The organism is Qipengyuania gaetbuli, from assembly GCF_009827315.1.
Taxonomy (GTDB): Bacteria; Pseudomonadota; Alphaproteobacteria; order Sphingomonadales; family Sphingomonadaceae; genus Qipengyuania; species Qipengyuania gaetbuli.
This window is the reverse complement of record NZ_WTYF01000004.1, coordinates 110639-336402: the sequence shown is the minus strand read 5'-3', so window position 1 is coordinate 336402 and position 225764 is coordinate 110639. Positions and strand designations below refer to the sequence as shown.

Here is a 225764-nt window from a genome sequence, read left to right as displayed (position 1 = left end):
AAGCGCTCGATCTGAAGAGCAAGTCGGGCGTCCACCGCCTGATCTCCGCGCTCGAGGAACGCGGCTTCATCCGCCGTTTGCCGAACCGTGCTAGGGCGCTCGAAGTGATCAAGCTTCCGGAAGATGCAGTCACTGCACCCGCCGCTGCGAAGGTATCGGTCGCTGCTGCGAACGACGCGGTAGTGTCCGCGCACAAGGCAGCACCGGTCGCGCCCGATCCGGCGAACGACGTCCTCCAGATCCCGCTTCACGGCCGTATTGCCGCAGGTGCTCCGATCGAAGCCATCGAAGGCCAGTCGAGCATGCCGGTACCCGCCGCCCTCCTCGGCCCGGGCGATCATTATGCGCTCGAAGTGTCGGGTGACTCGATGATCGAGGCCGGTATCTTCGACGGGGACTTCGCCCTGGTCCGCCGCACGGAAACGGCACGCGACGGTGAAATCGTCGTCGCTCTCGTCGATAACGAGGAAGCGACGCTCAAGTACCTGCGGCGCGAAGGCGCAATGGTCCGGCTCGATCCGGCAAACGGCGCTTACGAACCTCAGGTCTACGAAGCCAACCGCGTGCAGGTTCAGGGAAAACTCGCAGGACTGCTGCGTCGTTACCACTGACAAGTAAGGTTCAGGGCAATCAGGGCGCCGGCGAAAGCTGGCGCCCTTCTTGTTTGGGGCTCTCGATCCCTGAACGCTGCCATCCATGGCTTCCCTGGCCATCAGCCACGCCGGCTACGCGCTTATCGTCGAGGTAGATCGTCGTACCGCCATTCTCGCTCAGGTAGCGACCGTCGAGCTTGAGCCATCGGGGCCGGCAGCTGCGGGGTAACCACCGTTCTGCGATCACGATATCGCTCAGCTCGCATGCTGCGGCCAGTTGGCGCTCATCGATGCGCTGTCGGTTGAGCGCCACCAGCAGGGCCCACTCACGCTCCCCACGGGCGACGACAAGGCTGCAGAAATCAGCGCTACACTTCGCGTCCGGGTAGATTTGCAAGGGAACTGGAGGGTTATCGCTGCCGGACAGCTCGATCAGGTTGGTTTGGGAATAGGATAGCGGCGAGCCGCGCAGCACGTGAAGTTGCCCGCTTCCGTCCACGACGCCGAAATCCGCGCCATCGCGGGTCACGAGGATGTCGGCTGTAGGCGTTGCCGCTAGCGCAAACGCGCCCACGGCGGCCGGCAACAGACCCCACAGCCGCACCCTTCCCCGCCACAGCGCACCGCCGACGAAGAGTGCAATCGTCCCCATTCCCATCTGCGGAACCAGCTTCACCGCTCCGGGCTGGGCAGAGGTGAAATGGGCGATCCACAACAAGAGATCGAGCGACTTGCCCGCCAGCCACCATACCGGACCGCCCAGTCCCGCCAGATCGAGAAGCAGCGCCAGGGCAATGAGCGGCATCGACAGGAAAGTGACCAGCGGGATGCCGACGACATTCGCAAAGGCACCGGAGAGCCCTGCCCGGTGAAAATGGAACAGCACGATGGGCGTAAGGGCTATTTCGATGACGACACCGGTGATGAACAGCATTGCCACCCGGCGTACGTATTTCGCCGCAAGCGCTTCTTCCCTCGGGCGGAGAAACTGCTGCACGGGCCCGGAGTTGTGCAGGGCAATGATCGCAAGCACCGCAGCAAAGCTCATCTGGAAGCTCGGGCCGATTACCGCTTCGGGCCAGAACAGCAGGACGCAGAAAGCCGCAACCGCGACCATTCGCATCGACAGGGGCTCCCTCCCCAGTGCCAGTGCCCCGAGAACCAGCACTGCGCCGATACAACTCCTGACCGTGGGCACTTCGGCTCCCGTAAGCAGCGTATAGGCTATGCCTGCCCCCGCCCCGACCGTGGCGGCGCACAGCGGCAAGCGCACACGCAAGGCGAGCCATGGCCACAAGGCGAGTAGCTTCAGCGCAAGGAAATAGGCCGCTGCAATCACGGCGCTCACATGCAGCCCGCTAATGGACAGGAGGTGTGTCAGACCCGCATCGCGCATCGCTTCCTCGTCGGACAGGGGGATTCCGCCCCTGTCACCGCTGGCGAAGGCCGCTGCGATGGAACCTGCCGAACCGTCAACGCGGCTGCGGACATGCGCCGACAAACGCCTTTGCGCACTGGCAAGAGATCCTCCCTCATTACTCGGGGCCTCCGCTAGGACCTCGATGTCTCCAGCCAGCGAACCGGTCGCAGCGTAACCCCTGAACCACGCTGCCCGGGCGAAGTCATAGGCGCCGGGCAGGATGGGTGGTGATGGCGGCATCAGGCGAGCGCCGAGCCGTATCCTCGCACCTTCTTTCAGCGCGTTATCATCCGACATGGCGGGCACTTTGATCCGGACCTTGATAGCGCGGCCGGTGCCCTGTTCCCTTGTGGCGATTACCAGCCTCACCCGGTCCTCTGCCGGCTGCTCCTCACGCTCGAGGATCGTTCCGTCCAGCTTGGCAAAGACAGGTGCTGCAATCGGCTCGGTGCCGACCACTTCCGACCGGGCCCAGATAACACTTATTCCCAGGGTGAATGCGACGGAGACGGCAACAAGAGCGGTAGAAACTGCCGGACGGCCGGTCATTCTCAGGCAGGCCCATCCCAACCCTGCCAAAGCGCCGGCAAAGCCAAGGGTGACCAGTCAGGACGACATCGCGGGAAGTGCGAACCACCCGCCAATTCCGCTGGCAAATGCCACCGTTAGCCAAGGCATCTGGTCCTGTTTGGGACTGGCCAGAAACCGCTCCACCTCGTCGGCCGTTCTGGACAAGAGAGAGCGTATGCGCCAAGGGCGCTGCACTGCAACATCGGCGCCACCCCCGGGTTCGCCGAACGGCACCAAAGGCGTCCCCTGCATCGCCATGCAAGTGTTTGAAAGGAAAGAAGAGCTAATGGCAAGCGAAACCGAAACGACCGCCAGCACCCAGCAGGTGGTGACCCGTTTCGCCCCCTCGCCCACCGGCTTTCTTCATATCGGCGGCGCCCGTACCGCGCTTTTCAACTGGCTCTACGCACGTCACCACGGCGGCAAGGTTCTGCTCCGTATCGAAGACACCGATCGCAAGCGCAGCACGCAGGAAGCCATCGACAAGATCCTCGAAGGGCTCGACTGGCTCGGTCTCGACTTCGACGAGCCGCCGCTGTTCCAGTCCGACCGCGCGACGCGACATGCGGAAGTCGCCATGCAGCTTCTCGAAGCGGGCCACGCCTACAAGTGTTACGCCACGCCCGAAGAACTGGAAGAGATGCGCGCCCAGCAGCGCGCTAACAAGCAGCCCATGCGTTACGACCGTCGCTGGCGCGACCGCGACGCCTCCGAAGCACCCGCGGGCGCACCCTTCGTGATCCGTCTCAAGGTCCCCACCGAGGGCGAGACCACGATCCACGACGCCGTGCAGGGCAAGGTCACGGTCCAGAACGCCGAGATCGATGACTACATCCTGCTGCGCGCAGACGGCACTCCGACCTATATGCTGGCGGTCGTCGTCGACGATCACGACATGGGCGTGACGCATATCATCCGCGGCGATGACCACCTGAACAACGCGTTCCGCCAGCTGCCGATCATCCGCGCGATGAACGCCATCGAAGGCGGCTGGCCGGATCCCGTCTACGCGCACGTACCGCTGATCCACGGCTCGGACGGGGCGAAAATGTCCAAGCGCCACGGTGCCATCGGCGTCGAGGCCTATCGCGACGAGGAAGGCGTCCTGCCGGAAGCGCTGTTCAACTACCTGCTGCGCCTTGGCTGGGGCCACGGCGACCGCGAGGAGATCACCCGCGACGAGGCTGTCGAGCTGTTCGATCTTGATGGCGTCGGCAAGAGCGCATCCCGCTTCGACATCAAGAAACTGCTCAATCTCAATGCGCATTACATCCGCGAAGCCGATGATGCGCGGCTGGCGGCGCTGGTCGCCGAGGCCATAGGAAATAAGGCTGATGTCGCCCTGCTGACACAGGCAATGCCGGTCCTGAAACCGCGTGCGAAGACCACGCATGAACTCGCTGAAGGTGCAGCGTTTCTCTTCGCCAAGAGGCCGCTTGAAATGACCGAAAAGGCCGCTGCCCTGCTCGACGATGAATCGCGCGAGAGGCTTGGCGGCCTTACGGAGCGTCTAAAGGCGGAAAATAACTGGACAATCGAGGCTCTCGAAGCCACTACGAAATCGTATGCCGAGGAGCTCGAACTGGGTCTTGGCAAGCTCGCGCAGCCCATGCGTGCGGCACTGACGGGGACAACCACGTCACCCGGAATTTTCGATGTTCTGGTCCTGTTGGGCAAGGAGGAGTCTCTCGCGCGGATCGACGCGCAGGCCTCCCCGGCAGGTCCCAGGTAAAAGACTGACTGAGGAGACACGCGTGGCCGACAAACAGGCAACACTCGATTTGGGCGGACAGAGCCAGACCTTCCCCGTGCTTGAGGGAAGCGTCGGGCCGGACGTCATCGACATCCGCAAGCTTTACGGAACGACCGGCAAGTTCACTTACGATCCGGGTTACAAGTCGACGGCCAGCTGCGAAAGCGCCCTCACCTATATCGACGGCGAGGAAGGCGTTCTCCTTCACCGTGGCTATCCGATCGGCCAGCTGGCCGAGCATTCCAGCTTCATGGAAGTGGCCTACCTGCTCCTGAACGGCGAACTGCCGAACCAGGAAGAACTCGCCGACTTCGACTACACGATCACGCGCCACACCATGGTCCATGACCAGTTGCGTCAATTCTACCAGGGTTTCCGCCGCGATGCGCACCCCATGGCGATCATGTGCGGCGTCGTCGGTGCCCTGTCGGCTTTCTATCACGACAGCACCGACATTTCCGATCCCGAGCACCGCAAGATCAGCTCGCACCGCCTGATCGCAAAGATGCCGACCATCGCGGCGATGGCGTACAAGTACTCGATCGGCCAGCCCTTCCTGCAGCCGAAGAACTCGCTGAGCTACACCGGCAACTTCCTGCGCATGACCTTCGGTGTTCCGGCCGAAGAATACGAGATCCATCCGGCCGTCGAACGCGCCATGGACCGGATCTTCATCCTGCACGCCGACCACGAACAGAACGCCTCGACCTCGACCGTGCGCCTTGCCGGTTCGTCGGGTGCCAATCCGTTCGCCTGCATCGCGGCCGGTATCGCCTGTCTCTGGGGCCCTGCACATGGCGGCGCCAATGAAGCCGCACTCAACATGCTGCAGGAAATCGGCACGCCCGATCGCATCAAGCACTATATCGAGCGTGCGAAGGACAAGAACGATCCGTTCCGCCTGATGGGCTTCGGGCACCGCGTCTACAAGAACTACGACCCGCGCGCGACGGTCATGCAGAAGACCGTGCGTGAGGTGTTCGAGGCGCTCAACGTCAAGGACCCGGTTTTCGAGACTGCCCTCCAGCTGGAAGAAATCGCTCTCAATGACGATTACTTCCGCGAGAAGAAGCTCTTCCCCAACGTAGACTTCTACTCGGGCATCATCCTCTCTGCGATCGGCTTCCCGACCACCATGTTCACCGCACTCTTTGCGCTTGCCCGCACCGTGGGTTGGGTGGCGCAGTGGAACGAGATGATCTCCGATCCCGGCCAGGTCATCGGCCGCCCGCGCCAGCTCTACACCGGGCCGACGGAGCGCGACTACATCCCGATGGACAAGCGCTGAGCGCTACCATCGCGAAATACGATCAGGGGCGCTTCGGCGCCCCTTTTCATTTCACTTGAAGTCGGGGCCGTCCGCCGGGCGGCCTTCGCGCGGCGCATTGCGCATCTCTTCCGCAGCCGGAACGGAGAGCGTGAATCGCGCACCCAGACCCGGCGCACTCTCCACGGTGAGATCGCCGTCCATTGCCCGTGCAATCCTCCGCGAAATATAGAGGCCGAGCCCGGAACCGCCATCACCGCTGCGCCCGAGCCGCTCGAACTTCTCGAAAATGCGGACCTGCTGGTCCTCGTCGAGCCCATGCCCCTGGTCGGCCACGGTAATCATCGCGCGCGATCCGATACGATCCAGCCTGATCCAGACCTGGCTGTCCTCCGGAGAATAACGGATGGCATTGCCGACGAGGTTGAGCATGATCTGCAGGACCCTGCGAAACTCCGCGATCGCCAGCTGGCTCTCACCCTCGGCCGGCGGAACGAGTGTAATTCCACGTTCCCGCGCCCTGACACCGAGGATGCCGCATGCTCGCCGCGCGACATCGGCGAGCTCGATCCTGTCGGGTTCGGTGACGAAATCCTCCGACTCCACGATCTCGAGGTCAGACAAATCGTCTACCAGAGCGAGAAGATGCTGCCCGGCGCTGGCAATGTCGGCGGCGTACTGGCTGTATTCGTCCGCAATCGGCCCGGCGAGCTTGGTACGGATCGTCTCTGCATTGGCGATAATGCGATTGATCGGCTGGCGCAGGACCGGCGTAAGATCGCGGCCGAGCGATGGCGTGTCGGGCGCCGCTTCGGCAGGGAGGTCCGCCAGCGGCGTTTCCGCACTCAGGTGGAGCACGAACCCTGCGCTTCCGGGCGTCGGCTGGCCGAGCGGCTCCAGGTGTGCCGTCCACAACCGCTTGGATCCCGGCACGCGGCAATGCGCACCGTCAAGCAGACGCCAGTGCATCGGCTGTTCGTGCGAACTGCCCTCGATTTCAACCAGGTCCGTCCAGGGCTTGCCGATCGCACCGGCAACCTTGGCCTGCAAACCTGCGAGATCGGGTGCCTCTGTTTCGAGGGAAAGCAGGCGTTGGGCCGGATCGAGACGTGCGGTGCATTCCGCCAAATGCCGGTTGATCTCGACCTTGCGGCGATCGGAATCGATGGAATTTTCAGGAGGTAGCGGCTCGGTTTGCCAACTCTCGACGATAATTTCGCAGCCGTCCTTGCCTCCGCCGACCGGGCGGATTTCCACCCAAGCCGTAATGTGGGACTCCTCGTCGACCGCTTCGAACTGGCGGGCAAGGCGAAGGCCAAAGCTGCGCGCTTTCCCGACCAGCATCAGCAGTTCGGGTATGGCGAGCGTGGTCCCCTTCCCGCCGCCGCAAGCCTTCTGCAGCGCATAGAGTGGACCATCGGCCTCGATAAGCCGGTCCTCGGCGTCCGTGCGCCCTTGAGCGATATGCTTGGTCGAGACGGTCATGCGCCGATCTCCGCTTGCACATCGGCGAGCATTCGGCGCGCTTCTGCTTCGCTGACAAGGTCGAGATCGGCAATCGGTGCCGCCTGTGGATGCAGCTTCAACAGCACCTCGTCGACCTTGCTCGCCGGCAGGCCCGCTGCCCGAAGGCCTAGGGCGAGCCTCGGAACCTGGCGGTAATTGCTCGAAAGAATTGCCTCTGCCCTCGTTTGACCCGACCGGGCGGCAAGCGCTGTGAAGAACAGTCCGGCCCCTGCCCGGTCAGGCGTTAGCGCGTCGAGCGCCTGGCCACCGATGCTGGCGATTAGACGGGCGAACAGGGCCAGGCGACTGGCGCTTTCATCGAAATTCGAGCGCATCTTTCCTTCGGCGCGGGTCAGAGCGTCAGAAACGCGCTCGCCGTTATAGGTCCGCCATGACACGAGTACCTCGTGAAACAGGTCACCTGGCAATTCTGCGAGCGGGAGTTCCATACGCCTCTGCGCCTGCGCAAAACGCGCCTGCGCAGCAAGTGCGGACATGGCCGTGCTCGCCACCGAGGGATCGTGGTGTGCAATGAAGTCCTGGAGAACTGGCGAGAGTACCGGGTCCAGCCCACCCTTGGCTTCGAGACGTTCCGTCAACTGCCATTCGACCGCCAACGAATGACAATGGGTCAAGATCGCTCCGCACTGCTGGAAATGCGCGGCAAGTGCTTCGCCGTGACGCTCCGCGAATGCCTCGCGGCCCGCCTGACCGGTCGCCTCCGCCTGCACGCGCAGGACCTGCCAAGCGAGGTCGTTAAACATTCCGCGGAGGCGCGCGACGATCTCGTCGCTGAACAGCGAATGGTCCGGCGACGACAGGAGATGGCCCAGTATCGGCTCGATGCGGTCGAGCGCCTGCTGCCCGCTCGCAAGAGCAGCGCGCAATTCCGCCTGCGTGCCAGAATTCTTTCCGGGCCTGTCCTGCGCCATTGTCATACTCCCGCGCGTAGCAGCCGTGTGGTTAATTCGAAGTTAGGGCTGGCGAAAGGGAGCAAGAAAGCGGGAAATAAGGACCAGCAAGGCAATGAACGCGCCAACCTCTGCCGATACCCCGAAGAATGCAGCCGCACACAGGATAGTACTGAGCAGGATCCGATCCGCGTAGGTCCGCCGCCAATCCTCGTTCCCGTGCCATTCGCCAAGTCGTAGCAACCCGACAAGCATAGCGGGCACGAACAGGCGCACCCAATCCGATTCTTGCGAGGATGCGGCGTACATCAGATAAATCACAAGAGGATCAGATAGATGCTGCAGTAACTTAACAAACGATCCGCGTTTCGCGCCAGTATCGCCCTTGCTCGCGATGCGCTCGATTACGAGGCCCACCCTCGCGAAGAAAGCCGCAACGGCAAGAAACCCGAAACCCAGGGCCGGCATTTCAAGCCATCCCGCAATTCCTGCGGAGGCCGCAAACACGCCGGACACTATAGCCGGAGCAGCCTCGCTTTTCCGCCCGACGATGTCGCGAGCAAGGCGCGTTCCCGCTCTCTCTGCAACGGCGATACCCGGAGCGTTGAACGGTATCTTCTCCCGCTGAGCCTCGATCCACCGTGTTTCGCGGGCCTTAAGCTCTTCGGGCGTGGCGTCGATCGTCCAGTCCCCGTCGTCGAGCAGCCGCCGTTCCGCAGGGACGAGCTGCGTGCCGGTTTGCAGGGCCAGTCGCATGAGCGAGGAAGGCACGTCGATATCAGGCGGCAGCTCGGTCAGCCGCTCGACCAGATTACCGCGTGTGAGAACTACGCCGGTCCAGGCAAACTCCGGATCGATCCGTTCAAAGCCGAGCGGCACCGCCACATCAGCCGGAAATGCGACCACCGCGGGCTTTGCCAGCAAGCGCTCTACTGCTGCGGGCTCTGGCAGGACGCCCGATGCGATGACGAGCAATTCGTCATTCGCAGTCACCAGTCCTGAAAGCTTGGCAGGCTCGCGCACGGCAATGAAGCGCGCGCCTGCCTTTTCGGCCCGGTGCTGCAATTCGATGACCTCGCGCCCGATGCCGTCGGCGAGGCAGGCGACCGCTTCGCAACCCAGTGACAATGCCAGGTCCAGCTGCCTTTCGATCACTCGCGCACCTGCAAATGGCAGGAAGGCCGGCCTCGTTCTCCCAGGAGCGGGATCCCGATCGAGTATGGACAGCAGGGCAATACGCACGGGGGCAGACAACTCCGAAAAGCCAGGCACGCCACCTTAGGCAGCATGGTGCCCGCTGCAAAGGAGCAGCTTCGGCTCCGGTCCCCTATTCCCCGAATTCTTGGGAGAACGTCTCGATATCGCGCACCACGGTGGGCTCGCCCGGAGCGGCCTGCAGCGCGTTTTCGGCCAGTTCGATCAGTTCGCCGGAGTTGAAGCTGGCGGCCAGGCCACGGAGGCGCTCGGCTGCCTGGTACCAGTTTGCATCACAGCGCGCTCTCTTGAGGAGGTCAAGCCGCTGTTCGAGACTGTCCTTGAACGCCGCGCGCAACTCCGCCGCGAGCTGGGGATCCTCGCCCGCTGCGCTCGCTAAGGCACTGTCGAAACTGGCAGAATGATAGGCCATGGCTCGGCTTAATAGCGGCCCGAGGGTTAAATAGGCTTTAAGGATGGCCCAAACGTGGTAGCTTCCCCGCATGAGGAAGCGATCGCACATCACCGTCGTCGAAGGCGAAACCGAAAACGTCCAGCACGCAGAGCCCGAAACGCTCGAATTGCAGGACGAAGTGGTCGAATTCGAGGAATGGGAAGAGGCCGAACCCGTAGCGATGTCTCGCCGGGGCTGGATCGTGCCGACCATCGCGGGTCTCGCCACAACGGCTTGGACGGCTTTCTTCGGTTACGCCAACCGCGCGGAAATCCTTGCCGGCGGCACAATCCAGCAGTGGAGCGGCTGGACTTCCGCCTGGGCGGTCCCGGTCCTCCTGATCGTTTCGCTATGGATCCTGTCGCGCCGCTACTCGACTGTGGAGGCGCGCAGGTTCGGTGAGGTCTCTCGCTCGCTGGCAGAAGAATCTGCCCGTCTCGAGGCGAGACTCGCTGTCGTGAACCGCGAACTCAGCCTTGCTCGCGAATTCCTCGGCAGCCAGTCGCGCGAACTCGAATTCCTCAGCCGCTCGGCGAGCGAGCGTCTGTCCGAGCATGCGGACAAGCTGCAGGGCCTCGTTCTCGATAACGGGCACCAGGTCGAACAGATCGCCACCGTCAGCGCCACCGCGCTCGAGAACATGACGCGCCTGCGCGACAATCTGCCCGTCATCGCCAATTCCGCGAAAGACGTCTCCAACCAGATCGGCGGCGCTGGTCGCAGCGCGCAGGAACAGCTCGACAAGCTGGTTTCCGGCTTCGAGCGGCTCAACGAATTCGGCGCTGCGAGCGAACGCCAGGTGAAATCGCTCCAGACCCGCGTCGACGAGGCTCTCGAAGCCTTTACCGCCCAGGCGTCTGACCTCGAACGCATCGGGGAGGAACGCTTCGCAGCCCTGCGCGAAACCAGCGAGCAAGCACGCGCAGAACTCGACGTGCGCGAAATCGAGGCGCTGGCTGCAATCCGTGCCCGCTCGGAGGCCCTCCGCAGCGAACTTGCAGAGGCACAGCAAACGGCCAGTGCCGAAGAAGAGCTCGCTCTCGCCGCGATGCGCGACCGGTTCACAGGGCTGCGTGTCGAAGCTGCCCAGCTTGCGGGCTCAATCCGCAAGGGTGAGGAGCACGCTCTCGAGGCCTGGACCGGACAGGTTGAAGGCCTCAGGAAACGCCTCACCGATGCGATCTCGGAAATCGAGCGCATGGATGCGGCCGTCATCCAGGCCGCAACAGAACGCGTTCAGGTCCTCTACGAGCGGGCCGAGACCATCAATGCCAAGATCGACGCGCATGGCACTTCGCTCGACAATGCCACCAGCGAACGTCTTGCTGCGCTAAGCGGTGCACAGGATGACATTGCGCGCGATCTCGAATTGAAGCTGGCGGCAATCGACGAAGCCGTCGAAGCGCGTCGCGCAGCCCAACGTTCGCAGCTCGAAAGGCTGACCGAAGAAAGCGAGGCGCTGGCCGAGAAGGTCGCAGCGCTCGGCTCTACCTTCGACATCGTGCGCGAGCAGGGTCGCGAGGCCGGCGAGGATCTCGACCAGGCCGTGACAAAGCTTGCAGACAAGCTGACCGGCAGCCGTGAGGCGCTGGACGGAACCGATACTGCGGTTGCCCGCCTGACCGACGCCAGCGTCCGCCTGCTCGAACTGATCCAGGCCAGCGCGCGCCACAGCCGCGAAGACCTGCCCGTGGCGATGAAGGCGTCCGAAGACCGGCTCGAACATATCGAGCAGCGCACTGCAGACATCCGCTCGCTGCTCGATCAGGCCCGCGCTTCCGGGGACCAGCTCACGCAAGGCATGGAAGAGATCGAACGACGGACGCGGGAAGCCATCGAAAGCTTCGAGAACTTCCAGTCGGGCTTCGGCGAAACTGCCGCAGCGCAAGTCGACAGTGTCGAACGCCTGCGTGCCGGCATCGCGGCATTGCGGGACGAAAGCGCGCAGCTCGCCGAGCGCGTGCAGAGCGAACTCAGCGCATCGATCACCGAACTCGAAGACAGGGCCCGCACTGCTCTCGAAGCCGTAGAAACCGAAGATGCCGAGCGGATTGCCCGCCTGGCCAGGTCCGTCGGCGAACGCAGCAGCGAAGCAATCGACAAGGCGCTGGCGGAGCATACGGCCGATGCGCTCGCCCGTCTCGACGAGGCCCGCCAACGCTCCACCGAAGCGGCGCGTTCATCCGCCAAGGAACTGCGGGACCAACTCGCGCGCCTCAACGAGCTTACCGTCAATCTCGAGGCACGCATCGCTCATGCGCGGGACAAGATCACCGACAGCGTGGACGGCGATTTCGCCCGCCGTGTGGCTCTCATTACCGAAAGCCTGAACTCCAATTCCATCGATATCGCCAAGGCTCTTTCGACCGATGTGACCGACACCGCCTGGGCCAGCTACCTGCGCGGCGATCGCGGCATCTTCACGCGCCGCGCGGTCAAGCTGATCGACAATGGCCAAGCCCGCGAGATTGCCGAGCTCTACGACGAGGATACAGATTTCCGCGAACACGTGAACCGGTACATCCACGACTTCGAGGCGATGCTCAGGAACCTGCTGTCCACCCGCGACGGCAATGCGCTGAGCGTCACCCTGCTGTCGAGCGACATGGGCAAGCTCTACGTGGTGATGGCCCAGGCATTGGAGCGCCTGCGCCAGTAGGTTCTACTGGACGGTCGGACCCCAGAAGATCAGGTCTTCTGCCTCGATCCAGCCATAGGCGTAGTTCACGACGTAAAGCGTGGTCAGCAGAGCCGACAGGATCGTTGCGCGCATGGCGATCCGTCCGGGACGGAAATTGACCGGGGCGCTTTCCGCCTGACCGGGTATCGTCTCCGCACCGGTTTCGTCGGCGGTGCGAACCCCGAAGGGAAGCAGGACGAAGGCGCTTACCACCCAGAACAGGACATAGATCGCGACGATCGAAGTCCACTGCATCGGCAATTCCATTGTCGTCACTCACCCACTTCCGGAAGGAGCACGCGCACCTGCGGCCGCTTGCCGGACCAGCGCTGCGCCGCGCGCCGTGCGGCAAGGCGCGCAGCCTCGTGCACAGCCTCGCGGTCTGAACGTTCCCTTCCCTTCAGCTTGGCAAGGGCACTGCGCACGTCTTCCTTCGCTTCGTCAACGAAATCGCCGTAATCCTCGTCCAGCGGAAGCCCGACGCTGTCGATCTGGACCGACAGGTTGCGGTCCAGCGCCACGATCATCACGCCTTCGTGCATGATGCGCCGGCGCATGACCATCGCTTCGCCATCTGCAGGTGCGATGATGTCGCCATCGAGCACAAGCCGACCCGACCTGACCTGCGCAATCACGCCGGGCGCACCAGGTGCCAGGCGCACAATGTCGCCGTTCTGCTGGAAGACAGCTGCAGGTATACCGTTTGCACGCCCAAGCCTTGCCTGTTCCTGCATGTGCCGCATCTCGCCGTGAACGGGCACCAGCACTTCGGGTCGAAGCCAACCGTAGAGCGCCTCGAGCTCGGGGCGCCCCGGATGGCCGGACACGTGAATCATGCTCTGGCGGTCCGTGACCATCGTCACGCCCTTCAAGGCAAGCCGGTTCTGCACAGCGCCGATGGACAGCTCATTGCCCGGGATCTGGCGGCTGGAGAACAGCACCACGTCGCCGGACACAAGCTGAAGAGGGTGATTGTCTTCGGAAATCCGGGACAGTGCCGCCCGCGGCTCGCCCTGCCCACCCGTTGCGAGGATCAGCAGTTCTCCACGCGGCAAGCTCATTGCAGCGTCGAAATCGACGGGCTCAGGGAAATCGGCGAGATAACCGTTTTCCTGTGCCACCTCGATAATCCGGTCGAGCGAGCGGCCTGCGACGCATAGCTGGCGTCCGGTTTCGCGAGCCACCTCGCCTAGCGTCTGGAGACGGGCCACGTTGCTGGCAAAGGTCGTCACCAGCACTCGCTTACCGGGGTGACGTTGAACCTCTTCGAGAAGGCCCTTGTAGACCGCTCCTTCCGAACCGCTCGGCGCGGGATTGAAGACGTTGGTGCTGTCGCAGACGAGCGCCAATATGCCCTCGTCGCCCATCTGGGTCAGTTCTTCGTCCGTAGCAGGCTCGCCAATGATGGGATCCTCGTCGAGCTTCCAGTCGCCGGTATGGAAAATACGGCCATGCGGGGTATCGATCAGCAGGGCATTGCCTTCCGCGATCGAGTGCGCGAGCGGGATATAGGTCACCTCGAACGGGCCGACCTCGAAGCTGCCGTGATCGTCGGGAATGGTGTGGAGCTCCACCTCGCCCAGCACGCCCGCCTCTTCCAGCTTCCGACGGACCAGTTCCATCGTGAATGGCGTCGCATAGATGGGCACACCGAGGTCGGCCGCGAAATACGGGACCGCGCCGATATGGTCTTCATGCGCATGGGTCAGCACGATGGCTTCGAGCTGGTCGACGCGTTCCTCGATGAAATCGAGGTCCGCAAATACCAGGTCGACACCGGGATACTCGGCTCCCGAGAACGTCATACCCAGATCGACCATCAACCAGCGGCCCTGGCAGCCGTACAGGTTGACGTTCATGCCAATTTCGCCCGACCCGCCAAGGGCCAGGAACAGCAGTTCGTCTTCGGGGGTGAAATCTTTCTTCAAGCGGAAGCCCTTTCGGCCAGGATGGCCAGACCGGTCAGTGTAAGATCGCTGTCGACAGCGTCGAACAGGTCGGTAATTTCGTCGAACAGGAGCGCGAGACCGCCGGTGGCGACAACTTTTGCCGGGCGGCCAATTTCGCCCTTCATCCGGGACACCAGACCTTCGATCAGCGCCACGTAACCCCAGAATACGCCGATCAGCATCTGGTCTTCCGTGTTGCGACCGATGACGCTGTCATTGTCCGGCTTGCGGATGGCGATACGCGGGAGTTTGGCCGTATTGCCGACCAGCGCATCGAGCGACAGGTTGATGCCAGGCGCGATGATCCCGCCCTTGTAGGCGCCGGTGAAATCGACCGCGTCGATCGTGGTCGCAGTCCCGAAATCGATGACGATCAGATCGCCATCGTATTTCTCGTGTGCCGCAATCGTGTTCAAGGCACGGTCCGCCCCCAGACTGCGCGGCTCGTCGACGTCGATCGTGATGCCCCACTGCGCCTCGTCCTGACCCGCGATCAGAGGTTCGATACCGAAGTATTTCTGTGACAGGACCGTGAGGTTGTGGATCGAACGCGGGACAACCGAGCCGATAATGATGCGCGTGATATCCTCGCGCTTGTAGCCTTCGAGCTCGAGCAGGCGCAGGAGCCACACGGCATATTCATCGCCAGTACGCCGCGGATCGGTCGCGATGCGCCAGCGCGCCTTGATCGCGCGGCCGTCAAACAGGGCGAACACCACATTGGTATTTCCGACATCGGCTGCCAGCAGCATGGTCTAGCCCTCCTCTCTTGCGAGCATTACGTCACCGGCATGAATGGTGCGAATTCGCCCTTCGGGCAAGCGCAGCATCAACGCACCGTCTTCGGTCAATCCCGCGAAAGCTCCTTCGATCACCTCCTCGCCTGGAGGATGGACCCGAAGCGGCGTCCCGACCGGATGGGCCGCTGCAATCCAGCGGCGCGTGAGCGGCTCAAGACCGAAGGTGCGCCAGCGGTCGAGTTCGACAGCGAACTGGTTAGCGAGAGCGCGCGCGAAGTGATCCCGATCGGGAGCAGGCGCGACCATCGAGATCGATGTTGTCCGGCGATCGGGCAAGTCGGGCGCAGCGGCCAGATTAACCCCCACTCCGACAACCACCGCATCACCCTCACGTTCGAGCAGAATGCCTGCCAGCTTGGCCCCGCCCAGCATCAGGTCGTTCGGCCATTTCAGCGAAAGGTCGGCAGGGTTCGGCACGAATGGCAGGACGGCCTCGTAGACCGCCAGCGCGACGCCAAGTGCCAGGCTTGCCGCAGGAGGATCCTGGGCAAGGCAGCGAACCACGGTCGAGCCCATGAAATTGCCGCTGCCGTCAAACCAGCTTCGACCCTGCCTGCCACGCCCGGCCGTTTGCCGGTCGGCCACTAACCAGTGCCCCTCCGCCACGCGATCGCCGTCGCAAAGACGCGAAATTAGATCGGCATTGGTAGAGCCGGTTTCGGCCAGAACTTCGATCAAGCGAACTGGAACAGTGCCTGTGCTGCTGCGGCAGCGATGTCACCAAGCCAGGGCGTCAGGAAATAACCCAGCGGCGAAATCACCAGAACGCTGAGGCCCAGCACCACCCAGTGGGACAGCGGAGCCTTGGCGGGAGCAGCACCCTTCGGTTCATCGAAGAACATCACCTTGATGAACTTGATATAATAGAAGGCACCGATCACGCTGGCCGCGATACCAATTGCAGCGAGCTGGATCATGTCGGCCTGCACCGCAGCCTGGAAGACCACGAACTTGCCCCAGAAGCCGAACAGCGGCGGAATACCCGCAAGGCTGAACATCAGTGCCAGCAGGCACCATGCGAGCGCCGGGCTGGTGGTCGAAAGACCGGAGATATCGTCAAAGGTCGACAGGGCATTGCCTTGCTCGTCGCGCAGCATAAGCAGCGCGACGAAGCTGCCGATCGTCATGAAGACGTAGATGGCGAGGTACACCATGACGCCCGCCACACCTTCCGGCGTCGCTGCGGCAAGGCCGATCAGGATGAAGCCGACGTTGTTGATCGACGAATAGGCAAGCAACCGCTTCAGGTTCTGCTGCCCGATGGCACCAAGTGCGCCGACCACGATCGACGCCAGTGCCGCGAAAATGACGATCTGCTGCCACGCCGCAACCTCGCCGCCGAACGGCATGATCGCCATGCGCACGAGCATCGATACGGCAGCAACCTTCGGGGCGCTTGCGAAGAAGGCGGTGACCGGAGTCGGAGCGCCTTCGTAAACGTCGGGCGTCCACATGTGGAACGGGACAGCGGCGATCTTGAAGGCGAAACCGGCAAGCACGAACACCACGCCGAACAGCGCGCCGGTCGAGAAATTGCCATCGAATGCGATGCGGATCGCTTCGTAACCCGTCGCTCCGGTAAATCCGTAGACGAGGCTGATGCCGTAGAGGATGATGCCCGAGGCAAGTCCGCCGAGGATGAAATATTTGAGGCCCGCTTCGCTCGAACGGTCGTCGCGGCGCGCAAAGCTCGCGAGCACGTAGGACGAAAGGCTCGACATCTCGAGGCCGACGTAGAGCGTCAGCAGGTCCGTCGCCGACACCATCATGCTCATGCCGACCGCGTTGAACAGCAGCAGGACCGGGTACTCGCCCCGGTAATCGCCGCGTTCGCCGAAGTAATGCGGAGCGACGATCAGGCACGCGATTGTGGCGGTGAAGATCAGCACCTTGGCGAAGAGCGAGAAAGCATCGACGCGGAACAGGCCATCGAAGGCCATCGCACCCACGCCGCCGTCGAACAGCGATACGGAGAATACCAGCGCGCCGACCAGAGCCGCCACGGCCGCGATCGTGATGCCCCGGGCAGCGGCGCGGCTGGTCCACGCAGTGATCAAGAGCAGGATGAGGCCGGCAACGGAAAGGCCGATTTCGGCGCCGGTGAGATAGAGGGAAGTAGCGTAGGACATCAGTGCTCTCCCTCGGATCCGTGCTCGACGGCAATGAAGTTCGCGTTATGCTCCTTCGGAGTGCCAACTTTCAGTGCGCTGTCATATTGCGGAGTGACACTGGCGAGCCGCGCCTCGAGGGCTGCGATGTCCTGGCGCATAGGGGCAAGGAAGCTTTCCGGGTAGACACCCATCCACAGCACGGCTGCAGCGATCGGAGCAAGCATGGCCCATTCGCGTGTATTGAGGTCGGGCATGCGGGCAGCGTCGGCATTGACTTGTTCGCCGAATGCCACGCGGCGGTAGAGATAAAGCATGTAGGCAGCGCCCAGGATGATACCGGTGGTGCAGACCAGCGTCACGAAGGTCGAGACCTTGTAGATGCCAGCAAGCGCAAGGAACTCGCCGACGAAGTTGCTGGTGCCCGGCAGGCCGATGGAGGCCATGGTGAACAGGAGGAAGAAGAGCGCATACTTCGGCATGTTGATCGACAGGCCGCCGTACCGCGCGATTTCCCGGGTGTGCAGGCGGTCGTAGATCACGCCGACGCACAGGAACAACGCGCCTGAAACCAGACCGTGGCCGAGCATGACCATCATGGCGCCTTCGATACCCTGCACGTTGAAGGCGAACAGGCCGACTGTCACGATCGCCATGTGGGCAACCGACGAATAGGCGATGAGCTTCTTCATGTCGGACTGCACCAGCGCGACGAGCGAGGTGTAAATCACTGCGACCATGGAAAGGGCGAAGACCAGCCAGGCCAGATCCGCGCTCGCGTCGGGGAACATGGGCAGGCTGAAGCGGATGAAGCCGTAACCGCCAAGCTTCAGCAGGACGCCGGCAAGAATCACCGAACCTGCGGTTGGTGCCTGAACGTGCGCGTCGGGTAGCCAGGTATGCACGGGCCACATCGGCATCTTCACGGCGAAGCTGGCGAAGAATGCCAGCCACAGCCAGAACTGCGCTCCGACCGGGAAGTCGTACTGCATTAGCGTCGGGATGTCGGTCGTCCCGGCCTCGTTCACCATCCAGAACATGGCGATCAGCATCAGGACCGAGCCAAGCAGCGTATAGAGGAAGAACTTATACGAGGCGTAGATGCGGTTATCGCCGCCCCAGACGCCGATGATCAGGTACATCGGAATGAGGCCGGCTTCGAAGAAGATGTAGAACAGGAACAGGTCCTGCGCGGCGAAGACGCCGATCATCAGCACTTCCATCAGCAAGAAGGCTGCCATGTATTCGCCGACGCGCTTTGTGATGGAATCCCAGCTGGCGAGGATACAGATCGGCATCAGGAACACGCTGAGCATGATCAGCATCAGGGCAATGCCGTCGATGCCGAGCGCATAGCTGAACACTGCGAACAGCTCTGCGCGTTCGGTGAACTGCCACTGCGCCCCGCCGATATCGTAATTGATCCAGAGCAGGATGCCGAGCGCGAGGTTGAACAGCGTCGCGAACAGCGCGACCATCCGGGCGCTGCCGGCATTCAGGAACAGGCAGGCGATCGCACCGACCAGCGGCACGGCGAGCATGAGCGAGAGGATGGGGAACTCCATCAGAACAGCACCCAGGTGACGGCGGCGACAAGCCCGAGGAGCATCACCAGCGCGTAGCTATAGAGATATCCGGTCTGGAACTTCTTCGCTCCGACAGCGCCCTTCTCGACTACCCAGGCCACGCCATTGGGGCCGAAGCGGTCGATCGTGCCGATGTCGCCGAGTTTCCAGAACTGGCGGCCCAGCCAGAAGGCGGGGACGACGAAGAGGTAGTGGTAGAGCTCGTCGAAATACCACTTGTTGTAGAGGAACCGGTAGATCGGGCCGAGCTGCTCGGCCGCCTTACCCGGGATCGAAGTGTCCTTGATGTAGGCGAACCATGCTACTGTCAGGCCGATCAGCATAACGATCAGCGCTGCGTACTTCACCGCGTAAGGCACGGCGTGCATCGCGTGGATGAGGGCTTCGTTGTAGAAGATCGAACCGCCCCAGAATTCCGCGCTGTCGAGGAAAGCAGGCGCAAACACCTGGCCGGCCGCAATCGCACCGATCGACAGGATGCCGAGCGGCACCAGCATGGTCAGCGGGCTTTCATGCGGGTGATAGCCACCAGTGGTGTCTTCTCCCGCCTGTTCCGGCGTCTTGTGGACGGTGTGCTGGATATGCTCGCTCTCGATCCAGCGCGGGTTGCCCCAGAAGGTGAGGAACATCAGGCGCCAGCTGTAGAAGCTGGTAAGCAGCGCGGCGAACACACCCATCCAGAACGCGAAGTTACCGAGTTCGGTGCCGCGCGCGAATGCGACCTCGATGATCGCGTCCTTCGACCAGAAGCCGGCGAAACCGACGCCAAGGTGGTAGATGCCGAGGCCGGTAATGGCCAGCGTGCCCATCATCATCGCCCAGAAGGTAAGCGGGATGTGCTTACGCAGGCCGCCGTAATAGCGCATGTCCTGTTCGTGGTGCATCGCGTGGATGACCGAACCTGCACCGAGGAACAGCAGTGCCTTGAAGAAGGCGTGCGTGAACAGGTGGAACATGGCCGCGCCATAGGCACCGACGCCGGCAGCAAAGAACATGTAGCCCAGCTGCGAACAGGTCGAATAGGCGATCACGCGCTTGATGTCCCACTGCGTGGTGCCGACGGTAGCAGCGAAAATACAGGTGGCAGCGCCGACGAAGGTGACCATGGCAAGCGCGATGGGCGCAGTCTCGAACATGGGCGAGAGGCGGCAGACCATGAACACGCCCGCAGTCACCATGGTCGCGGCATGGATTAGCGCCGACACCGGGGTCGGGCCTTCCATCGCGTCCGGAAGCCAGGTGTGCAGGCCGAGCTGCGCCGACTTGCCCATCGCGCCGATGAACAGGAGAATGCACAGCACGTCCATCGTGTGAACGCGCATGCCGAGGAAGCCGATGGTCGCCCCGCTCATGCCGGGAGCAGCTTCGAGAATTTCAGGGATCGAGACTGTGCCGAACACCCAGAAAGTGCCGAAGATGCCGAGCATGAAGCCAAGGTCGCCGACGCGGTTGACCACGAAGGCCTTGATCGCCGCGGCATTTGCGCTGGGCTTCTTGAACCAGAAGCCGATCAGCAGGTAGCTGGCGAGGCCCACCCCTTCCCAACCGAAGAACATCTGGACGAGGTTGTCGGCGGTCACCAGCATCAGCATGGCGAAGGTGAAAAGCGACAGGTAGGCGAAGAACCGCGGCTGGTCCGGGTCTTCCTCCATATAGCCCCAGCTATAGAGGTGGACGAGCGCGGAGACGGTCGTGATGACCACCAGCATGACTGCAGTCAGCGTATCGACCCGCAGCGCCCAGTCGAAGCTGAGCGCGCCGGACTGGACCCAGGTCAGTACCGGGACCACGGTGGCCTCGGCGTTGCCGGTCCAGAAGCTTATGAAGATCGGCCAGCTCAGCAGGCAGGAAATGAACAGGCCGCCGGTCGTGACGCTCTTGGCGAAAACGCTCGGTGCGCTCTTGTTGACCAGGCCCGCGACGATCGAGGCGAGCAGCGGCAGGAAGACGATGGCGAGAATGGAGGTCTGCACTGGTGCTTATCCCTTCATCCGGTTCGCATCGTCGACCGCAATGGTGCCGCGTGCACGGAAGTAGATCATGAGAATGGCGAGGCCGATGGCCGCTTCGGCAGCGGCAACGGTCAGGACGAACATCGCGAAGACCTGCCCGACCAGATCGCCGAGGAAAGCGCTGAAGGCGACGAGGTTGATGTTCACCGCCAGGAGGATGAGCTCGATCGCCATCAGGATGACGATAATGTTCTTCCGGTTGAGGAAGATGCCCAGCACGCCCAGCACGAACAGGATCGCGCTGACGATGACATAGTGTTCGATGGCGATCACAGTTCGATCCCCTTGCCCACTTCGGGTTGTTTCATGATTGTCGCTTCGTCGGGACGGCGACGGACCTGCTTGCCGATATCCTGCTGACCGCGCTTCGACTTGGACGGGCGGTGCGTCAGCACGATTGCGCCGATCATGGCGACCAGCAGCACGATGCCTGCCACCTCGAACAGGAAGATATAGCGCGTATAGAGCAGCGCCCCGATGGCCGCAGTGTTGCTTTCTGCCATCGCCGGTGCATCTGCAGCAGCAGGCATGCCAAGCTCGATTGCACCGACATTGTAAGCACCGATGCCGAGCACGAGTTCTGCGAGCAGCACCAGCGCCACCACGATGCCGAGCGGGAAGTTCTTGATGAACCCTGCGCGCATCGCCGCGACGTCGATGTCGAGCATCATGACGACGAACAAGAACAGCACGGCGACTGCACCGACGTAGACGATGACCAGCAGCATCGCGATGAATTCCGCACCGACGAGAACCATCAGGCCGGCGGCATTGAAGAATGCCAGGATGAGCCACAGGACCGAATGCACCGGATTGCGCGCCGTGATGACCATCACGGCGGAAGCAATCACGATGATCGCGAACATGTAAAAGGCGAAAGTCTGGATCATGATGCCCCGGATTCGGTTGCGGCGCGGTTAGCGATAGGGTGCGTCGGCTTCAAGGTTCGCGGCGATTGCCCGCTCCCACTTGTCACCATTGGCGAGCAGCTTGGCCTTGTCATAGAGCAGCTCCTCGCGGGTTTCGGTTGCGTATTCGAAGTTCGGACCTTCGACGATCGCATCGACCGGGCAGGCTTCCTGGCAGAAGCCGCAGTAGATGCACTTCGTCATGTCGATGTCGTAGCGCGTCGTGCGGCGGCTGCCGTCTTCGCGCGGTTCGGCCTCGATCGTGATGGCCTGTGCCGGGCAGACCGCCTCGCACAGCTTGCAGGCGATGCAGCGCTCTTCCCCGTTGGGATAACGACGCAGGGCATGCTCGCCGCGGAAACGAGGGCTCAGCGGGTTCTTCTCGAACGGGTAGTTGATCGTCACCTTCGGCTTGAAGAAGTACTTCAGCGTGAGGGCGTGCGCCTTCACGAACTCCCACAGGGTGAACGACTTGATGAGGTGGGCGACGCTCATGCGGCGGCTCCGAAGTGGCCGGTTGCCATAAGGTAACCGGAGATTACGACGACGAACAGCAGGCTGATCGGCAGGAAGACCTTCCAGCCCAGGCGCATCAGCTGGTCGTAGCGGTAGCGCGGCACGGTCGCCATGACCCAGCTGAACATGAAGAAGAAGAAGAACGCCTTCAGCAGCAGCCAGACGATGCCCGGGACAGCGTAAAGCGGCTCCCAGTCGACCGGCGGCAGCCAACCGCCCCAGAACAGCAGCGCGTTGAGCATGCACATGAGCAGGATGTTGGCATATTCGCCGAGCCAGAAGAGCGCGAAGCTCATCGAGCTGTATTCGGTCTGGTATCCGGCCACCAGCTCGCTCTCCGCCTCGGTGAGGTCGAAGGGAACGCGCTGCGTTTCGGCAAGGCTCGAGATGAAGAACAGCACCCACATCGGGAAGAGCAGCGGATGCACGACATAGGCGTTGATGACGCCGAGGCCGAAGCCTTCCTGCGCACGCACGATGTCGTTGAGATTGAACGTGCCAGCGAACAGCACGACACAGACCAGGATGAAGCCGATCGAGACTTCATAGCTGATCATCTGAGCCGAAGCGCGCATGGCCGAGAAGAACGGGTACTTCGAGTTCGAAGCCCAGCCCGCCATGATGATGCCGTAGACCGACAGAGAACTGATCGCGAGGATGTAGAGCAGGCCGACATTGATATCCGCCAGCACGGCTTCCGCGCTGAACGGGATCACCGCCCAGGCCGCCAGGGCCACGGTGAACGTGACGATGGGGGCAAGGATGAAGATCCCCTTGTTCGCAGCGCTCGGAATAACGGTTTCCTGCAGGAAGACCTTCAGGCCATCCGCAAAGCTCTGCAGCAGGCCGAAGGGGCCGACGACGTTAGGGCCGCGGCGAAGGTTGATCGCCGCCCAGACCTTGCGGTCGACGTAAATGATCATCGCGACGGCCAGCATCAGCGGCAATGCGATGAGCAGGATACCGGCAAGGGTGGCAACGCCCCATGCCCATTCGTAGCTCATGCCGAGGGATTGGAAGAATTCGGTCATTCCGCTGCCTCCGCCAGTTCGCCGCCGTGGAGCAGTTCTGCCGAACAGCGCCGCATGACCTCGCTGGCGCGGGCGATCGGGTTGGTGAGATAGAAGTCCTTGATCGGGTACGCCGACAGGACGCCTTCGGCCTTTGCCTTGGCATCGGCCTTTGGCAGTGCGCCGTAATCTGCGAGGCCTTCTTCACCCAGCGCCGGAACAGCGGCAATCATGGCCGACTGGAGCTGGTCGAAGCTGTCGAAACAGACGTCGACCTTCAGGGCATCGGCCAGAGCGCGAAGGATCGTCCAGTCCTCGCGCGCGTCGCCGGGGGCGAAGACGGCCTTTTCGGCAAACTGCACGCGGCCTTCGGTGTTGACGTAGGTCCCGTCCTTCTCGGCATAGCTGGCACCGGGCAGGATGATGTCCGCAGCATGCGCACCGCGATCGCCGTGATGGCCGATATAGACCTTGAGGCTGTCGGCGAAGGGTTCGAAATCCATCTCGTCCGCGCCGAGCGCGAGCAGCACCTTGGGCGCCGCCTTGGCAAGATCGGTCATGCCGCCCTTCTGCGCGAAACCGAGCATCAGGCCGCCCATGCGGGCTGCGCTGAAGTGCAGCACGTTGAAGGCCGCACCCCATTCGCTTGCCAGCGCCAGAGCCTTGCCATGCGCACCCTTGAGAGCCGCGCCGCCGACAATAACCGCGGGACGTTCTGCCTTGGTGAAGACGTCCGACACTTCCTTGGGCAGGCTGTTCAGCACGCCGAGGTCATTGCCGAGGAATTCGGCCGGATAGGTGGTTTCCCAGTGCGGACCGACCACGAAGACCTTGGCGCCGCGCTTCACCGCCTTGCGGATACGCACGTTGACGAGCGGCGCTTCCCAGCGAATGTGGCTGCCGACGATCAGGACGGCATCGGCATTCTCGATACCTGCGAAGGTCGAGTTGAAGTTGACGGCCGCGAGGCTGGAAACGTCGTAGTCCATGCCGGTCTGGCGGCCTTCGACCAGCGAGGAACCGCAGGCCTTGAGCAGCGACTTGGCCGCGAACATCGTTTCGCAATCGACCATGTCGCCTGCAACCGCGGCGATACTCGAGGTATCGGACTTGAGCTGCTTGGCGATTGCCTTGAAGGCCTCGTCCCAGCTTGCTGGCTGGAGCTTGCCGCGCTTGCGCATGAAGACCTTGTCGAGGCGGCGCTTGCCGAGGCCGTCGACCTGGTAGCGCGCCTTGTCGGAAATCCACTCCTCGTTGACGTCGTCATTGATGCGCGGAAGCGCGCGCATGACTTCGCGGCCGCGGCTGTCGAGGCGGATATTGGCGCCGACAGCATCCGACACGTCGATGCTCAGCGTCTTCTTCAACTCCCACGGACGGGCTTCGAAGGCATAGGGACGCGAGGTGAGCGCGCCGACCGGGCAAAGGTCGATCACGTTGGCCGACAGCTCGTGCTCGGCTGCCTGCTCGAGATAGGTCGTGATCTGCATGTCCTCGCCGCGATACAGCGCGCCGATTTCGTCCACGCCGGCGATCTCTTCCGAGAAGCGCACGCAGCGGGTGCAATGGATGCAGCGGGTCATGACCGTCTTGATCAGCGGGCCCATGTACTTCTCGGTCACGGCGCGCTTGTTCTCGTGATAGCGCGAGCCGCCGCGGCCATAGGCCACCGACTGGTCCTGCAGGTCGCATTCGCCGCCCTGGTCGCAGATCGGGCAATCAAGCGGGTGGTTGATGAGCAGGAATTCCATCACGCCTTCGCGCGCGGTCTTCACCATCGGCGTGTCGGTGCGGATTTCCTGGCCTTCGGTCGCGGGGAGCGCGCAGCTGGCCTGCGGCTTGGGCGGTCCGGGCTTCACTTCGACCAGGCACATGCGGCAGTTGCCGGCAATCGAGAGCCGCTCGTGATAGCAGAAACGCGGGATTTCCTTACCCGCAAGTTCGCAGGCCTGGAGGACGGTCGCGCCGTCCGGAACCTCGATTTCCTGTCCGTCTACGATAACCTTGGGCATTATTCGGCTGCCTCGGCAAACTTGGCGTTGTGTTCGTTGATCCGGCGCTCGAGCTCGGGGCGGAAGTGGCGGATGAGGCCCTGGATCGGCCATGCGGCCGCGTCACCCAGGGCGCAGATGGTGTGACCTTCGACCTGCTTCGTAACCTGCTGAAGCATATCGATCTCCTCGATCGCCGCATCGCCGGTGCGCAGGCGCTCCATCATGCGCCACATCCAGCCCGTGCCTTCGCGGCAGGGGGTGCACTGGCCGCAGCTCTCGTGCTTGTAGAAATAGCTGAGGCGGCTGATCGCGCGGACGATATCGGTCGACTTGTCCATCACGATAACGCCGGCAGTGCCGAGGCCGGAACCGAGGTCACGCAGGCCGTCGAAATCCATCGGCGCATCCCAGATCTGCTCGGCCGGGACCAGCGGAACCGAAGAACCGCCGGGGATCACGGCGAGGAGGTTGTCTTTGCCACCGATAATGCCGCCGCAGTGCTTTTCGATCAGCTCGCTAAACGGGATCGAGAGCGCTTCCTCGACCACGCAGGGCTTGTTCACATGGCCGCTGATCTGGAAGAGCTTGGTGCCCTTGTTGTTCTCGCGGCCGAAGCTTGCGAACCAATTTGCGCCGCGGCGCAGGATGGTCGGGACGACGGCGATGGATTCCACGTTGTTGACCGTAGTCGGGCACCCGTAGAGGCCAGCGCCGGCCGGGAACGGCGGCTTGAGGCGCGGCTGGCCCTTCTTGCCTTCGAGGCTCTCGATCATCGCGGTTTCTTCGCCGCAGATGTAGGCGCCCGCGCCGCGGTGCAGGAACACGTCGAAGTCATAGCCCGACTTCGATGCGTTCTTGCCGATCAGTCCGGCATCATAGGCCTCGTCGATCGCGGCCTGAAGCGTCTCCGCCTCGCGGATATATTCGCCGCGGATGTAGATATAGGCCGCCCTCGCCCGCATGGCGTAACCGGCGACCAGCGCACCTTCGATCAGCTTGTGCGGATCGTGGCGGATGATCTCGCGGTCCTTGCACGAACCGGGTTCGGATTCGTCGGCATTGATGACGAGGAAGCTCGGACGACCGTCCTTGCTTTCCTTCGGCATGAACGACCACTTGAGGCCGGTCGGGAATCCTGCACCACCGCGGCCGCGCAGACCCGAGGCCTTGATTTCCTCGATGATATTCTCGTGGCCGCGACCGATCAGCGACTTGGTATCATCCCAGTCGCCGCGCTGCTGCGCCGCCTTCAGGCCCCAATCCTGGAAGCCGTAGAGGTTGGTAAAGATGCGGTCCTTGTCGGCAAGCATCAGGCGAACCCTCCGAATACGAAGATTGCAGCGGCGATAAGGATCGCCGCGAGGACCATCGTCTTGACGATGCCCTTGAAGACTTTCCACGCGACCACGATCAGGACCAGCGCGACGAGGATGTAGACGAGATTGCTATCCATCGGATTGCCCCCCGTCCTTGCCCTTGTTCAGGAACACCAGTCCTAGCACGAAGAATGCAGCGCCGATGCCCATGAATGCAGGGCCGAGCGTCAACGCAAAAGAGACACTCAGGCTGACGCCCATGGCCATAAAAGCCATTCCCAAACCACGGTAATTGGTCGTCTTTTCCATCACCAATCACCCCGGTAGTCGTGGTTTTGAGAGACCATGTCGTTCAACGTGCTGAGCGCGCCGGCCGGTTCCGACGTGTGGCGACCAGGCTCCTGCGTGCCGGTCTTGGGCTGTTCACCCTTGGCCAGCGCATCGAGCACGGCGTCGAGGCGTTCGGGCGTGAGATCCTCGTAATTGTCGTCGTTGATCTGGACCATCGGCGCGGTGGCGCAATTGCCCATGCATTCGACTTCGGTGAGGGTCCACAGACCGTCTTCCGACACCTCGCCCTTCTTCATGCCGCGCTTCTTGCAGGCCTCGAACAGGCCGTCCGAGCCGCGCAGCATGCACGGCGTCGTGCCGCAGACCTGTACGTGGTACCTGCCGACCGGCTTCAGATTGTACATAAAGTAGAAGGTTGCGACCTCGAGCACGCGGATGACCGGCATGTCGAGATAGTCGGCGACATATTCGATCACCGGCAGCGGCAGCCAGCCCTGCGTGTTCGTCTCTTCACCGACCTGGCGCTGGGCTAGGTCGAGCAGCGGCATCACTGCAGAGCGCTGGCGCCCTTCGGGATAGCGCGCAATAGCGCGGTCCGCCTTCTCGCGGTAGGCTTCGGTAAATTCGAAGCCGCCCCAACGCTCGCGCAGCTCGGGGGTGTCGGGTGAGGGGGTACGGTCAGCCATTAGCGGTCACACTCCCCGAACACGACATCGATGGCGCCGAGGATGGCGGTGGCATCGGGCAGCATGTGGCCTTTGCTCATGAAATCCATTGCTTGCAGGTGGCTGAAGGCCGTTGGGCGTATCTTGCAGCGGTACGGCTTGTTGGAGCCGTCGCTGACGAGGTAGACGCCGAATTCGCCCTTGGGGCTTTCGGTGGCGACATAGACTTCGCCCGCGGGGACGTGGAAGCCTTCGGTATAGAGCTTGAAGTGGTGGATCAGCGCTTCCATCGACTGCTTCATCTCGGCGCGCTTGGGCGGCGAAACCTTGCGGTCGCTGCTGGCGATCGGGCCGGTCGGCATCTGCGCAAGGCACTGCTTGATGATCTTCGCGCTCTCGTAGACTTCCTTCACGCGCACGACAAAGCGGTCGTAGCAGTCCGAATTGGTGCCCACGGGAATGTCGAATTCCATCCGGTCGTAAACGTCGTAGGGCTGCGACTTGCGAAGGTCCCACGGAATGCCGGCGGCACGGATCATCGGGCCGGAGAAGCCCCAGGCCAGCGCGTCTTCCTTGCTCACCACGGCGATATCGACGTTGCGCTGCTTGAAGATGCGGTTGTCGAGCACGAGGCTCATCGCATCGCCGAACAGTTCGGGCAGGCGCGTGTCGAGCCACTCGCCGATATCGACCAACAGCTTTTCCGGCACGTCCTGGTGGACGCCGCCCGGACGCAGGTAAGCGTGGTGCATGCGCGCACCGCTCATCCGCTCGAAGAAGTTCATGCAGTCTTCGCGCAGTTCGAACACCCACAGGTTCGGCGTCATCGCGCCGACGTCCATGACGTGCGCGCCGATGTTGAGCATGTGGTTGCAGATGCGGGTCAGTTCGGCGAACAGCACGCGGATATACTGTGCACGCTCCGGCACCTCGACGTTGAGCAGCTTCTCGATCGCGAGGACGTAGCTGTATTCCTGCGCCAGCGGCGAGCAGTAGTCGAGGCGGTCGAAATACGGCAGCGCCTGCAGGTACGTCTTGTGCTCGATCAGCTTTTCGGTGCCGCGGTGCAGCAGGCCCACGTGCGGGTCGATCCGCTCGATGATCTCGCCATCGAGTTCCATGACCATGCGCAGCACGCCGTGAGCCGCAGGGTGCTGGGGCCCGAAATTGATCGTGTAATTGGTGATGACCTCGTCGCCGGTGGTCGGCGATTCCTCGATCTGGAAGGCACTGCTCATGCGCAAATCCACTTTCCGGAATAGGTAGCCGACTTTCCGTCCGCCCCTGTCACGCTTACGTTTGCCGGGCGCGAGGCTGCATCGCCGGCCGCAGGAGCGACCTGCACCGTTACACCTTCACCCGTGAATGTCGTTCCTGCCCGTATAGCCGACAGGCCGCCGGGAGGAGCATCGAGAACCGTCAGGCCGCCACCGACGCGAATAACCGCCTTGCCCGGCAGGGCGCGATCGTTCGACCCGCTGGCGATGATCATCTCGCGATTGCCTTCCATGAAGGTGCAACCGCCGTCGCGCTGACCAAGATCGACCCCGCCAATGTCGCGCAGTTGCTGCAGCGCGGTCACGTCGGCACCAGCAGGCGGGACAGCCTGCGCGGTGTTGGGCATTTCTGCCGCGGCCTGCGGGTTGTCGCGCGCAGCAGTGCTGTCGCTGCCGATCCGGCTGGCGAAGTCTTCCGCGCTTTCCTCACTCGACTGCTGGCCCGAGCAGGCAGCAACCAGAAGCACAGCGGCAGTAAGGACGATGCGCTTCATCACTCGGCGTCCTTCTTCTTAGCGGCGGGCTTGCGCTTGGCAGGCGCCTTCTGCTTGGCAGGTGCTGCCTTCTTGGCCGAAGCCTTCTTCTTCGGTTCGGTCGCCTTGGCGGTGCCGGACGCCTTGCCGGCACGCTTTGCGCGGGCGGGACGGTCCTCGGTCGGCTTGGGGGACGGAGCATCCTTGCCGCCGTCTTCCTCGGCCGGGGAACCGGCGCTTACCTTGTCGGCAGCCTTCGCATCGGTTTTTGCGCCTGCGCCGGTCTGCTTGGGGCTTTCCGTCGTTTTCGGCTCGCTGACCGGAGGCGTGGCAGCCTTTTCATCGCCAGGCAGCACGTAATCCGCGCCTTCCCACGGGCTCATGAAATCGAACTGGCGCAGGTCCTGGGCGAGCTTGACCGGCTCATACACGACGCGCTTCTCGTCTTCGGAGTAACGCAGTTCCACATAACCGGTAAGCGGGAAATCCTTGCGGAAAGGATGCCCTTCGAAACCATAGTCGGTCAGGATGCGGCGCAGGTCGGTGTTGCCGTCGAACAGCACGCCGAACATGTCGAATACTTCGCGCTCGAGCCAGCCGGCGTTGGGCCAGACGGTCGTAACGGTCGGGACCGGCGCATCTTCGGAGGCGCAGCACTTGACCATGATGCGGCTGTTGCGGGTCACCGACAGCAACATGTAAACCACCTCGAACCGCTCTGCGCGGTCGGGATAGTCCACCCCGGCGATTTCCATCAGCTGCTGGTATTCATGCTCGTCGCGAAGCGTGCGGAGCACGCGCTCGACGCTGTCACGGCGCACGTGGAACAGCAGTTCGCCGTGCTCCTCGTGTGCTTCCACGAGGGCATCGCCGATCGCTGCCGAAATCTCTTCCTTGAGCCCGTCGATCTGCGTGAAGCGGGGCGCGGAATGAAGCGTAGCCATGTCTTCGCCCTTACCTCTGGATCGTCCCGACGCGGCGGATCTTCCGCTGCAGCTGCATCACGCCATAAAGCAGTGCCTCTGCAGTGGGCGGACAGCCGGGGACATAGATGTCGACCGGAACGATCCGATCGCAGCCGCGCACGACGCTGTAGCTGTAATGGTAGTAGCCGCCGCCGTTGGCGCAGCTACCCATCGAGATGACGTACTTGGGTTCCGACATCTGGTCGTAGACCTTGCGCAGCGCCGGAGCCATCTTGTTGCACAGCGTGCCGGCGACGATCATCACGTCGCTCTGGCGCGGGGAAGCGCGCGGCGCAACGCCGAACCGCTCCATGTCGTAGCGCGGCATGTTCACGTGGATCATTTCCACAGCGCAGCACGCAAGGCCGAAAGTCATCCACCACAGCGAACCGGTGCGGGCCCACTGGAACAGGTCTTCGGTCGAGGTGACAAGGAAACCCTTGTCGTTCACCTCGGTCTGGAGAGCGTTGAAATAATCCTGGTCGGGCTGGCGGATGTCGCCGGGCTGTGCCGTCGGCTGGACAAGCGCGTCGCGCCCGAGCGGGCTGGAGGTCATCTGCTGGCTCATATCAGTCCCAATCCAGTGCGCCGACTTTCCACGCGTAGGCGAAGCCGACGATCAGTTCGACGAGGAAGACCATCATGGTAATCCAACTCGGCCAGCCGGTTTCGCCAAGGCTTACCGCCCAGGGGAAGAGGAACGCGGCTTCGAGGTCGAAGATCAGGAACAGGATCGCGACCAGATAAAAGCGCACGTCGAACTGGCTGCGCGGATCTTCGAATGCGGGGAAACCGCACTCGTACTCGCTGAGCTTCTCGGCATTGGGCGCATGCGCACCCGTCAGCCGTGCCACACCCATCGGCAGGAACACGAAGGCTGCCGAGAGCACGACGGCAATAAAGAGGAAGATCAGGATGGGGAGATATTGTTCGAGGTCGACCACGGATGAATCCCAGGGCTTAACGCGTTGCGTGCGCCTCTAGGCCCCTAGCCGTGACGGTGCAAGGGCGCGAATCGTGCAATTCGCGCATCCCTTCCCCAGCCTATTTCATCATCTTGTCGATCGCCTTGCGCGTCGCGTCGCCATAGGGCGGCTTGAAACCGGCCAGCTTGGCAACGTCGATCTTGGGCTGTGTGTAGACGCTGCGCGCGTGGCTGAATTCGCGGAAGCCCTCGATACCGTGGTAGCTGCCCATGCCCGACGGCCCTACGCCGCCGAACGGCAGGTCTTCCATCGAAACGTGGAAAATCACGTCGTTGACCGTCACGCCGCCGCTGATCGTCTTGGTGAGAACCTTGGACTGTTCCCCAGAATCCTGGCCGAAGTAATACAGGCCGAGCGGGCGATCATGCTCGTTAACATAATCGATCGCCTCGTCGATGTGCTTGTAGGTCTTCACCGGCAGGACGGGACCGAAAATCTCTTCCTGCATCGCTTTCATGTCCTCGGACACGTTCTTGAGGATCGTGAGTGGCATCTTGCGACTGTTGGTGTTCGAAAAATCCTCGTTGCCGGGATTGACCTCGATCACCTCGGCGCCCTTCTCACGCGCATCGGCGACGAGCCCCCGGAGGCGGTCGAAATGCCGGTCGGTGACCACGCTGGCGTAATCGTCATTGTCGAGCAGGGTCGGATACATGTTGGCGGTGCCCTGCCAGACCCCGTGAATCGCCTCGTCCTGCTTGCTTTCGGGGACATAGAGATAATCAGGCGCCAGGCAGATCTGGCCCGCGTTCATCATCTTGCCCATGGCAATACGCTCGCCCGCTTTTGCGAAGTCCGCGCTCTCGCCCATGAACACCGGGCTCTTGCCGCCCAGCTCGAGCGTGACGGGCACGAGGTTCTTCGACGCGGCTTCCATGACCTTGCGGCCAGTGGCAGTCGAACCGGTGAACACGAGGTGGTCGAACGGCAGGTCGGAGAACGCCCCGGCCACTTCGGGACCGCCGGTGAACACGGCGCATTCATCCTCGGCGAAATATTTCTCGACCAGTTCCTTCATCAGGTCGCTGGTCTTTTCGGTGAACTCGCTCGGCTTGATCATCGCACGATTGCCGGCAGCAAAGACCTGCATCAACGGGCCGAAGGTCAGGTTGACGGGGAAGTTCCAAGGGCTGAGGATGCCAATTACGCCCTTCGGTTCGTAGCGCACTTCCGCCTTCGCACCGAGCAAGCCGAGCGGGAACTGGACGTGGCGCTTGTCGGCCTTGGCCCAGCCGTCCATCCGCTTGAGGCAGTACTTGCCGAAATTGATGGTCCCGACGATGTCGGTCATCATCGACTGCATCGGCGAACGGTTGCCGAAGTCGGCGCTCATCGCCTTGCACAGCTCGTCGGCATGATCTTTCAGCAGCTTGTTGGCGCGTTCGATCCGGTCCTTGCGCAGCGCCATCGGCTCTGGCCGCATCTGGTGATGGGCGGCACGCTGCTTGCGCAGGACTTCTTCCATTCGCACCAGCCGTTCGTCCGCCATCGTATTCTCCCTTGGTCTGTGTTGCGCCGCAGCGACGCCTTGCCTATCTCTGCGGCACGATATTCCAGAACCAGAGGACCAGCACAAGCATGACCCAGTTCAGCGCAAACGATCCCGTCGTCATTCTTTCCTATGCCCGCACCCCGATGGGCGGGATGCAGGGAGCCCTCGCGGACGTTTCCGCTACCGACCTGGGCGCCACGGCCGTCAAGGCGGCTGTCGAACGTTCGGGCGTTTCGCCCGAGGCCTTCGACCGCACCTACATGGGCTGCGTCCTTCCCGCGGGCCTCGGCCAGGCCCCCGCCCGCCAGGCGACGATCAAGGCCGGCCTGCCCAAGTCGGTGCAGGCAACGACCGTCAACAAGGTCTGCGGCAGCGGCATGCAGACGGTCATCATGGGTGCAGAAGCGCTTGCCAGCGGCACGGTCGACTATGTCGTCGCGGGCGGGATGGAGAGCATGACCAATGCCCCGTACCTCCTAAAGAAGCACCGCTCGGGCGCCCGCATCGGCCACGACACGGCCTATGACCACATGTTCCTCGACGGGCTGGAAGACGCCTACGAGGAAGGCCGCGCCATGGGCACTTTCGCGCAGGACACGGCGAACCAGTACCAGCTGACGCGCGAAGAGATGGATGCCTATTCCATCGAATCGCTGCGCCGCGCCAATGCCGCCATCGAGAGCGGTGCATTTGCCGACGAAGTCGTCCCCGTGACCGTCGCGACCCGCGCCGGTGAAGTCACCGTCGAGCATGACGAACAACCCGGCAAGGGCAAACCCGACAAGATCCCGCAGCTTCGCCCGGCCTTCGCGAAGGACGGGACGATCACGGCCGCCACCTCGTCGTCGATTTCCGACGGTGCGGCAGCGGTCGTACTCACGCGCGAAAGCGTGGCGAGCGCGAATGGCCAGCAGCCTGTCGCGAAGATCGTCGCCATGGCCGCCCATGCGCAGGAGCCTTCGGAATTCACCGTCGCTCCGGTCGGCGCGATCACCAAGGTGCTCGACAAGGCCGGCTGGTCAGCCGACGACGTCGATCTGTGGGAAGTGAACGAGGCCTTCGCCTGCGTCGCCATGTTTGCCATGCGCGACATCGGCATCCCGCACGAGAAGATTAACGTCAACGGCGGCGGTACGGCTCTGGGCCACCCCATCGGCGCCAGCGGCACGCGCATCATCGTCACGCTGCTCAACGCGCTCAAGAAGCAGGGCAAGAAGCGCGGCGTCGCATCGCTATGCATCGGCGGCGGTGAAGCCACTGCTGTCGCAGTCGAACTGCTCTGACCCCATGAAGGGTGGTGATTTGCCGGGACGGCGGCTTGCGGCCGCCACTTTCGCAATCGCCACCCTCGCCCTTGCTGCTTGCGACCCGGTTGGCGGGAACGAAGCTTCGGAGCCCGAGGCTCCCGATCCGGCCAGCATAGCCGGCAGCTATGAAGCGACGCTCGAAGACGGCCGCACCATCATTCATACGCTCGGCGAAGACGGCACCTATCGCGATGTCGATGGCGAAGGAAATCCGGTCGAGATAGGAACCTGGCGTCTGGCCGAAGGGGAAATCTGCTACGATCCCGAAGGTAGCGATCCGGAAACCTGCTTTGCTGGCGGGCCTTCCGGAAAGGTCAGGCGCGTGGAGCGTCCAGGCTCGGAAGCGGCCCAGTAACGCTCAGGGTTCTCCTGCGCCCCACAAGCGCTGCTGCGGGACGTAACCGCGGCGATTGTCCACGGCGAATTCGCACCAGTTGTCGTCGCAATCCCCCAGCGTTCCAACCACGCCGGGCTCGATCCGCCATTTGACCGTCGATGATCGGTCGGGCTTCGCGTAAATCGCGCTTTCGCCCTCTCCCACGACGATCGCCCCGCGTTCGTCGGTCAGCAGGCGGGCAACCACCCAACCCTGCGTACCATCGGGATCCTCGATCAGACGCCACCCTTCCATCACGCGGATGACCTTCACGGGCAGTCCCTTGCGGCGATAGACCCAGTCGATCTTGTAATCCTCGCTCGGCCCGACGCGCATGTTCAGTTCCTTGGCCCGGATGCTCGCCCAGTAAGGGACTTCGCGATCCTGTGCGGACGCGGGGGAAGAAACCAACAGTACGGCAACGAGCAAGGCGGAAAGGCGTGCGATCATGGCCGCATGTCTACTTTGCGGCCCAACCTGCTTCAAGCACCGCTTGACCGTTTCCCGCACCAAAGCGTAGCGGTGCCGGAACATGACCGATCACGATCACGCATCCGACCGCCCCCAGAAGCGCCTCGACCGCAAACCGCGGGTGACTGTCACCCGCCATCTGGCCGCAGCCGTCGAGACGCGCATGAGCGACCTGTTCGAGGCAAACCTCAACCTCACCGACGAACCGATGAGCCGTGACGCCATTGTGGCGGCCATGCAGGACTGCGACGTGCTCGTTCCCACCGTGACCGACCGGATCGATGCTTCGGTGATCGAGGCAGCAGGCCCTGACCTGCGGCTCATCGCCAATTTCGGTGCCGGGACCGAGCATCTCGACCTGAAAGCGGCGGCTGCCCGCAAGATCATCGTCACCAATACGCCGGGCGTCTTCACCGACGATACGGCAGACCTGACCATGGCAGGTATCATCGGTGTGCCGCGCCGCGTGCGCGAAGGTGTGGAACTCATCCGCAGCGGCAAATGGACCGGCTGGGCGCCTACCGCGATGCTCGGGCGCAAGCTGGGCGGAAAATACCTCGGCATCCTCGGCATGGGCCGTATCGGCCAGGCAGTCGCGCACCGCGCCCGCGCCTTCGGACTAGAAATCCTCTATCACAACCGCAAGCGCCTGCCCGAAGCGGTCGAGCGGATGTTCGGCGCGACCTGGGTGGAAAGCATCGACGAGCTCGTTGCACAGGCCGACATCCTCACCCTTCACTGTCCGGCAACGCCCGAAACCCGCGGCATCATCGACGCGCGCAGGATCGGCCTGATGAAAGAAGGGGCGAGCCTCATCAACACGGCCCGCGGCGACCTGGTCGATTACGAAGCCTTGATCGCGGCGCTCGAAGCGGGACACCTCGCCGGCGCAGGCCTAGATGTCTATCCGGATGAACCTAACGTCGATCCACGGCTCATTCGCCATCCCAACGTCATGACACTGCCGCACATCGGCAGCGCGACCCGCGAAGGCCGCGAAGATTCGGGTATGAAGGTAATCGCCAACATCCGAATGTGGGCGGACGGGCACCGTCCCCCGGACCAGGTTCTCACCGGTCTTCGATAAACGACCGATTACAGCGCATTGCATTGCTGCGGCGGGCTTGTAATGCTCGCCCCATGGATGAATTCGCCGCCAAGATCGAAGCGTTGGAGCACTTGTGGATGCGCAGCTGGGTGCAGCGCGACCGCAACCAGATGAAGGCCTTGGCCGGGCGCGACTTCATATTCCTGCTCGGTTCGAAGAGCCCTGCGATCCTCGACCGCGCCAGTTGGCTGGAAGCTGCGACCACGCGCTTTCGCTGCACCGGCTATCGCTTCGACGACGTCTATGTTCGCCGTCACGGTCCGATAGCGGTTTTTGCCGCGCGCATGACGATGGATGCGACGATGGGCGATCACGAATGGTCGGGCGAAACCTGGCTCACGGACGTGTGGCGCATCTCCAAGGTGCGCCGCAAATGGCGCATCCTGGAACGCACGATCTCGCGTCCGGACACCGACAAGGCGATGCCGGACGCGATCAGATCGATGCAGCTCTGGCGCTAGGCCGGCTCAGTCGCCGGTCAGGATACGCTCGACTAGTTCCTTCACCGTCGGCGTGAAATTGTTCGAATAGAACGGGTCCTGCTTGAAGCGGTATGCAGCGTGGCCTGCAAAGGCAAGGTTCTCGTCCGGATCGCCGCCATGGGCGATGTCTTGCAGCGTCTTCTGGATGCAGAAGCTGCGCGGGTCGGCAAGACGACCGGTCGTGTGGTCGTCGTGATCTTTCCAGCTCGAGAACTGGCAATGCGAGAGGCAGCCCATGCAGCCCTGCTGGTCAGCCCTGATCTGCTCGGCGCTCTGAGGTGTTACGAAGACGACCGTATTGTCGGGCGTCTTCAGCGCCTCGGTGAAGCCTTCGTGCATCCAGGCCTGCGCCTTGCGCTGGTCGCCCGGGTGCACGAAGAAGTACTTGGCCTTGCCGTGGTCGGCCAAGGGAACGGTGCCTTCTTCCTCGTCGCGCTTGAAGATCGGGATCTGGCGCTCCGAGCGATGCATCAGGTCGTAGAGGAACGGCGTCTTTACCGCGGAAGAGTAGAAGCCGGTCGGGCTGAACTTGTGCAGCAGCACGTCGCCCGGTTCGACCGTGCGGAGCATGTCCTTCCAGACCTGCGGGATCGGGCTTTCGTGCGTCAGCAACGGACGCGTGCCGAACTGGAAGGCGATCTTGCCGAGTTCAGGATTTTCGATCCAGTCGTTCCATTCGCGCAGGAACCAGACGCCGCCCGCCATGACGATAGCGGTATCTTCCGATACGCCTTCCGCACGCATGGTTTCGCGCAGCGCCTTGACGCGCGGATAGGGATCTTCCGGCTTGGTCGGGTCTTCCGCGTTCGAGAGTCCGTTGTGACCGCCTGCCAACCAGGGATCTTCATAGACCACCGCGGCCATCAGTTCGGGTACCTTGGAGTAGCTGCGCTTCCAAAGAGCGCGAAACGCACGAGCCGAGCTGACAATGGGGAGGTAGTGAACGTTGAAGCGGGCCGCGATCTCGGCCAGCTTGTAGGGCATACCTGCGCCGCAGGTGACTCCGGTGATCAGGCCCTGGCAATTCTCCAGCACACCTTCGAGGACCTGCTGAGCGCCGCCCATCTCCCACAGGACATTGATGTTGATCGCACCCTTGCCGCCCGAGATTTCATGGGCGCGCCGGACCTGTTCGGTGGCGCCGTCGATCCCGTAGCGCACGAGCTGTTCGAAACGCTCCTTGCGGGTGGCCTGCGGATAGACCTGCGGAATGGGATTCCCATCCTCGTCATAACTGTCGGCATTCACGGCGCTGACCGTGCCGATACCCCCTGCAGCAGCCCATGCCCCGGAACTGGCGTGGTTGGTCGCGGAAACGCCCTTGCCGCCTTCGACCAGCGGCCAGACTTCGCGTCCACCATAAAGAATGGGGCTCAAACCCTTGAAACTCATGTAATCCTCTCTCTACGCCAAAGCGTACTCTAACCGTCTAGTCCCCGTTGACGTCGTCCACTCTACAGGGTTTGATTTCGCTCGGCTCCGGCCTGTTAGCCGCTGCCTTGAACTGTGCATAGTACCCCGACAGCTCGGGGGCATCCTTGAAAGCCACAAGTTCGTATCCGACGCGGCGGAATTCGCACGACAGCAGCAGTGGGTCGATCCCGTGCTGGTCGGTCGGGCGATCGACATCGACCACGATGACCTGCCCGCCTTTGCGAAGCGCGGGCCACATGTTCCACAGGAATTCGTAGGGCTGCTGGATCTCGTGGTACATGTGGACCATGAAGATCCGGTCGAAGCTGTCTGCAGGCAGCTTGGGATCGGCCGGTTCGCCCAGCCTGATCGAGACATTGTCGAGCCGCTGGCGCTCGACGCGCCGGGCCAGCAACTGCAGGGCCTCGGGATCGATGTCCTGAGCCAGAACGCGACCGCCGTCGCCGACCCGCGGCGCCAGTCGCACGGTGTAATACCCGCTCCCAGCGCCGATATCCGCCACGGTCATGCCAGCTTCGAGTTCGGCGAGGTCCATGACCTTCTGCGCTTCGCCGCGGCTGTCGCGCGCGTCCTCGGTGGAAAACTGGTAGGAGATAACTTCCGATACAGGGCGGTCGGGTGCCGGGAAAACGGTACCTTCCCCGCTCCCGCCCCCAAGCGCATCGCATCCTGCAAGCGCGGCAAGACAGGGGACAAGGGCGAGGCCCAGCCTCACTCGGTGTCCTCCACCTCGAGCGTCTCGCCGGTCACGCGCTGGGCAAGCGCGGCCGAAATGAACGGATCGAGAGCGCCGTCGAGAACGTCGTCTGGCGTCGGAGAGGTAACGCCGGTACGCAGGTCCTTGACCATCTGGTAGGGCTGCAGGACGTAGCTGCGGATCTGGTGCCCCCAGCCGATCTCGCTCTTTTCCTGGTATTCACCCGAAGCGGCAGCCTCACGCTCGGCCATTTCGCGTTCGAACAGGCGGGCCTTCAGCATGTTCATGGCCGTGGCCTTGTTCTTGTGCTGGCTGCGATCGTTCTGGCTCGCCACCACGATGCCGGTCGGCTGGTGGGTAATACGGACGGCGGAATCGGTCGTGTTGACGTGCTGGCCGCCCGCACCCGATGCGCGGTAGGTATCGATCTTGAGGTCGGCCGGGTTGATCTCGATATCGATGTCGTCGTCGATCACCGGGTAGACCCAGACAGAACTGAAGCTGGTGTGGCGCCGGGCAGAGCTGTCGTATGGACTGATCCGGACGAGACGGTGCACGCCGCTTTCGGTCTTGGCGTAGCCATAGGCATTTTCGCCCTTGAGCAGCAGTGTGGCAGACTTGATGCCTGCCTGGTCGCCTGACTGGTACTCGACAGTCTCGACCTTGAAACCGCGACGTTCGGCCCAACGGGCGTACATGCGGAAGAGCATTTCCGCCCAGTCCTGGCTTTCGGTGCCGCCGGCCCCTGCATGGATTTCGACATAGGTGTCGTTGCCGTCGGCTTCGCCAGAAAGCAGCGCCTGCACCTTGTCGCGGTCTGCACGGTCGGCGAGCATTGCCAGGGTTTCGAGGCCTTCGCGGGTGACTTCGTCGTCGCCCTCCGCTTCGCCCATTTCGACGAACTCGATGGCGTCTGCCATCTCGCTTTCGATCTCGCGCACCGTATTGATCGCGGTCTCGAGGCGCTTCTGCTCCTGTGTGATCGCCTGCGCCTGCTTGGGGTCGTCCCAAAGCTTGGGGTCCTGCACGCGTGCGTCCAGCTCGTCGAGCCGGCGCAACGCACGGTCCCAGTCGAGCGACTGGCGGACCAGCGCCAGAGCGGCTTCGATACGGTCGATTTGGGCCTGCCCTTCGGCACGCATGGTCACAATTCCTTGTTGTCTCTTGACCGGTCCACCTAACGAGCGGGCCGGGATTGTAAAGTTGCAGCGGCGCAGAAGCGGGGCTCGCTAGTAGATGCCCTCGTTTTCCTCGACGAAGTCGCCGGGCCCTTCCTCGCGCACGGTCGAGGTCTGGCTGGTATTAGCGCGGACGCCTTCGCGGGCCCGGCGGATCAACTCGAGGATCTCGGCGCGCTGGGCGGCCAATTCGTCGGACCTCGTCGAACGCGGCGGTTCGGTGTCTGGCTTGAAGGCTTCCCAAATGACGGCCGCAGTCGGCTCGTTGGAGGGTGTTCCTTCGAACACGCGTTTGCCGGTGCGGCGGTCGATCTTGACCATGCGGATGCCGGGAGGCGCGATGAAATCCTGTGCGGTCCAGCGCTCTTTGGTCTCCTGGACGAAACGCTGCATGATCGGCGCAGCGGTATTGCCGCCCTGCACCCACCCACCAAGATTGCGGGGCTGGTCGAAACCGACATACATCCCCGCCACGATGTCGGGCGTGCCGCCGACGAACCATGCATTGGTGGGGCCGTTGGTCGTTCCGGTCTTGCCAAACATCGGCAGCTCGAGACTGCGCAGGCGCACCGCCGTACCACGCGTCACGACGCCCTGAAGCATATGCACCATCTGGAAGGCCGTGCGCGGGTCGAGCACCTGTTTGCCCGAAGGTTCGAAACGCGGCATGGGCTGGCCGTCCCATTCATCCATGTTGCAGCCCGTGCATTCGCGCTTGTCGGAGCGGTAGATGACCTTGCCGCGACGATCCTGGACGAAATCGATGACCGTCCCGGGATTCATCCGGCCCCAGTTGGCTAGCGCCGCATAGGCGTTGACCATGTTGACGACCGTGGTGTCGCCCGCGCCCAGCGCGAAGGAATAGTATGGTTCGTAATCGCCGATACCGAGCCGCTTAATCGTCTGCACGACATTCTGCATGCCCGTGTCGTCAGCGATGTGGACCGTCATGAGGTTGCGGCTCTGTTCCAGGCCCCAGCGAAGCGTGTGTTCGCCGCCGCCGCCACCGCCGAAGTTGCGGAAGCATTTTTCGCCCAGGTTTGCGCCTTGCCAGACGCAGAAGGTCTGGTCGGGCACCATGGTCGCCGGAGTCATGCCATTGTCCAGCGCCGCCGCGTAAACGAACGGCTTGATGGTCGAGCCCGGCTGGCGCAGCGCCTGCGTCGCACGGTTGAAGCTACCCAGACGGCTGTCGAAACCGCCCTGCATCGCGAGGATGCGGCCGGTTTGCGGGTCTTCCGCAAGGAACGCGCCCGACACCTCGGGGATGGCCCGCAGGCGGTAGCCGGAGCCCGAGGGCTCGGCCGCCACTACATCGCCGACACGCAACGTGCTCGGCGCGTCGGCGAGGGGATAATCCTTGCCATCGGTCAGACCGAGCTTGGGCGAACCGCCGCCTTCCGTAACCACGCCGATCCGCCAGTTGCGGTAATTGGTGGACAGGTTGGACGAGGCGAGCTGCCCGTGAAGGTCGCCATTGTCGGGATTGAGCGTCGCAACCGGACCTGTATAGCCGCGGTTGCCATGATAGCTCAGCAGCTGGGCACGCAGCGCATCGCGCGCAGCGTCCTGCAACTCGACGTCGAGCGAGGTGCGAACCCACAGGCCGCCGGCATAGACGCTGTTGCCGCCGTCTTCCGCCGTCTCGCCGAACTGGTCGATCAACTGGCGCCGCACTTCTTCCAGGAAGTAGCCTGCATCAGCAGAGCGTTCGCTGCGCTGCTGGACGAGGCCGAGCGGCTGCGCCTTGGCCTGTGCGGCTTCGGCGGCAGACACGAAATCGTTCGCGACCATCTGGTCGAGCACGAAATTGCGGCGGGCGACCGCCATGTCGCGGAATCGCTCGCGGCCATAACGTTCGGGCGCCTTGGGCAGGATTGCAAGGAAGGCAGTCTCGTGCAGTTCGAGCTGGTCCACATCCTTGTCGAAATAGGCGCGCGCTGCGGCCTGCACGCCGAAGCTGCGGCGACCGAGCGGGATTTCGTTCAGATAGAGCTCGAGGATTTCCTGCTTGGTCAGCACCTGTTCGATGCGCTGGGCGAGGATCATTTCCTTCAGCTTGCGGGTGACCGAGTATTCGTCCCCGAGCAGCAGGTTCTTGGCGACCTGCTGGGTGATGGTCGAACCACCCACCGCACGCTCGCCCGAACCGTATTTAGTGGCGTAGTCGAACACCGCGTTAAGGGTGCCGGTGAAGTCGACGCCGCTATGGCTGAAGAACGTTTTGTCCTCGGCCGACAGGAACGCCTCGATCATCTGCTGAGGGAAGTCGATATACTGCAATTGCACCCGTCGTTCGCGGGCGTAGGAATGGACGATCTCCCCGTCGACGCCGCGAACGACTGTCGGCAGAGGCGTTTCGTAGTCGAGCAGGCTTTCCGCATCGGGCAAGTTGCGCGCCAGCGAAGCCCATAGGAGGACCAGCAGCATGACCGCGATACCGATGAGATAGGTCAGGACGCGCAGGCGCTGGTTGTGATGCCAGTTCTCGCGCATCCAGTCTGCAAAGCGCACCGGATCGCCGGTCAGGCGACCGCGGGCGTACTCGAGGAAAGTCTTGTCGAACATAGTCTAGCGGGGCCTTTAGCACGCGATTTCCGGCGCGCGCCACAACAACTAGCCGGATGGCCTCAGCTTTCCTCCCGGCGGGCGAAATAGAGTGCGATCGCGCGGCTCATGACCTGCGCGAAACGTTGCCGGCCCTCGGGCGAAGCAAGACGGCGCGCATCTTCCTCGTTCGTGATGTAGCCGCTTTCGAACAGGACGGACGGTATGTCCGGCGCCCGCAGGACTTTGAGGTCAGCAGCGTGACGAGGTTGCGGGTGGAAAGTGATCACACCCTCGCCGGCCCGCTGGATGAGGCGCGCAAACTCGTCGGACTGCGCCTGCGTCCGGCGCTGCGACAGCTCCACAAGGATGTCGCTGACCGTGTCGCTGGTCACGCCCAGATCGACACCGTTAAGGCGGTCGGACGCGTTCTCCCGGGCGGCGAACCGCGCAGCTGCAGCGCTCGATGCGCGGTCGGACAGGGTGTAGATACTGGCGCCTTCCACCTCGCCAGCATCGCCCGCGCTGTCGGCATGGATGGAAAGGAACAGGTCGGCGCCGAGGCGACGGGCCATTTCGAAGCGTTCCGAATGCAGCAGGTAGCGATCGTCGTCCCGCGTCAGGGCGACCCGGGCGATCTTGCGCGATTCGATCTCGTCGCGCAGCGCGCGCGCCAGGCCGAGCACCAGCGTCTTCTCCCGGTATCCCGACGCGGACGCGCCCGGATCGAAGCCGCCGTGCCCAGGGTCGATGACGATGAGCGGCAGCGAATCGGCTCCCCGCACCTGCGGCAATTCGGCACGGACTGTCTGCTGCGGCAGACTGGCGCGCAGCACGATACCGGGCTCCGGTCCCGCGAGGCCCGACTGCCATGCAAGCCCGATCGCCCCGGCCAAAGAAGCAAGGGTCAGCAGCATCGGCGCGAGTATCTGCATGAGCGGAGACATGGGACCAAAAGCTTAAGGCTTCGCGGACCTTATGCGCAATATGGTTGCCGTTCGAAACCCACGGTGCTAGCGCCGAAACGAACGGTCCGATGCCTCCGTTCGGCGCGATTGATACGCGACGAAGAGGGTCGCCGGGCTCGTTTTCACCTCATCACACCGGTGAGGCCCCAATTTTGTACAGGTTGATGCAGAGCAAGCACTCACCCCTTTTCGCTTCCAGCACGCTGTTGAACGGCATGGCTATGGCGATTTCGGGCCCGGCAGCGCGCACCATGCACCGTGCAGCATCTGCAGACACGAATCACCGGCTTGGCGATCGCAGCGCCTCGATCCGGTCGTCGAATGCCTTCGGCCCGACAACGGGTCGTGGTTCCTACACACAATCGCGCGGCAGGAAGGACGGGTACACCCCGCCCCGCTGCGCATGGAGAATAATCAATGGCAACGCGCATGCTAATCGACGCGCGCCACCAGGAAGAAACCCGGGTGGCGGTCCTCAAGGGAAACCGGATTGAGGAATTCGATTTCGAATCTGCCGACAAGAAGCAGATCAAGGGTAATATCTATCTCGCAAAGGTAACCAGGGTCGAACCGTCGCTGCAGGCGGCCTTCGTCGACTTTGGCGGAAACCGTCACGGTTTCCTCGCCTTCAGCGAAATCCACCCTGACTATTACCAGATCCCCAAGGAAGACCGCGCCGCCCTGCTCGCTGCAGAGGCCGAGGCTGCGGAAGAAGAGCAGCGCCTGCGCGCCGAAGAGGAAGAGCGCGGCGAACTGCCCGGCGAGGAATACGACGCCGACGAGGAAAGCGCCGAAGCACTGGCCGAAGACCTCGCGGAAGACGGCCTCGAGGAAGTGGACACCTCGGATAAGGACGACGTGGCCACCATCGAGGAAGGCCATCTCGACGGCGACGAGGACGACGACGACGATGCGGACGGCGATGACGACGCCGAGGCGGAAGACCGTTCGAAGGATCGCGGTCGCCGCGGTCGCGGACGCCGCCAGGGCAAGGGCCGCAGCCGCGCCAAGGAAGTCGACGAAGCCCGCGCCAAGCGCATGGCCCTGCGTCGCAAGTACAAGATTCAGGACGTCATCCAGCGCCGCCAGGTCCTGCTCGTCCAGGTCGTGAAGGAAGAGCGTGGCAACAAGGGTGCCGCACTTACCACCTATCTCAGCCTCGCCGGCCGCTACACGGTCCTCATGCCGAACAGCAGCCACGGCGGCGGCATCTCGCGCAAGATCAATTCCGCGAGCGACCGCAAGCGCCTGAAGCAGATCGTCGGTGATCTCAGCCTACCCAAGACCATGGGTCTGATCGTGCGCACTGCCGGCCTTTCGCGCACCAAGACCGAGATCAAGCGCGACTTCGATTACCTTGCCCGCCTGTGGGACGAAATCCGCGAGAATACTCTCGCATCGGCCGCGCCGGCGCTGATCCATTCGGACAGCGACCTCATTAAGCGCGCCATCCGCGACATCTACAACAAGGAAATCGAGGAAGTCGTCGTCGAAGGCGAGGAAGGCTACAAGTCGGCCAAGGCCTTCATGAAGATGCTCATGCCCAGCCACGCACGCCGGGTGAAGCAGTATGTCGACCCCGTGCCGCTGTTCCAGCGCTATGGCGCGGAAGACCAGCTCAAGGCGATGTACGATCCGGTGGTGCAGCTCAAATCGGGCGGTTACCTGGTGATCAACCCGACCGAAGCGCTCGTCTCGATCGACATCAACTCGGGTCGTTCCACCAAGGAACACAATATCGAGCAGACGGCGCTGTCGACCAACCTCGAAGCGGCCAAGGAAATCGCCCGCCAGCTGCGCCTGCGCGACATGGCCGGCCTGGTGGTGATCGACTTCATCGACCAGGAACACCACTCGAATACCCGCAAGGTCGAGCGCGCGATGAAGGATGCGCTCAAGAGCGATCGCGCGCGCATCCAGGTGGGCCGGATCTCCAGCTTCGGCCTCATGGAAATGAGCCGCCAGCGCCTTCGCACCGGCGTGCTCGAGGCGACCACCCGCGAATGCCCGCATTGTGACGGTACCGGCCTTGTCCGTACCGCGAGCTCGGCGGGCCTCTCGGCCCTCCGCCTGATCGAGGAAGAAGCCGCCAAGGGTAAGGGAACGAAGATCCGTCTCGCTGCCAGCACCGAAGCAGCGGTCTACCTCCTCAACGAGAAGCGCAACGACCTCATCGAAATCGAACAGCGCTACGGCGTGACGGTCGAAGTCGTGCCCGAAGGCGAGGACGAAGGCGCCAAGATGAGCGTGTCGAGCCACGGCCCCAAGCCGAAGGACGCGCCGCGCTTCGACACCATCGTCGATGACGATGACGAGGACGAAGATATCGTCGACGAGACCGACGAAGACGAAGAAACCGAAGAAAACGAGGACGACGACCGTCCGCGCAAGAAGCGCCGCCGCCGCCGCGGTGGTCGCGGTCGCAACAAGAACCGCGACCGTGACGAGGATGCCGAAGACGAAGGATCCGAGGACGCCGACGAAGAAGGCGACAAGCCCGAAGCCGGCGAGGAAGACGTCGAGGACAAGCCGCGCAAGCGTCGTCGTCGCGGCGGTCGCCGCCGTGGTGGTCGCGGGCGTGGCGGCAAGTCGGACGAGGTGACCTCCGAAGACGCTGCCAATCTGGAAGAGGTGTCCGAACAGGTCGTTGACGACATGGCAGTCGTCGCGGGTCCGGAAGACACCCCTCAGACCGCCGAAGAGGCAGCCGAGGAAAAGCCCAAGAAGAAGCGCGCGCCGCGCCGCAAGAAGGCTGCCGAAGCCGAAGCTCCCGAACAGGCGCAAGCGCCTGCAGAGGAAAAGCCCGCGGAAGAAAAGCCGAAGCGCTCGCGCAAGAAGAAGGCCGACGTAGAAGCTGAACCGGCTGCCGAAAATGCAGCGGAAGCAGAGGAAAAGCCGAAGCCCAAGCGCACGCGCCGCAAGGCTGCCGACGCGGAGCCTGCAGTTAGCTCGGAAGAACCTGCCGAGAAGCCCAAGCGCACGCGCAAGAAGAAGGCAGAAGAAACCGTCGAGGATCAGCCCAAGGAGAAGAAGGCTTCAAAGTCCGCCTCCAAGGCTTCGGCCGAAGCCGGTGACGACAGCGATGGCGACGCCGATGGCAAGCCGAAGCGCGGCTGGTGGCAGAGAACCTTCGGCGAATAACCGCTTAACGACCGCCCGCCCTGCCAGTGCAGCGCGGGCGGTTTGCTTTCAGACTCCGGCGCGCCGCGCGACGCCCCATTCCATCCAGCCCATGATGCGCGGAGCCTTGGGTAGGTAGTCCTGCCCCATCGGGGCAACATCGAACCCGGCGGCTCTCAGGCTGGAGCCGATCGGGCGCGTCAGGTGGCAGCCGCCTGCCAGCGGCTTCCATACGGGCTCTACGCGTTCCTGCCACCGGGCAACGCCGGGGTCGGGGGCACGTCCATGCTCGAGGAACAGCAGCTTGCCGCGTGGTTTGAGGATGCGCCGCAACTCGCCCAGAACCTTGGCCGGGTCCTCCACCGAACACAGGGTAAAGGTCACCACGGCCGTATCGAACGAACCGTCGGCAAACGGGATATCCTCTCCCACGCCCTGGCGGATGTCGTGCTCCCAGCCCTTCTCCCGCGCTCTCTGGCGGGCGGCATCGAGCAATGTCTCGTTCGGGTCGATCCCGCTGAAGGATGTTACCCTTTCGCTATCGTATAGCGACTGGTTCAGCCCACCGCCGCACCCGAGTTCGAAGACCTTGCCTTCGGCCAGCGGCACGATTTCGCGCCGGCGCCTCTCGATGGGTTTCTGCCCGCAAGCGAGCGTGATCATCCGCGGCATTATGTGCCGGTCGTAGAAACTTCGCACTCCCATGCGTTTCTCCACCTGCGGGGAAGCGCACTATGCCCGAATTTTCGAAAGTGGGAACCGGTTTCGGTATCAGCCCGGTTTGCGGGCGAGATAGCCCCTGATGTCGGCAAGGTCCTGCGGCTTGTCGACATCGACCGCTGCCAGCCCGTTTTCCGCCCTTACCAAGCGCGCTTCGACACCCAGTCGGCGCCCCAGAGTCTCGATGCCCTGCGCAAGGGTCAGCCTGCCAAGCGCATAGGACATCAGCGATGCAAGCCCGAGCCGCCTTACGATCCGCCAGGGGCGCTTCCTGTCAGCCTCGACCGCTTTCCAGCTTTCGATTGCTGCGCGCGATCGGGGGGTCGCAAGATAGAAGAGGTTGCACCCTGACCAGGCTCCGTCGGCGAAGTTGAGATAGGTCCGCCGCGTGCCGGGCATGTGCGCCTCGATATCGGCTCGATGCGCCAGCATGACGCCGACATCGGCGTCGGCAGGCGTGTCCGACACCAGTTGCGTGATCCAACCACCTTCGAGCAGTGCATGGTCTGCCGTAGTGACGACAAGCGGCGTCCCCAATTCCTCGAAAGCGATGGCAGCACTCTCGCTCGGCCCCTGTCCGGTAGGCAAAACCTCCGCGCCAAGTTCCTTCGCGAGCTTCATTACTTCGGGATGGTCGCAGGAAACGCCGATGCGTGCCGCCCCGGAACCCTTCAGGCTGGAAACGACCCGCTCCAGCAGGCTCCGCCCTTCTATTTCGATCAGCGCCTTGTGCGCGGCGCCCTCGGCGCCTGCCAGCGGGTCGCCCCCCGGCCTCGTGCCGGCAAGAACCAGAGCCGAGAAGGTCACGCGGCTGCCGCCTTCCGGCGAAGCTGGCGCAGAATCATCCAGACCGTGACGCTCATCGCGAAGTAGAACACGCTCATCGCGAGTGCGACCGCCCAGCCCACGCCGACCGGGCCGAAGGACACGAAGCCGAGGATGGCAATCACCAGGACCGCGATGGCTAGCAGCCTGACGCGCAGTGCGTGTCCGGCATAGCCCGTCGAATATAGCGTAGGCTCATAGGATACGCTGGCCAGTTCGAAGGCCGCGCCCACCGCCAGCGGAACGAGTACCACTGCGCCGCGTGCGTAGTCATCGCCCCCGATCAGGACGAGCAGCGGCTCGCCCAGGAACAGGGCTGCCAGGAGGACAACCACGCCTGCCAGCGCGGCAATACGGGTCACCCGGCGAACCAGCGTTTCGAACCGGTGCGCCTCGTCGGCCATCTGCGCGATGGCGAATTCAGGCAGGACGGCCCGCGCGATCAGGACAGCGAACTGCTTCACGCCCTGCGCCAACTGGTCAGCAAGGCGATAAAGGCCGGCAGCACTGGTCCCGAGGAACAGGCCGACCGCCAGCAGCGGCCCCTGCCTGACCGCAGCGTCGAGCGAGGTCGCCAGATAGGTCACACCGAAGAAGCCGCGCACGCCCTCGTTCTCGGCAAACATCGCCTGCCAGTGCCCGAAGTGCTTGCGGTGGAAAGCTTCCGGCGCGAGGCGCGAGGCGGCAATCCAGTAACAGGCGGCCGAAAGCAGGTCGAAGAATGCCCAGGCGAAGAGGAACTTGCCGACGCTGGCCCCCGACCACAGGATGATCCCGCTGGCGATGAGCCGGCCCGTCGGGATGATCGCTTCGATATACATGCCCACATCGAACCGGCCCAGGACGCGCACGATACCGCTTGGCGTGGTCAGCCGCGACCACATCAGGGCGCAGGCGAACAGGAACCCCATGGTCGTGAATTCGGGATTCAGTTCGAGAATTTCCGCAAAACCGAAGTACAGCAGGGCGGCAATCATGCAGCCCGTGACCGCGCCAAGGATATCGGCCGAAGTGCAAAACCAGATCAGGCGACCGAAGCGCGGCTGGTCGTTCTCGAGCACGGGCTGCGCACCGAAGCGGACCAGCGTCTGCCAGGTCTGGAAACCGGCCACCGCCACCAGCGCCTGCGCGGTTCCGAAGATGAGGGAAAAGTGCCCGAAGTCCTTTAGGCCCAGCGAACGGGCGAGGATCGCGAGGTAGAAAAAGCTGCAAACGGCCCCGAAGCCCTTGCCTCCGAGGATCCATGCCAGGTTGCGCAGAATGTTGGACAACCCGTCACGACGCTGCGCGGGTTCTTGGGGCGGCTGCATGGCGCGGACCTTTGGACGAATTGTGCCTCTGGCGCAATTGCAGCATTTGCCGGACGCCCATCGGCGCACTATGGGCGCGCCATGCGGGCGCTGTTCCTCTTCAACCACGATGCCGGTCACCAGGTCGCTCACCTCGCGGGAATTGCCGCCGCCATGGCCCGGTTGCACCGCGACATCGAGACGGTGGTCGCGTTTGCGACTCCGGCCATTCGCGCAAGGCTTGAAGAACTTGTCGACGAGACCGATGCAGCGCTGATCCGCTGGGAAGAGCTCAGCCTGTCGCCAATGCAGGCGATAGTGACACGTCCGCTCGACAAGTTGCTTCCCGCAAGCCGCCTGTTGCGGCTACGTGCCCATGTCGACCTGTTTGCCAGCGCCGACATGATCATCTCGACCGAGCGCACCTGCCTGCGCCTGCGCAAGCATATCGCAGCAGACCGCATGCCCCTGTTTGCCAAGGTGCCGCATGGAGCAGGCGATCGCAGCGTCGCCTATCACCCGGACTACACGCTGTTCGATCGCAGTTTCGTGGCGGGGCCGAAGGTAGTGGACCAACTCGTCGCTCACGGCGTGGACCGTGAAAAGCTGGTAGTGGTCGGCTATCCCAAGTTCGAGGGCATCGATCTGAACGCGAAGCCGGAATTCTTCGGCAATGGCCGGCCGACCTTCGTCTACAATCCTCATTTCGACCCGAACCTGTCAAGCTGGTACGACCACGGCCCCGACTTGCTGCGGTGGTTCGCCAGCGAGGAAGGTCAAGCCTTCAACCTCGTGTTCGCGCCGCACGTCATGCTCTTCAAGAAGGAGCTGCACGTCTCGCCCGAATATAAGATCGCCCGCAAACGGCCGGAAGTCCCCGCCGAGGCGCTGGCGGCTGCCAACATCATCGTCGATCTCGACAGCCCGCGCCTTTTCGACATGAGCTACACGCTGGGGGCGGACGCCTATATCGGCGACGTGTCGAGCCAGATCTACGAATTCCTCGCTCGCCCACGCCCCGCCTTCTTCATCGATGCAAGGCGCGAGAAGATTGCCGCGGACGACGAATGGCACCTGTTCTGGGAAGCAGGCCCTGTCGTCCAGTCCGCGTCCGAACTTGCGGCGATACTGCCGGATTTCGCGTCCATCGGCGAACGCTTCACGCAGCGCCAGAAGGAGATTTTCTCCTACACGATCGACCTGGGGGACCGGCCCGCCAGTGAACGGGCGGCAGACGCTATTTCGCAGGCTATCCGACAGAAAGCGGGTCAATAACCCGCCAGCCCCGCACCTCGGCGCGAGCAGTTTCCCGTTTCGAGGTCGTCACGAAGACCGGCTCGTCCGCCCAGTCGAGCAGCGGCGCATCTGCGAAACTGTCGCTAACGAAACGCACCGTGGCATGCTCTCGGTCGATTCCCTGATCGGCAAACCAAGCCAGCACGCGCGCTTTCTTGGTTTCACCGTAGCAATTGCCACCGGGGATATCGGAACCATCCCATTCCGTGGCGATAAGGTGCGCAAAGCCCAGCCTTTCGGCAAAACCCGAAGCGTAGAAACCGAAAGCAGCGGTGGCGATCATCAGACGGGCATCTGCCTTGCGATCTTCTTCCAGCAGGCGGAGCGTGTGGGGCATGAGCCCGGGATTCTCGATCCGCGCCTGTGCATATCGATCCCCTAGCGACGACAGGGTTTCGCGCGCGGGACTTCCCGTCATCAACTTCATTCCGAAACGCTTCAGCGCAGTGCGGGAATAGAGGCCGGCCCGGTAGCCGATCATGGCGAGCACCCAGACAGGCATCAACGCCAGGCGCCACGGGGCCAACCTCCTCGCTCCGAATGCGAGAAAAGGAGTAAATGTCGGCTGCCTGGTAAGGGTCCGGTCGAGGTCGTAGATCGCTATGCGCACGTTGCCGCGCTGCCACGCCAAAGGAAGCGGTGCAAGCATCTCGCTCAAGGGCCCATCCAGCCCTTGCACCATGCGCCCGAAACGCTAGATGGGTTGCGTAAAGCAACAGGATCGCTTCGCAATGGCTACTTTCACCCTCCCGAAGAACTCAAAGATCAATGGCAAGGGCCGTGCCCACAAGGCCGACGGCGCGGGCCGGGTGAAGAAGTTCAAGATCTACCGCTACGATCCCGACAGCGGGGAAAACCCGCGCTACGACACGTTCGAGATCGATCTCGACGATTGCGGCCCGATGGTTCTCGACGCGCTGTTCAAGATCAAGAACGAGATCGACCCGACGCTGACCTTCCGCCGGTCCTGCCGCGAAGGCATCTGCGGTTCCTGCTCGATGAATTTGAACGGCAAGAATGGCCTCGCCTGCACCACCGCGATCGACGATCTCAAGGGCGAAATCCGGATCACCCCCCTGCCCCACATGGAAGTGGTCAAGGATTTGGTGCCCGATTTCACGCACTTCTACGCGCAATATGCCTCGATCCGCCCCTGGCTCCAGACGGTCAGCCCGACGCCCAGCGGCAAGGAGCGCCTCCAGTCGCCCGAACAGCGCGAAAAGCTGGACGGCCTTTACGAGTGCATCCTGTGCGCCTGCTGTTCGACCTCGTGCCCGAGCTATTGGTGGAACAGCGACAAGTTCCTCGGTCCCGCAATCCTGCTCCAGGCCTATCGCTGGTTGGCCGACAGCCGCGACGAGATGACGGGCGAACGCCTCGACCAGCTCGAAGACCCATTCCGCCTGTATCGCTGCCACACCATCATGAACTGCGCGAACGTCTGCCCCAAGGGCCTGAGCCCGGCGAAGGCGATCGCCGAAACCAAGAAGATGATGGCAGAGCGCGCCATTTAAGGTGGCGCTTCCCGATTCCGTTTTCGAGCATGGCCCCGACCCGGAAAATCCGGGCTGGCGGCACTGGAACCTGAAAGACGACACGCTGTTCAACGGCGCCGTGATGGGCAAGCTCATCACTCGCGTCGACGACGATGGCCGTGCGCGTCTCCGGATGTTCCCTGAACGCCGGCATGAGAATTTGCAGGGCATCGTCCACGGTGCCGTGACGCTGTCGCTCATCGACATATCGTTGTTCACAACCATGCACACGATCGGCAGCGGCAATGCAGGGCCCTCGGTTACGCTGGAGCTTTCGACCCAGTTCGTGGGCGCCGGCGATCCGACCCGCCCGCTCGATGCCGTGTGCGAAATCGTGCGGGAAACCGGCAGCCTCGTGTTCGTGCGCGGGACCGTAGTGCAAGAAGACCACGTCGTCTGCGCCTTCTCCGGCATCGTGAAGAAGATACACGCCCGCCCTAAACCGCAATGACCGGCATGCTGGCCCGCTACGAGCGGCTGGTGGCCGCGGGCGAATTGCAGGCTGATCCCGACCAGCGCCGCGCGGCACAACGCCTCGACCGCCTGCAGAAGGACCTTGAGGCGGAGAATCCAGGCGGTCTCTTGTCGCGGCTGTTCCAGGCCAAGAAGGCCCGGCCGCAGGGCGTCTACATGTGGGGCGGCGTAGGTCGCGGGAAGTCCATGCTCATGGACCTTTTCGTGGAGACGCTCGGCATCGAACAGAAGCGCCGGGTCCATTTTCACGAATTCATGCTGGAAGTGGACCAGCTCATCCGTGAAGAGCGCCGCAAGGAAAGCGGCAATCCGATCGGCCCGGTCGCAAAGCGGATCGCAGAACAGGTGCGCTGCCTTGCCTTCGACGAGATGGTCGTCACGAACACCGCCGATGCGGCGATCATGGCACGCCTGTTCACCGCGCTTATCTGCGACGAGAACGTAACCATCGTCACGACAAGCAATCGCCCGCCTGCGGACCTCTACAAGGATGGCCTGAACCGGTCGCTGTTCCTGCCTTTCATCGACCTTGTCGAAGCGGAACTGGACGTACTGCCCCTGAACGGGCCGACCGATTACCGCCTTGATCGCCTCGGCGACCTCGAGACCTGGCACACACCGCTGGGCGAGGAAGCGACCGCGCAAGTTCGCGAGGCCTTCTTCCGTCTGACCGACTACGCGCCCGAAGATGCGGCCCATGTGCCCAGCGGCGAACTGCAGCTTTCAGGGGGCCGCACGCTCCATGTACCCAAGAGCTTCAAGGGTGTGGCAGTATTCAGCTTCAAGCGCCTCTGTGCAGAAAACCGCGGCGCGGCAGACTACCTCGCCATCGCGCACGCCTATCACACGGTGATCGTGGTCGGCATCCCGCGCCTTTCGCCCGAGAACCGCAACGAGGCGATCCGGTTTACCAAGCTCATCGACGCGCTCTACGAAAACAGCGTGAAGCTCTTCGCGACGGCCGCAGCGGAGCCGGAAGACCTTTACGTCAGCGGTGACGGGGCGTTCGAATTCGAACGGACGGTCAGCCGCCTGAAGGAAATGCAGAGCAGCGATTACATGGCCCGCGGCCACGGGCTCGAAGCCTGAAATCTGCCCGCTAGGCGCTTGCGCCGAGTTTCGCGAGCGACCTTTCCAGCATCAGCAATTGCCACAGGGTGCGGCCATGGTCCGCCCGCCCGCCAATATGTTCATCGGCGAGGCGCGAGAGGGCCTTGCGCGAAAACCATCCGCTGTCGACCAGCAGGCTACTGTTCGAAACCCGCCGCGCCTCATCGGCAAGCGCACCTTTGAACCACTGGGACAGCGGAGTCACGAAACCCTGCTTCGGGCGATAGAGGATGTCGTCGGGCAGGTACCGTTCCATCGTGTGCTTCATGAGCCACTTGCCGGTGGTGCCGCGAATGCGCTCGCGATCGGGCAGGCGGGCGGCAAATTCTACCAGGCGGTGATCCAGCAGGGGTTCACGCGCCTCCAGCGCGACGGCCATGCTGGTCCGGTCGGTCTTGGTCAGGATATCGCCCGGCAGCCAGAACTTCAGATCGGCATATTGCGCCCTGTCCAGCCCGCTTCGGGCCGGCGCCGCACGCATCACGGCCTCGAATGGTTGCTCGGCGCGGTAGTCTCCTCGCAGGGTCAGGAGCGTATCGCCGTACAGGACTTCGCGCTGTTCGGGCGCGAGGATGGACAAGGCCCTGGCGTATCCCGCTTCACCGCTTTGCGAGAGCGCAAGCAGGGTGGTTTTCGCCCGCAGCGGGCGCGGGGCCCAGTCTGCCTTGGGCCACAGGCGCCCCAGCGTCCCGAACACCGGTCCGCGCAGGGCAGAAGGCATGACGGAGCGCGCCTGTTCCTCGCGCATCTGGAACATCTGGCGGCGATAGCCAGCCAGCGCCTCGTCCGCGCCGTCGCCAGACAGGGCCACGGTCACGTGTTCCCGAGCCAGTTCGCATACGCGCAGGGTCGGCAGAGCGCTCGCATCGGCGAAGGGCTCGTCGAAGATCGCGGCGATCCGGTCGATCTCGCCGAACTGGTCGGCTGAAACGATGCGCTCTTGATGATCGGTGTCAAAAAGCTTTGCGACCGCGCGCGCATAGGAGGTTTCGTCGACGCTCTCCTCGTCGAAGCCGATCGAACAGCTGGTCACGGGTCGGTTGCTCGCCTCGCTCATCAGCGCAACGACCGAAGAGCTGTCGACCCCGCCGGACAGGAAGGCGCCCAGCGGTACGTCTGCAACCATCCGGCTGGTCACACCTTCGCGCATCAGGTGCAACAGCTGCGCGGAATGGTCCGCGGCGCTGCCCCGCTCCCGATGTTCGAAGCTGATGTCCCACCACTGGCGCGGCGGCGAAACCGGCCTGCCGTGTTCCAGCAGCATGAAGTGACCTGCCGGGAGCTTCGACACGTTCTTCAGGACGGCCCGGTGATCGGGGACGTAGCCCCAGGTCATGTAGTCTTCGATCGCCAGCGGATCGATTTCCCGCCGCATCATCGGATGGGCCAGCAGTCCCTTCAGTTCGCTCGCAAACGCCAGTGCGCCGCCGGGCAGATGGGCCAGGTAGAGCGGCTTTACGCCGAGCCGGTCGCGTGCAAGGAACAGTTGCTTTTTCTGCAGGTCGTACAGTGCGAAGGCGAACATGCCGTCGAGCCGCGACAGGCAATCGGGACCCCATTTCTGCCATGCAGCCAAGATGGTTTCCGTGTCGCCATCGGTGCGGAACTGCGCCCCGCCTTGCTCCAGTTCGCGTCGCAGGGCGCGGTAATTGTAGATCTCGCCGTTGAAGACGATCATCGCCCGCCCGTCGGCAGAAGCCATGGGCTGCGGCGAACCGGCAAGGTCGATGATCGAGAGCCGCCGGTGCCCGAGCCCGACGCCGGGCGCAGTCCAGACCCCCGATCCGTCCGGCCCGCGGTGGGCCAGCGCGTCGGTCATCGCCTCGACCCGCTTGGGATCGACCGGCTTGATCGTCTCGTAATGGAAAAGCCCCGCAATCCCGCACATGGCGGTGTCCCCTAGACCGGTCGAACCGCTGCCGCAAAAGCTCCTGCGACGAGGAGACTTGCAGCAAGGACCGGCAACGGCCGCGCGGGCCGATCGAAGCGCGTCAGCGCAGGCAGGCCGGCGACCTGCGACGCGGTAAAGCCTGCATCCTCGGGATCACGCTCGAACCAGCGCCATGCGATGCCAAGCACCAGCGCGATGACGAAACCGAAGAAGAACCAGCCATAGACGATATGGTCGAAGCTGCCGGCCGCTTCAGCCCCGACATATTGCGCGATGAAAATCGTTGCCCATGCACGGATGCCGTTCGCCACGATCGGCACGACAAGGCAGGCGGCAAGGAACCAGAACCGGCGTTTCCAGCTGGTGAAGCAGGTATGCGCGACCATGACGCCCAGCGCCATCATGGCGATCAGGAATTTCACGCCCGAACACGCTTCGGCCACGATGAAGAGGCCGGCCGGGGTCTCGATATAGATACCGTCGGACAGGGTTTCGATACCGCTCAGCTTGGTCAGCCACGTCGCAAGATAGGCGGTAATCGTCTGCAATTGCGGAATGATCTCGTCGCCGAAAGGCACCAGCGCAAACGCGTAGAGGAGCGGAAAGGCGAGGATCAGCCCGGCTCTCGGCCCGATGATGGCCAGCGTGGCACCCTGGAACGCGGCGATCACTCCCGCCTGGGCGAAGAGGTTGATGTCGAGCCAGCGACCGCCGAGCCACAGGCCCAGCCCTGCCATCATCCAGACAAGTCCGAGCCACCATCCGGCAGGTCGCACCTGCGCCAGATCGTCGCGCTTCAGCCAAGCGAGCCAGCCGATGATCGGGATGATCAGCAGGATGTGGCTGTAAGTGTCGATGTTCCACCACTGGTGCGCCATGCGCTGCCAGTCGCCGAAGGTGAGGCCGAATAGCGCGATCCAGAGCACAGCGAGCCTGTGGGCAGCCGTCTTCCAGCCATCGCTCGCGGTGCGGGCTTTCGCGTGGGTCATGGCGCTATCAGGCTGCATGGCTTGAAGCCGCCTTTGTCGCAACGATCCGGGCAAGTTCAGAATACACTGCTTCCCAACTCATCTTCTCGCGCACGAATTCACGGGCAGAAGTGCCGATAGCATCGCCGTGCGAGCGCTCGGCAAGGAGCCAGCGCATGCGTTCGGTCATCGCCCCCTGCTCGGCCTGTTCGATCAGGAGATGCTCGCCATCACGTCCATCGATGCCGGTGGCTGCTTCACGCGTCAGCATGACGGGGCGAGCCATCGCCATGGCTTCGAGCACCTTGTTCTGCACTCCTCGAGCGATGGTCATCGGTGCAAGCACGCAGTCGGCCGCGGCAAGAAAAGGCCGCACATCGGGCACCTCGCCCCAGATGCGTACTCCCGGCTGCCCTAGGTGGCGTTTCAGGTGGTCCGTGGGGGAGCGTCCCACAACATGGAACTCAGCTGTCGGAAAATGCTCGCGGATGGCCGGCATGAACGCATCGATGACCCAGAGCGCAGCACGCTCGTTGGGCTCGTAATCCATCTGTCCCGTGAAGACGAAATGCGGACCGGGCGCCATGGCGATTTCCTCGTGCGGAATCACCGCAGCGGGGTCGAAAAAGGCCGTATCGACGCCATTGCCGAGCACGCGAATGTCCTGGCCCTCTTGCTCCTCCAGCCGGTGGCGGAACAAGTCAGCCTCGTTCTCGCTGATCAGCATGGTCACATCGGCACGCGATGCGATACCGGCTTCGACCTCGCGCAACAGGCGCCCCTCGCGCCGGTTGATCCAGACGCGCGAGCCACTTTGCGCATAGGCTTCGAACTTGGCGGAATCGACATCGCACAAGTCGACAATGACGCGGCCTGTGAAGCTGTCGGGCACATATTGCGCCATATGGCCGGAAAAGACGAAGATGGTGTCGATGGGCCGCGCTGAGAGGGTTTCCTCCACCCACCGCTTCAGGCCCGCATCGTCGAATGCTGCGAGGCTGACCGGGCGCCGCGACAGTACGGCCTGGACCCCTGCCAACGCCAGCGGCTTGCTGCGCGAGGGAGAGTGCCAGGACGAGGCAATCTCCGCCATCGCACCGGTCTGCGCACGGTCCTCCGAATTCTCGGTGAAGGTGCCGACATGGACCGGTCCGAGCCGCGCGAGGCCTTTGAGCAGATGGTGTGAGCGGATCTTGTCACCGCGATTGGGCGGGAACGGGATGCGATGCGCAAGGAAAAGGGTTTCGCCCATCGTCTCAGCCTAGCCCGCGCGCGATCCACGGACCGATGGCATTCGCCAGCGGAAGCGGCAGCTTTTTCCAGAGTTCGATCTTGGCCGAGTGGCCATCGTCAGTCGGATCGATATTGCGCGCTGCGGCGCAAGGGGCTGTCCAGGTGCGGTAAACCAGGGGCTCCGGTTCGAATCCCCAGTTCTTCTTGAAATGGTATGGACCGCTTCCGGTCTTCGAGCGACCGAAGTCGAACTTTGTCATGCCCTTGCGCCGCGCATGACACATCAGTTCGTAATACATGCGCTCGTTCGCGCGAAGGCCGCGTGCCTCGAGGCCACCGCCTCCCCAGAACGGCATCACGGCTCCGTCATGATAGAACGAGAGCACGCTGGAAACCGGCTTGCCGTGATGGTGGACGGTCAGAATGTCGGAATCTTCACCGAATGCGTCCAGCATCGCAGAAAAGAGGGACTTCGGGAAAACCGGAGTGCCGAGGTTGCGCACGCTCTCCGAGAAACAGGCAAAGTGGTGGGCCAGATCTTCAGGCCCTCGCCCGACGGTCACTGCAAGATCGTTGGCGAGGCCTTTGCGGACTTCGGCACGGGCCTTGCGCGGGATCGCGAGCAATTGTGCCTCGTCGTCACTGGCAAGATCGCTTGCGAAATTGGCGTGCCTGTCCTCGATTATGGCCCATTCCGAAGCAGCGATTGGCCCACGCAATTCAACCGTGGACGCCCCCCGGCGCACGGTCAGTTCCTCGGCGGCGCGGCACAAGGCGGCTACCTGTCCCTCGTCCTTAGAGAGAATTCCGCCGCCGACAGAAAAGCCGCTGGAGACCAGCGCCCGTCCGAACAGAGGTGAGTGGATATCAGTGAGCGGCAGCCAGCCCTGCACTACGCCGCCCTGCTCGCTCACCAGACCGAGCGCTTGCTGGCCGGTCCCGCGCTCCACGGCCTTGAGCCAGGCCGGGCGGTGGAAAATGGAACCGCGCTGGTCAGCAACGAATTCCTCTATCCGCGTCGCCTCGACAGCGTCGGAAAGGTCGGCCAGCCGGACCGTGCGCGTCATGGCGAGCGGCGCATTCACGCCGCCCAGTCCAGTGCGCGGGCCTTCTCCCGCTCGGCAAGCTCGTCCATGCGGCCCCAGGCGAATTCACCAAGCAGGTCGGTGAGCTTGCCGGCCATGCGCGACAGGTTGGTGTAGTGCCGCAACCGCGATCTCAGGGGCGCATGGGCAACACGCGGCTGGTCCGGATCGACTTCCCACGGGTGGAAATAGAAGATGGCCGGTCGCCCCTCTTCATGGTTCACCTGCCGGATCGCCCAGCGGCTGAAGCCATAGGGCAGGACGCGGAAGAACCCGCCCCCGCCTGCCGCCAATCGCCGGTTGGCGAACAGGGCGGTTGTGACCGGGATTTCGACCAGATCGCTGCCCGGCACAGGATTGAAGGCGAAGCGGGGTGCCTCACGCCAGCCGTAGTGATCGTGAACCACCGGCGCGACGCTGGAGGAATAGGCGTAGCCGTGTTCCGCCAGCACCTCGTGCGCCCAGCTATTGCGGGCATCGATCGAAAAGCTCGGAGCGCGGTAACCGGTGATCGCGCACCCGCCTGTGTCTTCGAGAATCGCACAGGCCTTGGCCAGATCGGCTGCGAATTCCTCTCGTGTGAAAGTGAATACGCGGGTGTGGTCATAGCCGTGGCTGGCCAGTTCGTGGCCGCGCTCGACGATGGCGCGCATAGCCGCCGGACTGCGCTCCGCCACCCAGCCAAGCGTGAAGAAGGTCGCCTTGACCCCGGCTTCGTCGAACAGGTCGAGAATGCGCGCGACATTGTCGCCGACGCGCAGCTGGAGCGAATCCCAGTCCTCGCGCTTCAGCGTGTTCTCGAACGCGCCGACCTGGAACCAGTCCTCCACATCGACCGAGAGGCCGTTGATTATCCTGCTGTCTGTCATCCGGCCCGCCCCCAAGCGCGTCAGGCCGCTTCGCGGGTTCCGGCCGACTCGAAATAGTCGATCATCATCGAAAGGACGTGGCGCAGCGAGCGTTCCTGTTCATCGAGGCGCGCCTCGATCGAAGCAAGCCGCTTGTCGAGGTCGGCCGGCGCCTCGTTGCCCTCTCCACGCGATCCGGCGAGCTTTTCGATTTCCCGACGCAGTGCAGCCATGTGCTTGTCGCGCTGGGCAAAGGCGCCTTCGATCGCTTCGATCTGGACGTCGAGCAGGCCCTTCTGCCGGGCTTCGACATCGGCAGCGCTGGGAGCCGGTGCCGCCTGGGTCCGCGCCTGCGCAATGGCATCGCTCGCCGGGAGGTTGCGGTCAGGCCTGACCCGCGGCGCTTCGGCAGCGGTCTCGGCGGCGGCATCGCCCGTCATTTCCTCGATCACGGCATCGAGCATATCGATCTCGAGCACCGATTGTTCTTCCAGAGCGCCCATCAGCAGCAGGCGGTTCATCACCTGGTTGACCTTGCGCGGAATGCCGCCCGTTGCCTTGTGAAGGCGCGGCCAGATCGCGGACGCGAACTCGGGATTGCCCGTCCATCCGACGTGTTCGAGCCGGTGTGCCACGTAAGGCTCCATTTCGCCCGGCTGCATCGGTTCGAGGTGGTGGGCTGCGATGACGCGCTGGCGCAGCTGCTCCAGTTCGTCCGACTGTGCCAGCAGGTGCTTGAATTCGGGCTGGCCGAGCAGCAGCGTCTGAAGCAGCGGGTGCGAACCGAGCTGGAAGTTCGACAGCATGCGCAGTTCTTCCAGCGCGCCGATCGAGAGGTTCTGCGCCTCGTCAACGATCAGCAGGACGCGGCGGCCCTGGCGTGCTTCCTCGTGCAGGAACAACTCTATTGCCGCGAGAGCGCTTGCCTTGTCCCCGCCCTCGACATCGAGACCGAAGCTGCGGGCAGCAACGTGGATCATCTCCTCGCCGTCGAGTGCGCTGGTGACGACTTCACCCACGGTCATGCGGCGATCGTCCAGCCTTTGCTTGAGATGCGCGACCAGCGTTGATTTACCCGCCCCGACCTCGCCGGTAATGACGACGAAACCCTCGCCCTGGTTCAGGCCATAACCGAGATAGCTCAGCGCCTTCTTGTGCGTGATGCTTTCGAAATAGAATGCCGGGTCCGGCGTCAGCTGGAAGGGGCGCTCGGAAAAGCCGTAGAATTCCTCGTACATGTAACGTCCCTTATCAGAAATCGTAGCGCAGGCCGAGCAGTGCGCTTGCCGCGCGCAGGTCCGCGTCGCTGACCTCGGTATCAACAGCATAGACCGAAAGTGCGGCGCGTGCCGACAGGTTCTGCCAGATGCTCTGGTAATAGGAGGCGGCGCTACCGTAAGCGAAAGTATCGCCGATCTCGCCGATGCCGCTGTCGAACCAGTTGGCAAAGGTGTTCACGCTGAAATTGCCACGCCATGCCGGCCCGCTGACGCCGGCGGTCACATAATAGCTTTCATCGACGATATCGTTGGCCACCTCGAGTATGGTGCCCGGGGCAGCGATGAACTTGCGGTTGTCGTAGCCTGCGGCGAACCCTGCGGTCATACGGCCGACTTCGCGCGTATAGCTGGCGGTCACGCCGCGGCCGCGGAAGACCGAGGAGCGGACCGAGCCGAGCAGGCCGGACAAGCAATTGGTGCCCAGCGTCGGGCTGGTGCAGCCGGTGATGTCGCCGCTGATCGGATCGCGGATCACCTCGAAATCGGTGGGCAGCGCGGCCAGGGCATTGTTCAGCCTGCCGCCAAAGCCCTGGATCGAATCGTAGACCGCGATGCCGAAGTTCGAGCGGCTGGACGGCTGCCAGGTAAAGCTGCCGTAATAGGTGTCGCTGTCGTAGCGGCGTCCGAAGGTTGCCTGCAGCTGCGTGCGGCTGCTCGGGCGCCAGATGACCCCCACGTCCCAGATCAGGCCTTCCGCCTCGTATGCGATCTGGCGCGGGCTGTTGCCGTCGACAAGGTAACGCCCGTTGGGACCGACGATAGGATTGCCGTCCGTATCGCGCAGGGCGTCACGGGAGGAGACTTCGACATCCTCCACACCGGCACCGGCGACGATAGCAAGCGTCGGCGTGACCGGAACAGTCACGTCGCCGCGCACGTAGGCATCGCGCACCCGCTGGTCGAGCGTGTCGATATCTTCCTGGTAGAAGCCCGCACCGACGCCCACTCCGACAGGGAAAGGCATATCGGGCGAAGTCGCTGCGCGGACCATGGCGGAATGTGCGACGCTCTCGTCGAACAGCTCCACGGCGTCACCGCCAAGCGTGACGAAATCGGGGCCTTCCACCCGCGTATAGCCGATGCGGTAATTCGCATCGATCTTTACGTCGTCGACGCGGGTCGAAAGCGTCGGGCCGGCATAGGCGGAATAGGTCTTCGTGACGGTATCGTCGTCACCGATAACCGGCACGAGCAGCGATCCGCCTGAACCATCCGTTCGTGTGCGGCTCGCCAGCGCGCCCGCCTCGATCTGCAAGGTACGCGGAACGATGGCCGTGTAGCCGCGCACGATGCCGGTCAGCGTGTCAGTGTCGCGCGCGTTCCCGTCCCAGGCGAAATTGCGTTCGTAGCGCAGGGCGATGGCAGCGCCGCTGTTGCGGCCGCGGATCTGTGCGTCCACCCCGGCGGCGACCTGCGTATAGGTCACGGTCTCGTCCACCGGATCGAACTGCCAGGTCACGATCTGAGAGACTTCGATGTACGGGTCGATGCGCGTGCGATCCCCTTCGCGGGACGACTCGCGCTCGTCTCCCCGGCGGTCCTGCGCGGCCACGGGGCCGGCGACGGCCAGCGCGCCTAGCGCGATCGCTGTCAGGATGCCCCGCATTGTGGGCCTACTCCCCGTAGCCGTAATAGCTGCCGAACTTGCGACCGCTGGGGCTGAAGGTCGCATCGTTGAGCAGCAGGCGGATATCGGGACAGGCCGACAGCAGGTCGATCGCGTCTTCCAGAGCCACCTGTCCGGTGCGGTCCGCGCGTGCGACCAGCAGCGCCTGGCCGACATGCTTGGCAAGCTCGCTCGCGGGCGTCGCCGCCAGTGCGGGCGGACTGTCGAATACGATCATGCGGTTCGGTGCGCCGCGGGTCAGGCGATTGAGCACTTCCCACGTCCGTTCGCTGGCGAGGTATTCGCTGTCGCGGCCTGTCCTTGCGCCGGCACCCAGCACCCACAGGCCGGGAACATCGGTGCCGAGGACATAATCCTCCACGTGAGCGGACGGATCGGCGAGGACGTCCATGAAGCCGGTCTCGCTCGACAGGCCGAGCTTCGACAGGATCGACGGCTTGCCGAAATCGGCGTCGATCAGCAGCACTTCCCCGTCGCGTTCAGACGCCATCGCCAGCGCGAGGTTCAAGGCGCAGAAGGTCTTGCCCTCGTTCGGGTGCGGCGAGCAGACGAGGACGCGGCGCGAGGCCGCCGTGCCTTCCGCCTTGGCGGTCGCCAGAACCTGCCGTTTGACGATGCGGAATTCTTCCAGCAGGCGCGACGCGCCGCCATCGGGATCGATCAGCCCCTGTTCGCGCAGCAACTCGCGCACGATTTCGTGCTTCGTCCCGGTGAATTCGACTGCGGCGGTTTCCGCGCGGCGCGGGGCCGGCTGGGACGCCGGTGCAGCAACGGGCTCTTCGGCAGGCTCCACCACGCGCGCGGCAGGCGGATCGGCCAGGGCAGGCTTTTCCTCGAAGTTGCGCTTGGTAGCGAATTTCTTCGCCTTGTCGCTGTCGAGCATGACCGGAACCGCAGCCGGAGCCAGCTTGTCGAGGCCGAAGGCGCCGCTAGCGCGTTCGAGCAGCGAAGCGCGTTCGGCCGGAGGCGTGTCGTCCTTCGCCTTGTCGGCGGGCGTGATCTTGGTGGGCTTGTTCACGCTCATCTCCTCAAGCCACCGATCCGACCTGGACGATCTCGACCACGAGCAGCAGCAAGCAGATTCCTGCCAGCGCGCCAGATCCGGCGAGGAACTGCTTGAGGCGCAGCTTTTCGTGCAGCGTGGCCTCCACGGTCATCGAGCGCGAAACGGTGCCGATGACGGGCAATTCGAGCGCCTTTTCCAGCCGTTCCGCCGTGGTGAAGCTGGACCGCAGCAATCCGAGCAGGAAAGCCACTCCCGCTCCTACGACTAGGCCCGACAGCAGCACGCCGACCAGCAGCAGCGGACGGTTCGGAGCAGCGGGCTTCTGAGGCAGAATCGGCGGATCGATCACGTCGAACTGGAACGAGCTGCGGTTGGTCTCGTAGTCGCCGCGCACCCGCATGCGTTCACGGCTCTGCAGGAGCTCGTCGTATTTTTCCTTCTGGACTTCGTAGTCACGGCTGATCCGGCTTGCCTCGGCAGCAACGGCCGGTTCGTCCGCCTGCGTGGCAATCAGCGCCGAAATATCCGACTGCAGCGCCACCTTACGCGCCTGAAGCGCTTGGACGTTGGCCTGCCGCTCCGCCCGGATCGAAACCAGCGAGCTGTAGGCGGGATTGGGCGAACCGCCGGAACCGGCAGGCTCGCGTTCCGCCTGCGAGCGCAGCGCCTCGACCTGGCGCATCTGCGCCTGCACGTCGGGGTGGCTGTTGGTGAGACCGCGCGCACGCATGCCGGAAAGCTGGGCTTCGGCCTGCATCAGCGCGCCACGTGCGCCGCCCTCTCCCGGCATCACGATGGTCCGCGGAGTACCGGCGATCTGGCCGTTGATGGCCGCGAGCGCGCTTTGCGCAGCGGCGATGTCGGCGTCGACATTGCGCATCTCGCTCCGCATGGTCTGGAGCCGCATGGCGCTTGCACCCGCACCGGCCACGGCCTCGGGGTTTGCGGCCTCGAAGGCGAGGCGGCGCTGTTCGATCGCCTCGAGCTCTTTCTTGCGCTCTTCCAGCTGCTGTTCGAGGAAAATCATGGTCTGCGCCACGTCGCCGCGATTGTCGGCAATGTTCTGTTCGCGGAACAGGTCGATCATCTGCTGGACGACTTCCTGCGCGAGCTTCGCGTTTTCCGCATCGGACAGGCTGCCCTTGCCGATGGTCGCGGTGATTTCGAACAGATTGTCCTGCTGCAGGCTGACCCGGATGTTGTCCGACAAATCCTCGACCGCGTTCTGCATCTCGAGGTCGGTCTGCACCTTGTCGCCCAGCTGGGTCGAACGGATGATCTTTTCCAGATTCGTCGCGCTGGTCAGCGTCTGGCGAACGCGGGTGATGGCCTGTTCGCCGTCGCCCGCAATCTTGAGCTCGTCACCCAGCACATCGTCCAGTTCGACGAAGATGCGCGCCCGGCTTTCGTAACTGTTGGGGATCATAGCGACCGCCAACCAGCCCAGAAGGCACACGCCCCAGGCCACCGCCAGCGCGATCCACCGGCGGTTCCAGACCGTGTGCAGCGCGCTGCGAAACTGGTCGATGATGTCCTGCATGCCCCCTTGCCCGGCCCTAGAAGGCGCTTTCCGGGATGATGATCACATCGCCCGGCTGCAAGAGCACGTTGGCATCGCTGTCGCCGCGGCGAAGCAGGTCGGTCAGGCGCAGCGCATACTCTTTCTGCGAGCCCGACTGCTTGTCGAACCGGATGAGCTTGGCGCGGTTACCGGCGGCAAATTCGCTGAGGCCGCCGACCGAAATCATCGCGTCGAGCACGGTCATGTTCGCGCGGTAAGGCAGCGACGCAGGCTTTTCCGTGGCGCCGACTATGCGGATCTGCTGGCTGAAGGTGCCCGCGAATTCGTTCACGATGACCGAAACCAGCGGTTCCTCGATATACTGGCTGAGCTGCTGGGCGATGTCCTTTTCCAGCATCGACGGCGTCTTGCCGACTGCCGGAAGGTCCTTGACCAGCGGGATGGTGATGCGCCCGTCGGGACGGACCTGGATCTTTTCCGCACCCAGTTCCGGATTGCGCCACACGTGGATGGTCAGCTCGTCGAGCGGGCCGATCACATATTCCTCGCCCGGCTGTTCCTGCAGGGCAACGAAGGTCGCGGGCGGAAGCTCGTCGGCGCCTGTCGTGGCACAGCCGCCCAGTGCCAGGCTCGCGCAAGCAAGAGCTGCGATGGCGGCAGATCGGATCGAACGCATTCGGTATTTCCCTGTTATCGAGCGCGGCTGCCGATGGGCGGTCCCGCGCAGTCATCCCAATTTCACACAGGTCATTGCCCGAAAAAGGTGAACATACTGTTAGCCATGGAGCCGCGAAGCAGCGGAATCGCTGGGATTTACCACGAAATTCGCAACTGTCTCAAATCAGGACTTCGGCAGCCGGTCCCTGGGCGAGAAATGCTGCCGGAGAGGCGCTGGCACCATAGGCTCCGGCACAGAAAACAGCGACCAGGTCACCAACCTCGGCGCGCGGCAGGTGCGCCTTGTCGGCAAGACGGTCCAGCGGGGTGCAAAGGCAGCCCACGACATTGGCGATTTCTTCGGGTTCGGCCCCGAAACGCGAGGCGATGGCTACCGGATAGTTCCGGCGCACGACCGTCCCGAAATTGCCCGATGCGGCCAGCTGGTGGTGAAGCCCGCCATCGGTCACGAGATAGACCTCGCCATGGCTTTCCTTACGATCGAGGATCCGTGTCAGGTAGACACCTGCCTCTCCCACGAGATAGCGGCCCAATTCGACAAAGAGTTCAGCCTCGGCAAGGGTTTCAGGCAGCGTTTCCAGACGCTTGGACAGTTTTTCTCCCACCTTCTCGATATCGAGCGGCGTGTCTCCGCTGAAATAGGGGACACCGAAACCGCCGCCCATGTTTAGTTTCGGCAAGGTCACGCCCGCCTCCACCGCAATCCTGTGGGCGAGGTCGAGGATATTGCCCTGCGTTTCGGCAACCGCGTCGGCGTCGAGCGCCTGGCTGCCCGTGAAGATATGCAGACCGCGCCATTCGCAACCGGCAGCGATGATCTCGCGCGCAAGCGCCGGCACGCGTTCCGCATCCACGCCGAACGGCTTGGCCCCGCCGCCCATCTTCATGCCGGAGCCCTTGAGTTCGAAATCCGGGTTTACCCTTATGGCAAGCCGGGGCGTTTTTCCGAGGCGCTCGGCAATCGCCAGCGCCCTTCTCGCCTCGTTATCGCTTTCAAGGTTGAGCGTGACACCCGCCGAAATGGCAGCCTCGAGTTCCGTGTCGCGTTTGCCGGGTCCGGCAAAGCTGATGCGCGCTCCGTCCACCCCGATCGCCTGCAACATGGCGAGTTCGCCGCCAGAGGCAATATCCAGCCCGTCGACAAGCTCCGAAATGAATTGAAGAAGCGGAGAAAAGCTGTTGGCTTTTATGGCATAATTGACGTGAACCCGGTCAGGCAAAGCCCCGCGTAGCATCGCCAACCGAGCTGCGATGAGGTCCTTTGAATAAACGAACAGTGGGCTCGCCCCCGCCGCCTCGACGAGGTCGGAGGCCTTGCGCCCTGTAATAGCGAGTTCGCCATCGATGGCTTCGAAGCCTTCCGGAATGGGGCCAAGCGGCTTCATGCGCCGATCTCCTGCTCGAGCCTTGTGCGGTCGATCTTGCCGTTCGGGTTGAGCGGCATGGTTTCGCGCCAATGATAGACATGCGGCTGCATGAAGTTGGGCAGTTCACGCGCTAGCGCACGCTTCAACTCCGCTTCCATGTCACCGGATGCATCAGGCGCAGCCCGAACCACCAGGTGGATCGCATGGCCGAGCTGGGCGTCGGGCACCCCGATCGCAACCACTTCGGCGACCAGCCCCGAAGCCAGCGCCGCGCTTTCGACCTCTTGCGGGCTGATCCGGTTGCCCGCGCTCTTGATCATGGCGTCACGGCGACCGACGAAATGGAGCAACCCCTCCGCATCGCGCCTAACGCGGTCGCCCGACCAGACGGCCGTGCCGCCATAGGTCGACGCATCCGGCGCAGGTCGGAACCGTTCGGCAGTGCGTTCCGCATCCTGCCAGTACCCCTGCGCGACGAGCGGGCCGCAATGCACCAGCTCGCCCTCTTCCTCCGGGTCGGCCACAGAGCCCTCATCGTCGATGACGAGGATCTCGGCAAAGGGGATCGCCTTGCCCATCGAGGTCGGATGAAGGTCGACAAGGTCCGGGTCGAGATAGGTCGAGCGGAATGCCTCGGTCAGTCCGTACATCGGGAACAGTCGCGCTTCGGGGAACAGGGCCCGCAGGTCGCGTACCAGTTCGACCGTGAGGGCACCCCCGCTGTTGGTCAGGCGGCGCATGGACGCCAGTGCCTCGGCAGGCCACTCCATCTCGGTCAGCTGGACCCAGAGCGGAGGGACGGCTGCCAGCGTAGTGACGCCGTGCCGGGCGCAGGCCTTCGCGACGTCACGCGGGAAGAGGTAGTCGAGCGGGACGACGCACCCGCCGGCGTACCAGGTCGAAAGCAGCTGGTTCTGCCCGTAGTCGAAACTGAGCGGCAGGACTGCAAGCGTGACGTCATCGCTGCTCATGCCCAGGTAATCGACCACCGAGACGGCACCCAGCCAGAGGTTCGCATGGCTGAGCATGACGCCCTTCGGCTTGCCCGTCGAACCGCTGGTATAGAGGATTGCCGCCAGCGCATCTGGATCGCTGTCCGACGGTCCCAGGCAGCCGGCGGCAGCTTCGGCGCTTGCGAAGACTTCGGCTTCGTCCACCGCTCGGCATCCTTGGGGAAGATCGCCGTCCTCCAGCGTCTGGAGCCGCGCCTTGGTGCCCATGAGGAGGCACGAACCGCTATCGGCCAGGATATGCGCCACCTGCGCGTGCTTCAGCAGCGGGTTTATCGGCACGTGGACAAGCCCCGCCCGAGCGGCGGCCAGCGGCAGTAGGCAGGTCAGTTCCCCTTTCGCAGCCCAGCTTGCAACGCGCGAACCCGCTTCGCACTGACCGGCCAGCCACCCGGCCAACAACGACACTCGCTCGCGCAAATCGGCAAAACTCAACACGCGGTCCTTGAGCACCAGCGCGCGCGCCTGTGCATCGCCGCGTTCCGCCAGTTGATCGAGCGGATAGGGCGTGGGATCAGGCGTGGAAGGTCCGGGCAAGGGATTACCGGTGGTCATTACGGTCAGCTATCACGACACGGCCAGCAAACTGCAAGGGGTTCGGCACGATCGCTCCGGGCCTTTCGACGGTCATGAGTGGTTCGAACTGCTCGAACAGCATGGCTGGCAGCCTGTGATCGCACTTGCCGAGGACGCCCTCGCCCTGCCCCTGACGCGTGGGCCGAAAGGGCTGGAGAGCCTGACGAACTGGTTTTCCTTCACGTGGGCTCCGGTCGGTGAAGCGGGAGAGGAAGCGACCGGCCTGCTTCGCGCGCTGGCCGCGGACCTCAAAGGCAGGACCGCCCGCGTGGACATGAGCCCCCTGGCGGGCGAGGCCCAATGGCTTGACCTGCTGGAGGAGGCATTTCGCACTTCAGGTTGGCTGGTCTTCCGCGAGAAGTGCGACGACAACCACATCTTGCTGGTGAATGGCCGAAGCTTTGACCAGTACTGGACGTCTCGCCCGGGCGAGATGCGGTCCACAGTCCTGCGAAAGTCGAAAAAGGTCCGAACTGAAATTTCATCGAGATTTGATGCTGTTGAATGGGAAACTTACCAGTCAGTCTACGAAAGGAGTTGGAAACCTACCGAACAACGCGCGGACCTGCTCGAAGCCTTCGCGCGCAGCGAAAGCGAAAAGGGGCACTATCGCCTCGGCATCGCCTATGTCGATGACGAACCGGTGGCGGCGCAGTTCTGGACCGTCGAGCGCGGCGCGGCTTACATCCACAAGCTGGCGCATCTCAAAGAGGCGGAGAACCTCTCGGCCGGGACGGTGCTGACCGCCGCGATGTTCGAGCGCGCCATCGACACGGACGGTGCCACATTAGTCGATTTCGGAACCGGCTCCGACCCTTACAAGCGCGACTGGATGGAGGAGTGCCGGCCGCGTTATCGCCTCACCTGCCTCGACCCGCGGCAAGTCGCGGCATGGCCTGCCATAGCCAAGCGCCTCTTCGGCCGCCTTGCACGCGGTTGACCACGCGGCTAAGGCGGCACCCGCTTTCAGCAGGGACACCGTAAAACGCATGGCAGAAACCGCCACCGCCGAACCGACCGGACCGAGCCGCAGCGCGATCGATGCGACGCTGCGCGCGATCCTGAGTGATGTCCTCGCGCTCGATGCTGAGCGGGTAGAGAGTTTCGACGGCGACACGGGCCTGTTCGGACACCTGCCGGAACTCGATTCCATGGCCGTGGCAACGCTGCTGACCGAAATGGAAGACCGCCTCCACATCATCATCGAAGACGACGATGTCGACGGCGAGATGCTCGAAACCTACGGCGGCCTCCTCGCTTTCGCCGAAGCGAAAACCATCGAAGGCTGAGCGCCCGCCCGATGTACGAAACCTGGCCCGCCCCGCTGCCCGAAGGTGGGACCAGCGAGGAAATGGCCCTGGTCTTCAAGGCTCAGAGCGGCAATCGCCTGCTCGTGCTGCCTCCCCTTTTCGAAGAAGCCAACAGGCTGCGCCGGCAATTGCGCGAGGTCATGCGCCTCCTGTCGCTGCGCGGTATCGCCAGCGTCCTGCCTGACCTGCCGGGCTGTAATGAAAGCCTTGCGCCACTGGGCAAGCAGACCCTCGCGGGGTGGCGGACGGCTGCAGAAGCAGCAGCGGGGCATTTCGGAGCAACCCATGTGCTGGCGGTGCGAACGTGCGCGGCGATCGCTCCGACGGAACTTCAAGGATGGCTCTACGCTCCGCAGGCGCCGGCAAGGGCCCTGACCTCGCTGGCCCGCGCGCAGAGCCTGTCCGAAGCGGAGACAGGCGTCGGGCGGCAGCCAGCAGAAGTCATCGCAGACGCACGCGAGCATGGCGGTATCGTCGCCGGCTGGAGCATGTCGGGCGAAATGGTCCGCGAGCTTGAACAAGGCACCGGAGTGCAAACCGGCGATCTAGTGGTCGTGGATCACGAGGAAATCGGCGGTTCACCACTGTGGCTGAGGGCCGAAATCGGCGAGGACGCGGATCAGGCGCAAGCCTTGGCCGACTTGCTCGCGCAGGAGCTCGCCCGGTGAAGCGGCTTCATCTTGCCTTCCACTGCAACGGACTGAACCTCGCCGGTACGCTGGACAATGCGCCGGGCACGACGGGGCTGCTGATCGTAACGGGCGGACAGGAGCCGCGCGCGGGGGCGTTCGGCTGGCAGGCCCGACTGGCGTCGGAGATCGCTGCGGCCGGTTTCCCGGTCTTTCGCTTCGACCGACGGGGGATCGGCGACAGCGACGGCGAGGATCGCGGGTTCGACAAATCGCGCGCCGACATCGCGGCAGCCCTGCGCTCATTCCGCGCGCTTGTGCCGCAGATGACCCGCGTGGTCGGCTTCGGCAATTGCGACGGCGCTTCTGCCCTCATGCTGACCGAGGGTCTCGGCTTCGATGCACTGGTCCTGAGCAACCCCTGGGCGATCGACGAAGAGGACGGCCCGCTGCCCTCGCCTGCACGGACCCGGGCGCGTTATCGCGCGAAACTCGCCGACCCCGGCGCGATCTGGCGCCTGCTCACCGGCAAGACCGATCTCGGAAAGATCAAGGCAGGCCTGAAGCAAGCGGCGAAGGGCGAGAGCGGGCCTTCGAGGCTGGCGCAGGAGTTGCAAGAGGCTCTCGGGCAGTTCGATGGCCCGGTGCGTTTCCTGCTGGCCCAGAATGACCGCACCGCACAGGCCTTTGCGGACAACTGGCCGAGTGACGAGCGCATCCGGCAGTGTCCGGGCGCCGGACATGCCTATGCCGAACTCGACGCACGCGCTTGGCTGCGAAGTCAGTTGCTGGAGGCCTTGCGCGCCTAGCGGGTGAAGAGGCTGGTCAGCTCGACGTGGGTAGACCAGCGAAACTGGCCCACGGGCCGCAGCTTCTCCAGCCTGAAGCCTGCCTCCACCAACGCCTTCGCATCGCGCGCCCAACTCGACGGATTGCAGCTGACATAGGCGACGCGGCTTACTTCGCTTGCCGCGATCTGTGCCACCTGCTCGCGCGCGCCGGCACGCGGCGGATCCAGCAAGATGGATGAAAAGCGCGAGATTTCGGCCGCCTGCAACGGATTGCGGAAGAGGTCGCGGTGCATCGCATGGACGGGTATGCCGCGCGCATTAGCCGCCGTCTTGCAGGCCAGATGTGCATCGCGTGCCGCCTCCACCGCCAGAACCTTGGCCGGACCTGCGAGCGCAAAGGCAAAGGTGCCCAGACCAGCGAACAGGTCGGCCATGGTCGCACTCTCCGCCAGCCATTCCTTCGCGTCGGCAAGCAGGACCGCCTCGCCATCGCGCGTCGGCTGGAGGAAAGCGCCGTGGGGCAAGGGAACCGCCACGCCGGCCAGCGTAATCGTCGCAGGCTCCGGCTCCCAGACGGTCTCGGCACCGTAACCCTGGTCGAGCGACAGGCGCGCAAGCCTATGGTCGCGCGCGAAATCGAGCATCACCTCGGTCGCGGCAAGGCCTTCGGTCTCGATGCCAGTGATGGCACAATCCACGCCCTGGTCCGCCAGCGTCAGGGAAATGTCCACTGGCCCGCGCCCCGCGTGGGCGGCGACCAGCTTGCGCAGCGGCGCAACCAGCGCAAACAGCGGCGGGTCGAGGATCAGGCATTCCTGCATGTCGACGATGCGGTTGCTGCGTCCCTCGCGAAACCCGATCGCGGCACCCTTGGCAGTGCGCAGGGCGTGAAGGGTCGCGCGGCGACGGGTCGCGGGCGGAGACAGGTGCGTGGGCAAGACTTCTGCGGCTGCGACCTCCTGCCCCTCGGCGGCATTCACAACCCTTTCGGTCACGAACTGGCGCAGCGCCTCTTCGTCGGCGTGTTGCAACTGGCAGCCACCGCACGTGCCGAAATGACGGCACGGAGGAGCGACATGGTGCGGCCCTGCTTCGATGGTTCCGTCGGGCAGGATGACGTCACCGGTGACGGCGCCCGCAAAATGCCTGCCGGACGCGGTGACGCCATCGCCCTTGGCGGCAATGCGCAGGATGGTTTCGGGTGCAGTCAAAGGAAGTTCTCCAGGGCGCGGTTGACCGAACTGGCCAGCTCTCCGGCCGTGAATGCCGCACCGGACAGGCGCGCAGCCTCGTGGTGCAGCCAGACCGCCTCCTCGCAGGCGCGCACCGGTTCGCCATGCCCTGCAAGGCGGGCGGCGATGATGCCTGCAAGGACGTCACCCGACCCTGCGACCGAGAGCCAACTGGACCCCGCGTCGAAGAATACCGCACTGCCCTCGCCCACGCAGATCGTGTCGGGGCCCTTGGCAAGGATGGTCATGCCGGTGACGTCGTGCAGTTTTCTCGCCCGGTCCAGCTTGTTGTCCGCCTCGACGTCGAAGCTTTTGCAGAGTGCCGCCAGTTCGCCTTCGTGCGGCGTCACGACGATGCGCGAAGTGTCGACGCCTTCGATGACGTCATGGTCAAGCAGGTGCAATGCGTCGGCATCGACCACGCAGGGCTTTCCGCTTTCGAGCGCTGCGCACAGCCTGCCGCGCGCCTCATCGCTGCGGCCGAGGCCCGGCCCGACCAGAACCGAGGAAATCCGTTCGTCCGAGAGGTTCTCGGAAAGATCGGCCTGTTCGATCACCAGTTCCGCAGGCGCATCGGGATGCGAATGGTCGCTCATGAGCTTCACGTAACCTGCCCCGGCGCGCATCGCCGCCTCGCAGGAAAGCAGCGGCGCCCCCGGCATATCGCCCGCAACGACCGCCACCAGTCCGCGGCGGTATTTGTGGCTGTCTTTCGGAGGCGCCGAGAGCCGGGGGCGCGCCGACAAGCGCGCAACTCGCCCCGCGTGAGGCAGGTTGAGCGGGACCAGCCGCTTGCTACCCATCGCTGCCATCACCGGCATCAGGAAATGCGCCTGCTTCCAAGCGCCAAGGGCCAGTGTGAGGTCGTAGTCAGGAAGCGGCCCCAAGGCTTTGCCCGTGTCGCTTTCGACGCCACTTGGAACGTCTATAGCTATTTTAAAACAATCACTTGAGGCTAGTTCTTCAAGTAATCCGGCAAATTTGCCCTCAACCCGTCGGGCAAGGCCGTAGCCGAACAGGCAGTCGACGACGACCGCGCCCTCTGGGGAACCGTCGCTGGCGACCTCGCCGCGGAATTCCGAGCGCGCTTTTCGCGCGGTGTCGGTTGCGGGTTCGAGCGGCGCGATGACCGAAACCGCGTAACCGCGTCGGCGCAGGCTTTCCGCAATGACGTATCCGTCGCCGCCATTGTTGCCCGGGCCGCACAATACGCAGGCACCGCGTCCTGCCGCGACGCGGTGGACGTAATGCGCCGCTCCCTCGCCCGCCCTGAGCATCAGTTCCCATTCGCTGGTCCCGGCGTCCATTGCAGCACGCTCTGCGGCGCGCATCTGCTCGACCGTGAGGACGGGATCAGTCACCGGCCACCGGCATATCGAAGCGGTAGCGGTCGTTGCCGATAGAGACGATGACCTTGTCACCATCGACCGTTTCGATCGAACTGTCGGCGCCATCGCGCGCGAGCAGGCCGCTATTGGTCTCGCCATATTCGAACACGCGGAAGCCGCCGTCGGGATGCTGGATTACCCGCGCTAGGGATTCCGCATCTGCAGACGGAAGAAGCGAGCACACCGGCGCGAACGTTTCAGCCCCATCGAGCGCGCATTCGACCGGTTCGCCGCCCTGATCGGCCACCTGCGGGGACGCCTCAGGCTCTCCGGAGCAGGCGCTCGCCAGCAGGAGCGGGGTCAGGCAAAGCAATCGGTGCATCGGGGCGCGCTGCCACTTCGGCGGCGCTCATGCAAGCGGCTTGCCCTCAGTCCTTCCTGATCTGGGAGACGTCGCGGATCGCCCCGCGCGCTGCCGAGGTGGTCATCGCCGCATAGGCTTCGAGCGCGGGCGACACCCGCCGGTCGCGCGGCTTCGCAGGCTTCCAGCCCTTTGCGCCCTGCGCCGCGCGGCGCTCGGCGAGCGTTTCATCTGATACGGCAAGGTTGATGGTGCGGTTGGGAATCGAGATCTCGATCAGGTCCCCGTCCTCCACCAGTCCGATCTCGCCGCGTTCTGCGGCTTCGGGAGAGACATGGCCGATCGACAGGCCTGAAGTGCCGCCCGAAAACCGCCCGTCGGTCAGCAGGGCGCAGGCTGCGCCAAGGCCCTTCGATTTGAGATAGCTGGTCGGGTAGAGCATTTCCTGCATGCCCGGCCCGCCGCGCGGCCCTTCGTAGCGGATGACCACCACGTCGCCTTCTACCACCTGCCCGGTCAGGATGGCGGTAACGGCATCGTCCTGGCTCTCGAAGACCTTGGCTGGCCCTGCGAAATCAAGGATGCTTTCGTCCACGCCCGCCGTCTTCACGATACAGCCGTCGCGGGCGATATTGCCGTACAGTACCGCCAGCCCGCCATCCTTGCTGAAAGCATGTTCGGCGCTGCGGATCACGCCGTTTTCGCGGTCGAGGTCGAGCTCTTCCCAGCGGCGCGACTGGCTGAAGGCAGTCTGTGTCGGCACGCCGCCGGGCGCCGCGGAGAAAAACTCGCGCACCTTGTTGTTCTGCGTGCGGCCGATGTCCCAATCGTCCAGCGCATCGCCCATGGTCGGGCTGTGCACGGTGGGCAGAGCGGTGTGGAGCAGCCCCGCCTTCTCCAGTTCGCCGAGGATCGCCATGATCCCCCCTGCGCGGTGAACATCCTCCATGTGGACGTCGCTCTTCGCGGGTGCGACCTTGGACAGGCACGGCACCTGGCGGCTCAGCCGGTCGATGTCCTTCATGGTGAAGTCGACGCCGGCTTCATGCGCAGCAGCAAGCAGGTGGAGCACGGTGTTGGTCGACCCGCCCATGGCGATATCGAGGCTCATCGCGTTCTCGAACGCCTCGAAGCTGGCGATCGAGCGCGGCAGGACGCTTTCGTCCTCTTCTTCGTAATATCGGCGCGCGAGCGTCACGGCGAGACGACCGGCCCGCTCGAACAGGCCCTTGCGGTCGGCATGGGTCGCGAGCGTCGAACCGTTGCCGGGCAGCGAAAGGCCCAACGCCTCGGTCAGGCAGTTCATCGAATTGGCAGTGAACATCCCGCTGCACGAACCGCAGGTCGGGCACGCGTTCTGCTCGATCGCGGTCACTTCCTCGTCCGAATAGGCTTCGTCGGCGGCAGCGACCATCGCATCGACGAGGTCGAGCGCAATCTCCTTGCCCTTCACCACGACCTTGCCCGCTTCCATCGGGCCACCGGAAACGAAGACTGCTGGAACGTTCAGCCGCAGGGCCGCCATCAGCATGCCGGGCGTGATCTTGTCGCAGTTGGAGATGCAGACCATCGCATCGGCGCAGTGCGCGTTGACCATGTATTCGACGCTGTCCGCGATCAGGTCGCGGCTGGGTAGCGAATAGAGCATCCCGTCGTGGCCCATCGCGATGCCGTCATCGACCGCAATGGTGTTGAATTCCTTGGCGACGCCGCCTGCCGCCTCGATCTGGCGTGCGACCAGCTGGCCGAGATCCTTCAGGTGGACGTGGCCCGGCACGAACTGGGTGAAGCTGTTGACCACCGCGATGATCGGCTTGCCGAAATCTTCGTCCTTCATGCCCGTGGCGCGCCACAGGCCGCGGGCGCCGGCCATGTTGCGGCCATGGGTGGTGGTGCGGGAACGGTAGGCGGGCATGGCTGGCTCTCTGGTTGCTTGCGGCGCGGAGCCTAGCAGAGAGAAATGCCTTCGCTAACGCTAGTTTGGTCCGGCCTAGCCCAAGTTCGCCTTTAGACTTCGAGCGCGACGCGGCCCATCACGTCGGCCAGCAGCATCGCCCAGCGCGCCTGCCCCGCCTCGGTCGCGATCTGGTCCTGCCGGATCTCGACCGTGCAATAGGGGATGCCCTGCGCTTCGGCGTGGCGGTCCATGGTGGCGTTCAGCTGCTTGCCCGAATAGGGCTGGTTGTCGCCCACGGTCAGGCCCTGTTCGCCGAACAGTCGGATCGCGTGCAGCGCGGCGCGATCGTCGTTGTTGTAGAGCAGCGCGACTTCCCACGGACGCTCCACGTCGCTGGTCGCAAGGCTCGGCGTGAAGCTGTGGAGCGCCACGATCATGCGCGGCTTGGCATCCTTGATCATCGCTTCCAGCGCGCGGTGATAGGGGCGGTGATAGAGGTCGAGACGCTTCTCGATGTCGGCACCGATATTGCCCGGCACCAGGTGCCCGTCGCTCGACGTGGGGACGGCGGCCGGATCGTCCTCGGTCCGGTGGAAGTCGCACACAAGGCGGCTGACTGTGGCGATATGGGCCGGGATGCCATGGCGTCGGGCCAGCCGGTCGGCGATGCCTTCGACGCCGATGTCGAGCGCGATGTGATCGTCCAGCAGCTTGCGGTCGATACCGAGGTCCACTTCGGCAGGCACATGGTTGGAGGCGTGGTCGGCCACGCAGATCAGGCCGCCCGGGCGCATCATGTCCGTCCCCACCTGGCGGTACGGCAAGCCGTCGATCATCTGAGGTTCCCCCGCATCTGCCACCAGCCCGGTTGGTCGGCGGCGATGGATGCCGCGGCCCGGTCCCGCGCTGCTTCGTTGTCGAACAGCGCGAAACAGGTCGCGCCAGAACCCGACATACGGGCGAGAAAGGGCGAAGTTCCGCGCAGCGCGGCAAGGACTCCGGCGACAGGAGGGCAGAGCGCGATGGCCGGGCCTTCGAGGTCGTTGCGGCCCTCTGTCGCCACGGTCCGCGCATCGCCTTCCGGCATCGGGCCGAGGTCGACGCCGTTCCACGCCTTGAAGACCGGTCCGGTGGACAGCGGCACGCGCGGGTTCACGAGCAGGACGGGGGTACCCGCAAGACTGTCGTCGGCTGGTTCGAGTTCCGTGCCGGTGCCGCGCCCGATGCAGGTCCGGCTTTCGACGCAGGCCGGGACATCCGCGCCGAGCGAGGCGGCGCGCGCCTGCCAGTCCGCCGGCAGGCCGAAGCGCTCGCGAACGATGCGGAAGACGGCCCCCGCATCGGCCGAACCCCCGCCCAGCCCGGCTGCGACAGGCAAGTTCTTCTCGAGCGTGATCGCCAGACCGTCGGCGCGCGGCAGCTTGCCGAGCGCCTTGACGACAAGATTGTCAAACGGATCCTCGAGACCGCCTGCGAATTCTCCCGCCACCCGCACGCTGTCCTGCGCGGCTGGACTAGCCGTCAGCACATCGCCCGCATCGACGAAAGCGAACAGCGTTTCCAGCTCATGATAGCCGTCCTCGCGCCGCCTGCGGACATGCAGCGCAAGGTTGATCTTGGCGTAGGCGGTTTCGGATGTTGGCACGGTTAGCTGTCAGAGCGCAGTGGTATATTTTTCGGAGGCGGCTTCGAAGGCAATCTTGGGCGCACGAATCGAGCCATCTTCCAGCACAGTCCCGCCGATTGGATCGATTGCCTCGATTTCATAGTCGTCTTCACCCGGGTCCAGTCCGGAAATCACCACATCGAAGGTGCGCGCACTTCCACCCTGCGGGACGAACCAGTGGATATTGTCGCGGTCCGGGGTCATTGCCGACAATTGCCCGGTTTCTGCGACGTAGTCGCGTGTCGGGCGCACGATCATCGCGCCCTCTTCATCGCGAAGCCGGTCGAAGTTGCGCACCCTGAAGCTGCCGCCCACGACGAGATGGGACGAGACCATATGTCGGTGGCCGTGCGGTGTGATCACGTTGTGCGGTTCGAAATCGAAGAAGGCCGCGCCGTATCCCAGTCGACGCGGCTCTCCTTGTTCATCCAGAAAACGTACCGTTCGCTTGCGCGGATCGTTCGTATCGCTGGCCGGATTGGCAGTGATCCTTGCCTGATCGACGGTTGCCATAAGTTCGGCAATTTCAATTTCCGAGGCAAGCTGTTCGACATCGGCCATCCACTGCGCCGGGGCGATCTCGCCACCCTTGAGCGCGCGGGCAAGTTCTCCCTGTCGTTCGATCCAGTCGCGAGCCGCCATGCGCTGCGCCGGCTTGGCAGCGGCCAACTCGCACCCCAGCAGCGCGAAAGAGAGAGTTGCCAGACCACCCGCGAGCGCGTGGCGCCGATCGATCCCGAACGATTCGAGACCCGCAAACCGTGCTCGCCGCCAGTCCCGCTCGTCCAGTGCCATAGCGCCTCACATATTCGGATAGTTGGGCCCGCCGCCGCCTTCAGGGGTGGTCCAGTTGATGTTCTGGTTCGGATCCTTGATGTCGCAGGTCTTGCAGTGGACGCAGTTCTGCGAGTTGATCTGGTACTTCGGCTCGCCCGTCGCATCGTCGACCAGCCACTCGTAGACGCCGGCGGGGCAATAGCGGGTCGAGGGACCGGCATAGACGCCAAGCTCGCTGTCCTTCTGCAGTTCCATGTCCTTGACCTGCAGGTGGACCGGCTGGTCTTCGGCGTGGTTGGTGTAGCTGAAGCTGACGCTGGTCAGGCGGTCGAAGCTGAGCACGCCGTCGGGCTTGGGATAGTCGATCGGCTTGTAGAGGTCGGCGCGGTTCAGCGCCTCGCAGTCGCGGTGGTGCTTCATGCTGATCGGCAGGCCGATCTTGAGATAGCGCATCCACATGTCGACGCCGCCAAGCACGGTGCCGATGTCGCTGCCGAAACGCTCGATCGCGGGAAGCGCGTTCTGGACGAGCTTCAGTTCCTTGGCGATCCAGCTGTCGCGGACGGCTGCATCGTATTCCATCAGTTCGGTATGCTCATGGCCTGCCGCAACGGCTGCGGCCACGCTCTCGGCGGCCAGCATCCCGCTCTTCATGGCGGTGTGGCTGCCCTTGATGCGGGGCACGTTGACGAAGCCGGCTGCACAGCCGATCAGCGCGCCGCCCGGGAAAGCGAGCTTGGGCACGCTCTGCCAGCCGCCGTCGTTGATCGCGCGCGCGCCGTAGGCGACGCGCTTGCCGCCCTTGAGCACCTCGGCGATCAGCGGATGGTGCTTCCAGCGCTGGAATTCCTGGAACGGGCTGACATAGGGGTTCGAATAATCGAGCCAGGTGACGAGGCCCAGGGCGACCTGGTTGTTCGCCTGGTGATAGAGGAAGCCGCCGCCGTTGCTGCCGCTTTCGCTGAGCGGCCAGCCCTGCGTGTGGACGATCTTGCCCGGCTCGTGCAGTTCGGGATCGATGTCCCACAATTCCTTGATGCCGATGCCGTAGACCTGCGGCTGGCAGTTTGCCTCGAGGTCGTACTTCGCCTTCATCTGCTTGGTGAGGTTACCGCGGGCACCTTCTGCAAACAGCGTGTACTTGGCGTGGATTTCCATGCCCGGCTGGTAATCGGCCTTCTGGCTGCCGTCGGCAGCGATGCCCATGTCCTGCGTGACGACGCCGGCAACAGCGCCATTTTCGTCGTACAGCACCTCGGCAGCGGGGAAGCCGGGGAAGACCATCACGCCCATGCCTTCGGCCTGCTCGGCCAGCCAGCGGCAGAGGTTTCCGAGCGAGCCGGTGTAGCAGCCCACGTTCGACATGAAGGGCGGGAACATGATGTGCGGCATGGCCGAGGCGCCGGTTTCGCTGATCGTGTAGAACAGGTCCTCGCCCACCGGCGTTTGCGCCATGGGGCAATCCATGTCGCGCCATTCGGGCAGCAATTCGTCGAGCGCCTTGGGGTCGACCACCGCGCCGGAAAGGATGTGAGCGCCGATTTCGCTGCCCTTTTCGAGCACCACGACCTCGAGGTCCTCGTTGATCTGCTTCAACCGGATCGCCGCGGCGAGGCCGGCAACGCCGCCGCCGATGATGACGACGTCGCAGGGCATGGATTCACGTTCGCTCATGTCTCTCTCTTTTCGTCGCTATTCGCTTGCGCGATGCCTTGATTGCTGCCGCGTTTGAGGTCAAGACCTCCAGCGGACGGATGATGCACGAAAACCCCACGAATAACGGCGAAATCGACGCAGCCCAAGCTCTCGAAGCCGCCTTCGACTGGTGGCGCGAAGCGGGCGTCGATCACGACTATGCGGCCGATCCGCACAGCTGGCTCGCCAGTCCCGAAGCGGAAGAAGCCGTAGCGGCGCCCAAGCCCGTGGCGCGGGTGGAAGAACCCAAGCCCACCCCGCTCGAACGCGCTTTCCAGCAGGCCCCCGAAACGGGCCGGATCGGCGGCGATGCGGCAGCATGGCCGGACGATCTCGGAAAATTTCGCGAATGGTGGATGAGCGAGGCTTCGCTTTCGCTCGCCGGCACCGAAGCGCGGCTCCCCCCGCGCGGAGTCGCAGGCACCAAGCTGATGGTCCTCGTTGCCGAACCCTATGCCGATGACGGCGATGCACTGCTCTCGGGCGGCGCAGGTCGCTTTGCCGCGGCCATCCTCAAGGCGATGGGCGTCGAACCGCACGAAGCCTATCTTTCGAGCGCCCTGCCCGCGCCTGCCGCGCTGGCCGACTGGGAAGAACTGGCCGCCAATGGCCTCGGCGCCGTGACTGCCCACCACATCGCCCTCGCCGCGCCGGAACGCGTGCTCGTGTTCGGCAGGGGTATGGCCCCGCTGTTCGGCATCGCGCCTGCCGCCGCGCGCGAACCCGCCTTGATTACCACCGGCGAGCGTCACGTGCCCCTGCTGCTCGCTCCCGATCTGGCCGAACTTTCCCGCACTCCGGAACGCCGCATGAATTTCTGGAACCGCTGGCTCGAATGGACCGCATGACCAAACGTTTTCTGCTGGCCGCCGCTCTCGGTGGCTCGATCCTCTCATCCCCCGCCACCGCGCAAGGCTCCGACAGCCTTGCCTATTTCACCCGTTCGCATGCGGCCGTCCTGCCGCAGCTCCTGTCGGGCGACGACCAGCTTTACTACCGCTCGCTGTTCGAGGCGATCGAGGCGAAGAACTGGGACCGGGTCGAAGTCATGCTGGGGGAGCGGACGGACGGTCCGCTGCACGGCTCTGTCCTTGCCGCCTATTTCCTCCACCCCGAAAGCCCGCGCATCGAATTGCCCCGCATCGAGGCGTGGCTGGCCCGTTACGCGAGCCTGCCCGAGGCCGAGGCCATTATCCGGCTCGGTCGGACGCGCGGACTGGAGAACGCCCCCACGCTACCCCGTGAACGGCAATTGGTCGGCCAGCGCGGCGTGACCAAGCGCATGCGCCCCCGCACCGTCTCCGACGGTTCGATGCCGGACGGCGTCCAGAGCGCGATCCTCGACCGGATTTCCAATGACGATCCCGATGGCGCGCGGCTGCTGCTCGACGGCGTCGACGCCTCCCTGTCATCCGAAGCCCGAGCCGAATGGCGCCAGCGCGTTGCCTGGTCCTATTACATCGAGAACCGCGATGCCGAAGCGCTCGCCATGGCGCAGTTGGTCGGTCAGGGCCGCGGTCCCTGGGTGGCAGAGGGCGACTGGGTGGCAGGCCTTGCCTCCTGGCGTCTCGGCGACTGCGAGAACGCCGCCGACTATTTCCGTCGCAGCGCCGCGGCTTCGGCCAATGGCTCGCTGACCGCCGCAGCGCATTACTGGGCTGCCCGCGCGCTGATCCGTTGCCGCCAGCCGGAAAAGGCCGACGAGCAATTGCGCGGCGCGGCGCGTTTTTCCGAGACGCTTTACGGCATGCTCGCGCACGAGCAGCTGGCGCAGACGCTGCCCGGCGACCATGCCAGTCCCGACCTGACGCAGGACGACTGGCGCCGCCTCCAGAACGAGGCCGCAGTGCGCGAGGCCGTGATGTTGGCCGAGGTCGGCAGGCGCGACCTCGCCGACGAGGCGCTGCGCTGGCAGGCACGTCGGATCGAGCCTTCGGACTTTCCCGCGCTCACCCGCCTTGCCCGGGCGCTGGGCCTTGCCGGCACGCAGACCTTCATGGCCTACAATGCGCCGCGCGGCACGAGCTCTCCCGCCAATTTGCGCTGGCCCGTCGCCTATCACCAGCCCACCGGAGGCTGGCGCGTCGATCCGGCGCTCGCCTTCGCCCACGCGCTACAGGAATCGAATTTCCGCGAGGGCGTGGTCAGCCCAGCCAATGCCATTGGCCTGATGCAGATCCGCCCCATCGCGGCGCGCGAGTATGCAGCCTCCATCAACATGAGCGCCGGTGCGGACCTCAAGAACCCGGCGGTCAATCTCGCCTTCGGGCAAAGGGCACTGCAGGCGCTGGCGGACGCAGGCTATACTCGCGGGCACCTGCCCAAGGTCATGGCCGCCTACAACGCCGGCCCCACGCCGGTCGCGCGCTGGAACAGCGAGATCAACGACCAGGGCGACCCGCTGCTCTGGATGGAATCGATCCCCTATTGGGAAACGCGCGAATACGTCGCAGTGGTGATGCGCAATTACTGGATGTACCTGCGCCAGGCAGAGGCCGTTGCGCAAAGCCGGACGGAACTCGCGCAGAACCAGTGGCCGCAATTCCCGAGGACGCGCTGATGGCTATCGACGAGACCCGTGCCTTCAAGCCCGTCAACATCGCGCTGCTGACCATTTCGGACAGCCGCAAGGCCGAGGACGACACCTCGGGCGACATCCTCGCCCAGCGGATCGAGGCGGCCGGCCACACGCTCGCCGCGCGCGAGATCAGCCGCGACGACAAGAACGAGATCGCCGCGCACCTCCACCGCTGGATCGACGACGAGATGGTCGATGCGGTGATCACCACCGGCGGAACCGGCCTCACGGGCCGGGATGTCACGCCCGAGGCGCTCGACCGCGTGAAGGACAAGGATATTCCCGGCTTCGGCGAGTACTTCCGCTACATCAGCATCGAGAGCATCGGCACCAGCACGATCCAGAGCCGCGCCTGCGCGGTGCTGGCGCGCGGGACCTATATCTTCGCGCTGCCCGGATCGAACGGCGCCGTGAAAGATGGATGGGACAAGATCCTCGCCCACCAGCTCGACAGCCGCCACCGGCCCTGCAATTTCGTCGAACTGATGCCCCGCCTGCGGGAACGCTGAACCCGCTTCCACGCCCCTTATGTTCTGTGTATGTTCTCACGCATGGAAGCCAGCAACGAGTCGCCCCTGCGCGGGCGCGGCGCCCAGTCCGCCGCGGTCCCGACGCGCTTCGGTCTTGCCACGCGCGAGGCCGATGGCGACTGGCGCGACCACATGGAGGCACTCGACGGACCGCCAGTGAAGCTGCGCACTCATGTGACCGAGGAACACCCGCGCACCATCCTCAGCTTCAACCAGTCGCCCGACATCTTCTTCGACCGGTCGATCAATGCCTATCGCGGCTGCGAGCATGGCTGCGTCTATTGTTTCGCACGGCCGACCCATGCGTATCACGACCTGTCGCCGGGGCTCGATTTCGAAACGCGCCTGTTCGCCAAGCCCAATGCGGCGGAACTGCTGCGGGCAACGCTTGCGAAGTCGAAGTACCGCCCCCGCCCCATCGCCATGGGGACCAATACCGACCCCTACCAGCCGATCGAGCGCGACTATCGAATCACGCGGCAGGTGCTGGAAGTGTGCCTCGATGCGCGGCACCCGGTGACCATCACGACCAAGTCCGACCGGGTACTCGACGACCTCGACATCCTGTCGGAGATGGCTGAGCGGCGCCTGGTAGCGGTCGCCATTTCGGTGACGAGCCTCGATGCAAAGCTGTCGGGAAAGCTCGAACCACGCGCAGCTTCACCGGCCAAGCGACTCTCCGCGCTGCATAAACTGGCCGAAGCGGGCGTGCCGACGCATTGCTCGGTCGCGCCGGTCATCCCATCCATCACCGACGAGTTCATGGAGGAGATCGTCCAGCGCGCCGCCGCCATCGGCGTCGACAGCGTGGGCTGGATCCCGCTGCGCCTGCCGCACGAGGTGGCCCCGTTGTTCCGCGAATGGCTCTCGGTCCATTACCCCGAGCGCGGCGACAAGGTGATGGGCATCGTCCGGTCGATCAGGAACGGCAAGGACAACGACCCCAACTTTTTCTCCCGCCTGAAGCCGACCGGCGTCTGGGCCGACCTGTTCCGCGCAAGGTTCCGTGTTGCGTGCAAGCGCGCAGGCCTCGGCAAGGCGAAGTTCGAGCTCGACTGCACGCAGTTCAGGCCGCCTGCGGTGGGCGGGCAGCTGCGGTTGTTGTGAGCGCCTGCAATCAGGTGGTCAGGAGCTCTTGCCCAGTTCCGACGCCAGATGCGCTCTTGCCCGCCAGAAGAAGAAGGCCGGCACAAGGCCCAGCCATGCTGCCCCGTAAAGCACCCAGCGCACGCTGTCCTCGCCTGCGACCGGCGCGAAGGCGTCCGACAGCATACCGAAGAACAGCGGTCCCAGCCCCAATCCGATCAAGTTCTGCGCGAACAGCATGACGGCGGTCGCCATCGCTCTTGCCTGCGGACGCACGAGCCCCTGCACGCAGGCATAGGTCGGGCCGTAGTAGAAGCTGTTGAGGACGGTCGCGACGACGATCAGCACGAGACCGAACCGCCAGTCGGCGGCCGCATAGCCGAAGAACAATATCGGAGCGCCGATCACGAGGCCCAGAGCGGGCGCGGTGAGGATATGGCGCGGGTCGCGCGAGCCATAGCGGTCGGCGATCCAGCCGCCGCCCCAGGTGCCGAGCATGGCCGCCAATCCGGCCGAAATACCGAGCCACAGCCCGGTCTCGCCCGGAGAAAGGCCGTGCGAGCGGATGAAATAGATCGTGGCCCAGACGGTCTTGCCATAGGACAGGAAAGCCACCAGCCCGGCGGCGACCAGCAATTGCACCATCGCCTTGGAGCGCAGGATTTCCCGTAGCGCATCGCGGGCAGGCAGAGCGGCGGGCGGCTCACCCGGAACTGCTGCGGCCGCACCAGGTGCGTTAGGCATGGGCGCGTCCTCGCTCGCCGCGGCCGGACTATGTCGGCGCGGTTCGCGGATCAGCATGGGCAGTGCGACAGCCATGATTATGCCCGGCACGCCCGCAACCAGGAATGCGGTGCGCCATCCGTAGGCATCGGCAAGCAGGCCGCCCATCGCCATGCCGAGCAGGCTGCCGATAGGGATACCCAGGCCGTAAAAGGCCATCGCCGAAGACCGCTTTTCGGCCGGCACCGTGTCGGTAATGAGCGAATGGGCGGCAGGCGTGCACCCTGCCTCGCCCACCCCGACCCCGATCCGTGCGAGCAGCAGCTGGCCGAAATTCTGGGCCAGTCCGCACAGGGCCGTCATGCCCGACCAGAAGGCGAGCGAAACCGAGATCAGCGTGGTGCGGCTGGACTTCGGGTTATCGGCATAACGCGCGATCGGGATGCCGAGAAACGTGTAGAACAGGGCAAACGCGAGCCCGGTCATCAGGCCGATCTGGGTGTCCGAAAGGCCGAGATCCTGCTTGATCGGCTCGGCCAGGATATTGACGATCTGCCGGTCGAGAAAGTTCAGGATGTAGACGACGAGCAGTGTCCAGAGGACGAGCCGTGTGGACTGCGCAGCGACGGGAGAGCTGGTCTTGTTCATGCGGTTAAAGGCTCAATGCCTCCCTTGCGTCCTGCAATCGGTCGTGCTGGTCGACCTTTTGCACTACCATTGCGAATTGCTGATCCTCACGGGCCCTACCCGAACCCTTCCCCCGCAGCGCCCGGCTTGAAGCGCACCAGCCTGCTGTCCGCCAGCGCCGCCGTGCGGTTCACGACTGCCTTCTGGTAGTCCGCGTCCTTGATCATTTCGAAGAAGGCTCCGGCGTGCGGGTATTGCGCGATGAAGCCGTCGTGCCATTGCATCGCTTCCGGCCCGGTCACCACCGTCTGGAACGCACCACGCCAGACGATGCTGCCGCCCACGCGGCGGAAGATCGGGCCGCTGGTCTTGCCGTATTCCTCGTAGGCGCGCCGCCCGCTCCAGCCCTTGCCCGCGTGCTCGTGGCCCTCGGGATATTCGGCGAGATCGCGATAGCGCAACAGGTTGAGCATGTGGATCGGCTCGTCTCGCGGCAGGTCCTTGAAAGCGGCGAAATTGGCCGGGCTCGGGTCGATATAGGTGTCGCTCATCTGTCTCTCCTAGACCTGCAATTCGCGGTATGTCCCGGGTGCGATCCCGTCGAGGCTCCACTCGCCGATGCGCCAGCGGACCAGCCGCAAGGTGGGCAGACCGACTGCCGCGGTCATCCGGCGCACCTGCCGGTTGCGGCCCTCGGTAATTTCGAGCGCAATCCAGCTGTCGGGCACGCTCTTGCGATAGCGCACCGGCGGATCGCGGTCCCACAGCGGCGGCGGGTCTATCCGTTTGGCCCTAGCATGCCGGGTCATGCCGTCATTGAGGTCGACACCCCGGGAGAGGCGTTCCAGCGCATCGTCGCCGACCTCGCCTTCCACCTGCACCAGGTATGTCTTGGGCAGCTTGTAGCGCGGTTCGGCGATCCGTGATTGCAGCCGCCCGTCGTCGGTCAGCAGCAACAGCCCTTCGCTGTCCTTGTCGAGCCGGCCCGCCGGATAGACGCCCGGCACATCGACGAGATGCGCCAGCGTGTCGTCCACGCCGTCCTTGCCCCCGGTGAACTGCGAGAGCACACCGTAGGGCTTGTTGAGGAGGATCAGGCGCGCCACGCGCGTAGGCTCAGCCGTCGGCCAGCTTGTAGTCCGCGAACCGGTCGCGCAGGTCCTTCTTGCTGATCTTGCCGGTGGCCGTGTGCGGGATGTCGTCGACGAATTCGACCGCATCGGGCAGCCACCACTTGGCGACTTTGTCGGCGAGGTAATCGATCACATCGCGGTCGGAGCAATCGGCCCCTTCCTTCTTCACCACGAACAGCACCGGACGTTCGTCCCACTTGGGGTGGAACATGCCGATGCAGGCGGCTTCAGCGACTGCCGGATGGCCGACGGCGGCGTTTTCCAGCTCGACCGAGCTGATCCATTCGCCGCCCGACTTGATCACGTCCTTGGTGCGGTCGGTCAGCTGCAGCGTGCCGTCTGGGTGGAGCACGCCGACGTCGCCGGTATCGAACCAGCCACCCTCGGTCACGGCGTCCTCTTCCGCCTTGAAATACCGCTTCACCACCCAGGGCCCGCGGATTTGCAGCGCGCCCGAAGTCTCGCCGTCGCGCGGCAGGACCTTGGTGTTGTCGTCGAGATCGACCGTGCGCAGTTCCACGCCGAAGATCGGGCGGCCCTGCTTCATGGTCTTCACCACGCGTTCTTCGAGGCTGAGGTTTTCCCAGTCGTGCGTCGGGCCACCGACCGTGCCGATGGGCGAGGTTTCGGTCATGCCCCAAGCGTGCTGGACGCGGGTGCCGTTCTTCATCAGGCGCTCGATCATGAACTTGGGCGCGGCAGAACCGCCGATCGTCGCGGCCTTCAGCGGCGGCAGGTCGATGCCATTGGCGTCGCAATACTGGAAATGCGCAAGCCAGACTGTGGGCACGCCCGCGCTGTCGGTCACGCCTTCCTTGAGCATCATGTCATGCAGCACGGCAGGATCGTTCACGGCCGAGAAGACGAACTTGATGCCCGCCATCGCGCCCGCATAGGGCAGGCCCCAACTGGCCGCGTGGAACATCGGTACCACGGGGAGCATCACGGACGAGGCGCTGAAATTGAACGCTGCGGGCTGAAGCCCGGCCATGGCGTGCAGCACCGTGCTGCGATGCTCGTACTGGACGCCCTTGGGATTGCCGGTCGTGCCGCTGGTGTAGCAGATCATGCAAGGGTCGCGCTCGCTCCCGGCGACCCACTGGAAATCGCCCGACTGCGCGGCGATCCAGTCCTCGAACGAGGTCGTATGCTCGCCGCTGTCGAAGCAGATGTAGTGCTCTACCGTGGTCCAGCGGTCGCGCATCCTGTCGACGATCGGCTGGAAAGCCGCGTCATAGACCATCACGCGGTCTTCGGCGTGATTGACGATGTATTCGAGCTGGTCGTCGAACAAGCGGGGGTTCACCGTGTGGAGCACGCCGCCCATGCCCGCCACGCCGTACCAGCTGACGAGGTGGCGCGAGTGGTTCATCGCGAGGCTGGCGACCTTGTCGCCCTTGCGCAGGCCCAGCGCCTGCAGCGCCTGTGCCATCTTCAGCGCGTCGGTGCGGATACCCTGCCAATTGGTGCGCGTCTCGCTGCCATCGGCCCAGCGGGTGACGATTTCGCGGTCAGGTGCCTCGCGCGCCGCGTGATCGATCACGTGGGTGACGCGCATGGTCCAGTCCTGCATCGCTCCGAGCATTCAGCCTCTCCTCTCTCGTGCCGCCCCCTCGGGCGGCTCTCAACTCAGTTGACGAGTCGCAGGTGTGCCCCGCCTCGCCGCTTGTCGAGTTGCACCTTGGCAAGGCTCGGCACGCTTGCCAAGCGTTCGGCGAGTTCGCCGTCGAGAGAGAAATTCCGCCCCAGCCGCATGACCGGATCGGCCGCTTCGCCGGTCCGGAGCGTCACCAGCACCTCGTCCTGCCCGCCCATGGCCGCGAGCAGTTCCGTCTTGAGCTCTTCAAGCGCCGATCCGTCGAGCACGTCGAGCGTCATGATCATCGGCATGGAACCACGCACTTCGGCCAGCGGCGTGCCCCCACGAACGGTGATGCGCGGTGGTTCGTCGGGGCTCGGGGCATCGAGTTCGACCTGCAGCAGTACGCAGGTCTGGTCTTCCGCCCATTTCATGAACTTCTCGACCATGCCTTCCTCGAAACAGGCCGCGCTGAACTGGCCGGAGGCATCGGAAAAATCGGCGCGGATGAAGGGCTTGCCGCGGCGCGTGGTGCCCTTGTTCACCTTCTCCACCATGGCCGCCATTACCGCGTTGGAGCGCCCGCCGGCAGGCGCGCCGCCTGCCATGAGCGAAGCATAGGAGCGCGCGCCATTGGCCGATGCGACCTGTTTCCAGGCCGCGACCGGGTGGGCGGAGAAGTAGAAGCCGAAATTCTCGCGCTCGCGCGCCATGCGTTCGGCGCGCGGCCAGTCCTCGACCTCTTTCAGGCGCAGCGTCTCGCCGGGCTGGTCCTCGCCGCCGAACAGGGCCGCCTGCCCACTGCTCCGCTCGCGCTCGGCGGCGTCGGCCACGGCGAGCAGCATGTCGGCATTCTCGAACACTTTCGCGCGGTTGGGCTCCAGCGCATCGAGCGCGCCGGCACAGGCGAGCGCTTCCAGCTGGCGGGAATTGAGCGAGCCTTTCGGAATGCGCTCGAACAGGTCCTGCAGGCTTTCGAACGGGCCCGCCGCCTCGCGTTCGGCAACGATCGCCTCCATCGCCTTTTCGCCGACGTTGCGGATACCGGCCAGCGCATAGCGCACGGCGTAACCGTCATCGGTCTGCTCGACAGTGAATTCGGCTTCCGAACGGTTGAGGCACGGCGGCTCGACCGCGATGCCCTGCCGCCGCGCATCGTCGACGAAAATGGTCAGCTTTTCCGACTGGTGCATGTCGAAGCACATCGACGCGGCGAAGAATTCTTCCGGGTAATGCGCCTTCAGCCACGCGGTCTGGTAGGCGAGCAGCGCATAGGCGGCGGCGTGCGACTTGTTGAAGCCGTAGCCGGCGAACTTGTCGATCAAGTCGAACAGCTCGTTCGCCTTGGCCTTCTCGATACCCGACACGTCCTTGCATCCGGCCACGAAACGTTCGCGCTGGGCGTCCATTTCCGCCTGGACCTTCTTGCCCATCGCACGGCGCAGCAAGTCTGCATCGCCGAGCGAGTATCCGGCGAGGATCTGCGCGGCCTGCATGACCTGTTCCTGGTAGACGAAAATGCCGTAGGTTTCGGTGAGGATTTCCTCGAGCTTGGCGTGCGGATACTCGATCGGCACCTCGCCCGCCTTGCGCTTGCCGAACAGCGGGATGTTGTCCATCGGGCCCGGGCGATAGAGCGAGACGAGCGCGATGATGTCGCCGAAATTGGTCGGTTTCACCGCGGTCAGCGTGCGGCGCATGCCTTCCGATTCCAGCTGGAACACGCCGACCGTATTACCCGCCTTCATCAGGTCGTAGACCGCCGGATCGTCGAGCGGCAGCTGCGAGAGGTCGATGTCGATCTCGCGCTTCTTCAACAGGTCCGTCGCCTTCTTGAGTACCGACAGCGTCTTCAGGCCGAGGAAGTCGAATTTGACGAGGCCGGAGCTTTCGACATTCTTCATGTCGTATTGCGTCACCGGCATGTCGGAGCGCGGATCGCGATAGAGCGGCACCAGCTTCGCCAGCGGACGGTCGCCGATCACCACGCCGGCCGCGTGGGTCGAGCTGTTGCGCGGGAAGCCCTCCAGCTGCATCGCCAGGTCGACGAGGCGCTTCACCTCGTTGTCATTGTCGTATTCGGCCTTGAAATCGGCCGCCCCGTTGAGCGCGCGAGGCAGGGTCCACGGGTCGGTCGGATGGTTCGGCACCATCTTGCAAATACGGTCGACATGGCCGTAGCTCATCTGGAGGATACGGCCCGTATCGCGCAGCACGGCGCGCGCTTTCAGCTTACCGAAGGTGATGATCTGCGCGACGTGATCGTGGCCGTACTTGGCCTGCACGTAACGGATCACCTCGCCGCGGCGGGTTTCGCAGAAATCGATATCGAAGTCGGGCATCGACACGCGTTCCGGGTTGAGGAAGCGTTCGAACAGCAGTCCGAGCTTGATGGGGTCGAGATCGGTAATCGTCAGCGCCCATGCGACCAGGCTGCCTGCACCCGAACCACGCCCCGGCCCGACGGGAATGTCTTGCTCCTTCGCCCACTTGATGAAGTCGGCAACGATCAGGAAGTAGCCGGGAAAGCCCATCTGGTTGATGATGCCGACTTCGTAATCGAGCCGGTCGACATAGACCTTCAGCTCCTCGTCCGACATCTCGCCATAGGGTTCGAGGCGCTTGGCAAGACCCTTGCGCGCGTCCTCTTCCAGCATCCGCGCCTCGCCTTCGAGGTCGCCTGCAAGGCTGGGCAGGATGGGATTGCGGTAAGGCGGCGCGAAAGCGCAGCGCTGGGCGATGACGAGCGTGTTGGAAACCGCTTCGGGAAGGTCGGCAAAACCTTCTTCCATCATGTGCGCGGTCTTCACATAGGCTTCGGGATTGGACTTGGCCCGTTCTTCCGCATCGACATGGGTCGAATTGGCGATGCACAGCATGGCGTCATGCGCCTTGTACATATGCGGTTCGGCGAAGTTCGCGGGGTTCGTGGCGACCAGCGGGAGATCGCGTTCGTAGGCGAGATCGATCAGCGCGTTTTCCGCCGCCTCTTCCGCCTCGTTCCCGCGCCGGGCGAGTTCGATGTAGAGCCTGCCGGGGAACAGAGCCTCCAGCCGGTCCAGCATGGCGACGGCGTGGCTGACCTGCCCTTCGGCAAGCAGGCGGGTGACGCCGCCCTCGCTCGCGCCGGTCAGGGCTATCAACCCGTCCGTATGGCCTTCAAGGTCGGACAGTCGGACGTGCGGTTCGAATTCCAGCGGGCGGTCGAGATGTGCGCGGCTGACGAGATGGCAGAGATTGTCGTAGCCCGCCTCGTCCTGCGCGTAGAGCGGCAGGTAATCGACGATCCGCCCTTCCTCGTCGCGCGCCACGCCCAGCAGCGTGCCGATGATCGGCTGCACGCCTTCGGCCTTGCAGGCATTGGCGAACATGACCGCGCCATACAGGCCGTTGCGGTCCGCAATCGCGATGGCGGGAAAGCCGCGTTCCTTCGCCAGCTTGGCCATCGCCTTCGGGTCGATCGCCCCTTCGAGCATCGAATAGGCGGACAGCACGCGCAGGGGAACGAAGGGCTTGTAAGGCATAGGGCCAGAGTAGGAACTCGGCGCCCAAACTGGAAGCGGCAAGCCGCGCTTATTCTCCACAGACAGTGGAGAAAATCAGTCGTCCGAAATCGCCGCGATCTTGCGCCGCGCATCGCGGATGGTCGACCACGCCCCATAGGCGATGAGCACGCCGAGGAAGATCCACACCCAGACCGGGATATTGCGCCCCGCAATGGCCAGGTAGAGGTAGGCCGAAACGAAGCAGAAGCCCGCGCACAGCGTCGGCACGACGGTCGACCGCTTGGCCCGCGCCCGCTTCACCAGCCACGTCATCGAGGCGAGGAAGAAAGGGATCGCCCCCACATAGATCGCGCCGAAGATGTACGGGTTCACGCCGTATTCGGCGCCGAGCGAGAGGAACCACTGGTTGAGATCGGCTAGCATGGTGGTGACTTCGTCCCGGCGCGGCTGAGGTTACAGGAGCTTTTCGATATCCTTGGCGATGGCCTTGGGCGCATCGTTGGGACCGTAACGCTTCACCACATTGCCATCGCGATCGATGAGGAACTTGGTGAAGTTCCACTTGATCGATTTCGACCCCATCAGGCCCGGCTTCTCGTTCTTCATCCAGTCGAACAGCGGGCTGGCACTGTCGCCATTCACATCGACCTTCGCCATCAGCGGGAAGGTCAGGCCGAAATTGACCTTGCAGAACTGCTCGATCTCGTCGGCATCGCCCGGTTCCTGGTTGCCGAACTGGTTGCAGGGGAAGGCCATGACCTCGAAGCCTTTGTCGCCGTAGTCCTGATACAGCTTTTCCAGCCCGTCGTACTGGGGTGTGAAACCGCACTTGCTGGCGGTGTTGACGACCAGCAGCACCTTGCCGAGCTTTTCCGACAGATCGACCTCGCGGCCCTTGTTGTCGGCAACGGTGAAATCGGCGATCGTGGTCATTCGGCTGTGTCCTTGCGGCGGTAGATGAAGTCGAAACTGTCGCTCCAGCTTCGACCGTGATCGCTGCTGGCCTGCCCGTATTGCCGGACCGAGCCGTCGCCTTGCACCGAGTAGGTCATGCGCACAAGCTGCGAATTGCCTGCTGCATCCTGCCCCCAATAGCCGGTCAGGACCATCTTCCCCTCCACGGGTCCGCCGTCGAAGAACACGCGGCCCGGCGTGCCGCCGACCCATAGCTGGTGCCAGTTGCCGGTCGCAGGGTCATAGGCGGACAGGCTGGTTCCGTGCCGCCCGCGATAGGGCATCCAGGTTTCGCGGATCGCGCAGCCAGCGCTCACCTTCTCGATGCGGCTGTCGGCCACGGCGTCTCCGCCTGCGGCAGGCGTTACCACCCACTCACCGACCCAGAAGTCGAAGGCCTCGTATTCCGCGCCCTCGCACGATGGCGGGGGTGACGGCGGCGTGCCAGCACTCGCAGCTTGGGCAACCATCAAGGCAATCGATGTAGAGAACATGGCTCATCCCTCCTGCAAGAAGGGTTGCACAGGCGCCATGCTCGCCCAAGCCCCGTTCGATAGAGAGGCGACGGTGCGCTACGAGCGCGGGAAATCGTCGCGGCGCGAGAGGCTGGCGATTTCCTCCGTGTGGAATTCGCGGTCGCCGGCCTTCTCGATGTAGTAATTGGCCCGTTCGCCTTCAGGCATCAGCATGACGTGCTCGATCAGTTCGGCAAAAGTTCCACTACGCAGGCTCTTCGCATCGTCGAGCACGCCGTCGCCATCGCCGGTACGGTGCAAGGTCGCGCGGTCATCCCACTGGATTCCCTCGCGATTTGTGTTTTCAGCCTTATAAGTGCTGGGATGGTCGGTCATGGCAAATCTCCTTGCCCGACCAACGCTCGAAACGCCGTGCGGGTCCGCTATTCCAGCACGCCGTCGTGCAGGCGGACCACTCGGTCCATCCGGCTTGCGAGGCGCTCGTTATGCGTGGCGACCAGCGCCGCACTGCCCTCTCCCCTCACCAGCGCGAGGAACTGCTCGAGAACCTTGTCCGAGGTCGCCTCGTCGAGGTTGCCCGTGGGTTCGTCGGCCAGCACCAGCGCAGGCCGGTTGGCGAGCCCGCGGGCGACTGCCACGCGCTGCTGTTCGCCGCCCGAAAGCTGGCTCGGGCGGTGCGTCAGGCGGTGCCCGAGGCCGAGCGCGCGCAGGAGTTCCTCCGCCCTCGCCTCCGCCTCTCCGCGCGGCTTGCCTGCAACCAGCTGCGGCAGGACGACGTTCTCGCGCGCGTCGAAATCGGGAAGAAGGTGGTGGAACTGGTAAACGAAGCCCAGGTGGTTGCGGCGCAGCGTCGTGCGCGCATTGGCATCGGATTTCTCCGCCGAATGGCCGGCAATCACGATTTCGCCGCCGAACCCGCCTTCGAGCAGGCCCACGGCCTGAAGCATGGTCGACTTGCCCGAACCCGACGGGCCGAGCAGCGCCACGATCTCGCCGGGCATGACGCGCAGGTTCACGCCGCGCAGCACGTCGATCCGCTCGCCGCCCTGCTCGAAACTGCGGGTCAGGCCCCTGAGTTCGACGACCGGACTATTCATAGCGAAGCACCTGTACCGGATCCGTGCTGGCAGCCTTGAGCGCCGGATAAAGCGTGGCGAGGAAGCTCATCACCAGCGCAAGGCCCACGATCATGGCGATTTCGACCGGATCGGGTTTCGACGGGATCGTGCTGAGGAAGCGGACCTGCGGGTCCCAGAGGTCGGCGCCGGTCAGCCAGCTGATCGCCGACACGATCTGTTCGCGGAAGCCCAGCACCAGCGCGCCGAGGATGAGGCCCGCGATCGTGCCCAGGGCGCCCACGGTGAAACCGGTGGTCACGAAAATCTTGGTCAGGCTGCGCCGCGTCGCGCCCATAGTGCGCATGATGGCAATGTCGCGCGTCTTGGCACGGACCAGCATCACGAGGCTCGAAAGGATATTGAAAGCAGCCACCAGGACCATGAAACTCAAGGCAAATGCCATGGCGGCGCGTTCCACCTGCAGCGCCTCGAACAGGGTCGCGTTGATGGTCTTCCAGGTCTGGATGACCGCCCGCCCGGCAAGCTGCGCCTGCACGGGCTCGAGGATTTCTTCGACCTCGTCCGGATCGGTCACCTTCACCTCGATCATGCCGACCTTGTCGCCGATCAGGAGCAGGGTCTGCGCGTCCTGCATCGGCATGACGACGAAGGCGCCGTCATAGTCGTAGATGCCGATTTCGAAGATCGCCCCGATTTCGTAACCGATCTGGCGCGGCACGGTGCCGAACGGCGTCGAACGGCCCTGCGGATTGATGACCGTGATCGTGTCGCCCACCCGCGCGCCGATGTTCTCCGCAAGCCGCGCACCGATCGCGACCTTGCCCGAACCGGGCTGGAGCGAATCCATGTTCCCGCCGAGCGTCTTTTCGCCCAGTTCGCGAATGTCCTGCGCCGTATTGCCGCGCAGCAGGATCGCCTCCGCCCTGCCATTGAAGGTCACCAGCAGCGGCTGTTCGATCAGCGGGCTGGCTTCCACCACGCCGGGCGTCTGTCGGGTTTCCTGGAGGATTTCCTCCCAGTCTTCCATCGGTCCGCCATAGGCCTGGATGATGGCGTGCCCGTTGAGGCCGACGATCTTGTCGAGCAGTTCGGCGCGGAACCCGTTCATCACGCTCATCACGATCACCAGCATGGCGACCGACAGCATGACGACGGTAATGGATATGCCCGCGACCAGCGCGATGAACGCCTCGCTCCTGCCGGGAAGCAGGTAGCGCTTGGCGATGGTCCGTTCGAAGGGAGAGAGGATCAAGGCGGCTCTTGTCTGTCGTTGTCCGTTGCCTGCCGCGTTTAGGCAGGGATTGCTGGCCGTGCAATGAATTGCCGCATCCGGTCCACCGTTACCGCCGTCATCGCCCTTGTAATCGGGGCGTAACATCGCCATTGGACCGCCATCGGTTGGCAGCGCGGACAGCACCCTGTGAATACGCCCCTTGGGAACCTCACCCACCCTTTCCTCGACGAGGATGGCGACAAGCTGCGTGAGGAATGCGGCGTGTTCGGCGTCATCAACGCTGCCGATGCATCGGCGGCCACCGCGCTTGGCCTCCACGCGCTCCAGCACCGCGGGCAGGAAGCTGCCGGGATCGTCGCCTGGGACGGCGCCGAATTCCGCGCCCGCCGCGGCCTCGGCCATGTCGCCGAGAATTTCTCTTCCGCCGACGCCATCGCCGAACTGCCCGGCCACATGGCTGCGGGCCACGTGCGCTATTCGACCACCGGCGGCGCAGGCCTGCGCAATGTGCAGCCGCTCTATGCCGACCTTGCCAGCGGCGGTTTCGCCGTCGCGCACAACGGCAATATCTCGAACGCGGGCACGCTGCGCGAGGAACTGGTCCAGCGCGGCGCGATCTTCCAGTCGACCTCCGACACCGAAGTCATCATCCACCTCGTCGCCACCAGCCGTTACCCGACCATCGTTGACCGTCTGGTGGATGCGCTGCGCCTGCTCGAAGGTGCCTATGCGCTGATCGTGATGACGCCCGAAGGCATGATCGCCTGCCGCGACCCGCTCGGCATCCGTCCGCTCGTGATGGGCCGCATCGGCGATGCGACCGCGTTTGCCAGCGAAAGCGTCGCCTTCGACGTGGTCGGCGCGGAAATGATCCGCGAGGTCGAACCGGGCGAGCTGATCAAGGTCGATTACGACGGCAATATCGATTCGATCCATCCGTTCGGCACGCACCGCGCGCGCCCGTGCATCTTCGAACACGTCTATTTCAGCCGTCCCGACAGCTTCTTTGCCGGCCGCAGCGTCTACGAGGCGCGCAAAGCCATCGGCGCCGAACTGGCCAAGGAAAAGCCGGTCGAGGCCGATCTGGTCGTGCCCGTGCCCGACAGCGGCGTTCCGGCGGCCATAGGCTATGCGCAGGCGTCGGGCATCCCGTTCGAACTGGGCATCATCCGCTCGCACTATGTCGGGCGCACCTTCATCCAGCCGTCCGACGGCGCGCGCCATGCAGGCGTGAAGCGCAAGCACAATGCCAACCGCATGCTGGTGGAAGGTAAGCGCATCGTCCTGATCGACGATTCGATCGTGCGCGGCACAACCTCGATGCAGATCGTCGAGATGATGCGCGATGCAGGCGCCAAGGAAGTGCACTTCCGCGTCGCCAGCCCGCCGACGGCTTACAGCTGCTTCTACGGCGTCGACACGCCCGAACGGTCCAAGCTGCTGGCCGCGCGCATGGATCTCGAACCGATGCGCGAATTCATCAAGGCGGACAGCCTCGCCTTCGTATCCATCGACGGCCTTTACCGCGCGGTCGGCGAAAAGCCGCGCAAGAAGGAATGCCCGCAATTCTGCGACGCCTGCTTCACCGGCGATTATCCCACCTCGCTGACCGACCTCGCCAAGCGCGAGGACAAGCAGAAGCAGCTCGCCTTTCCGGTAAACAAGGTCGCCTGACATGACGAAACCGCTCGAGGGTAAACTCGCCCTGGTCACGGGTGCGAGCAAGGGCATCGGCGCGGCCAGCGCCGTCGCGCTCGCCGAAGCAGGCGCGCATGTGGTCCTCACCGGCCGCGACGTGCGCGCGCTGGAGGCGGTGGAAGACCGCATCCACGAAACCGGCGGCCAGTCCACCATTGCCCCTGTCGACCTTGCCGAAAGCGACGGCATCGCCCGCCTCGCCTCCGCCATTGCCGGACGCTGGGACAAGCTGGATATCCTCGTAATTTCAGCAGCCTATCTGCCGACCCTTACACCGGTTACGCAGATCGACGGCAAGCAGTTCAGCCAGGCGATGACCATCAACGTGCTGGCGACGCAGGCACTGCTGGCCAATTTCGACCCGCTGCTGAAGCGGGCCGATGCCGGCCGCGTGATCGGCCTGACCAGCAGCGTCGGCGAAACCCCCCGCGCCTATTGGTCCGCCTATGGTTCGACCAAGGCGGCGTTCGACAATCTGCTCGATTCCTATGCGCAGGAGGTCGAAAAGATTTCCGGCGTCCGCGTGTCCATCGTCGATCCGGGCGCGACCCGCACCGCAATGCGCGCCAAGGCCTATCCCGGCGAAGACCCGCAGACGGTCAAACCGCCCGAAGCCGTGGGCGAGCGCCTGGTCGAGCTGCTTGTTAACGATTTCACGACCCGTCACCGAGAGCGGATCGAAAGCTAGGTTAACCACATCCGGCGAAACTTCCGTAATCCTGCTGAGAGAGATTCCGACAGATAACCCGCGCGCGTTTTTACCCGGGCGTGCCCTTCGGATTTCAGTCTCAAGCAAGGTGCCGGATATGAGCTACCAGACCCAGGATCGCTACACTGTCGCAGCACAGGAGGACCGGTGCGCGCCGCGTACCAAGCTGACCATTCCCGGCCAGCTGCGCGCCAGCGGCGGACGCGCCTTCCAGACGGTGGTCCACGATCTGTCGATCTCCGGCTTTTCGGCAGCGGCGATCAACCGCATGCACGAAGGCCAGATGTGCTGGCTCACCCTCCCCGGCCTCGAATCGCTGCAGGCGCAGGTCGTGTGGTGGGAAAACTGCATGGTCGGCTGCGCGTTCAGCGAGCTGCTGAGCCCGATCGTCCACGACAACATCCTCGCCCGTTACAGCGGCGAAGGTGCCTACCGCCCTTACTGACGGCCTACGGGAAGGCGACAAGACCGACGCATTGGCGGCGACCTCTGGGCGCTGGCCTGAACCCTCGTCCGGTATCGTCGTCGGTGGCGGTGTGCCTTCGCGGCCTCCGCCACCACTCGTAAGGCGGCCTAGTCCGCCCCTTCCGACAGCTTTGCGACCAGTGCCTGCGCCTTGGCGCGGTTTTCGCTGCTGGTCGCGGTCGGCCAGTTGCTGACCACGGCGACGACGAGCTTCTTTTCGGGCACGATGGTGATTGCCTGCCCGAAGATGCCCTGCGCCCCGTAATTGCCGCCCGGATAGGCCCACCACTGGTAGCCATAGCCGAAGCCCGGCGCGCGCGGCGCGAAGGAGACTTGCGGCGCGCCAGCCTCGGCGAACCAGCCCTCCGGTACCACGCCGTCACCGCCTTCGAGCACGAACTGGCCGAAGCGGGCATAGTCGGACAGCCGCAGCGACAGGCAGCAGCCGCCGATATTCCCGCCGGTGAGGTCCTGCATCCAGAACAATCCGCCGGCAAAGCCCGCCGGATCGACGATCTTCTCCGCCGAATAGGCCGCGAGCGACTTACCCGTCGCTTCCTCCACGATCAGGCCGAGGAGATTGGTCTCCAGCGTCTTGTAGACCCATTTCTGGCCCGCCGGCGCCTCGCGCTTCAAAGTGCGGGCATAGGTGACGGCCTGCGATTCGCCTTCGACCGGCGCGATGGCGAGCATCTTGGCCACGTCGCTGTCGGGATCAGTGTAATCCTCGTTCCACGCAACGCCCGAAGTCATCATGGCGATCTGGCCGACCGTGACGCCGTCATAGGCCGTGCCTGCCAGTGCCGGGATGATCGCGGTCACGGGCGTATCGACGCTCTCGATATGCCCGTCCTGGATTGCTGCGCCCAGCAGGGTCGAGGTAAAACTCTTGGCGACCGAGAAGCTGGTCCAGCGGTCGTTGGAGTCTAGGCCCATCGCGTAGTCTTCGAAGCGGACCTTGCCGTCCTGCAGCACCATCACGCCTGAAGCCGAAGTCTCGGCCATGAAGGTGCGCACAGCAGCTTCCTGATCCGCGCCCAGCGCCTTTCCGGCGGGAAGGTGACGGGTCTGCGATGCCGGAGCGACTTCCAGCCCGGGGAACATCGTCTCCATGCTGCGGAAGGCGGCGGATCGGCGCGCATCGTTCCAGAACAGGATCGAATCGGACGGGTCGAGGCTCGCCATCTGGGCCGGGGTCGACTGCGTCACCGCAGGCGCCGAATGCACGTGTACCGTCTGCGTTGCATCGTAGCTTGCGGCGCATCCGCACAGCGCGATGGCCGTCATCGATGCAAGAACCGAACGAATCCTCATTTGCCCTCTCCCTCTTTCACCAGCGTGACCTGGTGGACATCGATTCCGCCGCCGCGGAATCCCCCTTCGCAATACATCAGGTAATAGCGCCACAGATTGCAGAACCGCACGTCGAAGCCGGGCGGCAGCTCGCCTGCCTGCTCGGCATGGTCGAACCGCTCGCGCCAGATGCGCAGCGTTTCGGCATAGTCGAGCGCGAAATCGGCTTGGTCCTGCCATGCAAGGCCCCGCTCTTCGGCCAGGCGGCGGAATTCGCTGGTGCGGATCAGCAGCCCTCCCGGAAAGACATAGGCCTGGATGAAATCCGCGCTCTTCGCATACTCGTCGAACAGCTCGTCGCGCATAGAGATATACTGGATCGCCGCGCGTCCGCCCGGTTTCAGGTTGCGCGCAATGCAGTCCATGAAGGTCGGCCAGTATTCGCGCCCCAGCGCCTCGACCATCTCGACGCTGACAATGGCGTCGTAGCGGCCTGCCGTATCGCGGTAGTCCTGCTTGCGGAAATCGACGGCGGCACTGTGGCGCGCCCTTGCCCAGGACAGCTGTTCGTCGGACAGGCTTATCGCCGTGACGTCACTGCCCCGCGACGCGAAAAAGTCCGCCAGCGCGCCCCAGCCGCAGCCGATTTCGAGCAGCGAGGCGGGATCGCCGAGGCGTGACGCCAGCGCGTCCCACTTGCGCCGCTGCGCCGCCTCGAGGCCGTCATCTCGCACATCGAGCGCGGAGGAATAGCTCATCGTCGGATCGAGCCATGCGGCGTAGAAATCATTGCCGAGGTCGTAATGCGCCGAGATGTTCTTCTGCGCGCCCTCGTGCGTGTTGCGGTTGAACAGGTGGGCGAGCTTGAGCCCGTGGCGGAAAGGCCCCTTGGCGCGCGCCGTATCGCCCAGCCGCGCGGCGTGCTGCATGAACAGCGCAAAGAGCGGGACGGGATCGGGACTCCACCATTCGCCCGTCTCCCACGCCTGGTACCAGCCGACCGAGCCGTTGCTGGCAAGGCGCACCAGCGCGTTCCAGCTGCGCAGCTCGACCGCGCATTCGAAACCTTCTGCGCGGCCGCCGAGCGTGCGCGTGTTACCGTCGGGCAGCGTCGCATGGATCGTGCCCGAAACCAGCGCCGTGTCGATGCGGTCGAGGATCTTGCCGAAGCCGGGGGCGACCAGCCGCGCAAGGAGGCCGGGTTTGCGAGCAAAGGGCCGTGCGCCTTCGATGAGGTCCCGTCCGCGCTGGCTGGTAGGCATGTCCATGCCCCGCGCTATGGCGCGCAGCCGCGCCTGCGACAAGTCCGCTACGACTTGGCCGACTTGTAGGCCTCCAGCGCCCGCTCGCGCGCTTCCTTGTGGCCGATCATCTTCTTCGGATACTTGCCGCGCTTGTGGTCCGGCGGATCATGGATTTCGGCATCGGACAGCCGCGCCAGCTCCGGCACGTATTCGCGGATGTATCCCGCCGCATCGAACTTCTCGCTCTGGGTGAGCGGCGCCATGATGCGCACGAACATGTTGCTGTCGACGCCCGTGCCGCTGATCCACTGCCAATTGACGCCGTTATTGCCGTAATCGGCATCGACGAGGCAGTCCCAGAACCATTGTTCGCCAAAGCGCCAGTCGATCAGCAGGTGCTTCACGAGGAAACTTGCCGCGATCATCCGCACGCGGTTGTGTATCCAGCCGGTCTGCCACAGCTGCCGCATTCCCGCATCGACCACCGGATAGCCCGTCATGCCGCGCTGCCAGCATTCCAGGTCCTCGCGGATCAGGTGCCCGGCATCGGGATTGCGCCACAGCTTGCGCTCGTCATAGTCGCGGTAGCTTGTCCGCGGATAGTCGGGGAACTGGTCGATCACGTTCTGCGCATAATCGCGCCAGATGATCTCCTTGCCGAAGGTCCTCCACCCGTCGGAGCGCTTGTCCTTGAGCTTGTGCCAGACCTGCGCGGGGCTCAGCTCGCCCCAGTGGAGATGCGGCGACAGGCGCGAGGTGATGTCTTCCGAAGGCAGGTTGCGCCCCTCGTCATAGTCGGCAACGCGGTCCGCCCACCAGTCGAGCCGGTCATGCGCCGCCGCCTCGCCGACCTCCCAGAACGCGCGGAAACCGCCCGCCCAGTCGGGCCTGGTCGGCAGCAGGTCCCAGGCTTCCAGAGCGTCGCTGTCGGGCCATGCATCGGGCGAATGGATGGTCTCCGGCTCGCCCAGCACATCGCGCGGGGGCATGTGTTCGAGCAGCGCCTTCGAAAACGGCGTGTAGATCTTGTAAGGGTCGCCCGACCCGGTCGTCACGCTACCCGGCGGCATCAGGTAATTCCCGTCGTAGAGGCACAGCTTGCGCCCCTCGCCCAGCGCATCGCGAAGTTCGTCCTCCGCCTCCTTCCACCAGGGTTCGTAATGGCGGATGGCGTGGATGCAGCTCACACCCGTCTCGTCGGCGAGCGCAGCCAGCACCTGCGGCGCATCGCCCTTTCGCAGCACGATCCGCGATTTGCGAGCGCCCAGTGAACGGCCGAGCGATTCCAGCGAATGGTGCAGCCACCAGCGCGACGCGCCGCCATAGGCGTGGTCGCCCGCCCGCTCGTCGTCGAGGACATAGACAGGGATGACCGGCCCGGCCTTGGCCGCGGCATGAAGCGCTGGCTGGTCGGCCATGCGCAAGTCGCGCCGCAACCAGACGATCTGTGGTGAACTCATGGAAACCCCTTTTGCGAGGGGAACGAGGTCACTGCGCCCTCGGTTCCGTGCGAATTCCCGGACAGGCATCGGAGGGCAATTGCACTTCGAAGCGCCCGCTGGCGCGAGGGTCGGAGAAGCGGGCATCCTGCAGCCACAGCGTGCCGTCTTCGCGGGGCACGATATAGGGCGTGCGCGACCAGAACAGGAAGGAGCGGACCTGCGAATTGAACGTGTAGGGCGTCATCAGGTCGCACCGGTTGAGCGGTACGCCTGGCAAGCTAGTATCCTCACCCAGAGTGTAGAGCCCGTTGCCGCCGGAGATCATCTCGCGTTGCCAGAACCAGAACGGCACCGGGCTGGCGATGACGATATCGGTACCGGTGGGGCTTTCGCGCAGCTCGGCCTCCGCCTGCCGTGTGATCGCATGGTTCACGCCGATATAGGCGAGCATGGCGGCAAGCGCGGCCCTAGCCGGGCCTTGCCATGCGCCGCCGCGCTTCTCGCGCCGGAGGGAAAACCACGTCGCAAAGCCCAGCAGCGCCCACAGCCACAAATCGATAATGAACAGCGTGTCGCCATAGAACCAGCGCGAGGAAAACGGCTCCAGCAGGCGGATGCCGTAGACGTTCATCCAGTCGAGCGCAGGATGGGTCAGGCACCCGATCAGGCTGACGAGATAGAGCCATTTGAAATCGACCGGCAGCCGACCTTGCGGCCGCGTGCCGCGCTTCGCCTGCCAGCGATCGTATCCGTAAAGCAGGCCGGCCAGCAGCAGGGGGAGCAGCACCAGGGCAGGCGGCCCATGGGTAATGCCGCGACGGAAGCCGAGATGCTCGACTCCCTCCAGCCAGAAGAAACACGCCGCATCCACATCGGGCAGGTTCGCCCCGATGATCAGCGCAGGCATCGCCAGCCCGGTTTTCTTCTTCAGCCCTGCCTGGCCGATCAGCGCACCGACCAGCGAATGGGTAAGATTGTCCAGGCGACCTCTCCTTCGTGGAAATATCCGCAGCTTCGCTCGTTGCCGTCGGGTCGTCCTAGAGGAATTCCCGTGCAGCTTTCCAGCCTGAAGACATACATCCACCGCGAACAAAAGCTCCTCATAGGCCTTGCGCTTGGCGCGGCGCTGACGGCAGGCTTCATCAGCCTTGCCGACGAGATGGCCGAAGGCGAGACGAAGGCCTTCGACACAGGGTTCCTGCGGGGGCTGCGCACGCCCGGCGACCTGTCGATACCGATCGGTCCGGACTGGCTGCTGCCTGCCATGCGCGACCTGACGGCCTTGGGGGGGGTGACCGTGCTGACGCTGGTGTCCGCGCTTGCGGTCGCTTTCCTGCTGACGCGCGGTCGCGTGAGGCAGGCGTTCTACACCGCGCTTGCCACTGGCGGCGGCGCGCTGTTCGGGGCGCTGCTGAAGGCGCTATTCGCCCGCGCGCGGCCCGAAGCGGTGCCGCATCTGGTGGAAGTCAACTCGCTCAGTTTTCCGAGCGGCCATTCGATGAACAGCGCGATCATCTATCTCACGCTTGCCGTGATGATTTCCCGCAGTTTCGAGGAACGCCGGACGCGGCTTTTCATAATCGGCGTGGCGGCGCTGCTGGTGCTGACCATCGGCTTCACCCGCCTCTATCTCGGCGTACACTATCCCACCGACGTGCTCGGCGGGTGGACCGTAGGTGCGGCATGGGCGCTCGCCATGGGCCTAGTGGCGACCAGGCTTCAGGACAGGCGGAAGATGGAACAGCCGGGCAAGGACCCGGCCTGATCAGACCGGATCCTGCGCCGTGCCGCTGACCGTCCAGGTCTGGCCCTTGCCCAGCAGCTTGGCGAGATTGGCTTCCTTGCCCGCGCTCGCCTGCTCACGCTCTGCGATCACCGCGCTTTCGAAAGTCGGGCGCGGATCGTCGTAAAGCACGCCGAGAGCCATCGGGAACGGGCCGAACGGCATTTCGACCAGCATGTGCGCGATCGAGCGGTTGGTAACGTCGTGGACGATCACGCCTGCCGCTTCCCAGTCGCCATCGACCACGTCAACCACGTCCAGCGTCAGCTTCTCCCGGTCGAGCGTGATGCCCTTGGTATCGCCGGCAAACAGCATGGGCTTGCCGTTTTCGAGCCAGAGCTGGCGGTCTTCGGCACCCTTGGGCGCGGCGAAATCGTCGAACACGTCCTTGTTGTAGACGATGCAGTTCTGGAAAATCTCGATGAAGGCCGCGCCCTGGTGGGCATGGGCCGCCATCAGCACGTCGGGCAGGTTCTTCGACACGTCGAACCCGCGGCCGACGAAGCGGGCCCCTGCACCCAGCGCGAAGGCAGCCGGACGGGCGGGATGGTCGACGCTGCCCAGCGGGGTCGAAGGCGACTTGGTACCTTCGCGGCTAGTGGGCGAGTACTGGCCTTTGGTAAGGCCGTAGATCTCGTTGTTGAACAGCATGATCTGCATGTTCACGTTACGGCGCAGCACGTGCATCAGGTGGTTGCCGCCGATGGAAAGGCCGTCGCCGTCACCGGTCACCAGCCAGATGTCGAGATCGGGATTGGCTAGCTTCGCCCCCGTCGCGAACGCGGGCGCGCGGCCGTGGATCGTGTGGAAGCCGTAGGTTTCCATGTAATAGGGGAACCGGCTCGAACAGCCGATACCGCTGATGAAACAGGTGTTGGCCGGGTTCGCGCCAAGCTGCGGCAGCGTGCGCTGCACCGCCTTGAGAATGGCATAGTCGCCGCAACCGGGGCACCAGCGTACCTCCTGGTCGGTTTCCCAGTCCTTGAGCGTGGTCTCGAATTTAGCGGGTGCGTTCATTTTAGATCGTTCCTGACTCGACTTCGGACTTCACCACAAAGAGAATTGTCGATGTTCCAAGTAGCGCTCCTGCCGACGCCGAAAGAAATGGGCTGGCCAGCAGGAACCCGCCAATTCCAATTGCAATCGTGAGGAGCACAATAATGACCATTGTCCTCGGGAAGCGTGTCACATGCTCCCTATAGGCAGACAAAAATTCCTCATCCGGTCTGACAACCGCATCGAACCACCGCCCTATGGCTGGTCGGAGTGCCAGTGAAAACATTGACGACGCTGCAAATGCAGCAGCTGCCGCCAGCGCCACTCCACCGCCGAGATTCTTTACCAGCAGCGCAGCCATTACTCCTAGGATCAGGACGGCTAAGGTGATGGTCTCAATCTTTCGAGATTGGTCCACTCTTAGCTCTCCGTGCTCGGAAGCTGCTGGTCGTTGGCGGGAACCTGCCCGCCTTCATTGCCGGGGACGCCGTCGAAGAACTTGGCGATCTCGGCTTCGAGTTCGGCGATCTGGAACGGCTGGCCACTGGTCTTGGTCAGCGGCTGGGCGTCGATCAGGTACTGGTCGCGCAGCACGGTCTTGAACTGGCCGGTGTTCATTTCCGGAACCAGTACGTGGTCGAAACCGCGCAGCAAATCGCCGAGGTTCTTCGGCAGCGGCCAGATGTGGCGCACGTGGATGTGGCTGACGTCGAGGCCCTGGCGGATCGAATTGTCGACCGCGCGGTGGATCGGGCCGAAGGTCGAACCCCAGCCGACCACGGCGAGCTTGCCCTTCGCATTGCCGAGGCAGACGTCCTGGTCGGGCACGGCAACGCCGTCGACCTTGCCCTTGCGCAGGTCGGTCATGCGCTGGTGGTTGTCAGGCGAATAGTCGATATTGCCGGTCAGCTCGTGCTTCTCGATTCCGCCGATGCGGTGCATCAGGCCGGGCGTGCCGGGCTTGATCCAGGGGCGTGCGCCCTTCTCGTCGCGCTTGTAGGGAAGCAGGCGGTCGCCGTCGTTCTTCTCTTCGAGGAACTTCGCCGGGAACGGCGTGTAGTCGGCCGGATCCGGCACCTTCCACGGCTCGGCGGCATTGGCGATGTAGCCGTCGGTCAGCAGCATGACGGGCGTCATGTACTCGACCGCGATGCGGCAGGCCTCGATCGCGACTTCGAACGCATCCGACGGGCTGCGGGCGGCGATGACCGGCATCGGCGCATCGCCGTTGCGGCCATAGACAGCCTGGTAGAGATCGCTCTGCTCGGTCTTGGTCGGCAGGCCCGTCGACGGACCGCCGCGCTGCGAATTGACGATCACCAACGGCAGCTCGGTCATGATGGCAAGGCCCATCGCCTCGCCCTTCAGCGCGATGCCGGGACCGGACGAGGAAGTGACGCCCAGCTGGCCGGCATAGCTCGCCCCGATGGCGGCGCAGATCGCGGCGATCTCGTCTTCCGCCTGGAAGGTCGTGACGCCGAATTCCTTGAGCCGGGCGAGGTGGTGCAAGATCGCGGATGCAGGCGTGATCGGGTAGCCGCCGAAGAACATCGGCAGTTCAGCCAATTGTGCGCCCGCAACGAGGCCCAGGCTGACCGCTTCGGCGCCGGTGACGGTGCGATAGAGGCCCGGCGCGCTGGGCACCGGATCGACATGGACCTGCTTCAGCGGCCCTGCCAGTTCGGCGGTTTCGCCATAGGCATGGCCGGCATCGAGCGCGGCGATGTTCGCATCGGCGATGTCGGGCTTCGACTTGAACTTGGCGCGCAGCCAGTCATGGATCGGCGCACGGTCGCGGTCGAACATCCACAGCGCAAGGCCGAGCGTCCACATGTTCTTGGACCGCAGCGCATCCTTGTTGCCGAGGCCGTAGGGCTTCACCGCCTCGATCGTCTTTTCGCTGATGTCGAAGGCCAGCACATCGTACTTGGCAAGGCTGCCGTCCTCGAGCGGGTTGGCATCGTAATGCGCCTTGTCGAGGTTGCGCTTGGTGAAGGCGCCGGTGTCGGCGATGATCAGCCCACCCGGCTTCAGCGCGGCGAGGTTCACCTTGAGCGCGGCCGGGTTCATCGCGACCAGCACATCGGGCGCGTCACCCGCCGTGTTGATTTCGCGGCTGCCGAAATTGATCTGGAAGGCCGAAACGCCGAACAGCGTACCCTGCGGAGCGCGGATTTCTGCCGGGAAGTCGGGGAACGTGGCGAGGTCGTTGCCCGCCAGCGCGGTCGACAGCGTGAACTGCCCCCCGGTGAGCTGCATGCCGTCACCGGAGTCGCCGGCGAACCGGACCACGATGGCTTCGGGGCTTGCGGGGATGCCGTCCTGCGGCGAGCCGACGCTATCGGGAGCGGCTGTTGCCATCCAATCTTATCCTTGTCGCGCGCCGCACCCGGCGGCGCTTTTCCGTTCGGAGCGGCACCTAGGAGCCGCCCCTTCCTCTCGCAATGAAGTTTCTCTGCTAGCGCCAAAAAGCCCGGTGGAAAAGCGCTGCCGACGCGCTAAGTCTCAATTCGAAACGAATGGGAGAGAATAGCGATGGCCGATACCGAACACTTCGTGCGCGACGACGTGCGTGGATTTCTCGACATGCTCGAGCAGATCGGCGGCAAGGGGGTCGAGGAAGTCGGCGCCGTGGAAGGCCGCAACCAGATGCGCGCCATGGGCCAGATCGCCGAAGCTCCCGCCCGCCCGATGGCCATTCGCAAGGACGTGACCTGCCCGGGACCGGCCGGCGACATCCCGCTGCGCTTCTACGATCCGCGCGACGGCCGCGAGCCCGGCCCCTGCGTGATCTTCATCCATGGCGGCGGCTTCGTGATCGGCGACCTCGAGGTATATGATTCGCTCTGCACCGAAATCGCACACCAGCTCGATTTGCCGGTCGTGTCGGTCGATTACCGGCTTGCGCCCGAGCACCCCTTCCCCGCCGCACCCGACGATTGCGAGGCGGCGGCGCGCTGGGTCGCGACCTCGCCTGCCGAACTGGGGCGCGAGATTACCGGCCTCGTCATCACCGGCGATAGCGCAGGCGGCAATCTGACGATCGTCACCACCAACCAGCTGGTCAACGAACCGGCCAAGGTGCCCGTGATCGTCCAGGCGCCGATCTATCCGGTGGCGAGCGACACCACGCACCACAGCTCGCTGCGCGATTTTGCCGAAGGTTTCCTGCTTACCCGCGCGGCCATGGCGTGGTTCACCGACCAGTATGGCGGCGATGCCGGCGACCCGCGGCACACCCCGATGGTCGGCGATTGCAGCAATACGCCTCCGACTGTGGTCTGCACCGCGGGGCTCGACCCGCTGCGCGATTCGGGCCGCGAATACGCCGCCCACCTGATCCAGCAGGGGACCGAGGTCGTCTATCTCGAGTTCCCCGGTATCATTCACGGCTTTACCACGCTGAGAAAGGCTATACCGAGCGGGCAGAAGGATCTCGATGCCTTCCTCGATGCAATCAAGCTGATGGTGGAGCGATACAGGTGAGCGAACTCGGCTACCGGCCCTGTGTGGGCGTGATGCTGGTCAATGGACACGGACGCGTTTTCGTGGGCCGGCGGATCGACAACAAGGAAGGTGACTGGTGGCAGATGCCGCAGGGCGGCGTCGACGAGGGCGAGGACCTTCACGAAGCGGCGCTGCGCGAACTGGCCGAAGAAACCGGCGCGCGCGCCGAACACGTGGCGATCATCGACCGGATGAAAGAGCCCGTGCGCTACGACCTGCCGGAAGAACTGATCGGCAAGCTGTGGGGCGGAAAGTATCGCGGACAGGAACAGGTCTGGTTCCTCGCCCGGTTTTCGGGCGAGGATGCCGACATCGACCTCGAAGCGCACGATCCGCCCGAATTCTGCGACTGGAAATGGGCCGAGCCCGACCAGCTGCCGGAGCTGATCGTACCGTTCAAGAAGCGGGTTTATCGCGCGGTGGTCGAAGCCTTCCGCGAGCTGGTCTGAGGGCCTAGTTCGACTGGACCGGCTGCGCTTCGGGCAGCTTGGCTTCGGCGGTCAGGACCGGCGTGCGCGGACCGGCGGCGATGGCGGCGGTCAGGCGCTGCGTTTCGGTGCAGCTGTCGCCGCACAGCGAGCGGACTTCGGCAAGCTTGGCGCGTGCCTTTTCGACCGCGCCCTTTTCGGCCAGCGCAGCGCCTTCACCCGCAAGCGCGGCAAGGTTCTTGGGATCACGGTCCAGCGCTTCGCGGTAATAGCGGATCGCCTTGCCCTGCAGGTTCTCGGCACGGGCCGCTTCGGCGAGGCGGATGAAGATCGGCGTGTGACCCGGGTCCACCGCCAACGCCGCTTCGAACGCGTCGATCGCGCCCTGCGTGTCGCCTGCTTCAAGAGCGGCCTGCCCCTGAGCGATCAGCACACCAGCCCGCGGTTCGGGATTGCGTTCGTTACCCCAGCTGACGCTCGCCGTGAGTGCGAAGGCAAGCGACAGGGCAGTAGCGGCGGGGGCAAAACGCATGATTGTCTCCGTAAGGGACCGGTTCACTGATGGGCGCAGATCGGCCATTTCCAAAGGCTAACACGACTTTTCTGCACGGGCGATGAAAAATCCATCGGTCCCGTCATGGAACGGCGTGAGCCGGATTCCGTGCCCGCACTGCCGGCCTGCAGGTAGTTCCGGCATGGCCGCGCGGAAGTCTCCTGCCCGAGCGAGGAAGGCGTCGAACTGCCCTGCCCCTTCCTCGTCCAGCAGCGAGCAAGTGACGTAGACCAGCCTGCCTTCCGGTTTGAGCAAGCCGGCTGCGATATCGAGCAGGCGCGACTGGATCGCGGTCAGCCGCTCCAGTTCCTTGTCGTCGAGCCGCCAGCGCGCTTCAGGATTGCGCCGCCATGTGCCCGTGCCGGAACACGGCGCATCGATCAGAACGGCATCGGCCTGGCCGGCGAGGTCAGCCAGCGCTTCCATCTCACGTCCCGGGTTGAGGAGCCGCGTCTCGATATTCGTCGCGCCTGCGCGTTCGGCCCGCGGAGCCAGCGCCGACAGGCGGTTGCGGTCCGTATCGCTCGCCACCAGCCGCCCGAGATTGTCCATCGCGGCGGCAAGCGCCAGCGTCTTGCCTCCACCGCCTGCGCACAGGTCGATGACCGTCTCGCCCGGCTCGGCGCCGACCGCGAAGCAGGCCATCTGCGATCCCGCGTCCTGGATCTCGATTTTGCCTTCGCGCCATTCGGCCCATTGTTCGACCTGCGTGCCCGGTTCGAGCCGCAGGCCCTGCGGCGTGGCAGTCGGCTCGGCCGGTGCGGGCAGCGAGAGCGTCGCGCGTTCCGCCTTGAGCGTGTTCACCCTGATGTCGAGCGGTGCGCGACCAAGCAGCGCTGCGGCCTCTTCTCTGTCGACGCCCGACCGGTCGAGGCGCTCGGTCAGCCACCGCGGCGCCACACCGCCTTCTGCGACCGGCTCGCCCTCGCCCAGCACCGCTGGACCGTACTGCGACCCGTCGAACAGGGCCGATAGGCTCGGGTCCTGCTGTGCAAGCCGCAGCATGGCCGCCCTGCCCGTGTCCGGAACCGGACCGCAGGCGCGGATCGCCGCGAAGACCAGCTCGCGAATGGCTCGGCGGTCCTTCGACCCGGCAAAGCGGTTGTTACGGAACCATTCCGCCAGGATGCGATCGGCCGGCGCACCCTTGGCGCGCGCCGAAGCGATGATCGCATCGAGCAGCTCGATGGCGGTCTGGACCCGCGCTGCGGGAGTCATGACCTAGCGCGTCGGATAGTTCGGTGCCTCGCGGGTGATCGCGACGTCATGGACGTGGCTCTCTGCAAGGCCTGCATTGGTGATGCGCACGAACTGGGCGCGCTTGCGCAGGTCCTCGATCGTGGCGCTGCCGGTGTAGCCCATCGCCGCCTTGATACCGCCGACGAGCTGGTGGATCACGGCGGCTGCCGGACCCTTGAACGGCACCTGCCCCTCGATCCCTTCGGGCACCAGCTTCTGCTGCGAAACATCGGCCTGGAAATACCGGTCCGCGCTGCCGCGCGCCATTGCGCCCACGCTGCCCATGCCGCGATAGCTCTTGTAGCTGCGGCCCTGGTAGATGAAGGTTTCGCCCGGCGCTTCTTCCGTGCCTGCAAGCATCGAGCCGACCATGATGGTCGACGCGCCAGCCGCCAGTGCCTTGGCCGCATCGCCGCTGGTGCGCAGGCCGCCGTCGCCGATCACGGGCACGCCCGCCTTCTCGGCCGCTTCGGCGCAGTCCATGATCGCGGTAAGCTGCGGCACGCCGACACCGGCAACGACGCGGGTGGTACAGATCGAGCCGGGGCCGATGCCGACCTTGACAGCGTCCGCGCCCGCATCGACGAGCGCGCGGGTGGCTTCTGCGGTGGCTACGTTCCCCGCGATCACCTGCACGGTGTTCGACAGCTTCTTGACCCGCTCGACCGCCTTGGAAACTTCCTTGTTGTGGCCATGCGCGGTGTCGATCACGACGACGTCGACTTCGGCGTCGATCAGCGCCTCGGTGCGCTCGAAACCCTTGTCACCGACTGTGGTCGCAGCAGCCACGCGCAGGCGGCCGTTTTCGTCCTTGGTGGCTTCGGGATAGGCAACCGCCTTCTCGATGTCCTTGACGGTGATGAGGCCGACGCAGCGCCCGTCATTGTCGACGACGAGCAGCTTCTCGATGCGGCGCTGGTGCAGCAGGCGGCGCGCCTCGTCCTGGCCGGTGCCCAGCGGCACGGTGGCGAGGTTTTCGGTGGTCATGAGTTCCTTGACCGGCTGGCGCGGGTTTTCGGCAAAGCGCACGTCGCGGTTGGTCAGGATGCCGACCAGCTTGCCCGAAAGATCGGTCACCGGAATGCCGCTGATGCGGTTGGTGGCCATGATTTCCTGCGCCTCGCCAAGCGTGGCGTCGGGGCGGATGGTGATGGGGTTCACCACCATGCCGCTTTCATAACGCTTCACGGCGCGCACGGCGGCGGCCTGTTCCTTGATCTTGAAGTTGCGGTGCAGCACGCCGATGCCGCCCAGCTGCGCCATGGCAATGGCCATGTCGGCTTCCGTCACCGTGTCCATGGCGGACGAGATGACGGGTATGTTCAGTTCGATCCCGCGCGTCAGCCGCGTGGCGGTGTTCGCCATCGAGGGAAGGATGTCGCTCTCGGCCGGACGCAGGAGAACGTCGTCGAAAGTAAGGCCAAGGGGAATGTCGAGATGTGCCACGTTGAGAATCGCCTGCCGGGATGAATGTGGCGGCCCATGTAACGACGGTTTGTGACGGGCGCTAGTGGGGGGCGCTACTCCGCCGTCCAGCCGCCGTCGACGCTCCAGTTCGCACCCGTGACGTTCTGCGCCTCGGTGCGGCACAGGAAGACGGCCAGCGCACCGATTTCCTCGGGCTGGACGAACTTCTTGGTCGCCTGTTTGACCAGCAGCACGTCGTTGATGACCTGGTCGCGGGTGAGGCCGCGGGCCTTCATCGTGTCGGGAATCTGGTTCTCGACCAGCGGGGTCCAGACATAGCCCGGGCTGATGCAGTTCGCGGTGATGCCGTCTGCCGCCAGTTCCAGCGCGATCGTCTTCGTGAAGCCGTCGAGCCCGTGCTTGGCTGCATTGTAGGCGCTCTTGAACGGGCTCGCGACCTTGGAATGCGCGCTGGCGGTGTTGATGATCCGACCCCAGCCCTTGGCCTTCATGTGCGGCACGGCAAGGCGCGTGGTGTGGAAGGCGGCCGTCAGGTTCAGCGCGACGATCGTGTCCCACTTCGCCACCGGGAAGTCCTCCAACGGGGCGACATGCTGGAGCCCGGCATTGTTGACGAGGATGTCGATTCCGCCGCTATCGGCCATCATCGCCTCGATCTGGGCAACGTCGGTGAGGTCCGCGCCGGAGTGGGTCGCGCCCAGTTCCGCGCAAAGTTTCGCGATTTCGCCTGCGTCTCCGAACCCGTTGAGGACCACCTCGGCCCCCTCAGCCGCAAGCGCCCGCGCGATGGCGAGCCCGATGCCGCTGGTCGATCCGGTTACAAGTGCGCGCTTTCCTTCGAGAAACATTTCTGGCCTCAAGTGTTGTGATAGGCAAAGGTGCCATCGCGCAGGAGCGCGGCACGGTCAATCTCGGGGAGGCATGAATGCGGCTCAATCCATTCGATACCAGCAAGATCGACGTCGGGACGACGGGTGGCGGAGGCGTCGGCAAGGCAGGCGGTATCGGGTGCGGGACGATCATCATCGCCGCGCTGGGCTATTTCGTTTTCGGCCTCGACCCGATGCAGACCGCCGCGACCGTAGAAGGCATGCAGCAAGGTCAGGTCGCGCAGGCACCGACGAACGAGGACGAGGACGCGATCTGCTCTTCCAACCAGTACGCGACCGAGACCTGCAACGCCCTGCTCTCGCTCAACGAGACCTGGCAGCAGACCTTCCAGCAACAGGGCTACGGCGATCAGTTCCAGCAGCCGGGGCTGCGGTTTGCCACGAGCGAGAGCTTCAGCACCGGCTGCGGCAGGGGTTCTGTCGGCATGGGGCCGTTCTACTGCCCGGCCGACCAGCGCATCTACATCGACGTGAATTTCTACGACCAGCTCGCGCAGATGTCGGGCAATCGCGGGGATTTCGCGCGCTATTACGTGATCGCCCATGAATACGGACACCATATCCAGACCATTACGGGCATTTCCCAACAGATCCGGTCGTACCAGCAGGCCAATCCACGTCAGGCGAACCAGCTGTCGGTCCTCATGGAGCTGCAGGCCGACTGCTATGCCGGCGTGTGGGCGGGCAAGAACCGCAACCTCATCGATCCGGGCGATATCGAGGAAGGGATGCAGGCCGCCGCCGCCATCGGTGACGATACGCTGACCAAGGGCCGCGTGAGTTCGGAGAACTTCACCCACGGCACCAGCGCCCAGCGCAGCCAAGCGCTCCGCCTCGGCCTGCAGGGCGACGACAAGCAATGCGACGCCATCACCAATATCGGCTAGGCATGAAAAAGGGCGCGGATCGATAAGACCCGCGCCCTTCTTCCTTGCGAGAAGTCAGGGGGCGAAAGTGCCCTCGCCCTCCTCGCGGCGCACCGCCGTCGACCAGTCGAGATTGCGGGTCGCATACATGACCGATGCGAGCGCGAAGAACATCGCCAGCGCGCCGACGATCAGCGACGCTTCCTCAAGGCTGAGGAGGACGTAAAGGCCGCTATAAAGCAGCGTCAGCAGCCCGCCGATGCAGCCTGCCCGCTTCCATCCGCCCAGCACTGCCGCGCTATAGGCGGTGAGCAGCCCGATGATCGCCGCGCTGGCAATGACATAGGCCAGCGCGAAGCCGGTAATCTCGGCAAAAGCCAGCAGCAGGACGAAGAACAGCACCAGCCCCGCGCCTGTCAGCAGATATTCCGCTGCAGCTACCCGCGCGCCGCCGACCACGTCGAACAGGAGGAAGGCGAGGAATGTGAAGCCGATGAAGAGGAAGCCATATTTCACGCTGCGGTCGACCTGCGCGTAGATATCGGCCGGCTCGACAAGGTTGATCGTGGCAAGGCCGATTTCCGCTTCGGCCATTTCGGCGCCGCGATATTCGGCCTGCGGGACAGGCGGCTGGGCCGACGGATTGTCGGTCATGCTCATCATGCCCTGCCCCAGCGCAAGGTTGCCGATCGTCCAGCGGGCGCTGAACCCATCGGGTCCGATCTCGCTTTCGTCGGGCAGGAAACCACCGCCGAAGCCCGGGTGCTGCCAGGGGGAGCGCGCCGTCCAGCGCGTCTCGCCGCCCTGGGGCGTCAGCGCGAGGGCGCGGCTACCGCGAAGGACATAGGCATAGTCGACGGTCAGCGCCGAAGTACCGCTCCATTCGATCGGCCCGTGGAAGCCGCCGCCCCCCTGTGCGCCGCCCTTGCCCGGCGTCAGGTCGACGCGCTTGCCGCCGGCACGGACATCTGCCGCAGAGCGCAAGCCGCGCGGATCGAAGGTGGAGAAGCGGATTTCCGCCTCCTCGATCAGCAGCTGCTCGCGCTTCACGCCGTAGCGCGCAAGGTCGTCGGGCAGTTCGAAGCGCGCCTTGCCTTCCATCTTCGCAAGGTAGGTGACCGTCTCGTAGATGGCCTTGCGCTTCAACTCGGGTTCGAGCGTCGTGGTGAGGTCATTGGTCTGCGGGAAGAGGAATATCTCCGAACGCACCGTGCGCGGGCGGGTTACGGTCTGGCCGTCCACCACGGTCTGGACCTCCTGTTCGCTGCGAAACGGGATCGCAAGCACGGGACCGGAAATGGTCTGCGCCCCGCCGGCGCCGGCAGTGATCGCGTCCTGCGCGACCCGCGCCTGTTCCTGCCGGTCGGACACGAGGCCATAGACCATGATCATGGGTATCAGGAGCGCGAGGCCGACCAGCCCCGCGATGAATAGTTTTGCCGTGGGCGATCTGTCTCGCATCGTTTCGCCTCCTTACGTCTGCGACGAAACGTGCTTTGTGAGAGACGAACTGAATGTCTTGTGAACCCGGCCCGCCATACGAAAAAGCCCGGCGCTTTCACGCCGGGCCTTCTCGGTTGTCAGTAATGGGGAACGCTATTTGCGCTTCAGCTCGGCAATTTCTTTGTCGATGGCGCGCAGGGCCTCGGCACGCTCGCTGTCGCTGAGATTGCGGTCGGCGGCGATCGCCTTGCGCGCGGACTTCACAGCGGTCAGCGCGATCTTGTCGGCATTGGCCTCGCAGACGAACATGGTAGTGCGCCCCTTCCCGTCCACTTCGGTAGCGACGATGTTCGTCTTGTCCTTGCACTTCATCACGACACGCGGTGCACTTGCACGGGCGATGTCGGACATGGCGATGGCTTCACTAGCCGATGCCATTGCCTCGGCCCGGGCCTCGGATGCTTCGGCATGGGCCTCTGCCACGGCAAGGGTGATCTCGCGGCGCATGTTCGCATGGCTCATCGCGGTATCGGCGCGCATTTCGGCGAGGTCCGCTTCCATTTCCGCAAGGTCCGCTTCCAGCTCGGCGCGTTCTTCCTCGCTCATGTCGCGGCGAAAACGACGGACCACGCGGCGCTCCCCGTCCTTGTCGACGATGACGCGGCGCTCCACGCGAACTTCGCCGTCCTGCTGGATATGGATGTCGACATCGACGTCCCCGTCCACTTCGGGAGCGGGCGGTGCGTCGGGGACCGGCGGCGCGAGAGGAGCAGCCGGCACCGGCATGACCCAGGTCAGCGGCACTTCGGGTGCAGCCGGCGGCGTCGGCGCGGCAGCGGCTTCGGCAAAGCAGACCGACGCGGTCAGCGGCACAGCGAGAAACGCGCTGGCAAGGGTGGCGCGTCCCGCAAGGCGGCGGCGCGGCGAAATGTCGGACATGTTCAAACTCCTCAAGCGATGGATGATCGACTTGTCCCCCAGAACCGGACAGGCCATCGGCGCGGCGAGCGCCGGACGCGGCGTTCCCTGCGGATGGCGAGCGAAATCGGCGATGATGCCGGCGTAAGTGGCGCGTTCCTCGCGCGGGCGGGCGGCCACGACGCGGGCATCGCAGGCGGCTTCCTGGTCGCGGCGCAGCGCGTTCCAGCCCAGCCAGCCGAGCGGGTTGAACCAGTGGATTGCGAACAGCGGCTGGACCGCCATGTTGACGATCAGGTCGCCGCCGCGATGGTGTGCGAGTTCGTGGGCAATGGCGAGGTCGCGCGACATGCGGTCGCGGCTCGCCATGAAGCCTTCTGGCAGCGCGATGACGCGGTCGATCACGCCCAACGCCATCGGGCCGGAAATCGCGGGCGTTTCGATGAGGCGAATGCTGCCTGCTTCGCCCACGGGCCGTGCATCCTCCAGCAGGTCGCGGCGCAGCTCGAAATAGAGCCAGAAGCGGCGTACCAGCATGATTGCCGCACCCAGCAACCAGATCGCGACGAGCGGCATGACGAGGTCGGTAGGATCGGGAAAGGTCGAGGGCGCAGGCGGCGTTGCCGCCATGTCGGCGAAATAGGTGGAGGCGGAGCCCGCCCGTTCGGGCAGGACCATCGGGGCGGTTTCGAAGCTGACGGGCACGGTTTCTCGCGTCGGTCCCATCCAGGCCGGCAGGGTGAACGGCGGCAGGACCAGCCGTGCGAGCGGGACGAACCACAGCGCATAGGCAGCGCCCGAGCCGAAATAGCGTGCCACGGGGCGGCGCAGCAGCATGACCAGTGCGATCAGCACTCCGGTCCAGACCAGCGTGTCGAACAGGAACCAGTCCCAGTACTCGCGCAGGAGCTCGGTCATTTGCGCATCTCCTTGAGGAGCGCCTCGATCTCTTCCAGATCGGCGTCGGTGAGCGCTTCGTTTTCTGCAAGGTGGGCGAAGAGCGGCGCGGCGCGGCCGCCGAACAGGCGATCGACGAGACGGCGCGATTCGCCGCCGACATAGTCGGAGCGTTCGATCAGCGGATGGTAGAGGAAGCGGCGGCCTTCGGGTTCAGTGCCCACGGCCCCCTTCGATACCAGGCGGCCGAGCAGCGTCTTCACTGTGGGGATCGACCAATCATTCGCCGCACAGACCCGGTCGCAGACATCGGCAGCCGACAGCGGGCTTTCGGTCCACAGGGCCTCCATGACCGCGTGCTCAGCTTCGCTGATCCGCTCGCCCGGTGCCTGTTTACGCTTGGCCATCGCTTGTATCTCCCCTTCGGTTTCGCCGAATTCGTTTACGTGTGTAGTTGTCAAGACTACGTTTGTAAACAGAAAATGCGAACCCAACCCGATCGCAAGGCAGACGATGGACGTCCCGCGAGCAATCCGAATTCGCCGTGAGGCCACGTTTCCTCGACCAACGACACGGCTGACGGCGAAGGTTGAAACCGCGCGATCTTGGGATAGTCTGCCCGTTATGAAGAGACTTCTTGCAGCCGCCCTCGCCCTCCTTGCCCCGCCCCTTTCAGCGCAGGAGGAAGCAGCGCTCCCGCCTGCGGAGTCGGCACGCACCATGGTGGTCCTCCAAACCACAGCAGGCGACATCACGGTGGCACTCGAAACCGAGCGCGCGCCCATCACCGCCGGCAATTTCCTGCGCTATGTCGACGAGGACCGGTTCGACGGCATGGTTTTCTACCGCGCGATGAAACTCGACTGGGGCGACCAGCCCAACGGGTTGATCCAGGGCGGCACGCAGTGGGATCCGGACCGCGTCCTGCCCGGCATCCCGCACGAGCCGACAACCGTGACCGGCCTCAGCCACACCAAGGGCGCGCTGTCGATGGCGATGGGCGAACCCGGAACGGCCAATGGCGATTTCTCGATCTTCCTGCAGGATTCCACCGGCATGGACGCCGATCCCAAATCGGAGGATCCGGTCTGGCGCAACGGCTATGCCGTCTTCGGTTACGTCACGGATGGCATGGAGGTGGTGCAGGCCATCCATGCCATGCCGACCGATCCCGACAAGGGCGAAGGCTGGATGAAGGGCCAGATGATGGCGCAGCCAGTGAAAATCGTCGAGGCACGCCGGCTGGAACCCGCCGCCAGCGACTAGCAGACCTCTGCCGTGTTCTCCGGGATCGGACCCGGCGGAACGCGGGCCGCGCTCATCGCGAAGGGATCCGACTTGAGGCGGTGCCTTGAGCCATAGGCGCGCGCGAGGGCGGCATAGAGCCGCGGGTCGTAGGCCTCGAGATCGGGGTGGTTCAGGATGCGGCGCCCGTCGACCACGACCAGCCGGTTCGAATTGAACCAGACCTGCGTCCCTTCCGCCCAGTATTCCTGGATGGTCGTGGTGGCGTATTCATTCAGCCAGAGGTCGCTTGCGAGCGCATTGGCGTAGGCTGCCTCGATCTCGCGGTAGAGCGCCGGATCGACCGCCTCGATCGCGAACAGGACGTTGTGCGCCATTTCGTGGACGAAGATCGTCTCGCCGTAATAGCGCGAGCTCGGCAGGCCTAGCACGTCCTCTTCCGAGCCCACCGTACGTTCACCGCCGATGCCGCGCGCACGTTCGTCCCAGTATTGCCGGTCACTCTTCGCACCGATGCGCGTGTCGTAATGCTTGAGTTCGCAGCGGGTCAGCCGCGGATCGTCGCGCGCAGGCTTGGTCCAGTGCGCCTTGTCGGGCAGGTCAAGCAACGCCTCGTCCTGCGCGATGATAGCCACGCGGTAGTCATTCGCCGCGAGCCATTCGGCCAGCTCGGGCCGGTACGAAAGCATGTCACGCGCCATGTCCCGCGCGGCGAGCAGCGCTTCATTGGACACGCGCGAAGACGACAGGATTGGGACACCCCGCGCGTCGACGTATTTCGCATAGAACGGCTCTGCGCCCACGGTGTCCGGCGGAGGCACTGGCGCAGTCGCGCAACCTGCCACGAGGAGCATGGCGAGGAAGGAAGCCGATCTTCCTCCCGGGAATGTCGAGGTCACTCTCCTCAAGCCTGCACTCGGCCGAGGCGCCCGACTCTCGTCTCGATTTCGTGGCAGAGCGTCTCGAATTCGCCTTTCACCGGAAAGGTATGTGCGCTCAGATGGATGTTCTTCCCTTGCCTGGCCCTTACCTTGATCGCCGCAGCATGCTGTATGCGGTAGCGTTCGGTGCTCGCGATATCGTCCCAACGGACCGAGACATCACTGGCGATCGGGCGGCCGCCGAGCGTCAGCCTTCGCTCGTCCATACGGACATGCGGCTTGCCTCCGCGCAACAGGCCAAGCGTGATAACGACCGCCGGGGCCAGCATGCCGAGCGTTCCCACGAGGAAAAGAGCTTTCCAGACCCACGGATCGAGCGAAAAGCCCGCGTCGATGCCCCGATATCGCACAGAAGTCGTGTCCTCGAAAAACAAGCCGTAGGCAAAGACGCAGCCGAACCCCAGGCACATCGCGAGAACCACGAGGCTCGTCCACAGCGGGACGTGCATGAAGAAGACCAAAGCTCCGTCCGGCCTGCGTTCGATTGTCATGGAGCACTCCGCCGCTACTGCCTGTCGGAACAGACAATAGGAGCGGCGGAGTAGCAAGTCAGTAAACGCGCTTCTTCGGCTTGATGTACTCGACATCGTCGGTGAGCGTGTATTCGTGCACCGGACGATAGCCGATTTTCACGCCGCCGCCGTTTCCGCCCCAACCGTCGAACCACGCGATCGTGTGCTTCATCCAGTTGGCATCGTCACGCTCGGGGAAGTCTTCGTGCGCGTGGGCGCCGCGGCTTTCCTTGCGGTTTTCGGCCGAAGCGATGGTGACATTGGCCTGCGCCATGAGGTTGTCGAGTTCCAGCGTCTCGATCAGGTCGCTGTTCCAGATCAGCGAACGGTCGTGGACCTTCACGTCCGCCATGCGCTTGTTCACATCCTTGAGCAGTTCGACGCCTTCGGCCAGCAGCTTGCTGTCGCGGAACACCGCGGCGTGCTTCTGCATGCCCTTCTGCATTTCGGCGCGCAGGGCCGCCGTCGGCGTGCCTCCATCCGCATAGCGGAAGTGGTCGAGACGGGTCAGCGACAGGTCGGCGCTGTCGGCCGGAAGCTCGTCATGGCTCTTTCCGGGCTTGACGATTTCCTTGAGACGATGGCCGGTCGCGCGGCCGAAGACCACGAGGTCGATCAGCGAATTCGAGCCGAGGCGGTTCGCGCCATGAACCGACACGCAGGCCGCTTCGCCAACTGCGAACAGGCCGGGTACGATCTTTTCCGGATCGTTCGGATCGCCCGCCATCACTTCGCCGTGATAGTTACAGGGGATGCCGCCCATGTTGTAATGGACCGTCGGCGTGACCGGCAGCGGCTGCTTGGTCAGGTCAACACCGGCAAAGATCTTGCCGCTTTCGGTGATGCCCGGCAGGCGCTCGCCCAGCACCTTGGGATCGATGTGGTCGAGGTGCAGGTAGATGTGGTCGCCATCCGGCCCGACGCCGCGCCCTTCGCGCATTTCCAGCGCCATCGAACGCGACACGACGTCGCGCGATGCAAGGTCCTTGGCGCTAGGGGCATAGCGTTCCATGAACCGCTCGCCCTCGGAGTTGGTGAGGTAGCCGCCTTCGCCGCGCGCACCTTCGGTGATGAGCACGCCCGCGCCGTAAATGCCGGTCGGGTGGAACTGGACGAATTCCATGTCCTGCAGCGGCAGGCCCGCACGCAGCACCATGCCGCCACCGTCGCCGGTGCAGGTATGGGCCGAGGTGGCGGTGTAATAGCAGCGGCCATAGCCGCCGGTCGCCAGCACGACCGCATGGCTGCGGAAGCGGTGGATCGTGCCGTCGTCGAGGCACATGGCGATGACGCCGCGGCATACCTTGCCGTGCGGGCCGTCTTCCATGATCAGGTCGAGCGCGAAATATTCGATGAAGAAGTCCGCGTCGTACTTCAGGCTCTGCTGGTAGAGCGCGTGCAGCATGGCGTGGCCGGTACGGTCGGCAGCAGCACAGGTGCGCTGCACCGGCGGGCCTTCGCCCATGTTCTGCATGTGGCCGCCGAAGGGGCGCTGGTAGATCGTGCCGTCGGCGTTACGGCTGAAGGGCACGCCTGCGTGCTCCAGCTCGTAGACTGCCTGCGGGGCTTCGCGGACCATGTATTCGATCGCGTCCTGGTCGCCGAGCCAGTCGGAACCCTTGACCGTATCGTACATGTGCCACGACCAGTGGTCGGGCGTGTTGTTGCCGAGCGAAGCAGCGATCCCGCCCTGTGCAGCGACGGTGTGCGAACGGGTCGGGAAGACCTTGGTGATGCAGGCCGTGCGCAGGCCGGCTTCGGCGCTGCCCATGGTGGCGCGCAGGCCCGAGCCGCCGGCGCCGACGACGACGGTGTCATAGGTGTGGTCGACGATGGGGTAGCTGCGACCGCCGATTTCGAAAGTCTGGGTGCGGGCCATCAGGCGGCTCCTCCAAGGGCAAGGCGGGCGATCGAAACGATGCCGAAGGCCGCGCCGCCGATGGTTGCAAGGTTAAGAAGGGTGAGAACGCCGAACTTGGTGCCGGCGTCATGGACGTAATCCTCGATCAGCACCTGCAGGCCGAGGCGCGCATGCCAGAACACGCTGACGATCAGCAGGGCCAGTGCCGTCGCAGGCAGCGTCTGCGACGCCCAGCCGGTCATGGTGGCGTAATCGTAGGCGGGCAGCATCGCGAGGCTGCCGACGAGGAAGAGCATCAGCACGAGATTGCCGATCGCGGTGAAGCGCTGCACCAGCCAGTGATGCGCGCCTTCATGCGCCGAGCCGAGCCCGCGGACGCGTCCGATGGAGGTTCCGTTACCCATGGATAAAGCTCACTTGAGAAGGATCACGGCCCAGAACAGGGCGGTGAGGAGAATGGCGATGATCGGCGCTGCCACCGACCAGAACTTGTTGGTGTCGAGCTCGTAACCCGCACCGATATCGAGCACGAAGTGCCTCAGCCCGCTCATCATGTGGGTGAAGAAGGCCCAAGACAGGCCGACCAGCACCACCATGCCCAGCGGCGAACCCATGACTTCGGCGAAGGTCGCATAGCTTTCCTCTCCCCCGGCCATCGCGCCCAGCCACCACAGGAGAACTGCAAGTCCGACCAGCGCCATGCCGTCGCCGGTGATGCGGTGCAGGATGGATACCGCCATGTGCGGGCCCCATTTCCAGATCTGCAGGTGCGGTGAGAGCGGGCGGTTTGCCATGCCTGATAAATTCCGTAGCGGTGGATTTGTGCCGTCTCCTTAGCGAACTGCCGGGGCAGTGCAAGGCATCCGGCCTCGACAAAAGGCGCAAATTTTCGAATAGCGTGATGCATGACATGCATCCTCCTTACCGGCGCGTCCCGCGGGATCGGCGCCGCCTCGCGCGAAGCACTCGAAGCGCGCGGGGCCAAGGTGATCGGCCAGGCCACTTCGGCAGGCGGCTTCGGAACCCTTGCCGCGGACTTCCGCGACCCCGGCGCACCGCAGGAACTGTGGCAGGCCGCGCTCGACCAGGCAGGCGGGGAAATCGACGTGCTGGTCAACAATGCCGGCCTCTTCTCCCCCAACCCCATCGAAGCTTCGGACATCGAATGGCTCGACGGGTGGGAGGACACCATGCGGATCAACCTGACCGCCTCCGCCCAGCTCAGCCGTTTCGCGGTAAAGCATTGGCTCGAACGCGGATGTTCGGGGCGCATTGTCCATGTCGCCAGCCGCGCAGGCCATCGCGGCGATTCGCCTGCCCACTGGCACTATGCGGCAAGCAAGGGCGGGATGCTGGCCATGCACAAGACCATCGCGCGGCAATATGCGGCAAACGGCATCCTCAGCTTTGCTATCACGCCCGGCTTTACCGATACGGCGATGGCGGGCGACTATCTTGCCAGCAGGGGCGGCGCGGGCCTGCTGGCCGACATCCCGCTGGGCCGTGTGGCCGAGCCTGAAGAGATCGCCCGCATCGTCGAATTCTGCGCTCTCGACGCGCCGCCCAGCATGACGGGCGCGACGCTCGACGCAAACGGAGCAAGCTATGTCCGCTAGGTTCCTGATCGCGCCGGCGCTGCTGGCCATCGCCGCCTGCGCGGCGGCTCCGACCATTGCGGACGCGCTTTCCCCGCGCGCCGTCCCCGCCGACCAGCAGGCCTTTCTCGACGCCTGCGAGGACTGGGACGACTGGGACAAGCCCGCCCCGCCCTTCCGCATATACGGCGGCACATACTACGTCGGCACCTGCGGGATTTCCGCGATCCTCGTCACGCACGAGGACGGTCACTCGCTGATCGACACCGGGACCGAGGAAGGTGCGAAAGTCGTGCTCGCGAATATCGCAAAGCTGGGCTTCGACCCGAAGGACGTGGACACGATCACGCTGAGCCACGAGCATTTCGACCATGTCGGCGGGATTGCCAGCGTCCAGTACGCCACCGGCGCCACCGTCTATTCGTCTCCGGCGGCCACGAAGACGCTGCACTCGGGCCTTCCTTCCGCAGAAGACCCGCAGGCGGCATCCGACCATCCCGCGTTCCGACCGCTCAGCACACTCGTCTTCCTCCTCGAAGACGGCAAGAGCGATCCGGTCGGGCCGAAAAAGCTGAAGCCGATCGTCACTCCGGGCCATACGCCCGGCGCGCTCAGCTGGCAGTGGCGCGAATGCGAAGGCAGCGACTGCCGCTGGCTGGTCCATGCCGACAGCCTCTCGCCGATCAGTGCGGACGATTACCGCTTTTCCGACCATCCCGAATACGTCGCCGATTTCCGCGCCGGGCTCGACCGCCTGGCGAAGGCGCAATGCGATATCCTGATGACGCCCCATCCCAGCGCAAGCGACATGCTGGCGCGAATGAAGGGCGAGAGCGGCCTCCTGCTCGCCGACGGCTGCGCCTGGTATCCGGAACGGATCGGCAATCGCCTCGACAAGCGGCTGGCGGAAGAAGCGGCAAAATGACCGCCTGGAGAATGTATGCCGAAGCGCCCAAGCGCGTGGTGCAGGCTGCCCTCCTCGCGCATGACGAGGCCTGGGATTTCCCGCCCGAACTCGTCGTATCGGGCCGCGAGATCGCCGAAGACAAGCCCGACAACTGGATCCTGGAAGTCTGGCTCGAACGCAAGCCGACCGCTGCCGACCGGAAGGCGGTTGGCGCGCTATTCGAGGGCGGCGCTCCGGAACTTGCTGCGGAAAAGCTGCCCGAACAGGACTGGGTGACGCTCAGTCAGCAGGGCGTGGAGCCGATCCGTGCCGGAAGATTCCACGTGCGCACGCCCGATTTCCCGGCCGACCCCGCAATGGTCGATTTCGCCATTCCCGCCAGCCAGGCGTTCGGCACCGGCCAGCACGAAACCACTGCCGCCTGCCTCGCCATGCTCGACCTGATGAAGCGCGAGGGTCTGACGGTGCGCAACCATGCCGACATCGGCACGGGCACCGGCTTGCTCGCCTTTGCCGCCATGCACCTGTGGCCGCATGCCAAGGCGACCGCGTCCGACATCGATGCCGTTTGCGCTGGCGTGGTCGAGGACAATGCGCGCATGAACGGCGTGGCCATGGGTGACGGCCCGGGTGCCCTCACCATGATCATCGCGCCGGGCATGGACGATGCCTTGCTGCAGGCCCGCGCGCCCTATGACCTGCTGATCGCCAATATCCTTGCCGGGCCGCTGGTCGAACTCGCACCCGATTTCGCGCCCGCGGTTGCGCCGGGAGGCAGCCTGCTGCTTGCAGGGCTGCTGCAGACGCAGGAGCGCGAGGTGCGCCGCGCCTACCGCGCGCAGGGCTTCCGCCTCGCTCGGCGCGTGACCAATGGCGACTGGTCGATCCTCTGGCTGCGCCGGAGCCGCATCCGGTGACGACGCGCCGGGTCCTGAAACTCGGCGGAGCCTTGCTGGCCTTGCCGGTCGCGATCATCCTCCTGTTCATGCTCGCCGCTTGGATCGGCAGTTCCATCCCGCGCAATCCCGACTGGACAGAAGCCGACGAAGGCGTCGTCGTCATGATCGAGACCAATGGCATCCACACCGGCATCGTCATGCCCGTGGTGAGCGAGGTGAAGGACTGGCGCGAAACCTTCCCGTCAGCCGGACAGCCGCGCGACGACGGACGCATGCCAACGCATATCGCCATCGGCTGGGGCGAGAAGGAAGTCTTCCTGAACACGCCGACCTGGGGCGACCTCAAGGCCAGCACGGCGCTGCGCATCGCCTTTTCGGGCGGCGACGGGCTGATGCGCGTCGGCCATTACGCCTGGCCGCAACCGTCCGAATACCACCGTCCGCTGGTGCTTCGCCCGGATGAATACCGGCGGCTCGTCGCCGAGGTCGAGAAGGCCCTGCCCGCCCTGCCGCATGGCGAAGAGCGCTTCAGCTACGACAGCTTCGAGCAGGGTGCGCGCAATTACGACGCGCGCGGTCGCTATACGCTGGCCAATACCTGCAACCAGTGGGTCGGCGATACGCTGGCCAAGGCCGGGGTGAAGATCGGCCACTGGACCCCGTTTGCAGGCGGCGTGATGAAATGGGTGCCCGTCCCCGCCGGACGCTAGTTGCGTGACAAGTGGTGGTCCGCCACGGCGCGGGTCACGGCCTGCATCATCTCGAACCGGCTCGAGAACGAACTACGCGTGCGCCCGATCATCACGGCGATCGCATATTGCGAGCCGTCGGGCGCCCTGAGCACACCCACATCGTTATAGCCCGACTGCTCGCCGTCGAAGACCTGCCCGGTGCCCGTCTTGTGCGCCATGACCCAGCCCGCAGGCGTGCCGCCTTTCAGCCGGTTGGGGCCGCTCTTCGTCCTTTCCAGCGTGCCGAGGATGAAGCTGGTCGAAGCGGGTGAGAGGATGTCGCCCTTGGCTAGCCGCGCCAGCGCCTGCGCGATGCCGATGGCGCTGGCGCCGTCGACCGGGTCGGCGAGGTATTTCTCGAACGCCTGCCTGCGCCGCTCGGGCGACAGGCTGTCGCGCGCATCGTAAAAGCCGCGTCCCATCGAGAACGAGGGGTTCCACTCTAACCCCGCAATCGCGCTCTGCTTGGTCCGTTCGTCTGGCCCGAACTGGACGCCGATAATCCCCTCGCGCCGCAGGAAACCGTCGACTGCGGTCGGGCCGCCGACACGGCGCAGCAGGCGGTCGTTCGCGGTGTTGTCGCTTTCGGTGAGCGCCCGTTCGAAGAGGTCGAAATAGTCGGTGTCGTAGCGCCCGCGCGTACGCACGATTTCGCGGATCGGCTGGTGGAATAGGGTAAGGTCACGACGCTCGATACTGACCGGCTCGGCAAGGTCGAGCGCCCCCTGGTCGACGAGGTCGAGCGCGGTCATGGCGACCCACAGCTTGCTGACGCTCTGCTGCGGAAACGGCTTGCGCCCTTCGAAGTGCATCCGCGCGCCGCTGCTAACATCGACCACGGCTATCCCGACCTCGCCCGGGAAAGCCTTGCCGATGGCGGCCAGCCGGTCCTGCAGCGCCTTTTGCCGGTCGTCCAGCGGCGGCGGGGCCTTGAAGCGGTTCGCCTGAGGCAGCCTGATACGGTCGCCGAATTGCGAGGCGCTTTCGCCCGGCTGGTACACGCAGGTTCCCAGCAGGGCGAAGGTGCTGACCAGCAGCAGCGTAATTGTAACGAGGGTACGGGTCACAGGGCTTTCAGGCGGGAATCGGGCAGAATTTCGAGCGAGTTGGCGCGCCTACTCGCCCGTTTTCGACAGCGCGACAAGATAGTCATGGACGGCTGCCAATTCCTCGTCGGTGAATTGAGAGAAACGGCCACGCGCGACCGTACTCATCAAGCCGATCTCGCGGTCTCCCGCCGCCTTTCCCGTCCGCATCAGCTTCTCGAAATCGGCGCGGTCATAGGACGCCGCGATCCGCAAATCCGGTCGCGGCACGTCGCCGGGATAGGGCGTGGCCCCTCCGCGAAGGTCGATGCCATGACACTCCGCACAAGTGGCGCGCACGATGTAGCGGCCCAGCGCGTGCTCTTCGCCGAGGTCGGGCGAATGCTCGGCCCCCATTTCGGCAACTTCCGTGGCCGCGGATTTTAGCGTGCCTTCCTCCAGCATCGCCAGGAGTTCCGGCCCGAAGATCGGTTCGGGATGCACATCGCCCGCAGGCGGCTTGCTGCGCAGGAAGGCAAGGATCGCGGCAAGGTCGTCCGCATGCATCTTGGTGAAGACGTGCGAAGGCATGCCATGAAGCTCGCGGTCCGCGCGCCGCCCGGTGAGGACCATCCCCAGCAATTCCTCGTCGGAATGTTTCTCGACGCTGCGCGTGAGGTTCGCGGTCCACAGCGTGCCAAGCTCGTCGCTCCAGTCGCGACCCTGCAGGTTCCGGTCATGGCAGCCGGTGCAGCCGACGATGTCGGCGACGCGCTGCCCGTGTTCGACCGTGTCGGCGGACAGGCGCTGGAAATGCGGTTCTTCGGCGCGCTTGACGACACCCGGCCCGTCGCAGCCTGCAGCAAGGAGCGCCAACAGGAGCAGGGGCGCGCGCATCGCTACCCGGCCGCCTTCACGATTTCGGCCCAGCCGGCCTCATCGATGACCTCGATGCCGAGTTCCGCCGCTTTCTTGAGCTTGCTGCCCGCGCCCGGCCCGGCGACCAGCAGGTCGGTCTTGGCGCTGACCGAACCGCTTGCCTTTGCGCCCAACCGTTCCGCCTGCGCCTTGGCCTCGTCGCGGCTCATGGTTTCGAGCTTGCCGGTAAAGACCACGGTCTTGCCTGCCACTGCGCTGTCCTTCGTTTCGACCACATAGGGGGGCGGTGAAACCTGCGAGAGCAGGTCGTCCCACACCTCGCGATTGTGCTCCTCGTGGAAGAAATCTCCAAGCGCTTCGACGACGGCCGAACCGATGCCATCGATGGAGACCAGTGCGGCGGCTGCATCCTCGTCCCCCGCCCTCGCCTTTTCGGCCGCATCGCGCAGCGCGGGCAGTTCGTGGAAGTTCTTCATCAGGTCGCGCGCCGTCACCGCGCCCACGTGACGGATGCCGAGGCCGAACAGCAGGCGCGCGGCATCGGGCTGTCGCCGCGCCTCGATACTGGCGAGGAGGTTGTCGACCGACTTTTCCTGCCAGCCTTCAAGCGCGAGGATATCCTCCCGCCGTTCGCGGAGGCGGAAGATGTCCGCCGGGCTTTCCAGCCAGCCGAGCGCGAAGAACTGGTCGATGGTCTTTTCGCCCAGCCCGTCGATATCGAGCGCGGCGCGGCTGACGAAATGCTTGAGCCGCTCCGTCCGTTGGGCGGGACAGATGAGACCGCCGGTGCAGCGCACGTCGACCTCGCCTTCCTCGGCCACCGCCTCGCTGCAGCATTCGGGGCAATGGTCGGGGAAGACGAAGGGTTCGCGCTCAACTTCGCGGGTGAGGTTCTCGACCACCTGCGGAATGACATCGCCTGCGCGCTGGATGACGATCCGGTCGCCCGGACGCACGCCGAGGCGCGCAATCTCATCGCGGTTGTGCAGCGTGACATTGGTGACGGTGACACCGCCGACGAGCACAGGGGCAAGGCGGCCCACGGGGGTAAGCTTGCCGGTGCGTCCGACCTGGATGTCGATCGCCTCCAGCGTAGTCTCGGCACGCTCTGCCGGGAACTTGTGCGCCAGCGCCCAGCGCGGTGCCTTGGCGACGAAGCCGAGGCGTTGCTGGTAGTCCAGCCGGTCGACCTTGTAGACGACGCCGTCAATTTCATACGGCAGGTCCGGCCGCGCCTTGCCGATGGTGGCATAATGCGAAAGCAGGTCTCCCACGCCATCGACCCGCGCAAACAGCGGCGAGATCGGGAAACCCCATTCGCGCAACATTTCCACCACCTCTGCCTGGGTTTCGCCCGGCACCTGTGATGCTGCACCCCAGCCATGCGCCCAGAAGCGCAAGGGGCGCTGCGCTGTGACCTTCGCATCCTTCTGTCGCAGCGATCCTGCCGCAGCATTTCGAGGGTTCGCGAAGAGCTTTCCGCCTGCCTCCTGCTGCGCAGCATTGAGTGCAGCAAAGGCCTGTTTTTCCATGTAGACTTCGCCGCGCACCTCGAAAACCTCGGGCGCTTTGCTGCGCAGTATTTTCGGGATGTCGGGTATATGCTGCACGTTCGCCGTGACATCCTCGCCGACCTGCCCGTCACCGCGCGTGGCCGCACGCACCAGCTGCCCGTTCTCGTACCGCAGCGAGCAGGACAGGCCGTCGATCTTGTCTTCCGCCGTGAAGGCGACGGGATCGCTTTCGCCGAGCGAGAGGAAGCGCCTGACGCGCGCGGCCCACTCCTCCACCTCGTCAGCGGAAAACGCATTGTCGAGGCTCATCATGCGAACCTCGTGCGCGACCTTGGACAGGGGCGAAGAGGCAATGGCGTGCCCGACCTTGCGCGAAGGCGAATCCTCGCGGACGAGATGCGGGAAAGCCGCCTCGATCGCTGCGTTGCGCCGCACCAGCGCATCGTATTCCGGATCGCTGATCTCGGGCGTGTCCTCGGCATGGTAGAGCCGGTCGTGATAGGCGATCTGTTTCGCCAGCCGCATCAGTTCGTTGGCCGCCTCGGCTTCGCTCATGTCCACAGGCGCGATTTGGTCGATTCCCATGCCCTGCGCTATGCATCACCCACGGCACGGGGAAAAGTGCCGCGAGGTCGCATCACCAGTTTGGGGGAGTTGGGATGATCGACCGCTATCTGAAAACCGCCTTTGTCGCCTCGCTCGGGCTTATGGCGCTGCTCTATGTGATCCATAACATCATGAACATCGACCAGGCCTATGGCGCGGTCGGGTACGTGCTCGGGATGGAAGGCAACGAGATATTCGATAACAATTTGCTGCCGGCCATTACCGGTTCGGCAGTCTTCGTTTTCTCGTGGATCATCTTCGCCTTCGAGATTGCGACAGGGCTCATCTGCCTGTGGGGCGCATGGCAGCTATGGTCTGCAAGAGGAGCCGATGCTGCGGGCTTCGAAGCGGCCAAGAGCATGGCGAAACTCGGGGCCGGCCTGTCGGTCGTCACATGGTTCGGCCTGTTCGGCACCTTCGGCGGCGCAGGCTACCAGATGTGGCAGAGCGAAATCGGAGCCGGGTCGCTGGGCGATGCCTTCAAGTTCAGCGTCTGGGGGCTGCTCGTGCTGATCTATCTCGGCCAGCGCGAGAGCGAAGTCGCCGCCTAGGACACCACGCCGTTGCCGGTGCGGTCCGCAAGCCATTTACCGTCGACACGGCGCAGGCGGTATTCCCACGCCTGCGCCCCGAGGTTCGCCGTGATCCAGCCGCCCCAGGCGGTGCATTCATCCGGCGAGGTGCAGGCAAGGCGACGCACCGAGTAAATGACCGCCCGTTCGCCGGTGATGGCATCGACGACCATTACGTCGTCCTTCCACACGCACCGATCGAAGGGCGCGAGTTCCGGATAGCGTTCCATCAGGGCCAGCTCGACTTCTTCTGGCAGGGCTTGGTCGGTCCTGTTGCCCGAGGCGATCGTCACGCAGGTGGTGGGAAAGCGGTCAGGATTGGCGAACTGTTCGTCGAGAAGCTCGGTCAGCAGTGCGATTGCAGGCGTGTCCGGCAGGGTCGCGGCGTAAGCCCTCGGGGGCACGCTTTCCTGCGTTCCGGCAGTAAGGACGATATCCAGCTCCTCCGGCTCGATCCGCCACTGCCCGTCCACGAACGTCATGCGGTAGTAGCTCCACCCGTGCTGGCCATTGGCGTAATAGCCCGCGTATCCGAAACATTCGGTCGGACGGTCGCACACGAAATCATGCACGTCGAAGATCGCCGCCGCCTGCCGCGTGTCCGAGGCCACGATATCGAGCCCTTCCCGCTCGCAGCGCGATAGCGGCGAGAGGCCGGGGAAACGCTCGATCAGCTTCAGCTCGGCATCGGGATCGAGCGGACGCGGACGAGAGGCGGCAATGTGCGGGATCATTTTCTCGGCCGCCGCGCAGACCACCGGATAGGGGCGATCCTTTTGCGCAAAATACCTGCCCAGCCGGTATTCGAGCAGCGCGAGACGCGGGGTCTGGATGTTTTCGTAATAGCCTGTCTCGAACGCACCTTGCGCCGGCGCATAGCGCGGGAGATAGGCCGAGCAGGCCGACAAGGCGGCGAGCATCACCAGTGCGACCAGGCTGCGGAGATGGGTCATGCTGCGATAAACGCGCCAGTCCCCGCCAAGTGCCTGCAAACACTGAATTCTACTATTACATCATCTTGCTGGCTTCGCTCGGCAGGTCTCCACGTAGGCGTCCCCGACCGAAAAGCTGATGTCGGCTTCGACCAGCATTCCGGGCAGGCAATCGTTCGCACCGGCCTCGTGCTTCGGCCAATACATGTGATCGGTCTTGCCGTCGGCTGTCCGGTAAATGAGACTGTGCGGTGCTCGAGCATTCCCGGTTTTGATGATGGAAACTATCTCGACGGTCTGTTGGCCATAGCCGACGACACGAGCGCCGATTTGATCTGCCAGCACGATAAGACCCACGGCCGGGAAGATCGCACCCAGCCAGAGAACTGATCTCTGCGCCTTGGCAGGTCGTTTCACGCACCCTCCAGCAAGCGGTCCGCCTGCGCACGCGCTTCGGGCGTGACTTCGGCGCCCGACAGCATCCGCGCGATTTCCTCCTGCCGCCCGGCATCGTCGAGCAGCGATACGCTGGTCTTGGTGACCGTGCCTTCGGAGGACTTGGCGATCATGTAGTGCGTCACCCCGCGTGCAGCGACCTGCGGACTGTGGGTCACGGCCAGCAATTGCCCGCCATCGGCAAGGCGCGCCAGCCGTTCGCCGATCGCGCTCGCCACCGCGCCGCCGACGCCGCGGTCGATTTCGTCGAAGATCACCGTCGCCGCTCCGCCCTGTTCCGCCAGAGCGACCTTCAGCGCGAGAATGAAGCGCGACAATTCCCCGCCGCTGGCAATCTTGTTGAGCGGCGCGAAATCGGCACCCGGATTGGTCGCGATCAGGAATTCGACGCTGTCCATGCCGTGCGCGCCCCAGCGCTCTTCGGGCAGTTCGGCAACCGCGGTGTGGAAGCGCGCCGCGTCGAGCTTGAGCGGGGCAAGTTCGCGGGCCACCGCCTCGTCCAGCCGCATCGCGGCCGCCACGCGGTTAGCGTGCAAGGCCTCTGCCTCGGCGCGGTAGCGATTGCCCGCATCCTTTGCCGCCGCTTCGAGCGCGTCCAGTTCGGCCTCGCCGCCTTCGATGGAATCGAGCTGGCTGCGCATCTCGCGCATCTTCTCGGGCAGTTCGTCCACTTCGCAGCGATGCTTGCGAGCGAGCGCGCGCAGCTCGAACAGACGCGTTTCCGCGGCCTCCAGCGCTTGCGGATCGTGTTCGAGCGCATCAGCGGCGGCTTGCAGCTTGTCCTCGGCTTCTCCCGCTTCGATCACTGCGCGGTCGAGCGCCGCCAGCGCATCGGCTAGCAAGGGATGCTCCGGTGCGATCCGATCCAGCCGGCGTGCTGCCACGCGCAAGGCGGCGAGCGGCGAATCCGAGCCTTCCCAGATGTGGCGCAATTCCTCCAGATCGCCCGACAGCTTCTCGCCCTTCTGCATCGAGGCGCGGGTTTCGGCGAGGCGCGCCTCTTCCCCGGCCTGCGGTTCGAGCGAGGTAAGTTCGGCCAGGTGGGCGAGCAGGAGATCCTGGTCCAGCTTGGCCTGTTCGAGCGCGGCCCGCGCGCGAGCCAGCTGGTCTTCGGCCCCACGCCACTTGGCCCAGGCTTGTTCGACCCGCGCGGTTTCCGCCCCTGCAAAACGGTCGAGCAGCGCGCGGTGACCGCGCGGATTTACCAGCCCGCGATCATCGTGCTGGCCATGCAGTTCGACGAGGAACCCGGCAAGTTCGCGCAGCAGGCCGACGCTAACCGACTGGTCGTTGACGAAGGCCTTGCTCTTGCCGTCCGCCTTCAGCTGGCGGCGCAGGATGAGAGGTTCGCCCTCTTCGATCTCGATATCGGCGTCGTCCAGCAATTCGGCGATGCCCTGCGGCAGGACCGCAAAATCGAAGCTGGCGGTGACGCTGGCCTTTTCCTCTCCTGCGCGCACCAGCCCGCTGTCGGCGCGATTGCCGAGTACGAGGCCGAGCGAGTCCAGCAGGATCGACTTGCCCGCCCCCGTCTCGCCAGTCAGCACGCCGAGCCCGCGCCCGAACTTGAGGTCGAGCGCGTCGATCAGGACGATATTGCGGATGGCCAGCCGGGTGAGCATCGGATGCAGTTCCTAGCCCACCCGGCGGCCTGCGTCATCCACCCTTTGTTCCGTTAGCAACAGCTTCCGCAGGCGTGGCGCCTTCGGGGCCTGCGGGCCAGTTCGGCTCCTCCGCGCCGCGGGTCTTCCACAGCGAATAGAGGACACCGACCGCGATCAGACCGAAGGTCACGCCAAGGCTGACCCAGGCCGGCAGCTTGCCGCCGTCGAGCAGGAAGTCGGTCACGAAGATCTTGCTGCCGATGAACACCAGCACCGCTGCCAGGGCGTACTTGAGGTAGTGGAAGCGATGCACCATCGCGGCGAGCGCGAAATAGAGCGCGCGCAGACCGAGGATGGCGAAGATGTTCGACGTGTAGACGATGAAGGTGTCGGTCGTGATGGCGAAGATCGCCGGCACGCTGTCGAGCGCGAAGACGAGGTCGGCAAGGTTGATCACCACCAGCGCCAGGAACAGCGGCGTCGCCGCCGTGACCAGCTTGCCGGTCTTGCTGTCGGGCACCTTCACGAAGAAGTGCTGGTCGTGCAGTTCCTTGGTCACCCGCATATGCTTGCTGATCCAGCGGATCACCGGGTTCTTACCGACGTCCATCGGCTCGTCACCGGCGAAGAACATCTTGATGCCGGTCACGATCAGGAAGGCGGCGAACAGGTAGAGCACCCAGTAGGCTTCCGCCAGCAGGGCCGCCCCGCCCGCGATCATCAGGCCGCGCAGGACGATGACCGCCATGATGCCCCACAGCAGCGCACGGTACTGGTATTTCGCAGGGATCGCGAAATAGGTGAAGATCAGGCTGATCACGAAGACGTTGTCGATCGACAGCGCCTTTTCGATGAAGAAGCCGGTGTAGTATTCCATGCCCGCCGATGCGCCGCGTTCCACCCAGACCCAGGCACCGAACAGCAGCGCCACGCCGATGTAGAAGACGGACAGCTTCAGGCTTTCCCCGATGCCGAGTTCCTTGTCCTCCTTGTGCAGGATGCCGAGGTCGAAGGCGGTCAGGGCTATGACGATAGTGATGAAGGCGGCCCAGAACCACACCGGGGTTCCGAGCCAGTCTGTAAACAGGAATTCCATCATTCAGTGCTTTCCGATTGCGCGTCCTTCGGGAGCGCGCGGCTGAGAAGAAGGTAACCGGCAATCGCGGCAATGGTCGATCCGGACAGGACACCGATCTTGACGGCGTCGATCAGGAGCGGATCCGCAAAGGCGAGATTGCCGATGAACAGGCTCATCGTGAAACCGATGGCGGCCAACAGGCTCATGCCGTGGACCTGCCGCCAGCTGACGTCTTCTGGCAGGCTGGCAATACGCAGCTTTACGGCAGCATAGGCAAAGCCGAAGATGCCGAGCTGCTTGCCCAGCAGAAGGCCGAGCGCGATGCCAAGCGGCAGCGGCTCGAGCAGCGCCGACGGCGACAGGCCGAACAGCGTCACCCCGGCATTTGCAAAGCCGAAGATCGGGATCACGAGGAAGGCGACCCAGGGATGGAGCGCGTGCTCCATCGTTTCCAGCGGGCCGTGGTCGCTCTTGGGATCGAGCGGCACCGTCATCGCGGCGGCCACGCCCGCCAGCGTCGCATGGACTCCTGACTTCAGGACGAAAGCCCACATCAGGATCGCCAGCAGGATATAGGGGATGGTGGACTGGACCCGCGCCCGTCCGACTGCGAGCATGATCACGAAGACGATGGCTGCCGCGCCGAGCATGCCGGTGTCGAGCTCACCCGAATAGAACAGCGCGATGATGGCGATGGCGCCGATGTCGTCGATCACGGCAATCGCCAGCAACAGCGCCTTGAGTGCGACAGGGACGCGCGGTCCGAGCAGCGAGAGGATACCCAGCGCAAAGGCGATGTCGGTGGCAGCGGGGATCGCCCAGCCGTTGATCGTCTCGGGCGATCCGGCATTCAACGAAAGGAAGATGAGGGCCGGAATGGCCATGCCGCCGATCGCGGCGACCAGCGGCAGCGAGGCCTTGTCCCAGCTGGACAGCTGGCCTTCGAATATCTCGCGTTTAACTTCCAGGCCGACGAGGAAGAAGAACACGGCCATCAGGCCGTCGTTGATCCAGAGCAGCAGTGGCTTGTCGATGACGAAGCTGCCGATGCCGACCACCACGCCCGTATCGAGCAGGTCCTGATAGCCCCCCAGCAGGGGCGAGTTGGCGACCGCAAGCGCGAGCAGCGCTGCGAAAATCAATACGATGCCGCCTGCCGATTCCTTTTGCAGGAAGTCGCGCAGCAAGGGTGCAATGGCCTGGACCATGTTCGTCTCCGACGATCTGGGATGAAGGGAAAATGGGCAGCCGCCGCGCGCCGCTTATGGGGGGAGAAGCGCGCGACGGCCCCCGTTCGCTGCCGTCAGGCAGGCTTGGCGCGCTTGGCCAAACGGTAGAGAGCGTCTTTGGCGCGCAGTTTCATTTTCTTGAGGCGGGAGACCTCCAGCCAGTCGGGCACGCGCTTGCGCATTTCGCTGCGCAGGCGCTCGTCAATCCGCTGGTGGATCTGGGTCAGTCTGAAAGTACGGGCCGTCATCATAGTCTCCGAAATCGAGGCTTATGTCGATCGGACACCCGATGGGCCGGTAGGCTGGGAGGGGAGGGGAAAGGGCCTGCCAGCACGCATCGGTTGTCCGATGCGGTCCGACATCACGTTCGCACAAGAGGCGCACGCCAGAGGGGCCCGGTCCGCATTGACTAAATGCGACCAAAGCGATCCGGTTTCAAGGTCCGGAAAAAAATTTTCGCGATACTCGGCCTTAGCTGGCGGTGACGCCGGCCGCGTGGTCCTGCACCAGCTCGTAGGCCTTGTCGTACCATTCGCTGCCCGGATAATTGGCACCGAGGACGGCGGCATATTTCACCGCTTCCTGCGGAATGCCGAGCGCGAGGCTGGTTTCCGTGAGACGGTATAGCGCTTCGGGCGCATGGCTGGTGGTCTGGTAGTTCTCGACCACGTTCTGGAAGCGGATCTGGGCGGCAATCCACTTGCCCGACCGTTCGTAATAGCGGCCGATCTCCATCTCCTTGCCTGCCAGGTGATCGCGCACGAGGTCGATCTTGAGGCGGGCGTCGGCGGCATATTCGGTCTGCGGGAAACGGCGGTCGAGTTCGCGCAGCGCCGTGAGCGCCTGCTCGGTAACCTTCTGGTCGCGCTGCACGTCGCTGATCTGCTCGTAATAGCTGAGCGCGATCAGGTAGTAAGCATAAGGCGCGTCCTTGTTGCCCGGGTGGATCGACAGGAAGCGTTGCGCCGAGGCGACCGACTTGTTGTAATCGCGCGCGACGTAATAGCTGAATGCGCTCATCAGCTGTGCGCGGCGGGCCCAGGGCGAATAGGGGTGCTGGCGCTCCACCTCGTCGAACAGCGCGGCGGCAAGCTGCGGCTGGTTGCGATCGAGCCGGCCCTTGGCTTCGGCATAGAGCGTTTCGACATCGCGGGCCACGTATGCAGTATCCTTCGGCCCATCCCCGCCGCGGCTGGCGCAGCCGGCAGTTACGAGCGTGGCACCGATCAGGGCACCGAGGGCGAGCTTGCGAGCGATACGCGAATGGGTCGTCATGGTGGCGAGCCTATAACCAGACCCCCGCTGAACGCCAAGTGAAGTTGTCACGGCTTCCACCATCATCGCGCCCTCCCCCGCCAGATGCTGGATTTTTCGGACGAAAGGCGTATTTTCCTCGCCACCGCGCCAAGAGAGAGTCGCGGCAATCCAAAAAAACGACAGGTCGCTTCAGAACTTTCTTCGAGAGAGGTGAAGCTATGTACAAGACCATCACACGCGCAGCTGCCGTTTCCATCGGGCTTTTCGCCCTTGGGACGGGGACGGCTGCATCTGCAGGGGAAGTGAAAGGCAACGGGCAGCCGCTGGACCTCAACGGACGGTCCGAATGCGTCTATTCGGGTCTCAACGACCTCGACGGCGATCCGCGCGATCCCGGTTACCGGACGCAGAATTACGGCCAATTGGTCGGGCCGGCGGGCTGGATCGATCCTTCGCAAATCGATCCGCGCACACAGTTTCCGATTCCCGGGTTCGCCTGCAACCCCAATCGCGGCAACGACCTGAAGGACGACTAGGCGCGCAACACGCCTGAACCTGCGGGCGGCGGGCAAGGTCCCGTCGCCCGTTGGCGCGCACATCGTTAATGCACGTCAATCGCAATCGGGAAGGCGCGATTAACCGCTCCCGGCTCATATCGGCCGGGAGTGGGCCGGCCTTTCAGGGAGTCGCTTGCGATGCAGTTCTTCAAACGCCTGGGCCAGGATCGCAGCGGTGCGACGGCCATCGAATACGGCCTGATCGCCGCGCTTATCGCGGTCGCTTCCATCACCGCCCTCCAGTCGCTGGGCGGCGAGGTCTCGACGACCTTCAACACCGCCGACAGCGCCATGGCGAGCGCGAACGCGGCCGTCTGAGGCTTAGCCTTCGCTGAGCGCTGCGGGCGCGTCCCACAGCAGGTGCCGCGTATCGAGCGCGACGAGGTTGTTGTCGCGGATGATCTCGCCCTTGGTACGATAACCGAGCAGCTGTTCGGCATCGGTATCGGGGTTGTTGATCATCACACGTAGTTCCTCCGAGGTGAAATCGGACAGGCCGCGCGCGCGCTCCAGACCCTTGCTGTCGTAGACGTGAAGCACGTCGCCGCGGGTGAAATCGCCGTCGGCGGATACCACGTCCGCCCGGCGGATGGGCCGACCGCCCTGCGCCACTTCATTAGCTACCTGTTCCGAAACGACGAGGCTGCCTGCCATCTGCAAGCGGTTCGCGATCCAGCTGTCCCAGCCGGAAAGGGGTTCGGGATTGGGCACGACCCTCGTGGCCCTGCCCTCGCCCGACAATACGCGTGACAGCGGCCGGTCGACCTCGCCCTGCGCGATCCAGGTCGTGACGCCGGCTTCCTGCGCCATGTTCGCGGCTTGCAGCTTGGTTGCCATGCCGCCGGTGCCGAGCGTGCTCTTGCCCTTGGTTGCGTCCATGTATTGCGACACGTCCTCGACCTCTTCCACGAAGCGCGCATCCGGATCGTCCGGATTGCGGTCATAAAGCCCGTCGACGCCGGTCAGGATGACGAAGTCGCTCGCCCCGACCATCTGGGCGACCTTGGCGGCAAGGCGGTCGTTGTCACCGACGCGGATTTCCTCGGTCGTGATCGTGTCGTTCTCGTTCACGATCGGCATGACGCCCGCTTCGAGCAGGCGGTGGACGGTATTGCGCGTGTTGAGGAAGCGCCGGTGATCCTCGAAATCGCCGAGCGTCAGCAGCACCTGCGCGATGTCGAAACCGAATTCGTGCCCAACCTGCTTGTAGGCGTTGAGCAGCAGCGGCATTCCGCAGGCGGCTGCCGCCTGCTTGTCCGACACGCCCGCGCTTTGCGGTGTCTCTCCGATAATGCGCAGCCCCAGCGCGACCGAGCCGGACGAGCAGACCAGCACGTTCCAGCCCTCGGCCCTGAGCGCAGCGATATCTTCCATCAGGCGCTGAAGGAAACCGTAGCGGGGGGTAAGCAAATCCTGATTTGCCAGCAGCGCGGATCCGATTTTAACGACGAGTGTCTTGCGTGAAGCCATAATAGAAAAATGATTCAACCTTGAAATAATCCGAAAGCTATATAGATAGTCATGGTGCGCTGCACAATGGCTGGTCTGGAAAATTTCGAAACTAGGGTAACAAAACTCGAAAGAAATCGAATTTACAATCAGCCCGCTGCAGTAAAGAAAGTAATTTCAAATATTATTTATTTGGCAATATCGCGAAATGTCGCTGGAACAGGAATTGGTTATTATTAATACGGTACTCATGGTCGGATGCGGAAAGATGGGATCCGCTCTATTGGGTCAATGGGCCAAAGGTCCGGAATCGATCACCGTGGTCGATCCCGGCCAGGAAAGCGTGCCCGGCGGCGCGCGGCTGGTGTCCGATCGTGCCGAAATTGAAGGCGAGTGCTTCGATTGCATCGTCGTCGCGGTGAAGCCGCAGATGATCGACGACATCATGCCTGCCTATGCCGCAAACCTCGCGCCCGGCGGCTACGTCCTGTCGATCGCGGCAGGCTATTCGGCCGGCCGCCTCTCGCAGGCCATGAACGGCGCGCCGGTAGTGCGCGTCATGCCGAACCTGCCCGCAGCCATCGGACAAGGCGTCAGCGGGATCTACCCCGCCGAAGGCGCTACCGCGGCGCATACCGCCCATGTGCAGGACTTCATGGCCCGCGCCGGAACGACAGTTACCGTTGCCAGCGAGGACGAGCTCGACCGCGTAACGGCAGTTGCAGGTTCGGGCCCGGGCTATGTCTTCGAAATCGCCCGCGCCTATGCGCTGGCCGCGATGGAACAGGGCTTCACCGAAGAGCAGGCGCGCGAGATGGTGCTCGGCACAATCGGCGGCGCGATCGCCATGGCGAGCGAGCCGGGCGCGCTGTCGCTCGAAGACCTGCGCAATTCCGTCACCAGCAAGGGCGGCACTACCGCCGCCGGCCTCGCCGCTCTCAACGGCGACGATGGCCTAACCGATCGCCTGCGTGCTACATTGCAGGCGGCTTACGACAGGGCGGTCGAGCTGCGCTGACCAGCGGCAGCACCCGCCCCGCACACGAACAGACAAGAGAATCCACATGACCGACCAGGCACTCGACCCCCAGATCCATATTCACGAGCTAGGCCAGCGCGCCCGCAAGGCTGCGCGCGGTCTCGTATCCGCCAGCACCGATGCGAAGAACGCAGCCCTGCGCGAAGCCGCCAAGGCCCTCCGCAGCGCGAGTGCCGAACTGATCGAGGCGAACGGCCGCGATGTCGCCAGTGTCGCGGGCAAGAAGCCCGACAGCTTCATCGACCGCCTTCGTCTCGACGAAGAGCGGATCGAAGGCATGGCAAAGGCGCTGGAGGAAATTGCCGAACTGCCCGATCCCGTGGGCCGCTCGCTCGCCACGTTCGATCGGCCCAATGGCCTGAAGATCGAACGCGTCGCCGTGCCCATCGGCGTGATCGGCATGATCTACGAAAGTCGCCCGAATGTCGGCGCGGACGCATCCGCGCTCTGCCTCAAGAGCGGCAATGCCGTGATCCTGCGTGGGGGTAGCGAAAGCCGCCATTCCACGCGCGTCATCGTCGAATGCATGCAGGCCGGCCTCGAAGCTGCCGGGCTGCCGCGCGATGCGGTGCAGACCGTGCAGACGACCGACCGCGCCGCGGTGGCCGCGCTATTGAAGGCCGACAAGTTCGTCGACCTCGTCATCCCGCGCGGCGGACGCGGCCTCGTCGAATTGGTGCGCGACCAGGCAAGCGTACCCACGCTGCTGCACCTCGACGGCAATTGCCACAGCTACATCCATGAAGCCGCCGACGTCACGAAAGCAGTGGACGTCATTCGCAACGCCAAGCTGCGCCGCACAGGTGTTTGCGGCGCGACCGAAAGCATCGTGATCGACCGCAGCATTGCGGGCAAGGCGGTCCCTGCCCTCGCCGACGCGATGGCAGCTGATTGCGAATTGCGCGGCGATGCGGAAGCTGTCGCCATCGACGCGCGCATCGCTCTTGCCAGCGAAGAAGACTGGGACACCGAATACCTCGGCCCCATCGCCTCCGTAAAAATCGTGGACGGGCTCGACGAGGCTATCGCCTGGGTCGAAGACCATTCGAGCCATCATACCGACGCCATCCTTACCGAAGATGACGAGGCGGCCCGCCGCTTCCTGCTCGGCGTGGATAGTGCGGTCGTTATGCACAATGCCTCGACCCAGTTCTCCGACGGCGGCGAGTTCGGCATGGGCGCGGAAATCGGCATCGCCACCGGTAAGATGCACGCGCGCGGGCCGGTCGGCCTCGAACAGCTGTGCAGCTTCAAATACCTCGTACACGGCAGCGGCCAGACGCGGCCCTGACTGAGGTTTCGGAATATTCTGCAAGAGACCCGGGCCGTGCCCCGGGTCTTTTTTGCGCCTCGCGGAAACCAGTTTCCGGTTTGGTAGTTGATGGTCTTAAGCTATTGCAATGCGGTAATAATGCAGCGTTGTACCGGCGCGACAAAATGGGGGGTGTCCGGACGGAATTAGTCGTGCCGGACAAGACGGAGGGATCGGGTCCGATCCATATGCAGTGACAACGGGACGCGAATATCTGAACCGGGAAACCCGCGGCAAACATACCGCCGTGGAAGCGGCTTTCGACGTCTTCGACATGGCCACCGGAGAAGGCATGGACGCGATCCTCACCGCGCATATCGGTGCGATGGATCGGTTGCTTCCCGCCCTCTCGGATCATCCGGCATACCGGGACGAGATTGCTCGCCTCCGTTCACTTGCGAGCCTGTCCCGCGATGCACTAGACCTTCCGGAACGGGCGGACACCCCAAGGCAGGCAACGGCACTCCACCCTCTTGCAATCGCCTATGTCGTGCTGGGTTCGCGGCTGGGTGCGCGGGTAATTTCGCGTCGCCTCGACAGGCAGGCCGTCCGCTGGAGCGATGACGTGCGCGGATACTTCACCGACGAAGGCTCGGGACCAGCCTGGGCCAAATTGTGCGAAGAGCTGGAAACCGGCCATTCGGACGCCGAATTGGCCGACATCGCGGACGATGCGCAGCGGGTCTTCGCGCTTTACGGCGAAGAGGCGCGCGCATTATCGCCTGCCCCCTCCATTGCGAACGCGTGATGGAGGTCGATCTCACAAATTGCGAGCGCGAGCCGATCCACCAGCTCGGCCATGTCCAGAGCTTCGGCTGCCTGATTGCCCTGTCGCCCGACTGGCTGGTCCTGCATGCTTCGGCCAATACCGAAGAGCATCTCGGTATCGCCGCGCAGGACATGGTCGGTAATCCGCTGCGCAGCTATTTTTCCGACATGGCGCTCCACGAAATCAGGACCGAGATCCAGACACTCTCCTCGCCCGATTCCGTCGGCAGGTGCTACGATTTGCAGGTGCGCGACGGGGACGAACGGCATTTCCATGTCGCTGTGCACCGTTCGGGTCAGTCGATCATCGTCGAACTCGAACCCGTGCTGGAACCCGGCAGGCGCAAGGATGCATTGCCGCAGGTCCGCGGCATGGTGGAACGGCTGAAAACCAGCCGCGACGTCGCCGAACTGTGCAAGAATGCCGCGCGCTTCATGAAGGCGCTTTGCGGCTTCGACCGGGTAATGGTCTACCGCTTCGCGCCCGACGATTCCGGCGAGGTGATCGCCGAGGCAACCGCCCCGGGCATGGAGCCGTTTCTCGGCCTGCGCTATCCCGCCTCCGACATTCCGAAACAGGCCCGCGCCCTGTACAAGCGGTCGCCCATTCGCATCATCAGCGATGTCAACGACAGGGTCTCCCCGATCCTGCCCGAAACGGGCACGTCCGGCGAGCCGGTGGACCTGTCGCTGAGCACGCTACGGGCCGTATCCCCGATCCACCTCGAATATCTGCGCAACATGGGTGTGGCAGCCTCCATGTCGGTCAGCATCATGGACGGCGACCGCCTGTGGGGCCTGTTCGCCTGCCATCACGACACACCGCGCAAGCTCGACTACGCGGCGCGTTCCGCCTGCGACCTGTTCGGCCAGATGTTCGGCTTCCTGCTCACGCAGGTGACCTCCCGCAGCGCTTTGGAGGAAGCCGACAGAGCGCGGGATTCGCACAATGCCCTGATGCGCAAGCTGGCCGAGGGCGGGTCTATCGTCGACGACTTCGACGTCATCGTGGACGAACTGCGCCGGCTGATCGAATTCGATGGCGCGATCGGCTGGGTCGACGGGGAATTCTCCCAGTTCGGCGTAACGCCCACACGCGAGGAAACCATGGCGCTCGTGCGCTTCCTCAACACGACGCAGACCAGCAGCGTCTACGCGACCGACTGCCTCCAGCGCGCCTATCCACCCGCCGCCGATTTCGTCGAGCGTGCAGCCGGCCTGATGGCCCTGCCCGTTTCACGCAGCCCGCGCGACTACGTCATCCTGTTCCGCCGGGAAGTCGCGCGCACGGTCACCTGGGCGGGCAATCCGGAAAAGCCGGTCGAAGTCGGCCCCAATGGCGTGCGCCTGACCCCGCGCAAGAGCTTCGAGGCGTGGACCGACACCGTCTCCGGCCACAGCGCGGAATGGACCGCCGCCGAACGGCAGGTGGCAGAGGCGATCCGCATCACCTTGCTCGAAGTCGTGCTGCGCCTGTCGGACGCCGCCAATGCGGACCGCAAGCGCGCGCAGGAGAAGCAGGAACTGCTCGTCGCGGAACTGAACCACCGCGTGCGCAACATCCTAAACCTCATCCGGGGGCTGGTCGACCAGGGCAAGTCGGACTCCTCCACCGTATCGGAATTCACCCAGGTCGTCGGCGACCGCATCCACGCCCTCGCCCGCGCGCATGACCTTATCACCAGCGCGACATGGGAAGCGGCCTCGCTGACCGGCATGATCGAGACAGAGGTTGCCGCCTATCTCGGCGACAAGCAACACCGCGTCCACCTGCCCGACACCGATGCGATCATACATCCCGACGCGCTTTCCACGCTTGCGCTGGTGTTCCACGAATTGACCACCAACTCCGCCAAATACGGTGCGCTCAGCGATTCCAGCGGCTCGATCGAGATCGGGCTGGAGAAGCAGCCGGACGGCGGCGTGATCATCACCTGGAAGGAGCGCGGCGGGCCGGTGGTCAAGCCGCCCATGCGCCGCGGCTTCGGCTCGACCGTGATCGAACGCTCGATCCCCTTCGAGCTGGGCGGCAAGGCCGACATCTCCTTCCCGCTGAAGGGCGTGGAGGCGGAATTCTACATCCCCGACCGCCATGTGAAGGGCTTCGAAAGCCGTGTGGCCCAGCCCGCCCCTGCCCCCTCGAGCACGGCCGCAAAGCCCTCTGCCAGTTTCGGCGGCACCGCGCTGCTGGTGGAAGACAACCTCATCATTGCGATGGATAGCGAACATTTCCTGTTGGAACTGGGCGCGCAGAAGGTGCTCACCGCCTCCACCGTCCGGCAGGCGCTGGAATTCGTGACGGAAGAATCGCCCGATTACGCGGTGCTCGACGTCAATCTGGGCACCGAAACCAGCATCGAGGTGGCGCAGGACCTCGCCGCGCGCGGCATCCCCTTCGCCTTTGCGACCGGCTATGGCGAGGCATCGGGCCTGCTGGAGCAATTCGCCGACGCCCCCGTCCTGACCAAGCCGTATGACAAGCGCGCTCTCGAAGGCGCGCTCGCCCGCATTCTCGGCTAGTTTCCTACTCTGCGCTTTTCTGCTCCATCCTTTCGGATGAGCACGCCCAAATTCCTCCCCGCCTTCGCCCCCGTCCCGCGCCTGAAGGACCGCAGCAACGGATGGAAGCCCGAAGTCCAGCGCGCCTTTATCGAGGCGCTGGCCGATACCGGCTCCGTCACCTCGGCCTGCCGCGCGGTGGGGCGCAGCACGCATGGCGCCTACCATCTGCGCCGCCAGCCGGGGGCGGAGGAATTCGCCGCCGCCTGGGAAGCCGCGCTCGATTTCGGCATGCGCCGGATCGAGGACGTCGCCATGGACCGCGCCCTGAACGGGGTGGAGGTGCCCGTGTACTCCTACGGCAAGCTCGTCGGCACGCGCATTTCGCATAACGACCGCCTGCTCATGTTCATGCTGAGGAACCGCTCTCCCGACCGCTTTGCCGATGGCCGCAGCGCCCTGCGCCAGGGCGGCGCGAACGCGATCGACAAGATGGAGCTGACCCGCCTGCGCAACCAATGGCGCAAGGAATGAGAGGCCGAACGCGCCGCCGAGCAGCTGAGGCAGGAGGCGGTGACGATGGAATCGATCAATGCCAAGATCGACGCGATCCGCGCGCGGGAGGAAGCCATCGAAAGCCCCCGCGTGCGCGCCGCGCGAGAGGCACTGGAAGCCGCGATCGCCGCCGACCGCGCCGAAGGCTACAACCCCCGGCGCGATCCCGAGCACGAAATGTACAACCCCAACCACGCCCGCCGGACGCACGAGGACGGCGAGGTCCAGCTACCCGAGTGGTGGGACGACGAGGTCGCGGAAATGGAAGCCGAGGAAGAGGAAAACCGCCTGCGCTTGCGGACGCTCAAGGATGAGGGGTGGGATTAGCCCTTCACGGTTCGCGCTGCTCCGGTCCGCGGAGTCGAAGCCGAAGGCGCAGACGGCCAAAGGCCACCTGCAAAGCGGACCGCAAGGCCGACCGGCCGCCCGAGCTTATGCGAGGAAGCCAAGGGGCGCGGATGCGCCCCGCCCGGCGTTTGAGGGCGCAAACAAGGAACCTGAATTTTGAAATGACTTCGCGTAGCTGCGCTGAGGCTACGCGTCGAAGCCGTGATACTCACGATGCCAAGACAAAAACTTGGGGTGCGGTCTGTAGGATTCGATCGCAGGAGCCTTGAGCTTCCCAGTCGAATTGATGATCGCCTCGACACCCTCGCGGTCGTTGACCTTGCGGTGCACGATGATCTCCAGATCATCCCTGAACCCAATCAACCCTCGGTCGAACATCCAATGCGCTGTGCCGGACAGCGCGAGGCCATTCCGCACGCTGTCAGGCCCGCCGTGTTCCACGGGGCGGATATGCGCTGCCTGCGCTTCCAAGCGACCGCCACCATTGACCAGCTTCCAGCCCGTCACCGCGCAGCGGCCATCATAGGCGTGCATCACGGCGCGGCGGAAAGCACGGTCGCGAAATGGCTTGGAGACGAGTGACTGGACAATGGGCCGCTCGATTTCGAACGGGGTCTGATGCTCGCGGACACGGTTGTCCTCGACAACTTCCTCATCGCTGCGAGGCAAAAAGTCCTCATCCGGCAGGCCGAGCGATATGATGCGCGCGAAGTCGGAATGTGCAAGCGGACGGACCGCAGCTTGGGCGCGACCAGATACTTTGCCTTCCTCATTGAGAACACCGCGCTCAACCTGTTCGCCATTCACAATATGCGGGACGGTCGGCTCGAACGGCAGATAGCTACCTTTCTCGATGATCGCGCGATAGCGGTCAGGCTCCGACGGGTCAGGTATGATTTCCTCGACCTTCGCCACTGCGAAGAAGCCCTTTGAGTTCGGAATCTTGACGGGCTCTCGGTAGACAATCCAGTCGCCGACCATCTGCTCGGCGCGGCTGAGATAGCTTTTCGGAAACTGGTAATGCACCTCGGGAATGTCGTCGTAGATCGACCCATCCTTGTGCATGAAAACGCCGAAGGTCATGTGCAAGCGCCGCTATCAGCCAAACAGCTTTGAAACCCGCAAAGCATCAAAACTCCCAGCCCTCTCGCTCCATGAACTGTTCCAGAGACACGCATTCGACCCCGAAGTAAGCGCAAATGTTCGGAATTTTCGCGCCGTTGGGCTTGAACTCTTCCATAGTGACCACAGTGCGGCCGTCCGTCCCTGCTTTGGCGATCACAAAGGGGTCTGCGTTCCGTCCACCTTTCAATAGCTTCCTCTGCTCAATGTTCTGTTGAAAGTGCGGGACCGAGTAAATCAGGCCGACATACGTGCCCTCCGCTGCGCCCGGCGTGTGGAAGAATGCATCTTGTTCCTCCGTCCATGCCCGCAGCGCCTCCACCGGCCCGTCGTTACATTCGTGCTTGCACTCGCGCGTAGACACGATCCGGTTCTCGGCCACGAGACCGTCGAAACGATCCCAAAGGCTCGGAAACCTGCTCCGGTAATAGTTTCGGAAGAGCGTGGACAGCGGAGACGTGTCGAATACGTACATCAGGCGGTACCCCTGCTGTAGTATTCTTCGAGCGTGCCGACGTATCGCGGCTTTGTATTAAGGAACTCGGCGAGCTGCGTTTGGTCAATTCGATTGCGGTGGTATTGGGCCAAGGCAAGGGCGACGTACTCACGCCCGAGATAGGCAAGCGCGGTCCAATAGGGATTTCCGCCCGGGGCGCGGTCAACGTTTCGCTGCGCATTCCAACGTTGGACCGCAGCTTCGTATTCTCCTTCACTCACCCTGCCACGGTCTAGCAGGCGACGAAAAATCACCTCTCGGCTGACATTGAAGCGGGACGCGAGGATCTCTGCGGTCGCTTCGCTCGCATCCCGCCCCACCATGGCGTCTTCGAACGCGTGTTCGGGAACGAGGAACTGACCAGCGAAACTGTTACACGCAATCTCAATCTGACGCGCGTCGCCGACTAGCCGCGCGATGTAGCCATCCCGTGCCGTATCGATTCCGCTCGTGTGGAAGATGAGATGCGCTAGCTCATGAAAGTACGTGAAAATCTGTCTCGTCTTGGTGACGCTATTGTTGACGTAGATGATTGGGAACTCCTCGTCGAAGAGGCAGAACCCTGAAAAGTTTTCAAGGCGGAACGCGTCCTTGAATACAAAAACCCCCACATCAAGGAGCGCGGTTCGCCAACCCTTCAGAGCATCCTCGGTCGAGCGCCAGCTCATCTGGTCTTCCAACGTCACGCCGAGGTAATCACGCACCACCGCCGCCATCTCCGCGATGTCTACGTTCGCGGGGAACGTTAGGTCGCGAGTGATCATACGCTCTGCCGGATTCCTTCCGTCAGTCAGGTCCGCGAGGTTAAGCTGCATGGCCTTTGCTTTGCGCAGGAGAATGCGCAAACGGCTGGGCAGTTCGTCGAGGGTCTCTTCTGGCAGAGTTCGAAAGGTCTCGTTGATCGATGGGACCTCGGGTGGCTCCGGAAAGAAGAACACCGCGATGGGGACCTTAAATGCATCGGAGAGCTGCTCGAGCTGCGGGTAAGTCGGGAACGCGTTGCCCGCCTCCCAGTCCGCCCAGCGTCGGAACTTTTGCGCGGCTTCCTCAGCACTTAATCCTGCGCGCTCACGTGCCCAAACCAAGAGAAGTGGATTTATTGGAAGCTGCTCGGCCATTACTCATCGTGTTAGACTGAAAGCGCTCAGTTTTCCTAGCGCCGAATGCTGCAAAGCTGTTCGAAAAGGTCCGCCACGCGCCGTTCCGCGATTGCTGGCGCAATCGCTCCATGCGTCACGTGACGTCAGTCGGGTTGCGCAGGCGCACCCGCTGGCCGAAGCTCGCGATGCGCTGACGCGCACCGGCTTCTAACTTGTCCCTTGGCTAGCCAAGCTCCGGCGTTAGGCGCCTTCGCTCGCTACTCCTCCCCCATCCGCAGCGCCGCGATAAACGCCTCCTGCGGAATGCTCACGTTCCCGTACTCGCGCATCCGGGCCTTGCCCTTCTTCTGCTTCTCCAGCAGCTTCTTCTTGCGCGTGATGTCGCCGCCGTAGCATTTGGCGGTGACGTCCTTGCGCAGGGCGGCGATGGTTTCGCGGGCGATGATCTTGCCGCCGATCGCGGCCTGGATCGGGATCTTGAACAGGTGGCGCGGGATGAGGTCCTTCAGCCGCTCGCACATGCCGCGGCCGCGTTCTTCCGCCACGGCGCGGTGGACGATCAGCGATAGCGCGTCGACCGGCTCGTTGTTGACGAGGATGTTCATCTTCACGAGGTCGCCTTCGCGCAGGCCGATCTGTTCGTAGTCGAAGCTGGCATAGCCGCGGCTGATCGACTTCAGGCGGTCGTAGAAATCGAACACCACCTCGTTCAGCGGCAGCTCGTAGGTCACCTGCGCGCGGCCGCCGACATAGGTCAGGTCGGTCTGGATGCCTCGGCGGTCCTGGCACAGCTTCAGGATCGCGCCGAGATAGTCGTCGGGCGTGTAGATCGTCGCCTTGATCCACGGTTCCTCCACCATGTCGATCCGGTTCACATCCGGCCAGTCGGCAGGGTTGTGGATGTCGATGACCTTGGCATCCTCGGTCTTGGTATGGGCGAGGTGCACGCGGTAGACCACGGACGGGGCCGTGGTGATGAGGTCGAGGTCGTATTCGCGGCTGAGGCGTTCCTGGATGATCTCCAGGTGCAGAAGGCCGAGAAAGCCGGCGCGAAAGCCGAAGCCCAGCGCGGCGCTGCTTTCCATCTCGTAGCTGAAGCTGGCGTCGTTGAGGCGCAGCTTGCCGATGCTTTCGCGCAGCTTCTCGAACTCGGCCGCGTCGACCGGGAAGAGGCCGCAGAAGACCACCGGCTGCACTTCCTTGTAGCCGGGCAGCGCCTTGTCCGCCCCGCCCTTCACCGTGGTGATGGTGTCGCCGACGCGGGCCTGTTCGACTTCCTTGATCTGCGCGGTGATGAAGCCGATCTCGCCCGGCCCGAGTTCGGGCAGGTCGGTGCGCTTGGGGGTGAAGCAGCCGACACGGTCGATCAGGTGCTGCGTGCCGCCCTGCATGAACTTGATGTTGAGGCCCTTCCTGATCACCCCGTCCATCACGCGCACGAGGATGACCACGCCGAGGTAGGGATCGTACCATGAGTCGACCAGCATGGCCTTGAGCGGCGCGTCGCGGTCGCCCTGCGGCGGCGGGATGCGGGCGACGAGGGCCTCCAGCGTATCCTCGATGCCGATGCCGGACTTGGCCGATGTGAGGACGGCGTCCGATGCGTCGAGGCCGATGATGTCCTCGATCTCGGCGCGGACCTTGTCGGGTTCGGCGGCGGGCAGGTCGATCTTGTTGATGACGGGGACGATCTCGTGATCGTGCTCGATCGATTGGTAGACGTTGGCGAGGGTCTGGGCTTCCACGCCCTGCGCGGCGTCGACCACCAGCAGCGCGCCTTCGCACGCGGCCAGGGAGCGCGAGACCTCGTAGGCGAAGTCGACGTGGCCGGGCGTGTCCATGAGGTTGAGCTCATAGGTCTCGCCATCCTTGGCGGTGTAGTTGAGGCGCACGGTCTGCGCCTTGATGGTGATGCCGCGCTCCTTCTCGATGTCCATGTTATCAAGGACTTGCTCGGACATCTCGCGGTCGGTCAGGCCGCCCGTGAACTGGATCAGCCGGTCGGCGAGCGTCGACTTGCCGTGATCGATATGAGCGATGATCGAGAAATTGCGGATCTTGGAAAGGTCAGTCATTACGCCAGCGCCTTTAGCGGCGCAAAACTGCGCTGTCAGCCGGAATTAGAGCGCCGCAATACGCTCAGTTCTGGTTCTGGCTGGGCGCGTTGGGCGAGAGCTTGAACTTGGCGAAACCGGCATTGGCCGGCGCCTGGTCTGCCATCGCATGCTTGCCGGCCGGAAGGGCCTGCAAGGGCGCGCCGGCAACAGCAAGTTCGTAGGGGCTGACACGGTGCCGGGTGCAAAGACCGCCCGCCCCGTCGTCGACCAGTTCCTGCTCGAATTCGAGACCCTGCGTGTCCCCCATCGTCCGGCGCACGGTGCATACAGCCAGCTGGCCGCCACCGAAATCGAGCACGAACATCGTACCCACTGGCACGTCTTCGAGCCCTTCGATCATGGCCCCCGTGCGCGACAGGTTGCGCAGCGTCACGTCGTAATAGTGGTCTTCGTGGATCAGGCCGATGCGGCGGAAAACGGTGCGGCGATTGGCGCGCTGGCTTCCTTGGTCGGTAGGCTTGAGCACCCACTCCCCGCTCGTGATTTCCTGCATGACGGCGTCGTGACCGATGGCGTCGGAGAATACGAACCCCTGAACCTGGATCACGCCGAGATGGTGCAGCTCTTCCATCAGCGGCAGGGCGTGCACGCCAGATGCGGCCGTTTCCATGCCCATGGCATTGGCGAGAGCCACCACAGCACGCACGAGGTCCATGTCGCCGAGATCGTTGCCCAATACCGGTTCGAAGAACTTCGCGCCGATCTTGAGCGTATTGAACGGAGCCCGGCGCAGATAGGCAAGCGAGGACATGCCCGTGCCAAACTGGTCAAGCGTCAGCCGCACGCCCAGCTTGAACAGCTGACCGAGGGCAGCGTCGACCTTGGAGGCATCGCCGAGCAGGACCGACTCGTTGAGTTCGAGTTCGAGACGCGACGGATCGAGGCCCGTTTCGTCCAGTATCTTGCCGACCAGCTCGACAAATCCGTTGGCTTCGAACTGAACCGGCGAGATGTTGAGCGAGAGGCGGAGGCCACCCGGCCACTTCACTGCGTCCTCGCAGGCCCTGCGCAATGCCCACTCGCCGATCGGAACGATCAGGCGGCTGCCTTCCGCAATCGGGAGGAAAGTGTCGGGCGAGACGCGGCCGCGATCCTCGTCTTCCCAGGAATATTTTGCCTCGAGGCCGATAACCTTGTTCGAGCCCAGCTCGACCACAGGCTGGTATTCGATAGTGAAATTGCCATTCTCGATCGCGCTCGCGAGGTCTTCCTCCATACGCTTGCGCAGATTGGCTTCGTGTTCGAGGTCTGCCGCATAGAAGCGGAACTGGCCGCGTCCGCCGTTTTTCGACGCATACAGCGCTAGGTCTGCCGCACGAGTCAGTTCCTCGCGCTTGACGCCGTCATAGGGAGCGATCGCCACCCCGACGGAGCAACCGATGGTGCAGCGGCCTTCTTCGACCGAATAAGGCTGCGAGAGCATCTGAATGATCTTCTTGGCGATTTCGCCCAGCTCGCCGCGGTCGTCCATGTCGGGGATGAGGACCTGGAATTCGTCGCCGCCGAGACGCCCGATCTCGCCGCGGCTGCCGACAGCGCTGCGAAGGCGGTCCGCGACCTGCTGTAGCAACTGGTCGCCGGCGGCATGGCCGAGCGTATCGTTGACCTGCTTGAACCGGTCGAGGTCGAGCATCATCAGCGCAGCGGTTCGCTTGGCGGCGCAGAAGGCATGCAGCGTGGAATCGATGCGCTGTTCCATCCGGTGCCGATTTGCGAGGCCGGTCAGCGAATCGAACTTGGCCAGGCGGTTTGCCTCCTCCTCGGCGCGGAATTCTTCGGTTACGTCGACCACACTGCCGCGGAACCCGGAAAATTCGGTCTGCTCGTCGTAAAGCGCGCGGCCGGAAAGGCTGAGCACCGCGTCATTGTCCGGCGCCTGCGCCTGTGTCGACAGGTTGGCGAAGGATTTTCGGGTGTTGAGCTTCAGGCCGAGCGAACGCCCATCGGTCTCGCCCTCGATAGGGATGAGAACCTGCTGAAGCGGCGTACCAATCAGCGATTCCTGCGTCGCACCGAGGCGCACGGCAATGGCCGGCGAAATATAGGCAATGTTGCCCTGGCGGTCGGTGGCCCAGAAGCCCAGGACGCCGCTCGCTTCGATTTCGTCGACGATCCGCGCCTTGTCGGAGGCAGAGAAATTGCTCTGGCCCACCAGATCGCCCGCGTCCTTGCGCGAGGAAAACAGGTTGGAAAAGGGCATGGCCCCCATGGCGGGTCGACCTCGAAAACGTTGAACTCTCTTTACGAGGTCTAGGCCGGAATGGTTATTTTTAGCCTAACACCAAGCGTAAATGTCCCCGATCAACCGGCTTTTTTCTGGCGCGACCGATTGGTGATGTCGACTTCCATGAACTGCTTGCGGGTGCCGTTGGCCAGATTTTCAGCCATCAGTATTGCGTAAGGATCTTCCGGAAGGCTTGCGAGCGGCTGGTTGGCGGCCGCCGCGATCTCATAGGGCGAGACACGATGCCGCGTGCAAAGGCCGTCGGAGCCGTCGCTGATGAGCGGTGTTTCGAATTCCAGCCCTTGGGTGAATTGATCCGACCGGCGGACGGTTGCAACCGCCAGCTGTCCGCCACCCAGGTCCAGGACCACGGGGGTACCGATCGGGACGTTCAGCAGGCCCTCCACGCGGGCGCCTGTCTTGGACAAGTCGCGCATAACCACGTGATACCGGTGGTCCTCGTGGATCATGCCGACACGGCGATAAACGCTCTTTCGTTCGGCGCGGAACCTTTCGGGCCCGCGGGCCTCGTATTTCAGTTCCTGGCTATCAAGGCGCTCGTGCAGTTCTTCGTTGCTGATCGCTGTAGAGAAAATGAAGCCCTGGATATGACTGGCCCCGCGTTCCTCGACGAGATTGAGCTCGTCCTTGGTTTCGACCCCCTCTGCCACGGTTTCCATGCCGAGGGATTCCGCCAGATTTACGATCGCCGACATGATCGCCGGGTTGTTGTTACCCTTCTCCGTCGCGCCTTGAACGAAGGCACGGTCGATCTTGATTTTGTCGAATGGAGCCTTCTGCAGATAGCTGAGCGAGGAATATCCCGTACCGAAGTCATCCAGCGCAAGGCGGACGCCGATCCGCTTCAGTTCCTCGAACATCGTCTGCGTCCTGTCGGCATCGCCGACGAAAACGCTTTCCGTGATCTCGAGCTCCAGACGTCCCGCCGGCATGCGGGTTTCATAGAGGATTTCCTTCACCTTCTTCGGGAAGTCGTCATTTGCGAACTGGATAGCAGATACGTTGACGGCAACCCGCAGTTCGAAAGGCCATCCGGCGGCCTCTCGGCAAACTTCACGCAGGGCCCAATCACCGAGTTCCGTGATCATGCCGATTTCCTCGGCAACGGGAATGAACTGCGACGGCGGGATGAAACCGCGCTCCGGATGCTCCCAGCGCATCAGCGCTTCCAGGCAGTGGAGCGTGTGATCCTTCGCCTTGACGATCGGCTGGTAATACATCCGCAGATCGCCGTTTTCGATTGCCGCGCGCAGGTCCATCTCGATACGGCTGCGGGTCTGCGCGCCGTCCCGCATGTCGATATTGTAGAACCGATAGCAACCCTTGCCCTTGGCTTTCGCGCCATAGAGCGCGAGGTCGGCAGCCTTCACCAGTTCGTCGGGCTCAACGCCATCGAAAGGCGACACCGCCACGCCCACCGATGTACCGATCGACACGCGGGTGTTGTTGATCTGGTACGGCTGCGAGATCATCTTGATCAGGCGGTCGGCCAGTTCACCAAGCTCTGCGCGGTCGTCCATGTCCTGCAACATGATCTGGAACTCGTCACCGCCGAGGCGCGCGATCTCGCCCTTGTTACCAATGATCCGTTCGATGCGGTTCGCCACCTGCTTGAGCAGTTCGTCGCCAGCCGGGTGGCCATGCGTGTCATTGACCTGCTTGAACCGATCGAGGTCGAGCATCAGCAACGCACAACTGCGCTGCGAGGCCTGGAACGCCTTCAGGGTCGACTCCAGCCGCTTGTTCATACGATGCCGGTTCGCAAGGCCGGTAAGGGAATCGAACTCGGCCATTCGCTCCGCATCTAGGCGTGACGAGCGGGATGCGGTGATATCCTTGGCGCTTCCTCGGTAGCCTAGGAAATTGCGCTCTTCATCGTACTGCGGGACGCCGGTCAGTTCCCAGTACTGGCCGCTTTCCTTGCCGCCCCCGGCAATCTGGACCGGGTGGTGCGAGATGGAGCCTCGCGCCGATATTACGAACTTGAACGGACGTCCTTCGCGCGTGCTCTCTTCGTCCTGCAGGAAGAATTCCGCCAACGGTGCGCCCACCACATCGGCTTCCGAAACACCCAGTTCCTTGAGTGCGGCAGGCGAGAGGTAGATCAGGCGGCCTTCGCTGTCGCTGGCCCAGAACCAGCCCAGTCCGGCGTTCTCGAAACTTTCGAGCAGTTCGAGGCGCGAGAGCATATGGGGCTCCTCGGCATCGTTGGCAGCTGCGACCTTGCCGCCTTTGCCCGATGCCCCCGCCTTGGCTTTCGACCGTTTCGAGAAAAATCCGCTCATTCCAATATCCGATTGCAATCCCGTTTCCCGATCCAGGCCGGGCGTTGCGCGTTTCCTAGTGGAAAATACTTACCCAATGCATAACCATCGAACCGACCTGTGAGCGCGGCTTGGCGCATGCTTGCACAGTGCCGCGTCCGAAGGCATTGTCGCTTTTCATTCAGCGGGGGAGAGGACCGCAGATGCGTCACATTGCCATTATCGGCTCAGGTCCGTCAGGCTATTACGCCGCAGAAGCGGCAGGGAAAAAGTGGGGCGATGATGCCCGTATCGACGTTTTCGACAAGCTCCCGGTACCTTACGGCCTGATCCGCACGGGCGTCGCTCCCGACCACCAGTCGATCAAGGCGGTGGCGAGGCGCTACGAAAAGACAGCGCTCACGGAAAATGTGCGCTTTGTCGGCAATGTGACCGTGGGCACCGACGTGACCGTGCCGGAGCTGCAGGACCTCTATGATGCGGTGATCTTTGCCACCGGCGCGCCGCATGACCGCCAGCTGGGGCTCGAAGGCGAAGATCTCGGCAACATCTTCGGCAGCGCGGCCTTCGTCGGATGGTACAACGGACATCCCGATTTCGCTGCGCTCGATCCCGATTTTTCCGGCAAGCACGCGGTTGTCATCGGCATGGGCAATGTCGCGCTCGACGTCGCCCGCATCCTGTCCAAGACGGAAGGCGAGATGGCCGGATCGGACATCGTCGAACACGCACTTTCCGCGCTGCGGGGCTCGCAGCTCGAAACGGTGACGATCCTTGGCCGGCGCGGCCCCCACCAGATCATGATGACGCCCAAGGAATTGGGCGAGCTCATGCATCTCGAACGGGCCAGCCCGATGGTGGACCCCGAAGACATGCCGCCGGTGGACGACGATCTCATCCTTGAGCCTGGCCTGCGCAAATCGGTCACGCTGCTACGCGATTTCGCGGCAATCCCGGCCAGCATCCACGGCGAGACGCCGATCGGGATCGAGTTCGATTTCTTCGCCAACCCCGTAAGTTTCGAGGGCAAGGACGGCAAGGTCAGCGCGGTCGAGGTCGAGAAGACGGTAATCGAAAAAGGGCGCGCCTTTGGCACCGGCGAGACGTACCGCGTGCCCGCCGACCTGGTCATCAGCTGCATCGGCTATCGCAGTTCTTCGATCGAAGGTGTCCCGTTCGATGAAAGGCAGGGCAAGTTCGCCAATGACGACGGCCGCATCCTTCCCGGCCTTTACTGCGTCGGCTGGGCCAAGCGCGGACCTACCGGCACCATCGGCACCAACCGGCCCGACGGATATGGCGTCATCGACCTCGTGGCAGAGGACATCGGACAGGGCAGTCGCAAGCGCGGGCGCGAGGGGTTCGACGAACTGGCAGCGGCTCGTGGGCTCGATATCGTGACGTTCCGCGACTGGCAAAAGATCGAGGAAGCCGAAGCTGCCGCAGCGCGCGAGGGCGCCCCGCGCGAAAAATTCGTCGATATCGCCGACATGATTGCAGCACGCGGGTAATCGGAACGCTGGCGCAGCGGCACGTGTTGGCTTAGTGATACAGACATAAGAACGAACGAAAGGGACCCGGAATACCCATGGCACAGCTTGAAGACGAAGCCGCCCAGTCCACCAGCGCTCTTGGCCCGCTTATCGGCCTTACACGCGAGGATATCTTCGGAGCGGTTGCCGTCATGCTGCGCGAAACGGCATCGGATCCCCAGCGGCTGATGAAACACGGCCAGGACATGGGCCAGGACATGGTCAAGATCATGACCGGCCAGAGCGATCTTGCACCCGATCCGAAAGACAAGCGTTTCCAGGACCCGGCCTGGCAATACAACCCCTTCATGCGCGCCGGCATGCAGTACTACCTCGCCGTCCAGAAGGGCGCGTCGAAATGGCTCGAGGACCTTGAGCTCGACGAGCTCGAGAAGGATCGCGCTCGCTTCATCTCGAATATCATCATCGACGGGCTTGCCCCGACCAATACGCTGGTCGGTAACCCGACGGCCCAGAAGATGGCTATCACCAGCGGCGGTCTCAGCCTGATCAAGGGCCTCAAGAACGCCTATGACGACATGGTCCATAACAAGGGAATGGTAAGCCAAGTCGACAAGAAGCCGTTCAAGCTGGGCGAGAATATCGCGACATCGAAGGGCTCGGTCGTCCTGCGCACCGAGATGATGGAACTGGTGCAATATGCCCCGACCACGGACGAGGTCTACGAGATCCCGCAGCTCACCATCCCGCCGCAGATCAACAAGATGTACATCAACGATCTGTCGCCCGAAAAATCGGTGGTGAAGTACCAGCTCGACAACGGAATCCAGACCTTCGTGATCAGCTGGAAGAACCCCAGCAAGGAACAGGGCCACTGGGACATGACCGACTACGTCCGTTCCTGCCGCGAGGCGATGGAAGCGGTCAGCAAGATCACCGGCTCGAAGAAGGTCAACGTATCCGCAGGCTGCTCGGGCGGCCAGACCGCCTCGATGCTCGCCAGCAAGATGGCCTCGGACAAGGACGATCTGCTCGGCGCGCTCACGCTCATGGTCTGCGTGCTGCACCCCAAGCAGAACGATATCGAGGCAGGTTCTCTCGTCAGCGAAAACGGCCTCGCGCTTGCCAAGCGCCGCGCGGCCAAGAAGGGCGTCATCAAGGGTGACGACCTCTCGCGCGGCTTCGCCTGGTTGCGCCCGAACGACCTGATCTGGAACTACGTGATCAACAACTACCTGCTTGGCCAGGACCCGCCCGCATTCGACGTGCTGTTCTGGAATGCCGATGCGACCAACCTCTCGGCCGCCCTGATGGGTGATTTCCTGCACGCCTTCGAAACGCTGGCCTTCACCAGGAAGGGCGAGGTGGAAATGGTCGGCCACAAGGTCGATTTGTCGAAGGTGACGAGCGACCTGTTCATCCTCGGCGGCGTGACCGACCACATCACCCCGTGGAAAGCCACTTACCGTTCGACGCAGCTCTTCGGCTCGAAGGACATTACCTATGTTCTGTCGCACTCGGGCCACATGCAGGCGATTCTCAACCCGCCCGGAAACCCCAAGGCACGCTATTATGTGCAGAAGGACCCGAAAAAGAAGCTGCCCGACACTGCGGACGAGTGGTTGAAGGGAACCGAAGAAGTTTCAGGGTCTTGGTGGCCATACTGGATGGAATGGGTGCAGGCCCGCGCCGGCAAGCAGAAGAAAGCGCCCGCGAAACTGGGGAACAAGGAATACGAACCGCTGGACCCCGCCCCCGGTCTCTACGTTATGGAGGCGTGCTGACATTTCCGTCGGCAGGTTGCAGGACACACACGTGAGCGCATCGAACAAGGGAAGCCTGACCGCGACGGTCGAGATGATCGAAGCAGGCGGCAGGTCGTTGCGCGTTGCGCACTGGCGACTGGGCGAGAAATCAAACCATCCGCCGATCCTGTTCTTTAACGGCATCGGCGCCAATATCGAGGCTGTCGCCCCGCTTGCCGAAATGCTGACCGAGCGCGGCTTCGTCATGTTCGACATGCCCGGTACCGGCGAAAGCCCCGACCCGGTCATGCCCTACAACCCCTTCACGATGTGCTGGACTGCCTCGCAGGTCCTAGACCACCTCGGCGTAGAGCTGTGCGACGTGATGGGCGTGTCCTGGGGCGGCGCGATGGCGCAGCATTTCGCACTCCAGCATCCCAAGCGCACCCGCAGGCTCGTGCTGGCCGCGACCACGCCGGGCATGCTGATGGTGCCTGGCAATCCGGCGGCGCTGTCCAAGATGGCGGACCCGCGCCGCTACATCGATCCCGAGTTCATGAACGAACACTTCGCCACGCTTTACGGCGGCGTGGACCGTGACGGTGCGGCACACCAGAAGGACAGCCACATCGGCCGCCTCAAGCCGCCGTCGCCGCGTGGCTATCTCTACCAGCTGCTCGCCATGCTCGGCTGGACCAGCCTGCCCGCCCTGCCCTTCCTCAGCAAGGAAGTGCTGATCATGATGGGCGACGACGACCAGATCGTCCCGTTGATCAACGGCAGGATCCTGGCGTCGGCGATCCGCAATTCACAGCTCAAGGTGCTGAAGGGCGGCGGACACCTCTTCCTGCTGACCCATGCCGACGAAAGCGTGGAAGCGCTGCGCGACTTCCTGGACGCACCGGACACCAGCGAAGAACTGGGCCGCGCCGCCTGAACGGGGCAGCGGGGTCGGGAGGGGAATGACGATAGCCACCGATCCCGCAGTTGCCGCCAATCCTCTGGCCAGCCAGCCGGTCCGCCACTCGACCGGTGAAGGCGGCGCACTCGGCAAAACCGGCCTTGCGTGGGCCAGCTTCGAATGGGCTCGCAATCCCTATTACATCCTGATCGTCATCTACATTTTCGCGCCTTATTTCGCGCGCGACATCATCGGGGCGGACCTGCTGGAAAGCGGTGCGTTGGATGGCCTTCCCCCTGACGAGGCCCGCGCCGCTGCCAATGCGCAGGGTCAGGCGACGATCGCATCGGTTACCAAATGGGCCGGCCTGATTGCCGCGTTGACGGCTCCGTTTCTGGGGGCAGCACTCGATCGCGGCGGGCGGTTGAAGCCGATCCTCGCCATTTTCCTCGGCCTGATTACGCTGTGTTCGGCAATGCTGTGGTTTGCCATGCCGGGCGGCGAAGGCCTGCCTGTCGGAATGATAATGGCGCTGCTGGTGATCGCCTATGTCAGCTATACCTATTCCGAGGTCACCCATAACGCGATGCTGAGCGTGTCGGGCGAACCGCGCAGGCTGGCAATGATTTCCGGCCTTGGCCTAGGCCTCGGCAATGGCGCTGCGACGCTGATCTTTGCAGCCATCGCCCTGCTGTTCGTCTTGCCCGCCATGGTCGGCTGGCCTTTTGCGGAGCCGCAATTCGGGCTCGACCTTACCAAGTTCGAACACGCCCGGCTCGCAGGCCCGATCTGCGCCGTATGGCTGGCGCTGTTTTCGATCCACTTCTTCCTCCATGCGAAGGATCCCGGCGTTCCCGGCGCAAGCTGGCGAGCCGCATTCCGGGACGGGGCGTGCAGTGTCTGGCGCACGGTGCGCGAGGCGGCGACCTACCGCGAGCTGCTGAAATTCCTCGTCGCGCGGATGTTCTATGCCGACGCCATGGCCGCACTGCTCGCGCTGGGTGCGGTCTATGTCGCGCTGTTCCTCGAATGGAACTTCCTAGAGATGCTCTGCTACGCGATTTTCGCCAGCGCATGGGCCTTCGCGGGGGGCATTTTCGGCGGCTGGCTGGAGGAGAAAGTCGGCGTCAAACGCGCGCTCGCGCTCGAAATCTTCGCGATGATCGTGGTCGGCCTGTTCCAGCTCAGCATCACGCAGGACAGCCTGCTGTTCGGCACGGTCGCGAACTTCACGGTTTGGGACGGTGTCGTCTTCCCGACGCTTTCGGACCTCGTCTATCTCTGCTCGATCAGCGTCATTGCCGTGACCGCCACTGCCAGCATTTCGTCCAGCCGGACCATGCTCGTCACCCTTGCCCCGCCCGGGCGCAGCGGCGAATTTTTCGGGCTCTATGCCATCGCCGGCACCATCACAGTCTGGATGGGGCCGCTGCTGGTAGAACAGTTCACCCTGTGGTCGGGCGACCAGCGCATCGGCATGGCCGCCATCTCGCTGCTGTTCGTCATCGGGCTCGGGATTTTGCTCGCCGTGCGAATGCCCGAACGGACCCTCTAAAGCGCGCTAGACATATCGGTTGCAATGTGGAACCTTCTCTTCCGAGAGAGAGGATCACCACATGCCCACATTCGATACGATCATCCGTGGCGGCACCATCGTCGACGGGACCGGCGCAGCGCGTTTCACCGGCGACATCGCCATCAAGGACGGCCTGATCGCGCAGGTCGGCACTGTGTCCGGCGACGCTGCTGAAGAAATCGATGCGGCAGGCCTGCTGGTGACCCCCGGCTTCGTGGACATCCACACGCATTACGACGGGCAGGCGACCTGGGACCAGGAAATGGCCCCGTCCAGCTGGCACGGTGTCACCACGGTCGTCATGGGCAATTGCGGCGTCGGCTTCGCTCCGGCCAAGCCCGACAAGCACGAATGGCTGATCGGCCTGATGGAGGGGGTCGAGGACATCCCCGGCACCGCGCTTGCCGAAGGCATGAGCTGGGACTGGGAGACCTTCCCAGAATATCTCGACGCTCTCGAAAAACTGCCGCGTACGGTCGACGTAGGCACCCATGTCCCGCACGGTTCGGTCCGCGCCTACGTACTCGGCGACAGGGAGCGTCCGGGTGCCATTCCGACCGAGGATGACATCGCGAAGATGTCTGCCATCGTCGAAGAAGGCGTGCGGGCCGGCGCGCTCGGTTTCTCGACCTCGCGCACCGTGCTCCACCGCGATGTCGACGGGGAGGTCGTGCCCGGCACTACGGCCACCGCGGAAGAATTGGTCGAGATCGGGCGCGCCATGGGCCGCGCGGGTCACGGCGTGTTCGAAATGGCCAGCGACATGATGCGCGAATGGGACGAGTTCGGCTGGATGGGCAAGCTGAGCCGCGAAACCGGCCTTCCCGTTACTTTCGCCGCGCTGCAGTCCATCGCCAAGGAAATGCCGCTCGACGAGCAGATCGCCTCGATGCGCGCGGAGAACGACAATGGCGCGAACATCGTCGCCCAGATCGCGCTGCGCGGAAACGGCATCGTCATGGCGTGGCAGGGCACCGTCCACCCCTTCCGCCTCAAGCCAAGCTGGCAGGAAATTGCCGAACTTCCGTGGGAAGAGCAGAAGGCGAAGCTGCTCGACCCGGAATTCAAGGCCAGGCTCCTTTCCGAGCAGCACGACTTTTCCGAGGTCAACCAGGACATCATCGGCCTGATCATGGTCGTGTGCGGCGGCTGGAACATGCAGTTCGAAATGGACCCGGACTTCAATTACGAGCCGACCGCCGAGGAAAGCATCATGGCCCGCGCTGCCAAGGCAGGCGTTTCGGGCGACGAGTACGCTTATGACCTGCTCTGCCGCGACGATTGCAAGGGCTTCATCTACTTGCCCATCCTCAATTACGCGGATGGCAATCTCGACTTCCTCCACGATCTCCAGCACGCCGACGACACAGTGAATTCGCTGTCGGACGGCGGCGCGCATTGCGGGACGATCTGCGATGCCGCCTCGCCCACCTTCATGCTGCAACACTGGGTGCGCGATCGCTCGCGCGGAACGATCGGGCTGGAAAACGCGATCAAGCGCCAGTGCGCCGATACCGCAAGGCTCTATGGGCTCGAGGATCGCGGCGTCCTTGCCCCCGGCTATCTCGCCGACATCAACATCATCGACATGGACCGGCTGAAGTTGGGCAAGCCGTGGCTTGCCTTCGACCTGCCTGCGGGCGGCAAGCGCCTGCTCCAGAAAGCCGATGGCTATGTCGCCACGATCAAGAACGGCGTCGTGACCTTCCGTGAAGGCAAATGGACCGGCGAAGCTCCGGGCGGGCTGATCCGCGGTCCCCAACGCGCCGAACTGGCGGAGGCGGCAGAATGAAGGCGATCCGCACCGGCGCATCGCCCTCCACCCTCGAAGCCCTAGAATTCGTCGATGTCGACGCCCCCGCCGCGCCGGGGCCCGGCGAGATCACGGTCGACCTGAAGGCGAGTTCGCTCAATTATCATGACTATGCCGTTGTGAAGGGCATGATCCCGACGCAGCAGGGCCGCATTCCCATGTCGGATGGCGCAGGCACAGTCAGCGCGGTCGGAGAAGGCGTTACCGAGTTCGCAGTCGGCGACCACGTGGTCAGCACCTTCTTCCCCGACTGGATCGACGGCGAGCCGCCGCAGACCGCCTTCACGCGCGTGCCGGGCGACGGGATCGACGGCTATGCGTGCGAGAAAGTGACCGCGCCGACGCATTGGTTCACCCGCGCCCCCGCCGGATACAGCCACGCGGAGGCGGCGACGCTGACCTGCGCGGCGCTGACCGCATGGCGCGCGCTGTTCGTGGACTATTCGCTCAAGCCCGGCGACACCGTGCTGGTGCAGGGGACCGGCGGTGTTTCGATTTTCGCCCTGCAGTTTGCAAAAGCGGCGGGTGCAACGGTCATCGCCACCAGCTCATCGGGCGAGAAGCTTGAGCGGGTGAAGGCTATGGGTGCCGACCACCTCATCAATTACCGCGAAACCGAAGCCTGGGGCGCGCAGGCGCTGGCCATTACGCGTGGCCGCGGCGTCGACTGCGTGGTGGAGATCGGCGGCGCGGGCACGCTCGACCAGTCGATGCTGGCGACCCGCGTCGCTGGCCACGTGGCGCTGATCGGCGTGCTGGCAGGTTTTGCCGGGCCGGTGCAGACCGCTCTGCTCTTTTCCAGGAACCTCAAGGTCCAGGGCCTGACGGTGGGCAGCCGCAAGATGCAGCAGGACATGATCGCCGCCATCGAGGCGAACGGCATCAAACCGGTCATCAGCGATACCTTTCCGCTGGAACGACTCGCCGACGCTTTCCGCCACCAGGAAAGCGGCGGTCACTTCGGCAAGATCGCGATCGAAATCTAGGGTTCGATCACGATCCCCTTTGCGGGATCGACCTTTCCGCCCAACATCTCGACGAAGATGTCGCGCGCCGCGCCGAGGCCTTGGTGACGCTCGATCTCGATCGAGCCGCCGGCGTCCTGGAGGAAGCCGTGCCAGCTTTCCGCGACCATAGCGCCAGCCTTTTCGGGGCCGTGTTCCTTGAACAGGGCGACGGCATGGTCGGGCGCAAAGAACAGCGTGGGCGCCGGGCCGGGGAGGCTCGCTCCGCCGCCAAGGCCGCCGCCGCGCTCATCGATATGGGTCGCGCCGACGAGGCAGGAGTATTTCAGCGCGTCGCCGAGATGGTGATGGAGCTGGCCGAGCAGTCCCGCATTGCCTGCGAAATCGACGGTAACGCTGGGCTCCGGCAGGATGCTGGAAACCTCGTCATAGGACAGCACCTCGTCATAGAGGCCGCTGGCCTTCACGAAATCGACGTTACCGGCAGAGGTCAGGCCGACGCGGCGAACCGACGGCGAGCGGCGCTTGGCAACGCTGGCCAGCCCCATGGCAGTCTTTGACGAAGCACTGGTTAGTACAACCTGCCCTGCCCCGAACCAGTCCTGCGAGCGCATGAAGTATTCGATCAGGAAGCCGGTCTTGAACAGCGGTCCGAAGATCATCCGTTCGCCTTCGCGCGCCGGATCGTGTTCGGGATCGGCAGCGAGGCGCGAATACTGGTTGTAGATCGGGCTCATCGGCTGGCGATGCGGCGCCATGTCGACGAAGCCCGACGCGCTGACCTTGCCCGGGATCACGTCGAGGTGGCTCGCCATGGGAAGGTAGCCGTAAACCCGCTCACCCACCGCGAAATCGGGGCTGTTGCTTTCTACGACGCGCGCATGACCCCACATGGGCACGATGCCCTTGCCTTCGGGTGCGGGGAAGAAATTCCAGTAGCCGAAGCCGTCCCCGACCACGGCATAGGTCACATTGTTCGCCGTGACCGAAAAGCTCTCGACCGCCAGCCGCACGCCGCCATCGGGCAAGGCGCCCGCGTCCATATCGACCAGTTCGGCACTGGCCAGTTTCGACTTGTCGACGTGAACCTGCAGCATGGCGTCTCTCCTTCTTGCGGGGAGAGACGCTAGCGGCAGGAATTGGCCTTTGCGAGGATTAAACCCGCATCGGCATCAGGACGTAGAGCGCGGGGCTGTTGTCGTCCTTGCGGATCAGCGTCGGTGCGCCTGCGTCGGCCAGGTGGATTTCCACCGTGTCGCTGTCGATCTGGCCGAGGATGTCCTTGAGATAGCTGGCATTGAAGCCGATTTCGAACCCGTCCGCACCATATTCGGCCGGCAGTTCCTCGGTCGCGGTGCCGTTGTCGGGCGAGGTCACGGTCAGCACGACCTTGTCCTTCTCGAGGCCCATCTTCACTGCACGGGTCTTTTCGGTGGCGATGGTCGCCACGCGGTCGACGCCTTCGTGGAACGTGCGGGGATCGAGCTTCAGCAGCTTGTCGTTGCCGGTCGGAATGACGCGCGAATAATCCGGGAAAGTGCCGTCGATCAGCTTGCTGGTCAGCACCACGCCCCCTTCACCGCCGAGCGTGAAGCGGATCTTGCTGGCCGACAGGTCGATCTGGACGTTGCCGTCCATCTTTTCTTCCAGCAGCTTGCGCAGTTCGGCCACCGCTTTGCGGGGCACGATAACGTCCGGCATGCCTTCCGCACCTGCGGGACGCGGCAGGGTGAAGCGGGCAAGGCGGTGACCGTCGGTCGCCGCAGCTTTCAGCACGGGCTGGTCTTCGTCCGACACGTGCAGGAAGATGCCGTTGAGATAGTAGCGGGTTTCCTCGGTCGAGATGGCGAACCGCGTGCGGTCGATCATTTCGGCAAGTGTCTTGGCCGGCAGTTCGAAGCTGGTCGGCAAATCGCCTTCCACGATCACCGGGAAATCGTCGCGCGGCAGCGTCGGCAGCGAGAAGCGGCTGCGCCCGGCCTTGATCGCCATGCGGTTTTCCGCGGTTTCGAGGCTGACCTGGCTACCTTCGGGCAGCTTGCGCGCGATGTCGAACAGCAGGTGGGCCGAAACGGTGATCGCGCCGGAGGATTCCACGCTGGCGGCATCCATGTGCTCCACCACCTGCAAATCGAGGTCGGTCGCCATGACCTTCAGCCCGTTGCCTTCGGCTTCGATGAGCACGTTCGACAGGATCGGGATGGTGTTGCGGCGTTCGACGACCGACTGCACGTGGGAGAGACAGCGCAGCAGCGTTGCGCGTTCGATAGTGGCCTTCATGGGTCCTTCTTTCGTCCCTGTTGGGCGCGCGAAGGGCCGGAATCGCCCCTGAGCGCCGGAATACGGATATCCACCCTAGCGGGGCGGTATGCGGGGGCAAGGCTTGAGCGCCCTGCCAGCCCGCTACATGACCGATTCCTTGGGGATAAAAGGGGTTTATCCCATCATCGCCATGCCACCGTTCACATGGATGGTCTGGCCGGTGACATAGGCAGCCTCGTCGCTGGCGAGATAGGCCACGGCAGCGCCGATCTCGTCACCCTCGCCCATGCGGCCCATCGGGATACGCGAATTGATCGCGCCCTTCTGGTCGTCGGTCAGCGCGTCGGTCATCGCCGTGCGGATGAAGCCCGGTGCGACGCAGTTCACCGTGATGTTGCGGCTGGCGAGTTCCTGCGCGAGGCTCTTCGACATGGCGGTGAGGCCGCCCTTGGCCGCGGTATAGTTCATCTGGCCCGGATTGCCGGTGTGGCCGACCACGCTGGTGATCGAGATGATGCGGCCGCCCTTGGCCTTCATCATGGGACGCGCGCTGGCGCGCATCAGGCGGAAGCTCGCCTCGAGATTGATGCGGATCACCTCGTCCCATTCCTCGTCCTTCATGCGCATGGCGAGGTTGTCGCGCGTAATGCCGGCATTGTTGACGAGGATGTCCATCCGGCCGAGCGTGTCGACGGTCGCCGGGATCAGTTCTTCCACCTGCTTCGTATCGGACAAATTGCAGGTAATCTCGACATGGTCGTGCCCGAATTCGTCGTTCAGCTCCTCGCGGAAGGCGCGCAGCTTGGCCGCGTTTGAGCCGGACAGCGCAAGGCGGGCGCCCTGACGCGCAAGAGCGCGGGCGATGGAGGAACCGATGCCGCCGCTGGCGCCGGTAACGAGGGCGGTCTTTCCTTCGAGGCTGAACATCATGCGTTCTCCTTGGCGAAATTCTCGAGGTCTTCCATGCTGACGAGGCTAACGGTGGCCGCCTCCTTGTCGATGCGCCCGACCATCGGGCCGAGCACCTTGCCGCCCAGTTCGACGAAGCGTTCGATGCCCGCCTCGCGCATGGCGATGACGCTTTCGCGCCAGCGCACGCGGCCGGTCACCTGTTCGACCAGCAGGCGCTGTTCCTCTGCAGGATCGGTGACGCGCGATGCGGTGACGTTGGCGAAGAGCGGCACGGTGAAAGCCGAAGGCGCGGTTTCCGCCAGCGCGGCTTCCATCCGGCGGGCGGCCGGCTCCATTAGCGAACAGTGGAAGGGCGCGGACACGGGCAGCTTGATACCGCGCTTGATGCCGTGATCCTTGGCCAGTTCGATGGCGCGGTCGATGGCTTCGGCATGGCCGGAAATGACGACCTGCGTGGGATCGTTGTCGTTGGCGACTTCGCACACCTGCCCTTCGGCAGCGGCAGCGGCGAGCGCGCTCGCCTTTTCGATATCGGCCCCCAGCAGCGCGGCCATGGCGCCCACGCCGATCGGAACCGCGTCCTGCATGGCGATACCGCGCAGGCGCAGCAGCTTGGCGGTCTCGGCAAGGCCGAAAGCGCCTGCCGCGCACAGCGCGCTGTATTCACCCAGCGAATGGCCCGCGACGCAGGCGGCCTTGTCGGCCAGCACGACGCCGAATTCCTGTTCCAGCACGCGCAGGGTGGCAATCGAGTTGGCCATGATCGCAGGCTGGGCGTTGGAGGTCAGCGTCAACTCGCCTTCGGGCCCGTCCTTCATCACGGCGGAAAGCTTCTGGTTCAGCGCGTCGTCGACTTCCTCGAACACTTCGCGGGCATGCGCGCTGGCTTCGGCGAGCTCCACGCCCATGCCGACCTTCTGGCTTCCCTGTCCGGGAAAGATGAATGCAGTCATGTTACTCTCCTGTTCGGGAGCGGCGCTTAGGCCCGTGTGCCGCGCGCCTCAAGGCCGAAGGGCACGATCCTGTTGGTAGCGGTATGTCCGATCTCTGCGCGGCCCAGATAGGGAATGCCGCTACGGCTGCACCAGTCCTGCGCGATTTCCACTACCGATGCGCCAAAGGGCCGGTCGTTTTCGGGGATGGCCGTGACCTCGCCCAAGCGGATGCCTGCCACGCCTTCCAACTGCGCAGTGACGTGGAAGAACAGCCGGTCGATGGCATATTCATGCTCGGCAACCTCTTCGATCAGCACCTCGTGCCCCGAAAGGTCCGGCATGAAGGGCGTGCCGAGCATCATGGCGAGCGTGTAGAGATTGAAGGCGACCGCAGGCGTGTCCCCAAGGCCGGGCTCAAGTCCGCCATCGTCGCCGCCGAACCAGGAGAGTACGCGCCGGATCGCATCCTCCCCGCCCTCCCGCGCCAGGTCGCAAGGCATGGGCGCATGGACCGCATGGCCGATGGAATTGCGGTAGAGCGCGCCGAGCAGGGTTCCGCAGTCCGAATAGCCGACATAGGTCTTGGCCCGTGCCGCCTCGTTCGCATGGTCGTGGAAGCCTTGCGTGATGCGGTTCGACCCGTAGCCGCCCTTGGCGAACCACACCGCGTCGATTGCCGGATCGTTCGCGCATTCGAGCAAGGCAGCGAGGCGGAGTTCGTCGGGCCCGGCGAAATGCCCTTCCTCGACGAAGCACTGTTCGTGGAAATGCAGATCGAGGTCCGGAAACTCGGCCACCGCCAGCGCGGCGACGCGCTCCGCATATTCACGCTTCAAAGGCGTTGCGGGGGCGCAAATGGCGACTTTTCGGACGGGACGGTGCACGCCTGCGTCATGCCTGCTTGTCTTGGCGGCTGCAACTGCATAGCGAGACCGCGATGACTGACTTCCCCAGCCCCGAAGACCTGTTTGCCCGCCCGTTCTTCTTCGTCGGCATCGGCGGATCGGGAATGCTGCCGCTTGCGCAGATCCTGAAAGGACGCGGATGCAGCGTGGCAGGGTCGGATCGCAGCCACGACCAGGGGCGCACGCCCGCCAAGTTCGCCGCGCTGGAACGGCAGGGCTTCGAACTCCACCCGCAGGACGGCAGCGGGATCACATCGGGCGAGCAGATCGTCGTCGCCTCGGCAGCGATCGAGGACACCGTTCCCGAAATCCAGCGCGCCACGGAGCTCGGCTGCCTGCGGCTTACCCGCGCGGAGCTCAATTCGATCCTCTTCAACACCAGCGGGGCCGGGCTTGCCGTCGCAGGGACGAGCGGCAAGTCAACCGTCACCGGCATGCTCGGCTGGATCCTTGAAGCGACCGGGCGCGCTCCGACCATCATGAACGGCGCGGTGATGAAGAACTTCGTCTCACCCGACCGACCTTTCGCCAGCGCCGTAGTGGGATCGCAGAGCCTCTATGTCAGCGAGGTGGACGAGAGCGACGGGTCCATCGCCCTCTACCGCCCTGCCGTCGGCGTGCTGCTCAACGTCAGCCTCGACCACAAGAGCATGGAGGAACTGCGCCAGCTGTTTGGCGACTACCTTTCGCGCAGCCGTATCTCGGTGATCAATGCCGACGATCCCGAAGCGCTCGCCCTGCTGCCCCATGCAAAGGAGGTCATCACCTTCGGCATCGAGCAGGACAAGGCTCAGATCGGCATCGTCCCCGACAGCATCGCCGAAGGGCCGGTGCGTCAGGCGGCGCTGGTCATCGACCGGCACGATGGCAGCCAGTATCCGCTGCGCCTCGAAATGCCCGGTCGGCACAACCTCGCCAATGCCCTCGCCGCGATTGCCGCGGCCGCCGCCGCCGGAGTGCCGGTGCGGGATTCGGTGCAGGCGCTGGCCGGTTTCAAGGGTCTTGCGCGCAGGTTCGACATCGTCGGCACCACGCATGCGGCCATCACCGTAATCGACGATTTCGGGCACAATCCGGAAAAATGCGCCGCCACATTGCGAACGCTGAAAGCGCATCCGGGCCGCGTGATCGCCTTCTTCCAGCCACACGGCTACGGCCCCTTGCGCCAGATGGGCGCCGAACTGGCCCAGACCTTCGCTGCCGAGTTGGGCGAAGACGACCTCGTCATCCTGTCGGACCCCGTCTATTTCGGCGGAACCGTCGACCGCAGCGAAGGGAGCGAGCGCATTATCGCGTTGATCGGCGAGGCCGGCGGCCATGCCGAGCACGTCCCAGCCCGCAAGGATGTAGAGGACCGGCTGGTCAGCATGGCCCGCCCGGGGGACCGTATCGTGGTCATGGGCGCGCGCGACGATACGCTCAGCGAATTTGCGCAGCGGGTGTTCGAACGCCTGTCCTGACGCTCAGTGCGCTTCGGCGCCTTCGCCCACACCGTGGCCGAAGCCGAAAACCTTGTGCAGCACGAAGACGATGACGAAGCCGATCGCCAGGCCGACCAGAGCCGAGATCGCCGCGTAGGTCGCCCAGCCGAGAACACCCGAAAGACCTCCGGTCACCGCTTCCACCGCGTGCTGGATACCGTGCGCCCAGTCGGACGGGCCATGGATGCCGAGTTCGTGGAGGCCGTGGAGGATGATGCCTCCGCCCACCCACAGCATGGCGATGGTGCCGATGAACGACAGCGCCGTAAGCAGCCAGGGCATGGCGTGCAGGAGGAATCTGCCGAAGCTCTGGGCCGCGCTCGATTCCCGCTCCGCCAAGTGCAGGCCGACATCGTCCATCTTCACGATCAGCGCCACCGCGCCATAGACGACGACCGTGATGCCGATGCCAACGATGGCCAGCACGCCCGCCCTGATCCAGAGCGATTCTGCGGCCACTTCGTTGAGCGTGATAGCCATGATCTCCGCCGACAGGATCAAATCGGTGCGGATCGCGCCATTGACGCGCTGGCTTTCGAACTTGGCCGGATCCTCGATCACGTCGTCCAGCGTCTTGCCGTGCTTTTCGCCGCCGAGCTTCTCCAGCACTTTTTCCGCCCCTTCGAAGGACAGGTAGGCACCGCCCAGCATCAGGATGAAGATGATCGCCGAAGGCAGGAACTGGCTCAGCAGCAATGCGCCGGGAAGCAGGATCAGCAGCTTGTTCTTGAAACTGCCCTTGGTGATCTTCCAGATGATCGGCAGCTCGCGCTTGGGGTCGAGCCCGGTCACGTAGGACGGGGTCACGGCAGCATCGTCGATAACCACGCCGGCCGCCTTGCTGCTGGCCTTGCCGGCAGCCACGCTGACATCGTCGATGGATGCCGCCGCGGTGCGGGCGATGACCGAAATGTCGTCAAGAAGCGCTACAAGTCCGCCGGGCACGCATTATCTCCTCAGTTTCACGGGCAACGGCCCCCTGCCCCGCACGTTCCGCCCCGGCAAGGGCAGAGTTTGGCTTGCATTCGCGCAGAATCCCGCTATGTGCGCGCATCCCTCGCTTCCGGGCGACGGAAATGAAGAAAGCCGGAGGGGCCCCGCAATCCCGCGGATCAGCCAGCGATCGGCCAGCAAGTGAAAGGACAAGAGCATGGCTCTCTACGAGCATGTCTTCTTGGCGCGACAGGACCTGAGCCAGGCTCAGGTTGACCAGCTCGCCGCCACGGCGACCGAAATCGTCGAAGCGAACAATGGCAAGGTCACCAAGACCGAGACCTGGGGTCTCAAGAACCTCGCTTACAAGATCGACCGTAACCGCAAGGCACATTTCGTTCTGCTCAACATCGAGGGCCCCGGCTCCGTCGTTGCCGAACTCGAACGCCAGACCCGCATCAACGAAGACGTGATCCGTTACATGACGATCGCCGTCGACGAGCATGAAACCGGCCCGTCGGTCATGATGCGCAAGAACGAGCGCGACTCGAAGAAGCGCCGTGAACGTGAGGAGCGTGACTGATGGCCCGCCCGTTTTTCCGCCGCCGCAAGTCGTGCCCCTTCGCCGCCAAGAACGCGCCGAAGATCGACTACAAGGACGTCCGTCTGCTCCAGGGCTTCATGTCCGAGCGTGGCAAGATCGTCCCGTCCCGCATCACCGCCGTCAGCGCGAAGAAGCAGCGTGAGTTGGCCAAGGCCATCAAGCGCGCCCGCCAGATCGGCCTGCTGCCGTACATCGTGAAGTAAGGGGAAGACATCATGGATATCATTCTCCTTCAGCGCATCGAAAAGCTCGGCACGATCGGTGACGTCGTCACCGTGAAGGACGGCTACGCACGCAACTACCTGCTTCCGCAGAAGAAGGCCCTTCGCGCCAACGAGGCGAACAAGAAGGTCTTCGAAGCCAACCGCGATCGCCTGGAAAAGGAAAACGCCGAACGCCGCACCGAAGCCGAAAAGGCCGGTGAAAAGGTCGACGGTGTCGAAATCACCCTGATCCGCGCCTCGTCGAACGCCGGCCAGCTTTACGGCTCGGTCAACGTTCGCGACATCGTGAACGGCCTTGCCGAAAAGGGTCACGAGATCGACAAGAAGCAGGTCATCATGGGCAACCCGATCAAGACGATCGGCATGCATGACGTGCGCATCGACCTCCACCCCGAAGTCTCGGTCACCATCAAGGCCAACGTCGCCCGTTCGGACGACGAAGCCGAGCTGCAGAGCCAGGGCGTCGACGTTCTTGCGCAGATGTTCGAAGACGAACAGCGCGAGATCGAAGAGCAGGCCGAAGCAACCCGCATCGAACCCAACCTCGAGCCCGGCGAAATTCCCGCCGACATGCTCGAAGGTGACGACGAAGAGAACCTCGAGGGCTGATCTCTTCGACAACCAGACAATCAGGGCGCGGCGACTTCGGTCTCCGCGCCCTTTTTGTAACAGGCGCCTTCCTGTGGCAGGAGGTGTCACGAAAACAACAAAGAGCCAGGAGAAAAACCAGCCATGGAATCGATCGACCAGATCATCGACAAGCTTGAATCCGTCTACGATGCGGCCATCAACCGCCTGCGCGACGACGTGATCGCTTTCGGCAAGACCCGCGAACTGCCCGCCGCCGAACGGCGCAAGGACGGCAGCTACGCCTATCCCGAACTTCGCCTGCTGTTTCGCGGCGGCGTAATGCCCGACGGGGCCAACCGCGCCTTCGGCCGGCTCAACATGCCGGGCCTCTACGCGACCACGGTGACCCGCCCCGCCCTGTTCCGCAACTACCTGCGCGAACAGCTCGAACTGATCGGCTCGAACTACGAAGTCGAGGTCGAAGTGGGCTCCTCGCGGCAGGAAATCCCCTTCCCCTATGTCCTCGACGGCGAGGCCGGCGCGGTGCTTGCGGGCATCGACCCCAACGAGATCGCGCGCCATTTCCCCTCGACCGACCTTGCCGACATCGGCGACGAGTTGGCCGACGGCATCGAGCTCGACAATCCGGACGACCCGATCCCGCTGTCGCTGTTCGACGGATTGCGCACCGATTTCAGCCTTGCGCGACTGGCCCACTACACGGGCACCGACCCGCAGCACTTCCAGCGCTTCATCCTGTTCACCAACTACCACCGCTATGTCGACGAGTTCGTGGACTGGGCCGGATCGCAGCTGGGCAGGAACGGTTACACCGCACTGGCCGGTGCCGGCGGCCTGCTGCTGACCAAGGCGACCGACAATGCCCGCGCCCAGCTGTCGGACACGGCATGGCGCCGCCACCAGATGCCCGCCTATCACCTCGTGGGCGAAAACGGCGGCGGGATCACGCTGGTCAATATCGGCGTCGGCCCTTCCAATGCGAAGACGATCTGCGACCACCTTGCCGTGCTGCGCCCCGAAGCATGGCTTATGATCGGCCACTGCGGCGGCCTCAGGCCCAGCCAGAAGATCGGCGACTACGTCCTCGCCCACGCATACCTGCGCGACGACCACGTCCTCGACCCGGTGCTGCCGCCGGAAATCCCGCTTCCGGCCATCGCCGAAGTCCAGCAGGCGCTCGCAGGCGCAGCGGAAGAGGTTTCGGGCGAGCACGGCAGCGACCTGAAGAAGCGCATGCGCACCGGCACCGTCGTCACCACCGACGACCGCAACTGGGAACTGCGCTACACCAGCTCGGCCCGCCGCCTCTCGCTTTCCCGCGCGGTCGGCATAGACATGGAAAGCGCCACCATCGCTGCCCAGGGCTATCGCTTCCGCGTTCCCTACGGCACGCTGCTGTGCGTCTCGGACAAGCCGCTCCACGGCGAAATCAAGCTGCCTGGCCAGGCGAACAAGTTCTACGAGGAAGCCATCGCGGCCCACCTCCAGATCGGCGTCACCGCCTGCCGCCTGCTGCGCGAGGAGGGCCCGCGCCTCCACAGCCGCAAGCTGCGCGCTTTCAACGAGCCGCCCTTCCGGTAATCGCCTAGGCAGAAATACGCAGGCCCACGCTATCCGGCCCTTTAAGGGCGATCGTTATCCATACCCTCCGAAAGAAGGAGGTGAAGGATGCGGAAGAGGACACTTGGGCTTGCAGCTGCCGCTAGCGGAGCGGTGCTGGCCGCGCCGATAGCCGCGGAGCCTGTCGCGTTCGATGCTTCGCTATTAGCCACCTGTTCGCTGATCGTGTCGGACGGTGCCCTTGCACCGAATACCGATTACACCAGCCTGTCGTCGGAGAATTCCGGCGGCGCTGCGGCGACTGTAACGGTCACGGCCTTGGGCAGTGATCCCACGCTATCCTTCGGCGCTCCGACCATTACCTCGACAAACGATGTCTCGGGCATCTCGCCGCAGATCAGGTACACTTCGCTCGACGGTGCCTCCCAGGCCTATACCAGCGCCCAGTCGACCAGCACTTCTTCCGATCTGGCTGACGTCTACACCGTCCATGCCAAGGCCGAGGACCCTGGTGGCTTTGCTGCCGGCGACTATTCGATCGTGACGGTGGTCACATGCTCAGGGTGAGCCATGTTCGGAACATCTGCGCACTGGCACTTGCCGCAAGCGCGGGGAGCGCAATGGCTGTCGGGCTCGGACCGCTGGAGAAGAGCGGCACCACCGCCAGCGAACGCAAGGGGCTCTACCTCACGCTGCGCAATCCCTACCCGGGCGCGCACCGCTTCCGCGCGTTCGTGGAGGAAGGCAGCGGCATCGCAGCCGAGCGCGTCACCATCCTTCCGTCAGTCAGTACCATCGCCCCAGGGGCAAATCGCCGGATCCTCGTCGTTGTCGACGGGCTGGTTCCGGGCGAAGAGGTCCGCTTCCGCCTGTGCGCCGAACGGATCGAGGAAAGGAGGGTTTCCGTCCATGCACGCGTTTGTTCGAAACTCGGCGTTCGCCGCCTGCGCAGCGCTCGCTAGCACACAGGCCCATGGACAATCGCAGGGTGTCCATCTTCCCGCCGCTCCGCACGGGACCGGGGGCGAGGATTCGATTGAAACCGCCAGCGGAACCCGCTGCCGCCAGTCGATGAACTCGAACGGCGCCTATCTCGACATGGGCGCTGCAGGGAGCGCCGCCAGCCCGCTGCCGGAAGACGACAATGCGCTGCGCTTCTACAGTCCGGAGCGCGACCAGCGCGCCCTCGTATACGTGCGCGTCACCATCCCGCTCGGCGAAAAACCGGCGCGGCTCGACTGCACGCGGCTCTACGAAATGGAACTGGCCCGCCTGCGCGAGGAGATTGAACTCCTCAAAATGGCTGCAGAATAGCGAGACGCACACGTCCGGCTGGCTTGCGCTTCCCACCTCGGGAAAATTGCGTGATAACACCCTCCGCAAAGAGGGGATGTCATGACCGAAGCCGTAAGCCGCTCCCGCTCGATCGCGGGCCGCATAGCCGTAATCACTGGCGCTGCCAGCGGTATGGGGCGCGCAACCGCGCTGCTTTTCGCCAAGGAAGGCGCGCGCGTCGCCGTGACGGACCGTGACCTCGCGGCCTGCGAAGCGGTAGCGCGTGAGTGCGGCGAAGGGGCCAAGGCCTATGCGCTGGACGTTGCCGACAAGGACGCCATCGCCTCGGTCGTCAGCCGGATCGCTGCGGATTTCGGCGGGATCGATATCCTGGTGAACAATGCCGGTGTCTCCAGCTTCTGTGCGCTGGATGCGGGCGAGGAATACGAGGAGGTGTGGCACCGCGCGCTTGCCATAATGCTGACGGCGCACCAGCGGACCGTGCGCGCCGCCCTGCCCCATTTGCGCGCCAGCGATGCACCGCGGATCGTGAATATCGCCTCGACCGAAGGCCTAGGCGCCACGCCCGGTGATACGCCCTATGTGGCGGCGAAAACCGGTGTGACCGGCCTGACGCGCGGGTTGGCGGTCGATCTCGGGCCGGAAGGGATCACCTGCAACTGTATCTGTCCGGGCCCGATCAGCACCGCCATGACCGAGGCGGTGCCGGACGAGCACAAGACCATCTTCGCCAAGCGTCGCACCGCGCTAAAGCGCTATGGCGAGCCGGAAGAGGTCGCGCACGTGATCCTGTCGCTGGTGTTGCCTGCAGCCAGCTACATCACCGGAGCGGTCATACCCGTGGACGGAGGGCTCACGGCAAGGAACGCCTGAAGGGCAGGCTCAGCCCGTTCCCTTGGTCTTGGTCTTGCCGTCCTTGGCGCTCTTCTCGATGAACTCGATGATCATGCCGGCAATGTCCTTGCCGGTCGCTTTCTCGATGCCTTCAAGACCGGGCGAGGAGTTCACTTCCATGATCACCGGGCCGTGATTCGACCGCAGCATGTCGACGCCGCAGACGTTGAGGCCCATGCGCTTGGCCGCATTGACCGCCGTGGCGCGTTCGGCCGGCGTGATCTTGATGAGTTCGGCGCTGCCGCCGCGGTGAAGGTTGCTGCGGAAATCGTCCGCCGCACCGGTGCGCTTCATCGTCGCGACGACCTTGCCGCCGATGACCAGCGCGCGGATGTCGGTGCCGCCCGCTTCCTTGATGAATTCCTGCACGAGGATGTTGACGTTGGCACCCCGGAAAGCCTCGATCACCGACTTGGCCGATGACATGGTTTCGGCCAGCACGACGCCGATGCCCTGCGTACCTTCGAGAAGCTTGATGACCACCGGCGGGCCCTTGACCGCCTTGATGATTTCTTCGGCCTGCTTGGGATCGTTGGCATAGGCCGTGAGCGGCAGGCCGAGGCCGTGCTTGGCGAGGATCTGCATCGAGCGCAGCTTGTCGCGGCTGCGGCCGATGGCGACGCTTTCGTTCAGGGGCCAGCAGCCCTGCATTTCGAACTGGCGCAGGATCGCAAGACCGTAATTCGTGATCGAAGCGCCGATGCGCGGGATCACCGCGTCGTAGCGGGCGACCTTTTCGCCATTGTAGAACACCTGCGGCCGGTGGCTCGCGATGTGGACGGTGCAACGCGTGGTGTTGAGGATATCGAGCGTGTGCCCGCGCGCCTCCGCCGCCTCGACAAGGCGCTGGTGCGAATAGAGATTGGGATTACGCGCCAGCATGGCGATCTTCATGGCTTGTGGCCTTTCTTGGTCTTCATTTCGGGCGTCTGGAGCCAGGAATACCCCGAGTCCACGACAAATCGGCGACGCAGCGAAGAGCGGCCGACAAGCATGGGAAATCTCATGTCCGCACGATTGGCGAGGCTGATCTCGGCACGGAATTCGAGATCGCCAATACGCAACGGCGTCTTGATTACATAGCGATATTGCGTCTCGCCATTGGAACTGGTGATGCCGCGGATATCGACGTGGACCGCCTCGCACACCTGGCGGACGTGCTGCGCACCGAAATCGACCGCGAAACGGACGAATTTCTCACCGTCACGCTCGAATTCCTCGATCACTTCTCCGTGGAGCGAGGACGTGCGCGCGCCGGTATCGATCTTGGCAGGAACCCCGTGGAGGCCAAGTTCCGGCAAATGGACCAGCTCGCGCCAGCCGACGACAGAAAGGTCCTTCGACTTGCTCACTGGATAACCGCCATTCCGTCGCCTCCGCCTTCCCCCGGGAGCCTGCGCAGCACCCTGCCGGTTGCGAAATCGACCTCCGCGATGGTGTTCGCCGTGGTCTCCGCCACGTAGATGCGCTTGCCGTCGGGCGACCAGAGGATGGTCACCTGCGTCTTCGCTTCGGCTTCCGCGCGGCTGGAGACGGCGATGCTGCGCACGGCCTTGCCGTTGGCAAGGTCGATGACGGTGAGGCCGCCATCCGCAAGATCGCTGGTCACAGCGAAATCGCCCTGGGGGCGGATCGCGATGCGCAAGGGAAAGTCGCCCGTGTCGACTTCCTGCCGGATTTCCATGGTCTGCGGATCGAGCGCGAAGGCCTTGTCCGACCCGCGGGCCGAAACCCACAGCGTCTTGCCGTCGGGGCTGAGAGCAATGCCTTCCGGTTCCTCGCCCACTTCCACCGACAGCGGTGGGCCTTCACCGCGCAGTGCGACGCGGGTAACGGTGCGTGACCCCAGATCGGTGGTCCAGACGACATCCGCCGCAGGCGAAACCGCAAGCATGTGGCTGCCCCGCTTGCCGGTGGCGAACGAGAGGCTCACGTCGCTTTTCCCCTTCTGGGGATTGAACAGCACGTGGACCGCCTGCTGGCCCTCGGCAGTGACATAGATGTGCCCGTTGGAGTGCCAGACGATCCCGTGCGGCCGTGCATTGGGGCCTAGATCGTGGCTGGCCACAAGGCCCAGGTCGGACGTGCGGAAGATATCGACCGTCGTCCCGCCATAGCAGGCAAGCGCGACGTACCGGTCATCCGGCGAGGTCGCGAGTTCATGCGGATTGGCGCAGCTTTCGACCGAGACGACCTGCTCGCCCGTGGCCAGATCGACCTTGGCGAGCCGGTTCTCGAACTTGCCGGCCACGAACAACGCACCCGACACGCCTGCCGGGGCCGGCGCGGACGGCGCCTCCCCGGCTACCGGCGCGCAGGCTGCGACCGAAAGACCGAGGAGACCGAGTGTCCGCATCCTTACCACCCCTGCGGCTTGCCCTTGTTCTGCTCTTCCAGCCACGCCATCAGCGGGGCAAAGTATTCGACCATGGCCTTGCCGCTCATCTGGCGTTCGCCGGTGAAGGCCTCCAGCGCGTCTGGCCACGGCTTGCTCGCGCCCATTTCGAGCATGGCATTGAGGTTCTTGCCGACTTCCTCGTTGCCGTAGAACGAACAGCGGTGCAGCGGTCCTTCCCAGCCCGCCTGGTCGCAGGCTGCCTTGTAGAACTGGAACTGCAGGATCCGCGCGAGGAAATAGCGCGTGTACGGCACGTTGCCGGGGATGTGGTACTTTGCACCGGCATCGAACTTGCTCTCGTCACGCGCGACGGGCGGCGTGATGCCCTGGTACTGGAGGCGCAGGTCCGTCCAGCCGGCATTGAGCTTGTCCGCCGGGATCGAGCCGTCGAACAGGCCCCAACGATAACGGTCGACCATCAGGCCGAACGGCAGGAAGGCCACCTTGTCCATCGCCTGGCGCAGCAGCAGGCCGATATCCTTGTCCGCGCTCGGCACGTCCTTGGGATCGAGCATGTCGATCTGGACGAGGTATTCGGGCGTGATCGACAGCGCGACCATGTCGCCGATGGCTTCGTGGAAGCCGTCGTTCGCGCCGTTGAGGTGCAGATAGTCCTGCTGATTGTAGGCGCGCTGGTAGTAGTTGTGACCCAGCTCGTGGTGGATCGTGATGAAGTCGTCGGCATTCTTCTTGATGCACATCTTGATGCGCAGGTCGTCGACATTGTCGATGTCCCAGGCGCTGGCATGGCAGACGACTTCACGGTCCTGCGGCTTAACGAACTGGCTGCGTTCCCAGAAGGTTGCGGGCAGTTCCTTGAAGCCGAGCGAGGAGAAGAAATCCTCGCCCACGCGGACCATTCCGACTTCGTCCACGCCCTTCTTCTCGATCAAATCGGTGAGGTCGTAGCCGATGTCACCCGCCCCGGCCGGTGCGACCAGCGGATAGATATTGCCCCATTCCTGCGCCCACATATTGCCGAGCAGGTCGGCACGGATCGGGCCGGTGGCGGGCTGCACCGCATCGCCGTGCTTTTCGTTGAGCTTGGAGCGGACATAGGTGTGAAGCGCCATATAGAGCGGCTTCACTTCCTGCCACATCCGCTCGGTTTCGGCGGCGAACTGGTCGGGATCCATGTCGTAGTTCGAACGCCACATGGCGCCGAGGTCCTTGAAGCCCAGCTCCTTCGAACCTTCGTTGGCGATCGAGATCATGCGCAGGTAATCGCCGCGCATCGGCGCACCGACATTGTCGTGCCAGCTGGTCCACATCTCGGCCAGTTCGGCAGGCGTCCGTTCGGGATTGCCCATTTCGGCCTCGATGTCCGAACCGCTGATTTCCTTGCCGTTCAGCGTGCCCTTGCCCTTGCCGTACTGGCTGTTGAGGCTGGTGGCGATCTGGTTGAGTTCGGTGGCCGCGCCGTCACGCACCGGGGCAGGCATCACGATGCCGTTGCGCAGGATGTCAAGCTTACGGGCGACTTCGGGGTCGAGACCGGCCACGCGGGCGTATTCGGCCGCCTTGTTGGCATAGGCGACCGACTTTTCCGTCGCGACTGCGCCGTACTTGGCAGCCAGCGCATCGCTGTCATGCATGATGTAAGTCGAGTTGATCCACGACACCCGGCCGAATTCGACCGAGAAGTCGAACAGGTCCTTTTCCACCATGGCGACCCATGCGGCAGCGCCGGCCGGCGTCATCGGATAGGGGTCTTCCGAGGCGACGTGCGCGAGCGGCGCGCTGGCGACGGGTTCGGCCTTTGCACTGGTGCAAGCGGCCAGCGACATGGCGATGGCGGATACGGCAACGGGGGCGAATTTCATGGGGATCCTCTCGTGGGGAAAATGCGACTGGTTTCTTCTGCTACCGGATTGCACCTGCAACCCGTCTTAATCAAGCGGCAGGGCGCGAGAATCTGCGAATGGCGAGCGCGGCGAGGATGCCGAGGAAGCTGACGATGAAGGCGGCGATCTTCACCGGCTGCGCCGTCGCGGCGATCGCGGCAAGACGGTCGTCACCGGCATCCCGGGTCAGCTGGATGAGCTGCGAAATCGTCTCGGCGTAATCTGTCAGGAGGAACAGGCCGCCCGCCAGCGCGATACCGGCGCCGAGGAACCGCTGGCCGCTGCGGAAATGCATGCCTCCGAGGACCGCCCCGATGCCATAAATGCCGATAAAGACGAAGTCGCCGACCATGCCCCAGAAGGCATGGCCCGAGAGGCCCGCCGCGGCCCAGGCCGCCTGAATGCGGTCGACTTCCTCAGCGGTGCCCGCGGCCTGGTGGTCGAGGATGCCGCCGGGAACCTCGGGAATGGCCAGCGGCCCGTGCGGGATGCGCAGCAGCGCGAAGACGAACAATCCGGCGAGCCAGACCACCCACCAGTAGCGCAGCGACGTGCTCAAGCCGTGCGCTCCAGCCAGTCGGCCATCGCCAAACCGAGATCGGACTTGGTCACGCTACCCATGTGCGTGCCCGGCACTTCGACATAGTCCGCATTCGGCAGCAAATCCGCGAGCGCAGGTGCCGAGCCGTTGTCGCGGTCCTCGTCGCCGCAGACCACCAGCGTCGGCATGGTGACGTTGGGCAGCAGGCCGAGGTCGAGGTCGGGCATGGTGTCGAGCAGCAGGCGCGCCGCCACCCGGTCCACGCCCTGCGACTTGAGGAACTGCATCGAGAAATAGGCCGGATCGCCGCGCGGGATGTTCTCGAACTCGTCGATGACGCGCTTGAAATAGGCGCTGCGCTTGGCCCATTCGCCAAGGCCGGCCGTCCCCATCCCGCCCACGATCAGCCGCGCAGGATGCAGCACGCCGTGCGCGACCGCGTGGAGCGAGGTGCGCGCCCCCAGCGAGAACCCGCCGAGATCGTAATCCTCCAGCCCCAGGTGGTCCACCAGCGCCGCCACATCGCGCACCAGCACGTTGATCGGGTATTTCTCCGGCTCGCGCGGGGCCTCGCTCTCACCGTGGACGCGAAAGTCCAGCATCAGGACCTCGTAACCCTTGTCCGCGATGACCTCGTGGTGCCCCCACTTGATCCAGTTCATCTGCGCGCTGGAAAACAGGCCATGCAGAAGGACCAGCGGACGCCCGCTGCCATGACGGTGAAGGGCAAGCTGCGTGCCGTCGAAACTGGCAAAGCGTTCGGTCTTCATTCGGGTACCTCGCCCGTCGCATCGATCCAGCGCTGGCTCAGCGCAGTGTGCTCGCTCAGGGGAATCCGCTTGAGACCCGAGGTATCAATCCAGCTTTCGTGGATCTTCTCCGAGGCGAAATGCCAATGCGGCTCGATCCCGTATGGTTCGTCGAGGCTGCCCACGGTGACGTCCATGTCTTCGCCGTCGTTGAAGGCGAAGCCCAGTGGTGTCCCGCAGCGGCTGCAGAATGGGCGCTGCGCTATCGGCGAACTGGCATACCAGTCGGGCCCGCTTTCCCACTGCATGTCCGATTTTGGCAGGCCGATGAAGGCGATCGAAACGCCGCCCGTGGCACGTTGGCACATTCGGCAATGGCATAGATAAGCCTGACTGGCATCGATCTGCGCCGTGTAGCGGACGGCCCCGCACTGGCAGCCGCCGCTCATCGCCCGTTTTCCGGTCATCGCCTGGCCAGCCCCTTCTGCTCCATGCGCCACTTGACCATGTCGATACGGTCTTGCCCGAAGAAGGGTTCGCCTTCGAACACCAGCGTCGGCACGCCCCAATGGCCTGCCGCCTCGAGGCTGGACTGGTTGGCCGCGATTTCGGCATCGAGTGCTTCTACCTCGGCTTCGATCTCGGCTGCAATTTCGGACGCATCGAGACCAGCCGCCTCCAGCGCTCGCTCGAGATGCCCGCCTTCGTCCCAGCCTTCCTGGCCGCCCCAGATCATCCGGCCGGCTTCGGCAGCGAAGACGAGGCCCTTGCCGCGCCTCGCCGCAGCCTGCCCCATGCGCGTTACGCGCCGGATACGGGGCTGGTCCTCCGCAATCTCGCGGGTCATGATGTTCTGGACGATGGGATCGGGCCGCGGTGCGCCGAAGGGAATGCCGTGGAACTGCGCCACCCGCATCATGTCGCGCATGGTGTAGCCCAGCCAGTTGGGGTGGTTGCGCTCGAAGAAATCGGGCTGGCGGATCGCCAGCGGATAGACCGGCTTCAGGGCGATCTCGAGGTCGTATTCCTCCGCCATGGCACGATAGCGGCCCACAGACAGGTAGCTGTAGGGCGAGCGGAAGCTGAAATAGAGCTCTGCGTGAAGGGTCATGCTGCCTGCCTAGCCTTCCCTTGCACCGGATGCCACCGGACTTTCGAAATTTGCAAGTTGCAATAATAAGCCCTGTTATTATATGCGCAGCATGGAAACCAACATCGGCTATCTCTTGTCGGACAGCGGGCGCTTGCTTCGCCGCACTTTCGACGAACGCGTTCGCAGCCTTGGCCTCACCGCGGTTCAGGCCCGGCTGCTCCTCAGCCTCGTCAAGTTCCCGGACAACAACCAGGCCTTCTATGCCGACCGTATCGAGGTCGAACCGATCACGCTCACGCGGATCGTAGACCGGATGGAAGAAGCTGGCTGGGTCGAACGGGTCGCGGACCCGGCCGACCGGCGCGCGCGCCTCCTACATCTCACCGACAAGAGCCGCGAGATCGTCGAGCGCCTGCGCGCCATCGTCGATGGTCTCGTAGCCGACATTGTCGAAGGGCTGAGCAAGCAGGAACAGGCGACGCTTGCCAACCTGCTCGAACGGGTTTCCGCAAACCTGTCTGCCGACCGCACACTCAAGGACGTCGCAAATGGCTGAAGCCGATCCCGAAATCAGTCTCGAGAATTCGGGCCCGGCGGATAGGACCGCGATGACGAGCGAGCCTGCACGCAAGCGCCAATGGAGCCGCGTGGCGCTGATGCTCAGCGTCCCCCTCGCCCTGCTCGTGGCCGGCGCTTTCTACTGGCTGTCGCTGCAAGGCCAGGTCACCACCGACAATGCCTATGTCCAGCAGGACAAGGTGTCGGTCAGCGCGCTGGTGGGCGGAGAAATCACCGAGGTGCTCGTCGGTGAAGGCGACAGCGTGAAGGAAGGCGATTTGCTGTTCCGGATCGATGCCGAACCCTACCGCTTGCAGATCCAGCAGGCGAATGCGGCAATCGCTTCGGCGCAGGCCAATGTCACCGCCCTTGCCAATTCGTCGGACCTGTCGGGCACGGACATCAGTGCAGCGCGCGAGGATATCGCTTTTGCGCAAGCCAATTTCGACCGGCAGGACGCGCTCTTCCAGCGCGGCTTCCTCACCAAGGCCGATCACGATGCGGCCCAGCACCGTCTCAACCAGGCGCGCGAGGCGCTGCGGCAGGCGCAAGCCCGCCAGCAGGCGGCCCGCGCCAAGCTGGCCACCGGCGCCGCCGTTCCGGGCGAGAACCCGCAGGTCGCGGCCGGCAAGGCACAGCGCGCGGTTGCCGAACTGGCGCTCCGCCGGACCGAAGTGCGCGCCCCTTCGGCTGGCCGCGTGGCACAGGCCGAACGGCTCCAGCTTGGCCAGCAGGTCGTGCAAGGGCTTCCCGTACTCACCCTGGTCGAGGACGGCAGTTCCTATGTTGAAGCCAACTTCAAGGAAACCGACCTCGCCGATATGCAGGTCGGCCAGCCGGCTGAAGTGCATTTCGATGCCTATCCCGGCCTCGTCCTAAAGGGCCACGTGGAGTCCATTGGCGCCGGCACGGGCAGCGAATTCTCGGTCATTCCCGCGCAGAACGCGACCGGCAACTGGGTCAAGGTGACGCAGCGCGTGCCCGTCCGCATCGCGATCGACGAGAAGAGCCCCCGCCCGCTGATCGCCGGCCTTTCGACAGAGGTGACGGTCTTCACCGACGGCAAGAAGCACTGATCCATGGCCAGCCGCGCACTACCGGCAGGCAGCGCCAGTGCGCCTGCGGCCAAGGCTGACGTCGCCCAGCTTCCGGTTGCGAACCCGGGCCTGCTGATCGTCGGGATCATGGCGGCTTCGCTGCTGCAGGTGCTCGACACGACCATCGCCAATGTCGCGATCCCGCACATGCGCACCGCGCTGGGCGCGACGACCGAGACGATCACCTGGGTCCTCACCAGCTACATCATAGCCAGCGCCATCGCCCTGCCGATTACCGGCTGGCTGGCCGACCGCGTCGGCGGGCGGCGGTTGTTCACCTTCTCGGTCGCGGGATTCATCGTTTCCTCGATGCTGTGCGGCATGGCGCAGAACCTTGAAGAGATGGTCCTCTTCCGCGCCTTGCAGGGCGTGACGGGCGCGTTCATCGCCCCGCTCAGCCAAGCCTTCATGCTCGATACCAACAAGCCGAGCCGCCATGCGCAGATGATGGCGCTGTGGGGCATGGGCATCATGATCGGCCCCATTCTCGGGCCCGTGCTCGGCGGCTGGCTGACCGAGCAGGCGAACTGGCGCTGGGTGTTGTACGTGAACCTGCCGATCGGCATTCTGAGCCTTGCAATCCTCGTCACCCAGCTGCCCCACCGCGACACGGTGAAACGCCGGTTCGACATATTCGGCTTCCTGATGCTCGGGGTTGCGCTGGCCGCGTTCCAGATGCTGCTCGACCGCGGGCAGACGCTGGACTGGTTCGACAGCCTCGAAATCTGGTTGTGGACCTTCCTGTTCGTCTCGGCGACCTGGATGGCGGTGATCCACCTCGCCACCGCGCGGGACGGGCTGTTCGACCGGGCGCTGTTCCTCGACCGCAATTTCGCCATCGCGCTGGGGTTCATGCTGGCCATCGGCGTCGTGATGTTCGCGACCATGGCCCTGCTCCCGCCGATGCTGCAGCAGCTGATGAGCTACGACGTGATCGATACCGGCCTGGTCCTGATGCCGCGCGGGGTCGGCGTGCTGATCTCGATGCAGTTTGCCGGGATGGCCATGCGCCGCAATCTCGATGCGCGTCCGGTGGTCGCAGCGGGTTTCGCGATCTGTGCCTTCTCGCTCTGGCAGATGAGCCACTGGTCGCTGGGCGTGGACCGTTTCCACATCGTATCGTCGGGCCTCATCCAGGGCCTTGGCATGGGACTCGTGTTCATCCCGCTCAATGTCAGCGCATTTGCCACGCTGGCGCCGCGGTTACGCACCGACGGGTCGAGCCTGATGAACCTGTTCCGCTCGCTGGGCGCGTCGGCCGGTATATCGCTGACCACGGTCATGCTCGCCCGTAACATGCAGACCAGCCACGCCGATATCGCCGCCAACATCACGGGCGCGTCGGTATCCAACATGATCGATGTCGGGACAGTGGACCGCTACCAGAACCTGGGCGATGTCGCACTCAAGATGATCGACCTCGAAGCGACCCGGCAGGCCGCCATGGTCGCCTATGTCGACGACTTCTGGATGATGATGTGGATCACCATCGCCGCAATCCCGCTGGCATTCCTGATGAAGCGCAATTCGCAGCCGGCAGGAGCCATGCCCCCGCCGGGCGAATGATCAGCGGAAGAAGCAGCTGAGCCCAGCCTGTAGGCCGGTAATCGTGCCCTGTTCCGAAAAACCCCGGATCGTGCCGAAATCACCGGTTGTGTATTCGAACTCGCCCGGCAGCGTGCTTTCGATCTCGCGCACCTGCCGTTCCGACTTGAGCGCGTCGATCGTCACGCCCGGACGGATACCGTCCGAAGTCGCCACGCCTTCTCCGGTTTGAAGGAACCAGCCGGAGAACTTGTCATCCTGGAACGCGAGTTGCAGCGGGCCGTAGGAAACGAAGTCCATTGGCCCTGCCCCGCATTCTTCCTGCCGCGAGGTTTCGCCCGCCGTGCCCCAGGCGCTTTCGGCCAGCTTCTCGACATCGGCGCGGGGCGAACCGAACCGCAGCACCATGGCGCTGTCCGCGCTGGCGCCGGCGACGCCGTTCGCATTGACCACCAGCTTGGTGCCTTCGAACCGATCGGCAGCAGGGGCCTGCTGCTCGCCTGAAGTGGCTTCGTCTGTTGGCGCTGTCTCAGCCTCGCCACAAGCGGCGAGAGCGAGTGCAAGAGCGGCGAGCGGGAGGGAGTGCCTGATCATCCCTTCTTAAGGCATTCGCGCCCGAGGAGTTCCGCGATCTGCACCGCATTCAGCGCTGCGCCCTTGCGAAGGTTGTCCGACACGCACCACAGGGTGAGGCCGTTTTCGACCGTCGGATCCTCGCGCACGCGGCTGATGTAGGTCGCGCTGTCGCCGGCTGCCTCGATCGGGGTCGTGTAGCCGCCGTCCTCGCGCTTATCGACCAGCATGATGCCGGGCGCCTCGCGCAGGATGTCCTGTGCCTGTTCTGCGGAAATCTCGTTCTCGAACTCGATGTTCACCGCTTCGGAATGGCCAACGAAGACCGGCACGCGCACGCAGGTGGCGGTCAGCTTGATCTTCGGGTCGAGAATCTTCTTGGTTTCGACCACCATCTTCCATTCTTCCTTGGTCGAACCATCGTCGAGGAAAACGTCGATATGCGGGATCACGTTGAAGGCGATCTGCTTGGTGAACTTCACCGGTTCGGTCGGATCGCCGACGAAGATGTTGCGGCTCTGCTCGAACAACTCGTCCATGCCCGCCTTGCCCGCGCCGGAAACCGACTGGTAGGTCGACACGACCACGCGCTTGATGGTCGCTGCATCATGCAGCGGCTTCAGCGCGACGACCAGCTGCGCGGTCGAGCAGTTGGGGTTCGCGATGATGTTCTTCTTGGCATAGTCGTGGATCGCGTCCGGATTCACCTCGGGCACGATCAGCGGCACGTCCGGATCCATGCGGTAGAGCGAGCTGTTGTCGATCACCACGCAGCCTGCTGCCGCCGCCTTGGGCGCGTATTCCTTGGCCGGACCGCTACCGGCGGCGAACAGGGCGATGTCCCAGCCGGCCCAGTCAAAATGCTCGATATTCTTGCACTTTAGCATCTTGCCCGTGTCGCCGAATTCCACCTCGGTGCCGACCGAACGGCTGGAGGCGACGGCCGCCACTTCGTCGCAGGGGAACTCGCGCTCGGCGAGGACCTGCATCATTTCGCGACCGACATTCCCGGTCGCGCCGACCACGGCAACACGATAACCCAATGCACTTCTCCAAAATCTATGCGCCGCCGAGATAGCGATTGGTTTCGCGCCCGCAAGCGCACATTCGATTGCGGGCGCTAAAGCGTCACTCGGGAGGCGTTACCCCGTGCGCTTCGAGGAAGCGGAACACGGTGTTGTAACGGTGCGGGCTGATCTGCTCGCCCGACACCCGGTGGGTGTAGCCGGGGTAGAGCATCATTTCGAAGGGCACGTTGGCTTCCTGCATCTTGGAGATGATCTCGGTCGCGTTCTCGAACACGACGTTGTCGTCCGCCATGCCATGGATGATCAGCAGCGGATCGGTGATCTTCGCCGCATCGGGAATGGCCGATGCCTTCTCATAGGCATGCGCGTCAGCCTGCGGCGTGCCCATGTAACGTTCGGTGTAATGGGTGTCGTACAGCTCCCACTTGGTCACCGGCGCGCCCGAAATGCCCGCGGCATAAAGGCCCGGATCGGCTTGAAGCTGTTTCAAGGTCATGTAACCGCCATAGGACCAGCCATCGATGGCGATCTTTCCCGCGTCGACGAAATCGAACTGGGTCAGGAATTCGGCGCCTGCCTTCTGGTCGCGCACCTCGACCCCGCCCATCGCGCGGTAGATCGGCTGTTCGAACTTGACCCCGCGGTTTGCACTTCCCCGGTTATCGAGCGCGAACCAGATATAGCCCTTGTCGACGATTGCCTGCCGCAGCGCGCCGTTCCAGCCCTTGTTGACCGTCTGCGGGCCGGGTCCGCCGTAGTGGTAGAAATAGACCGGGTATTTCTTGCCCGGCTCCAGCGGGGGCGTGACCATTTCCCAGTAGAGCAGCGTTCCGTCCTCTGCCAGAAGCACGCCGTATTGCGTGGGCTGGTGGCTGGCGAGATAGGGCGCGTAGGGGTGGTCTGCGGTAAGCTCGTTGCGCTCGATCCAGGCAAGCTGGTTGCCCTGCCCGTCGGCGATATAGCTCTGCGGCGGGATGTCGTCGTTCGAACGGGTCACCAGCAGGGTCTGCGCCTTGCCGTCCATAGTGCCGGCATTGGTGTAGAACAGGTCGGTCAGCCGCTCGACCTCGCCCGGATTGGCAAGGTTGAAGGCATAAATCTGCTGGGCCAGCACATCGTCCCTGGTCGCCTGGAAATAGACCCGACCCTGCTCCTGGTCGACGCCGAGCAGCTTGGTGACCACCCATTCGCCCTTGGTCAGCTGGGTCCAGTTGCCATCGGCATAGCGGTAGAGGTGCCCGAAGCCGTCGCGTTCCGACCACCAGATGAGGCTGCCGTCGTCGAGCCACTTGTAGTCGTCGGACAGGTTGATCCAGTAATCCTCCATCGCCGCGGTTTCGGTGAAGAGCACCTCGCTCTTGCCGGTGGCGGGATCGACCTTGAGCATGTCGAGCGCGGTCTGCTCGCGGTTCTGGCGCTGGACGTAGAGCGCCGATCCGTCCGGCGCCCAGTCGACGCGGGCGAGGTAGATGTCGGTATTCTCGCCGAGATCCACCTTCACGCGGTTCTGGCCGTCCGGGTCCATCACGAACAGTTCGACCACGGCATTGGGGCCGCCCGCGACCGGATAGCGCTGGTCGAATACCTTGGTGCCGGTAGCTCCGATCGCGGCGCGGGTGACGATGCCGACCATGCTCTCGTCGAAGCGTTCGACGGCGATGCGCCGGTCGTCGGGGCTCCACCAATAGCCGGTGAGGCGCGCCATTTCCTCCTGCGCGACGAATTCGGCCTCGCCCCAGCGGATGGCATCGCCTTCCTTGGGGGTTATTGGGCTTGCCTCTGCCCCGACGTCACCGACCCACAGCTGCCGGTCGCGCACGAAGCTGACATAGGCACCCGTGCTGCTGAGCGAGGGATTGAGTTCGCTTTCCTCCGTATCGGTGAGCCGGATGACCTCGCCGCCGATGCGCGCGAGATAGAGATCGCCGTCGAGCGGCACGAGGACGGCGTCACCTTCCTTGGTCCACTGGTAGCTGATGATGCCCTTGAGGCTGCCGACGCGGGCGCGTTCGCGCTGCATCTTTTCGTCTTCGGATAGCTCGCGGCCCGTGCCCAGCTTCTCGCTGTCGACCAGCATGGACCAGTCGCCCTTTTCGCGGTCGTAGGCCCACAGATCGTAGCGCTCGCGGTCGTCCTCACGGTTCTTCAGCAAGGTGAGATAGCGGCCGTCGGGCGACAGCTTGGCCTGGCGCGGCGCAGGTCCGTCGAGCGACGGCGAGGCGAAGACGCGTTCGAAGGTGAGATCCATGGGCGCGGTTTCCCCGGTGTTGCTGTTGTTCTGGGCCAGTGCGGGCGCTGCGAGGCAGGTGCCGAGCGTCAGGGCAGCGGCGAAGGTCAGTTTGCGCAAGTGTCTCTCCCATTCTGCGACGGCCCGCTCTCGCAAGCCGCGCGGCGAAAGGCAAGGATTCGCACCGACCGGCATTTTCATGCCTAATTTGGCCTTAAGCGCGCTTCCTTAAATCCCCTTAACGCCTTGCCGCCACAAGGGTCCCTGTCATCGGGAGCCTCTTTCCGGCTCACTGGCTCCCGGAGGCATCAGACCGGGCCGCAAGGCTCATCATGATCCCCACGTGACAAGGGCGGTGCTTTCAGGAGCACCGCCCTTATTTTTTTGCCCTTGGGAGGCGGTGCTTGCAGGAGCACCACCCATATTCTTCACCCTTGCGAGGCGTCCAAACGAAAAGGGCGGCCCCGCAGGACCGCCCTTCGAATTCGCATTGCTTGCAAGCCTTACGCCTTGGGGGCGTTGACCTTGCGTTCCGCGATACGAGCGCGCTTGCCGGTACGGCCGCGCAGGTAATACAGCTTTGCACGACGCACGACGCCGCGGCGTACCACGGTGATGCTGTCGACGATCGGGCTGTAGAGCGGGAACACGCGTTCCACGCCTTCGCCGAACGAAAGCTTGCGGACGGTGAAGTTGCTGCCCATGCCGCGGTTCGAGCGGGCAATGACAACGCCTTCGAAGTTCTGGACACGCTCGCGCTGGCCTTCGACCACCTTCACGCCAACGCGGACGGTGTCACCGGCACGGAATTCGGGGATGTCCTTCCCGAGGTTCTCGATAGCTTCCGCTTCGAGCTGCTGAATCAGGTTCATGACCTAAGTCCTAGTCTTTTCGCCGCGCGCCAGAGGCAGGCTGGTCCCGATCGCCACTGTAGCGATCCCAAAGGTCCGGCCTGCGTAACCGTGTGTCTTCTTCGCTCCTTGCCTTGCGCCAAGCAGCGATTTTCGCATGATCCCCCGATCGCAGCACTTCAGGGATCGTGCGCCCTTCCCATTCCTGAGGTCGGGTATATTGCGGGTATTCCAGGAGACCGTCCTCGAACGACTCCTCGTGCCCGCTTGTGGGCGCGCCCATTACTCCGGGAAGCAGGCGAATGCAAGCGTCGAGAATCGCCAGTGCGGCGGGCTCTCCGCCCGACAGGACGATATCGGCAAGGCTGACCTGCTCGATCTGCGGATAGGCTTCGAAAATGCGCTCGTCGAAGCCTTCGAACCGGCCGCACAGGATGGCGACGCCCGGCCCTTCGGTGATCTCGCGGATACGCTCCTGCGTGATCGGCTTGCCGCGCGGCGTCATGGCGAGGATGGGGCGTCCTTCGCCCACGCTTTCGATAGCCGGGCCTAGAACATCGGGCTTGAGCACCATGCCAGCCCCGCCACCAGCCGGCGTATCGTCGACCGTGCGATGCTTGTCCGTGGCGAAATCGCGGATCTGGACCGTCTCGCACGACCAGTCCCCCCGCTCGAGCGCGCGGCCCGCAAGCGACACGCCCAGCGGCCCGGGAAACATCTCGGGATAGAGAGTGACGATGGTGGCGGCAAAGGTCATTAAAGGAACCGATCTCTGTTTCTTCGCATCTGGACGATTTTCGGTCGGATGATGCGAAAGAATAACGGCGATCCTACACATGCAAAGCCCGCCACAATACCTGCGCCCAGCACCAACTGGTCGGGCTGCTTGAAACTCATGGTGGCTGCCAGAAGGACAAGCAGAAGGGCTGCCACAGGCGCAAATGCAGAGGCGATGAATGAGGCCATGTTGACACTCGTCGAAGAAAGGAAATTGTCGAAGCTCGACAGCCCTTCGATGCGGGTGCGTTCAAGCGTGGCCATGTAGAAACTGACGGCAGAGCTAATGATGGCGCCGTAGAAAAATAGCTCTACCACCGCACACCATCCTTTGCCCGCCTGTCCACGTTCAGTTCGAACACGTCCGGCCGCGAATAGTGGCCATCGGTATCGAGGCTGGCCAGCCCGTGGCCGATCTCGTCCAGATCGAGCTCTGCGAACAGCGATTCCTCGCCTTCGCCTGCCTGCGCGATGATCCGCGCATCGGGCGCGGCGATCAGCGAGCCGCCGCGGTTGAGCGTGTCGGACGAGATGGCCTCGATAAGCGCGCGCGCTTCGCCGTTACCACCGGCCCGCTCCAGCCCGTCGAAGAGATCGTCCTTCGCCTGCACCAGCCCTGCCGCAAGGACAAAGCAGCGCCCCTCCATCGCGTAGTGGCGGCTGGCAATGGCGTATTGCTCGCGCACGGTCGGCCAGGCGGCCACGTGCACGCTCTCGCCGAGATTATGCATCGCTGCGCGCGCGAGCGGCATCCAGTGCTCCCAGCAGATGAGCGAGCCGACGCTGCCCCACTCCGCCTGGTGGACGCCGAGTGTCGAGCCATCGCCGCGCATCCAGATGAGGCGCTCGCCATGCGTGGGGACGAGCTTGCGGTGGTCGAGAACCGGGAGGCCGGGCCGGAAGGTCATCTGGTTGTTGTAAAGGCTCTGCCGCACCCGCTCGTGCGCGCCGATGGAAATGACCGCGCCGCTTTCGTCGCACAGCTCTTGAAGAGGCAGCAGCCGCTCATCATTCGCGACCACCGCTTGCTCGAGCAGGCTGCGGTGCAGAGCGCGCGTACCGGGATGGTCCCACAGCGCCGCACCTGGTGCCTCGTCGAGCCACAGCGGATAGCCGCCGAGGAAAGTCTCTCCGAACGCGACCAGCTTCGCCCCTCCCCCGATAGCTTCGCGCGCAAGGCGCACGGCCTTGTCGATCCCGTCGCCGACGGCGATCGGCACAGGCGCTGCCTGCACGATGGCGACTTGGAGCTTGGTCATGGCGGTCCGGTTAGCGCGGGCGGCACCGTTTTGCCATCCCGCGCGTTCACGCAGGCATGAGCGAGCATATCGACGACTGCATCATCGTGGGCGCAGGTCCTGCAGGGCTGACCGCCGCGATCTATCTCGCGCGCTACCACCTCGGCATCCGCCTGTTCGATTGCGGCACCAGCCGTGCCAGCTGGATCCCGCGCAGCCACAACCACGCCGGCTTTCCCGATGGCATCAACGGCGAGGAACTGCTGGAACGGATGCGCGAACAGGCGGCGAAATTCGGCGCCCTGCGCGAGCCCAAGCGCGTGACCGACCTATCCAAACCGGACGATTGCTTCACCGTAACCTGCGGCGAGGAGACCTATCGCGCCCGCACCGTCCTGCTGGCGACAGGCGTGGTCAACAACCGTCCCGAGGGCATGGACGACCAGCTGCACGACGAGGCCCTGTCGCGCGGGCTGCTGCGCTATTGCCCGGTTTGCGACGGCTACGAGGTGACCGACAAGCGGGTCGCCGTGATCGGCACGTCGGACCACGGCACGGCCGAGGCGCAATTCGTGCGCACCTTCACCGCCGACCTGACTCTGGTTTCGCCGGGCGGCGACCACGATTTGTCCGACCAGTGCTCGAATGCCCTCGACAAGGCAGGGATCGCGCGCGTCGCTGGCCCATGCGGCAATTTCGCGATCGAGAACGGGCAACTGGCTTTCGATACTGCCGAAGGGCGGATGGCCTTCGACAGCGTCTATCCCGCGCTGGGATCGGTAATCAGGTCGGGCCTTGCAAAGTCATGCGGGGCAAGTGTCAGCGAGGACGGCAGCATCGAGGTAACGGACCATCTCGAAACCAGCGTGCCGGGCCTTTACGCGGCCGGCGACGTGGTCGTCGGCCTCGACCAGATCGGTCATGCGATGGGACAGGCAGGCGTCGCCTCCACGGCGATCCGCAATGCCTTGGCCCAGAAACGTCCGCTCAGGCGCTAGTCGACGAAATCCACGTTGACGGTCAGCTTCTCGGCATCCCATGCCGGAACCGCCTGCTGGGTCAGCGGGACCATGAATTTCTTGCCGTCGGGCTTTTCGATCTCGACGATCTCGGTCGCGCCGAAATTTTCGACCGCGCAGACGTGGCCGATGTCCTCGCCCGTGTCGGTGACGACGGGCAGGCCCAAGAGGTCGGAATAGTAGAATTCGCCCTCGTCCAGTGCCGGCAAAGCGGATCGCGGGACGGTCAGGACAGTGCCGCGCAGTTTTTCGGCGGCAGTGCGGTCCGGGACTTCGGCAAAGCGCGCGATGGCGCCGCCCTTGTTGTCGCTGCGGACCTTGGAGAGCGTCAAGGCGCCCCCGTTGAAGCTCTTGTGCGGCTTCAGGGCTTCGAACCCTTCGCCGAACAGCTTCAGGCGGACTTCGCCCGCCACGCCATGCGCACCGGTGACGGCTGCCAGCGTGACGGGCTTGTCCTGCATCGAAAGGGCTTACTCGGCCTTTTCTTCGGCTGCTTCTTCAGCCGGAGCTTCTTCAGCAGCGGCTTCTTCAGCGGGTGCTTCTTCTTCGGCCGGAGCGGCTGCAGCTGCAGCGGCTTCTTCCTCGGCAGCCTTGGCGGCTTCTTCGGCTTCAGCGATCTTGGCGGCCTTTTCTTCGGCACGTTCCTTGGCGGCTTCGCCCGGTTCACCCTTCTTGGGGTTGTTCTTCGGCGCACGCTCGAGGATGCCGGCGGCATCGAGGAAGCGGTGGACGCGGTCGGTCGGCTGCGCGCCAACCGAGAGCCAGTGACGTGCACGGTCTTCGTCGAGCTTCACGCGCTCGCCCGAATCCTTCGGCAGCATCGGGTTGTAGGTGCCGATCTGCTCCAGGTACTTGCCGTCACGCGGGCTGCGCGTGTCCGACACGACGATGCGGTAGTACGGACGCTTCTTCGCGCCACCGCGCGACAGACGAATTGCAACTGCCATTTTACTTCACCTTTCGAATGTAAATATCGGTAATCAGATTATTTCTTGTTCAATAAATCACGCAGGTCGGCGGGCAGCGTGTCCGGATCAACCGAAGGACCCTTGCCGCCACCGGAGCCCAGGCCCGGCAGGCCGCCCATCGGGCCCGGACCACCCGGACCGCCAAGGCCCGGCATGGCGGCGCCGAGGCCGCCCTTGCCGAACAGCGCGCCGAGACCCTTGAGGCCGCCCATCTTCTTGATCTGCTTCATCGCGCGGCCCATCTCCTGGTGCATCTTGAGCACCTTGTTGACGGTCTGCACGTCGGTGCCCGAGCCTGCTGCCACGCGCTTCTTGCGCTTGGCGTTCATCAGTTCGGGACGCTTGCGTTCCTTCGGCGTCATCGAGCCGATGATCGCGTCCATGCGCAGCAGCACGCGGTCGTCCATGCCCGACTGCTGCATCGCTGCCTTGGCCTTCTTCATGCCCGGCATCATGCCCGCAAGCGCGCCGAGGCCGCCCATGCTCTGCATCTGCTTGAGCTGCATGCGCAAATCGTCGAGGTCGAACTGCCCCTTCGCCATCTTCCTGGCGAGAGCTTCGGCCTCTTCTTCCTTGATCGTCGCCGCGGCCTTTTCGACCAGGCTGACCACGTCGCCCATGCCGAGGATGCGGCCGGCAACGCGCTTGGGATCGAAGGCCTCGATCGCGTCGAGCTTTTCACCGGTACCGGCAAACTTGATCGGCTTGCCCGTGACATAGCGCATCGACAGCGCAGCACCGCCGCGTGCATCGCCGTCCATGCGGGTCAGGACCACGCCGGTCAGCGGCACTTCGCCGGTAAAGCTCTGCGCGACGTTGACGGCGTCCTGGCCGGTCAAACTGTCGACCACAAGCAGCACTTCGGTGGGCGCGGAGACGGAGGCGATCGCCTTCATCTCGGCCATCAGCGCTTCGTCGACGTGGAGACGGCCCGCAGTATCGAGCAGCAGCACGTCGGCGGCCTGCAGCTTGGCGCTTTCCATGGCGCGGCGAGCGATGTCGACCGGCTGCTGGCCGGCAATGATCGGCAGCGTAGCGACATTGACCTGCTCGCCCAGCACCTTGAGCTGTTCCTGCGCGGCCGGACGGTTCACGTCGAGCGAGGCCATCATGGCCTTCTTGCCGTGCTTTTCCTTGAGCAACTTGCCGAGCTTGGCGGTCGTGGTCGTCTTACCCGAGCCCTGCAGGCCGACCATCATGATGACGACCGGCGGCTTGGCCGAGAAATTCAGTTCGCGCGATTCGGCATCGTCGCCGTCGCCGCCGAGCATTTCGACCAGCTCGTCATTGACGATCTTGACGACCTGCTGGCCGGGCGTAACCGACTTCAGGACTTCCGAGCCGATGGCCTTTTCGGTGACCGCGTCGATGAAGCGGCGCACCACCGGCAGGGCGACGTCGGCTTCGAGCAGCGCGATGCGCACCTCGCGCATGGCTTCGCGAACGTCCTTCTCCGACAGCGAGCCGCGGCCCTTGAGCTTGTCGAAGACATTGCCGAGCCGGTCGGACAGATTGTCGAACATGTCTGTTCTTCTCCTTCCGAACCCGTCGAGGCCCGAATAAACGCGAAAAACGCCGGCGGACGAGAACTCGTCGGCCAGCGTGGGGTCAGACCCCTATGAAACCCAAACGTGTGCCCGGGTGTGGTGGAAGCAAGCCGCAGCCGTCGCCACGGCCTGCTACCATCGCACTCGGGTAAAAATGGTGGAGCCTAGCGGGATCGAACCGCTGACCTCCTGCATGCCATGCAGGCGCTCTCCCAGCTGAGCTAAGGCCCCGAACCATTTCAGACGACACGACCTTGAAAAGAGCGTGCCACCCTTGCGGGAGGCGCCCAATATAAGCAGGCCTCCCGCATTGCAACAGCTAAATTAGCTTTCGTCGACGTCGTCGTCGTCGCCCTTGGACTTGGTCTCGACGCCGAGGTCGTCGTCACCGCCGAGGTCGACTTCATTGTCGGGCGAATCATCGTCTTCGTCGATGTCGATGTCCAGATCGTCATCGTCGTCACCGCCCAGATCGGCGTCGGCTTCGGCGTCCTTCTTCTTCGCTTCTTCTTCGGCGAGAATCGGCTGCTTCGACTTGAGCACGGGTTCGGGGAACCACTCTTCGGCGCATTCGATGCAGTGGACGGGCTCGTCCTTCGTCAGATCGTAGAAGCGGGTGCCGCACTTCGGGCAGGTCCGCTTGGTGCCCCATTCCGGTTTGACCATGTGTAATCCTTGGCTTTGCCGCCCCCGCGCCTGTGGCGAGGGCCGTGTGAATTCGTAATTGTATTGATGGGTTCCCGCTGCGCAGGAATCAACAGCGCGCGCGCCTTGCCAGAAGCCATTGCCACTGTCAAAGACCCGCGCGCAAGTGCCCTTCCCTTACCGGAAAAACCGTTGACCGCACACCGTTTCCTGCCCCGAACCCCGCTGACCGGACGCATCCGCGTGCCCGGCGACAAGTCGATCAGCCACCGCTCGCTCATGTTCGGCGCGCTGGCCGTGGGCCGCAGCCGTATTTCCGGCCTGCTGGAGGGCGAGGACGTTCTCTCCACCGCCACCGCCCTGCGCGCGATGGGCGCCCGCATAGAAAAGGACGGCGATACCTGGGTGGTCGACGGCGTGGGCGTTGGCACGCTGCTCCAGCCGCAAGGCGCGCTCGACATGGGCAATTCGGGCACCTCGACGCGCCTGCTCATGGGCCTCGTCGCCAGCCACGGCATCACCGCCACCTTCACCGGCGATGCCAGCCTGTCGAAGCGACCGATGGGCCGCGTGATCGATCCGCTTTCCATCATGGGCGCCAGCTTCACCCCTTCCCCCGGCGGCACGCTGCCGCTGGTCATGGAAGGGCTGCAACCGGCGGTGCCGATGACCTATCGACTTCCTGTCGCCAGCGCCCAGGTGAAGAGCGCGGTGCTGCTCGCCGGCCTCAACACCCCCGGTACCACCACGGTGATCGAGCCGGTGCCGACCCGCGACCATACCGAACGGATGCTGCGCGGTTTCGGCGTTGACGTGCGCGTTGAAGAGATCGGGGGCGAGAAGCACATTTCGCTGACCGGCCCGGTCGACATGACGCCCTGCGACATCACCGTGCCGGGCGATCCCTCTTCCGCCGCCTTTTTCGCGGTGGCCGCCAGCGTGGTGCCGGGCAGCGACCTCGTGATCGAGAACGTCGGCCTCAACCCGACCCGCGACGGCATCTTCCGCGTGCTGAAGCAGATGGGCGCGAATATCGACTACCTCGACGAACGCGAAGTCGGCGGCGAACCGGTCGCGGACCTGCGCGTGCGCCATGCACAGCTCACGGGTATCGAGGTCGATCCCGACATCGCGCCGAGCATGATCGACGAATTTCCCGTCCTCTTCGTTGCCGCCGCGCTGGCGCAGGGCACCACCATCACCAGCGGCCTCGACGAATTGCGGGTCAAGGAAAGCGACCGCCTGACCGCCATGGCAACCGCGCTGTCGCTTGGCGGCGCCAGCGTCGAGGAGCGCGAGGACGGCCTGCTCATCCGCGGCACTGGCGGCAAGCCGCTGGCAGGCGGCGGTCCCGTCACCACCCATCTCGACCACCGCATCGCCATGAGCATGGCGGTTGCCGGCCTGGCGAGCGCGGCGGGCGTCGAGATCGACAGCACCGAGCCTATCGCCACCAGCTTCCCCAATTTCATGGCGCTGCTGGAAGAAGCCTCCGCGTGAGCGAGGCTTTCGACATCTACACCGCCGTCGGCTTCGTCGGCATGACCTGCATCATTGCCGCCTATGCCTATCTGACATGGAAGGACGAGCCGAACCCCTTCATCCTCCACGGCACCAACCTTCTCGGCGCCGCGCTGCTGACCGTATCGCTACTGGTCCACACCAACTGGCCGAGCCTCGTGCTGGAAGGTTTCTGGGCGGCGATCGCGCTGTGGGGCTTGTGGAAGGCGCTCAAGTCGCGCAGCAGGCCCGAATGATCATCGCCGTCGACGGACCTACCGCCTCGGGCAAGGGCACGATTGCCAAGGCCCTGGCTGCGCATTTCGGCCTGCCGCATCTCGATACCGGCCTGCTTTATCGCGCGGTCGGGCGGCAGGTGTTTCTCGACGGGGGAGACCCGGACGATAGCGGCGATGCGCTTGCCGCGACCGCCTTTCCCGACAGCCTGCTGGACGACCCGCATTTGCGCGACGAGGAAACGGGCGGGCTCGCCAGCCGCGTCTCGGTCCACCCCGCGGTACGGCAGGCGCTGTTCGAACGCCAGCGCAGCTTCGCCACGCAGAAGGGCGGCGCTGTGCTTGACGGGCGCGACATCGGGACAGTGATTGCTCCTGAAGCCGAGGCGAAGCTGTTCGTCACTGCCAGCGTGGAGGCGCGCGCCCAGCGCCGCTTCCTCGAAATGCGCGATCGCGGTGTGCCCGTCACGCTGGCCGAGATCGAGGACGATCTACGCCGCCGCGATGAGCGCGACCGCAACCGCGCCGTTGCGCCGCTGGTCCCGGCAGAGGATGCGCTGGTCATCGACACCAGCGCGCTCGACCGGGAGGAGGCCTTTGCCGCGGCGCTCGAAGCGGTGAACGCGCTGACCGGCCAGCTGCCCTGTCCGTAAGGCAACGGTCAGCAGGCTTGCCAAGCCGGCACAACAGGCGCAGATAGGCCGCCTTCGTAAAAGTGGTCGCCAAGAGGTCGCGCATGGGTCGCTGCAGGACAGCGAAACACGGCCCGCGACGTGTGCGAACCGCGCTTTTTCTGTCCCTCAACGGGAGAGAAACTATGAAGAAGATGCTTATCCTTGCAGCCCTGGTCGGCCTGACCGCATCCCCCGCACAGGCGGAACACTGGGATGTCATCGGGACCAAGCTGAAAGACACCTGCCCGATCGGTAAGTACATGGCGATCGTGAAGGACTTCAACCAGTGGGGCCGGTCCTACGGCTATACGGCCACCATCCTCACCCCGATCCAGGACCAGGACCAGACGATGTTCTGGTGGATCGGCAAGACCGAGAACGCCGCCAAGTTCGGCGCGGCATGGGACGCCTGGCGCGATGGGCTGTCGGATCCCAATTCGACGCCCGCCAAGCTGCAGGCGCGCTTCGCCGATTGCGCCACCAACCATTCGCGCAGCGGCTACGACGCGTGGTGACGATCTGAGGGACTGGCGGGCGCGCGGCGGAGATTTGCCGGCGCGCCCGCTTTCCTACAGCAGCGAAGGCGTGGCAGGGCAACTGCCATGACCGGAAAGATCGCCACGAACCCGCAGAAACCAGCGCTTTGCACGCTGCTTTGCCGGGTCGGGGCTTTTTCCGCCTGGACCGTGTTCCACGTGTTCCATCCTGTAGGGCGAAGGGGTGCATTTCCCTTGCTTTCCGCAGGGGTTTGCACTAGGCGCGCGCCCGTCCCGAACATCTCCGAGATCGAAAGGACCTTCGCGGCGGCATCCGGCCTCGCGGAGATCACGGCCCTCTTGCCCCGTACGGCCCGTGCAATCGTGCACAGGCAGACGGAGAAAGACCCCGGTAAAACCGGTGGCCGGTAGCAAAACGAACGTAGGACTACTTACATATGGCAACCTCAGCCAATCCCACCCGCGACGATTTCGCGGCAATGCTCGACGAGCAGCTCGGCGGCGCCGATGACGGCGGCTTCGAAGGCCGTGTCGTCAAGGGCACCGTTACCAACATCGAAAACGGCTATGCCCACATCGACGTCGGCCTGAAGAGCGAAGGCCGCGTCGACCTCAAGGAATTCATGCGCGGCGAAGACGAGCACGGCCTCGAAGTCGGCTCGGAAGTCGAAGTGTTCGTCGACCGCATCGAAAACGCCGACGGCGAAGCCATGCTGTCGCGCGACCGCGCTCGCCGCGAAGCTGCATGGGACAAGCTTGAAAGCGAATTTGGCGAAGGCAAGCGCGTCGACGGCCGCATCTTCGGCCGCGTCAAGGGCGGCTTCACCGTCGACCTCGACGGCGCCGTGGCCTTCCTGCCCGGCTCGCAGGTCGACATCCGCCCCGTGCGCGACGTCACCCCGCTGATGGACATGCCGCAGCCCTTCCAGATCCTGAAGATGGACCGTCGCCGCGGTAACATCGTCGTCTCGCGCCGCGCGGTCCTCGAAGAGACCCGTGCAGAACAGCGCAGCGAACTGATCGACAAGCTGACCGAAGGCCAGGTGATCGACGGCGTCGTGAAGAACATCACCGACTACGGTGCCTTCGTCGACCTCGGCGGCATCGACGGCCTGCTCCATGTCACCGACATGAGCTACAAGCGCGTCAACCATCCGAGCGAAATGATCGAAATCGGCCAGACCGTGACCGTCCAGATCATCCGCATCAACGAAGACACCCAGCGCATCAGCCTCGGCATGAAGCAGCTGGAATCGGATCCGTGGGACGGCGTCGCTGCCAAGTACCCGGTCGGCATGAAGATGTCGGGCACCGTCACCAACATCACCGAATACGGCGCATTCGTCGAAATCGAGCCGGGCATCGAAGGCCTGGTCCACGTTTCGGAAATGAGCTGGACCAAGAAGAACGTCCACCCGGGCAAGATCGTCTCGACCTCGCAGGAAGTCGAAGTCATGGTCCTGGAAGTCGACAGCGAAAAGCGTCGCATCAGCCTCGGCCTCAAGCAGGCCCAGCGCAATCCGTGGGAAGAGTTCGCCGAAGCCCATCCGGTCGGCACGAAGGTCGAAGGCGAAGTCAAGAACGCCACCGAATTCGGTCTCTTCATCGGCCTTCCGGGCGACGTCGACGGTATGGTCCACATGTCGGACATCGCATGGGGCATCTCGGGTGAAGACGCCCTCGCCCTGCACCGCAAGGGTGAGCAGGTCGAAGCCGTCGTTCTCGACGTCGATGTCGAGAAGGAACGCATCAGCCTCGGCATGAAGCAGCTCGAAAAGGGTGCTCCGACCGAAGCCGGCGCCGGCAGCTCGCTGCGCAAGAACCAGGTCGTCACCGTGACCGTGCTCGAAGTCCGCGATGGCGGTCTCGAAGTGCAGGTCGGCGAAGACGGCGCGACCGGCTTCATCAAGCGTTCGGACCTCGGCCGCGACCGCGACGAACAGCGTCCGGATCGCTTCCAGCCCGGCGCCAAGGTCGACGCGATGGTCACCGGCTTCGATCGTTCGAAGAAGCCGACCTTCTCGATCAAGGCTCGCCAGATCGCCGAAGAGAAGGAAGCAGTCGCACAGTTCGGTTCGTCGGACTCGGGTGCTTCGCTCGGCGACATCCTCGGCGAAGCGCTGAAGAAGAAGGAAGACTAAGCTCTTCCTCCCTTCATCAGGGTAATCAGGAAGGCCCGCTTGCTCACTCGAGCAGGCGGGCCTTTCCTATAGGGGGCAACGGGCGTAGGCTGCCCGCCATGCTACAGGTTCACCAGTTCCCCTGCCTTGCCGACAATTACGGCTTCCTCCTCCACGATCCCGAAAGCGGCGAAACAGCCGCAATCGATACGCCCGATGGTGCGGAATACCTGAGGCAGGCCGATGCGAAGAATTGGCGCATCACGCAGGTCTGGAACACGCACTGGCATCCGGACCATGCCGGCGGGAACAAGGCCATCGTCGAGGCCACCGGCGCCAAGGTTGTCGCCCCTCAGGAAGTCGAGCGCTTGACCCCGATCGACCGTGTCGTGGGCAATGGCGACAAGGTCGAACTGGGCCGCTGGCACGCACGCGTCATCGACGTGTCGGGCCACACCAACGGCCATATCGCCTATCACATTCCCGAAGCCGACCTCGCCTTCGTCGGCGACAGCGTCTTCGCGCTTGGCTGCGGGCGCATGTTCGAAGGCAAGCCCGACCAGTTCTGGCACAGCCTGGAGCGGATCAGGCAGATGCCCGAAAACACGCTGCTCTACTGCGCGCACGAATATACGGCATCGAATGCGAAGTTCGCGCTGCACGCCGATCCCGACAATACCGAACTCCAGCTTTACGCGGCCCGGGTGGAAGAGAAGCGGGCCAAGGGCGAACCCACTGTCCCCACGGTCCTGTCGCGCGAGCTGGTCACCAATCCCTTCCTGCGCGCAGACAGCGCGGAATTGCGCGATCGCTGGGGCGGAAGCACGCCCGCAGAGACGTTCGCAGCGCTCCGGGCAGCCAAGGACAACTTCTGACGCCATGAAGGCACTCGTCGTCCGGTCGCTGTCGCCCGACCTTTCGGGGACGCAGATCGAGGAAATCGCCGATCCCGTGCGGGAAGAAGGGCAGGTCCTCGTCAGGGTGCGAGCGGCTTCGCTCAACTATCCCGACCTGCTGATGACCCGCGGGGATTACCAATTCAAGCCGGACGTGCCCTTCGTCAGCGGCCTCGAAATGGCAGGCGAAGTGGTCGAGGCCGATGCAGGCAGCGGCTTCAAATCCGGCGACCGCGTCATGGGCGGCGCGAAAACCGGCGCCTTTGCGGGTCTCGTGGCCCTTCCAGCCTCATCGCTCAGGCCCGTCCCGGCGGGCCTCGGCTTTCCCGAAGCAGCGGCCATGGGCGCGGCCTATCACACAGCCTATGTCGCCCTGGTCGAGCTCGGCGGATTGCAGGAAGGCCAGACGGTGCTGGTCCACGGCGCGAGCGGCGGGGTGGGGCTTGCCGCCTGCGACCTTGCCAAAGCGCTCGGAGCCCGCGTCTTTGCCGCCTCGCACCGCGAAGACAAGCTGGCCGCACTCAAGCGGATCGCCGCTCCGGACGCGGCAATCCCCAACACGGGCCGCTTCCGTGAACAGGTCGCCGAACTTACCGGTGGCAGGCTATGCGACCTGGTCTTCGATCCTATCGGAGGGGACGTATTCGACGAGAGCACCCGCTGCGTCGCCTTCGGCGGGAAGCTACTGGTCGTCGGCTTCGTCGCCGGTCGCATCCCCGAAATCGCGGTCAACATCCCGCTGATCAAGGGGTTCTCGGTCGTCGGCGTGCGGGCCGGGGAATATGCGCGCCGCTTCCCCGACCGCGCCAAACGGATCGCCGCGGAACTCGAGCGCTTGGCAAGTGAAGGCCGGATCAGCCCCCATATCGACCGCACCCTGCCCCTCGCCCGATGGCGCGAAGCCTTCGAAGCGATGGAGGCAGGAGAGATCGTCGGGAAGATCGTGCTGGAACCCTAGCCCAGCAGCACGAAGCCCACGAATGCCGCAGCGCCCACGACGCTCCAAGTGATGGTAAGCTTGCGCAGCGCCTTGACCTGCAGGCCCATGATCACGCCGCTGAGCACCAGCAAGAACAGGACGATCGCCAGGACCGTCGCGTAGATCTTGAAGGCCGTGCTGCCCTTTGCCTTGTGCAACTGAACCAGCCAGCGGTGGAGCGAAGCTTCCTTCACCTCAACTTCGGCGACCAGCGGATCATCGGTGGCAACAACCTTCGCTTCGCTGCGCGCGCCCGACCAGGACAGCGAAATTTCGCCGTCCTCGTTGCTGACCTTGGTCTTGCCACTCGGCGCGGAAAGGCCTTGCTGCGCAAGGCCCGCAAGCGCGACCTGCTTCAGTTGTGCCTCGTCTTCCGCAAGCGGCTGCTCGAGCGGCACAAGGACCGTCTCTTCCCGCCATTCACCGGTGTTGCCCCACGTATAAAGCGCCCCCGTAACGAGGAACATCAAGATGGCGGGGAACATGATGGCAGCCGCGATGAGATGCAGCTTGGTGAGGAAGACACGATTCACGAAACGATCCTTTTTTGCTAACGCTTCGCAATAGCGTGACAATCCGGGATTGAAAGAAAAAAGCGCGCAAAACCCGAAGGCCTCGCGCGCTTTTTCGTGTCCTGTGAGGTCGGGCCGTCAGATGCCGGCGATGACCTTGTCCGCCAGCGCCTTGTCGGCATCGGCGTCGTGCTTGTCGGCGATAAGCGCGCGGCTAGCAGCGGTCGCGGCAAGCGCGGCACGGTTGCGGACGTCCTCGACCGCTTCACGCTCTGCGGCAGCGATCTTGTCTTCCGCCATGCGCTTGCGACGCTCGACCATGGCCTGGCTGTCGGCCTCCGCCTTTTCGAGGATCGCGTCGGCTTCATGCTGCGCATTGGCGAGCATGGCCTCGGCATCCTTTTCGGCGCCGGCGATCTTGTCGGCATATTCCTGGCGAAGCGCTTCGGCTTCGGCACGGAGCTGCTTGGCTTCTTCCAGCTGGTCCTTGATCGCGGCGATCTTGCTGTCGAGGCCGCCGGCAATGGTCTTGTGGACCTTGGCACCGAAGAAAGCGATGAGCAGCAGGATGAGCATCGCGATCGAGACGATCTGGAACGGTGCGAGGCCGAACAGTTCGGGCTCTGCATGCGTACCGGCACCGCCGTGACCGACTTCGGTGTTCACTTCGGCCGCTTCCGTCGCGAAGACTTCAGGAGTGGTATTAGCCATTGGCCATTGCCTCCTTCACTGCCTTGGCGGCGGCAGGCTTGGTCACCTTCACACCGGCGAGACGCTGGACGATGTCCTGGGCCGCTTCGACTGCAACGCTTTCGACTTCGGCAAGAGCCGCAGTGCGGGCTTCACCGATGCGGGCTTCCGCGTCGGCAAGCTTCTTGTCGATGCGGGTCTGCGCAGCTTTGAGCTTCTTTTCGGACTTGGCAGCAGCCTCGTCCTTGGCCTTGGCCACGATCGCCTGTGCAGCGGCGCGGTTTTCATTCTCACGCACCCGCCAGGCATCTTCCTGTTCGTCGGCCGCGTCACGCGCAGCCTTTGCTGCGGCGAGGTCAGCGGCGATCTGGCCGTCGCGCTGGGCAACGGTTTCCATCACCTTGGGCACCATGCCCTTGCCGATGACGAAGAAAGTGATGCCGAAGAAGACCAGCAGCCAGAAGACCTGACTGGACCACGTATCGGCAAGCTGTGCTATCTGGGGCATTGCAGCTCTCGAAAAGCGGGTGCGAAAAATTCATGGCACCGGCCGGGCGTATCCCGACCGGTGCGATCTCGAAATTCGTCGATTAGGCGACGAAGATCAGGATCATGGCAACGACGAACGCCAGCAGGCCGAGAAGTTCGGCAGCGGCGAAGCCGATGAACAGGCGGCCCTGCTGGCCGTCGGCAGCACCCGGGTTACGCAGAGCGCTTTCGAGGAACGAACCGAAGACGTTACCCACACCGATGGCGGCCATGCCGGCACCGATTGCAGCGAGACCGGCGCCAACCAGCTTTGCAGCTTCCATTTCCATGACAAACTCCTTTGGGAAAAACTTTGAATTGAAGACTTAGTGAAGGTTCTCGGCGTCGTTGATGTACAGCGACGTCAGAAGAGCGAAAACATAGGCCTGGATGCCTGCGACCAGCAGTTCGAGCGCGCAGATACCGACCATCAGAAGGAAGCTCGGCAGACCCACGATGCCGCCCCACAGGACGCCGGCATTGGTACCGTCGATCACGAAGCTGGACAGCACTTCGAGCAGCACGTGGCCGGCCATCATGGCGACGAAGAGTCGCAGGCCGAGGCTGAACGGGCGCACCATGAACGAGATAAACTCGATCGGCGCGATCACCGGGATCATCGGCAGCGGCGTGCCATGCGGCACGAAGAGCGAGAAGAAGTGCAGCCCGTGCTTCCAGAAACCGACGATCAGGACGATCGCGAAGCTGATGATCGCGAGGACGCCGGTCACGGTGAAGTGGCTGGTGAAGGTGAACGGGTGAACGCCGACGATGCCCAGCGGCAGGAGGCCGAGCAGGTTGGCGAAAAGGATGAACATGAACAGGCTGAAGACATAGGGCACGTACTTGCGCCCGGCCTTGCCGATGTTCGCTTCGAGCATGTTGTCGATGAAACCGGTGAAGGTTTCCACCATCATCTGCCAGCGGCCGGGGACGAGCTGGCGCTGCATGCCGCCGAGCACGAACACGAAGAGCACGACCGTGGTGATAAGCATCCACAGCGCGCTGTTGGTGAAGGCGATATTATAGCCCGCGAGTTCCCAACCTTCCGAGCCGCCCAGCGGCTGGATGGTGAACTGGTACATCGGATCGACTTTGGCCTGTTCGGCTGCCACGTCTGTTACGTCCCTAAATCCTGTAACGAGCGCCCCGGAATCCCCATTGCGGGATCATTCTTCGGGGCGCTGGTTTGCCGCGCGGATGATGTTCCTGAAGGCGACGACTATCCCGAGGAACAGTCCCACCAACAGACCCCACGGGTTCGTGCCGGTAAAGTAGCCAATGGCATAACCGATCACCGAACCGCCAAGGAGCCCTCCGAGCAGATCCGCCAGAACCCGGTTGCCGCTGCGATAGTTCGCATCGGAACCGGAAACCTGCGGGCGGTTACGCTCCTCTTCGCGCTGCTGGGCGGCTGCGAGCCGCTTTTCCAGCGCGTCGATCCGCGCATCCTCCTCGATGGGTTCCCGTGCGGGTTTGTCGTCGCTCATGCCTTGCTCCTTTAAAGGGGGTTGCGCGGCACGCGCAGGGACTTGCCCGCCAAGGGCGCGGCCCCCTTAGAAGGGGGGCCTTTGCGAGTCAACATGGAGGGAGGGCGAATTAGGCCTTTAAACGCAACACCCGTCGCATATTCGTCACCCGAGCGGCAAACCGCTGGGACCTATAGCCTCAAGGACAACGCGAATCGCGCAAGGGGGCACTGCTTGAACGAGTCTGCCAGCTACCGTCCGGCGCCTGGTATTTTTCGCCCGGCGAAGTCGCCAGAATCGCCTGGCAACCTGCGGTGAGCGCGTATTCCTCGAGCGTGGCGTTGTTGGCCTGCGCCCGTTCCGCATAGACGGCGCGGCGCTTGATATTGATGTCGTTGACGATCCGGCGAAGCTCCGGCGTCTCGGCGCCGACGATGCCGAGGTAACCGTCCATCTTCTCGCCCACTTCGCCCGACGCGCGGGCCGCGGCATAGGCAGGGTCGCGCTGCGCAAAGGCAGGGGTCGCGATGCCGCCCAGCGCGGTCGCAGCCACGGCTGCCGCCAGCATCGTCTTGGTCATGGTTTTGGTCATAAAATCACCCATCAGAAGATATCCGCGTTTTCCTCGATCGTGTTGCCCGCGTCTTCCGCGAGCCGGTAGATCACTTCCTGCCGGATATTGACGTTGAGTTCGATCACGATCGGCTCGGTCGGTGCTTCCAGCGTTATGCACCCCGCAAGCGCGAACGGGACAAGCCCGACGGCCAAGATCCGCAAACCCGGTCTCCTGCTTGAAACTTCCATGTCAGCGCTTCTTGCAAGGGGCGCGGGGTCAGTCAATTCAACGGTTCTCATAGCCCCTACTCGCTTTCTTGGTCCTGAATGGTGGGTTCATCCGGAATGACATCTTCCGGGTCAATCTCGGGTTTCACTTCCTCGCCGGTGACGGATCGGCGCAGGAAACGCGTGCCGTCGTCGCTCAGCAGGCCCAGTTCACGCGGATCGCGAACGGCGGCCGGGTCGTAGAGTGCCTTGAGAGAAGTCAGCAGCTGGTAGAACTGCGCCCTGATGTTGATGCGGAACTGAATCGGCAGCTTGGCAAGCTGGCGGGTCACGAAATTCTTCTTCGCCCCCTCACCCTGGCTGACACCATCGAACCGCACGCGGGTGACGATCTCGCCTGCCAACGGGCCTTCCATGACCACCCGCATCTGGGTGAAATTCATGCTGCGCAAGGCGTCGAAGGCGTAGTTGGCGACCGGCGAGAGGTCTTCATAGGTCAACTCGCCGACATAGGAGATATTTCCGCCCGGGGGCCGCGAGAGAAGGATGCCTTCGTCGATCCGGCCATTGCCATTCTCACCGAAGACTATCGGCACGGTTCCGTCGAAAATACCCGTCGCAGAGATATTCTCGAATTCCATCTGGGCGACGAACTGCGCGGCATCCAGACCGACGATCTCGAAGATGTAGCGCCGCTCCTCCTCGACACCGAACCTGAAATCGACCTCGCGCAGGATCAGCCGGCCGCCCATGAAAGGCCAGCTTCCGCCGGCAACCGCAAGCACCTCGCCGCCGCGCAGTTCGAACTCGATCTCACCATCCAGCACCTCGACACCGGGGTTGATCGAGGCGACGCGCAGTTTCTGGCCGGGCGCGGTCGTCAGGCCGAGCAGGTCGGTAAATTCGATGGTACCGCTGGCTCCTTCGACGGGCCCGAATGCGGCTGCGAAATCGAAGTCGTCAGTGGAGAAGGTGCCGGTGCTGGTGACTTCACCATCGCTGTCCCAGTCGATCCGGCCGCGACCGGTGACCGTCCCTTCCGCGTTGGCGACGACGCCCAGCGCAAGGCAGCTGAGGCCGCTCGGCTCCCGCGGACCGGGCTCGCCGCCGTCGAAGCAGATATTGCTGGATGGCGAAGGCTGGAAGGTCTCGTCGAACACGATTCCGGGCACGTCGAGATCGGCATACCCTGCCCCCGTTCCCAGATTGTGCCGGATATCGGCGACGGTGATCAGCCGCCCCTCGTAGGGATCGCGCAGTTCGGCGCGCGCGTCGATGATACTGTCGCGCAGCGTCAGCGTGCCGCCGTCGGCAACCAGCGGCTGGAAACGGTCCGGCTCCTCGCGATCGGCGACACGCAGCGAGGCATTGCCGATGGTAAAGACACCGCCGGTGTAATCCCAGTTTCCTGCGGCATTGCTTATATCGAGCGGCACCGATGCAAGCCGGATGTCCGCGTCGGAGAACGTCCCGGCGATATTCTCGCCCACCTTTGCGTCGAGATCGCTGATGACGAAACGGCTGGCAGTCTCCGCCGGACCAAGCGTTATTGCGAGATTGTGGGCGCTGATCGTACCGGGCCAGGCAAAGCCCACTGGCCCGCTAGCGATGCGGATGGGCGTGTCGGCAAGCGAACCCTTGAGGTCGAGAGAAGGAGCACCGGCTGCGAACTGCAGGCCTGTAGGACCGCTGCGCAGCATCGGGCGACCCGGCGGCGGACAAAGCGTGAGGCCTGGCCCCGCGATATTGAGATCGGCAAGGGCGATGCGGCGAAAGGCGATCCGCGTGCAATCCCGCCAGAGTGCAAGCGCCCCGTCAGCGCCATAGCGCCCGCTGACCGGAACCGAGAGGCTATCGACTGCGCCGCCGGGCACCGGACCGGTCGCTTCTACCTGGCCGGAGAAACCGAACGCGCCGCCTTCGCCTTGCACGATGCTCATGCGGGGGATGGCAAAGGTGGACCCGCCAGCTTCGTAAGGCGCCATGGACAGGCGAAAGACCGGACCGGCCCCGCCGTTGTTCTCCATGCGGCCCGAAATGCTCGGCAGGCCGGGACCACCGGTCGCGATGTTACCGGAGAAACGGGCAGCCTCTCCTGTACTGGCGCCCACCTGGACCCGCGACAGGGAGAGTATGCGCGCGCCCCCGCCTCCGGCCAGCTCGGCCTGCGGGATCAGCAGCGAATATCCCTTTTCATCTTGCCTGTACCGGATGCGCGCTTCCAGCGAACTGCCACGGGTCTGCGCCTGGAGCGATGCGGCGATCTTGTTGACGATCGGTTCGACAAGCGTGCCCTCGCCCGTTTGGGACAGGCTTTCGATGCCGGCGACAAGGCCGCTGCCGAGGCGCAGGCCGTTGCCTTCAAGATTGCCGTCGACCTCCAACCGTTCGAACCCGCCGCGACCGCGCGCAACACCTTCGGCGGTGATGACCGCAGCGAGAGCCTGCGGCGTCTCGAAGCCGCGCGCGGCAAGCGAAAAGCGCGCGGTTGCATCATCGCCCCGCATCTGTGCACGGATCGTCCCTGCAAGCGACTGGGCTGCACCGCCCGGAATGGCGAGCGCGTCCGTGTCGATCCGCGCCTCGATCGAGGGATCGGACAATTGCGGCGTCATAGCTGCATCGAGTTCGGCAACCAGTCCGGTCACCCGGACGCCGTTGCCCTTGCAGGTAAGGTCTTGCTGCCTCAGCGGACCTGAGAACTCCGGCGTGCCTCCGTCGGTCGACACCTTGCCGTAAAGCGTCGTCTGCCGCGCTTCGCACCCGCCAATCGCAAAATCGGGCGCAACTGCCGCGAAAATGCCCGTAAATCCGTTGTCGAGCGGTCCCCTCCCCTCGAGCTTGAAGCCTACCGGGCCATAGTCCGTTTCGAGCAAGCCGCGACCGTCACGTATCGCGACGTTGAACGCGGGAAGTCCGGGCTCCTCCTCGCTTTCGGCAAACACCAGCGGATCGAGCGAGCCGAAACTCAGCTGCCCATCGAGGTAGGTCGCGTAAAGACGCGGCTCCACCAACGTGATGCTGCCGATTTGCGGCAAGCCCAACCGATACTTGAGCTTCACCACAGCCTGTTTGGCGGTGAGGTCGGGCGCCGCCGGGTCGCCGATTACGAGATCGGAGATGACCTGCGTTTGCCCGCCGATGCGTTCGATTTCGTAAGTACCTTCGATGCCATAGGCGTCGAACTGGTCGCGGATGAAATCATGCGCGATGCTTTCGCGATTGGCCCAGGCCATCAGGAATATCGCCAGCAGGGTGAGCAGCGAGAGGCCGGGCACGGCATAACGCTTCTTGCGCCAGCGCGGCCGATGGCTCGTCATGCCTGCGATTTCGCCCTCATCCATTATGCGCACACTTGCGCCCATCGCCGCGCGAAGGCAATGCAAGCCTTTGAAAGGTCGTTAGATAGGGTCGCGATTTGTCTGACGGGGGCAGCATATCAAAGGAGCATTCCGGTGCAGGACAGCGTGAGCGGCTTCGCCAGCGACTGCTCAAGGGCGGGCCGGACGCTTTGGCCGATTACGAATTGCTCGAACACCTCCTCTTCGGGGCGTTCCGTCAAGGAGACACCAAGCCCTTGGCAAAGACGCTGATTGCGCGCTTCGGTTCCTTTGCCGGCGTGCTCAACGCTGATCCGCAAGCGCTGGCGCTGGTAAAGGGCATGGGCGAAGCCAGTGCCGCCTCGCTTTACGCGGTTGCCATGGCAGCACGACGCATGGCCCGCGGCGCGATCGAGCAGCAACCGGTGCTGGGAAGTTGGCAGGCGCTGCTCGACTATCTCGCCATCGACATGGGCCATCTCAAGCACGAGCGCGTACGGGTGCTGTATCTCGACACGCGCAACCGGCTTATCCTCGACCACCTGGCCGCCAAAGGGTCGGTGGACGAAGCAGCCATCCATCCGCGCGAAGTGATCCGCAAGGCCTTCGACATCGGGGCGACCGCGCTGATCCTGGTGCACAACCACCCGAGCGGGGATCCCGAGCCCAGCCGCGCGGACATCCAGATAACCAGCAGGATCGCGGAGGCCGGGCGGCTGCTCAACATTACCGTCCACGACCACGTCATCGTGGGGCGCGGCAGCCACGTCTCACTGCGCGCCAAGGGCCTGATCTAGGACAAGGTCACCTTACTTGCGGGGCGCGACGCCGTGCGCTGCATAACGGGCCGCCAGTTCCGGCGCCATCCGCAGCGCCCGCTCCACATCGACCCGGCCGCCCTTGTCGCCCTTTTCCAGTCGCACGATACCGCGCAGGTAAAGCGAGGCGGACAGGTTGGGCGCCAGTTCCAACGCGCTGTCGAGATCTTTCAGCGCAGCGTCGAAATTGCCCAAGCGGTAGCTGACCATCGCCCGGCTATCGAGCATGGGCGCGCTGTTGGATGCCCGTTCGATCGCCTTGGTGCAGGTCGGCATGGCGCCTTCCGCTTCGATATCGAACAGGCCGCGGAACCAGCAATCGGCGTTGAGGACAGACGCATTGGTCGGCTTGGCGGCAACCTGCCGCGACAGCACTTCGAGCGCATCCTGCGTGCGGCCAGCAAGCCCTGCCACGGTAGCATAGGTGCTGGCGAAGGATCCTTCCTCGTCATCGCCGACCGGCAGCGAATCGAGCAGTTCGAGCGCCTCGTCGCGCTTGCCGGCATAGGCCAGCATTTCGGCAAGGCTGAACGCATAGGCCGACGCCGGATCGAGATCATAGGCCATCTGCGCATCGGCAATACCCGCCTCGCGGTTGCCCAGCGCCTCGTGCACGGCACCGCGCCAGCTGTAGAGATTGGCGCTCGGCTGGTTCTCGATCAGCGTGTCGAGATCTTCGAGCACGCCCTTCCAGTCGAAAATCTGCGCCCTGAAACTGGCGCGCTGGCTTAGCGGCCCCCAATCATCGCTGGATGCGAAGGCGACGGCCTTGTCATATGCCTCGACCAGCGGCGCGGTGCGGCGGGCCAGCTCCTTGGCATCGAATTCCCAGCGCCAGGCGAAATTCTCCGGCGCTAGCAGTTCGGACTTGATCGAGTTGATCTCACGCACCTTGCGCTTGTGGGCCGGAAGCTCGGACGCGGGCACCTCGCCAAGATCCTGCCAGACATCGACATTATAGGTCACCTTGTTGCCGACGTGCCTGGTGACCCCTTTGAGGGTCGTGTTTGCAAAACCGGTGTCGATCGACTCCGGACCGGTATTTTCGAACCCTTCCAGCCCCTCGGGAAGGATGAGGGTTGCAGCGATACGGTTGTATTGCGGCCCCGGGGTAAACACGGGAATGTCGCGCCATTCCGAACGCGCGCGATCGGGGTTGAAATTATACTGCTCCGACTGATCGGAGGAAAGCCGCAGGCGTCCGTCGCGCCAGGTGAAATCGCCCGGCATCACGCCCTTGACCTCCAGCACGCCGGCAGCTGCCTCGTCATCATATTCGAGCGTGACAGAAGTCACCGCCCCGCCCGGTCCGGTCGAGAATCCTTGCGCGAACTGTTTCAGCTTGTCCTCGTCCGCCTCGTCGGCAGCCGCGCGGAAGCCTGCGCCCCGCGCGCCGTAGATCGACATCTTGAGCGTAAACAGCGCCGGAAAATCGACTCCGGCTGAATAATCGCTGGTGAGGTCCATGACCATGTCGGGCCACGGCTGGCGGCGCTGCGTCATGGGGACGAGGCCGGAGCCTCCTTCGCTTAGCGGAAGGGCATAATAGAAGGCCGGGACTTCGCCGATATTGGTCAGCCGCGTCGCGGTGCTTGTCCCGTCGAGCCAGTAGTCGGTGCCGCCAACATTGGCGTGTACGATCATGTGATCGAAATTGCCCGGGATCGGCAGGAGTTCGGGAAGCGCATCGCCGCCCATCGTGGTGACAAGCACCGGCCGCGCATCGATGCCCATGCGGGACAGCAGCGAATACAGCAGTACCGACTTGGCCTTGCAGTCGCCGTAACGCTTCTCCCAGGTCTCTGCGGCCGATTGCGGCATGTAGTTCCCGCCATCGAGCCCGTTGAGGAGGTAGCTGACTTCGTCCTGCACAAGGCGCAGGGCCAACGCGGTCCGCTCCAGCGGGTCGCCCGTCTTGGCCATGATCTCGCGTGCCTTGGCGGCAACCGCGCTATCGTCGGCGACCTTGGCGGCTTTCTCGTAATGGGGCGCGAATGAGCGGGACAGTTCCTGCCAGTCGGCAAAGGTACCGACGCGCAGGATCGGATCGCGATTGAACCGCGAAGGTGCGTCGCCGGGCATTTCCGGCGGCTCGGCGATCGGTAGGGAGACCGTCAGCGTGCGATAGCCGTCACGAGTGACCGGCTGCGGGAGGCGGGCGAAATCTTCCGCGCCGAAATAGACATCGGTGCCTTCGGGCCAGCTCACGATCGCGCGCGAAAAGCCGACCTGCCAAGGCGCGGGCACAAGGTACTGCGACGATTGCATTTCCTTGCCCAGCGCCTGGTCGGCAATGGTCACGGTATGGCTCACCCGCAGAATATCGCCGACCTGCAGGCCGGGGACAGCCAGCGTCGCGGTCAGCTGGCCATCGAGCAGTCGCTGCTCCAGCCCCTGTTCACGGCGAAGCACATCGAACTGGGCGCCCGAGGCGATCACGTCGATGATCTCCGCGCCGCGGATGATCTGCACCTGGTGGACGGTGAGGTCGCCCTTGTCCGGCAGCCATGCGAGCGTGACCGTACCGTGCTCCATCAGGAGGTCCGGATTGTCGATCCTGATGGCCGTGTCGGCGTATTCGCTCACCACGCCGTTTTCGAGGCGATGCTGCCAATCGTAGATCAGCGCCGAAGGATCGCTTTCAACGTTCACCCGCGACAGCGCCACCTTGTCGACCCATTCCGGCGCGTCCCCGTAAATCACCTTGTCACCCGCATGGGCAGGAGCGGCCAGCGCCAGCCAGATTGCTGCGCCTGTGGCGAGGGAAATTTTTGCGGCCGATTGGATCGATTGGTCGTTCATGAAGAACAACTTACCGCAATCGCAGCCGCTTGCAATCGAACAAGCGCGGCTGTGCGATAATGGCGAAATCGTCCAATAACGTATGCGCAACCGGCCGTGCGCCCTTGCCAGTTCGGGCTGCCTTGCCTAGCGCGCTGCGCAAACGCCAGCCCTGCCTTTTCTTCACGGAGTCGACCGATGGTCCCCCGCTATGCCCGCCCTGCCATGACCGCTCTCTGGGAGCCGGAAGCTAAATACCGCATCTGGTTCGAGATCGAAGCCCACGCGACCGAGAAGCTCGGCGAACTCGGCGTGGTGCCGAAAAGCGCGGCCAAGGCCCTGTGGGACTGGTGGGCCACCGACCCGAAGATCGACGTGGAAGCCATCGACGCGATCGAGGCCGTCACCAAGCACGACGTGATCGCCTTCCTCACCTGGGTTGCCGAAAACGTCGGCGATGAGGCGCGTTTCATGCACCAGGGCATGACCAGCAGCGATGTGCTCGACACCACGCTGGCCGTGCAGCTGGCCCGCGCAACCGATATCCTGCTCGAGGACATGGACGCCCTGCTCGAAGCGATCGAGCGCCGGGCGAAAGAGCACAAATACACGCCGACGATCGGCCGCAGCCACGGCATCCATGCAGAGCCGGTGACCTTCGGCCTCAAGCTTGCCCAGGCCTATGCCGAATTCGACCGCTGCAAGACCCGCCTCCTCGCCGCACGCGAAGAAATCGCGACCTGCGCGATTTCGGGCGCGGTCGGCACCTTCGCCAATATCGATCCGTCGGTCGAGGAATATGTCGCTCAGAAGATGGGCCTCAAGGCAGAGCCCGTCTCGACGCAGGTCATACCGCGCGACCGCCACGCCATGTATTTTTCCACGCTCGCCGTGATTGCCGGCTCGATCGAACGCCTTGCCGTGGAAATCCGCCATCTCCAGCGCACCGAAGTGCTGGAAGCCGAGGAATATTTCTCGCCCGGCCAGAAGGGTTCGTCGGCCATGCCGCACAAGCGCAACCCGATCCTGACCGAGAACCTGACCGGCCAGGCCCGCATGATACGCGCCTATGCCCTGCCCGCGCTGGAAAACGTGGCGCTGTGGCACGAGCGCGATATCTCGCACTCGTCGGTCGAACGCTTCATCGGTCCCGATGCGACCATCACGCTCGACTTCGCGCTTGCCCGCTTGACCGGCGTGGTCGACAAGCTCCTCGTCTATCCCGAGCGTATGCAGGCGAACATGGACCGGATGGGCGGCCTCATTCACTCGCAGCGCGTCCTTCTCGCCCTCACCCAGAACGGCGTGAGCCGCGAGGATGCCTATCGCCTTGTCCAGCGCAACGCGATGAAGGTCTGGGAATCGGACGGCAGGCTGATGCTGCTTGACCTGCTGAAGCAGGACGAGGAAGTGACCGCCGCGCTGACCGTCGAACAGCTCGAGGAACGGTTCGACCTCGACTATCACTTCAAGCACGTCGACACGATTTTCGACCGCGTCTTCGGCTGACCTTGCCGCGCGGGTGATGCGCGCCTAGCATCGCGGCCAAACAGCTGAGGGGTAACGCAGAATGCAGATTGTCCGGACGATCCTTTGGGTATTGCTGCTGGTGGCGGTGCTCGCCTTCTCCTTCGGCAATTGGGACAAGCAGATCGACGTACGCATCTGGCCCGGCATCGTCTGGGATACGCGCGTCCCTGCGCTCGTGATCGTCTCGTTCATGATCGGGCTCATCCCGATGTGGCTCTATCACCGCGGCGTCCGCTGGCGGCAGGCCCGCCGCATCTCCGCACTGGAGCAGGCAACTGCCAAGATGGCGAGCCCGCGGGTGGACGATACGCCTGTCACTGCCCCGGCTCCCGTCGAAGCCAACGCCTCGCCCGCTGCGGAACCGGCCAATCCGGTCGAGCCCGAACCCGACCAGCGGGCATGAGCAATCCGATCTACCTTGCGCTGGACGTCCCGCGCCTGAGGGACGGCGTCGCCCTGGCCGAGAAGGTCAAAGCGCATGTTGGCGGCATCAAGCTGGGCCTCGAATTCTTCTGCGCGCACGGGGCACACGGGGTGCACATGATCGGCCAGCTCGGCCTGCCGATCTTCCTCGACCTCAAGCTTTACGACATCCCCAACACCGTGGCCGGCGCGATGCACGCGATCCATTCGCTGGAGCCAGCCATCATCACCATCCACGCCAGCGGCGGGCGGGCCATGATGGAAGACGCCAAGGCTGCAGCCGGTGAGCATACGAAGGTGGTGGGCGTTACCATGCTGACCAGCATGGACGACCGAGACTTGCAGCGCACAGGCGTGCAGGGAAGCGCGCACGACCACGTCATGCGCCTTGCCGAACTGGCGCACAAAAGCGGGCTCGACGGCATCGTGTGCTCCGGCCACGAGGTGAAAGCAGTCCACAGCCAGTGGAAGGACGGCTATTTCGTCGTTCCCGGCCTGCGCCCGGCAGGCAGCGCCGTGGGCGACCAGAAACGCGTAGTCACGCCGCGCCAGGCACGCGACGACGGGGCCAGCGTGCTGGTCATCGGTCGTCCGATCAGCCGGGCCGACGATCCGGCCGAAGCCGCGCGCGCGATCGAGGCGACACTTTGAGTCGATTCGAAGAGGCGTCGCCGAAAGACGCCGAAGATATCCGGCAGCTGGTCGAAAGCGCCTATCGCGGCGATTCCGCGCGCCAGGGCTGGACCCACGAGGCCGACCTCCTTGATGGTGAGCGCACCTCGATGAGCGAGATCGAGCGTATGATCGGCGCCCCTGATATCGCCCTGTGTGTTGCACGCAACGAAGAGCACAGGATCGTCGGCTGCGTTGCCGTGACCGCTGTCAGCGACTCGCTCGGTTACCTCGGCATGCTGACCGTGTCCCCTACCCTGCAATCGGCAGGCCTGGGAACGAAGCTCCTGCGCGGAGCCGAGGAGAAAGCACGCTCAATGGGTCTGAAGGTCATGGAAATGACCGTCATCTCGCAGCGAGACTCGCTGATCGCATGGTACGAACGCAGCGGCTATCGTCCGACCGGCGAAAGGCGGCCCTTCCCCATCCTGCGCGATCCGCCGCTCGAATTCGTGGTTCTGGCAAAGCCGCTGTCGGCTGACTAGGTAGACGCAATGGGAGCCCCCCTGATCAAGATCTGCGGCATTGCAACTGCCGAAGCGCTGGACGCCGCGATCACCTCGCAGGCCGATTTCGTGGGGCTGGTGTTCTTTCCGCCCTCTCCCCGACATGTCGACGGACACGCTGCGGCGGCGCTTGCCGCAAGGGCTGGCAGCCGCATCCGGCGGGTCGGACTGTTCGTCGATGCAGACGATAGCACAATGGCGGAAGGCATTGCCGCCGGGAGGCTTGATGCGGTGCAATTGCACGGTGAGGAGACACCGGCGCACGTCGCACAGGTCAAGGCGCGGTTCGGCTTGCCGGTCTGGAAGGCTATCCCGGTATCAACTGCCGCCGATGTAGTCCGGGCCGAAGACTATCGCGGTGTGGCAGACCTGCTGTTGTTCGACGCGAAAACGCCGAAGGACGCGGCGCTTCCTGGCGGGATGGGGCTGCGGTTCGACTGGTCGCTGCTTGCAGCCCAGAAAGGCCGGTCCGGCTGGGGCCTTGCCGGCGGTCTGTCTCCTGCCAATGTTGCGGGAGCGCTCCACCAGACCGCAGCCCCGTTGGTCGATACGTCTTCCGGCGTCGAAACGGCTCCCGGCAATAAGGACCCGGACCTCATCCGTGCCTTCTGCGAAGCTGCCCAAGGCGCTTGACGCAGGCGCCAATCCTGCTATGCGCGCGCCTTCGCTAATTGGCCCCGCACCCCGGTGAAGCGGTGGCCGCGTAGAAATCCCACGATTTCTGCGGTGCGATGCCGGGTTGGATGGCCACCGCTGGGGTGGCTCAGCAAATTGAAGGATACGACTCATGTCGAAGCGCAAGAGCGCCAAGTACAAACTCGACCGCCGGATGGGTGAAAACATCTGGGGTCGTCCGAATTCCCCGGTCAACAAGCGTTCGTATGGCCCCGGCCAGCACGGCCAGCGCCGCAAGGGCAAGATGTCCGACTTCGGCCTGCAGCTGCGCGCCAAGCAGAAGCTCAAGGGCTACTACGGCGACGTGACCGAAAAGCAGTTCAAGCGCACCTACCAGGAAGCGTCGCGCATGAAGGGCGACACCGGCCAGAACCTGATCGGCCTGCTCGAGCAGCGTCTGGACATGGTCGTCTATCGCGCCAAGTTCGCTCCGACCATCTTCGCCGCCCGCCAGATCGTGAGCCACGGCCACATCTACCTCAACGGCGTGAAGACCAACATCGCCTCGGCCCGCGTGAAGGTCGGCGACGTCGTCAGCCTCGGCAGCAAGGCCAAGGAGATGGCTCTCGTCATCGAAGCGCAGAGCCTGCCCGAGCGTGAAATCCCGGACTACGTTGCTCCGGACGGCAACGACAAGATCACGTTCACCCGCGTGCCGAAGCTCGACGAAGTGCCCTACCCGGTCACCATGGAACCGAACCTGGTCGTCGAATTCTATTCGCGCTGATCGGTCCGGCAACGGAACACGAAAGGGCGGCCCTTCGGGGCCGCCCTTTTCATTTGTATACGATATTTCAATAGCTTGTGGGAACTTGCGACATCCAGCGCGTTATTGCGGTGCAATGACAGTCTACCGCTATCTCACCCGCACGCGCATCGGCAAATGGTACGCCTCGCTTGCCGATGCGCAGCGGCAGGCGAACGCCATCGGGGCGGGTTTCACTGAACCGAACGGGGACTTCGTCGCCTATCGCGGGACCATCCTCGAAATGCGCGAGAAACCGCCTCAGCGTGAATGGGCACGGCGCAAGGACCAGTAGACCATCGATGCAATGATGGCGGTAATCACTCCGCCCCAGAACCAGTAAGGCAGGAACAGCGCCTGCGCGATGTGGCCGGTGTCGGAGATCTGCGGCCGGCCGTCCAGCATGCCGTCCGCGCTGAAGAGATAGTCGAAGTCGCGGTAGATGCTGATGCAGCCCTGCACACCCAAGAACTGCACGGCGAACTTGCGATGGTTCTGCGCTCCGCGAAAGGCCAGCCACAGGCATGCCGCCCCGACTGCCGGCAGCACGACCCAGCCCGTAAGCGAGCGCACCCAGATCAGCGTCGATGCAAGCAGTACGATGCCGAGTACGGCGAGCGCTGCGGTCGTTGCGCGCCGCGTTTGCGATGACAGGATAAGCGCGCAACCTGCTGCGGTCGGTCCCAGCAGACCCGCCGCGGCTATCGCTGCGCTGGAAATACGCGATGGCTCGACCTCACCCACGTGGAGAGCGTAGCCCGAACCATTGGCGAAGATGACTAGCCGCTCGAAATCATTGCCGAATGCCATGGCCGCCAACCCGTGTCCCATCTCGTGGAACCAGGTCGACAGGATCGTGAAGGGATAGAGCAGGTAGCCGCCATAGGGCGAATGCCATAGCAGTATGGTCGCAAATGCGAGGACCACCAGCATGGTGATCTCTTCGCGCGGGCTGCGGCCGGAAAAGTTTCCGTTTGCAGACCCGTTCGTGGCGCGCCAGCGCTCCATCCTGCTCCTGTTCCTCCGACATTTGCTCGGAAAATTCTGGTTTTCGGTCAGATCATGCCCGACTTACCGCGATTTACGGGGCGATCAACTTGCCGTCGAACGAAAACAGGTTCCCGCTATGCGAGGCATCGCGGCTGGCAATCACTTCGAGCAGGCGTGATGCCGAATACTCGGGCGTGAAAAGCTTTCCTTCAGGCACATTGCGCTGGAAGGGTACGCTCAGCGCGGTGTCCACTGTTCCGGGATGCAAGCCGATACAGAAAGCGTCGGGCTTCTTGCGCGCCAGTTCCACCGAAAGCGTGCGGATCAGCATGTTGAGTGCCGCCTTGCTGGCGCGGTAGCCATACCATCCCCCCAGCCGGTTGTCGGAAATGCTTCCGACGCGGGCAGAGATGGCCGCGAAGCCTGCCCTCCCCCTTGCCGGCAGGAGCGGCAGGAGATGCTTGGCCACCAGCGCCGGGCCGGTCGCATTGACCGCAAAGTTGCGCGCGAGATTTGCCGCATCGATGTGCCGCCAGTCCTTTTCGGGACCCTCGCCATCCGAATGGAGATAACCCGACGCCACGATCACCAGGTCGAGTTCGCCCCCTTCCGCTATTGTGGCGGCGGCTGCGGCGATACTCGTTTCGACTTCGAGGTCGAGATAGAGCGTGCCTTCGCCAGCACTGCGAGAAAGGCGCACAACCTGCGTCCCCGATGCTTCCAGTCCCGCAGCCAAGGCAGCGCCGATTCCTCCCGACGCGCCGATGACCGCTGCGCGCCGCCAGTTCATCACTCGCCGCTGCCGAGATAGTCGCGTCGGAAGTCGGCCGCGAAGGTCGCAAACCAGCCCGCCCCGATCGCATCGCGCATCGTCTGCATCAGCTGCTGGTAGAAGGCGATATTGTGCTCGGTCATCAGCATCGCGCCGAGGATCTCACCCGCTTTGTTCAAGTGATGCAGGTAGGCGCGCGAATAAGTCGAGCAGACCGAACAGGAACACCGTGCATCGAGCGGCTCCTGGTCTTCCGCAAACCGCGCATTGCGTAGGTTGAGCGGACCATTCCAGGTAAAGGCTTGCCCATTGCGACCGGACCGGCTGGGCAGGACGCAATCGAACATGTCCACCCCGCGCTCCACCGCGCCGACAAGGTCATCGGGCTTTCCGACCCCCATCAGATAGCGCGGGCGGTCCTGCGGCAGCTGTTGCGGAGCGAATTCGAGCGTGGCGAACATTGCCTCCTGCCCCTCGCCTACCGCGAGGCCGCCGATGGCGTAGCCGTCGAAACCGATGTCGGTCAGCTTCTCGGCGCTGATCTTGCGCAGTTCCTCGTCCAGCGCGCCCTGCTGGATGCCGAACAGGGCGGCACGTTCAGCGTGCTCGCCGCCCGCATCGAAGCCGTCCCGGCTGCGCTTCGCCCAGCGCATGCTCATTTCCATACTGGCGGCGATCTCGTCGCGCGGGCGGTCGGCGCGGGGGCATTCGTCGAAAGCCATGACGATATCGCTGCCGAGCAGGCGCTGGATTTCCATCGACCTTTCTGGCGTCAGCATATGCTTCGAACCATCGATATGGCTGCGAAACTCGACGCCCTTTTCGGTCAGCTTGCGCAAGTCCGACAGGCTCATCACCTGGTAGCCGCCGCTGTCGGTCAGGATCGGGCGATCCCAGTTCATGAACTTGTGCAGTCCGCCCAGCCGCGCCACGCGCTCGGCCCCGGGCCGCAGCATCAGGTGATAGGTATTGCCAAGGATGATGTCCGCCCCGGTGGCACGCACCGTCTCCGGCTTCATCGCCTTGACCGTAGCCGCCGTGCCAACAGGCATGAAGGCAGGCGTGCGGATGTCACCGCGCAGCATCTCGATCCGCCCGGTTCTTGCGCGGCCGTCGGTCGCATCGATGGTGAAGGAAAAGCGCTTTGCCATGTCAGAAGCCGTAGATCAGCGTCGCGCGGGTCAGCGTGTCGGTCGACACTTTCCCCACAGGCGGATTGCTGTCGTAATCCAACTGGTAGGACAGTCGCGAACGCAGCCGGTTGGTGACCTTGAAATCGAGGCCGCTGACGAAGGTCAGGCTGGTGTTCGACCCGTCGACGATCAGCTGGGCCTCGCCCCCCGTTTCCGCCAGCGCGTTGGCGTCCTGCGAGAAGGTCAGGCGCTCGAAAACCTTCCAGTCGAAATCAAGACCGGCAAGCGCGGCAATGCGGCTTTCGGTACGCCCGTCGGTGTATTCGGTCACGCGATAGGCAGGGCCGGCCTTCACCGAGAGGGACAGGTCGCCGCTATCCACCAGCTTGTAACCGACGCCGCCCGATGCGGCATAGCGGCCGGAGAAACCCTGGATCTTGTCGCTTTCGAACTGTGCCAGGCCATAGACGAACATGCGCTCGTTGAACTGCCAGCGCGGTTCGTAGGAGAAGAGATACTGCTCGCGGCTCGTGGTGCCGTTCTGGCGCTGGTAATCCACGCGGGCCTGCAGGCGGTGGCTCCAGTCTATGCCCTCGCGCTTCAGCTTGAGCGAAGCGGCGATCCCGACGCTGTCGGTATTGCCGGAAGACTGGAAGCCGCCAAGCTCGCCCTCGCCCTTCCACAGCTCGAACATTCCGGCATTCTCGATTTTCGCGAGCCGCGCTTCCTCCGCTGCCGCATCGCGCTCGGCCTTTGCCGCTTTCCAGCCGCTCTCGAGCGCGCCGATTTCGGCGGCATCTTCAGGGAAGGAACTGCGCGCGACCGAGATCACTGCATCGACCTTTGCCGCGTCGCCGGTCGCGATGGCATTTTCGATCATGGTACGCGCGGCATCCGGAAGCTCCGCGTGGGCAGCTACTGGCTGCATCGCGAGGCAGGCGGCAATCAGGATGGAGGGCCGGAAAAACATAAGCGCCCGCTAGCGAGGCAGAGGCCTTCTGTCACCCCATTCGCCGCTACGAGGCATCCAACGGAAAGGGGCGACCGCGAACTGCGCGGCCGCCCCCGTTCATCCGGAACCGGATGAGATCAGAAGCTGAAGGTAACGCCGGTGGTTGCCCGCATCGTGTCGAAGCCGACGCTGTCGAAGTTCACGCGCAAGGCGATCCCGCCGATGGGAAATTCGACGCCGGCGCCCACCAGATAGTCACCGCCGCTATCGTCGAGGTCGTCGAGGCTTCCTGCCGGCGGTTCGGGCTCGGTCAGCTTGTACGGATCGAGATCGATAACCTGATAGCCGCCGCGGAGATAGAACTTGGCACCGCCCTCGGCCATGTAGCCGAGCCGTACCGATGCCCCGTATTCGCTATCCACCGCATCGGTGCCGAAGTGATAATTGCCTTCCACGCCGGCGAAGAAGCTCTCGGAGACAGGTACGTCGACACCGGCAACCACACCAAGAATCGGGCTGGAATCGGTGATTTCGAAGCCTTCGAGGGCGATCGTCACCTCGTCGTCGACGCCGAGGTCGTGATAGCCGGCAGACACGCCGATGAACGGCTGCGCTCCGGCAGTCGCATCCTGCGCCTGGGCGGAGGCCGGAACAACAGCGGCAGCGAGCCCTGCACCTGCAAGGAAAATCATCTTCTTCATGCTTGTCGTTTCCCTGACAAATGGCGCCGGATGATCCGGTGCCGTGCCGTTATATGATGGCAAAACACTGTCTGGTAAATGAACGAAAACGAAGAGAAATTCAGGGACGCGTCAGGCGCGCAGTCGCCAGCCCGTCTTGAAGATGTAGGCGATGATCGCGACGCAGACGGCAAGGAAGCCGAGCGTGATGGCAAAGCTGATCCTGATGTCGACGTCGCTCGACCCGTAGAACGTCCAGCGCAGGCCGCTGACAAGGTAGACGATCGGGTTTGCCAGTGCGATCGTATCCCACGGCTTGGGCAGCATATCGATCGAATAGAACGTACCGCCAAGGAAGGTGAGCGGGGTCAGGAACAGCATCGGGATGATGCCCAGCTTCTCGAAATTGTCGGCCCAGATGCCGAGGATGAAGCCGAACAGGCTGAAGGCCGCGGCCACCAGCATGATGTAGACGACCGCCAGCAGCGGATGGGCGATCGAGTAGTCCACGAACAGGCGCGCCGTCACGAGGATGATCGCCGCAAGGATCAGGCTCTTGGTCGCCGCAGCCCCGACGAAGCCGATCAGCGTCTCGGCCACCCCGACCGGAGCACTGAGCAGCTCGTAAATCGTGCCGGTGAAGCGCGGCATGTAGATGCCGAAACTGGAATTACTGGTCGTCTCACCCAGCAGCGTCAGCATGAGCAGGCCCGGGATGATGAAGGCGCCGTAATCGACTCCACCAAGGTCGGGCATCCGGCCCCCGATGGCGGCACCGAATACGATGAAATAGAGCGAGGTCGTAAGCACCGGTGCCAGCACCGACTGGAAGGCGGTACGCAGGAAACGCACCAGCTCGCGCTTGTAGATCGACCAGGTCGAACGCCATCCGATCATGCCGCGACCTCCCCATCGCCCAGGAGGGAAACGAAGATGTCTTCGAGGCTGCTCTCGCGCGTCTCTATGCCTGTGAAATCGATACCCTCGGCCACCAGTGCCTTGGTCAGCTCGGCTACTTCCGCCTTGCCCTTCCCCGTACCGTCACCCCCGCGATAGCACAGCGATGTACCGCCTTCTTCGAGTTCGACGGGAAAGCGGGAAAGCGCCTGAGGCAGCGCGGCGAGCGGAGAGGCCAGCGCGATATGCGCTTCGGTCCGGCCAAGCCGCGCCATCATGGCTTCCTTTTCATCGACCATCAGCAGCTTGCCGCGATTGATGATTCCGACCCGGTCGGCCATCAGCTCGGCTTCCTCGATGTAATGCGTGGTTAAGATGATGGTGACGCCGCGCGCGCGCATCTGGTCGATGATCGCCCACATGCCCTTGCGGAGTTCGACATCGACGCCGGCGGTCGGCTCGTCGAGGAACAGCAGGTCCGGCTCGTGCGCCAGCGCCTTGGCGATCAGCACGCGCCGCTTCATCCCGCCAGACAGCGCCATGATCCGTTCGTCCCGCTTGTCCCAGAGGCTGAGGCTGCGCAGGATTTCCTCGATCCGCGCCGGGTCAGGTGCAAGGCCGAAAAGGCCGCGCGAATAGCTGACCGCACGGATCACTGGCTCGAACATGTCGGTGCTGAGTTCCTGCGGCACCAGGCCGATCCGCGCCCGCGCCTTGCGCCAGTCGGTCGCCAGATCGTGCCCGAAAGCAACCATCCGGCCAGAGCTTGG

The 225764-nt window shown here is 64.0% G+C and carries 222 protein-coding genes and 1 tRNA gene (2 of these 223 running past the window's edge); 76 read left to right on the top strand and 147 right to left on the bottom strand.

Annotated elements, in window-relative coordinates:
• Window positions 1-611 carry the 3' portion of a transcriptional repressor LexA gene (gene lexA, locus GRI42_RS03950; protein WP_160607052.1) on the top strand. Its footprint begins 91 nt before the window's first position, so only the last 611 of its 702 coding nucleotides appear in the window; the start codon falls outside the window, past its left edge; the stop codon is at window positions 609-611.
• Between the two features lie 19 nt (window positions 612-630).
• Here lexA and GRI42_RS03945 read toward each other — a convergent pair whose 3' ends face one another.
• Complete coding sequence (locus GRI42_RS03945; protein WP_325065296.1) at window positions 631-2592, bottom strand: ComEC/Rec2 family competence protein; 1962 nt, start codon at window positions 2590-2592, stop codon at window positions 631-633.
• A gap of 277 nt (window positions 2593-2869) precedes the next feature.
• Here GRI42_RS03945 and gltX point away from each other — a divergent pair, with 277 nt between their 5' ends.
• Together gltX and GRI42_RS03935 are read left to right on the top strand one after the other, a co-directional pair.
• Complete coding sequence (gltX, locus tag GRI42_RS03940) at window positions 2870-4315, top strand: glutamate--tRNA ligase (RefSeq protein ID WP_160607051.1); 1446 nt, start codon at window positions 2870-2872, stop codon at window positions 4313-4315.
• A gap of 22 nt (window positions 4316-4337) precedes the next feature.
• Complete coding sequence (locus GRI42_RS03935) at window positions 4338-5624, top strand: citrate synthase (RefSeq protein ID WP_160607050.1); 1287 nt, start codon at window positions 4338-4340, stop codon at window positions 5622-5624.
• Between the two features lie 51 nt (window positions 5625-5675).
• On the opposite strand, the gene GRI42_RS03930 is transcribed toward GRI42_RS03935, so the two are convergent.
• The 4 genes from GRI42_RS03930 to GRI42_RS03915 all read right to left on the bottom strand — a co-directional run bounded on the left by GRI42_RS03930 (window position 5676) and on the right by GRI42_RS03915 (window position 9647).
• Window positions 5676-7088, bottom strand: a complete 1413-nt coding sequence (locus GRI42_RS03930; protein ID WP_160607049.1) for a sensor histidine kinase — start codon at window positions 7086-7088, stop codon at window positions 5676-5678.
• Window positions 7085-8041 (bottom strand): hypothetical protein, encoded by a 957-nt coding sequence (locus GRI42_RS03925; protein ID WP_160607048.1) that lies wholly within the window; start codon window positions 8039-8041, stop codon window positions 7085-7087. Before GRI42_RS03925 ends, GRI42_RS03930 begins: the two co-directional genes overlap by 4 nt.
• Window positions 8042-8083: 42 nt before the next feature.
• A complete protein-coding gene (locus tag GRI42_RS03920; protein WP_160607047.1) occupies window positions 8084-9175 on the bottom strand; it encodes a hypothetical protein in 1092 nt (363 codons plus the stop codon).
• Window positions 9176-9347: 172 nt separating this feature from the next.
• Window positions 9348-9647, bottom strand: a complete 300-nt coding sequence (locus GRI42_RS03915; RefSeq protein ID WP_160607046.1) for an Hpt domain-containing protein — start codon at window positions 9645-9647, stop codon at window positions 9348-9350.
• 70 nt (window positions 9648-9717) lie between these two features.
• Here GRI42_RS03915 and GRI42_RS03910 point away from each other — a divergent pair, with 70 nt between their 5' ends.
• Window positions 9718-12327, top strand: a complete 2610-nt coding sequence (locus tag GRI42_RS03910) for a coiled-coil domain-containing protein (protein ID WP_160607045.1) — start codon at window positions 9718-9720, stop codon at window positions 12325-12327.
• 3 nt (window positions 12328-12330) lie between these two features.
• On the opposite strand, the gene GRI42_RS03905 is transcribed toward GRI42_RS03910, so the two are convergent.
• The 22 genes from GRI42_RS03905 to GRI42_RS03805 form a co-directional block, all read right to left on the bottom strand.
• Window positions 12331-12603, bottom strand: coding sequence for a DUF1467 family protein (locus GRI42_RS03905; protein ID WP_160607044.1), 273 nt, complete (start codon window positions 12601-12603; stop codon window positions 12331-12333).
• Between the two features lie 17 nt (window positions 12604-12620).
• Window positions 12621-14276 (bottom strand): ribonuclease J, encoded by a 1656-nt coding sequence (locus GRI42_RS03900; RefSeq protein WP_199800423.1) that lies wholly within the window; start codon window positions 14274-14276, stop codon window positions 12621-12623.
• The gene (locus GRI42_RS03895; RefSeq protein WP_160607043.1) at window positions 14273-15049 is read right to left on the bottom strand and encodes a type III pantothenate kinase; all 777 of its coding nucleotides are present in this window, start codon (window positions 15047-15049) and stop codon (window positions 14273-14275) included. Before GRI42_RS03895 ends, GRI42_RS03900 begins: the two co-directional genes overlap by 4 nt.
• 3 nt (window positions 15050-15052) lie before the next feature.
• Complete coding sequence (locus GRI42_RS03890; protein ID WP_160607042.1) at window positions 15053-15775, bottom strand: biotin--[acetyl-CoA-carboxylase] ligase; 723 nt, start codon at window positions 15773-15775, stop codon at window positions 15053-15055.
• The gene (gene nuoN, locus GRI42_RS03885; protein WP_160607041.1) at window positions 15772-17226 is read right to left on the bottom strand and encodes an NADH-quinone oxidoreductase subunit NuoN; all 1455 of its coding nucleotides are present in this window, start codon (window positions 17224-17226) and stop codon (window positions 15772-15774) included. The genes GRI42_RS03890 and nuoN overlap by 4 nt, the downstream gene beginning before the upstream one ends.
• The gene (locus tag GRI42_RS03880) at window positions 17226-18770 is read right to left on the bottom strand and encodes an NADH-quinone oxidoreductase subunit M (protein ID WP_160607040.1); all 1545 of its coding nucleotides are present in this window, start codon (window positions 18768-18770) and stop codon (window positions 17226-17228) included. The genes nuoN and GRI42_RS03880 overlap by 1 nt, the downstream gene beginning before the upstream one ends.
• Window positions 18770-20764 (bottom strand): NADH-quinone oxidoreductase subunit L, encoded by a 1995-nt coding sequence (gene nuoL, locus GRI42_RS03875; RefSeq protein ID WP_160607039.1) that lies wholly within the window; start codon window positions 20762-20764, stop codon window positions 18770-18772. Before nuoL ends, GRI42_RS03880 begins: the two co-directional genes overlap by 1 nt.
• 6 nt (window positions 20765-20770) lie before the next feature.
• Window positions 20771-21076, bottom strand: coding sequence for an NADH-quinone oxidoreductase subunit NuoK (nuoK, locus tag GRI42_RS03870; protein WP_160607038.1), 306 nt, complete (start codon window positions 21074-21076; stop codon window positions 20771-20773).
• On the bottom strand, window positions 21073-21693 hold the full coding sequence (locus tag GRI42_RS03865) for an NADH-quinone oxidoreductase subunit J (protein ID WP_160607037.1): 621 nt from the start codon (window positions 21691-21693) through the stop codon (window positions 21073-21075). Before GRI42_RS03865 ends, nuoK begins: the two co-directional genes overlap by 4 nt.
• Window positions 21694-21720: 27 nt before the next feature.
• On the bottom strand, window positions 21721-22206 hold the full coding sequence (gene nuoI, locus GRI42_RS03860) for an NADH-quinone oxidoreductase subunit NuoI (RefSeq protein WP_160607036.1): 486 nt from the start codon (window positions 22204-22206) through the stop codon (window positions 21721-21723).
• Window positions 22203-23258, bottom strand: a complete 1056-nt coding sequence (gene nuoH, locus GRI42_RS03855; protein WP_160607035.1) for an NADH-quinone oxidoreductase subunit NuoH — start codon at window positions 23256-23258, stop codon at window positions 22203-22205. Before nuoH ends, nuoI begins: the two co-directional genes overlap by 4 nt.
• A complete protein-coding gene (gene nuoG, locus GRI42_RS03850; RefSeq protein ID WP_160607034.1) occupies window positions 23255-25249 on the bottom strand; it encodes an NADH-quinone oxidoreductase subunit NuoG in 1995 nt (664 codons plus the stop codon). The genes nuoH and nuoG overlap by 4 nt, the downstream gene beginning before the upstream one ends.
• Complete coding sequence (gene nuoF / locus GRI42_RS03845) at window positions 25249-26541, bottom strand: NADH-quinone oxidoreductase subunit NuoF (RefSeq protein WP_160607033.1); 1293 nt, start codon at window positions 26539-26541, stop codon at window positions 25249-25251. Before nuoF ends, nuoG begins: the two co-directional genes overlap by 1 nt.
• A complete protein-coding gene (locus tag GRI42_RS13810; RefSeq protein WP_170289998.1) occupies window positions 26541-26684 on the bottom strand; it encodes a hypothetical protein in 144 nt (47 codons plus the stop codon). The genes nuoF and GRI42_RS13810 overlap by 1 nt, the downstream gene beginning before the upstream one ends.
• The gene (locus GRI42_RS03840; RefSeq protein WP_199800422.1) at window positions 26677-26856 is read right to left on the bottom strand and encodes a hypothetical protein; all 180 of its coding nucleotides are present in this window, start codon (window positions 26854-26856) and stop codon (window positions 26677-26679) included. Before GRI42_RS03840 ends, GRI42_RS13810 begins: the two co-directional genes overlap by 8 nt.
• The gene (locus tag GRI42_RS03835; protein ID WP_160607031.1) at window positions 26856-27524 is read right to left on the bottom strand and encodes a complex I 24 kDa subunit family protein; all 669 of its coding nucleotides are present in this window, start codon (window positions 27522-27524) and stop codon (window positions 26856-26858) included. The genes GRI42_RS03840 and GRI42_RS03835 overlap by 1 nt, the downstream gene beginning before the upstream one ends.
• Complete coding sequence (locus GRI42_RS03830; protein WP_160607030.1) at window positions 27524-28741, bottom strand: NADH-quinone oxidoreductase subunit D; 1218 nt, start codon at window positions 28739-28741, stop codon at window positions 27524-27526. The genes GRI42_RS03835 and GRI42_RS03830 overlap by 1 nt, the downstream gene beginning before the upstream one ends.
• Window positions 28738-29274: a hypothetical protein gene (locus GRI42_RS03825; protein WP_160607029.1), complete on the bottom strand. Its 537-nt coding sequence runs from the start codon at window positions 29272-29274 to the stop codon at window positions 28738-28740. Before GRI42_RS03825 ends, GRI42_RS03830 begins: the two co-directional genes overlap by 4 nt.
• A complete protein-coding gene (locus tag GRI42_RS03820; protein ID WP_160607028.1) occupies window positions 29274-30197 on the bottom strand; it encodes an NADH-quinone oxidoreductase subunit C in 924 nt (307 codons plus the stop codon). The genes GRI42_RS03825 and GRI42_RS03820 overlap by 1 nt, the downstream gene beginning before the upstream one ends.
• Before the next feature lie 10 nt (window positions 30198-30207).
• On the bottom strand, window positions 30208-30774 hold the full coding sequence (locus tag GRI42_RS03815) for a NuoB/complex I 20 kDa subunit family protein (RefSeq protein WP_199800490.1): 567 nt from the start codon (window positions 30772-30774) through the stop codon (window positions 30208-30210).
• A 13-nt stretch (window positions 30775-30787) separates the two neighbouring features.
• Window positions 30788-31162 carry an NADH-quinone oxidoreductase subunit A gene (ndhC, locus tag GRI42_RS03810; RefSeq protein ID WP_160607027.1) on the bottom strand — a complete coding sequence of 125 codons (375 nt, stop codon included), beginning with the start codon at window positions 31160-31162 and terminating at the stop codon, window positions 30788-30790.
• Window positions 31163-31262: 100 nt separating this feature from the next.
• Window positions 31263-32693, bottom strand: a complete 1431-nt coding sequence (locus GRI42_RS03805) for a coniferyl aldehyde dehydrogenase (RefSeq protein ID WP_199800421.1) — start codon at window positions 32691-32693, stop codon at window positions 31263-31265.
• 89 nt (window positions 32694-32782) lie between these two features.
• On the opposite strand from GRI42_RS03805, the gene GRI42_RS03800 reads away from it, so the two are divergent.
• Together GRI42_RS03800 and GRI42_RS03795 are read left to right on the top strand one after the other, a co-directional pair.
• Complete coding sequence (locus tag GRI42_RS03800; protein WP_160607026.1) at window positions 32783-33979, top strand: thiolase family protein; 1197 nt, start codon at window positions 32783-32785, stop codon at window positions 33977-33979.
• On the top strand, window positions 33945-34358 hold the full coding sequence (locus GRI42_RS03795; protein ID WP_234033821.1) for a hypothetical protein: 414 nt from the start codon (window positions 33945-33947) through the stop codon (window positions 34356-34358). The genes GRI42_RS03800 and GRI42_RS03795 overlap by 35 nt, the downstream gene beginning before the upstream one ends.
• Before the next feature lie 3 nt (window positions 34359-34361).
• On the opposite strand, the gene GRI42_RS03790 is transcribed toward GRI42_RS03795, so the two are convergent.
• Window positions 34362-34829: an SH3 domain-containing protein gene (locus tag GRI42_RS03790; RefSeq protein WP_160607024.1), complete on the bottom strand. Its 468-nt coding sequence runs from the start codon at window positions 34827-34829 to the stop codon at window positions 34362-34364.
• A gap of 82 nt (window positions 34830-34911) precedes the next feature.
• Here GRI42_RS03790 and GRI42_RS03785 point away from each other — a divergent pair, with 82 nt between their 5' ends.
• On the top strand, window positions 34912-35937 hold the full coding sequence (locus GRI42_RS03785) for a 2-hydroxyacid dehydrogenase (RefSeq protein ID WP_160607023.1): 1026 nt from the start codon (window positions 34912-34914) through the stop codon (window positions 35935-35937).
• Window positions 35938-35990: 53 nt separating this feature from the next.
• Window positions 35991-36419 carry a nuclear transport factor 2 family protein gene (locus tag GRI42_RS03780; RefSeq protein WP_160607022.1) on the top strand — a complete coding sequence of 143 codons (429 nt, stop codon included), beginning with the start codon at window positions 35991-35993 and terminating at the stop codon, window positions 36417-36419.
• 6 nt (window positions 36420-36425) lie between these two features.
• Here the strand turns inward: GRI42_RS03780 and GRI42_RS03775 are convergent, their stop codons facing one another.
• The 5 genes from GRI42_RS03775 to GRI42_RS03755 form a co-directional block, all read right to left on the bottom strand.
• On the bottom strand, window positions 36426-37832 hold the full coding sequence (locus tag GRI42_RS03775; RefSeq protein WP_160607021.1) for an NAD(P)H-dependent flavin oxidoreductase: 1407 nt from the start codon (window positions 37830-37832) through the stop codon (window positions 36426-36428).
• Window positions 37833-37869: 37 nt separating this feature from the next.
• Window positions 37870-38589, bottom strand: coding sequence for a class I SAM-dependent methyltransferase (locus tag GRI42_RS03770; RefSeq protein WP_160607020.1), 720 nt, complete (start codon window positions 38587-38589; stop codon window positions 37870-37872).
• Window positions 38586-39713, bottom strand: coding sequence for a peptide chain release factor 2 (prfB, locus tag GRI42_RS03765; RefSeq protein ID WP_160607019.1), 1128 nt, complete (start codon window positions 39711-39713; stop codon window positions 38586-38588). Before prfB ends, GRI42_RS03770 begins: the two co-directional genes overlap by 4 nt.
• 87 nt (window positions 39714-39800) lie before the next feature.
• Window positions 39801-42317 (bottom strand): penicillin-binding protein 1A, encoded by a 2517-nt coding sequence (locus tag GRI42_RS03760; RefSeq protein ID WP_170289997.1) that lies wholly within the window; start codon window positions 42315-42317, stop codon window positions 39801-39803.
• Between the two features lie 62 nt (window positions 42318-42379).
• Entirely contained in the window at window positions 42380-43213 is an 834-nt protein-coding gene (locus GRI42_RS03755; RefSeq protein WP_234033819.1) for an N-acetylmuramoyl-L-alanine amidase family protein, read from the bottom strand.
• Window positions 43214-43681: 468 nt separating this feature from the next.
• Here GRI42_RS03755 and GRI42_RS03750 point away from each other — a divergent pair, with 468 nt between their 5' ends.
• On the top strand, window positions 43682-46405 hold the full coding sequence (locus GRI42_RS03750; protein WP_160607017.1) for an Rne/Rng family ribonuclease: 2724 nt from the start codon (window positions 43682-43684) through the stop codon (window positions 46403-46405).
• A 48-nt stretch (window positions 46406-46453) separates the two neighbouring features.
• On the opposite strand, the gene GRI42_RS03745 is transcribed toward GRI42_RS03750, so the two are convergent.
• The 3 genes from GRI42_RS03745 to GRI42_RS03735 all read right to left on the bottom strand — a co-directional run bounded on the left by GRI42_RS03745 (window position 46454) and on the right by GRI42_RS03735 (window position 49239).
• Complete coding sequence (locus tag GRI42_RS03745) at window positions 46454-47089, bottom strand: class I SAM-dependent methyltransferase (RefSeq protein WP_160607016.1); 636 nt, start codon at window positions 47087-47089, stop codon at window positions 46454-46456.
• Between the two features lie 66 nt (window positions 47090-47155).
• The gene (locus tag GRI42_RS03740; RefSeq protein WP_160607015.1) at window positions 47156-47911 is read right to left on the bottom strand and encodes a nucleotidyltransferase family protein; all 756 of its coding nucleotides are present in this window, start codon (window positions 47909-47911) and stop codon (window positions 47156-47158) included.
• Window positions 47908-49239: a lipopolysaccharide biosynthesis protein gene (locus tag GRI42_RS03735; RefSeq protein WP_160607014.1), complete on the bottom strand. Its 1332-nt coding sequence runs from the start codon at window positions 49237-49239 to the stop codon at window positions 47908-47910. The genes GRI42_RS03740 and GRI42_RS03735 overlap by 4 nt, the downstream gene beginning before the upstream one ends.
• A gap of 81 nt (window positions 49240-49320) precedes the next feature.
• On the opposite strand from GRI42_RS03735, the gene GRI42_RS03730 reads away from it, so the two are divergent.
• A complete protein-coding gene (locus tag GRI42_RS03730; protein WP_160607013.1) occupies window positions 49321-50493 on the top strand; it encodes a hypothetical protein in 1173 nt (390 codons plus the stop codon).
• Here GRI42_RS03730 and GRI42_RS03725 read toward each other — a convergent pair.
• On the bottom strand, window positions 50468-51163 hold the full coding sequence (locus GRI42_RS03725) for an HAD family hydrolase (RefSeq protein ID WP_234033973.1): 696 nt from the start codon (window positions 51161-51163) through the stop codon (window positions 50468-50470). The two genes, GRI42_RS03730 and GRI42_RS03725, sit on opposite strands and share 26 nt — an antisense overlap.
• An 82-nt stretch (window positions 51164-51245) precedes the next feature.
• On the opposite strand from GRI42_RS03725, the gene GRI42_RS03720 reads away from it, so the two are divergent.
• From GRI42_RS03720 to zapE, 3 genes are read left to right on the top strand one after another with little or no spacing between them, the layout of a single operon-like run.
• On the top strand, window positions 51246-52028 hold the full coding sequence (locus GRI42_RS03720; protein WP_160607011.1) for a succinate dehydrogenase iron-sulfur subunit: 783 nt from the start codon (window positions 51246-51248) through the stop codon (window positions 52026-52028).
• A 1-nt stretch (window position 52029) separates the two neighbouring features.
• A complete protein-coding gene (locus tag GRI42_RS03715) occupies window positions 52030-52500 on the top strand; it encodes a PaaI family thioesterase (protein ID WP_160607010.1) in 471 nt (156 codons plus the stop codon).
• On the top strand, window positions 52497-53612 hold the full coding sequence (gene zapE / locus GRI42_RS03710; protein ID WP_160607009.1) for a cell division protein ZapE: 1116 nt from the start codon (window positions 52497-52499) through the stop codon (window positions 53610-53612). The genes GRI42_RS03715 and zapE overlap by 4 nt, the downstream gene beginning before the upstream one ends.
• 10 nt (window positions 53613-53622) lie before the next feature.
• Here zapE and GRI42_RS03705 read toward each other — a convergent pair whose 3' ends face one another.
• The 12 genes from GRI42_RS03705 to GRI42_RS03650 form a co-directional block, all read right to left on the bottom strand.
• The gene (locus GRI42_RS03705; protein ID WP_160607008.1) at window positions 53623-55521 is read right to left on the bottom strand and encodes an XrtA/PEP-CTERM system amidotransferase; all 1899 of its coding nucleotides are present in this window, start codon (window positions 55519-55521) and stop codon (window positions 53623-53625) included.
• Window positions 55522-55532: 11 nt separating this feature from the next.
• On the bottom strand, window positions 55533-56531 hold the full coding sequence (xrtA, locus tag GRI42_RS03700; RefSeq protein ID WP_160607007.1) for an exosortase A: 999 nt from the start codon (window positions 56529-56531) through the stop codon (window positions 55533-55535).
• Entirely contained in the window at window positions 56521-57744 is a 1224-nt protein-coding gene (locus tag GRI42_RS03695) for a TIGR03087 family PEP-CTERM/XrtA system glycosyltransferase (RefSeq protein ID WP_160607006.1), read from the bottom strand. Before GRI42_RS03695 ends, xrtA begins: the two co-directional genes overlap by 11 nt.
• A 4-nt stretch (window positions 57745-57748) precedes the next feature.
• The gene (locus GRI42_RS03690; RefSeq protein ID WP_160607005.1) at window positions 57749-58810 is read right to left on the bottom strand and encodes a FemAB family XrtA/PEP-CTERM system-associated protein; all 1062 of its coding nucleotides are present in this window, start codon (window positions 58808-58810) and stop codon (window positions 57749-57751) included.
• The gene (locus GRI42_RS03685; protein ID WP_160607004.1) at window positions 58807-59679 is read right to left on the bottom strand and encodes an XrtA system polysaccharide deacetylase; all 873 of its coding nucleotides are present in this window, start codon (window positions 59677-59679) and stop codon (window positions 58807-58809) included. Before GRI42_RS03685 ends, GRI42_RS03690 begins: the two co-directional genes overlap by 4 nt.
• A 20-nt stretch (window positions 59680-59699) precedes the next feature.
• Window positions 59700-60896 carry an XrtA/PEP-CTERM system-associated ATPase gene (locus tag GRI42_RS03680; RefSeq protein ID WP_160607003.1) on the bottom strand — a complete coding sequence of 399 codons (1197 nt, stop codon included), beginning with the start codon at window positions 60894-60896 and terminating at the stop codon, window positions 59700-59702.
• A 13-nt stretch (window positions 60897-60909) separates the two neighbouring features.
• A complete protein-coding gene (locus GRI42_RS03675) occupies window positions 60910-62544 on the bottom strand; it encodes a preprotein translocase subunit YajC (RefSeq protein ID WP_160607002.1) in 1635 nt (544 codons plus the stop codon).
• A 7-nt stretch (window positions 62545-62551) separates the two neighbouring features.
• On the bottom strand, window positions 62552-63589 hold the full coding sequence (locus GRI42_RS03670) for a P-loop NTPase family protein (protein ID WP_160607001.1): 1038 nt from the start codon (window positions 63587-63589) through the stop codon (window positions 62552-62554).
• Window positions 63590-63593: 4 nt separating this feature from the next.
• Window positions 63594-65111, bottom strand: a complete 1518-nt coding sequence (locus GRI42_RS03665) for an XrtA system polysaccharide chain length determinant (RefSeq protein WP_160607000.1) — start codon at window positions 65109-65111, stop codon at window positions 63594-63596.
• A gap of 16 nt (window positions 65112-65127) precedes the next feature.
• Complete coding sequence (locus GRI42_RS03660; RefSeq protein WP_160606999.1) at window positions 65128-65769, bottom strand: XrtA/PEP-CTERM system exopolysaccharide export protein; 642 nt, start codon at window positions 65767-65769, stop codon at window positions 65128-65130.
• A gap of 160 nt (window positions 65770-65929) precedes the next feature.
• A complete protein-coding gene (locus GRI42_RS03655) occupies window positions 65930-67156 on the bottom strand; it encodes a pyridoxal-dependent decarboxylase, exosortase A system-associated (protein WP_160606998.1) in 1227 nt (408 codons plus the stop codon).
• Entirely contained in the window at window positions 67153-68703 is a 1551-nt protein-coding gene (locus GRI42_RS03650) for an acyl-CoA ligase (AMP-forming), exosortase A system-associated (RefSeq protein ID WP_160606997.1), read from the bottom strand. Before GRI42_RS03650 ends, GRI42_RS03655 begins: the two co-directional genes overlap by 4 nt.
• On the opposite strand from GRI42_RS03650, the gene GRI42_RS03645 reads away from it, so the two are divergent.
• Genes GRI42_RS03645 through GRI42_RS03630 form a run of 4 tightly spaced genes read left to right on the top strand, consistent with a single transcriptional unit; the run spans window position 68696 to window position 71472 of the window.
• Window positions 68696-69664, top strand: coding sequence for a GNAT family N-acetyltransferase (locus GRI42_RS03645; protein ID WP_325065295.1), 969 nt, complete (start codon window positions 68696-68698; stop codon window positions 69662-69664). The genes GRI42_RS03650 and GRI42_RS03645 overlap by 8 nt on opposite strands.
• 49 nt (window positions 69665-69713) lie before the next feature.
• Window positions 69714-70013: an acyl carrier protein gene (locus GRI42_RS03640; protein ID WP_160606996.1), complete on the top strand. Its 300-nt coding sequence runs from the start codon at window positions 69714-69716 to the stop codon at window positions 70011-70013.
• 11 nt (window positions 70014-70024) lie between these two features.
• Window positions 70025-70702 (top strand): hypothetical protein, encoded by a 678-nt coding sequence (locus GRI42_RS03635; protein WP_160606995.1) that lies wholly within the window; start codon window positions 70025-70027, stop codon window positions 70700-70702.
• Window positions 70699-71472: a hydrolase 1, exosortase A system-associated gene (locus GRI42_RS03630; RefSeq protein ID WP_160606994.1), complete on the top strand. Its 774-nt coding sequence runs from the start codon at window positions 70699-70701 to the stop codon at window positions 71470-71472. The genes GRI42_RS03635 and GRI42_RS03630 overlap by 4 nt, the downstream gene beginning before the upstream one ends.
• Here the strand turns inward: GRI42_RS03630 and GRI42_RS03625 are convergent.
• From GRI42_RS03625 to GRI42_RS03590, 8 genes are all read right to left on the bottom strand, one after another.
• Window positions 71469-72665, bottom strand: coding sequence for a class I SAM-dependent RNA methyltransferase (locus GRI42_RS03625; RefSeq protein ID WP_160606993.1), 1197 nt, complete (start codon window positions 72663-72665; stop codon window positions 71469-71471). The genes GRI42_RS03630 and GRI42_RS03625 overlap by 4 nt on opposite strands.
• On the bottom strand, window positions 72662-74047 hold the full coding sequence (locus tag GRI42_RS03620) for an NAD(P)H-hydrate dehydratase (protein WP_325065294.1): 1386 nt from the start codon (window positions 74045-74047) through the stop codon (window positions 72662-72664). The genes GRI42_RS03625 and GRI42_RS03620 overlap by 4 nt, the downstream gene beginning before the upstream one ends.
• Window positions 74040-74396: a hypothetical protein gene (locus tag GRI42_RS03615; RefSeq protein ID WP_160606992.1), complete on the bottom strand. Its 357-nt coding sequence runs from the start codon at window positions 74394-74396 to the stop codon at window positions 74040-74042. Before GRI42_RS03615 ends, GRI42_RS03620 begins: the two co-directional genes overlap by 8 nt.
• 46 nt (window positions 74397-74442) lie before the next feature.
• Window positions 74443-76290 (bottom strand): dihydroxy-acid dehydratase, encoded by a 1848-nt coding sequence (gene ilvD / locus GRI42_RS03610; RefSeq protein ID WP_160606991.1) that lies wholly within the window; start codon window positions 76288-76290, stop codon window positions 74443-74445.
• Window positions 76291-76382: 92 nt separating this feature from the next.
• Window positions 76383-77108 (bottom strand): N-formylglutamate amidohydrolase, encoded by a 726-nt coding sequence (locus tag GRI42_RS03605; protein WP_160606990.1) that lies wholly within the window; start codon window positions 77106-77108, stop codon window positions 76383-76385.
• Window positions 77105-77917: a 4-(cytidine 5'-diphospho)-2-C-methyl-D-erythritol kinase gene (locus GRI42_RS03600; RefSeq protein ID WP_160606989.1), complete on the bottom strand. Its 813-nt coding sequence runs from the start codon at window positions 77915-77917 to the stop codon at window positions 77105-77107. The genes GRI42_RS03605 and GRI42_RS03600 overlap by 4 nt, the downstream gene beginning before the upstream one ends.
• Window positions 77918-77926: 9 nt before the next feature.
• A complete protein-coding gene (locus tag GRI42_RS03595; protein WP_160606988.1) occupies window positions 77927-78733 on the bottom strand; it encodes a cupin domain-containing protein in 807 nt (268 codons plus the stop codon).
• Window positions 78734-78739: 6 nt separating this feature from the next.
• Entirely contained in the window at window positions 78740-80389 is a 1650-nt protein-coding gene (locus GRI42_RS03590; protein ID WP_160606987.1) for an electron transfer flavoprotein-ubiquinone oxidoreductase, read from the bottom strand.
• 38 nt (window positions 80390-80427) lie between these two features.
• On the opposite strand from GRI42_RS03590, the gene GRI42_RS03585 reads away from it, so the two are divergent.
• The 4 genes from GRI42_RS03585 to GRI42_RS03570 are packed head-to-tail and all read left to right on the top strand — an operon-like array spanning window position 80428 to window position 84625.
• Window positions 80428-81258, top strand: coding sequence for a hypothetical protein (locus GRI42_RS03585; protein ID WP_234033817.1), 831 nt, complete (start codon window positions 80428-80430; stop codon window positions 81256-81258).
• Window positions 81255-82970: a lytic transglycosylase domain-containing protein gene (locus GRI42_RS03580; protein WP_234033815.1), complete on the top strand. Its 1716-nt coding sequence runs from the start codon at window positions 81255-81257 to the stop codon at window positions 82968-82970. Before GRI42_RS03585 ends, GRI42_RS03580 begins: the two co-directional genes overlap by 4 nt.
• The gene (moaB, locus tag GRI42_RS03575; protein ID WP_160609060.1) at window positions 82970-83497 is read left to right on the top strand and encodes a molybdenum cofactor biosynthesis protein B; all 528 of its coding nucleotides are present in this window, start codon (window positions 82970-82972) and stop codon (window positions 83495-83497) included. The genes GRI42_RS03580 and moaB overlap by 1 nt, the downstream gene beginning before the upstream one ends.
• A gap of 42 nt (window positions 83498-83539) precedes the next feature.
• A complete protein-coding gene (locus GRI42_RS03570; protein WP_160606984.1) occupies window positions 83540-84625 on the top strand; it encodes a PA0069 family radical SAM protein in 1086 nt (361 codons plus the stop codon).
• Between the two features lie 18 nt (window positions 84626-84643).
• Here the strand turns inward: GRI42_RS03570 and GRI42_RS03565 are convergent, their stop codons facing one another.
• The 11 genes from GRI42_RS03565 to GRI42_RS03515 form a co-directional block, all read right to left on the bottom strand.
• Complete coding sequence (locus GRI42_RS03565; RefSeq protein ID WP_160606983.1) at window positions 84644-85975, bottom strand: spinster family MFS transporter; 1332 nt, start codon at window positions 85973-85975, stop codon at window positions 84644-84646.
• A 95-nt stretch (window positions 85976-86070) separates the two neighbouring features.
• Window positions 86071-86505, bottom strand: coding sequence for a DUF1330 domain-containing protein (locus GRI42_RS03560; protein WP_160606982.1), 435 nt, complete (start codon window positions 86503-86505; stop codon window positions 86071-86073).
• Window positions 86506-86514: 9 nt separating this feature from the next.
• Window positions 86515-87060: a pseudouridine synthase gene (locus GRI42_RS03555; RefSeq protein ID WP_160606981.1), complete on the bottom strand. Its 546-nt coding sequence runs from the start codon at window positions 87058-87060 to the stop codon at window positions 86515-86517.
• A 10-nt stretch (window positions 87061-87070) separates the two neighbouring features.
• Complete coding sequence (locus tag GRI42_RS03550) at window positions 87071-88672, bottom strand: long-chain fatty acid--CoA ligase (protein WP_160606980.1); 1602 nt, start codon at window positions 88670-88672, stop codon at window positions 87071-87073.
• Between the two features lie 44 nt (window positions 88673-88716).
• A complete protein-coding gene (gene dnaE / locus GRI42_RS03545) occupies window positions 88717-92190 on the bottom strand; it encodes a DNA polymerase III subunit alpha (RefSeq protein ID WP_160606979.1) in 3474 nt (1157 codons plus the stop codon).
• Between the two features lie 75 nt (window positions 92191-92265).
• Window positions 92266-92595: a hypothetical protein gene (locus GRI42_RS03540; RefSeq protein WP_160606978.1), complete on the bottom strand. Its 330-nt coding sequence runs from the start codon at window positions 92593-92595 to the stop codon at window positions 92266-92268.
• A 30-nt stretch (window positions 92596-92625) separates the two neighbouring features.
• Window positions 92626-93105 (bottom strand): glutathione peroxidase, encoded by a 480-nt coding sequence (locus tag GRI42_RS03535; RefSeq protein ID WP_160606977.1) that lies wholly within the window; start codon window positions 93103-93105, stop codon window positions 92626-92628.
• On the bottom strand, window positions 93102-93620 hold the full coding sequence (locus GRI42_RS03530) for a hypothetical protein (RefSeq protein ID WP_160606976.1): 519 nt from the start codon (window positions 93618-93620) through the stop codon (window positions 93102-93104). The genes GRI42_RS03535 and GRI42_RS03530 overlap by 4 nt, the downstream gene beginning before the upstream one ends.
• Before the next feature lie 78 nt (window positions 93621-93698).
• Entirely contained in the window at window positions 93699-93977 is a 279-nt protein-coding gene (locus GRI42_RS03525; protein WP_160606975.1) for a hypothetical protein, read from the bottom strand.
• Window positions 93978-94024: 47 nt separating this feature from the next.
• Window positions 94025-94699, bottom strand: coding sequence for an ABC transporter ATP-binding protein (locus GRI42_RS03520; RefSeq protein ID WP_160606974.1), 675 nt, complete (start codon window positions 94697-94699; stop codon window positions 94025-94027).
• Window positions 94692-95933, bottom strand: a complete 1242-nt coding sequence (locus GRI42_RS03515; protein ID WP_160606972.1) for a lipoprotein-releasing ABC transporter permease subunit — start codon at window positions 95931-95933, stop codon at window positions 94692-94694. Before GRI42_RS03515 ends, GRI42_RS03520 begins: the two co-directional genes overlap by 8 nt.
• Window positions 95934-96101: 168 nt before the next feature.
• Between GRI42_RS03515 and purF the strand changes: the two genes are divergently transcribed.
• The 3 genes from purF (at window position 96102) to GRI42_RS03500 (ending at window position 98767) form a co-directional block, all read left to right on the top strand.
• Entirely contained in the window at window positions 96102-97589 is a 1488-nt protein-coding gene (purF, locus tag GRI42_RS03510; protein ID WP_160606970.1) for an amidophosphoribosyltransferase, read from the top strand.
• Window position 97590: 1 nt separating this feature from the next.
• The gene (locus GRI42_RS03505) at window positions 97591-98301 is read left to right on the top strand and encodes an SDR family NAD(P)-dependent oxidoreductase (RefSeq protein WP_160606968.1); all 711 of its coding nucleotides are present in this window, start codon (window positions 97591-97593) and stop codon (window positions 98299-98301) included.
• A gap of 118 nt (window positions 98302-98419) precedes the next feature.
• On the top strand, window positions 98420-98767 hold the full coding sequence (locus GRI42_RS03500) for a PilZ domain-containing protein (RefSeq protein WP_160606966.1): 348 nt from the start codon (window positions 98420-98422) through the stop codon (window positions 98765-98767).
• A 128-nt stretch (window positions 98768-98895) separates the two neighbouring features.
• Here GRI42_RS03500 and GRI42_RS03495 read toward each other — a convergent pair whose 3' ends face one another.
• Genes GRI42_RS03495 through GRI42_RS03480 form a run of 4 tightly spaced genes read right to left on the bottom strand, consistent with a single transcriptional unit; the run spans window position 98896 to window position 103697 of the window.
• Window positions 98896-100101, bottom strand: coding sequence for a serine hydrolase domain-containing protein (locus GRI42_RS03495; RefSeq protein WP_234033813.1), 1206 nt, complete (start codon window positions 100099-100101; stop codon window positions 98896-98898).
• Window positions 100098-101348 (bottom strand): SAM-dependent methyltransferase, encoded by a 1251-nt coding sequence (locus tag GRI42_RS03490; protein ID WP_160606964.1) that lies wholly within the window; start codon window positions 101346-101348, stop codon window positions 100098-100100. Before GRI42_RS03490 ends, GRI42_RS03495 begins: the two co-directional genes overlap by 4 nt.
• Window positions 101349-101389: 41 nt before the next feature.
• Entirely contained in the window at window positions 101390-102784 is a 1395-nt protein-coding gene (locus tag GRI42_RS03485; protein WP_160606962.1) for a cryptochrome/photolyase family protein, read from the bottom strand.
• A gap of 28 nt (window positions 102785-102812) precedes the next feature.
• A complete protein-coding gene (locus tag GRI42_RS03480; protein WP_234033971.1) occupies window positions 102813-103697 on the bottom strand; it encodes a metal-dependent hydrolase in 885 nt (294 codons plus the stop codon).
• 120 nt (window positions 103698-103817) lie between these two features.
• Here GRI42_RS03480 and GRI42_RS03475 point away from each other — a divergent pair, with 120 nt between their 5' ends.
• On the top strand, window positions 103818-104531 hold the full coding sequence (locus GRI42_RS03475) for a phosphatase PAP2 family protein (RefSeq protein ID WP_160606960.1): 714 nt from the start codon (window positions 103818-103820) through the stop codon (window positions 104529-104531).
• Here the strand turns inward: GRI42_RS03475 and GRI42_RS03470 are convergent, their stop codons facing one another.
• The 3 genes from GRI42_RS03470 to GRI42_RS03460 are packed head-to-tail and all read right to left on the bottom strand — an operon-like array spanning window position 104532 to window position 107906.
• Complete coding sequence (locus GRI42_RS03470; protein WP_160606958.1) at window positions 104532-105566, bottom strand: 2-oxoacid:ferredoxin oxidoreductase subunit beta; 1035 nt, start codon at window positions 105564-105566, stop codon at window positions 104532-104534.
• A 1-nt stretch (window position 105567) separates the two neighbouring features.
• A complete protein-coding gene (locus GRI42_RS03465) occupies window positions 105568-105906 on the bottom strand; it encodes a hypothetical protein (protein ID WP_160606956.1) in 339 nt (112 codons plus the stop codon).
• 59 nt (window positions 105907-105965) lie between these two features.
• Window positions 105966-107906, bottom strand: coding sequence for a 2-oxoacid:acceptor oxidoreductase subunit alpha (locus GRI42_RS03460; RefSeq protein ID WP_160606954.1), 1941 nt, complete (start codon window positions 107904-107906; stop codon window positions 105966-105968).
• A gap of 174 nt (window positions 107907-108080) precedes the next feature.
• Here GRI42_RS03460 and GRI42_RS03455 point away from each other — a divergent pair, with 174 nt between their 5' ends.
• Both GRI42_RS03455 and GRI42_RS03450 read left to right on the top strand, forming a co-directional pair.
• Window positions 108081-109031 carry an alpha/beta hydrolase gene (locus tag GRI42_RS03455; protein ID WP_160606952.1) on the top strand — a complete coding sequence of 317 codons (951 nt, stop codon included), beginning with the start codon at window positions 108081-108083 and terminating at the stop codon, window positions 109029-109031.
• A 32-nt stretch (window positions 109032-109063) separates the two neighbouring features.
• Window positions 109064-109501: an RNA pyrophosphohydrolase gene (locus GRI42_RS03450; RefSeq protein WP_199800481.1), complete on the top strand. Its 438-nt coding sequence runs from the start codon at window positions 109064-109066 to the stop codon at window positions 109499-109501.
• 4 nt (window positions 109502-109505) lie between these two features.
• Here the strand turns inward: GRI42_RS03450 and GRI42_RS03445 are convergent, their stop codons facing one another.
• From GRI42_RS03445 to GRI42_RS03430, 4 genes are all read right to left on the bottom strand, one after another.
• Complete coding sequence (locus tag GRI42_RS03445) at window positions 109506-110012, bottom strand: tetratricopeptide repeat protein (RefSeq protein WP_160606948.1); 507 nt, start codon at window positions 110010-110012, stop codon at window positions 109506-109508.
• Between the two features lie 57 nt (window positions 110013-110069).
• Window positions 110070-111251 carry an RsmB/NOP family class I SAM-dependent RNA methyltransferase gene (locus GRI42_RS03440; RefSeq protein WP_160606946.1) on the bottom strand — a complete coding sequence of 394 codons (1182 nt, stop codon included), beginning with the start codon at window positions 111249-111251 and terminating at the stop codon, window positions 110070-110072.
• A 3-nt stretch (window positions 111252-111254) separates the two neighbouring features.
• Complete coding sequence (gene guaB, locus GRI42_RS03435; RefSeq protein WP_160606944.1) at window positions 111255-112718, bottom strand: IMP dehydrogenase; 1464 nt, start codon at window positions 112716-112718, stop codon at window positions 111255-111257.
• A gap of 74 nt (window positions 112719-112792) precedes the next feature.
• Window positions 112793-113548, bottom strand: coding sequence for a 3-hydroxybutyrate dehydrogenase (locus GRI42_RS03430; RefSeq protein ID WP_160606942.1), 756 nt, complete (start codon window positions 113546-113548; stop codon window positions 112793-112795).
• A gap of 77 nt (window positions 113549-113625) precedes the next feature.
• Between GRI42_RS03430 and ypfJ the strand changes: the two genes are divergently transcribed.
• Window positions 113626-114477: a KPN_02809 family neutral zinc metallopeptidase gene (gene ypfJ, locus GRI42_RS03425; RefSeq protein ID WP_160606940.1), complete on the top strand. Its 852-nt coding sequence runs from the start codon at window positions 113626-113628 to the stop codon at window positions 114475-114477.
• 54 nt (window positions 114478-114531) lie between these two features.
• Here ypfJ and creD read toward each other — a convergent pair whose 3' ends face one another.
• The 3 genes from creD to GRI42_RS03410 all read right to left on the bottom strand — a co-directional run bounded on the left by creD (window position 114532) and on the right by GRI42_RS03410 (window position 118121).
• Window positions 114532-115917 carry a cell envelope integrity protein CreD gene (gene creD, locus GRI42_RS03420; RefSeq protein WP_160606938.1) on the bottom strand — a complete coding sequence of 462 codons (1386 nt, stop codon included), beginning with the start codon at window positions 115915-115917 and terminating at the stop codon, window positions 114532-114534.
• Window positions 115918-116052: 135 nt separating this feature from the next.
• The gene (locus GRI42_RS03415; RefSeq protein ID WP_160606936.1) at window positions 116053-117735 is read right to left on the bottom strand and encodes a M56 family metallopeptidase; all 1683 of its coding nucleotides are present in this window, start codon (window positions 117733-117735) and stop codon (window positions 116053-116055) included.
• Window positions 117732-118121, bottom strand: a complete 390-nt coding sequence (locus GRI42_RS03410; protein ID WP_160606934.1) for a BlaI/MecI/CopY family transcriptional regulator — start codon at window positions 118119-118121, stop codon at window positions 117732-117734. The genes GRI42_RS03415 and GRI42_RS03410 overlap by 4 nt, the downstream gene beginning before the upstream one ends.
• A gap of 217 nt (window positions 118122-118338) precedes the next feature.
• On the opposite strand from GRI42_RS03410, the gene GRI42_RS03405 reads away from it, so the two are divergent.
• Window positions 118339-118980, top strand: a complete 642-nt coding sequence (locus tag GRI42_RS03405) for a peptidylprolyl isomerase (RefSeq protein ID WP_160606932.1) — start codon at window positions 118339-118341, stop codon at window positions 118978-118980.
• Here the strand turns inward: GRI42_RS03405 and GRI42_RS03400 are convergent.
• From GRI42_RS03400 to sdhC, 5 genes are read right to left on the bottom strand one after another with little or no spacing between them, the layout of a single operon-like run.
• Window positions 118977-119858: a glycoside hydrolase gene (locus GRI42_RS03400; protein WP_325065293.1), complete on the bottom strand. Its 882-nt coding sequence runs from the start codon at window positions 119856-119858 to the stop codon at window positions 118977-118979. The genes GRI42_RS03405 and GRI42_RS03400 overlap by 4 nt on opposite strands.
• Window positions 119859-119863: 5 nt before the next feature.
• Entirely contained in the window at window positions 119864-120391 is a 528-nt protein-coding gene (locus GRI42_RS03395; RefSeq protein WP_160606930.1) for a hypothetical protein, read from the bottom strand.
• 58 nt (window positions 120392-120449) lie between these two features.
• Window positions 120450-122291 carry a succinate dehydrogenase flavoprotein subunit gene (sdhA, locus tag GRI42_RS03390; protein WP_160606928.1) on the bottom strand — a complete coding sequence of 614 codons (1842 nt, stop codon included), beginning with the start codon at window positions 122289-122291 and terminating at the stop codon, window positions 120450-120452.
• On the bottom strand, window positions 122291-122677 hold the full coding sequence (gene sdhD / locus GRI42_RS03385) for a succinate dehydrogenase, hydrophobic membrane anchor protein (protein ID WP_160606926.1): 387 nt from the start codon (window positions 122675-122677) through the stop codon (window positions 122291-122293). Before sdhD ends, sdhA begins: the two co-directional genes overlap by 1 nt.
• Window positions 122678-122686: 9 nt before the next feature.
• Complete coding sequence (gene sdhC, locus GRI42_RS03380) at window positions 122687-123067, bottom strand: succinate dehydrogenase, cytochrome b556 subunit (RefSeq protein WP_160606924.1); 381 nt, start codon at window positions 123065-123067, stop codon at window positions 122687-122689.
• Between the two features lie 111 nt (window positions 123068-123178).
• On the opposite strand from sdhC, the gene GRI42_RS03375 reads away from it, so the two are divergent.
• From GRI42_RS03375 to GRI42_RS03360, 4 genes are read left to right on the top strand one after another with little or no spacing between them, the layout of a single operon-like run.
• On the top strand, window positions 123179-123889 hold the full coding sequence (locus GRI42_RS03375; RefSeq protein ID WP_160606922.1) for an SDR family NAD(P)-dependent oxidoreductase: 711 nt from the start codon (window positions 123179-123181) through the stop codon (window positions 123887-123889).
• On the top strand, window positions 123879-124793 hold the full coding sequence (gene bla, locus GRI42_RS03370) for a subclass B3 metallo-beta-lactamase (RefSeq protein ID WP_160606920.1): 915 nt from the start codon (window positions 123879-123881) through the stop codon (window positions 124791-124793). Before GRI42_RS03375 ends, bla begins: the two co-directional genes overlap by 11 nt.
• Window positions 124790-125692 (top strand): 50S ribosomal protein L11 methyltransferase, encoded by a 903-nt coding sequence (locus GRI42_RS03365; protein WP_160606918.1) that lies wholly within the window; start codon window positions 124790-124792, stop codon window positions 125690-125692. Before bla ends, GRI42_RS03365 begins: the two co-directional genes overlap by 4 nt.
• On the top strand, window positions 125689-126384 hold the full coding sequence (locus tag GRI42_RS03360) for a DUF2459 domain-containing protein (protein ID WP_325065292.1): 696 nt from the start codon (window positions 125689-125691) through the stop codon (window positions 126382-126384). Before GRI42_RS03365 ends, GRI42_RS03360 begins: the two co-directional genes overlap by 4 nt.
• On the opposite strand, the gene GRI42_RS03355 is transcribed toward GRI42_RS03360, so the two are convergent.
• From GRI42_RS03355 to ligA, 3 genes are read right to left on the bottom strand one after another with little or no spacing between them, the layout of a single operon-like run.
• Window positions 126381-127472: a serine hydrolase gene (locus GRI42_RS03355; RefSeq protein WP_160606916.1), complete on the bottom strand. Its 1092-nt coding sequence runs from the start codon at window positions 127470-127472 to the stop codon at window positions 126381-126383. The two genes, GRI42_RS03360 and GRI42_RS03355, sit on opposite strands and share 4 nt — an antisense overlap.
• Before the next feature lie 48 nt (window positions 127473-127520).
• A complete protein-coding gene (locus tag GRI42_RS03350) occupies window positions 127521-128327 on the bottom strand; it encodes a c-type cytochrome (RefSeq protein ID WP_160606914.1) in 807 nt (268 codons plus the stop codon).
• A 2-nt stretch (window positions 128328-128329) separates the two neighbouring features.
• Complete coding sequence (gene ligA / locus GRI42_RS03345; RefSeq protein WP_199800419.1) at window positions 128330-130408, bottom strand: NAD-dependent DNA ligase LigA; 2079 nt, start codon at window positions 130406-130408, stop codon at window positions 128330-128332.
• Window positions 130409-130482: 74 nt separating this feature from the next.
• Between ligA and GRI42_RS03340 the strand changes: the two genes are divergently transcribed.
• A complete protein-coding gene (locus GRI42_RS03340) occupies window positions 130483-130980 on the top strand; it encodes a DUF2165 domain-containing protein (protein WP_160606912.1) in 498 nt (165 codons plus the stop codon).
• Here the strand turns inward: GRI42_RS03340 and GRI42_RS03335 are convergent.
• From GRI42_RS03335 to GRI42_RS03305, 7 genes are all read right to left on the bottom strand, one after another.
• Entirely contained in the window at window positions 130977-131954 is a 978-nt protein-coding gene (locus tag GRI42_RS03335; protein ID WP_160606910.1) for a hypothetical protein, read from the bottom strand. The two genes, GRI42_RS03340 and GRI42_RS03335, sit on opposite strands and share 4 nt — an antisense overlap.
• A 60-nt stretch (window positions 131955-132014) precedes the next feature.
• Window positions 132015-132350 carry a hypothetical protein gene (locus tag GRI42_RS03330; RefSeq protein WP_160606908.1) on the bottom strand — a complete coding sequence of 112 codons (336 nt, stop codon included), beginning with the start codon at window positions 132348-132350 and terminating at the stop codon, window positions 132015-132017.
• Complete coding sequence (gene recN, locus GRI42_RS03325; protein ID WP_160606906.1) at window positions 132347-134011, bottom strand: DNA repair protein RecN; 1665 nt, start codon at window positions 134009-134011, stop codon at window positions 132347-132349. Before recN ends, GRI42_RS03330 begins: the two co-directional genes overlap by 4 nt.
• Before the next feature lie 34 nt (window positions 134012-134045).
• Window positions 134046-135089, bottom strand: a complete 1044-nt coding sequence (locus GRI42_RS03320) for a TerC family protein (RefSeq protein ID WP_160609054.1) — start codon at window positions 135087-135089, stop codon at window positions 134046-134048.
• Entirely contained in the window at window positions 135089-136279 is a 1191-nt protein-coding gene (nhaA, locus tag GRI42_RS03315; RefSeq protein ID WP_160606904.1) for a Na+/H+ antiporter NhaA, read from the bottom strand. The genes GRI42_RS03320 and nhaA overlap by 1 nt, the downstream gene beginning before the upstream one ends.
• Before the next feature lie 95 nt (window positions 136280-136374).
• On the bottom strand, window positions 136375-136548 hold the full coding sequence (locus GRI42_RS03310) for a YdcH family protein (protein ID WP_160606902.1): 174 nt from the start codon (window positions 136546-136548) through the stop codon (window positions 136375-136377).
• Between the two features lie 223 nt (window positions 136549-136771).
• Window positions 136772-137575, bottom strand: a complete 804-nt coding sequence (locus GRI42_RS03305; protein ID WP_160606900.1) for an outer membrane protein assembly factor BamD — start codon at window positions 137573-137575, stop codon at window positions 136772-136774.
• Between the two features lie 200 nt (window positions 137576-137775).
• Between GRI42_RS03305 and GRI42_RS03300 the strand changes: the two genes are divergently transcribed.
• A complete protein-coding gene (locus GRI42_RS03300) occupies window positions 137776-138093 on the top strand; it encodes a hypothetical protein (RefSeq protein ID WP_160606898.1) in 318 nt (105 codons plus the stop codon).
• Between the two features lie 159 nt (window positions 138094-138252).
• Complete coding sequence (locus GRI42_RS03295) at window positions 138253-138432, top strand: Flp family type IVb pilin (RefSeq protein ID WP_160606896.1); 180 nt, start codon at window positions 138253-138255, stop codon at window positions 138430-138432.
• A gap of 3 nt (window positions 138433-138435) precedes the next feature.
• On the opposite strand, the gene proB is transcribed toward GRI42_RS03295, so the two are convergent.
• Window positions 138436-139584 (bottom strand): glutamate 5-kinase, encoded by a 1149-nt coding sequence (proB, locus tag GRI42_RS03290; RefSeq protein WP_160606894.1) that lies wholly within the window; start codon window positions 139582-139584, stop codon window positions 138436-138438.
• A 187-nt stretch (window positions 139585-139771) separates the two neighbouring features.
• Here proB and GRI42_RS03285 point away from each other — a divergent pair, with 187 nt between their 5' ends.
• From GRI42_RS03285 to GRI42_RS03260, 6 genes are all read left to right on the top strand, one after another.
• A complete protein-coding gene (locus GRI42_RS03285) occupies window positions 139772-140581 on the top strand; it encodes a pyrroline-5-carboxylate reductase family protein (protein ID WP_325065291.1) in 810 nt (269 codons plus the stop codon).
• A 46-nt stretch (window positions 140582-140627) separates the two neighbouring features.
• Window positions 140628-141893, top strand: coding sequence for a glutamate-5-semialdehyde dehydrogenase (locus tag GRI42_RS03280; RefSeq protein ID WP_160606890.1), 1266 nt, complete (start codon window positions 140628-140630; stop codon window positions 141891-141893).
• Between the two features lie 214 nt (window positions 141894-142107).
• Window positions 142108-142662 carry a heme oxygenase-like domain-containing protein gene (locus tag GRI42_RS03275; protein WP_160606888.1) on the top strand — a complete coding sequence of 185 codons (555 nt, stop codon included), beginning with the start codon at window positions 142108-142110 and terminating at the stop codon, window positions 142660-142662.
• Entirely contained in the window at window positions 142662-145202 is a 2541-nt protein-coding gene (locus GRI42_RS03270) for an HWE histidine kinase domain-containing protein (protein WP_160606886.1), read from the top strand. The genes GRI42_RS03275 and GRI42_RS03270 overlap by 1 nt, the downstream gene beginning before the upstream one ends.
• A gap of 36 nt (window positions 145203-145238) precedes the next feature.
• Window positions 145239-145715, top strand: coding sequence for a hypothetical protein (locus tag GRI42_RS03265; RefSeq protein WP_160606884.1), 477 nt, complete (start codon window positions 145239-145241; stop codon window positions 145713-145715).
• A gap of 45 nt (window positions 145716-145760) precedes the next feature.
• Complete coding sequence (locus GRI42_RS03260) at window positions 145761-146063, top strand: hypothetical protein (RefSeq protein WP_160606882.1); 303 nt, start codon at window positions 145761-145763, stop codon at window positions 146061-146063.
• A 207-nt stretch (window positions 146064-146270) separates the two neighbouring features.
• Here GRI42_RS03260 and GRI42_RS03255 read toward each other — a convergent pair whose 3' ends face one another.
• The 6 genes from GRI42_RS03255 to GRI42_RS03230 all read right to left on the bottom strand — a co-directional run bounded on the left by GRI42_RS03255 (window position 146271) and on the right by GRI42_RS03230 (window position 155449).
• Window positions 146271-147167: an HNH endonuclease gene (locus tag GRI42_RS03255; protein ID WP_160606880.1), complete on the bottom strand. Its 897-nt coding sequence runs from the start codon at window positions 147165-147167 to the stop codon at window positions 146271-146273.
• Between the two features lie 46 nt (window positions 147168-147213).
• Window positions 147214-147681 carry a PIN domain-containing protein gene (locus GRI42_RS03250; RefSeq protein ID WP_160606877.1) on the bottom strand — a complete coding sequence of 156 codons (468 nt, stop codon included), beginning with the start codon at window positions 147679-147681 and terminating at the stop codon, window positions 147214-147216.
• Complete coding sequence (locus tag GRI42_RS03245; RefSeq protein ID WP_160606875.1) at window positions 147681-148820, bottom strand: helix-turn-helix domain-containing protein; 1140 nt, start codon at window positions 148818-148820, stop codon at window positions 147681-147683. The genes GRI42_RS03250 and GRI42_RS03245 overlap by 1 nt, the downstream gene beginning before the upstream one ends.
• Window positions 148821-149059: 239 nt before the next feature.
• Window positions 149060-150877 carry a translation elongation factor 4 gene (gene lepA, locus GRI42_RS03240; protein ID WP_160606873.1) on the bottom strand — a complete coding sequence of 606 codons (1818 nt, stop codon included), beginning with the start codon at window positions 150875-150877 and terminating at the stop codon, window positions 149060-149062.
• 64 nt (window positions 150878-150941) lie between these two features.
• Window positions 150942-153128 carry a sensor domain-containing protein gene (locus tag GRI42_RS03235; RefSeq protein ID WP_160606871.1) on the bottom strand — a complete coding sequence of 729 codons (2187 nt, stop codon included), beginning with the start codon at window positions 153126-153128 and terminating at the stop codon, window positions 150942-150944.
• Between the two features lie 92 nt (window positions 153129-153220).
• Window positions 153221-155449 (bottom strand): EAL domain-containing protein, encoded by a 2229-nt coding sequence (locus GRI42_RS03230; protein ID WP_234033809.1) that lies wholly within the window; start codon window positions 155447-155449, stop codon window positions 153221-153223.
• A 182-nt stretch (window positions 155450-155631) separates the two neighbouring features.
• On the opposite strand from GRI42_RS03230, the gene GRI42_RS03225 reads away from it, so the two are divergent.
• The 6 genes from GRI42_RS03225 (at window position 155632) to GRI42_RS03200 (ending at window position 163942) form a co-directional block, all read left to right on the top strand.
• The gene (locus tag GRI42_RS03225) at window positions 155632-156939 is read left to right on the top strand and encodes an FAD-dependent oxidoreductase (RefSeq protein WP_160606869.1); all 1308 of its coding nucleotides are present in this window, start codon (window positions 155632-155634) and stop codon (window positions 156937-156939) included.
• 77 nt (window positions 156940-157016) lie between these two features.
• A complete protein-coding gene (locus tag GRI42_RS03220; RefSeq protein WP_160606867.1) occupies window positions 157017-158705 on the top strand; it encodes a PHA/PHB synthase family protein in 1689 nt (562 codons plus the stop codon).
• Between the two features lie 31 nt (window positions 158706-158736).
• The gene (locus tag GRI42_RS03215) at window positions 158737-159603 is read left to right on the top strand and encodes an alpha/beta fold hydrolase (protein ID WP_407692149.1); all 867 of its coding nucleotides are present in this window, start codon (window positions 158737-158739) and stop codon (window positions 159601-159603) included.
• Between the two features lie 25 nt (window positions 159604-159628).
• Window positions 159629-161122 (top strand): MFS transporter, encoded by a 1494-nt coding sequence (locus GRI42_RS03210; protein WP_160606865.1) that lies wholly within the window; start codon window positions 159629-159631, stop codon window positions 161120-161122.
• A gap of 61 nt (window positions 161123-161183) precedes the next feature.
• A complete protein-coding gene (locus GRI42_RS03205) occupies window positions 161184-162935 on the top strand; it encodes an N-acyl-D-amino-acid deacylase family protein (protein WP_160606863.1) in 1752 nt (583 codons plus the stop codon).
• Window positions 162932-163942: a zinc-dependent alcohol dehydrogenase family protein gene (locus GRI42_RS03200; RefSeq protein ID WP_160606861.1), complete on the top strand. Its 1011-nt coding sequence runs from the start codon at window positions 162932-162934 to the stop codon at window positions 163940-163942. The genes GRI42_RS03205 and GRI42_RS03200 overlap by 4 nt, the downstream gene beginning before the upstream one ends.
• On the opposite strand, the gene GRI42_RS03195 is transcribed toward GRI42_RS03200, so the two are convergent.
• The 5 genes from GRI42_RS03195 to GRI42_RS03175 form a co-directional block, all read right to left on the bottom strand.
• Window positions 163939-165018: a DUF2855 family protein gene (locus GRI42_RS03195; RefSeq protein WP_160606859.1), complete on the bottom strand. Its 1080-nt coding sequence runs from the start codon at window positions 165016-165018 to the stop codon at window positions 163939-163941. The two genes, GRI42_RS03200 and GRI42_RS03195, sit on opposite strands and share 4 nt — an antisense overlap.
• A gap of 58 nt (window positions 165019-165076) precedes the next feature.
• The gene (gene dnaN, locus GRI42_RS03190) at window positions 165077-166201 is read right to left on the bottom strand and encodes a DNA polymerase III subunit beta (protein ID WP_160606857.1); all 1125 of its coding nucleotides are present in this window, start codon (window positions 166199-166201) and stop codon (window positions 165077-165079) included.
• A 156-nt stretch (window positions 166202-166357) separates the two neighbouring features.
• Window positions 166358-167110, bottom strand: a complete 753-nt coding sequence (gene fabG, locus GRI42_RS03185; RefSeq protein WP_160609051.1) for a 3-oxoacyl-[acyl-carrier-protein] reductase — start codon at window positions 167108-167110, stop codon at window positions 166358-166360.
• Entirely contained in the window at window positions 167110-168048 is a 939-nt protein-coding gene (gene fabD / locus GRI42_RS03180) for an ACP S-malonyltransferase (RefSeq protein ID WP_160606855.1), read from the bottom strand. The genes fabG and fabD overlap by 1 nt, the downstream gene beginning before the upstream one ends.
• A gap of 26 nt (window positions 168049-168074) precedes the next feature.
• Entirely contained in the window at window positions 168075-168866 is a 792-nt protein-coding gene (locus GRI42_RS03175) for an LD-carboxypeptidase (protein WP_199800418.1), read from the bottom strand.
• A 101-nt stretch (window positions 168867-168967) separates the two neighbouring features.
• Here GRI42_RS03175 and GRI42_RS03170 point away from each other — a divergent pair, with 101 nt between their 5' ends.
• Complete coding sequence (locus tag GRI42_RS03170) at window positions 168968-170395, top strand: glutamate ligase domain-containing protein (RefSeq protein ID WP_160606851.1); 1428 nt, start codon at window positions 168968-168970, stop codon at window positions 170393-170395.
• Window positions 170396-170398: 3 nt separating this feature from the next.
• Here GRI42_RS03170 and GRI42_RS03165 read toward each other — a convergent pair whose 3' ends face one another.
• A complete protein-coding gene (locus GRI42_RS03165; RefSeq protein ID WP_160606849.1) occupies window positions 170399-171361 on the bottom strand; it encodes a DUF808 domain-containing protein in 963 nt (320 codons plus the stop codon).
• A 205-nt stretch (window positions 171362-171566) separates the two neighbouring features.
• On the opposite strand from GRI42_RS03165, the gene rpsF reads away from it, so the two are divergent.
• The 8 genes from rpsF (at window position 171567) to GRI42_RS03125 (ending at window position 176497) form a co-directional block, all read left to right on the top strand.
• Entirely contained in the window at window positions 171567-171932 is a 366-nt protein-coding gene (gene rpsF, locus GRI42_RS03160; protein ID WP_160606847.1) for a 30S ribosomal protein S6, read from the top strand.
• On the top strand, window positions 171932-172156 hold the full coding sequence (gene rpsR / locus GRI42_RS03155; protein WP_160606845.1) for a 30S ribosomal protein S18: 225 nt from the start codon (window positions 171932-171934) through the stop codon (window positions 172154-172156). Before rpsF ends, rpsR begins: the two co-directional genes overlap by 1 nt.
• A gap of 12 nt (window positions 172157-172168) precedes the next feature.
• Window positions 172169-172786, top strand: a complete 618-nt coding sequence (rplI, locus tag GRI42_RS03150) for a 50S ribosomal protein L9 (RefSeq protein WP_160606843.1) — start codon at window positions 172169-172171, stop codon at window positions 172784-172786.
• Between the two features lie 123 nt (window positions 172787-172909).
• The gene (locus tag GRI42_RS03145) at window positions 172910-174349 is read left to right on the top strand and encodes an AMP nucleosidase (protein ID WP_160606841.1); all 1440 of its coding nucleotides are present in this window, start codon (window positions 172910-172912) and stop codon (window positions 174347-174349) included.
• Between the two features lie 87 nt (window positions 174350-174436).
• Complete coding sequence (locus tag GRI42_RS03140; RefSeq protein WP_160606839.1) at window positions 174437-174895, top strand: hypothetical protein; 459 nt, start codon at window positions 174437-174439, stop codon at window positions 174893-174895.
• Between the two features lie 53 nt (window positions 174896-174948).
• A complete protein-coding gene (locus GRI42_RS03135; RefSeq protein ID WP_160606837.1) occupies window positions 174949-175290 on the top strand; it encodes a hypothetical protein in 342 nt (113 codons plus the stop codon).
• Between the two features lie 109 nt (window positions 175291-175399).
• Complete coding sequence (locus GRI42_RS03130) at window positions 175400-175642, top strand: hypothetical protein (RefSeq protein ID WP_160606835.1); 243 nt, start codon at window positions 175400-175402, stop codon at window positions 175640-175642.
• A gap of 81 nt (window positions 175643-175723) precedes the next feature.
• Window positions 175724-176497, top strand: coding sequence for an SDR family NAD(P)-dependent oxidoreductase (locus GRI42_RS03125; RefSeq protein ID WP_160606833.1), 774 nt, complete (start codon window positions 175724-175726; stop codon window positions 176495-176497).
• 9 nt (window positions 176498-176506) lie between these two features.
• On the opposite strand, the gene rimK is transcribed toward GRI42_RS03125, so the two are convergent.
• From rimK to GRI42_RS03085, 8 genes are all read right to left on the bottom strand, one after another.
• Entirely contained in the window at window positions 176507-177412 is a 906-nt protein-coding gene (gene rimK / locus GRI42_RS03120; protein WP_160606831.1) for a 30S ribosomal protein S6--L-glutamate ligase, read from the bottom strand.
• Window positions 177409-177870: an ATP-dependent zinc protease family protein gene (locus GRI42_RS03115; protein WP_160606830.1), complete on the bottom strand. Its 462-nt coding sequence runs from the start codon at window positions 177868-177870 to the stop codon at window positions 177409-177411. Before GRI42_RS03115 ends, rimK begins: the two co-directional genes overlap by 4 nt.
• Complete coding sequence (locus GRI42_RS03110; RefSeq protein WP_160606828.1) at window positions 177867-178874, bottom strand: YncE family protein; 1008 nt, start codon at window positions 178872-178874, stop codon at window positions 177867-177869. The genes GRI42_RS03115 and GRI42_RS03110 overlap by 4 nt, the downstream gene beginning before the upstream one ends.
• A 2-nt stretch (window positions 178875-178876) precedes the next feature.
• Window positions 178877-180739 (bottom strand): M2 family metallopeptidase, encoded by a 1863-nt coding sequence (locus GRI42_RS03105; RefSeq protein WP_160606826.1) that lies wholly within the window; start codon window positions 180737-180739, stop codon window positions 178877-178879.
• Between the two features lie 70 nt (window positions 180740-180809).
• A complete protein-coding gene (locus GRI42_RS03100; protein WP_160606824.1) occupies window positions 180810-181319 on the bottom strand; it encodes a hypothetical protein in 510 nt (169 codons plus the stop codon).
• Window positions 181316-182071 carry an alpha/beta fold hydrolase gene (locus GRI42_RS03095; RefSeq protein ID WP_160606822.1) on the bottom strand — a complete coding sequence of 252 codons (756 nt, stop codon included), beginning with the start codon at window positions 182069-182071 and terminating at the stop codon, window positions 181316-181318. The genes GRI42_RS03100 and GRI42_RS03095 overlap by 4 nt, the downstream gene beginning before the upstream one ends.
• Window positions 182068-182517, bottom strand: coding sequence for a GFA family protein (locus GRI42_RS03090; RefSeq protein ID WP_160606820.1), 450 nt, complete (start codon window positions 182515-182517; stop codon window positions 182068-182070). The genes GRI42_RS03095 and GRI42_RS03090 overlap by 4 nt, the downstream gene beginning before the upstream one ends.
• Complete coding sequence (locus GRI42_RS03085; RefSeq protein WP_160606818.1) at window positions 182514-183161, bottom strand: 2-hydroxychromene-2-carboxylate isomerase; 648 nt, start codon at window positions 183159-183161, stop codon at window positions 182514-182516. The genes GRI42_RS03090 and GRI42_RS03085 overlap by 4 nt, the downstream gene beginning before the upstream one ends.
• A gap of 91 nt (window positions 183162-183252) precedes the next feature.
• Here GRI42_RS03085 and GRI42_RS03080 point away from each other — a divergent pair, with 91 nt between their 5' ends.
• The 3 genes from GRI42_RS03080 to GRI42_RS03070 are packed head-to-tail and all read left to right on the top strand — an operon-like array spanning window position 183253 to window position 186364.
• Window positions 183253-183699, top strand: coding sequence for a MarR family winged helix-turn-helix transcriptional regulator (locus GRI42_RS03080; protein ID WP_160606816.1), 447 nt, complete (start codon window positions 183253-183255; stop codon window positions 183697-183699).
• Window positions 183692-184777 (top strand): HlyD family secretion protein, encoded by a 1086-nt coding sequence (locus tag GRI42_RS03075; RefSeq protein WP_160606814.1) that lies wholly within the window; start codon window positions 183692-183694, stop codon window positions 184775-184777. Before GRI42_RS03080 ends, GRI42_RS03075 begins: the two co-directional genes overlap by 8 nt.
• Before the next feature lie 3 nt (window positions 184778-184780).
• Complete coding sequence (locus tag GRI42_RS03070; RefSeq protein ID WP_160606812.1) at window positions 184781-186364, top strand: DHA2 family efflux MFS transporter permease subunit; 1584 nt, start codon at window positions 184781-184783, stop codon at window positions 186362-186364.
• Here the strand turns inward: GRI42_RS03070 and GRI42_RS03065 are convergent, their stop codons facing one another.
• From GRI42_RS03065 to GRI42_RS03035, 7 genes are all read right to left on the bottom strand, one after another.
• Entirely contained in the window at window positions 186365-186937 is a 573-nt protein-coding gene (locus GRI42_RS03065) for a hypothetical protein (protein ID WP_160606810.1), read from the bottom strand.
• Window positions 186934-187959: an aspartate-semialdehyde dehydrogenase gene (locus GRI42_RS03060; protein ID WP_160606808.1), complete on the bottom strand. Its 1026-nt coding sequence runs from the start codon at window positions 187957-187959 to the stop codon at window positions 186934-186936. Before GRI42_RS03060 ends, GRI42_RS03065 begins: the two co-directional genes overlap by 4 nt.
• 85 nt (window positions 187960-188044) lie before the next feature.
• Window positions 188045-190291: a S9 family peptidase gene (locus GRI42_RS03055; protein ID WP_234033807.1), complete on the bottom strand. Its 2247-nt coding sequence runs from the start codon at window positions 190289-190291 to the stop codon at window positions 188045-188047.
• A gap of 383 nt (window positions 190292-190674) precedes the next feature.
• Window positions 190675-191043 (bottom strand): 50S ribosomal protein L19, encoded by a 369-nt coding sequence (gene rplS / locus GRI42_RS03050; protein ID WP_160606806.1) that lies wholly within the window; start codon window positions 191041-191043, stop codon window positions 190675-190677.
• 10 nt (window positions 191044-191053) lie between these two features.
• A complete protein-coding gene (gene trmD / locus GRI42_RS03045) occupies window positions 191054-191779 on the bottom strand; it encodes a tRNA (guanosine(37)-N1)-methyltransferase TrmD (RefSeq protein WP_160606804.1) in 726 nt (241 codons plus the stop codon).
• Window positions 191779-192117, bottom strand: a complete 339-nt coding sequence (locus GRI42_RS03040; RefSeq protein ID WP_160606802.1) for a hypothetical protein — start codon at window positions 192115-192117, stop codon at window positions 191779-191781. The genes trmD and GRI42_RS03040 overlap by 1 nt, the downstream gene beginning before the upstream one ends.
• The gene (locus GRI42_RS03035) at window positions 192111-193058 is read right to left on the bottom strand and encodes a carbon-nitrogen hydrolase family protein (RefSeq protein ID WP_160606800.1); all 948 of its coding nucleotides are present in this window, start codon (window positions 193056-193058) and stop codon (window positions 192111-192113) included. The genes GRI42_RS03040 and GRI42_RS03035 overlap by 7 nt, the downstream gene beginning before the upstream one ends.
• 56 nt (window positions 193059-193114) lie before the next feature.
• On the opposite strand from GRI42_RS03035, the gene GRI42_RS03030 reads away from it, so the two are divergent.
• Entirely contained in the window at window positions 193115-194035 is a 921-nt protein-coding gene (locus GRI42_RS03030) for an NAD(P)/FAD-dependent oxidoreductase (protein ID WP_160606798.1), read from the top strand.
• On the opposite strand, the gene rimM is transcribed toward GRI42_RS03030, so the two are convergent.
• The 5 genes from rimM to GRI42_RS03005 all read right to left on the bottom strand — a co-directional run bounded on the left by rimM (window position 194032) and on the right by GRI42_RS03005 (window position 197237).
• On the bottom strand, window positions 194032-194517 hold the full coding sequence (rimM, locus tag GRI42_RS03025) for a ribosome maturation factor RimM (protein ID WP_160606796.1): 486 nt from the start codon (window positions 194515-194517) through the stop codon (window positions 194032-194034). The two genes, GRI42_RS03030 and rimM, sit on opposite strands and share 4 nt — an antisense overlap.
• 9 nt (window positions 194518-194526) lie before the next feature.
• On the bottom strand, window positions 194527-195003 hold the full coding sequence (gene rpsP / locus GRI42_RS03020; RefSeq protein ID WP_160606794.1) for a 30S ribosomal protein S16: 477 nt from the start codon (window positions 195001-195003) through the stop codon (window positions 194527-194529).
• Window positions 195004-195041: 38 nt separating this feature from the next.
• Window positions 195042-196547 carry a signal recognition particle protein gene (ffh, locus tag GRI42_RS03015; RefSeq protein ID WP_160606792.1) on the bottom strand — a complete coding sequence of 502 codons (1506 nt, stop codon included), beginning with the start codon at window positions 196545-196547 and terminating at the stop codon, window positions 195042-195044.
• Window positions 196548-196726: 179 nt separating this feature from the next.
• Window positions 196727-196802 (bottom strand) — tRNA-Ala (locus GRI42_RS03010).
• A 93-nt stretch (window positions 196803-196895) separates the two neighbouring features.
• Window positions 196896-197237 carry an FYDLN acid domain-containing protein gene (locus GRI42_RS03005; protein ID WP_160606790.1) on the bottom strand — a complete coding sequence of 114 codons (342 nt, stop codon included), beginning with the start codon at window positions 197235-197237 and terminating at the stop codon, window positions 196896-196898.
• A 171-nt stretch (window positions 197238-197408) separates the two neighbouring features.
• On the opposite strand from GRI42_RS03005, the gene aroA reads away from it, so the two are divergent.
• The 7 genes from aroA to GRI42_RS02970 all read left to right on the top strand — a co-directional run bounded on the left by aroA (window position 197409) and on the right by GRI42_RS02970 (window position 204097).
• Entirely contained in the window at window positions 197409-198716 is a 1308-nt protein-coding gene (gene aroA / locus GRI42_RS03000) for a 3-phosphoshikimate 1-carboxyvinyltransferase (protein ID WP_234033805.1), read from the top strand.
• Window positions 198713-198973: a CBU_0592 family membrane protein gene (locus GRI42_RS02995; protein ID WP_315899615.1), complete on the top strand. Its 261-nt coding sequence runs from the start codon at window positions 198713-198715 to the stop codon at window positions 198971-198973. The genes aroA and GRI42_RS02995 overlap by 4 nt, the downstream gene beginning before the upstream one ends.
• The gene (locus tag GRI42_RS02990; RefSeq protein ID WP_160606785.1) at window positions 198970-199605 is read left to right on the top strand and encodes a (d)CMP kinase; all 636 of its coding nucleotides are present in this window, start codon (window positions 198970-198972) and stop codon (window positions 199603-199605) included. Before GRI42_RS02995 ends, GRI42_RS02990 begins: the two co-directional genes overlap by 4 nt.
• Before the next feature lie 164 nt (window positions 199606-199769).
• Window positions 199770-200141 carry a hypothetical protein gene (locus GRI42_RS02985; protein WP_160606783.1) on the top strand — a complete coding sequence of 124 codons (372 nt, stop codon included), beginning with the start codon at window positions 199770-199772 and terminating at the stop codon, window positions 200139-200141.
• Between the two features lie 419 nt (window positions 200142-200560).
• Window positions 200561-202264 carry a 30S ribosomal protein S1 gene (rpsA, locus tag GRI42_RS02980; RefSeq protein ID WP_160606782.1) on the top strand — a complete coding sequence of 568 codons (1704 nt, stop codon included), beginning with the start codon at window positions 200561-200563 and terminating at the stop codon, window positions 202262-202264.
• 98 nt (window positions 202265-202362) lie between these two features.
• Entirely contained in the window at window positions 202363-203118 is a 756-nt protein-coding gene (gene gloB, locus GRI42_RS02975) for a hydroxyacylglutathione hydrolase (RefSeq protein ID WP_160606780.1), read from the top strand.
• Window positions 203119-203122: 4 nt separating this feature from the next.
• Window positions 203123-204097 (top strand): NADPH:quinone oxidoreductase family protein, encoded by a 975-nt coding sequence (locus GRI42_RS02970; protein WP_160606778.1) that lies wholly within the window; start codon window positions 203123-203125, stop codon window positions 204095-204097.
• Here GRI42_RS02970 and GRI42_RS02965 read toward each other — a convergent pair.
• From GRI42_RS02965 to GRI42_RS02925, 9 genes are all read right to left on the bottom strand, one after another.
• Complete coding sequence (locus GRI42_RS02965; RefSeq protein WP_160606776.1) at window positions 204094-204651, bottom strand: PepSY-associated TM helix domain-containing protein; 558 nt, start codon at window positions 204649-204651, stop codon at window positions 204094-204096. The genes GRI42_RS02970 and GRI42_RS02965 overlap by 4 nt on opposite strands.
• 117 nt (window positions 204652-204768) lie before the next feature.
• On the bottom strand, window positions 204769-205341 hold the full coding sequence (locus GRI42_RS02960; protein ID WP_160606774.1) for a F0F1 ATP synthase subunit B family protein: 573 nt from the start codon (window positions 205339-205341) through the stop codon (window positions 204769-204771).
• Complete coding sequence (locus tag GRI42_RS02955; RefSeq protein WP_160606772.1) at window positions 205334-205828, bottom strand: F0F1 ATP synthase subunit B family protein; 495 nt, start codon at window positions 205826-205828, stop codon at window positions 205334-205336. Before GRI42_RS02955 ends, GRI42_RS02960 begins: the two co-directional genes overlap by 8 nt.
• Window positions 205829-205910: 82 nt before the next feature.
• Window positions 205911-206138, bottom strand: a complete 228-nt coding sequence (locus GRI42_RS02950) for a F0F1 ATP synthase subunit C (RefSeq protein WP_160606770.1) — start codon at window positions 206136-206138, stop codon at window positions 205911-205913.
• A 36-nt stretch (window positions 206139-206174) separates the two neighbouring features.
• The gene (locus GRI42_RS02945) at window positions 206175-206963 is read right to left on the bottom strand and encodes a F0F1 ATP synthase subunit A (RefSeq protein WP_315899616.1); all 789 of its coding nucleotides are present in this window, start codon (window positions 206961-206963) and stop codon (window positions 206175-206177) included.
• 54 nt (window positions 206964-207017) lie between these two features.
• Window positions 207018-207338, bottom strand: a complete 321-nt coding sequence (locus GRI42_RS02940) for an AtpZ/AtpI family protein (RefSeq protein WP_160606768.1) — start codon at window positions 207336-207338, stop codon at window positions 207018-207020.
• A 178-nt stretch (window positions 207339-207516) separates the two neighbouring features.
• Window positions 207517-207909 carry a YdbL family protein gene (locus tag GRI42_RS02935; RefSeq protein WP_170289996.1) on the bottom strand — a complete coding sequence of 131 codons (393 nt, stop codon included), beginning with the start codon at window positions 207907-207909 and terminating at the stop codon, window positions 207517-207519.
• 11 nt (window positions 207910-207920) lie between these two features.
• Complete coding sequence (locus GRI42_RS02930) at window positions 207921-208094, bottom strand: YnbE family lipoprotein (protein WP_319003440.1); 174 nt, start codon at window positions 208092-208094, stop codon at window positions 207921-207923.
• Window positions 208095-208177: 83 nt separating this feature from the next.
• The gene (locus tag GRI42_RS02925; protein WP_234033803.1) at window positions 208178-211444 is read right to left on the bottom strand and encodes an intermembrane phospholipid transport protein YdbH family protein; all 3267 of its coding nucleotides are present in this window, start codon (window positions 211442-211444) and stop codon (window positions 208178-208180) included.
• A 74-nt stretch (window positions 211445-211518) separates the two neighbouring features.
• Here GRI42_RS02925 and radC point away from each other — a divergent pair, with 74 nt between their 5' ends.
• A complete protein-coding gene (radC, locus tag GRI42_RS02920; protein ID WP_160606764.1) occupies window positions 211519-212217 on the top strand; it encodes a RadC family protein in 699 nt (232 codons plus the stop codon).
• Between the two features lie 12 nt (window positions 212218-212229).
• Here the strand turns inward: radC and GRI42_RS02915 are convergent, their stop codons facing one another.
• Window positions 212230-215040, bottom strand: a complete 2811-nt coding sequence (locus tag GRI42_RS02915; protein ID WP_160606762.1) for a DUF3857 and transglutaminase domain-containing protein — start codon at window positions 215038-215040, stop codon at window positions 212230-212232.
• A gap of 177 nt (window positions 215041-215217) precedes the next feature.
• Here GRI42_RS02915 and purB point away from each other — a divergent pair, with 177 nt between their 5' ends.
• The 7 genes from purB (at window position 215218) to GRI42_RS02880 (ending at window position 219865) form a co-directional block, all read left to right on the top strand.
• Window positions 215218-216528 carry an adenylosuccinate lyase gene (purB, locus tag GRI42_RS02910; protein WP_160606760.1) on the top strand — a complete coding sequence of 437 codons (1311 nt, stop codon included), beginning with the start codon at window positions 215218-215220 and terminating at the stop codon, window positions 216526-216528.
• 61 nt (window positions 216529-216589) lie between these two features.
• Window positions 216590-216952, top strand: a complete 363-nt coding sequence (locus GRI42_RS02905) for a DUF1049 domain-containing protein (protein WP_160606758.1) — start codon at window positions 216590-216592, stop codon at window positions 216950-216952.
• Window positions 216949-217623, top strand: a complete 675-nt coding sequence (pyrF, locus tag GRI42_RS02900) for an orotidine-5'-phosphate decarboxylase (RefSeq protein WP_160606756.1) — start codon at window positions 216949-216951, stop codon at window positions 217621-217623. Before GRI42_RS02905 ends, pyrF begins: the two co-directional genes overlap by 4 nt.
• On the top strand, window positions 217620-218129 hold the full coding sequence (locus tag GRI42_RS02895; RefSeq protein WP_199800417.1) for a GNAT family N-acetyltransferase: 510 nt from the start codon (window positions 217620-217622) through the stop codon (window positions 218127-218129). Before pyrF ends, GRI42_RS02895 begins: the two co-directional genes overlap by 4 nt.
• Before the next feature lie 9 nt (window positions 218130-218138).
• Window positions 218139-218783: a phosphoribosylanthranilate isomerase gene (locus tag GRI42_RS02890; RefSeq protein ID WP_160606754.1), complete on the top strand. Its 645-nt coding sequence runs from the start codon at window positions 218139-218141 to the stop codon at window positions 218781-218783.
• A 154-nt stretch (window positions 218784-218937) separates the two neighbouring features.
• On the top strand, window positions 218938-219552 hold the full coding sequence (rpsD, locus tag GRI42_RS02885) for a 30S ribosomal protein S4 (protein WP_160606752.1): 615 nt from the start codon (window positions 218938-218940) through the stop codon (window positions 219550-219552).
• 115 nt (window positions 219553-219667) lie between these two features.
• Window positions 219668-219865, top strand: a complete 198-nt coding sequence (locus tag GRI42_RS02880) for a hypothetical protein (RefSeq protein ID WP_160606750.1) — start codon at window positions 219668-219670, stop codon at window positions 219863-219865.
• Here GRI42_RS02880 and GRI42_RS02875 read toward each other — a convergent pair.
• The 7 genes from GRI42_RS02875 to GRI42_RS02845 all read right to left on the bottom strand — a co-directional run.
• Window positions 219832-220578 (bottom strand): M50 family metallopeptidase, encoded by a 747-nt coding sequence (locus tag GRI42_RS02875; protein WP_160606748.1) that lies wholly within the window; start codon window positions 220576-220578, stop codon window positions 219832-219834. The two genes, GRI42_RS02880 and GRI42_RS02875, sit on opposite strands and share 34 nt — an antisense overlap.
• Before the next feature lie 73 nt (window positions 220579-220651).
• A complete protein-coding gene (locus GRI42_RS02870) occupies window positions 220652-221350 on the bottom strand; it encodes an SDR family NAD(P)-dependent oxidoreductase (protein WP_160606746.1) in 699 nt (232 codons plus the stop codon).
• Window positions 221350-222483: a tRNA guanosine(34) transglycosylase Tgt gene (tgt, locus tag GRI42_RS02865; RefSeq protein WP_160606744.1), complete on the bottom strand. Its 1134-nt coding sequence runs from the start codon at window positions 222481-222483 to the stop codon at window positions 221350-221352. The genes GRI42_RS02870 and tgt overlap by 1 nt, the downstream gene beginning before the upstream one ends.
• A gap of 1 nt (window position 222484) precedes the next feature.
• Window positions 222485-223435: a DUF481 domain-containing protein gene (locus GRI42_RS02860; RefSeq protein WP_160606742.1), complete on the bottom strand. Its 951-nt coding sequence runs from the start codon at window positions 223433-223435 to the stop codon at window positions 222485-222487.
• Between the two features lie 119 nt (window positions 223436-223554).
• On the bottom strand, window positions 223555-224118 hold the full coding sequence (locus GRI42_RS02855; protein ID WP_160606740.1) for a hypothetical protein: 564 nt from the start codon (window positions 224116-224118) through the stop codon (window positions 223555-223557).
• 111 nt (window positions 224119-224229) lie between these two features.
• Window positions 224230-224994, bottom strand: coding sequence for an ABC transporter permease (locus tag GRI42_RS02850; protein WP_160606738.1), 765 nt, complete (start codon window positions 224992-224994; stop codon window positions 224230-224232).
• Window positions 224991-225764 carry the 3' portion of an ABC transporter ATP-binding protein gene (locus GRI42_RS02845; RefSeq protein ID WP_160609044.1) on the bottom strand. Its footprint extends 174 nt past the window's final position, so the window shows 774 of its 948 coding nt (coding positions 175-948); its start codon lies beyond the right edge, outside the window; the stop codon is at window positions 224991-224993. Before GRI42_RS02845 ends, GRI42_RS02850 begins: the two co-directional genes overlap by 4 nt.

Excerpts from the sequence above, each read along its gene's own strand:
- gltX (WP_160607051.1), top strand. The coding sequence starts at position 2,870 with ATGGCAAGCGAAACCGAAACGACCGCCAGCACCCAGCAGGTGGTGACC.
- GRI42_RS03930 (WP_160607049.1), bottom strand. The coding sequence starts at position 7,088 with ATGACCGTCTCGACCAAGCATATCGCTCAAGGGCGCACGGACGCCGAG.
- GRI42_RS03925 (WP_160607048.1), bottom strand. The coding sequence starts at position 8,041 with ATGGCGCAGGACAGGCCCGGAAAGAATTCTGGCACGCAGGCGGAATTG.
- GRI42_RS03915 (WP_160607046.1), bottom strand. The coding sequence starts at position 9,647 with ATGGCCTATCATTCTGCCAGTTTCGACAGTGCCTTAGCGAGCGCAGCG.
- GRI42_RS03910 (WP_160607045.1), top strand. The coding sequence starts at position 9,718 with ATGAGGAAGCGATCGCACATCACCGTCGTCGAAGGCGAAACCGAAAAC.
- GRI42_RS03905 (WP_160607044.1), bottom strand. The coding sequence starts at position 12,603 with ATGCAGTGGACTTCGATCGTCGCGATCTATGTCCTGTTCTGGGTGGTA.
- GRI42_RS03895 (WP_160607043.1), bottom strand. The coding sequence starts at position 15,049 with ATGCTGCTGGCAGCCGATGTCGGAAATACCAATGTGGTGTTCGCCCTG.
- nuoN (WP_160607041.1), bottom strand. The coding sequence starts at position 17,226 with ATGTCCTACGCTACTTCCCTCTATCTCACCGGCGCCGAAATCGGCCTT.
- GRI42_RS03880 (WP_160607040.1), bottom strand. The coding sequence starts at position 18,770 with ATGGAGTTCCCCATCCTCTCGCTCATGCTCGCCGTGCCGCTGGTCGGT.
- GRI42_RS03865 (WP_160607037.1), bottom strand. The coding sequence starts at position 21,693 with ATGATCCAGACTTTCGCCTTTTACATGTTCGCGATCATCGTGATTGCT.
- nuoI (WP_160607036.1), bottom strand. The coding sequence starts at position 22,206 with ATGAGCGTCGCCCACCTCATCAAGTCGTTCACCCTGTGGGAGTTCGTG.
- nuoH (WP_160607035.1), bottom strand. The coding sequence starts at position 23,258 with ATGACCGAATTCTTCCAATCCCTCGGCATGAGCTACGAATGGGCATGG.
- nuoG (WP_160607034.1), bottom strand. The coding sequence starts at position 25,249 with ATGCCCAAGGTTATCGTAGACGGACAGGAAATCGAGGTTCCGGACGGC.
- nuoF (WP_160607033.1), bottom strand. The coding sequence starts at position 26,541 with ATGCTTGCCGACAAGGACCGCATCTTTACCAACCTCTACGGCTTCCAG.
- GRI42_RS13810 (WP_170289998.1), bottom strand. The coding sequence starts at position 26,684 with ATGGATAGCAATCTCGTCTACATCCTCGTCGCGCTGGTCCTGATCGTG.
- GRI42_RS03840 (WP_199800422.1), bottom strand. The coding sequence starts at position 26,856 with ATGGAAAAGACGACCAATTACCGTGGTTTGGGAATGGCTTTTATGGCC.
- GRI42_RS03835 (WP_160607031.1), bottom strand. The coding sequence starts at position 27,524 with ATGGCTGACCGTACCCCCTCACCCGACACCCCCGAGCTGCGCGAGCGT.
- GRI42_RS03830 (WP_160607030.1), bottom strand. The coding sequence starts at position 28,741 with ATGAGCAGTGCCTTCCAGATCGAGGAATCGCCGACCACCGGCGACGAG.
- GRI42_RS03825 (WP_160607029.1), bottom strand. The coding sequence starts at position 29,274 with ATGAAGCGCATCGTCCTTACTGCCGCTGTGCTTCTGGTTGCTGCCTGC.
- GRI42_RS03820 (WP_160607028.1), bottom strand. The coding sequence starts at position 30,197 with ATGGCTACGCTTCATTCCGCGCCCCGCTTCACGCAGATCGACGGGCTC.
- GRI42_RS03815 (WP_199800490.1), bottom strand. The coding sequence starts at position 30,774 with ATGACCTCCAGCCCGCTCGGGCGCGACGCGCTTGTCCAGCCGACGGCA.
- GRI42_RS03805 (WP_199800421.1), bottom strand. The coding sequence starts at position 32,693 with ATGGCGGACGAACGGCTGGTGCGAATGGAAGAAGTCCTGCGCAAGCAG.
- GRI42_RS03800 (WP_160607026.1), top strand. The coding sequence starts at position 32,783 with ATGACCCAGTTCAGCGCAAACGATCCCGTCGTCATTCTTTCCTATGCC.
- GRI42_RS03790 (WP_160607024.1), bottom strand. The coding sequence starts at position 34,829 with ATGATCGCACGCCTTTCCGCCTTGCTCGTTGCCGTACTGTTGGTTTCT.
- GRI42_RS03785 (WP_160607023.1), top strand. The coding sequence starts at position 34,912 with ATGACCGATCACGATCACGCATCCGACCGCCCCCAGAAGCGCCTCGAC.
- GRI42_RS03780 (WP_160607022.1), top strand. The coding sequence starts at position 35,991 with ATGGATGAATTCGCCGCCAAGATCGAAGCGTTGGAGCACTTGTGGATG.
- GRI42_RS03775 (WP_160607021.1), bottom strand. The coding sequence starts at position 37,832 with ATGAGTTTCAAGGGTTTGAGCCCCATTCTTTATGGTGGACGCGAAGTC.
- prfB (WP_160607019.1), bottom strand. The coding sequence starts at position 39,713 with ATGCGTGCCGAAGGGCAGGCCCAAATCGACCGTATCGAAGCCGCTCTG.
- GRI42_RS03760 (WP_170289997.1), bottom strand. The coding sequence starts at position 42,317 with ATGTTCGACAAGACTTTCCTCGAGTACGCCCGCGGTCGCCTGACCGGC.
- GRI42_RS03755 (WP_234033819.1), bottom strand. The coding sequence starts at position 43,213 with ATGCTGCTGACCCTTGCTTCTTTGGCCGGGGCGATCGGGCTTGCATGG.
- GRI42_RS03750 (WP_160607017.1), top strand. The coding sequence starts at position 43,682 with ATGGCAACGCGCATGCTAATCGACGCGCGCCACCAGGAAGAAACCCGG.
- GRI42_RS03745 (WP_160607016.1), bottom strand. The coding sequence starts at position 47,089 with ATGGGAGTGCGAAGTTTCTACGACCGGCACATAATGCCGCGGATGATC.
- GRI42_RS03735 (WP_160607014.1), bottom strand. The coding sequence starts at position 49,239 with ATGCAGCCGCCCCAAGAACCCGCGCAGCGTCGTGACGGGTTGTCCAAC.
- GRI42_RS03730 (WP_160607013.1), top strand. The coding sequence starts at position 49,321 with ATGCGGGCGCTGTTCCTCTTCAACCACGATGCCGGTCACCAGGTCGCT.
- GRI42_RS03725 (WP_234033973.1), bottom strand. The coding sequence starts at position 51,163 with ATGCTTGCACCGCTTCCTTTGGCGTGGCAGCGCGGCAACGTGCGCATA.
- GRI42_RS03720 (WP_160607011.1), top strand. The coding sequence starts at position 51,246 with ATGGCTACTTTCACCCTCCCGAAGAACTCAAAGATCAATGGCAAGGGC.
- zapE (WP_160607009.1), top strand. The coding sequence starts at position 52,497 with ATGACCGGCATGCTGGCCCGCTACGAGCGGCTGGTGGCCGCGGGCGAA.
- GRI42_RS03705 (WP_160607008.1), bottom strand. The coding sequence starts at position 55,521 with ATGTGCGGGATTGCGGGGCTTTTCCATTACGAGACGATCAAGCCGGTC.
- xrtA (WP_160607007.1), bottom strand. The coding sequence starts at position 56,531 with ATGCAGCCTGATAGCGCCATGACCCACGCGAAAGCCCGCACCGCGAGC.
- GRI42_RS03695 (WP_160607006.1), bottom strand. The coding sequence starts at position 57,744 with ATGGGCGAAACCCTTTTCCTTGCGCATCGCATCCCGTTCCCGCCCAAT.
- GRI42_RS03685 (WP_160607004.1), bottom strand. The coding sequence starts at position 59,679 with ATGACAGACAGCAGGATAATCAACGGCCTCTCGGTCGATGTGGAGGAC.
- GRI42_RS03680 (WP_160607003.1), bottom strand. The coding sequence starts at position 60,896 with ATGTACGAGGAATTCTACGGCTTTTCCGAGCGCCCCTTCCAGCTGACG.
- GRI42_RS03675 (WP_160607002.1), bottom strand. The coding sequence starts at position 62,544 with ATGCGGGGCATCCTGACAGCGATCGCGCTAGGCGCGCTGGCCGTCGCC.
- GRI42_RS03670 (WP_160607001.1), bottom strand. The coding sequence starts at position 63,589 with ATGAGCGTGAACAAGCCCACCAAGATCACGCCCGCCGACAAGGCGAAG.
- GRI42_RS03665 (WP_160607000.1), bottom strand. The coding sequence starts at position 65,111 with ATGCAGGACATCATCGACCAGTTTCGCAGCGCGCTGCACACGGTCTGG.
- GRI42_RS03660 (WP_160606999.1), bottom strand. The coding sequence starts at position 65,769 with ATGCGTTCGATCCGATCTGCCGCCATCGCAGCTCTTGCTTGCGCGAGC.
- GRI42_RS03655 (WP_160606998.1), bottom strand. The coding sequence starts at position 67,156 with ATGAAGCCGCTTGGCCCCATTCCGGAAGGCTTCGAAGCCATCGATGGC.
- GRI42_RS03650 (WP_160606997.1), bottom strand. The coding sequence starts at position 68,703 with ATGACCACCGGTAATCCCTTGCCCGGACCTTCCACGCCTGATCCCACG.
- GRI42_RS03640 (WP_160606996.1), top strand. The coding sequence starts at position 69,714 with ATGGCAGAAACCGCCACCGCCGAACCGACCGGACCGAGCCGCAGCGCG.
- GRI42_RS03635 (WP_160606995.1), top strand. The coding sequence starts at position 70,025 with ATGTACGAAACCTGGCCCGCCCCGCTGCCCGAAGGTGGGACCAGCGAG.
- GRI42_RS03615 (WP_160606992.1), bottom strand. The coding sequence starts at position 74,396 with ATGCACCGATTGCTTTGCCTGACCCCGCTCCTGCTGGCGAGCGCCTGC.
- ilvD (WP_160606991.1), bottom strand. The coding sequence starts at position 76,290 with ATGCCCGCCTACCGTTCCCGCACCACCACCCATGGCCGCAACATGGCC.
- GRI42_RS03605 (WP_160606990.1), bottom strand. The coding sequence starts at position 77,108 with ATGATCGACGGCTTGCCGTACCGCCAGGTGGGGACGGACATGATGCGC.
- GRI42_RS03595 (WP_160606988.1), bottom strand. The coding sequence starts at position 78,733 with ATGGCACTGGACGAGCGGGACTGGCGGCGAGCACGGTTTGCGGGTCTC.
- GRI42_RS03590 (WP_160606987.1), bottom strand. The coding sequence starts at position 80,389 with ATGAGCGAACGTGAATCCATGCCCTGCGACGTCGTCATCATCGGCGGC.
- GRI42_RS03580 (WP_234033815.1), top strand. The coding sequence starts at position 81,255 with ATGACCAAACGTTTTCTGCTGGCCGCCGCTCTCGGTGGCTCGATCCTC.
- moaB (WP_160609060.1), top strand. The coding sequence starts at position 82,970 with ATGGCTATCGACGAGACCCGTGCCTTCAAGCCCGTCAACATCGCGCTG.
- GRI42_RS03570 (WP_160606984.1), top strand. The coding sequence starts at position 83,540 with ATGGAAGCCAGCAACGAGTCGCCCCTGCGCGGGCGCGGCGCCCAGTCC.
- GRI42_RS03565 (WP_160606983.1), bottom strand. The coding sequence starts at position 85,975 with ATGAACAAGACCAGCTCTCCCGTCGCTGCGCAGTCCACACGGCTCGTC.
- GRI42_RS03560 (WP_160606982.1), bottom strand. The coding sequence starts at position 86,505 with ATGAGCGACACCTATATCGACCCGAGCCCGGCCAATTTCGCCGCTTTC.
- GRI42_RS03550 (WP_160606980.1), bottom strand. The coding sequence starts at position 88,672 with ATGCTCGGAGCGATGCAGGACTGGACCATGCGCGTCACCCACGTGATC.
- dnaE (WP_160606979.1), bottom strand. The coding sequence starts at position 92,190 with ATGCCTTACAAGCCCTTCGTTCCCCTGCGCGTGCTGTCCGCCTATTCG.
- GRI42_RS03540 (WP_160606978.1), bottom strand. The coding sequence starts at position 92,595 with ATGCTAGCCGATCTCAACCAGTGGTTCCTCTCGCTCGGCGCCGAATAC.
- GRI42_RS03535 (WP_160606977.1), bottom strand. The coding sequence starts at position 93,105 with ATGACCACGATCGCCGATTTCACCGTTGCCGACAACAAGGGCCGCGAG.
- GRI42_RS03530 (WP_160606976.1), bottom strand. The coding sequence starts at position 93,620 with ATGTTCTCTACATCGATTGCCTTGATGGTTGCCCAAGCTGCGAGTGCT.
- GRI42_RS03525 (WP_160606975.1), bottom strand. The coding sequence starts at position 93,977 with ATGACCGACCATCCCAGCACTTATAAGGCTGAAAACACAAATCGCGAG.
- GRI42_RS03520 (WP_160606974.1), bottom strand. The coding sequence starts at position 94,699 with ATGAATAGTCCGGTCGTCGAACTCAGGGGCCTGACCCGCAGTTTCGAG.
- GRI42_RS03505 (WP_160606968.1), top strand. The coding sequence starts at position 97,591 with ATGACGAAACCGCTCGAGGGTAAACTCGCCCTGGTCACGGGTGCGAGC.
- GRI42_RS03500 (WP_160606966.1), top strand. The coding sequence starts at position 98,420 with ATGAGCTACCAGACCCAGGATCGCTACACTGTCGCAGCACAGGAGGAC.
- GRI42_RS03495 (WP_234033813.1), bottom strand. The coding sequence starts at position 100,101 with ATGAGGATTCGTTCGGTTCTTGCATCGATGACGGCCATCGCGCTGTGC.
- GRI42_RS03490 (WP_160606964.1), bottom strand. The coding sequence starts at position 101,348 with ATGGACATGCCTACCAGCCAGCGCGGACGGGACCTCATCGAAGGCGCA.
- GRI42_RS03485 (WP_160606962.1), bottom strand. The coding sequence starts at position 102,784 with ATGAGTTCACCACAGATCGTCTGGTTGCGGCGCGACTTGCGCATGGCC.
- GRI42_RS03470 (WP_160606958.1), bottom strand. The coding sequence starts at position 105,566 with ATGAACGCACCCGCTAAATTCGAGACCACGCTCAAGGACTGGGAAACC.
- GRI42_RS03465 (WP_160606956.1), bottom strand. The coding sequence starts at position 105,906 with ATGGCTGCGCTGCTGGTAAAGAATCTCGGCGGTGGAGTGGCGCTGGCG.
- GRI42_RS03460 (WP_160606954.1), bottom strand. The coding sequence starts at position 107,906 with ATGGCAACAGCCGCTCCCGATAGCGTCGGCTCGCCGCAGGACGGCATC.
- GRI42_RS03455 (WP_160606952.1), top strand. The coding sequence starts at position 108,081 with ATGGCCGATACCGAACACTTCGTGCGCGACGACGTGCGTGGATTTCTC.
- GRI42_RS03450 (WP_199800481.1), top strand. The coding sequence starts at position 109,064 with ATGCTGGTCAATGGACACGGACGCGTTTTCGTGGGCCGGCGGATCGAC.
- GRI42_RS03445 (WP_160606948.1), bottom strand. The coding sequence starts at position 110,012 with ATGCGTTTTGCCCCCGCCGCTACTGCCCTGTCGCTTGCCTTCGCACTC.
- GRI42_RS03440 (WP_160606946.1), bottom strand. The coding sequence starts at position 111,251 with ATGACTCCCGCAGCGCGGGTCCAGACCGCCATCGAGCTGCTCGATGCG.
- GRI42_RS03430 (WP_160606942.1), bottom strand. The coding sequence starts at position 113,548 with ATGTTTCTCGAAGGAAAGCGCGCACTTGTAACCGGATCGACCAGCGGC.
- ypfJ (WP_160606940.1), top strand. The coding sequence starts at position 113,626 with ATGCGGCTCAATCCATTCGATACCAGCAAGATCGACGTCGGGACGACG.
- creD (WP_160606938.1), bottom strand. The coding sequence starts at position 115,917 with ATGCGAGACAGATCGCCCACGGCAAAACTATTCATCGCGGGGCTGGTC.
- GRI42_RS03415 (WP_160606936.1), bottom strand. The coding sequence starts at position 117,735 with ATGACCGAGCTCCTGCGCGAGTACTGGGACTGGTTCCTGTTCGACACG.
- GRI42_RS03410 (WP_160606934.1), bottom strand. The coding sequence starts at position 118,121 with ATGGCCAAGCGTAAACAGGCACCGGGCGAGCGGATCAGCGAAGCTGAG.
- GRI42_RS03405 (WP_160606932.1), top strand. The coding sequence starts at position 118,339 with ATGAAGAGACTTCTTGCAGCCGCCCTCGCCCTCCTTGCCCCGCCCCTT.
- GRI42_RS03395 (WP_160606930.1), bottom strand. The coding sequence starts at position 120,391 with ATGACAATCGAACGCAGGCCGGACGGAGCTTTGGTCTTCTTCATGCAC.
- sdhA (WP_160606928.1), bottom strand. The coding sequence starts at position 122,291 with ATGGCCCGCACCCAGACTTTCGAAATCGGCGGTCGCAGCTACCCCATC.
- sdhD (WP_160606926.1), bottom strand. The coding sequence starts at position 122,677 with ATGGGTAACGGAACCTCCATCGGACGCGTCCGCGGGCTCGGCTCGGCG.
- sdhC (WP_160606924.1), bottom strand. The coding sequence starts at position 123,067 with ATGGCAAACCGCCCGCTCTCACCGCACCTGCAGATCTGGAAATGGGGC.
- GRI42_RS03375 (WP_160606922.1), top strand. The coding sequence starts at position 123,179 with ATGACATGCATCCTCCTTACCGGCGCGTCCCGCGGGATCGGCGCCGCC.
- bla (WP_160606920.1), top strand. The coding sequence starts at position 123,879 with ATGTCCGCTAGGTTCCTGATCGCGCCGGCGCTGCTGGCCATCGCCGCC.
- GRI42_RS03365 (WP_160606918.1), top strand. The coding sequence starts at position 124,790 with ATGACCGCCTGGAGAATGTATGCCGAAGCGCCCAAGCGCGTGGTGCAG.
- GRI42_RS03350 (WP_160606914.1), bottom strand. The coding sequence starts at position 128,327 with ATGCGCGCGCCCCTGCTCCTGTTGGCGCTCCTTGCTGCAGGCTGCGAC.
- ligA (WP_199800419.1), bottom strand. The coding sequence starts at position 130,408 with ATGGGAATCGACCAAATCGCGCCTGTGGACATGAGCGAAGCCGAGGCG.
- GRI42_RS03340 (WP_160606912.1), top strand. The coding sequence starts at position 130,483 with ATGATCGACCGCTATCTGAAAACCGCCTTTGTCGCCTCGCTCGGGCTT.
- GRI42_RS03335 (WP_160606910.1), bottom strand. The coding sequence starts at position 131,954 with ATGACCCATCTCCGCAGCCTGGTCGCACTGGTGATGCTCGCCGCCTTG.
- recN (WP_160606906.1), bottom strand. The coding sequence starts at position 134,011 with ATGCTCACCCGGCTGGCCATCCGCAATATCGTCCTGATCGACGCGCTC.
- GRI42_RS03320 (WP_160609054.1), bottom strand. The coding sequence starts at position 135,089 with ATGGAATTCCTGTTTACAGACTGGCTCGGAACCCCGGTGTGGTTCTGG.
- nhaA (WP_160606904.1), bottom strand. The coding sequence starts at position 136,279 with ATGGTCCAGGCCATTGCACCCTTGCTGCGCGACTTCCTGCAAAAGGAA.
- GRI42_RS03310 (WP_160606902.1), bottom strand. The coding sequence starts at position 136,548 with ATGACGGCCCGTACTTTCAGACTGACCCAGATCCACCAGCGGATTGAC.
- GRI42_RS03305 (WP_160606900.1), bottom strand. The coding sequence starts at position 137,575 with ATGACGACCCATTCGCGTATCGCTCGCAAGCTCGCCCTCGGTGCCCTG.
- GRI42_RS03300 (WP_160606898.1), top strand. The coding sequence starts at position 137,776 with ATGTACAAGACCATCACACGCGCAGCTGCCGTTTCCATCGGGCTTTTC.
- GRI42_RS03295 (WP_160606896.1), top strand. The coding sequence starts at position 138,253 with ATGCAGTTCTTCAAACGCCTGGGCCAGGATCGCAGCGGTGCGACGGCC.
- proB (WP_160606894.1), bottom strand. The coding sequence starts at position 139,584 with ATGGCTTCACGCAAGACACTCGTCGTTAAAATCGGATCCGCGCTGCTG.
- GRI42_RS03285 (WP_325065291.1), top strand. The coding sequence starts at position 139,772 with ATGTCGCTGGAACAGGAATTGGTTATTATTAATACGGTACTCATGGTC.
- GRI42_RS03280 (WP_160606890.1), top strand. The coding sequence starts at position 140,628 with ATGACCGACCAGGCACTCGACCCCCAGATCCATATTCACGAGCTAGGC.
- GRI42_RS03270 (WP_160606886.1), top strand. The coding sequence starts at position 142,662 with ATGGAGGTCGATCTCACAAATTGCGAGCGCGAGCCGATCCACCAGCTC.
- GRI42_RS03265 (WP_160606884.1), top strand. The coding sequence starts at position 145,239 with ATGAGCACGCCCAAATTCCTCCCCGCCTTCGCCCCCGTCCCGCGCCTG.
- GRI42_RS03260 (WP_160606882.1), top strand. The coding sequence starts at position 145,761 with ATGGAATCGATCAATGCCAAGATCGACGCGATCCGCGCGCGGGAGGAA.
- GRI42_RS03255 (WP_160606880.1), bottom strand. The coding sequence starts at position 147,167 with ATGACCTTCGGCGTTTTCATGCACAAGGATGGGTCGATCTACGACGAC.
- GRI42_RS03250 (WP_160606877.1), bottom strand. The coding sequence starts at position 147,681 with ATGTACGTATTCGACACGTCTCCGCTGTCCACGCTCTTCCGAAACTAT.
- GRI42_RS03245 (WP_160606875.1), bottom strand. The coding sequence starts at position 148,820 with ATGGCCGAGCAGCTTCCAATAAATCCACTTCTCTTGGTTTGGGCACGT.
- lepA (WP_160606873.1), bottom strand. The coding sequence starts at position 150,877 with ATGACTGACCTTTCCAAGATCCGCAATTTCTCGATCATCGCTCATATC.
- GRI42_RS03235 (WP_160606871.1), bottom strand. The coding sequence starts at position 153,128 with ATGGGGGCCATGCCCTTTTCCAACCTGTTTTCCTCGCGCAAGGACGCG.
- GRI42_RS03230 (WP_234033809.1), bottom strand. The coding sequence starts at position 155,449 with ATGAGCGGATTTTTCTCGAAACGGTCGAAAGCCAAGGCGGGGGCATCG.
- GRI42_RS03225 (WP_160606869.1), top strand. The coding sequence starts at position 155,632 with ATGCGTCACATTGCCATTATCGGCTCAGGTCCGTCAGGCTATTACGCC.
- GRI42_RS03220 (WP_160606867.1), top strand. The coding sequence starts at position 157,017 with ATGGCACAGCTTGAAGACGAAGCCGCCCAGTCCACCAGCGCTCTTGGC.
- GRI42_RS03210 (WP_160606865.1), top strand. The coding sequence starts at position 159,629 with ATGACGATAGCCACCGATCCCGCAGTTGCCGCCAATCCTCTGGCCAGC.
- GRI42_RS03205 (WP_160606863.1), top strand. The coding sequence starts at position 161,184 with ATGCCCACATTCGATACGATCATCCGTGGCGGCACCATCGTCGACGGG.
- GRI42_RS03200 (WP_160606861.1), top strand. The coding sequence starts at position 162,932 with ATGAAGGCGATCCGCACCGGCGCATCGCCCTCCACCCTCGAAGCCCTA.
- GRI42_RS03195 (WP_160606859.1), bottom strand. The coding sequence starts at position 165,018 with ATGCTGCAGGTTCACGTCGACAAGTCGAAACTGGCCAGTGCCGAACTG.
- dnaN (WP_160606857.1), bottom strand. The coding sequence starts at position 166,201 with ATGAAGGCCACTATCGAACGCGCAACGCTGCTGCGCTGTCTCTCCCAC.
- fabG (WP_160609051.1), bottom strand. The coding sequence starts at position 167,110 with ATGTTCAGCCTCGAAGGAAAGACCGCCCTCGTTACCGGCGCCAGCGGC.
- fabD (WP_160606855.1), bottom strand. The coding sequence starts at position 168,048 with ATGACTGCATTCATCTTTCCCGGACAGGGAAGCCAGAAGGTCGGCATG.
- GRI42_RS03170 (WP_160606851.1), top strand. The coding sequence starts at position 168,968 with ATGACTGACTTCCCCAGCCCCGAAGACCTGTTTGCCCGCCCGTTCTTC.
- rpsF (WP_160606847.1), top strand. The coding sequence starts at position 171,567 with ATGGCTCTCTACGAGCATGTCTTCTTGGCGCGACAGGACCTGAGCCAG.
- rpsR (WP_160606845.1), top strand. The coding sequence starts at position 171,932 with ATGGCCCGCCCGTTTTTCCGCCGCCGCAAGTCGTGCCCCTTCGCCGCC.
- rplI (WP_160606843.1), top strand. The coding sequence starts at position 172,169 with ATGGATATCATTCTCCTTCAGCGCATCGAAAAGCTCGGCACGATCGGT.
- GRI42_RS03145 (WP_160606841.1), top strand. The coding sequence starts at position 172,910 with ATGGAATCGATCGACCAGATCATCGACAAGCTTGAATCCGTCTACGAT.
- GRI42_RS03140 (WP_160606839.1), top strand. The coding sequence starts at position 174,437 with ATGCGGAAGAGGACACTTGGGCTTGCAGCTGCCGCTAGCGGAGCGGTG.
- GRI42_RS03135 (WP_160606837.1), top strand. The coding sequence starts at position 174,949 with ATGGCTGTCGGGCTCGGACCGCTGGAGAAGAGCGGCACCACCGCCAGC.
- GRI42_RS03130 (WP_160606835.1), top strand. The coding sequence starts at position 175,400 with ATGAACTCGAACGGCGCCTATCTCGACATGGGCGCTGCAGGGAGCGCC.
- GRI42_RS03125 (WP_160606833.1), top strand. The coding sequence starts at position 175,724 with ATGACCGAAGCCGTAAGCCGCTCCCGCTCGATCGCGGGCCGCATAGCC.
- rimK (WP_160606831.1), bottom strand. The coding sequence starts at position 177,412 with ATGAAGATCGCCATGCTGGCGCGTAATCCCAATCTCTATTCGCACCAG.
- GRI42_RS03110 (WP_160606828.1), bottom strand. The coding sequence starts at position 178,874 with ATGCGGACACTCGGTCTCCTCGGTCTTTCGGTCGCAGCCTGCGCGCCG.
- GRI42_RS03105 (WP_160606826.1), bottom strand. The coding sequence starts at position 180,739 with ATGAAATTCGCCCCCGTTGCCGTATCCGCCATCGCCATGTCGCTGGCC.
- GRI42_RS03095 (WP_160606822.1), bottom strand. The coding sequence starts at position 182,071 with ATGAAGACCGAACGCTTTGCCAGTTTCGACGGCACGCAGCTTGCCCTT.
- GRI42_RS03090 (WP_160606820.1), bottom strand. The coding sequence starts at position 182,517 with ATGACCGGAAAACGGGCGATGAGCGGCGGCTGCCAGTGCGGGGCCGTC.
- GRI42_RS03085 (WP_160606818.1), bottom strand. The coding sequence starts at position 183,161 with ATGACCCTTCACGCAGAGCTCTATTTCAGCTTCCGCTCGCCCTACAGC.
- GRI42_RS03080 (WP_160606816.1), top strand. The coding sequence starts at position 183,253 with ATGGAAACCAACATCGGCTATCTCTTGTCGGACAGCGGGCGCTTGCTT.
- GRI42_RS03075 (WP_160606814.1), top strand. The coding sequence starts at position 183,692 with ATGGCTGAAGCCGATCCCGAAATCAGTCTCGAGAATTCGGGCCCGGCG.
- GRI42_RS03070 (WP_160606812.1), top strand. The coding sequence starts at position 184,781 with ATGGCCAGCCGCGCACTACCGGCAGGCAGCGCCAGTGCGCCTGCGGCC.
- GRI42_RS03065 (WP_160606810.1), bottom strand. The coding sequence starts at position 186,937 with ATGATCAGGCACTCCCTCCCGCTCGCCGCTCTTGCACTCGCTCTCGCC.
- rplS (WP_160606806.1), bottom strand. The coding sequence starts at position 191,043 with ATGAACCTGATTCAGCAGCTCGAAGCGGAAGCTATCGAGAACCTCGGG.
- trmD (WP_160606804.1), bottom strand. The coding sequence starts at position 191,779 with ATGACCTTTGCCGCCACCATCGTCACTCTCTATCCCGAGATGTTTCCC.
- GRI42_RS03035 (WP_160606800.1), bottom strand. The coding sequence starts at position 193,058 with ATGACCAAGCTCCAAGTCGCCATCGTGCAGGCAGCGCCTGTGCCGATC.
- GRI42_RS03030 (WP_160606798.1), top strand. The coding sequence starts at position 193,115 with ATGAGCGAGCATATCGACGACTGCATCATCGTGGGCGCAGGTCCTGCA.
- rimM (WP_160606796.1), bottom strand. The coding sequence starts at position 194,517 with ATGCAGGACAAGCCCGTCACGCTGGCAGCCGTCACCGGTGCGCATGGC.
- rpsP (WP_160606794.1), bottom strand. The coding sequence starts at position 195,003 with ATGGCAGTTGCAATTCGTCTGTCGCGCGGTGGCGCGAAGAAGCGTCCG.
- ffh (WP_160606792.1), bottom strand. The coding sequence starts at position 196,547 with ATGTTCGACAATCTGTCCGACCGGCTCGGCAATGTCTTCGACAAGCTC.
- GRI42_RS03005 (WP_160606790.1), bottom strand. The coding sequence starts at position 197,237 with ATGGTCAAACCGGAATGGGGCACCAAGCGGACCTGCCCGAAGTGCGGC.
- GRI42_RS02990 (WP_160606785.1), top strand. The coding sequence starts at position 198,970 with ATGATCATCGCCGTCGACGGACCTACCGCCTCGGGCAAGGGCACGATT.
- GRI42_RS02985 (WP_160606783.1), top strand. The coding sequence starts at position 199,770 with ATGAAGAAGATGCTTATCCTTGCAGCCCTGGTCGGCCTGACCGCATCC.
- rpsA (WP_160606782.1), top strand. The coding sequence starts at position 200,561 with ATGGCAACCTCAGCCAATCCCACCCGCGACGATTTCGCGGCAATGCTC.
- gloB (WP_160606780.1), top strand. The coding sequence starts at position 202,363 with ATGCTACAGGTTCACCAGTTCCCCTGCCTTGCCGACAATTACGGCTTC.
- GRI42_RS02970 (WP_160606778.1), top strand. The coding sequence starts at position 203,123 with ATGAAGGCACTCGTCGTCCGGTCGCTGTCGCCCGACCTTTCGGGGACG.
- GRI42_RS02960 (WP_160606774.1), bottom strand. The coding sequence starts at position 205,341 with ATGGCTAATACCACTCCTGAAGTCTTCGCGACGGAAGCGGCCGAAGTG.
- GRI42_RS02955 (WP_160606772.1), bottom strand. The coding sequence starts at position 205,828 with ATGCCCCAGATAGCACAGCTTGCCGATACGTGGTCCAGTCAGGTCTTC.
- GRI42_RS02950 (WP_160606770.1), bottom strand. The coding sequence starts at position 206,138 with ATGGAAATGGAAGCTGCAAAGCTGGTTGGCGCCGGTCTCGCTGCAATC.
- GRI42_RS02940 (WP_160606768.1), bottom strand. The coding sequence starts at position 207,338 with ATGAGCGACGACAAACCCGCACGGGAACCCATCGAGGAGGATGCGCGG.
- GRI42_RS02935 (WP_170289996.1), bottom strand. The coding sequence starts at position 207,909 with ATGACCAAAACCATGACCAAGACGATGCTGGCGGCAGCCGTGGCTGCG.
- GRI42_RS02925 (WP_234033803.1), bottom strand. The coding sequence starts at position 211,444 with ATGGATGAGGGCGAAATCGCAGGCATGACGAGCCATCGGCCGCGCTGG.
- GRI42_RS02915 (WP_160606762.1), bottom strand. The coding sequence starts at position 215,040 with ATGAACGACCAATCGATCCAATCGGCCGCAAAAATTTCCCTCGCCACA.
- purB (WP_160606760.1), top strand. The coding sequence starts at position 215,218 with ATGGTCCCCCGCTATGCCCGCCCTGCCATGACCGCTCTCTGGGAGCCG.
- GRI42_RS02905 (WP_160606758.1), top strand. The coding sequence starts at position 216,590 with ATGCAGATTGTCCGGACGATCCTTTGGGTATTGCTGCTGGTGGCGGTG.
- pyrF (WP_160606756.1), top strand. The coding sequence starts at position 216,949 with ATGAGCAATCCGATCTACCTTGCGCTGGACGTCCCGCGCCTGAGGGAC.
- GRI42_RS02890 (WP_160606754.1), top strand. The coding sequence starts at position 218,139 with ATGGGAGCCCCCCTGATCAAGATCTGCGGCATTGCAACTGCCGAAGCG.
- rpsD (WP_160606752.1), top strand. The coding sequence starts at position 218,938 with ATGTCGAAGCGCAAGAGCGCCAAGTACAAACTCGACCGCCGGATGGGT.
- GRI42_RS02880 (WP_160606750.1), top strand. The coding sequence starts at position 219,668 with ATGACAGTCTACCGCTATCTCACCCGCACGCGCATCGGCAAATGGTAC.
- GRI42_RS02875 (WP_160606748.1), bottom strand. The coding sequence starts at position 220,578 with ATGGAGCGCTGGCGCGCCACGAACGGGTCTGCAAACGGAAACTTTTCC.
- GRI42_RS02870 (WP_160606746.1), bottom strand. The coding sequence starts at position 221,350 with ATGAACTGGCGGCGCGCAGCGGTCATCGGCGCGTCGGGAGGAATCGGC.
- tgt (WP_160606744.1), bottom strand. The coding sequence starts at position 222,483 with ATGGCAAAGCGCTTTTCCTTCACCATCGATGCGACCGACGGCCGCGCA.
- GRI42_RS02860 (WP_160606742.1), bottom strand. The coding sequence starts at position 223,435 with ATGTTTTTCCGGCCCTCCATCCTGATTGCCGCCTGCCTCGCGATGCAG.
- GRI42_RS02855 (WP_160606740.1), bottom strand. The coding sequence starts at position 224,118 with ATGAAGAAGATGATTTTCCTTGCAGGTGCAGGGCTCGCTGCCGCTGTT.
- GRI42_RS02850 (WP_160606738.1), bottom strand. The coding sequence starts at position 224,994 with ATGATCGGATGGCGTTCGACCTGGTCGATCTACAAGCGCGAGCTGGTG.